Source organism: Acidipropionibacterium virtanenii, assembly GCF_003325455.1.
Lineage (GTDB): Bacteria > Actinomycetota > Actinomycetes > Propionibacteriales > Propionibacteriaceae > Acidipropionibacterium > Acidipropionibacterium virtanenii.
Genome location: NZ_CP025198.1, coordinates 340,907 through 571,592, shown reverse-complemented (window position 1 = coordinate 571,592; position 230,686 = coordinate 340,907). Strand labels below are relative to the sequence as shown.

The 230,686-nt window shown below is 67.9% G+C and carries 188 protein-coding genes, 4 tRNA genes, 3 pseudogenes and 2 CRISPR repeat arrays (2 of these 197 cut by a window edge); of the genes and pseudogenes, 96 read left to right on the top strand and 99 right to left on the bottom strand.

The window, feature by feature from the left end; translation table 11 throughout:
- From istA to JS278_RS02465, 10 genes are all read left to right on the top strand, one after another.
- Nucleotides 1-99 carry the 3' end of an IS21 family transposase gene (gene istA / locus JS278_RS02510; RefSeq protein ID WP_114043819.1) on the top strand. The gene continues 1,458 nt to the left of window position 1, outside the view, so only the last 99 of its 1,557 coding nucleotides appear in the window; its start codon lies beyond the left edge, outside the window; the stop codon is at nucleotides 97-99.
- Complete coding sequence (locus JS278_RS02505; RefSeq protein WP_114043818.1) at nucleotides 96-863, top strand: ATP-binding protein; 768 nt, start codon at nucleotides 96-98, stop codon at nucleotides 861-863. Before istA ends, JS278_RS02505 begins: the two co-directional genes overlap by 4 nt.
- Before the next feature lie 122 nt (nucleotides 864-985).
- A CRISPR array of direct repeats spans nucleotides 986-2,249; the repeat unit is 36 nt; unit sequence GTCGCTCCCCTTTGCCGGGGAGCCCTTCGTTGAGGC.
- A 704-nt stretch (nucleotides 2,250-2,953) separates the two neighbouring features.
- Complete coding sequence (locus tag JS278_RS02500; RefSeq protein ID WP_181833808.1) at nucleotides 2,954-3,907, top strand: carbohydrate kinase family protein; 954 nt, start codon at nucleotides 2,954-2,956, stop codon at nucleotides 3,905-3,907.
- Between the two features lie 25 nt (nucleotides 3,908-3,932).
- Nucleotides 3,933-4,814 (top strand): aldolase, encoded by an 882-nt coding sequence (locus tag JS278_RS02495; RefSeq protein WP_114043816.1) that lies wholly within the window; start codon nucleotides 3,933-3,935, stop codon nucleotides 4,812-4,814.
- 47 nt (nucleotides 4,815-4,861) lie between these two features.
- Nucleotides 4,862-6,109, top strand: a complete 1,248-nt coding sequence (locus JS278_RS02490; protein ID WP_114043815.1) for an AGE family epimerase/isomerase — start codon at nucleotides 4,862-4,864, stop codon at nucleotides 6,107-6,109.
- A 98-nt stretch (nucleotides 6,110-6,207) separates the two neighbouring features.
- A complete protein-coding gene (locus tag JS278_RS02485; protein WP_114043814.1) occupies nucleotides 6,208-7,704 on the top strand; it encodes a glycoside-pentoside-hexuronide (GPH):cation symporter in 1,497 nt (498 codons plus the stop codon).
- A complete protein-coding gene (locus tag JS278_RS02480; RefSeq protein ID WP_181833807.1) occupies nucleotides 7,697-9,955 on the top strand; it encodes a glycoside hydrolase family 31 protein in 2,259 nt (752 codons plus the stop codon). The genes JS278_RS02485 and JS278_RS02480 overlap by 8 nt, the downstream gene beginning before the upstream one ends.
- A gap of 9 nt (nucleotides 9,956-9,964) precedes the next feature.
- Entirely contained in the window at nucleotides 9,965-10,693 is a 729-nt protein-coding gene (locus JS278_RS02475) for a sulfite exporter TauE/SafE family protein (protein ID WP_114043812.1), read from the top strand.
- Between the two features lie 33 nt (nucleotides 10,694-10,726).
- Nucleotides 10,727-11,611: an NAD(P)-dependent oxidoreductase gene (locus JS278_RS02470; protein WP_114043811.1), complete on the top strand. Its 885-nt coding sequence runs from the start codon at nucleotides 10,727-10,729 to the stop codon at nucleotides 11,609-11,611.
- A gap of 93 nt (nucleotides 11,612-11,704) precedes the next feature.
- Nucleotides 11,705-12,532, top strand: coding sequence for a DeoR/GlpR family DNA-binding transcription regulator (locus JS278_RS02465; RefSeq protein WP_114043810.1), 828 nt, complete (start codon nucleotides 11,705-11,707; stop codon nucleotides 12,530-12,532).
- A gap of 211 nt (nucleotides 12,533-12,743) precedes the next feature.
- Here the strand turns inward: JS278_RS02465 and JS278_RS02460 are convergent, their stop codons facing one another.
- The 14 genes from JS278_RS02460 to JS278_RS02390 form a co-directional block, all read right to left on the bottom strand.
- Complete coding sequence (locus JS278_RS02460) at nucleotides 12,744-14,156, bottom strand: MFS transporter (RefSeq protein WP_181833806.1); 1,413 nt, start codon at nucleotides 14,154-14,156, stop codon at nucleotides 12,744-12,746.
- 290 nt (nucleotides 14,157-14,446) lie between these two features.
- A complete protein-coding gene (locus JS278_RS02455) occupies nucleotides 14,447-16,798 on the bottom strand; it encodes an FAD-dependent oxidoreductase (protein WP_114043808.1) in 2,352 nt (783 codons plus the stop codon).
- Nucleotides 16,799-17,008: 210 nt separating this feature from the next.
- Nucleotides 17,009-18,034, bottom strand: a complete 1,026-nt coding sequence (locus JS278_RS02450) for a LacI family DNA-binding transcriptional regulator (protein WP_114043807.1) — start codon at nucleotides 18,032-18,034, stop codon at nucleotides 17,009-17,011.
- 480 nt (nucleotides 18,035-18,514) lie between these two features.
- Entirely contained in the window at nucleotides 18,515-19,561 is a 1,047-nt protein-coding gene (locus tag JS278_RS02440) for a zinc-binding dehydrogenase (protein WP_114043806.1), read from the bottom strand.
- Nucleotides 19,558-20,370, bottom strand: a complete 813-nt coding sequence (locus JS278_RS02435) for a class I fructose-bisphosphate aldolase (protein WP_114043805.1) — start codon at nucleotides 20,368-20,370, stop codon at nucleotides 19,558-19,560. The genes JS278_RS02440 and JS278_RS02435 overlap by 4 nt, the downstream gene beginning before the upstream one ends.
- Before the next feature lie 2 nt (nucleotides 20,371-20,372).
- Nucleotides 20,373-21,212 (bottom strand): aldo/keto reductase, encoded by an 840-nt coding sequence (locus JS278_RS02430; RefSeq protein ID WP_114043804.1) that lies wholly within the window; start codon nucleotides 21,210-21,212, stop codon nucleotides 20,373-20,375.
- Entirely contained in the window at nucleotides 21,209-21,865 is a 657-nt protein-coding gene (locus JS278_RS02425) for a class II aldolase/adducin family protein (RefSeq protein ID WP_114043803.1), read from the bottom strand. The genes JS278_RS02430 and JS278_RS02425 overlap by 4 nt, the downstream gene beginning before the upstream one ends.
- A gap of 64 nt (nucleotides 21,866-21,929) precedes the next feature.
- Nucleotides 21,930-22,967 carry a 2-hydroxyacid dehydrogenase gene (locus JS278_RS02420; RefSeq protein WP_114043802.1) on the bottom strand — a complete coding sequence of 346 codons (1,038 nt, stop codon included), beginning with the start codon at nucleotides 22,965-22,967 and terminating at the stop codon, nucleotides 21,930-21,932.
- A 14-nt stretch (nucleotides 22,968-22,981) separates the two neighbouring features.
- Nucleotides 22,982-24,508, bottom strand: coding sequence for an FGGY-family carbohydrate kinase (locus tag JS278_RS02415; protein WP_114043801.1), 1,527 nt, complete (start codon nucleotides 24,506-24,508; stop codon nucleotides 22,982-22,984).
- A gap of 34 nt (nucleotides 24,509-24,542) precedes the next feature.
- Nucleotides 24,543-26,021: an FGGY-family carbohydrate kinase gene (locus tag JS278_RS02410; protein ID WP_114043800.1), complete on the bottom strand. Its 1,479-nt coding sequence runs from the start codon at nucleotides 26,019-26,021 to the stop codon at nucleotides 24,543-24,545.
- Between the two features lie 73 nt (nucleotides 26,022-26,094).
- Nucleotides 26,095-27,030 (bottom strand): sugar-binding transcriptional regulator, encoded by a 936-nt coding sequence (locus tag JS278_RS02405; RefSeq protein ID WP_114043799.1) that lies wholly within the window; start codon nucleotides 27,028-27,030, stop codon nucleotides 26,095-26,097.
- Nucleotides 27,031-27,634: 604 nt separating this feature from the next.
- Nucleotides 27,635-31,159: direct repeats of the CRISPR family, unit length 36 nt; unit sequence GTCGCTCCCCTTTACCGGGGAGCCCTTCGTTGAGGC.
- Nucleotides 31,160-31,619: 460 nt separating this feature from the next.
- Nucleotides 31,620-32,918: a M20/M25/M40 family metallo-hydrolase gene (locus JS278_RS02400; RefSeq protein ID WP_114043798.1), complete on the bottom strand. Its 1,299-nt coding sequence runs from the start codon at nucleotides 32,916-32,918 to the stop codon at nucleotides 31,620-31,622.
- A gap of 37 nt (nucleotides 32,919-32,955) precedes the next feature.
- The gene (locus JS278_RS02395) at nucleotides 32,956-34,329 is read right to left on the bottom strand and encodes a cytosine permease (protein WP_114043797.1); all 1,374 of its coding nucleotides are present in this window, start codon (nucleotides 34,327-34,329) and stop codon (nucleotides 32,956-32,958) included.
- A gap of 2 nt (nucleotides 34,330-34,331) precedes the next feature.
- Complete coding sequence (locus JS278_RS02390; protein ID WP_114043796.1) at nucleotides 34,332-35,291, bottom strand: DUF1177 domain-containing protein; 960 nt, start codon at nucleotides 35,289-35,291, stop codon at nucleotides 34,332-34,334.
- Between the two features lie 153 nt (nucleotides 35,292-35,444).
- Between JS278_RS02390 and JS278_RS02385 the strand changes: the two genes are divergently transcribed.
- A complete protein-coding gene (locus JS278_RS02385; protein WP_114046069.1) occupies nucleotides 35,445-36,266 on the top strand; it encodes an IclR family transcriptional regulator in 822 nt (273 codons plus the stop codon).
- Nucleotides 36,267-36,493: 227 nt separating this feature from the next.
- Complete coding sequence (gene pepE, locus JS278_RS02380; RefSeq protein ID WP_114043795.1) at nucleotides 36,494-37,195, top strand: dipeptidase PepE; 702 nt, start codon at nucleotides 36,494-36,496, stop codon at nucleotides 37,193-37,195.
- Between the two features lie 191 nt (nucleotides 37,196-37,386).
- Here pepE and JS278_RS02375 read toward each other — a convergent pair whose 3' ends face one another.
- Nucleotides 37,387-37,671, bottom strand: coding sequence for an AroM family protein (locus tag JS278_RS02375; protein WP_114043794.1), 285 nt, complete (start codon nucleotides 37,669-37,671; stop codon nucleotides 37,387-37,389).
- A 187-nt stretch (nucleotides 37,672-37,858) separates the two neighbouring features.
- Here JS278_RS02375 and JS278_RS02370 point away from each other — a divergent pair, with 187 nt between their 5' ends.
- The 5 genes from JS278_RS02370 (at nucleotide 37,859) to JS278_RS02350 (ending at nucleotide 42,852) form a co-directional block, all read left to right on the top strand.
- Nucleotides 37,859-38,188: an SDR family oxidoreductase gene (locus JS278_RS02370; protein WP_114043793.1), complete on the top strand. Its 330-nt coding sequence runs from the start codon at nucleotides 37,859-37,861 to the stop codon at nucleotides 38,186-38,188.
- A 431-nt stretch (nucleotides 38,189-38,619) separates the two neighbouring features.
- Nucleotides 38,620-39,747, top strand: coding sequence for a Gfo/Idh/MocA family protein (locus JS278_RS02365; RefSeq protein WP_114043792.1), 1,128 nt, complete (start codon nucleotides 38,620-38,622; stop codon nucleotides 39,745-39,747).
- Between the two features lie 64 nt (nucleotides 39,748-39,811).
- Nucleotides 39,812-41,056 (top strand): ABC transporter substrate-binding protein, encoded by a 1,245-nt coding sequence (locus tag JS278_RS02360; RefSeq protein WP_114043791.1) that lies wholly within the window; start codon nucleotides 39,812-39,814, stop codon nucleotides 41,054-41,056.
- 21 nt (nucleotides 41,057-41,077) lie between these two features.
- A complete protein-coding gene (locus JS278_RS02355; RefSeq protein ID WP_114043790.1) occupies nucleotides 41,078-41,965 on the top strand; it encodes a carbohydrate ABC transporter permease in 888 nt (295 codons plus the stop codon).
- A gap of 65 nt (nucleotides 41,966-42,030) precedes the next feature.
- Nucleotides 42,031-42,852, top strand: coding sequence for a carbohydrate ABC transporter permease (locus JS278_RS02350; RefSeq protein ID WP_181833805.1), 822 nt, complete (start codon nucleotides 42,031-42,033; stop codon nucleotides 42,850-42,852).
- A 23-nt stretch (nucleotides 42,853-42,875) separates the two neighbouring features.
- On the opposite strand, the gene JS278_RS02345 is transcribed toward JS278_RS02350, so the two are convergent.
- Complete coding sequence (locus JS278_RS02345) at nucleotides 42,876-43,880, bottom strand: LacI family DNA-binding transcriptional regulator (RefSeq protein WP_114043788.1); 1,005 nt, start codon at nucleotides 43,878-43,880, stop codon at nucleotides 42,876-42,878.
- A gap of 221 nt (nucleotides 43,881-44,101) precedes the next feature.
- Here JS278_RS02345 and JS278_RS02340 point away from each other — a divergent pair, with 221 nt between their 5' ends.
- The 4 genes and pseudogenes from JS278_RS02340 (at nucleotide 44,102) to JS278_RS16305 (ending at nucleotide 45,088) form a co-directional block, all read left to right on the top strand.
- Complete coding sequence (locus JS278_RS02340) at nucleotides 44,102-44,341, top strand: type II toxin-antitoxin system PemK/MazF family toxin (RefSeq protein WP_220150055.1); 240 nt, start codon at nucleotides 44,102-44,104, stop codon at nucleotides 44,339-44,341.
- Nucleotides 44,342-44,515: 174 nt separating this feature from the next.
- Nucleotides 44,516-44,707: a hypothetical protein gene (locus tag JS278_RS15955; RefSeq protein WP_181833804.1), complete on the top strand. Its 192-nt coding sequence runs from the start codon at nucleotides 44,516-44,518 to the stop codon at nucleotides 44,705-44,707.
- A gap of 42 nt (nucleotides 44,708-44,749) precedes the next feature.
- Nucleotides 44,750-44,884: pseudogene (locus JS278_RS16650) on the top strand (hypothetical protein); the annotation flags it as partial.
- A gap of 3 nt (nucleotides 44,885-44,887) precedes the next feature.
- Complete coding sequence (locus tag JS278_RS16305; protein ID WP_245935173.1) at nucleotides 44,888-45,088, top strand: hypothetical protein; 201 nt, start codon at nucleotides 44,888-44,890, stop codon at nucleotides 45,086-45,088.
- Between the two features lie 82 nt (nucleotides 45,089-45,170).
- On the opposite strand, the gene JS278_RS02330 is transcribed toward JS278_RS16305, so the two are convergent.
- A complete protein-coding gene (locus JS278_RS02330; protein WP_114043787.1) occupies nucleotides 45,171-45,434 on the bottom strand; it encodes a ribbon-helix-helix domain-containing protein in 264 nt (87 codons plus the stop codon).
- 517 nt (nucleotides 45,435-45,951) lie between these two features.
- On the opposite strand from JS278_RS02330, the gene JS278_RS02320 reads away from it, so the two are divergent.
- The 6 genes from JS278_RS02320 (at nucleotide 45,952) to JS278_RS02295 (ending at nucleotide 50,656) form a co-directional block, all read left to right on the top strand.
- Nucleotides 45,952-46,707: a GntR family transcriptional regulator gene (locus JS278_RS02320; RefSeq protein WP_181833803.1), complete on the top strand. Its 756-nt coding sequence runs from the start codon at nucleotides 45,952-45,954 to the stop codon at nucleotides 46,705-46,707.
- Nucleotides 46,708-46,905: 198 nt separating this feature from the next.
- Nucleotides 46,906-47,730 carry a PTS mannose/fructose/sorbose/N-acetylgalactosamine transporter subunit IIC gene (locus JS278_RS02315; RefSeq protein WP_114043784.1) on the top strand — a complete coding sequence of 275 codons (825 nt, stop codon included), beginning with the start codon at nucleotides 46,906-46,908 and terminating at the stop codon, nucleotides 47,728-47,730.
- Between the two features lie 3 nt (nucleotides 47,731-47,733).
- The gene (locus tag JS278_RS02310) at nucleotides 47,734-48,597 is read left to right on the top strand and encodes a PTS system mannose/fructose/sorbose family transporter subunit IID (protein ID WP_114043783.1); all 864 of its coding nucleotides are present in this window, start codon (nucleotides 47,734-47,736) and stop codon (nucleotides 48,595-48,597) included.
- Nucleotides 48,598-48,610: 13 nt separating this feature from the next.
- Nucleotides 48,611-49,111 carry a PTS sugar transporter subunit IIB gene (locus JS278_RS02305; protein WP_114043782.1) on the top strand — a complete coding sequence of 167 codons (501 nt, stop codon included), beginning with the start codon at nucleotides 48,611-48,613 and terminating at the stop codon, nucleotides 49,109-49,111.
- 1 nt (nucleotide 49,112) lies between these two features.
- Entirely contained in the window at nucleotides 49,113-50,216 is a 1,104-nt protein-coding gene (locus JS278_RS02300) for an SIS domain-containing protein (protein ID WP_114043781.1), read from the top strand.
- 5 nt (nucleotides 50,217-50,221) lie between these two features.
- A complete protein-coding gene (locus JS278_RS02295) occupies nucleotides 50,222-50,656 on the top strand; it encodes a PTS sugar transporter subunit IIA (RefSeq protein WP_114043780.1) in 435 nt (144 codons plus the stop codon).
- Nucleotides 50,657-50,858: 202 nt separating this feature from the next.
- On the opposite strand, the gene JS278_RS02285 is transcribed toward JS278_RS02295, so the two are convergent.
- Nucleotides 50,859-51,230 carry a hypothetical protein gene (locus tag JS278_RS02285; protein WP_114043778.1) on the bottom strand — a complete coding sequence of 124 codons (372 nt, stop codon included), beginning with the start codon at nucleotides 51,228-51,230 and terminating at the stop codon, nucleotides 50,859-50,861.
- A 367-nt stretch (nucleotides 51,231-51,597) separates the two neighbouring features.
- Here JS278_RS02285 and JS278_RS02280 point away from each other — a divergent pair, with 367 nt between their 5' ends.
- Nucleotides 51,598-52,014 carry a hypothetical protein gene (locus JS278_RS02280; RefSeq protein ID WP_114043777.1) on the top strand — a complete coding sequence of 139 codons (417 nt, stop codon included), beginning with the start codon at nucleotides 51,598-51,600 and terminating at the stop codon, nucleotides 52,012-52,014.
- Nucleotides 52,015-52,051: 37 nt separating this feature from the next.
- On the opposite strand, the gene JS278_RS02275 is transcribed toward JS278_RS02280, so the two are convergent.
- The 7 genes from JS278_RS02275 to JS278_RS02245 all read right to left on the bottom strand — a co-directional run bounded on the left by JS278_RS02275 (nucleotide 52,052) and on the right by JS278_RS02245 (nucleotide 57,984).
- Nucleotides 52,052-52,912, bottom strand: coding sequence for an acyl-CoA thioesterase (locus JS278_RS02275; protein ID WP_114043776.1), 861 nt, complete (start codon nucleotides 52,910-52,912; stop codon nucleotides 52,052-52,054).
- 84 nt (nucleotides 52,913-52,996) lie between these two features.
- Nucleotides 52,997-54,007 (bottom strand): Gfo/Idh/MocA family protein, encoded by a 1,011-nt coding sequence (locus tag JS278_RS02270; RefSeq protein WP_114043775.1) that lies wholly within the window; start codon nucleotides 54,005-54,007, stop codon nucleotides 52,997-52,999.
- Nucleotides 54,004-55,083, bottom strand: coding sequence for a Gfo/Idh/MocA family protein (locus JS278_RS02265; protein ID WP_114043774.1), 1,080 nt, complete (start codon nucleotides 55,081-55,083; stop codon nucleotides 54,004-54,006). Before JS278_RS02265 ends, JS278_RS02270 begins: the two co-directional genes overlap by 4 nt.
- A 243-nt stretch (nucleotides 55,084-55,326) precedes the next feature.
- Complete coding sequence (locus JS278_RS02260; protein ID WP_114043773.1) at nucleotides 55,327-55,743, bottom strand: tautomerase family protein; 417 nt, start codon at nucleotides 55,741-55,743, stop codon at nucleotides 55,327-55,329.
- Nucleotides 55,744-55,844: 101 nt separating this feature from the next.
- Nucleotides 55,845-57,227: a PTS ascorbate transporter subunit IIC gene (locus JS278_RS02255; protein ID WP_114043772.1), complete on the bottom strand. Its 1,383-nt coding sequence runs from the start codon at nucleotides 57,225-57,227 to the stop codon at nucleotides 55,845-55,847.
- A 5-nt stretch (nucleotides 57,228-57,232) separates the two neighbouring features.
- Entirely contained in the window at nucleotides 57,233-57,529 is a 297-nt protein-coding gene (locus JS278_RS02250; RefSeq protein ID WP_114043771.1) for a PTS sugar transporter subunit IIB, read from the bottom strand.
- A gap of 5 nt (nucleotides 57,530-57,534) precedes the next feature.
- A complete protein-coding gene (locus tag JS278_RS02245; RefSeq protein WP_114043770.1) occupies nucleotides 57,535-57,984 on the bottom strand; it encodes a PTS sugar transporter subunit IIA in 450 nt (149 codons plus the stop codon).
- A 171-nt stretch (nucleotides 57,985-58,155) separates the two neighbouring features.
- Here JS278_RS02245 and JS278_RS02240 point away from each other — a divergent pair, with 171 nt between their 5' ends.
- Entirely contained in the window at nucleotides 58,156-58,881 is a 726-nt protein-coding gene (locus JS278_RS02240) for a GntR family transcriptional regulator (RefSeq protein ID WP_114043769.1), read from the top strand.
- Between the two features lie 66 nt (nucleotides 58,882-58,947).
- On the opposite strand, the gene JS278_RS02235 is transcribed toward JS278_RS02240, so the two are convergent.
- Nucleotides 58,948-59,682, bottom strand: a complete 735-nt coding sequence (locus tag JS278_RS02235) for a hypothetical protein (RefSeq protein WP_147243129.1) — start codon at nucleotides 59,680-59,682, stop codon at nucleotides 58,948-58,950.
- Nucleotides 59,683-59,715: 33 nt separating this feature from the next.
- The gene (locus JS278_RS02230; protein ID WP_147243128.1) at nucleotides 59,716-61,365 is read right to left on the bottom strand and encodes a M15 family metallopeptidase; all 1,650 of its coding nucleotides are present in this window, start codon (nucleotides 61,363-61,365) and stop codon (nucleotides 59,716-59,718) included.
- A 730-nt stretch (nucleotides 61,366-62,095) separates the two neighbouring features.
- On the opposite strand from JS278_RS02230, the pseudogene JS278_RS16640 reads away from it, so the two are divergent.
- Nucleotides 62,096-62,365 (top strand): annotated as a pseudogene (locus JS278_RS16640) (septal ring lytic transglycosylase RlpA family protein); the annotation flags it as partial.
- A 93-nt stretch (nucleotides 62,366-62,458) separates the two neighbouring features.
- Here the strand turns inward: JS278_RS16640 and JS278_RS16300 are convergent.
- Nucleotides 62,459-63,745 (bottom strand): hypothetical protein, encoded by a 1,287-nt coding sequence (locus JS278_RS16300; protein WP_245935172.1) that lies wholly within the window; start codon nucleotides 63,743-63,745, stop codon nucleotides 62,459-62,461.
- 349 nt (nucleotides 63,746-64,094) lie between these two features.
- On the opposite strand from JS278_RS16300, the gene JS278_RS02210 reads away from it, so the two are divergent.
- Together JS278_RS02210 and JS278_RS02205 are read left to right on the top strand one after the other, a co-directional pair.
- The gene (locus JS278_RS02210; RefSeq protein WP_181833802.1) at nucleotides 64,095-64,904 is read left to right on the top strand and encodes an AzlC family ABC transporter permease; all 810 of its coding nucleotides are present in this window, start codon (nucleotides 64,095-64,097) and stop codon (nucleotides 64,902-64,904) included.
- The gene (locus JS278_RS02205) at nucleotides 64,901-65,206 is read left to right on the top strand and encodes an AzlD domain-containing protein (RefSeq protein ID WP_220150021.1); all 306 of its coding nucleotides are present in this window, start codon (nucleotides 64,901-64,903) and stop codon (nucleotides 65,204-65,206) included. The genes JS278_RS02210 and JS278_RS02205 overlap by 4 nt, the downstream gene beginning before the upstream one ends.
- 73 nt (nucleotides 65,207-65,279) lie before the next feature.
- Here the strand turns inward: JS278_RS02205 and JS278_RS02200 are convergent, their stop codons facing one another.
- Entirely contained in the window at nucleotides 65,280-66,455 is a 1,176-nt protein-coding gene (locus JS278_RS02200) for a MalY/PatB family protein (RefSeq protein ID WP_114043763.1), read from the bottom strand.
- A 133-nt stretch (nucleotides 66,456-66,588) separates the two neighbouring features.
- Between JS278_RS02200 and JS278_RS02195 the strand changes: the two genes are divergently transcribed.
- The 3 genes from JS278_RS02195 to JS278_RS02185 all read left to right on the top strand — a co-directional run bounded on the left by JS278_RS02195 (nucleotide 66,589) and on the right by JS278_RS02185 (nucleotide 68,729).
- Nucleotides 66,589-67,695 carry a hypothetical protein gene (locus tag JS278_RS02195; protein WP_147243127.1) on the top strand — a complete coding sequence of 369 codons (1,107 nt, stop codon included), beginning with the start codon at nucleotides 66,589-66,591 and terminating at the stop codon, nucleotides 67,693-67,695.
- 176 nt (nucleotides 67,696-67,871) lie between these two features.
- The gene (locus JS278_RS02190; RefSeq protein WP_114043761.1) at nucleotides 67,872-68,165 is read left to right on the top strand and encodes a type II toxin-antitoxin system VapB family antitoxin; all 294 of its coding nucleotides are present in this window, start codon (nucleotides 67,872-67,874) and stop codon (nucleotides 68,163-68,165) included.
- Between the two features lie 12 nt (nucleotides 68,166-68,177).
- A complete protein-coding gene (locus JS278_RS02185; protein ID WP_114043760.1) occupies nucleotides 68,178-68,729 on the top strand; it encodes a LytR C-terminal domain-containing protein in 552 nt (183 codons plus the stop codon).
- Between the two features lie 67 nt (nucleotides 68,730-68,796).
- Here JS278_RS02185 and JS278_RS02180 read toward each other — a convergent pair whose 3' ends face one another.
- Nucleotides 68,797-70,305: a potassium/proton antiporter gene (locus JS278_RS02180; protein ID WP_114043759.1), complete on the bottom strand. Its 1,509-nt coding sequence runs from the start codon at nucleotides 70,303-70,305 to the stop codon at nucleotides 68,797-68,799.
- A gap of 213 nt (nucleotides 70,306-70,518) precedes the next feature.
- Between JS278_RS02180 and JS278_RS16735 the strand changes: the two are divergent.
- The 7 genes and pseudogenes from JS278_RS16735 to JS278_RS02145 all read left to right on the top strand — a co-directional run.
- Nucleotides 70,519-71,241 (top strand): annotated as a pseudogene (locus JS278_RS16735) (ABC transporter ATP-binding protein); the annotation flags it as partial.
- Nucleotides 71,242-71,627: 386 nt separating this feature from the next.
- Nucleotides 71,628-72,269: an ABC transporter permease gene (locus tag JS278_RS02170; protein WP_114043757.1), complete on the top strand. Its 642-nt coding sequence runs from the start codon at nucleotides 71,628-71,630 to the stop codon at nucleotides 72,267-72,269.
- Nucleotides 72,245-72,955, top strand: a complete 711-nt coding sequence (locus tag JS278_RS02165; protein WP_245935171.1) for an ABC transporter permease — start codon at nucleotides 72,245-72,247, stop codon at nucleotides 72,953-72,955. The genes JS278_RS02170 and JS278_RS02165 overlap by 25 nt, the downstream gene beginning before the upstream one ends.
- Nucleotides 72,956-73,067: 112 nt before the next feature.
- Nucleotides 73,068-73,997, top strand: a complete 930-nt coding sequence (locus tag JS278_RS02160) for an ABC transporter substrate-binding protein (RefSeq protein ID WP_114043755.1) — start codon at nucleotides 73,068-73,070, stop codon at nucleotides 73,995-73,997.
- Nucleotides 73,998-74,145: 148 nt separating this feature from the next.
- Nucleotides 74,146-74,547, top strand: coding sequence for a serine hydrolase domain-containing protein (locus JS278_RS02155; protein ID WP_114043754.1), 402 nt, complete (start codon nucleotides 74,146-74,148; stop codon nucleotides 74,545-74,547).
- Nucleotides 74,531-74,806: a hypothetical protein gene (locus JS278_RS02150; protein WP_114043753.1), complete on the top strand. Its 276-nt coding sequence runs from the start codon at nucleotides 74,531-74,533 to the stop codon at nucleotides 74,804-74,806. Before JS278_RS02155 ends, JS278_RS02150 begins: the two co-directional genes overlap by 17 nt.
- Before the next feature lie 278 nt (nucleotides 74,807-75,084).
- Nucleotides 75,085-76,077 (top strand): HNH endonuclease, encoded by a 993-nt coding sequence (locus JS278_RS02145; RefSeq protein WP_220150020.1) that lies wholly within the window; start codon nucleotides 75,085-75,087, stop codon nucleotides 76,075-76,077.
- Between the two features lie 146 nt (nucleotides 76,078-76,223).
- Here JS278_RS02145 and JS278_RS02140 read toward each other — a convergent pair whose 3' ends face one another.
- The 5 genes from JS278_RS02140 to JS278_RS02120 all read right to left on the bottom strand — a co-directional run bounded on the left by JS278_RS02140 (nucleotide 76,224) and on the right by JS278_RS02120 (nucleotide 80,022).
- A complete protein-coding gene (locus tag JS278_RS02140) occupies nucleotides 76,224-76,709 on the bottom strand; it encodes a hypothetical protein (RefSeq protein WP_147243126.1) in 486 nt (161 codons plus the stop codon).
- A gap of 191 nt (nucleotides 76,710-76,900) precedes the next feature.
- Nucleotides 76,901-76,988, bottom strand: a tRNA-Ser gene (locus tag JS278_RS02135).
- Nucleotides 76,989-77,114: 126 nt separating this feature from the next.
- Nucleotides 77,115-78,539 (bottom strand): lipopolysaccharide biosynthesis protein, encoded by a 1,425-nt coding sequence (locus tag JS278_RS02130; RefSeq protein WP_425451458.1) that lies wholly within the window; start codon nucleotides 78,537-78,539, stop codon nucleotides 77,115-77,117.
- A 170-nt stretch (nucleotides 78,540-78,709) separates the two neighbouring features.
- Nucleotides 78,710-79,153, bottom strand: a complete 444-nt coding sequence (gene tadA, locus JS278_RS02125; protein ID WP_114046064.1) for a tRNA adenosine(34) deaminase TadA — start codon at nucleotides 79,151-79,153, stop codon at nucleotides 78,710-78,712.
- A gap of 89 nt (nucleotides 79,154-79,242) precedes the next feature.
- Nucleotides 79,243-80,022: a tRNA adenosine deaminase-associated protein gene (locus tag JS278_RS02120; RefSeq protein ID WP_114043751.1), complete on the bottom strand. Its 780-nt coding sequence runs from the start codon at nucleotides 80,020-80,022 to the stop codon at nucleotides 79,243-79,245.
- A gap of 220 nt (nucleotides 80,023-80,242) precedes the next feature.
- Between JS278_RS02120 and upp the strand changes: the two genes are divergently transcribed.
- Nucleotides 80,243-80,869: a uracil phosphoribosyltransferase gene (gene upp / locus JS278_RS02115; protein ID WP_114046063.1), complete on the top strand. Its 627-nt coding sequence runs from the start codon at nucleotides 80,243-80,245 to the stop codon at nucleotides 80,867-80,869.
- Complete coding sequence (locus JS278_RS02110) at nucleotides 80,866-81,720, top strand: HTD2 family dehydratase (protein ID WP_114043750.1); 855 nt, start codon at nucleotides 80,866-80,868, stop codon at nucleotides 81,718-81,720. The genes upp and JS278_RS02110 overlap by 4 nt, the downstream gene beginning before the upstream one ends.
- 48 nt (nucleotides 81,721-81,768) lie before the next feature.
- On the opposite strand, the gene JS278_RS02105 is transcribed toward JS278_RS02110, so the two are convergent.
- A complete protein-coding gene (locus JS278_RS02105; protein WP_114043749.1) occupies nucleotides 81,769-82,290 on the bottom strand; it encodes a YbaK/EbsC family protein in 522 nt (173 codons plus the stop codon).
- 240 nt (nucleotides 82,291-82,530) lie between these two features.
- Here JS278_RS02105 and JS278_RS02100 point away from each other — a divergent pair, with 240 nt between their 5' ends.
- A complete protein-coding gene (locus tag JS278_RS02100; protein ID WP_114043748.1) occupies nucleotides 82,531-84,426 on the top strand; it encodes an alpha-amylase family glycosyl hydrolase in 1,896 nt (631 codons plus the stop codon).
- A 63-nt stretch (nucleotides 84,427-84,489) separates the two neighbouring features.
- Here JS278_RS02100 and JS278_RS02095 read toward each other — a convergent pair whose 3' ends face one another.
- Nucleotides 84,490-85,500: an NADP-dependent oxidoreductase gene (locus tag JS278_RS02095; RefSeq protein ID WP_114043747.1), complete on the bottom strand. Its 1,011-nt coding sequence runs from the start codon at nucleotides 85,498-85,500 to the stop codon at nucleotides 84,490-84,492.
- Nucleotides 85,501-85,601: 101 nt separating this feature from the next.
- On the opposite strand from JS278_RS02095, the gene JS278_RS02090 reads away from it, so the two are divergent.
- Nucleotides 85,602-87,692, top strand: a complete 2,091-nt coding sequence (locus tag JS278_RS02090; RefSeq protein ID WP_114043746.1) for a prolyl oligopeptidase family serine peptidase — start codon at nucleotides 85,602-85,604, stop codon at nucleotides 87,690-87,692.
- Here the strand turns inward: JS278_RS02090 and JS278_RS02085 are convergent.
- The gene (locus JS278_RS02085; RefSeq protein WP_114043745.1) at nucleotides 87,652-88,389 is read right to left on the bottom strand and encodes a glycerophosphodiester phosphodiesterase family protein; all 738 of its coding nucleotides are present in this window, start codon (nucleotides 88,387-88,389) and stop codon (nucleotides 87,652-87,654) included. The two genes, JS278_RS02090 and JS278_RS02085, sit on opposite strands and share 41 nt — an antisense overlap.
- Before the next feature lie 78 nt (nucleotides 88,390-88,467).
- Entirely contained in the window at nucleotides 88,468-89,343 is an 876-nt protein-coding gene (locus JS278_RS02080) for a hypothetical protein (protein ID WP_114043744.1), read from the bottom strand.
- Nucleotides 89,344-89,441: 98 nt separating this feature from the next.
- Between JS278_RS02080 and JS278_RS02075 the strand changes: the two genes are divergently transcribed.
- The gene (locus JS278_RS02075) at nucleotides 89,442-90,137 is read left to right on the top strand and encodes an alpha/beta fold hydrolase (protein ID WP_114043743.1); all 696 of its coding nucleotides are present in this window, start codon (nucleotides 89,442-89,444) and stop codon (nucleotides 90,135-90,137) included.
- A 78-nt stretch (nucleotides 90,138-90,215) separates the two neighbouring features.
- Here the strand turns inward: JS278_RS02075 and JS278_RS02070 are convergent.
- Nucleotides 90,216-90,288 (bottom strand) — tRNA-Arg (locus JS278_RS02070).
- A 256-nt stretch (nucleotides 90,289-90,544) separates the two neighbouring features.
- Nucleotides 90,545-90,638: transfer RNA gene (locus JS278_RS02065), tRNA-Ser, on the bottom strand.
- Between the two features lie 1,420 nt (nucleotides 90,639-92,058).
- Here JS278_RS02065 and JS278_RS02060 point away from each other — a divergent pair.
- Nucleotides 92,059-93,399, top strand: a complete 1,341-nt coding sequence (locus JS278_RS02060) for an LCP family protein (RefSeq protein ID WP_425451486.1) — start codon at nucleotides 92,059-92,061, stop codon at nucleotides 93,397-93,399.
- A 44-nt stretch (nucleotides 93,400-93,443) separates the two neighbouring features.
- On the opposite strand, the gene JS278_RS02055 is transcribed toward JS278_RS02060, so the two are convergent.
- Nucleotides 93,444-94,481, bottom strand: coding sequence for a LacI family DNA-binding transcriptional regulator (locus JS278_RS02055; RefSeq protein WP_114043742.1), 1,038 nt, complete (start codon nucleotides 94,479-94,481; stop codon nucleotides 93,444-93,446).
- Nucleotides 94,478-95,758 carry a galactokinase gene (gene galK / locus JS278_RS02050; protein WP_245935257.1) on the bottom strand — a complete coding sequence of 427 codons (1,281 nt, stop codon included), beginning with the start codon at nucleotides 95,756-95,758 and terminating at the stop codon, nucleotides 94,478-94,480. Before galK ends, JS278_RS02055 begins: the two co-directional genes overlap by 4 nt.
- Before the next feature lie 279 nt (nucleotides 95,759-96,037).
- Between galK and JS278_RS02045 the strand changes: the two genes are divergently transcribed.
- Together JS278_RS02045 and JS278_RS02040 are read left to right on the top strand one after the other, a co-directional pair.
- Nucleotides 96,038-97,744, top strand: coding sequence for a sodium:solute symporter family protein (locus JS278_RS02045; RefSeq protein ID WP_114046060.1), 1,707 nt, complete (start codon nucleotides 96,038-96,040; stop codon nucleotides 97,742-97,744).
- Between the two features lie 16 nt (nucleotides 97,745-97,760).
- The gene (locus JS278_RS02040) at nucleotides 97,761-98,021 is read left to right on the top strand and encodes a hypothetical protein (protein ID WP_114043741.1); all 261 of its coding nucleotides are present in this window, start codon (nucleotides 97,761-97,763) and stop codon (nucleotides 98,019-98,021) included.
- A 110-nt stretch (nucleotides 98,022-98,131) separates the two neighbouring features.
- Here JS278_RS02040 and JS278_RS02035 read toward each other — a convergent pair whose 3' ends face one another.
- Entirely contained in the window at nucleotides 98,132-98,638 is a 507-nt protein-coding gene (locus tag JS278_RS02035) for a hypothetical protein (RefSeq protein ID WP_114046059.1), read from the bottom strand.
- Between the two features lie 96 nt (nucleotides 98,639-98,734).
- Nucleotides 98,735-98,817: transfer RNA gene (locus JS278_RS02030), tRNA-Ser, on the bottom strand.
- A 134-nt stretch (nucleotides 98,818-98,951) separates the two neighbouring features.
- On the opposite strand from JS278_RS02030, the gene JS278_RS02025 reads away from it, so the two are divergent.
- The 3 genes from JS278_RS02025 (at nucleotide 98,952) to JS278_RS02015 (ending at nucleotide 103,068) form a co-directional block, all read left to right on the top strand.
- Entirely contained in the window at nucleotides 98,952-99,953 is a 1,002-nt protein-coding gene (locus JS278_RS02025) for an NAD(P)H-quinone oxidoreductase (protein WP_114043740.1), read from the top strand.
- Between the two features lie 158 nt (nucleotides 99,954-100,111).
- Entirely contained in the window at nucleotides 100,112-101,539 is a 1,428-nt protein-coding gene (argG, locus tag JS278_RS02020; RefSeq protein WP_181833866.1) for an argininosuccinate synthase, read from the top strand.
- Nucleotides 101,540-101,820: 281 nt separating this feature from the next.
- A complete protein-coding gene (locus tag JS278_RS02015) occupies nucleotides 101,821-103,068 on the top strand; it encodes an MFS transporter (RefSeq protein ID WP_114043738.1) in 1,248 nt (415 codons plus the stop codon).
- Between the two features lie 70 nt (nucleotides 103,069-103,138).
- Here JS278_RS02015 and JS278_RS02010 read toward each other — a convergent pair whose 3' ends face one another.
- Nucleotides 103,139-105,022 carry a cation:proton antiporter gene (locus JS278_RS02010; protein WP_114046058.1) on the bottom strand — a complete coding sequence of 628 codons (1,884 nt, stop codon included), beginning with the start codon at nucleotides 105,020-105,022 and terminating at the stop codon, nucleotides 103,139-103,141.
- 328 nt (nucleotides 105,023-105,350) lie between these two features.
- Here JS278_RS02010 and JS278_RS02005 point away from each other — a divergent pair, with 328 nt between their 5' ends.
- The 7 genes from JS278_RS02005 (at nucleotide 105,351) to JS278_RS01975 (ending at nucleotide 113,383) form a co-directional block, all read left to right on the top strand.
- Entirely contained in the window at nucleotides 105,351-105,923 is a 573-nt protein-coding gene (locus JS278_RS02005) for a sigma factor-like helix-turn-helix DNA-binding protein (RefSeq protein ID WP_114043737.1), read from the top strand.
- 195 nt (nucleotides 105,924-106,118) lie between these two features.
- The gene (locus JS278_RS02000) at nucleotides 106,119-106,886 is read left to right on the top strand and encodes an HAD family hydrolase (protein ID WP_181833865.1); all 768 of its coding nucleotides are present in this window, start codon (nucleotides 106,119-106,121) and stop codon (nucleotides 106,884-106,886) included.
- A 74-nt stretch (nucleotides 106,887-106,960) separates the two neighbouring features.
- On the top strand, nucleotides 106,961-107,989 hold the full coding sequence (locus tag JS278_RS01995; RefSeq protein ID WP_114043736.1) for a LacI family DNA-binding transcriptional regulator: 1,029 nt from the start codon (nucleotides 106,961-106,963) through the stop codon (nucleotides 107,987-107,989).
- Nucleotides 107,990-108,159: 170 nt separating this feature from the next.
- Nucleotides 108,160-109,476 (top strand): ABC transporter substrate-binding protein, encoded by a 1,317-nt coding sequence (locus JS278_RS01990; protein WP_114043735.1) that lies wholly within the window; start codon nucleotides 108,160-108,162, stop codon nucleotides 109,474-109,476.
- A gap of 69 nt (nucleotides 109,477-109,545) precedes the next feature.
- Entirely contained in the window at nucleotides 109,546-110,559 is a 1,014-nt protein-coding gene (locus JS278_RS01985) for a carbohydrate ABC transporter permease (protein ID WP_114043734.1), read from the top strand.
- On the top strand, nucleotides 110,552-111,391 hold the full coding sequence (locus JS278_RS01980; RefSeq protein ID WP_114043733.1) for a carbohydrate ABC transporter permease: 840 nt from the start codon (nucleotides 110,552-110,554) through the stop codon (nucleotides 111,389-111,391). Before JS278_RS01985 ends, JS278_RS01980 begins: the two co-directional genes overlap by 8 nt.
- Nucleotides 111,392-111,454: 63 nt before the next feature.
- A complete protein-coding gene (locus tag JS278_RS01975) occupies nucleotides 111,455-113,383 on the top strand; it encodes a glycoside hydrolase 5 family protein (RefSeq protein ID WP_114043732.1) in 1,929 nt (642 codons plus the stop codon).
- 36 nt (nucleotides 113,384-113,419) lie between these two features.
- Here the strand turns inward: JS278_RS01975 and JS278_RS01970 are convergent, their stop codons facing one another.
- The 3 genes from JS278_RS01970 to pheA all read right to left on the bottom strand — a co-directional run bounded on the left by JS278_RS01970 (nucleotide 113,420) and on the right by pheA (nucleotide 117,107).
- Entirely contained in the window at nucleotides 113,420-114,778 is a 1,359-nt protein-coding gene (locus tag JS278_RS01970) for a DUF4921 family protein (protein WP_220150019.1), read from the bottom strand.
- A 2-nt stretch (nucleotides 114,779-114,780) separates the two neighbouring features.
- Entirely contained in the window at nucleotides 114,781-116,046 is a 1,266-nt protein-coding gene (gene serS / locus JS278_RS01965; RefSeq protein WP_114043731.1) for a serine--tRNA ligase, read from the bottom strand.
- A gap of 104 nt (nucleotides 116,047-116,150) precedes the next feature.
- Nucleotides 116,151-117,107, bottom strand: coding sequence for a prephenate dehydratase (gene pheA, locus JS278_RS01960; protein ID WP_114043730.1), 957 nt, complete (start codon nucleotides 117,105-117,107; stop codon nucleotides 116,151-116,153).
- A 273-nt stretch (nucleotides 117,108-117,380) separates the two neighbouring features.
- Here pheA and JS278_RS01955 point away from each other — a divergent pair, with 273 nt between their 5' ends.
- Nucleotides 117,381-117,692 carry a hypothetical protein gene (locus tag JS278_RS01955; RefSeq protein WP_114043729.1) on the top strand — a complete coding sequence of 104 codons (312 nt, stop codon included), beginning with the start codon at nucleotides 117,381-117,383 and terminating at the stop codon, nucleotides 117,690-117,692.
- A gap of 192 nt (nucleotides 117,693-117,884) precedes the next feature.
- Here JS278_RS01955 and aat read toward each other — a convergent pair whose 3' ends face one another.
- A complete protein-coding gene (gene aat, locus JS278_RS01950) occupies nucleotides 117,885-118,697 on the bottom strand; it encodes a leucyl/phenylalanyl-tRNA--protein transferase (RefSeq protein WP_114043728.1) in 813 nt (270 codons plus the stop codon).
- A 225-nt stretch (nucleotides 118,698-118,922) separates the two neighbouring features.
- Here aat and JS278_RS01945 point away from each other — a divergent pair, with 225 nt between their 5' ends.
- The 3 genes from JS278_RS01945 (at nucleotide 118,923) to JS278_RS01935 (ending at nucleotide 122,174) form a co-directional block, all read left to right on the top strand.
- On the top strand, nucleotides 118,923-119,600 hold the full coding sequence (locus JS278_RS01945; protein ID WP_114043727.1) for an EcsC family protein: 678 nt from the start codon (nucleotides 118,923-118,925) through the stop codon (nucleotides 119,598-119,600).
- A gap of 89 nt (nucleotides 119,601-119,689) precedes the next feature.
- Complete coding sequence (gene alr / locus JS278_RS01940) at nucleotides 119,690-120,919, top strand: alanine racemase (protein WP_114043726.1); 1,230 nt, start codon at nucleotides 119,690-119,692, stop codon at nucleotides 120,917-120,919.
- 70 nt (nucleotides 120,920-120,989) lie between these two features.
- Entirely contained in the window at nucleotides 120,990-122,174 is a 1,185-nt protein-coding gene (locus tag JS278_RS01935; RefSeq protein ID WP_181833801.1) for a DUF4282 domain-containing protein, read from the top strand.
- A gap of 282 nt (nucleotides 122,175-122,456) precedes the next feature.
- Here the strand turns inward: JS278_RS01935 and JS278_RS01930 are convergent, their stop codons facing one another.
- The 3 genes from JS278_RS01930 to JS278_RS01920 all read right to left on the bottom strand — a co-directional run bounded on the left by JS278_RS01930 (nucleotide 122,457) and on the right by JS278_RS01920 (nucleotide 126,158).
- Nucleotides 122,457-123,875, bottom strand: coding sequence for a dihydrolipoamide acetyltransferase family protein (locus JS278_RS01930; RefSeq protein WP_114046055.1), 1,419 nt, complete (start codon nucleotides 123,873-123,875; stop codon nucleotides 122,457-122,459).
- Nucleotides 123,876-123,957: 82 nt separating this feature from the next.
- The gene (locus JS278_RS01925; RefSeq protein ID WP_245935169.1) at nucleotides 123,958-125,076 is read right to left on the bottom strand and encodes an alpha-ketoacid dehydrogenase subunit beta; all 1,119 of its coding nucleotides are present in this window, start codon (nucleotides 125,074-125,076) and stop codon (nucleotides 123,958-123,960) included.
- Nucleotides 125,076-126,158 (bottom strand): thiamine pyrophosphate-dependent enzyme, encoded by a 1,083-nt coding sequence (locus JS278_RS01920; protein WP_114046054.1) that lies wholly within the window; start codon nucleotides 126,156-126,158, stop codon nucleotides 125,076-125,078. The genes JS278_RS01925 and JS278_RS01920 overlap by 1 nt, the downstream gene beginning before the upstream one ends.
- 296 nt (nucleotides 126,159-126,454) lie before the next feature.
- Between JS278_RS01920 and JS278_RS01915 the strand changes: the two genes are divergently transcribed.
- Together JS278_RS01915 and JS278_RS01910 are read left to right on the top strand one after the other, a co-directional pair.
- A complete protein-coding gene (locus tag JS278_RS01915) occupies nucleotides 126,455-128,176 on the top strand; it encodes an FAD-dependent oxidoreductase (protein WP_181833800.1) in 1,722 nt (573 codons plus the stop codon).
- 35 nt (nucleotides 128,177-128,211) lie between these two features.
- A complete protein-coding gene (locus tag JS278_RS01910) occupies nucleotides 128,212-129,450 on the top strand; it encodes a TIGR04053 family radical SAM/SPASM domain-containing protein (RefSeq protein ID WP_114043723.1) in 1,239 nt (412 codons plus the stop codon).
- A 162-nt stretch (nucleotides 129,451-129,612) separates the two neighbouring features.
- Here JS278_RS01910 and JS278_RS01905 read toward each other — a convergent pair whose 3' ends face one another.
- The gene (locus tag JS278_RS01905) at nucleotides 129,613-130,767 is read right to left on the bottom strand and encodes an ATP-binding protein (protein ID WP_114043722.1); all 1,155 of its coding nucleotides are present in this window, start codon (nucleotides 130,765-130,767) and stop codon (nucleotides 129,613-129,615) included.
- A gap of 125 nt (nucleotides 130,768-130,892) precedes the next feature.
- Here JS278_RS01905 and JS278_RS01900 point away from each other — a divergent pair, with 125 nt between their 5' ends.
- The 3 genes from JS278_RS01900 to JS278_RS01890 all read left to right on the top strand — a co-directional run bounded on the left by JS278_RS01900 (nucleotide 130,893) and on the right by JS278_RS01890 (nucleotide 137,941).
- Nucleotides 130,893-134,006, top strand: coding sequence for an alpha-mannosidase (locus JS278_RS01900; RefSeq protein WP_114043721.1), 3,114 nt, complete (start codon nucleotides 130,893-130,895; stop codon nucleotides 134,004-134,006).
- A gap of 12 nt (nucleotides 134,007-134,018) precedes the next feature.
- Nucleotides 134,019-135,200: a glycoside hydrolase 5 family protein gene (locus tag JS278_RS01895; RefSeq protein ID WP_114043720.1), complete on the top strand. Its 1,182-nt coding sequence runs from the start codon at nucleotides 134,019-134,021 to the stop codon at nucleotides 135,198-135,200.
- Nucleotides 135,201-135,397: 197 nt separating this feature from the next.
- On the top strand, nucleotides 135,398-137,941 hold the full coding sequence (locus JS278_RS01890; protein WP_245935167.1) for a glycoside hydrolase family 65 protein: 2,544 nt from the start codon (nucleotides 135,398-135,400) through the stop codon (nucleotides 137,939-137,941).
- A gap of 101 nt (nucleotides 137,942-138,042) precedes the next feature.
- On the opposite strand, the gene JS278_RS16830 is transcribed toward JS278_RS01890, so the two are convergent.
- Both JS278_RS16830 and JS278_RS01880 read right to left on the bottom strand, forming a co-directional pair.
- Nucleotides 138,043-139,518, bottom strand: a complete 1,476-nt coding sequence (locus JS278_RS16830) for a glutamate-cysteine ligase family protein (RefSeq protein ID WP_114043718.1) — start codon at nucleotides 139,516-139,518, stop codon at nucleotides 138,043-138,045.
- A gap of 108 nt (nucleotides 139,519-139,626) precedes the next feature.
- Nucleotides 139,627-140,262, bottom strand: a complete 636-nt coding sequence (locus tag JS278_RS01880; RefSeq protein WP_114043717.1) for a hypothetical protein — start codon at nucleotides 140,260-140,262, stop codon at nucleotides 139,627-139,629.
- A 161-nt stretch (nucleotides 140,263-140,423) separates the two neighbouring features.
- Between JS278_RS01880 and JS278_RS01875 the strand changes: the two genes are divergently transcribed.
- The 4 genes from JS278_RS01875 to JS278_RS01855 all read left to right on the top strand — a co-directional run bounded on the left by JS278_RS01875 (nucleotide 140,424) and on the right by JS278_RS01855 (nucleotide 144,433).
- Nucleotides 140,424-142,583 (top strand): copper-transporting P-type ATPase, encoded by a 2,160-nt coding sequence (locus JS278_RS01875; protein WP_114043716.1) that lies wholly within the window; start codon nucleotides 140,424-140,426, stop codon nucleotides 142,581-142,583.
- Nucleotides 142,584-142,775: 192 nt separating this feature from the next.
- The gene (locus JS278_RS01870; protein WP_114043715.1) at nucleotides 142,776-143,111 is read left to right on the top strand and encodes a helix-turn-helix domain-containing protein; all 336 of its coding nucleotides are present in this window, start codon (nucleotides 142,776-142,778) and stop codon (nucleotides 143,109-143,111) included.
- A gap of 155 nt (nucleotides 143,112-143,266) precedes the next feature.
- Nucleotides 143,267-143,863 carry an ImmA/IrrE family metallo-endopeptidase gene (locus tag JS278_RS01860; protein WP_114043713.1) on the top strand — a complete coding sequence of 199 codons (597 nt, stop codon included), beginning with the start codon at nucleotides 143,267-143,269 and terminating at the stop codon, nucleotides 143,861-143,863.
- A gap of 33 nt (nucleotides 143,864-143,896) precedes the next feature.
- Nucleotides 143,897-144,433, top strand: a complete 537-nt coding sequence (locus JS278_RS01855; RefSeq protein WP_147243125.1) for a hypothetical protein — start codon at nucleotides 143,897-143,899, stop codon at nucleotides 144,431-144,433.
- 29 nt (nucleotides 144,434-144,462) lie between these two features.
- Here JS278_RS01855 and JS278_RS01850 read toward each other — a convergent pair whose 3' ends face one another.
- From JS278_RS01850 to JS278_RS01835, 4 genes are all read right to left on the bottom strand, one after another.
- Nucleotides 144,463-145,095: a dihydrofolate reductase family protein gene (locus JS278_RS01850; protein WP_114043711.1), complete on the bottom strand. Its 633-nt coding sequence runs from the start codon at nucleotides 145,093-145,095 to the stop codon at nucleotides 144,463-144,465.
- Nucleotides 145,095-145,601, bottom strand: coding sequence for an SRPBCC family protein (locus tag JS278_RS01845; RefSeq protein ID WP_220150018.1), 507 nt, complete (start codon nucleotides 145,599-145,601; stop codon nucleotides 145,095-145,097). Before JS278_RS01845 ends, JS278_RS01850 begins: the two co-directional genes overlap by 1 nt.
- Nucleotides 145,601-145,945 carry an ArsR/SmtB family transcription factor gene (locus JS278_RS01840; RefSeq protein ID WP_114046051.1) on the bottom strand — a complete coding sequence of 115 codons (345 nt, stop codon included), beginning with the start codon at nucleotides 145,943-145,945 and terminating at the stop codon, nucleotides 145,601-145,603. Before JS278_RS01840 ends, JS278_RS01845 begins: the two co-directional genes overlap by 1 nt.
- A 155-nt stretch (nucleotides 145,946-146,100) precedes the next feature.
- The gene (locus tag JS278_RS01835; protein ID WP_114043710.1) at nucleotides 146,101-146,829 is read right to left on the bottom strand and encodes a VIT1/CCC1 transporter family protein; all 729 of its coding nucleotides are present in this window, start codon (nucleotides 146,827-146,829) and stop codon (nucleotides 146,101-146,103) included.
- 209 nt (nucleotides 146,830-147,038) lie between these two features.
- On the opposite strand from JS278_RS01835, the gene JS278_RS01830 reads away from it, so the two are divergent.
- Both JS278_RS01830 and JS278_RS01825 read left to right on the top strand, forming a co-directional pair.
- Nucleotides 147,039-148,637: a glycoside hydrolase family 32 protein gene (locus tag JS278_RS01830; protein WP_114043709.1), complete on the top strand. Its 1,599-nt coding sequence runs from the start codon at nucleotides 147,039-147,041 to the stop codon at nucleotides 148,635-148,637.
- 56 nt (nucleotides 148,638-148,693) lie between these two features.
- Nucleotides 148,694-148,861, top strand: a complete 168-nt coding sequence (locus JS278_RS01825; protein WP_245935166.1) for a DUF1697 domain-containing protein — start codon at nucleotides 148,694-148,696, stop codon at nucleotides 148,859-148,861.
- 113 nt (nucleotides 148,862-148,974) lie between these two features.
- On the opposite strand, the gene ald is transcribed toward JS278_RS01825, so the two are convergent.
- Complete coding sequence (gene ald, locus JS278_RS01820; protein WP_114043708.1) at nucleotides 148,975-150,105, bottom strand: alanine dehydrogenase; 1,131 nt, start codon at nucleotides 150,103-150,105, stop codon at nucleotides 148,975-148,977.
- Nucleotides 150,106-150,525: 420 nt separating this feature from the next.
- Here ald and JS278_RS01815 point away from each other — a divergent pair, with 420 nt between their 5' ends.
- A complete protein-coding gene (locus tag JS278_RS01815) occupies nucleotides 150,526-152,091 on the top strand; it encodes an amino acid permease (RefSeq protein ID WP_114043707.1) in 1,566 nt (521 codons plus the stop codon).
- Nucleotides 152,092-152,184: 93 nt separating this feature from the next.
- On the opposite strand, the gene JS278_RS01810 is transcribed toward JS278_RS01815, so the two are convergent.
- From JS278_RS01810 to JS278_RS01785, 6 genes are all read right to left on the bottom strand, one after another.
- Nucleotides 152,185-153,033: an SDR family NAD(P)-dependent oxidoreductase gene (locus JS278_RS01810; RefSeq protein WP_220150017.1), complete on the bottom strand. Its 849-nt coding sequence runs from the start codon at nucleotides 153,031-153,033 to the stop codon at nucleotides 152,185-152,187.
- A 49-nt stretch (nucleotides 153,034-153,082) separates the two neighbouring features.
- Nucleotides 153,083-154,534 (bottom strand): APC family permease, encoded by a 1,452-nt coding sequence (locus JS278_RS01805; RefSeq protein ID WP_114043705.1) that lies wholly within the window; start codon nucleotides 154,532-154,534, stop codon nucleotides 153,083-153,085.
- A 432-nt stretch (nucleotides 154,535-154,966) separates the two neighbouring features.
- Nucleotides 154,967-155,878: a carbohydrate ABC transporter permease gene (locus tag JS278_RS01800; RefSeq protein WP_114043704.1), complete on the bottom strand. Its 912-nt coding sequence runs from the start codon at nucleotides 155,876-155,878 to the stop codon at nucleotides 154,967-154,969.
- Entirely contained in the window at nucleotides 155,875-156,927 is a 1,053-nt protein-coding gene (locus JS278_RS01795; protein ID WP_114043703.1) for a carbohydrate ABC transporter permease, read from the bottom strand. Before JS278_RS01795 ends, JS278_RS01800 begins: the two co-directional genes overlap by 4 nt.
- The gene (locus tag JS278_RS01790; RefSeq protein ID WP_114043702.1) at nucleotides 156,924-158,231 is read right to left on the bottom strand and encodes an ABC transporter substrate-binding protein; all 1,308 of its coding nucleotides are present in this window, start codon (nucleotides 158,229-158,231) and stop codon (nucleotides 156,924-156,926) included. Before JS278_RS01790 ends, JS278_RS01795 begins: the two co-directional genes overlap by 4 nt.
- 41 nt (nucleotides 158,232-158,272) lie before the next feature.
- Nucleotides 158,273-159,583 (bottom strand): ABC transporter substrate-binding protein, encoded by a 1,311-nt coding sequence (locus JS278_RS01785; RefSeq protein ID WP_114043701.1) that lies wholly within the window; start codon nucleotides 159,581-159,583, stop codon nucleotides 158,273-158,275.
- Between the two features lie 363 nt (nucleotides 159,584-159,946).
- Here JS278_RS01785 and JS278_RS01780 point away from each other — a divergent pair, with 363 nt between their 5' ends.
- Both JS278_RS01780 and JS278_RS01775 read left to right on the top strand, forming a co-directional pair.
- Nucleotides 159,947-163,639, top strand: a complete 3,693-nt coding sequence (locus JS278_RS01780; protein WP_114043700.1) for a carbohydrate-binding protein — start codon at nucleotides 159,947-159,949, stop codon at nucleotides 163,637-163,639.
- Between the two features lie 94 nt (nucleotides 163,640-163,733).
- A complete protein-coding gene (locus tag JS278_RS01775) occupies nucleotides 163,734-164,813 on the top strand; it encodes a LacI family DNA-binding transcriptional regulator (RefSeq protein WP_181833799.1) in 1,080 nt (359 codons plus the stop codon).
- A 143-nt stretch (nucleotides 164,814-164,956) separates the two neighbouring features.
- Here the strand turns inward: JS278_RS01775 and JS278_RS01770 are convergent, their stop codons facing one another.
- From JS278_RS01770 to JS278_RS01730, 9 genes are all read right to left on the bottom strand, one after another.
- The gene (locus tag JS278_RS01770; protein ID WP_114043698.1) at nucleotides 164,957-166,747 is read right to left on the bottom strand and encodes an alpha-glucosidase; all 1,791 of its coding nucleotides are present in this window, start codon (nucleotides 166,745-166,747) and stop codon (nucleotides 164,957-164,959) included.
- Nucleotides 166,748-166,924: 177 nt separating this feature from the next.
- A complete protein-coding gene (locus tag JS278_RS01765) occupies nucleotides 166,925-173,683 on the bottom strand; it encodes a DUF4011 domain-containing protein (RefSeq protein WP_147243124.1) in 6,759 nt (2,252 codons plus the stop codon).
- An 88-nt stretch (nucleotides 173,684-173,771) separates the two neighbouring features.
- Entirely contained in the window at nucleotides 173,772-174,041 is a 270-nt protein-coding gene (locus JS278_RS01760) for a MarR family winged helix-turn-helix transcriptional regulator (RefSeq protein WP_114043696.1), read from the bottom strand.
- 80 nt (nucleotides 174,042-174,121) lie between these two features.
- The gene (locus JS278_RS01755) at nucleotides 174,122-174,616 is read right to left on the bottom strand and encodes a DUF4143 domain-containing protein (protein ID WP_181833798.1); all 495 of its coding nucleotides are present in this window, start codon (nucleotides 174,614-174,616) and stop codon (nucleotides 174,122-174,124) included.
- Nucleotides 174,617-175,051: 435 nt separating this feature from the next.
- Complete coding sequence (locus JS278_RS01750) at nucleotides 175,052-175,357, bottom strand: putative quinol monooxygenase (RefSeq protein WP_245935165.1); 306 nt, start codon at nucleotides 175,355-175,357, stop codon at nucleotides 175,052-175,054.
- A 9-nt stretch (nucleotides 175,358-175,366) separates the two neighbouring features.
- A complete protein-coding gene (locus JS278_RS01745) occupies nucleotides 175,367-176,761 on the bottom strand; it encodes a glycoside hydrolase family protein (protein ID WP_114043693.1) in 1,395 nt (464 codons plus the stop codon).
- A 56-nt stretch (nucleotides 176,762-176,817) separates the two neighbouring features.
- Nucleotides 176,818-177,636, bottom strand: a complete 819-nt coding sequence (locus JS278_RS01740; RefSeq protein WP_114043692.1) for a carbohydrate ABC transporter permease — start codon at nucleotides 177,634-177,636, stop codon at nucleotides 176,818-176,820.
- A gap of 7 nt (nucleotides 177,637-177,643) precedes the next feature.
- Nucleotides 177,644-178,564: a carbohydrate ABC transporter permease gene (locus JS278_RS01735; RefSeq protein ID WP_114043691.1), complete on the bottom strand. Its 921-nt coding sequence runs from the start codon at nucleotides 178,562-178,564 to the stop codon at nucleotides 177,644-177,646.
- A complete protein-coding gene (locus tag JS278_RS01730) occupies nucleotides 178,561-179,829 on the bottom strand; it encodes an ABC transporter substrate-binding protein (protein ID WP_181833797.1) in 1,269 nt (422 codons plus the stop codon). The genes JS278_RS01735 and JS278_RS01730 overlap by 4 nt, the downstream gene beginning before the upstream one ends.
- A 164-nt stretch (nucleotides 179,830-179,993) precedes the next feature.
- Between JS278_RS01730 and JS278_RS01725 the strand changes: the two genes are divergently transcribed.
- The gene (locus tag JS278_RS01725) at nucleotides 179,994-180,980 is read left to right on the top strand and encodes a LacI family DNA-binding transcriptional regulator (RefSeq protein ID WP_114043690.1); all 987 of its coding nucleotides are present in this window, start codon (nucleotides 179,994-179,996) and stop codon (nucleotides 180,978-180,980) included.
- Nucleotides 180,981-181,090: 110 nt separating this feature from the next.
- Here the strand turns inward: JS278_RS01725 and JS278_RS01720 are convergent, their stop codons facing one another.
- The 6 genes from JS278_RS01720 to JS278_RS01695 form a co-directional block, all read right to left on the bottom strand.
- Complete coding sequence (locus JS278_RS01720; protein WP_114043689.1) at nucleotides 181,091-182,188, bottom strand: glycoside hydrolase family 172 protein; 1,098 nt, start codon at nucleotides 182,186-182,188, stop codon at nucleotides 181,091-181,093.
- A 37-nt stretch (nucleotides 182,189-182,225) separates the two neighbouring features.
- A complete protein-coding gene (locus tag JS278_RS01715; protein ID WP_114043688.1) occupies nucleotides 182,226-183,125 on the bottom strand; it encodes a carbohydrate ABC transporter permease in 900 nt (299 codons plus the stop codon).
- Nucleotides 183,125-184,084 carry a carbohydrate ABC transporter permease gene (locus JS278_RS01710; RefSeq protein ID WP_220150016.1) on the bottom strand — a complete coding sequence of 320 codons (960 nt, stop codon included), beginning with the start codon at nucleotides 184,082-184,084 and terminating at the stop codon, nucleotides 183,125-183,127. The genes JS278_RS01715 and JS278_RS01710 overlap by 1 nt, the downstream gene beginning before the upstream one ends.
- The gene (locus JS278_RS01705; RefSeq protein WP_220150015.1) at nucleotides 184,081-185,373 is read right to left on the bottom strand and encodes an ABC transporter substrate-binding protein; all 1,293 of its coding nucleotides are present in this window, start codon (nucleotides 185,371-185,373) and stop codon (nucleotides 184,081-184,083) included. The genes JS278_RS01710 and JS278_RS01705 overlap by 4 nt, the downstream gene beginning before the upstream one ends.
- Before the next feature lie 121 nt (nucleotides 185,374-185,494).
- Nucleotides 185,495-186,541 carry a LacI family DNA-binding transcriptional regulator gene (locus tag JS278_RS01700; protein WP_114043686.1) on the bottom strand — a complete coding sequence of 349 codons (1,047 nt, stop codon included), beginning with the start codon at nucleotides 186,539-186,541 and terminating at the stop codon, nucleotides 185,495-185,497.
- Nucleotides 186,542-186,623: 82 nt separating this feature from the next.
- On the bottom strand, nucleotides 186,624-187,088 hold the full coding sequence (locus JS278_RS01695; RefSeq protein ID WP_245935255.1) for an AAA family ATPase: 465 nt from the start codon (nucleotides 187,086-187,088) through the stop codon (nucleotides 186,624-186,626).
- Nucleotides 187,089-187,264: 176 nt separating this feature from the next.
- On the opposite strand from JS278_RS01695, the gene JS278_RS01690 reads away from it, so the two are divergent.
- Complete coding sequence (locus tag JS278_RS01690; protein ID WP_181833795.1) at nucleotides 187,265-188,170, top strand: carbohydrate deacetylase; 906 nt, start codon at nucleotides 187,265-187,267, stop codon at nucleotides 188,168-188,170.
- Between the two features lie 7 nt (nucleotides 188,171-188,177).
- Here JS278_RS01690 and JS278_RS01685 read toward each other — a convergent pair whose 3' ends face one another.
- Both JS278_RS01685 and JS278_RS01680 read right to left on the bottom strand, forming a co-directional pair.
- Nucleotides 188,178-189,884, bottom strand: coding sequence for a GH25 family lysozyme (locus JS278_RS01685; RefSeq protein ID WP_147243123.1), 1,707 nt, complete (start codon nucleotides 189,882-189,884; stop codon nucleotides 188,178-188,180).
- A 239-nt stretch (nucleotides 189,885-190,123) separates the two neighbouring features.
- Nucleotides 190,124-192,577 (bottom strand): glycoside hydrolase family 31 protein, encoded by a 2,454-nt coding sequence (locus JS278_RS01680; protein ID WP_114046048.1) that lies wholly within the window; start codon nucleotides 192,575-192,577, stop codon nucleotides 190,124-190,126.
- Between the two features lie 161 nt (nucleotides 192,578-192,738).
- Here JS278_RS01680 and JS278_RS01675 point away from each other — a divergent pair, with 161 nt between their 5' ends.
- On the top strand, nucleotides 192,739-195,000 hold the full coding sequence (locus tag JS278_RS01675) for a beta-glucosidase (RefSeq protein WP_114043682.1): 2,262 nt from the start codon (nucleotides 192,739-192,741) through the stop codon (nucleotides 194,998-195,000).
- Between the two features lie 43 nt (nucleotides 195,001-195,043).
- On the opposite strand, the gene JS278_RS01670 is transcribed toward JS278_RS01675, so the two are convergent.
- The 8 genes from JS278_RS01670 to JS278_RS01640 all read right to left on the bottom strand — a co-directional run bounded on the left by JS278_RS01670 (nucleotide 195,044) and on the right by JS278_RS01640 (nucleotide 203,206).
- On the bottom strand, nucleotides 195,044-196,327 hold the full coding sequence (locus tag JS278_RS01670; protein WP_114043681.1) for an alkaline phosphatase family protein: 1,284 nt from the start codon (nucleotides 196,325-196,327) through the stop codon (nucleotides 195,044-195,046).
- A 16-nt stretch (nucleotides 196,328-196,343) separates the two neighbouring features.
- The gene (locus JS278_RS01665; protein ID WP_114043680.1) at nucleotides 196,344-197,735 is read right to left on the bottom strand and encodes an ABC transporter substrate-binding protein; all 1,392 of its coding nucleotides are present in this window, start codon (nucleotides 197,733-197,735) and stop codon (nucleotides 196,344-196,346) included.
- Between the two features lie 65 nt (nucleotides 197,736-197,800).
- On the bottom strand, nucleotides 197,801-198,679 hold the full coding sequence (locus tag JS278_RS01660; RefSeq protein WP_114043679.1) for a carbohydrate ABC transporter permease: 879 nt from the start codon (nucleotides 198,677-198,679) through the stop codon (nucleotides 197,801-197,803).
- Nucleotides 198,679-199,626: a carbohydrate ABC transporter permease gene (locus JS278_RS01655; RefSeq protein ID WP_114043678.1), complete on the bottom strand. Its 948-nt coding sequence runs from the start codon at nucleotides 199,624-199,626 to the stop codon at nucleotides 198,679-198,681. Before JS278_RS01655 ends, JS278_RS01660 begins: the two co-directional genes overlap by 1 nt.
- Nucleotides 199,623-199,745: a hypothetical protein gene (locus JS278_RS16550; protein WP_281269211.1), complete on the bottom strand. Its 123-nt coding sequence runs from the start codon at nucleotides 199,743-199,745 to the stop codon at nucleotides 199,623-199,625. The genes JS278_RS01655 and JS278_RS16550 overlap by 4 nt, the downstream gene beginning before the upstream one ends.
- Nucleotides 199,742-200,458, bottom strand: a complete 717-nt coding sequence (locus JS278_RS01650; protein ID WP_114043677.1) for an MgtC/SapB family protein — start codon at nucleotides 200,456-200,458, stop codon at nucleotides 199,742-199,744. The genes JS278_RS16550 and JS278_RS01650 overlap by 4 nt, the downstream gene beginning before the upstream one ends.
- A 12-nt stretch (nucleotides 200,459-200,470) precedes the next feature.
- Entirely contained in the window at nucleotides 200,471-201,871 is a 1,401-nt protein-coding gene (gene tnpC / locus JS278_RS01645) for an IS66 family transposase (protein WP_114043676.1), read from the bottom strand.
- A gap of 387 nt (nucleotides 201,872-202,258) precedes the next feature.
- On the bottom strand, nucleotides 202,259-203,206 hold the full coding sequence (locus JS278_RS01640; RefSeq protein WP_147243122.1) for a hypothetical protein: 948 nt from the start codon (nucleotides 203,204-203,206) through the stop codon (nucleotides 202,259-202,261).
- Nucleotides 203,207-203,417: 211 nt separating this feature from the next.
- Here JS278_RS01640 and JS278_RS01635 point away from each other — a divergent pair, with 211 nt between their 5' ends.
- A complete protein-coding gene (locus JS278_RS01635; protein WP_114043674.1) occupies nucleotides 203,418-203,753 on the top strand; it encodes a DivIVA domain-containing protein in 336 nt (111 codons plus the stop codon).
- Nucleotides 203,754-203,800: 47 nt separating this feature from the next.
- Here the strand turns inward: JS278_RS01635 and JS278_RS01630 are convergent, their stop codons facing one another.
- Both JS278_RS01630 and JS278_RS01625 read right to left on the bottom strand, forming a co-directional pair.
- Nucleotides 203,801-205,315, bottom strand: a complete 1,515-nt coding sequence (locus JS278_RS01630) for a carboxylesterase/lipase family protein (protein WP_220150014.1) — start codon at nucleotides 205,313-205,315, stop codon at nucleotides 203,801-203,803.
- 87 nt (nucleotides 205,316-205,402) lie between these two features.
- Nucleotides 205,403-206,638, bottom strand: coding sequence for an ROK family transcriptional regulator (locus tag JS278_RS01625; protein WP_114046047.1), 1,236 nt, complete (start codon nucleotides 206,636-206,638; stop codon nucleotides 205,403-205,405).
- A 163-nt stretch (nucleotides 206,639-206,801) separates the two neighbouring features.
- Between JS278_RS01625 and JS278_RS01620 the strand changes: the two genes are divergently transcribed.
- From JS278_RS01620 to JS278_RS01600, 5 genes are all read left to right on the top strand, one after another.
- Nucleotides 206,802-208,097 carry an ABC transporter substrate-binding protein gene (locus JS278_RS01620; protein WP_114043672.1) on the top strand — a complete coding sequence of 432 codons (1,296 nt, stop codon included), beginning with the start codon at nucleotides 206,802-206,804 and terminating at the stop codon, nucleotides 208,095-208,097.
- Between the two features lie 24 nt (nucleotides 208,098-208,121).
- Complete coding sequence (locus tag JS278_RS01615) at nucleotides 208,122-209,036, top strand: carbohydrate ABC transporter permease (RefSeq protein ID WP_114043671.1); 915 nt, start codon at nucleotides 208,122-208,124, stop codon at nucleotides 209,034-209,036.
- Nucleotides 209,036-209,917 carry a carbohydrate ABC transporter permease gene (locus JS278_RS01610; protein WP_114043670.1) on the top strand — a complete coding sequence of 294 codons (882 nt, stop codon included), beginning with the start codon at nucleotides 209,036-209,038 and terminating at the stop codon, nucleotides 209,915-209,917. The genes JS278_RS01615 and JS278_RS01610 overlap by 1 nt, the downstream gene beginning before the upstream one ends.
- Nucleotides 209,918-210,144: 227 nt before the next feature.
- Nucleotides 210,145-211,857: a glycoside hydrolase family 13 protein gene (locus JS278_RS01605; RefSeq protein WP_114043669.1), complete on the top strand. Its 1,713-nt coding sequence runs from the start codon at nucleotides 210,145-210,147 to the stop codon at nucleotides 211,855-211,857.
- Between the two features lie 332 nt (nucleotides 211,858-212,189).
- On the top strand, nucleotides 212,190-214,442 hold the full coding sequence (locus tag JS278_RS01600) for a bifunctional metallophosphatase/5'-nucleotidase (RefSeq protein ID WP_114043668.1): 2,253 nt from the start codon (nucleotides 212,190-212,192) through the stop codon (nucleotides 214,440-214,442).
- 31 nt (nucleotides 214,443-214,473) lie between these two features.
- On the opposite strand, the gene JS278_RS01595 is transcribed toward JS278_RS01600, so the two are convergent.
- From JS278_RS01595 to JS278_RS01585, 3 genes are read right to left on the bottom strand one after another with little or no spacing between them, the layout of a single operon-like run.
- The gene (locus JS278_RS01595; RefSeq protein WP_114043667.1) at nucleotides 214,474-215,550 is read right to left on the bottom strand and encodes a D-2-hydroxyacid dehydrogenase; all 1,077 of its coding nucleotides are present in this window, start codon (nucleotides 215,548-215,550) and stop codon (nucleotides 214,474-214,476) included.
- A gap of 41 nt (nucleotides 215,551-215,591) precedes the next feature.
- Complete coding sequence (locus JS278_RS01590; RefSeq protein ID WP_114043666.1) at nucleotides 215,592-217,469, bottom strand: ABC transporter ATP-binding protein; 1,878 nt, start codon at nucleotides 217,467-217,469, stop codon at nucleotides 215,592-215,594.
- Nucleotides 217,462-219,387, bottom strand: coding sequence for an ABC transporter ATP-binding protein (locus JS278_RS01585; protein WP_114043665.1), 1,926 nt, complete (start codon nucleotides 219,385-219,387; stop codon nucleotides 217,462-217,464). The genes JS278_RS01590 and JS278_RS01585 overlap by 8 nt, the downstream gene beginning before the upstream one ends.
- 337 nt (nucleotides 219,388-219,724) lie before the next feature.
- On the opposite strand from JS278_RS01585, the gene JS278_RS01580 reads away from it, so the two are divergent.
- From JS278_RS01580 to JS278_RS01560, 5 genes are all read left to right on the top strand, one after another.
- On the top strand, nucleotides 219,725-220,195 hold the full coding sequence (locus tag JS278_RS01580; RefSeq protein WP_114043664.1) for a low molecular weight protein-tyrosine-phosphatase: 471 nt from the start codon (nucleotides 219,725-219,727) through the stop codon (nucleotides 220,193-220,195).
- A 73-nt stretch (nucleotides 220,196-220,268) separates the two neighbouring features.
- On the top strand, nucleotides 220,269-221,309 hold the full coding sequence (locus JS278_RS01575; RefSeq protein WP_114043663.1) for a type 1 glutamine amidotransferase family protein: 1,041 nt from the start codon (nucleotides 220,269-220,271) through the stop codon (nucleotides 221,307-221,309).
- A gap of 30 nt (nucleotides 221,310-221,339) precedes the next feature.
- Nucleotides 221,340-222,038 (top strand): response regulator transcription factor, encoded by a 699-nt coding sequence (locus JS278_RS01570; RefSeq protein ID WP_114043662.1) that lies wholly within the window; start codon nucleotides 221,340-221,342, stop codon nucleotides 222,036-222,038.
- A 50-nt stretch (nucleotides 222,039-222,088) separates the two neighbouring features.
- Nucleotides 222,089-223,474, top strand: a complete 1,386-nt coding sequence (locus tag JS278_RS01565) for a sensor histidine kinase (protein ID WP_114046046.1) — start codon at nucleotides 222,089-222,091, stop codon at nucleotides 223,472-223,474.
- A 92-nt stretch (nucleotides 223,475-223,566) separates the two neighbouring features.
- A complete protein-coding gene (locus JS278_RS01560; RefSeq protein ID WP_245935253.1) occupies nucleotides 223,567-225,042 on the top strand; it encodes a YibE/F family protein in 1,476 nt (491 codons plus the stop codon).
- 301 nt (nucleotides 225,043-225,343) lie between these two features.
- Here JS278_RS01560 and idi read toward each other — a convergent pair whose 3' ends face one another.
- A complete protein-coding gene (gene idi / locus JS278_RS01555) occupies nucleotides 225,344-225,964 on the bottom strand; it encodes an isopentenyl-diphosphate Delta-isomerase (protein WP_114046045.1) in 621 nt (206 codons plus the stop codon).
- A gap of 228 nt (nucleotides 225,965-226,192) precedes the next feature.
- Between idi and JS278_RS01550 the strand changes: the two genes are divergently transcribed.
- The 3 genes from JS278_RS01550 to JS278_RS01540 all read left to right on the top strand — a co-directional run bounded on the left by JS278_RS01550 (nucleotide 226,193) and on the right by JS278_RS01540 (nucleotide 228,908).
- Nucleotides 226,193-227,398, top strand: a complete 1,206-nt coding sequence (locus JS278_RS01550) for a MarP family serine protease (protein WP_114043660.1) — start codon at nucleotides 226,193-226,195, stop codon at nucleotides 227,396-227,398.
- Between the two features lie 355 nt (nucleotides 227,399-227,753).
- Nucleotides 227,754-228,578 carry a cation diffusion facilitator family transporter gene (locus tag JS278_RS01545; protein WP_342767035.1) on the top strand — a complete coding sequence of 275 codons (825 nt, stop codon included), beginning with the start codon at nucleotides 227,754-227,756 and terminating at the stop codon, nucleotides 228,576-228,578.
- Nucleotides 228,579-228,635: 57 nt separating this feature from the next.
- Entirely contained in the window at nucleotides 228,636-228,908 is a 273-nt protein-coding gene (locus tag JS278_RS01540) for a YciI family protein (protein WP_114043658.1), read from the top strand.
- A 236-nt stretch (nucleotides 228,909-229,144) separates the two neighbouring features.
- On the opposite strand, the gene JS278_RS01535 is transcribed toward JS278_RS01540, so the two are convergent.
- Nucleotides 229,145-229,528 (bottom strand): thiol-disulfide oxidoreductase DCC family protein, encoded by a 384-nt coding sequence (locus JS278_RS01535; RefSeq protein ID WP_114043657.1) that lies wholly within the window; start codon nucleotides 229,526-229,528, stop codon nucleotides 229,145-229,147.
- 137 nt (nucleotides 229,529-229,665) lie between these two features.
- On the opposite strand from JS278_RS01535, the gene JS278_RS01530 reads away from it, so the two are divergent.
- Nucleotides 229,666-230,686, top strand: partial view of an NADH:flavin oxidoreductase/NADH oxidase gene (locus JS278_RS01530; protein ID WP_114046044.1) — the 5' portion only. The gene runs 80 nt beyond the window's last position; only the first 1,021 of its 1,101 coding nucleotides appear in the window; the start codon lies at nucleotides 229,666-229,668; its stop codon lies off the right edge, out of view.

Sequence of the window (230,686 nt, the reverse complement as noted above, 5' to 3'; positions counted from 1 at the left end):
GGTCGCGATCGGGCCGGCGACCGGAGCGTCGCGAGTGCCGAGGACCCGGGAACCGGGTTCGTGCGGGGCGCCTCCTACTACGGGGGAGACCAGCTGTGAGCATCATCGATATCGAGACCACCCGCAAGCTCCGCGAGATGGGCGCCGGCGATCTGCTCAGTGCCCTGGAGGCCCAGGACGATGTGCTGGCCGGTGGTCTGGCGTTCGGCGAGCGGATCCGCCTGATCGTCGATGACGCCTACATCGCGTTCACCGACACCAAGGTCACCGGGCTGATCCGGCGGGCCGGGCTGCGTTACCCGAATGCCGACCTGAGGTCGGTGGACCTGGTCGACCAGCGGGGCCTGGATCGGTCGGTCCTGGCCGAGCTGGCCACCTGCGGGTTCGTGGCCGCTCACCGCAATGTGGTGTTGCAGGGTTTCACGGGATCGGGGAAGTCCTATCTGGCCTCGGCGATCGCCAAGGCCGCGTGTGCTCATCGGTACCGGGCTCATGTGATTCGGATGCCGGACCTGGCCGAGGCGTGGAGAGTGGCCGGGGACCGCCCCGGGGGCACATCGAAGTTCATCAAGAAGTATGCGGCGTTCACCGTGCTGGTCCTTGATGAGTGGCTCCTGGACCCACCTGATGAGCCGATGCGGGCGATGCTGCTGGAGTTGATGAAGCACCGTCACGATACGGGGTCGACGATCTTCGCGACCCAATACGCGAAGAAGGACTGGCATGCCCGGTTGGGTGGCGGGGTTCATGCTGACGCGATCCTGGACCGCATCGTACATACCGCTGTATGGATCAACACCGGCCAGGTCAACATGAGGGAGAAGGCGGCCCAAGACGGTCACGCCAGTCAGGGCATGGGCTGACCTACCCGCATGGGGGTCGGAGCGGGTGGTCCCGATGCATGCCAGCCCCGGCCCCCACACGCACCAGGACTGGTTCCCAAAGGCACGAACCACCGGCCTTCAAGTACGCGAATATTCACCTAGTCGCTCCCCTTTGCCGGGGAGCCCTTCGTTGAGGCACCGCCCGCCTGCGACAACCACCACCAGCCCGGCTGGTCGCTCCCCTTTGCCGGGGAGCCCTTCGTTGAGGCCAGACCGATGTGGCGCGCATGGAGCAGGAGATCGCCGGTCGCTCCCCTTTGCCGGGGAGCCCTTCGTTGAGGCGGGGAGGCGCTGCGGGCTCGGATCATCGATGCGATCCGTCGCTCCCCTTTGCCGGGGAGCCCTTCGTTGAGGCCCGCGGCGCACCAACCGCAAGGTCGCAGTCGACAAGTCGCTCCCCTTTGCCGGGGAGCCCTTCGTTGAGGCAACCACTTATCAAGAACCACCTTTGTTAGCTCACACGTCGCTCCCCTTTGCCGGGGAGCCCTTCGTTGAGGCTGCATCATTCCTTGCTTGAACTGGGCAAGAGGATTGTCGCTCCCCTTTGCCGGGGAGCCCTTCGTTGAGGCTTGGAGTTCGGGACGCGGCGGATGGCGCAGCGGGCCTTCATGTCGCTCCCCTTTGCCGGGGAGCCCTTCGTTGAGGCTAGGTGATATCGCCTGGGATTAGCACCAGCCATCGCGTCGCTCCCCTTTGCCGGGGAGCCCTTCGTTGAGGCGTGAGGAGGGTGCGGGAGGGGATTGCAGCACCGACCAGTCGCTCCCCTTTGCCGGGGAGCCCTTCGTTGAGGCGCGTCGGGCGGCCAGATCGGCGGTGTGCAGCGTCTCGGTCGCTCCCCTTTGCCGGGGAGCCCTTCGTTGAGGCGCGGTCAGCGACCACGAGGACGCCCTGGGCTACACGTCGCTCCCCTTTGCCGGGGAGCCCTTCGTTGAGGCGCCGACCCCATGCCGCAGTCCCGCACGGAACTGATGTCGCTCCCCTTTGCCGGGGAGCCCTTCGTTGAGGCCACCGCGCCGACCAGATGCTGCCCCACCCCGACCCCGCGTCGCTCCCCTTTGCCGGGGAGCCCTTCGTTGAGGCATTTACCGGTCGGTTCAGCAGGACGGTCGCACGGAGTCGCTCCCCTTTACCGGGGAGCCCTTCGTTAAGGCTCGGGCTTGAGGTCGCCCAGCACCATGGGAATCACGTCGTTCCTCTTCATTGAGGAGCCCTTCGTTGAGGCTGAAGTCCCTCGAGCGTTTTGACGCCAGGTGCCAGGTTGCTCCCCTTTACCGGGGAGCCCTTCGTTGAGGCGGCACCGACACCGAGGACTGGGCTGCGCGGCAGTTCGTCGCTCCTCTTCTTCGAGGAGCCCTTCGTTGAGGCAGGCAGGCCGTTGCCGCAGTGAGAACTTGTTTGGCAGTCGCTCCCCTCATTGGGGAGCCCTGGTTCAGGCGTCGGTTCCGAGCAGTGCGCCGCCCCGAACCAGCTGTGTCGCTCCCCTTACCGGAGAGCCCTTCATTGACGATCCACCTGCAGCACGTCTGCTCGGCTCAGCTGTAGCCAGTCGAACCTGCCAGCGTGTTCTCCTGTCTTGCTCCTACCGGCGCCGACCCAGATACGTGGCCGCCGACACAGTCGGCGATCGCGTCGACATGCGCACCGCCACCGCGCGTGCGTGCCGCTCGCGACGCCACCCATGGAGCATCAGCAGGGGAGTCAGCTCTTCAGTCATACCGGCCGATCCGCAGCAGCCGGGTACCCGCTGGCCTTTCATCATCGATCGCTCACATTCCCTCGATCATCGCACGGCACACGCAGAAGGTTACTCGTGGCGCACCGAGGCTGGTGCCTGAACAGTCGGGCCAGGCCAACTGCCCCACCACGCCATCGCCACGACAGCCCTTCAGAGGCGCTGTACCAGCTGGATGCGCACACCGCCAGCCTCAGCGGGATGGGGACCCAGATGTTCGATTTCAAACAGTTTGAGATCGTCTCTGTTCACCTCCAAACATCTTCTGTTAGTGTTCCGAACAACAGATCTCGGGGTCGAGAGGGCTGCGCACCAGCCTCAGGAGGAGCGAAGAGTCGTGTCCAACAACGTTGTCGTGACATGTGTCGGTGTCATCACTCTTGATGTCATCGCCATGGTGAGGGCTTTCCCTCAGCAAGAGGGCCGCATGGAGGCCGAGGACGTCATCGTCACCGGCGGGGGCCCGGCCTCGAATGCGGCGGTGGCCCTCGCCAGGCAGGGTGTGTCCACCGCCGTCGTCGGCCGCGTCGGCCACGACGAGGCCGGAGACCAGGCGCTCACCCTTCTGGACCATGCCGGCGTCGACACGACCGGCGTGGTCGTCGATGAATCCGTGAAGACCCAGACGTCATGCATCATCGTCGATCAATCCGCCAGCACCCGATCGATCGTCACAACCCGTTCGAACCCGCTCAACTCCCTGACGCCTCTCGCCCAGGAGCGCATCACGGCCTCCGAATGGGTCCACGTCGACCACATGGGATACCGAGCAGTCACCGACCTGATCAAGCACCGGGTCAGCGGGCACCGCCCACTGATCTCCATCGACTCCGGCAACGCGCCCATCGAAGGATTCGACCCCGCCGACGTCGATCTCTACGTCCCCACCGCCAAGACTCTTCTTGAATGGTCCGGAATCAACGATCTGGACACCGCCGCTCGGAGGGCCCTAGCTCGTGGCGCTCATGCTGTCGTCGCCACCGACGGGGCGAACGGCTGCTCTGCCTGGTGGGACGGCGAAGGAGCCGGATTCGCCGGCTCAGGCACCGATCAGCCCGGTTCGGCCAGCGCTCCAGCATTCGCCCAGCCCTCCGATATCGTCTCGACACTCGGTGCCGGCGACGTCTTCCACGGGGGTCTCCTCTCGGCTCTCGTCCACGGCGTGAGCTGGGCCGATGCGCTGGTGCAGGCGAATATCACCGCCGGACTCTCCTGCCATGGTCGCGATGGGCGTGAGGCCGTGCCCGTCTGGCCCCAGGTCGAAGCACAGGCCGCTGCAATTCTTCATTGATTGAATCGACACGAAGGACTCACACATGTCATCAACCCTTCCCCTCGCCCCCATCAGCCGCGAGTCAGGCGGACTGGCGATGCTGGCGGTCGACCAACGCGAGGCGCTGCGCAACATGCTCGTCACGGCCCGCGGCCGATCCATCTCCGACGCTGACATGACTGACTTCAAGGTCGCCGCAGCTCGTGAACTGAGCCCTTACGCATCCGCCGTCCTCGTCGATCACCAGTTCGCCCTCGACGCCGTCGTCGCAGCCGAAGCGATCGCCTCTAGCTGTGCGCTCATCGCCTCCGCCGACGAGTTCCACCCGGGCAACGGCATCCCGGTCGACCGCGTCACCATCGACACCGAGTCCACCCCCCGACATGCCGTCGAGCTCGGAGCGAAGGCCATGAAACTGCTGGTGCTCTGGCGATCCGACGAGGATCCCCAGACGCGCAGGTCTCTCGTGGACGAGTTCGTCACCCGTTGCCACTCGCAGAATCTCATCGCCATCATCGAGCCCGTGGTCCGCACCCCGCGGACGCATGCCGAGTTCGACAAGGAGACCGCGATTCTGCGCGCCGCCGACGAACTCGGCGATCTGGGTGCCGACCTGTACAAGGCCGAGATGCCACGTGGAGGACGAGGCACCGACGAGGAGTTGTACGCCGCCTGCCGCGAACTCGACTCCAGAATCCCGACCCCGTGGGTCATCCTCTCCTCCGGAGTCGACGCCGACCTGTTCCCCAACTCGGTCCGCCAGGCCGTCAGGGCCGGCGCACAGGGATTCCTGGCCGGCCGCGCGGTGTGGTCCTGCACCCTGCCACTCACCAATTACAACTTCACCTCCGCACTGCGGGATCTAGCAGCCGCGCGACTGTCCCGTCTGGCCCAGATCGTCGACGAGACACTTGCCTCCCGCTGAGACACATCCATTCATTCCCCCACAACGACGTGAACAGGAGACCATCAATGACCAACTGGATCGGAATGCCCGCCCACAACCGCTGGATGGAGAACGAGCTCGACCGCATCCTGGAATTCGGGCGTGGCGCCAAAGTACCCAATGGGTTCGGCTGGCTGTCGAACACTGGCGGTATCCGCGAGGAGCAGGGCACCCAGCTGTGGATCACCGCGCGCATGGTGCATACCTACTCCATCGCTTCGCTGATGGGCCGCCCGGGCGCACGCACCATGGCGGCGCACGGGGTGAAGGCACTCACCGAGGGCCCGCTACGAGACCGTGAGCACGGCGGCTGGTACGCGGTCGTCGCGAATGAGGGCGACGAGGTGACCGACCGGAAGAAGGAGGCCTACGCCCACGCCTTCGCCGCCCTCGGAGCGGCCTCCGCCGTCGCGGCGGGAGTCCCCGGCTCCGAGGAGCTGCTCACCCTCGCCGTCGACTGCATCAACCAACACTTCTGGTCCGACGAGGAGCAGATGGTCGTCGACAACTGGGACGAGACCTTCGCCCACTGCGATGAATACCGCGGCGGGAATGCGAACATGCACTCGGTGGAGGCGTTCCTCGTCCTCCACGACGTCACAGGGGACGATATCTGGCTGGACCGCGCGCTGCGCATCGCATCCGTCCTCATCCATGACGTCGCGCGCAACAACGCTTACCGGGTCAACGAGCACTTCGATGACCAGTGGAACGTGCTGCGCGACTACAACAAGGAGGCGCCGGGCGACCGGTTCCGAGCCTTCGGAGGAACCCCGGGTCACTGGGTCGAGTGGGGACGTCTCCTGGTCCAGATGCGCGCCACACTTGCTGCCGAGGGCAAAAAGGTCCCGGAGTGGATGCTTCCAGATGCTGAAGCGCTGTTCCACCAAGGCGTCGCCGACGCGTGGGCGACCGACGGCGCCCCGGGTTTCGTCTACACAGTCGACTGGGAGGGCGAGCCCGTCATCCGCTCGCGTGTGAGGTGGGTGATTGTCGAGGCGATCGGATCGGCGTACGCCCTCCACAGCGCCACCGGGAAGAGCGAGTACGCCGACTACTACCAGGAGTTCTGGGACTACTGCCGCGACTACCTGCTGGATTACGAGACCGGCTCATGGTGGCAGGAACTCGATGAGACCAATACACCCACCACGAAAGTGTGGAACGGCAAGCAGGACATCTATCATCTCCTCCACTGCCTCATCGTGCCCCGTCTCCCCCTGACGCCGGGAATGGCTCCAGCCCTCGCACGGGGCCTTCTCGACAGGAACTGACACACCACCAACCCATTCATCTATTTCCACAGCGTCGTCGCGCTCAATGCGACGGCGCTGGGAAGACCTGCACCTTTTCACGAAGAAGTGGATCCAAAATGCCTGTGAAGCCCCCGGCGAAACACTCCGTCGCACAACCATCAAACAGCCAACGGAACCGGCTCTCCTGGCGTGAACGCCTCGGCTACGGCACCGGCGATGTCGGCTACAACTTCCTGTTCGACATGGGCCAGCTGTACCTGCTGAAGTTCATGACCGACGGCCTCGGCCTCAACCCGGCGGTCGGCGGCACAGTCTTTCTGGTCGCCAAGATCTGGGACGGATTCGCCGACATGGCTGTCGGAACCTGGATCGACAACAAGAGGAAGCCGGGCCGGTTCGGCCGATACAAGAGCTTCATCCTGTACTCGGTCATCCCCTTGGCCCTGCTCCTCATCGCCAACTTCACAGTGCCGGAGATGTCGCTGAGCGGAAAGACCATCTGGGCCTACGCCGCCTACATCATCTTCGGCACCGTCTACTCCATCGGCAATGTGTCCTACGGATCGATGATCCCCACCATGACCCGGGACCCGCAGGAGCGTGCGGTGCTCTCCTCGATCCGCCAGGGCGGATCCAACCTCGGCCTGCTCATCGCGACCGTCGCCTTCATGCCGATCGTTCACCTCTTCACCAACCAGCGGCACGGCTACACCGTCGCGGTCACCTGCTTCGCGATCGCCGGTATCGCGCTTATCTGCTTCATGTGCTCCAGTGTCAAGGAGCGCTTCACCCACGAGGCCACGAATGCCGCGGCACCCAGCGAGAGCAAGGTGCCGCTGCGCACCCAGTTCAAGCTGCTGCTCCACAACCGGCCGCTGATCGGCATCGCCTTCGCGAACCTGTTCTCTTTCTCCGCGTTCAACGTGAAGCTGGCCGTCCAGGTGTACTTCACGCAGTACATCCTTCACGACGACTGGGCATTGTCCTACCTGGGCCTGTTCTCCATCGGCTGCGTCTTCCCCGCCGTCGCCATCGCACCATGGCTCAGCAAGAAGATCGGCAAGCGCAACACCTACATCCTCGGTTGCGCCATCTGGTTCGTGGCCGACACGATCGCCTTCTTCGCGGTCCACAGCACGCTGTCGCTGGTCATCTTCTCCTGCTTCGCATACTTCGGCTCCGGTCTCCCGACCTCGCTGAACTGGGGCATGGTCTCTGACTGCGTCGAGTACGGCGAGTACAAGTCCGAGGTTCGCAATGAAGCGCTCACGTACTCTTCATTCACCTGGTTCCGCAAGATCTCCCAGGCTGCCGCCGGATTCATTCCCGGCGCCGTTCTTGCCACCGTAGGTTACGTGGCCAATGCCGAGAACCAGTCCTCTGGCACGATCTTCGGCATCCGGGCGCTCATGTTCGTCTATCCGCTGGTCATGTGCGTTCTCACTATCATCATGATGAAGTTCGTGTACAACCTCAGTGACGACAAGGTGCGTCATCTCATCGACGAGCTGGATGCGCGTCAGGTCTCGAAACTGGCGTCGTCCGGCCCCACCACCCCGACGGCATCACCGTCCGACAACGAGTTCCCCTCTTCCGGAGCCTCCAATGACTGATGACTACATGCTCAAGTACGTCTCTGACGTTCACACCGGCAGCAATGAACTGACCTTCGATGTGGCTGCCCTCAGAACCACGAGACTGCCCCATACACCGGGATGGCTCACCGGGGAATCGCCGGAAGACCAAGGTATTGAAACGGGGATGCCGAATCTTCCCCAGGACCTCCAGCTACCGCCTGTCGAGCAGATCGGTTTCAAAGCCCGCGTCAGGGCGCTGGGGCCTGCCACGCTGAGGATCCAACTGGCACCCGCCGACCACCAGATGTGGCGCGAGCCCGACTGCTGGCCCGGCATCATGACGGCCTCCACCAATGGAGATCCGACCTGTACCGTAACCAGCACGGACGATGTCATCCGGGTCGAACTGCCCGAAGCGGAGCTGAGGATCGGAACCCGCCCCCTCACCCTCTCGCTGTACCGCGAAGGCAGGCTGCTGATGCGTACCGGACAGCGGTTGCGCCAGGTCGCGGGTTTCCCCATGGCTCCCCCAGCGCTGTCATGCGACGAGAGCATCTCCCTCAACCTGGAGATGGACACCACCGAGCAGATCTACGGATTCGGCGAGCAGTTCTCCCCACTGCGCAAGAACGGTCAGCGGCTCGTACTGGAGGTCAACGACGCGCTCGGAACTGGCACCGGGCGCACCTACAAGCCGGCCCCGGTGTGGCACTCAACCAACGGCTACTCCGCGTTCATCAACACCGGCGCGAATGTGACGGCCGATATCGGCCATGAGCGCCCCAGCGTGCTCGGGCTGACCCTTGACGACTCGGGCCTCGACCTCATCATGTTCGCCGCGCCCACCCCGGAGGCGCGTCTCGGCGACTACACCGCGCTGACGGGCACGGCGAAGCGTCCTCCCCTGTGGGCATTCGGCTACTGGATGGGACGCTGCCGCTACCACTCGAGCACTGAGATGCTGGAGGTCGGGAAGCGCATGCGTGAGGAATCGATCCCCGCCGACGTCCTTCACCTGGATCCCGACTGGCTCATCGTCGATCGGCTTCAGACCGACTACATCTGGAACGAGGAGCGTTTCGGGAACCGTAAGAAGTTCATTGATGACCTGGCCGAACTGGGCCTGCGCCTTTCGATGTGGGAGGTCCCGTACCTCGATCCGGCATCTCCCCTGTTCGAGGAGGCCGAGTCTGGCGGGCATCTTCTGCGCAATCCCGATGGCAGGCTGGCCCACATCGAGGGCACGCCCACTCCCGACGGGCGGTTCCGGGCCTTGTTCGACCTCAGCCGCCCCGAGACCCGCGCATGGATCCTGGACAAGCAGCGTCCGTTCTTCGACGACGGCCTGGCCGTCATCAAGACTGACTTCGGTGAAGGCTGCCCTCCGGGCGCGGTCTCGGCCGACGGAACACCCGGCAACTACATCCATAACCTGTACACGTTGAAGTACAACGGTGCGATCTACGACATGATCGGAGACCTCACCGGGCGTACGCCGTTCGTCTGGGCGCGCAGTGGCTGGGCGGGCTCCCAGCGCTACCCCGGGCAGTGGGGAGGCGATGCGGAGTCCACCGTGGTGGGCATGCAGGCGACGTTGCGTGGCGGCCTGTCCTACGCGTCGTGCGTACCGAGTTTCTGGAGCCACGACATTGGTGGGTTCTACGGTCCTGAACTGACCCCGGGCCTCTACATACGTTGGACTCAGTTCGGCGCCTTCTCCCCGCTGATGCGGGCCCATGGCCTTCGTCCCAGGGAACCCTGGGAGTTCGGCGAGCAGGCACTTGAGGTCTGTCGCGACTGGATCCGGCTGCGCTACAGCCTGCTGCCATACCTGTGGCAGGTCGGTCGTGAGGTGGAGACGAAGGGTCTGCCGTTCATCCGGCCGCTGTGCCTGGAGTACCCCGACGATCGGGTCGCCATCGACATCGACGACGAGTACCTGTTCGGCCACGACCTCCTGGTGGCACCGGTCATGGACGACGGCACCGATCCGGTGACGCGCAGCATCTACCTGCCCGAGGGGACCTGGTACGACTTCTTCACCGACGAGCGGTTCGAGGGCCCCGGCTTCATCGAGCGCAAGGTGTCGATCGAGCAGTTGCCGGTGCTCGTCAGGGACGGTGCCGTGATACCGCGCGTCGACGTGGACGGGTCCGTCCGTTCGACCGACGATCTGCTCGACCGTCCTTGGACCGTTCACGTCTGGGACAACGGCGAGACGGACCTCTCGGGACTCGAAGGGTTCGACGGGACGCCTGAGATCGCACAGGTCATCAAGCATGGGTAATCTCGGCCAATGAGCGTGACGGCGACATGGATCCTCACCGGGGCGGTTCTGTTTATCGCCTCGATGGTCCAGAGGGTCACAGGAATGGGGCTGGCCCTGCTGGCCTCCCCATTCCTGGTCCTCATTCTCGGATCCACCACGGGGATCCAGACCTGCCAGTTCGTCGGCCTGGGCGTATGTCTGGCGAGTGCCGTCGCCCTTCGCAGAGACATCAACCTGCGCAGAACCGGACTGCTGCTCGTCGCCTCGGCCATAGGCCTGTTACCCGGAGTCTGGATATCTCGAACGTTGTCGTCGGCGTGGCTGTCCATCGTGATCGGATCAGTCACGATCTGCGCTCTGGCGAGCATCCAGTTCCTGCGACGATCGAGCGTCTTCGAGGGCCGGAAAGGGGTCGCTCTGGCAGGCGGCCTCTCAGGGTTCATGAATGTCACGGCCGGTGTCGGCGGGCCACCGCTGGTGGTGTACGCCAACTCGACGGGCTGGCGATACACGGAATACGTCGCAACCGTTCAACTGTTCTTCACCGGACTGAACGTCATGTCCCTCGCGGGGCGGGGACTACCGCAAGTACCCGGATCCGCGTGGGCGGTCATCATCGCGACCGCGGCCGGCGGAACGTTGTTGGGCAATTTTGCGGGCCCCAGAATCAACGACAATCTGGCCAGGCGTCTTGTCCTAGCCATCGCACTCGTAGGCTCTCTGGCCACTGTCATCCGTGGCATCACCAGCCTCTGACACCAACACACACCTACTGAAATGGAGAAACGCATGATCCGTAGAATCACTGTCATCGGCGCTGGACGGATGGGTGGCGGTATCGCGAAGAACCTTGCTCGCGACGACGCATTCGACGTCACCGTCTCCGACTTCAGCCGCCAGGCCGTCCAGGCGTGCGTCGACGCCGGTGCCGCCGACGGGGGTAGCGCCACTGCCGCCGTCGCCGACGCGGACCTCGTCATCACCAGCCTGCCGATGCCCGAGACCGTCACCGCCGTCTACCGGGACGCGATCGGCTCCTCACCCGCCGACACCCTCTGGATGGACGTGTCCACCATCGACCCGGCGACGGCGTCAGCATTGGAGAGGACTGTCGAGAGCAGCGGCCGGCGCTTCGTCGCCTGCCCCCTGGGCAAGGGGCCGGCCCAGGCGGAGGCCGGTACCCTCCCGCTGTTCGTCGGAGGCAAGGAAGAGCTGCTCGAGCCGCTCGAACCCGTCTTCGCGTGCATCGGCGAAGGCGTGCATTACATGGGATCGGTCGAGGCGTCGACCTCGTTCAAGATCGTGTCGAACATGATCGGCATGACGAATCTCGCCGTGATGTCGGAAGGGTATGCGCTGTGCAAGGAATGCGGCGTGACCGACGAGGCATTCGTCGATGCCCTGCGTAATACAGGGGCATGGTCGGCCCAGGCCGACCTGCGGCTCCCGTGGATCATGAACGGGGACTTCGGGAATCGCTTCGGTGTGGACCTCGCGCTGAAGGATGTCCGGCTCGCCGTCGACATCGCCGCACGCCGCGGAATCCCCGCTCCTGTCGGTGCATCCGGTCTGTCGCAGCTGGTCGCGGCGCATGCACTCGGTTTCGGGAGCGAGGACGCCGATGCCGTGTTCAAGGTCGTCGTTCCGGGATCGAGGACACAGGACGGCGAGTAGGCACGCATACCATCCCGCGACACCACCAGCCATTGCCCGACCTGGCCGGTGGGCGTCGTGGGATATGGTCCCATCCATGGAAGAGGTCAGGCGATGACGGAACCGTCCAGAGAGACGACGCGCACCCCCAGCAAACGCCAGGCCGCGATCCTCCGGCGTCTGAGCAAGCTCGGTTTCGCCAGCACGACCAGCCTCGCCAACCACTTCCAGGTCTCGGAGATGTCGATCCGTCGTGACGCAGCGGCGATCGAGAAACTCGGGCTGGCGCGACGGGTCCACGGTGGTCTCGTGTCCTTGAGAGCGGTGACGGACGGCAGCAGGGATTTCTTCGGACGCAATATCGTGAACTCGATGGAGAAGGAGGTCATCGCGCGCGCCGCGGCGCAGGCGGTCGGTGATCAGGACGTCATCGTGATCGATGCCGGCACCACCGCCTACCAATTCGCCCGCGCACTGCCGGAGACCTTTCGCGGCACAGTGATCTCCCACTCTCTGCCGGTATTCAATCTGATGCTCAACCGGTCGAATGTCACCACGATCAGTCTCGGTGGAGAACTGTATCGACGGAGTCAGGCATTCATCGGATCCTCTGCGCTCACGGCCGCACGGGAGCTGAAGGCCGGGACGTTCTTCATGGGCGCTGCCGCCCTCGACGCACGCGGAATCTATGCATCGCTGGATATCGAGAAAGAGATCAAGCGGGCCCTGATCGGTATCTGCCAGAACATCGTGCTGCTGGCCGACAGCACGAAATTCAATGCCAACGCACCCGTCGCGCTGGTCCCGTGGGACGATCGATTCACCGTCCTGACCGACCGTCTTCCCAGCACCGAGCTGCTGGCCGAGTTCGCGGACCGGGGGGTCCGCGTCGACGAGGCGGATTCGCTGCCAGCACGTGAGGGCGTGGGGATGATCAGCTGACCTGGCCGTCTCGTCACCCCCCGAGAGCTGGAGCCCCTCGTTGAGATCTCCATGCCCAACCTCAATTCCGTTGAGTGATCACCCCAAGGGCACGCGCATCCATGCGACGGTGTCCACGTACGAGCGGGGCCAGTTTCGGAGTGACCCCTGGTACGCAACGACTCGGTTCCGTCATCCGACGGAACCGAGTCGTTACTTTTCTACTTCAAGATCACCCTGCTTCCGGTGTCACCAAATTATGCTGTCGATCAGCCTTCTTTCCCCAGTGCACCGTCAGAAGGGCGATGATCGCGACCGTTGGGCAGATTGCGATCAGGAGCATCGTGGACTTGATACCGATCGCGGCCAGGACGACCGGGAAGAAGAACAGGCCGAGCGCCGAGCCGATACGGCCCATGGTCTCGGACCAGCCGGTTCCGACTCCACGGATCTCGGTCGGGTACGCGACAGCCGCCAAGGTCTTCGACAGCGGCCCTGGCCCGAACGAGGTACCAGCCAGGAGGAACACAACCAGGAACACGGGAAGCAAGGACGGGTCCTGCCCTCCACCGACACCGACGAGGCCGATCCACACCAGACAGACCAGGACGAGCCCATATCCCACGAGCCCGAGGCGGCGAAGGCCGAGTCGGGAGGTGAGCCTGACCCCCAGCAGGCCCGCAATCATGCCGAGCCCCTGAGCGCAGATCGTGGCGGTGATCGTGGAGACCATGTCCTTGCCGAAGACCATCGCTGCAATGACCGGGATGTAGAACCCGACGCCGTAGTACTGCAGCTGCTGCGCGAACGCGCAGATGGAGACCAGCAAGGTCTTGGGTCGCTGCTGACCTCGGAAGAGGTCCTTGACCCCGTACTTGGATTTCTCTTCGTCGACCAGGGCGTCATCGCTGTCATCGGGCTCGACCACCACGTCGAGGTCATAGGTGCTCCCCAGCACCCTGGCCGCCTGCTCCAGACTCTGGTGCTTGGCCGACCACTGCGGGGACTCCTCGGAATACTTCAGCCGCAGGACCAACGCGACGATGGCGATCACCGCACCGAAACCGACCGTGAAGCGCCAGATGTGCGACGTGACGGCATTCAGCGCGAATGGAAGAGCGATGCTTACACCCAGGATGTTGGAGAACGAGGACACCGGCTGCCAGAAATTGATGAACTTGGCGTTCGTCTCTTTGGTCAGCAGCTCCGCCATGAATGAGAAGGCGACTGGCATATCCAGTCCAACGGCGACCCCCAGGAGCACCCTGAAGAACAGGGCCATCCAGAAGTTCATCGACAAGCAGACGCCGATCGGTGCGATGGTCAGCAGCACGGCGCAGATGATGAACAGCTTGTACCGACCCGTACGGTCGGAGATGATTCCACCCGCCAACGCGCTCACCAACGCTCCCAGCGCGGTGGACGCGGTGATGAAGCCGACCTCGGTCGGGGTCAGGTGGAGGTCATTCGTCATCGACGTGACGCCGATGCTCAGGCTTCCGAGATCGTAGGCGTCAGCGAAGACAGAGGTCATCGCGATCGCGAACAGGATCCCCACACGCGGTGTATTACGAGGATTCTCTTCCAGATACTTGAGGATGCCACGACGACTGTGAACAACAACGGTTTCTCGTTCGGATGACATGTCCGGTCTTACCGTAGTATTTGTCATTTTATGCCACTCTTCCTTAAGGGCACCAATATTACTGGTGGACCAACGCTGGTCCGTTTCACACAGCAAGCGTATTGAATTGTCGTATATCGAATAGTTCGACGCCTAGAATACGGCGACATTCCTTATCGTCGAAACTTTATCCAAGAATGGCCTGAGATGGCCCCTCGCGGTCCGGGTCCGGATGGTCAACCGGACCCGGACCGAGGAGTCAGAATCTCAACGGGAAATCGTCCGGATCCGATCCGAACACCGGATTGCACTCATACGGCCACTTCATGGCCGGCGTATGCGGGCCTGGTGCAGACCGGGTCCTCATAGGCGCGGATCTCGTAGACACCGGCAGAAGGATCCCCATTGGTTGCCAGGCAGACGAGCCGCAACTGGTCCGTGGTCACAGCAGTCTCCAGCGTATGCACCACGCGGGTGGAGGTGTTGCCCTGAACCCTCACCACCGTGCGCCACCCATCCGCTCCCGCGACCTGGATCTCGTAGTCGCGCAGTGTCTGCGGATCCCGGAAGAAGGGCGGGTATGCGTGGTATTCGCGAAGCAGGTGACCGGGGAAGGTCACCTGGATCTGACGGATCGTCTTCTGCGAGCCCCAGGCGAGCTGCAGCCATGCCGGCAACGGGTAGGCAGGATCAGAACGCCACTCGTTGGTGGAGCGGTGCGGACGCGCCTCGCCGGAAATGACCTGCTGCGGCTCGTACCCCCGCTGGGCGGGGTTGACACGGAAGGACAGCGTCTGACCGGATCCGAAGCGGCGATAGTGACCGGGGCGGTCCTCATACGTGGCGATCTGGCCCGGCAGAACCGCTGGAGATATGTGCCACTCCACGTCCGGAGACGCTTCAAGATCGATTCGGACGTAGCTGACCTCCTCGCCACTGGACGGCAGCGCGACATCCCAGTCCACCCAGGTGGGACCACCGACAGGCACCGTCAGCTCAGTGGAGGCCAGCGGCTCGCCGACATTGGACCGGTAGTCCCAGATGTCAGTGGCCGGATACAGGCAGGCCCTGACCGTCGTCGGGGAATCGCCGTGGTTCGAGAGGGCCAGACCAATCGTGTCGAGAGATTGACCGGCACCACGGATGATCCACTGCGCGGTCCGTCTCTCAAGGCGTCCGGTCGCGGGGAAGAGCGGGTAGTCCTTCCAGTAGTCGACTCCCCCGAGGTGGCTCAGGGAGGACGGCCCGACGCCTGTGACCAGAGCTGAGGAGCTGGCCGTGACCGTGGCAGTCCTGGCCAGATCCAACGGATCTCTATTGGCCACATGCACCAGGAAGGCACCGTCGCGCAGCAGCGTCTGCTGGATCTCGGCGACGTTGGCCATAGCGGCATCACCGACGTTCTCAGCTCCGTGGTTGAGTCCGGCGGCGACGCCGACCGCCTGCCCCATCGAGGCGCAGGTGCCGATGACGCGGGTCGCCGAGAGCGCAGCATGGGTCGCGGACATGTCGCGGCCGGCGAAGAACAGATTGCTGAGTGCCTGAGAGGTCAACGATGACAGCGGGATGGAGAACGGTCCGACGTACTTGCTCCCCATCGATGCCGCGTGCGGATCCCCCCACTGGTTCGCCGTAGTGGGTTCGGCGACCTCCTTGAGAAGACCACCGATCGTGTGCAGGTCCATGTACCAGCCGCCGAAGGCGACCTCGTCCCCGAAGGCCGGGTTCTCCACCAGATCCTGTTCTCTGAGGATGTGCCTGCCCTCGAGCCGCCTGGACTCCCGCTTACCAGGGATCTGCCCCACCCAGTCCAAGGCCAGCGTCGCGGCTCGGGGAGACCAGTACGGATCACGGTTCTTGAGGTAGTCCCAGATACCCAGCACATGGCGCGTCAGTTCGTGGCGCAGCGTCTCATTGTCATAGAGGGTATCCCACGGGGAACCGAGCTCAATCCACCAGTACCCGCATTCAAGGTGCGGGACCTTGCGCCCTCCATCGGCGAAGAATCTCTGATCGTCATAACGGACGGCCCAGTCCGGCGCGTGGAACTCGGTGAGAGCGCCCGTGTCAACGGTCTTGAAGCACAGAGTCGAACCCATGGTGTCTGGTGTCGCCTCACGCGGCGCGTAGGTCTCACCGAACTCGCTGCCGGCCTCCATGCCCTGGCGGCCCGGATTTCCGGCCAGCTCACCGAGCGTCCCGTCTCCGGTGCAGTCGATGAACGCATCGGCTGAAATGTCGCGGATGAGCTCCGCTCCCCAGGTGCGCGCCTGAATCCTGGTGATACGGCCATCCTCGACCGTGGCGCTCTCAACGCCGGTGTTCAGCTCCAATGTGAGATTCTCGGTCCGCACGACCATGTCGTAGAGAACCATGTCCCACACCGAGTTCGTCCAGCCGTCCTCCCAGATCTTCGCGTGATTGACGACCCTGTCCTGAATCAGCGCCTCGGCGATCACGCCGGTCTCTCGTGCGTAACCGTGGAAGGCTGCCGCGCCATGGGGAGTCACCCGGACCTCCGAGGAGGAGTTACCTCCGAGGACGGGACGGTCCTGAATCAACACCGTCTTGGCTCCGTGCCGAGCCGAGGCGACTGCCGCAGAGACTCCGGCCATCCCCCCGCCCGCAACGACAACGTCATAGCGCTCAGTAACTGTGCGCATCGATCCTCTCCTCTTTCGTACCGGTACCACGACGTCCCTGGCTGACGGAGAACCTCCACAAGACTCTCTTGCACCGACGCCACCACATCGTGGCTTCAGCCCACCTGAGGTGGACCGGTCCATCTTTGTGGACCGGTCCACAACATACGCTCGCCTAAATGTGAGGTCAATACCCTTCGATCAAGTGCTCTGACGAATCGTTCCCGCAAGTCACGGCCGTGAGCGCCCTGCGGAGGACCGCACCACAAGCCGGGGCCTGATCCGGATCTGTCGGGCGGCGTCGTCTCCCGGTCGGGCCGCCAGGAGCGCCGATGCCGCGGCGGCACCGATCTTCTGATTGTCCGGATCGACGGTCGTCAGTTGGATCAGGCCGTAACCCGCGAGTGGGGCGTTGCCGTAACCAACCACCGCGACATCCACTCCAGCTTCGCGTACAGCGGCGAGAGCACCGGCCGCAGCCGGGTCGCCGGCAGTCGTGATCGCAGTGGGAGGACTGGCGGACGCGAGGAACTCTCGCGTCGAGCGGTATCCGGCGTGCTCCTCGAAATCTCCCCATTCGACATGCGTGTGAGCCCCCAGCCCATGTCTGGCCATAGCTTTCTCGTAGGCGGCAGCTCGCGCCACACCCACCCGGCCGATTCCAGCAATATGTGCGATATCGCGATGCCCCAGCCCGACCAGGTGTGTGATGACGTCATCCATTCCGGCCACGTCATCGGTGAACACCTCGGCCGCGACGGGCAGATCCACCTCTCTGGATCCGGCGACGACAGTGGGCACCTGAGCAGCCAGCGGTCCCAGAGAGCGCATATCGCGCACCGCGCCCACGATCAGGAGGCTGGATGGCCGCAAGTCATGGATGAACGCGACCTGGGCCTCTTCCAAAGTGCGATCGGCGCCCGGCTGGCTCAGGCTGGCCGTCGACAGCAATACTTCATGGCCCGATTCCCTGAGCTGCCGGTAGGCGCCAACGACAATCGGAGCCAGGGCCGCGGAGTACAGATCTGACATCACAATGCCGATGAACCCTCCGTCGGAGCTGTTCAGCGCGCGCGCCGACCAACTGGGCCGGAACCCGAGGTGTTCCGCAGTGCTCATGATGCGATGGAAACTCTCTGCACCCACTCGGCCAGGATCCACGAACGCGCGTGACACGAGGGATTTCGAGACGCCGGCCGCTGCCGCCACATCCCGGATTGTCGGCCTCTTTTGATGGCCCGGTTCGACGCTCGACATGGCGTCAGAATATCCACAGGAAGCGACTCCCCCCGATAACCGCGGGCGAGCCCCCAGCGTGATGCCGTTCCTCGCAGGGCCCTCATGGGTTACGGTCAGATTCAGATGAGGAACACTCCTCGATGCTCTTCTCCAGCGTCCCGAAGACCCCCGAATCAGGCTCGATCAGCTCGTAGTGGCCCACATCGGCGCCATGCTGCGCCAACGACGCCAAGTGTCCCCGGTCATACCGCGGACGCCAGAACCCGCCATGGATCAGCACCATCCTGGAGGACTACCGCACCCCGATAGCGGGCCGCGGCACGCAGTACGGGGCCCTCGCCGCCGAGCGGTACCTCCGCGAGGGCCGCACCGAAAGCCCGGTCGAGCCCATCGACCAGACCATCGCCCTCATGGAGACCCTCGACGAGATCCGCCGGCAGATCGGCGTCCACTACCCAGGGGTCGACGACACGGAGTGAGCCCTCAATGGCCACGCCCTCAGTCCGGCACCACAGCCACCTTGATCCCCGCTCCTGATGCCGAGTACTCGATGGCCTCCTTCACGTCGGCCAGCGCGAAGGTGTTGGTCACCAGCGATTTCACATCCACCGCACCCGAGGCGATGAGGTCCAGCGCCTGCTGATGCTGCTGGCGTGCGGCATTGGAGGCCCCGTACACCTCGATCTCCCCGTAGTGGATGAGGTTCGGATCGATTGACGCCGCCCCGGCCTCCCCCTTCGGGAATCCGGCGAAGGCACTCACCCGGCCCCTCTTGCGCACCGAGCGCAGGGCGTCATTGACCAGTGCCGGACGCCCCACGCACACCACGGCGATGTCGGCTCCCAGGCCGCCGGTGACCTCACGGCAGTACTCGGCGATGTCAGTCCGGCTCGGGTCGACGACGTCGGTGGCGCCGAGCTGCCGGGCCACCTCCATCCTGGAGGCCGAGACGTCGGAGACGATGATCCGTGACGCCCCGGCGAGCCGGTTGATCTGGGTGTGAAGCAGCCCGATGGGCCCGGCCCCCATGATGAGCACGGTAGTGCCGATCCCGGGTCGGTAGTTCCGCGCCCCGTTGAGGACGCAGCCCAGCGGCTCGGCCAGGGCGACCTCCGCGGCGCTCAGCGCGGGATCGGCGACGAAGGCCGACCCGCGTCGCACCGCCAGCTCCGGCACCAGGACGTAATCGGCCAGGCCGCCGTTGAGGCGGTAGCCGAAGATCCGCGGTTCCAGGCACAGCTGCTCCAGGTGGGCGACGCAGTACGGGCACACCCCGCAGGAGACGGCCGGGTCCAGGCCGACCAGGTCCCCCTCCGAGAATCCGGTCACCTCGGAACCGACCTCCACGACATGGCCGGAGATCTCATGGCCGAGGACCACGCCGACGTCGATCCCCGCGGACTTCTCCCCACGCAGGATGCGGACGTCGGTGCCGCACACCGTGTTCGCCCCAGTCCGCAGCAGGATGTCGCCGGGGCCCGGACGGGGGTCCGGGATCTCCCGGAGCTCCAACTCGCCCGGGCCGAGGAAGACTGCGCCTCTCATGATTCGATCCTTTCCGAAGGCGCCCCGGAGTGCGTGATCCGGGCGAACGTGGCCAGCCGGGAGTCGATGTCGTCGGCCTGCCACACATTGCGTCCGAAGATGAGTCCCCGGGCTCCCGAGCCGATGGCCTCTCCCGCGGCCCGGGCCACGGCGTCGTCATCTCCCTTCGCGCCGCCCAGGGTGAGCACGGGGATATCGCCCACACAGGCGATGATCTTCTCCTCGGCGCGCCGGTCCCCGACGTATTCGGTCTTGACGGCGTCAGCGCCGAGCTCGGCGGCGGTGCGGCACACCTGGGCCAGCAGCGCCGGATCCTTCTGGTTCTCGTTGCGCAGCCCCCACAGGGTGCATTCGACGATCACCGGGAGCCCGGCCCGGTGGGCCCCTTCGAGATAGCCGGCCAGCGCCTCCACATTGTCGTAGTACATGCCCTCAGCCCGAGGACGTCCGATGAGGAAGGTGCACACCGCTCCGGCTCCCAGCGCCAAGGCCTCGGACGGGGTGGCGACGACACGATGGGTCTCGCCCTGCTCCTGTTTCATGGCGGCGTCCAGTGGCGTCCAGTCGGCGCGCAGCACCGGAACGGGGGCACCTCGGCGGGCGAAGATGTGCCCGGCCTGGGCGAGCATTCCCTTGTTGAGCAGGATTCCGTCGGGATTCCCGGCGGCGATGCGCTCCAGCAGCCTCACCGGATTCCCCAGGGCGGGGTCCAGTGGAAGCGACATTCCGTGGTCGAAGGCCACGATGAACGATCTGTTGGACGTCCGGTCGAACAGTCGTCCCAGTCGTATGGACACTCCGTCGGTCATGGTCAGTACTCCTCGTCGATCAGTGGGTTCTTCCCGCACCGGAATTGCGGCACGGCGTCGATCCGGGCGATCTCCTCGTCACTCAGTGTCATGCCGACGGCGGCCAGATTGGCCCGCCATCGGTCCGGGTGGGAGGACTTCGCCACGCAACTCACCCGGCGCCCGGCCATCCAGGCCAGGCACACCGATGCCGGGGTGGTGCGGTGATCCTCGGCGACCTGGCGCAGGACCGGATCCTCCAGAAGCGCCCGGCCCGCGTCCAACTGTCCCCGGCCCAGCGGCCCCCATCCCTGGGGGATGACGCCGCGCTCCCGGCATCCCTCCACCAGTTCGGCCTGCGGCCAGCCCGGATGCATCTCGAACTGGTTGATGACCGGATATTCGCCGACGGCGTCGGCCAGCCTGTCGAGATGAGCAAGTGGGAAGTTCGAGACGCCGAGCGCCTTTACGAGCCCCTGCCTGCGCAGATCGATCATCTCCCGATAGGACTCGATGTACTTGTCGAGCCGCGGAACCGGCCAGTGGATGAGGTAGAGGTCGATCCGGTCCAGGCCGAGGTTGCGCAGGCTGGCGTGGAAGGCCCGGGTGGTCTGTAGGGCTCCCTGGTCCCCGGCCCTCAGCTTGGTGACGACGGTGATCTCCTCGCGGGGCACCCCGGACTCCCGGACGCCCCGCCCGACCCCGTACTCATTGTGGTAGCGCATGGCGGTGTCGACCATCCGGTAGCCGTCGCGCAGCGCTCCGGCCACGCAGCGGGCCGCGGCGTCGTCGTCGAGTTGCCAGGTGCCGAAGGAGATCCTCGGCACCCGGAAGGGTTCCCTGTCGGTGTCTGCCGGGGTCATGACTTGTCGGTGTTCAGCGCTGCCGGGGTGTAGCCGGAGATCCCGATCCCGGCGTCGGCCATCTGCTCGGCCGACAGGGTCTTGACCGGCCGGCCGGTCGACATGGCGCGCAGCTGCACCTCGCAGATGTACTCGAGGTAGGGCAGCAGATCCAGCGCCTTGGCGAGGGTCGGGCCGGTGGTGATCGCCCCATGGTTGCTCATCAGCGCCCCCTTCCGGCCGGCCAGTGCCTCGGTGACGTTGCGGGCCAGGTCGTCGGTGCCGAACTCGGCGTAGGGGGCCACCCGGATCGGGCCGCCGAACATCGCCGAGTAGTAGTGCGAGCAGGGCACCTCGTCGCAGACCAGGCCCATCGCGGTGGACGCCGGGGCGTGGTTATGGGTGATCCCACCAGCGTCGGTGGCCTGGTAGACGCTGAGGTGGAGCGGCAGCTCCGAGGAGGGCTTGAGGCGCGCCTCGACCGGGGTGCCGTCGAGCCGGTGGACGCAGACATCGGCGGCGGTGAGCTCCTCATAGGGCACCGCCGAGGGTGAGATGACGACCAGGTCGTCGACCCGGATCGAGACATTTCCGGCGGTCCCGACGACCAGCCCCTTGTTCTGCATGACATGGCATGCGTCGACGACGCTCTGCCTCTCGGCTTCCAGCATCATGATGCAACTCCTTCGAAGGTGTGGTGGGCCTGCTCCGATCTGCCATGACCGGGGCGGGCGGGGTTCAGCTGTCGAGCACCTCGGGATTGGCCAGGTGGACGGGTCGCTCGCCCCGGGCGAAGGCGGCGATGTCGGCGGCCCCGATCGAGGCGGCGAGTTCGGCGGCCTGTTTCGAGGCGCCGCCGATGTGGGGGGTCAGGACGAGCCTGGGCGCGGTAAGCAACCGGGACCCCTCCGGCAGCGGCTCGCTGGGCAGGCAGTCGAAGGCCGCGCCGTAGAGATGGCCCGACTCCAGCGCGTCGCAGGCGGCCTCGTAGTCCAGCAGGGAGCCGCGCGCGCAGTTCACCAGGACCGAGCCCTCCGGCATCGCCGCGATCTGGGGGGCCGCGATCATGTGGTGGTTCTCGGCGGTGACCCGGGCGTGGATCGTGACGATCCGGGATGCGACCAGCAGCTCCTCCATAGTGTCGACCAGCTCCATCCCCGGCCCCAGCCGCGACGGGTCGGCCCACGGGTCAAAGACGTGCACGCGGGCACCCATGGCCGCCATGATCGCCGCCACCCGCGATCCGACCGCCCCCAACCCGATGACGCCGACGTCGTTGCCGCGGATCTCCATGGCGACCCGGTCGTAGCGGTAGGCGTCGCCCTCCCAGGCCCCCGAGCGCATCAGCTCGTCGTGGGCAGGGATCTGCCGGACGGCGGCCATGATCATGGCCACAGTGTGCTCGGCGGTCGAGGTGGCGTTGCGCCCCGGGGCGAAGGTCACTGCGACGCCGTGGCGGGTCGCGGCCTCCAGGTTGACGTTGACCGGGCCACCCCGGCAGATCGTCACCTGCCGCAGGTGGGGACAGGCGTCCAGCACCCGCTCGGTCACCGGGAAGGCGTGGCTGAAGCACACCTGCTTGCCCTCCAGCGCCGCGATGAGCGCGTCGACGTCGCCGGCAGCCTCGTGGACCTCCTCGATGTCGGCCATCGGCGTGATCGGCCAGTCGGAGGAGATCGCCGAGATTCTGGCGTCGGGGAGCTCGGCGAGCAGGGCGCGTTCCAGCACCCTGGTGGTCTCGAAATGGTCGGTGGCCAGCAGCACGTCGAGTGCCATGTCCTGTTCTCCTGTCATGAGTCGTTCTCCCCGACCTGCTCGCGCAGCCCGCGCATCACCGGCCAGGCCGGCCGAATGGCCTCGCGGACGTGCAGGTAGACCGCCTTGGTGGCGCGGTAGACCAGGCCGCGGTCGGCGTCGGGCTCGAACCTCTCCACCGGGCAGGCCAGCGCCCGGGAGGCCTCCTCCAGGTCGGCGCACCGGCCGGCCGAGACCAGCGCCAGCACTGCGGCCCCGCGCGCCCCGGCCTCCGGGGCGTCCTGGCGCACCACCGTCTGGCCGGTGACGTCGGCGAGGATCTCGCAGACCAGGTCGGAGCGGAACCCGCCCCCGGAGACCACCAGGTTGCCTGTCATGTCGAGGGTCCGCACGCAGTCGGCCAGTGAGAAGGCCACCCCCTCGTAGACGCTGCGCAGCACGTCGTCGGGGGTCGTGGTGAGCGACATTCCCATCCAGGAGGCGCTGGCGGCGGTGTCGATGAAGGGCGCCCGCTCGCCGCCGGGGGAGGCGTAGGGCAGGTAGACGACGCCGTTGGCGCCGGGCCGCGAGGCCCTGGCCCGGCGCTCGATCTCGGCCCAGGACACTCCGGACAGGCCGAGGGTGTCGCGGATCCAGTCGAGGTTGGGGGTCCCGGTCATCGGCGCCATGAACTCCAGCACCTGACGCCCGCGCCCGGTGGCCAGCACCATCGAGTTCTGGGAGCGGCGGCGGTCCACCGAGGGCAGCAGGGTGCCGACGAAGCCGGTGGTGCCCAGGATGAGCCAGCCCTGCCCGTCGTCGACGGTCCCCAGACCCATACCAGTGACGGCGACGTCGATCATGCCCATGCCCACCGGGGTGCCGGCGGGAAGCCCCACCCGTGCGGCGGCCTGAGCGCTCAGCACCCCGCCGGGAGCGTCGGCGGCCCGCACCTCCGGCAGCAGGTCGACGAGCTCGCGCTGGCCCAGCTGCTCGGCCAGGTCGGTGGAGAAGCCCGAGACGTCGCGAACGTCCAGGTAGGAGCGGGACGCCTCGGTGTAGTCGGTGAGCCGCTCTCCGGTGAGCTTGAACCGGATCCAGTCCTTGCAGTTGAACTGGGTGGTGGCGCGCGCGGCCCGTTCGGGATCGTCCTCCAGCAGCTCCTCCATGAGCACCGGGAAGAGGCCGCCGAAGACGGTGGTGCCGGTGACCCCCAGCACCTTCGCGGCTCGTCCGTCGCGCATCCACTGGTTGACCCGCCGCCCGGCCCGGCCGTCCAGCCACGTGGCGGCGGGGCGAACGGGCTCCCCGGCGTCATCGATCAGCCATGCGCCGTCCCCCTGGCCGGTCAGTCCGACGGACACCACGACGTCGTCGGGCTCCAGGACGGCGGCGACGGCGCGGATGCAATCGGCCACCGCCTCCCAGATGAGGTTCATGTCCTGCTCGGCCTCGCCGTGGCGGCCGTACTGGACGGGGACGGACTCGTGGTGGCTGGTGATGATCTCGCCGTCGAGGTCGAAGGCCACGGCCTTGACGGCGGTCGTTCCTCCGTCGACACCGAGGACTACTTCTCTGCTCATATCTGCTCCTTCGCAGGTGGTTGGTGATGCCGGCTCAGACCTGCAGGTTGGCCAGGGCGTGCATGTAGTTGGCGGTGGCCGAGTACAGGCCCCGGTAGATCAGGAAGCACTCGTCGTAGAGTTCCTGGTTGCCCGGGTTCGGGGCGACCTCCCGGTCGATCTCGTTCCACCGGGTGGCGGTGTCGGCATGATCGGTGGCCATGGCAGCGAGCAGCGCGTCGCCGTAGGCCGCGCCGATCGTCACCTTCGGGATCTGCTGGGTGATGCCGATGATGTCGCTCATGATCTGGGGCCACAGTCCGCCAGTGGTGCCCCCGCCAACCGCGACGTATGTGCGGGCGTCGCAGCCGGCGTCGCGCATCGTCTCGAGCAGGTGCCGGGAGCCGTAGCCGGTGGCCTCCAGGGCCGATCTGTAGATCTCGGCGCGGCCGTGGGTCAGCGTCAGGCCGCACAGCAGGCCGCGGGCGTCCGGATCGGCGATGGGCGAGCGCTCCCCGGAGAAGTAGGGCAGGCAGATCAGACCGTTGGATCCGGGGAGGGCGTTGGCGGCCTCCTCGGTGAGTTCGGCGTAGCCGCCGCCGGTGAGGTCGCCCACCCACGTGGTGAGTGAACCGGTGGTGGACATCCCTCCCGACAGGTTCGTCGTGCCCTCCAGAAGTCCCGAGCACGACCACAGGTCGGGGCCGATCATGGCGCGGTCGGAGATATTGACCGCCACCATCGTCGAGCCGTACATGAGCATGCACTGCCCGGGCTCGGAGACCCCGACCGACAGGGCCTCGACGAAGGCGTCGACCGAGCCCACCGCGACCGGGGTGCCCTCGGGCAGCCCGGTGAGGGTGGCGGCGTCGGCGGTGAGGTGCCCCGCCACCTCGTTGGACCATTTCAGTTCGGGCATCTGGAGGCCGGGGGCGATCTGTTCCAGCCAGCCCGGCACCCAGTCGTGCGTGAACGGGGAGTACAGCGGGTCGCACATCGAGGCGGCCAGGTGGTCTAACACATAGGCGCCGGTGAGGTGGTAGACGCAGTAGGTGTGCGCCATGAAGTACATCTTCGTGCGTGCCCAGATGTCCGGCTCGTTGCGACGCAGCCACAGCACCTTGGGACCGGTGGACTGGGAGGTGAGGTTGTTACCGCAGGTCTGCAGGATGGAGTCGCGGCCCAGCCGGTCGGAGAGGTCCAGGATCTCGCGCGCCGAGCGGGTGTCGACGCCGTAGAGGATCGCCGGGCGCAGCGGGCGGCCGTGCTCGTCGGTGGGCAGGAGGACCGGCCCGATGCCGGAGATGGTGAGACCGGCCAGCGGGTGCCCATCGAGCCGGCCGGCGAACTCCTGGCAGATGCTGATGACGTCGGCCCACCAGATGTCGTCGGCGTCGTGCTCGGCATATCCGGGCTTCGGGAAGGAGGTGTCGTGCATCCGTCGCGTCTCCGCGACGACGGTGCCCCGGGTGTCGGCGAGGATTCCCTTGGTGGAGCCGGTGCCGATGTCGATTCCGATGACGTAGTCGTTCATGTCACGTCCTTGTGAGATGTGGGATTCGGGGAGGGTGGGATTCGGAGAGGGGTGCGGGGTCGGGGGTCGCAGGTCAGTCGAGCAGTGTCCGGGCGGTCCGGACGTCGGTGACCAGGCCGTTGAGGATTCCCCCTTTCAGTGCGGCTCGCAAGGGGTTGAGCTTGCGGGGGCCGTAGGCGATGCCGATGCGTCGTGGGATGGTGACGAGTTCGTTGAGGTCGATGCCGATCACCCGGGCGTCGACGTCGGAGGGGATCGCCCTGCCGGCGGCGTCGAAGTAGCGGGCGCAGACGTCTCCGACCGCGCCCTTGGCTAGGAGATCGGTGACGTCGTCGTCGGATATGAGGGAGGAGAGCAGGCTGTGCGGGCTTCCCGGTGCCCCGCCGACGCCGACAATCAGGGTGTCGGAACCACGGGTGATGTCCAGGGCCGCGGTGACGGAAGGGTCGGAGAGGAAGGCCCGGGCCGAGGCCGGGCTCCCGGCCAGCATCGGGGCGGGGTAGGAGCGTGATGTGCCACCGGCGTTGTGGGCCAGGACGGTGGCGAGCTCGTGGGGGGACATCCCGTCGCAGCTGCGTCCCCAGCTGCCTCCCAGCGGGATCACCGCCGGATGACGGTCGGCGGCCAGGGCCGGCATCTGCCGGGCGGCGGAGACCACCCCCCTCGACAGGCCCACGACGACGGTCGACGCCGTGGTGAGCAACTCGACCAGGGCCTGCCCGCCGGTGCGGGCGACAGCCGTTCCCGTCTTGGTTTCGGAGACCGAGGACGCCGACAGCCAACAGCGAGTGAGCCCGAAGCGCTCGGCGAGACGGCGCTCCTCGGCGATGAAGGGACGTTCCTCCCCGGTGGTGATGGTGATGGACACGACGCCGGTGCGGCGAGCCTCGGCGAGCATGCGGTTCACCTTGACGCGCTGGATGCCGAGCAGACCCGCGATCTCGCTCTGGGTGAGCTCGTCCTCGTAGTAGAGCCTGGCCACCTGGCCCAGCTGGAAGCTGGAAGTCATCGTCACCGCCTCATCACCGCTCCATCGCGCCGAACCGTTGGGTGCTGCGTCTGGGGACGATGCTAACCAGACGAACACAGAAGTACAAGTGTGTGTACATATGTACCTGTTGTCCGATCGAGGTCGCCCGGCGTACGCGAGGTAACCCTGCCAGCTGGCATCATCGCGACACCCGCGAGGTCAAGACCGGACCCAGTGAGGGGAAGCGCCACTGCGACGGCCCACGGCGCAAAGCGTGTAGGAAACCGGAAATGACACCCCTGCTTCCTACACGATCACGGCTGTCACAGCCAGGCTGGAGGCCGAGCCCCGGGTCCCGACCCAGATCAGCAGGTCTGAAGAAGACGGCTGACAACCGGGGTGTCACGTGGCTGGGTCACTCCCGCTACATCGTCGGAGACGGGTCGATGATCATCTGACCCCCCCGCGAGAGGTCCCCCGCTCCGCGGATTCCCGGTAACCACTCGCGCCTTCATCCGGCCTTGTCAGTGGATGGATGCCGGGAGTTCAGAAGCCACCGGGGTGCGCGGGCGGTGCAGCGCTACGATGGACTCTCGCGGAGGGGTGCTGGACTGCTTGTCAGGACCCGCTCCGCGAGACCGCTGTCGCTCCCCTTTACCGGGGAGCCCTTCGTTGAGGCGAAGACCGCTCAGGCGGACTTCCGTCTGAAGGCTGAGTCGCTCCCCTTTACCGGGGAGCCCTTCGTTGAGGCCGGCAGATCGAGGGCAACACCTCCAGCTCGTCCAGGTCGCTCCCCTTTACCGGGGAGCCCTTCGTTGAGGCGAGTCCGGGCTGGACCATCTGGTCGGCCGCGCCATCACGTCGCTCCCCTTTACCGGGGAGCCCTTCGTTGAGGCCCGGCCGGCGTCATCACCCCGAAGGCTGCCGCGAAGTCGCTCCCCTTTACCGGGGAGCCCTTCGTTGAGGCTGTTCCAGCAGACGAGCAGGTCCCCAACGGCTCGGGGGTCGCTCCCCTTTACCGGGGAGCCCTTCGTTGAGGCTGCCCCACTGACAAGAGCGGGAATCCGACTGGGCAGGTCGCTCCCCTTTACCGGGGAGCCCTTCGTTGAGGCTTCGTGTCCGATGATTACGAAATGGTGATCGATAGTCGCTCCCCTTTACCGGGGAGCCCTTCGTTGAGGCAAGTTCGCCTATCTCTGGTTTGCGAATCCGTTCCCGTCGCTCCCCTTTACCGGGGAGCCCTTCGTTGAGGCTGCGCCTTCCTCGCCTCCGAATTCGCGGCACGGCAGTGTCGCTCCCCTTTACCGGGGAGCCCTTCGTTGAGGCGGCGATACACCGGAAGAGCGGGTCGAGTGGCTGATGCGGGTCGCTCCCCTTTACCGGGGAGCCCTTCGTTGAGGCAAGCTCGGCCGGATTGTCGGCCGTGTCGCATTCGCTGTGTCGCTCCCCTTTACCGGGGAGCCCTTCGTTGAGGCGGCGATACACCGGAAGAGCGGGTCGAGTGGCTGATGCGGGTCGCTCCCCTTTACCGGGGAGCCCTTCGTTGAGGCAGGTTGAACACGGCCGGCTGATTGCCGCCGAGCATGTTGTCGCTCCCCTTTACCGGGGAGCCCTTCGTTGAGGCTCCGGGCTTCCGGCACGGCGGGTACACCGGCGATGGCGTCGCTCCCCTTTACCGGGGAGCCCTTCGTTGAGGCCCTGAAGGCATGGCATCCACTCCGAGAGGCACGACGGTCGCTCCCCTTTACCGGGGAGCCCTTCGTTGAGGCGGCGACGTCGAGGAGGCCGAGGGGATCGCACCGATGGCACGTCGCTCCCCTTTACCGGGGAGCCCTTCGTTGAGGCAGAGCCACCGAAAACCTTCACTTCGCATCGGGACGGTCGCTCCCCTTTACCGGGGAGCCCTTCGTTGAGGCCCGGACAAAGAATTTTCCACGTCTTCCAGGTGGAAGTCGCTCCCCTTTACCGGGGAGCCCTTCGTTGAGGCATTTAAGGGCCTTGGCCTTACCGGCGGAGGGATTCTCAAGTCGCTCCCCTTTACCGGGGAGCCCTTCGTTGAGGCTGATGGCACGCGACACCCGATGCCACGGCGACGATGATATCGCTCCCCTTTACCGGGGAGCCCTTCGTTGAGGCGTGCTGCGACTGTGGGACATCGTGACCGGCGCCACCGTCGCTCCCCTTTACCGGGGAGCCCTTCGTTGAGGCAAGAATCAATCGTGGCACGGCGTGGACCCGTGGATGTGTCGCTCCCCTTTACCGGGGAGCCCTTCGTTGAGGCTTGACGGCGGCTCCCCGGAAGTAGGGCATGTCCTCGAGTCGCTCCCCTTTACCGGGGAGCCCTTCGTTGAGGCCGCTCCCCCGGGCCGATGTTCCTGATGCTGATCAGGCGTCGCTCCCCTTTACCGGGGAGCCCTTCGTTGAGGCTTGCCAGCCTTGGCCGTGGTGGCTGTGGTACCGAGTCGCTCCCCTTTACCGGGGAGCCCTTCGTTGAGGCATGCCGACCACCAAGGACGGCCGACCGACCGGCCAAGTCGCTCCCCTTTACCGGGGAGCCCTTCGTTGAGGCCCGTTGAACATGGATTCGGTGTCCGCCTGCAACTGGGTCGCTCCCCTTTACCGGGGAGCCCTTCGTTGAGGCGTCTTGGCCATCCTCGACGAGGCATGCGGTATCCCGAGTCGCTCCCCTTTACCGGGGAGCCCTTCGTTGAGGCAGCAGGAGCTCGTTGTACACCTCCCCGGAGTCGAGTCGCTCCCCTTTACCGGGGAGCCCTTCGTTGAGGCAGGCGAGATGGTCGGGGATACTGTCGTGGGGCACCGGCGGTCGCTCCCCTTTACCGGGGAGCCCTTCGTTGAGGCTTCGTGTCCGTGTTGTCGTCATTGGCCCAGACGCGAGTCGCTCCCCTTTACCGGGGAGCCCTTCGTTGAGGCCAGCGACTGCATCGCCCGGAACGCCCACGTGTTCGAGTCGCTCCCCTTTACCGGGGAGCCCTTCGTTGAGGCGACGGCACCGACGGCTGCTGTGATTGTGGCTGGCCGTGTCGCTCCCCTTTACCGGGGAGCCCTTCGTTGAGGCCTTATGGGAGTCTGACATGTCCATGAATTACGGCTAAGGTCGCTCCCCTTTACCGGGGAGCCCTTCGTTGAGGCGAGGCTGTCATTCCCCCGGGTTCGCCGCCGCACCGGCCAGTCGCTCCCCTTTACCGGGGAGCCCTTCGTTGAGGCTTCGTCGATCGCTTCCTGTCGGGCACCATCGAGTCCGTCGCTCCCCTTTACCGGGGAGCCCTTCGTTGAGGCAGGACAGCACTCATCGGTGCATCCCTCCGAAGTAGTTGTCGCTCCCCTTTACCGGGGAGCCCTTCGTTGAGGCACCTATTCCTCCGGGGAGAATGCCGACGCGCCGAGGTCGCTCCCCTTTACCGGGGAGCCCTTCGTTGAGGCTCGAACGCTCCGCCGCCGGCCAGAACCGGGTTCCCGGTCGCTCCCCTTTACCGGGGAGCCCTTCGTTGAGGCACCCTGGGGCCCCCGGATGGAATCAATGGTGCCGTGCGTCGCTCCCCTTTACCGGGGAGCCCTTCGTTGAGGCTTCAACAAGAATCTTACATCTCACAGGCCCGCGCAGGAGGTCGCTCCCCTTTACCGGGGAGCCCTTCGTTGAGGCTGCTTGCCATACTCGTGCACAAACTCCAGAATATCGGGTCGCTCCCCTTTACCGGGGAGCCCTTCGTTGAGGCGGCCCCGGTTTCATGGAGGCTGTGCGCACCGGACGTCGCTCCCCTTTACCGGGGAGCCCTTCGTTGAGGCTGCGACACCGGCGGCTCGGCCGGTCACGTGGCCCTGTGTCGCTCCCCTTTGCCGGGGAGCCTTTCGTTGAGGCCCGTTCGCCAGCTCGGCCTTCATGTCCGCCTATGCAGTCGCTCCCCTTTGCCGGGGAGCCCTTCGTTGAGGCGTGCCGATGGCGGTGACCTCCGTGCCCACCGCCAGGTCGTCGCTCCCCCTTTACCGGGGAGCCCTTCGTTGAGGCCAGGGCCACACCATCGTCCGCGATGCCAACGGCGTCTTCGCTCCTCTTCATTGAGGAGCCCTTCGTTGAGGCCGGTGCCACTGCTCGATGGAGTGCTCCGCCATCTCGGTCGCTCCTCTTCATTGAGGAGCCCTTCGCTGAAGCTCTTGCCGAGTATCGTCTGTTGGTGACGTCGCTCCTCTCTATTGGGGGACCTTCATTGAGGCAGCTGACTGTTCATCGCGGACAGGGCCGTCACGATGTCTCGTTCCTCTCCGTTGAGGAACCCTTCGTCAAGGTCGCAAGGGCGGCGTGAAAATTGAAGCCACCAACTCCTGCTCTCGACGCCGTTCACGGATTCGTCATTCAACCTGACGTTGGTGTTCGGCGCCCCGTTCCTGGCCGTGGTGAGCCTCTGGTACTGGTTCCGGGTGCGTCCGCGCAAGCGGGCCGAGGAGGACACGGAGGACGAGGCCACCCCCGCCCCCTGATTGAGCACCGTCATATCGAGAAGCGTCCGCGCCGAGAGTTCCTGAGGCCGGCCCCCAGATGGGGCCGGCCTCAGGCCTGTCCTGGCTGACGCCTCGGCTACCGGGATGTCGAGCGCATATGCATCAGGCCCGCCTCAGCAGGTCTCCACGAGTCTGCCGATCACTCTGGATCCGAAGGTGAGGCCGTCCAGAGGCACCCGCTCGTTGGCGGCGTGGAACAGATGCGTGTAGTTGATGTCATTGGGCATCTTCAGCGCCTTGAATCCGTAGCCGTGGATTCCCAGCTCGGAGAAGGCCTTGGCGTCAGTGCCTCCGGCGTTGCAGTAGGGCGCGGTCGTCCCGTTCGGGTCCTCGGCGGTGATCGCGGCGACCATGGCATCGACGAGGGTGCCCTCGTACGGCGTCTCCATTCCGGTGTCCTCGTGGATGAACTCGCGGGTGACGCCCTCGGGCAGCAACGCGTCGATCTCGGCGAGGAGCGCGTCCTCCTGACCGGGCAGGAACCGGCCGTCGATGCTGGCCTCCGCCGTCCCGGGGATCACATTGGTCTGGTACCCGGCCACCAGCACCGTCGGGTTGGCGGAGTTGTGCGAGATGACGTCGAGCAGCTCGTGGCCGTCCACGCCGAGGCGGTCGATCGAGCCCTCAATGTCATCGTCGTCGAACTGCTGGCCCATCAGCTCGGCGTAGGTGTGCGCCAGGGTATGCACGGCGTCGATGAGGTGCGCGGGGAACTTGTGCTCCCCGATCGCCGCAACAGCCTGTGCCAGCCTCGTCACGGCGTTCTCGTCGTTCGGCGAGGAGCCGTGACCGGCCCGCCCGGTCGCCTTCAACCGCAACCACGCCTGACCGCGCTGGGCGGTCTCGATGGGGTACAGATTGCGGGTGTCGTCGATCGGGAAGGAGAACCCGCCGCCCTCGCCGATCGCCTCGGTGACTCCGTCGAACAGGTCCGGCCGGTTGTCGACCAGCCAGTGGCTGCCGAATGCGCCGCCGGCCTCCTCGTCGGCCAGGAAGGCGAACACCAGATCGCGCGGCGGCACGAATCCGCTGCGGGCGATCTCACGGGCCACCGACAGGTAGACCGCGGCGGTGTCCTTCATGTCGATTGCGCCGCGCCCCCACAGGAAGCCGTCGTGGATCTCACCGGCGAAGGGCGGATGCTCCCATTCGGCCGGGTCGGCCGGCACGACGTCGGTGTGGGCGTGCAGCATGAGCGCGCCACGACTGGCGTCCGATCCCTTGATCCGGGTGAAGACGGAGGCGCGCCCCGGCGCGGACTCGATCCGCTCGGTCTCCAGCCCGACCTCACGTAGCTTGCCTGCCACCCAGGTGGCGGCCTCGGCCTCGTCCGAGGTGGGGTTCGAGGAATCGATCCTGATGAGTTCCTGACAGAGGTCGACGACCTCGTTCTCAGCATTCCTGATATTCATGTTCGTCCTTTGATCTGTTCTTCGTGACGACGGCGTCCTACTCGGAGACGACGGTGCTCCCCGGCCGTGCGGCCTCCGGCGTCGCCGGCTCGGCGTCATCGATCTCGGCACCCGTCCTCTGGTCCATCCGGACCCATCCGGTGGGACGCACCAGGCCCACCGACCCGAGGATGCAGTAGAGGATCAGCGCGGTGCCCAGCGAGTTCAGCGTCGGGATGCCCCAGGGCACGAAGTAGCCGACGCAGAAGGCCACCGCCCACACCGCCAGCGAGGCAGGCACCCAGGTCGCGACGCGGTTCGGCATGACCTCGGCCTCACGGGTCTCATCGAGCGGGGCGCGCAGTCGCCGCATGAACCAGTACTCGGCGACGATGATGCCGCCGACCGGGGGGATGGCCACGCCGAGGACCGACAGGAAGTCCTTGAAGTGGTCGAGAAAACCGAGCGCCGACAGGATGGTACCGGCCACGCCGACGATGATGGTGACCAGGCCGCGCTGCACCTTCTTGTTGAAGACGTTCTGGATGAAGTTCACGATGCCCAGGGACGACGAGTACAGATTCCAGTCATTGACTTTCGCGGTGGCCAGGATGACGATGATCAGCCCGATGAACCCGGAGGATCCGAGCACGATGCTGGAGACATCGGCGCTTCCGGCCATGTGTCCCAGCAGCACGCCGGTCATCCCGACGATGTACTCCGAGAGAATCATCGAGCAGGAGGACTGGATGATGACGTGCCACGGCTTCTTGTTGAACCGGGTCATATCGGGGCTGGTGATGGCCCCGGTCATGTAGCCGCCGGCAATGATGGTCGCGGCCGCGGAAATGGTGATCGGCTCCCCGGCCACCGGACTGGTGAGCAGCTCGTGCATGGAGTGCTTGGACAGGGCCTGCCAGACGGAGAACCCGACCAGGCCGAAGAACAGCGGCACGGAGATCTTGGCCAACACCATCATGAATCGGAACCCGTACATCACCAGCAGGGTGATGGCCGCACCGGCGATCAGGCACCAGACCCATGCCGGTCCACCGGCCATCTCATGAAGAGAGTTGCCGAAAATGCCGTTCTGGACGCCGAACCAGCCGACCAGGCTCACGGCGATGACCAGGGAGACCAGGGCCGAGCCGTTGCGTCCGAAGCCCGCGAACCGGGTGAGCAGGGTCATGTTCATGCCCTCGCGCTGCCCGGCGGCGCCAATCGCGAAGATGACGACCTCCAGCACCACCGCGCCGAGAGTGAACGACAGGAAGGCGCCCTTGAGGGACATTCCCAGGCCGAGGGTGGCACCGAGCACGAACTGCGAGATCGAGCCGGACTGCGCCAGCCACTGGAGCAGCATCGACCAGAATCCGAATCGTCCCGAACGGGGGACTCTGGTGGTCGAGTTGTCATCCCTTCCGACTGCCATGATCAGTTCTCCTGTCCGAGGGTCTGGAAGCGGTCCATCGGACCGTAGAGGTGCTGGAGCCGGGCGAACTCGGCGTCGTCGCTGAAGGTCGTCCGCCCGGCGCCGAAGTCCTTGGCGACCTCGACGGCGAACCGGGCGGCCAGCGCGATGTCGGTCTCGTGACTGGCGCCGGTGGCGCATCCCGGGACGGCGGTGACGGTGGTGATCGCCAGACCCACGACGGGAGCCGGGGTGGCGGTGGCGGGCTGCAGTATCGAGTTCACGTGGAAGACGCCGTTACCGTAGGGCGTGATGTCCTGGAGGGTGATGGGGAAGGTGACAGCCGGTTCCCCGGAGACGATCTCCATCGTCCGCACCAGGGAGTCGCTGACCTTGAGGATGTAGCCCTGCCGGACGGTCGGCGACAGGGCGACGCCGCGATGGTTGATGAGCGCGTTGCCCTTGGTGGTGTCGATCGACAGCACGGCGTCCATCTCCGAATCCACCTCATTGGCGTTCATCGTGGCGATATCGACCGGAGAGTCCATGAACGACACGGGGTCGTGCGGGAGGGTCGGGGCGTCCGGGCAGACGTGGGTGGCGATCATGACGTCACCGTCGAGCCGGTCACCGCGGGCGTACATCGTCAGCAGCTTGGATGCCACAGACAGGGCGGCCGCGGCACCGTCGCCGTCCGACGTCATGCCGACCAGTTCGGGGCGCGCCCCGATTCCGCCGAGCCTTCCGACGACGCCAAGAGTCGGCGCCGTGCCGCCGGCCAGTTTGCCGGAAGTGCCCGGGACGAGGACGCGCACGAAATCCGTGTGCCCATGATCCCCCTGAACAGTCTGGACGCCGATCCGGGGAGCCGGGTCGCTGAGCTCGGCCGTGGCGACCACCGAGCGCAACAGGGAGGCGACGGACTCGCCACTGGCCGAGGGGTCGTCGAGGATGTCGATGATGTCGAGAACATTTCTGAGCATGTGGCCTCCACAGATGGCTGCGACTGGATGTCGGAGGGATGCTCGCCGGCCCGGTGCATCATGGACCGGAGTCGGTCGGGTCCGCCATCAGAGTCACTGGTAGATTTCGGCGGAGCAAAGGAGTTCTCAATAACGGAACGGGGATCTCGGATGATGAGACCGGGTTCAGAGTCCTCCGAAGCGGGGCCCGAGCCGCCACGCGCGTCGCCGCCCAGTGCCCTGCAGACCGCCGACCGCGCCCTGCAGATCCTCCTGATGTTCGACGACGCGCATCCGGAATGGGGAGTCACGGGGATCGCCCGGGAGTTCGGCATCACCAAGTCGATGGCCCACCGGTTGCTCGCCACCCTCACCGGCCGCGGGTTCCTGATGTCGGATCCGGACACCCGCCGGTACCGTCTCGGCCCTTCCACGCTGACCATGGGGCGGATGTGGGAACGCTGCGGGTCGATCCAGATGCTCGTCAATCCAATACTGCGCGAACTCAGCTCGCGCACCGGAACCTCCACGGTTCTCGCGCTGCCCGACCACTTCCACATGAGAACCGTGGCCGCCGTCGACGGCAGCTCCGGCCCGCTGCGCATGCAGCCGCTGATCGGCGAGCTCTACCCGGCGCACGCCGGCGCGACGTCGAAGGCCTACTACGCCTACCTGCCGGTCTCGCAGCGACGTCAACTGTTCATGGGCCAACCGGTCGCCAGATACACCGACCGGACGGTGACCGACCCCCTGGTCCTCGAGAACGAGTTCCTCGCCATCCGGGAGCGCGGATACGCGTTGACGACCGGCGAGTACGACGCCCATGTCGTGTGCATCGCTGTGATGGTAGCCGCCCAGGGCCGTCCCTACGGCAGCCTTTCGGCCGCCGGGCCGGTCGAGACGTTCACCGATCCGGAGCGCTTCGTCCCTGCGCTCCATCGGGCCGCGGCCAGTATCGAGGCCAGACTGTCACGCCGGACTCGCGCGAATCGTTGAATGCCCGTGCGTCCGGATCGGTCGAGAGCGGTCGACAGCAGTCGACACTGTGATGCTGTGGGGCGAGTTCAACCCACAACGTCACAGCGTCAGGGGGTACCGGGCGATCGAGCCGCCAAGGATGGTGGCGGCGCTGGGCTGTCCTCCTACGATGTGGATGAGTTCCAGGAGTTGGTCTCGCACGACGGCCGGATGACCGTGCTGCGGACCGACGGCGAGGAGAAGTGATGCGAGCGTTTCTGCTGTCCAATTCCACCTGTTCGGGGAATACCTACCTCAATCACGCCAAAGATGATCTGGCGCGGTTCCTCGACGGCATCGACGAGCTGTTCTTCGTGCCCTTCGCGCTTGCCGACGTCGACGGCTACACCGCTGTGGCGGCCAGGTTCTTCGCCGGAATCGGGATCTCCGTGACCGGCGCGCACCGGGTGAGCACCGGGTTGCTGTCCCAGGCTCCGGCGATCTTCACCGGCGGTGGAAACACCTTCCGTCTGGTGAAGGCGCTGCACGAGACCGGGAGGATGGAGGCGATCCAGCAGGCGGTGGCCGACGGGGCGTCGTATCTGGGTGCGAGTGCCGGCACGAATATCGCCGCTCCTACCCTGTCGACGACCAATGACATGCCGATAGTCGAACCTCCGAGTTTCTCGACACTTGGCCTCGTCCCGTTCCAGATCAATCCGCACTACCTGGATCCCGTTCCCGGCGACACCCACATGGGCGAGACCCGTGAGGAGCGGATCGTGCAGTACCTGGAGGAGAACGAGACTCCCGTACTGGGCCTGCGCGAGGGCACCTGGTTGCGTTGCGAGGACGGCCGCTACTTCCTGGAGGGGATGGAACGAGGAGCGAGGCTGTTCCGCCGCGGAGCTGAACCGGCCGAGTTCTCCGCCCCCGCCGAGCTCACCTCGGTGCTGACCAGAGGCTGAGTTCTCCCGGCCTGATCGACAGTTTTCACCTCTCTAGGACGCCCTGGACCCGGCACGGACCACGGACTCCCGAGGTGGTGTAGGAAGTTGGTGGGTAGACGCACCAATTTCCTACACGGTCCGGGCGCCCTCGGTTCTGAGGGTGCTGGCCGCGGCAGTGAACATTTCGGCCCCGTCGCGGTAGGGGTCGGCTACCGCCGTGACGATCGTTCCGGTGGCGGCGAACTTGCTGCGGGAGTCAGCCTGCTGCGCGTCCAGGGGGCAGCAGGACCCCGATCGATCAAGGAGCCGTCACGCAGCCTGGAGGTCAGCACCTCGTCGCCGGGGATCGGTGTGAGTCTGCTGAGCTCGTCCGCGGTGAGGTCGTCGAGGGCCCCGGCCTCGCGGACATCGGCGCCGGGCCACTGATCCACCATCTCGGGAACCATGTCCACCCGCGGGGACTGACCGATCGTGACAACTCCCAGAACGCTCATGGGCCCATGATGCCCCGGTCAGTCTGTGCCATGCTCTCCGGTAGCGGAGCGAGACAGAACACTCAGGGACAAGAGGAGTACCCGTGTCGAAACTCGTCGTCGTCGCAGGGGCGACCGGCTACGCCGGCCGTGGGACGTCGACTACCTGGCGAATCTTCACCTCCTGCAGGACGCCGAGCGAGCCCGGGTGGCATCCTTCCTCTACATCGGTGTGATGCACGCCGAGACCGGGCACTCGCTGATTCTGCGCTCCAAGGCGGCGTTCACGCAGGCACTCGTCAGGTCGCCCCTCATCCATCAGGTCGTCAATCCGTCGGGCTACTTCTCAGACGTCTCCGAGTTCCTCGCGATGGCGCGCCACGGCGTCATCGTCCTGCCGCCCGCCCGCAGCATCCGGGTCGCGCCGATCCACGGCGCCGATCTGGCACGTTTCGCGATCAACAAGCTCGACGGCCCGTCAGGGGCCTGGGACGTGGGCGGGCCGAGATCCTCGCAGAGTTCTTCGCCGAGGGGCTGACCCACGACGCGACCGGCCAACGCTACGGCGAGCATCACCTGGCCGACTTCTTCGCCGAGATCGTCGCGGGAGGGCGGTGACAGCCCACCTCCCTTCACTCGGTCGTGGAGCTCGAACTCGAGGATCAGCCGGCGTTTGGCACTGCTGGACCCATTCCCGGCCACCGGCCCGGGACGGGTGGGTCGGCCATCAGGGGGACGAGCCACATTCCGGACCTGGAGACAGGCATGCCCAGGATCGATCGACGCATCCCCCGCGACTCATCCAGGCTCGCATTTTCCCGAAACAGTTTCTGATTTTATGAAACGTTTTCATAGGGCATAACGATACATTTTTCCTTGTCAAAAGCGTTGACTTGCCGCTGCGGAGGCGGCTAACGTTCACCCTGTTGTTTCACCGAAGAAATCGTTTCCCGATGGAGGGCATCCCTGATGACGAGCCACGACACGCAGATCACGGTCGCGCTGGTGGGTCTGCAGTTCGGTCTGGAGTTCGCGCCGATCTACCAGAACCATCCCGGCGTCAAGGAGCTGGTGCTCTGCGACCCGGACAAGGAGCGCACCGATCTGGTCGCCGACAGATTCGGCATCGATCGCGTCATGTACTCCTTGGAGGACGTCCTTGCGGCCGACGACATCGACGCGGTCCATCTGGTGACCCCCGTGACGATGCACGCCGAGCAGTCCATCGCCGTCCTGGAGGCGGGCAAGCACTGCGCCTGCACCATCCCGGCGGCGCTTCGCGAGGAGGACCTGCGCAGGATCGTCGAGCTGGAGCGGAGCAGCGCGCTGACCTACATGATGATGGAGACCTCCGTGTACACGCGCGAGTTCCTCTACGTCAGAGACCTCATGGACCAGGGACGCTTCGGCAAGCTGGCCTTCGCCCGGGGCGCGCACCTCCAGGACATGGAGGGATGGCCCGGCTACTGGCAGGGCTTCCCTCCGCTGCAGCACATCACCCACGCCCTGTCCCCCGTTCTGGCGCTCACCGGCGGCCGCTGCACCAAGGTCCACTGCTTCGGTTCCGGAACACTGCCCGCCGACAAGGAGAAGGTGTACAACAACCCCTACCCCGCCGAGACCGCGATCTTCACCCTCGACCGCGACGACCTGGCCGTCGAGGTCACCCGCAACATGTTCGAGATGGCCCGCCCCTACGTCGAGGCGTTCTCCATCTACGGCGACAAGATGGGCTTCGAATGGCCCCAGCTCGAGGGGGAACAGCCCCTCCTGTTCGAGATGGCCGAGCCTGACGGCGGACGCGGACGCCCGATCTCCGCGACCCGGATCGACGCGCCCGACCGGACCGACCTGCTTCCCGAGGAGATCCGCCCGTTCACCCAGAAGTTCGTCGACGAGGGCCACCTTTCGTTCATCCAGGGCGGCGGCCATGGCGGCTCCCATCCCCACCTCGTCCACGAGTTCGTGACGGCGGTCCGTGAAAGCCGCCGCTCCAGCGTCGACGCCAGGATGGCGGCGAACTGGACGATGGCCGGCCTGGCGGCCCACGAGTCGGCCATGCGCGACGGCGCCGAGGTGATCATTCCCGAATTCTGACCATTCCCCCCGGGTGCCGGGAGGCCAGCATTCCCGGCACCCGATCACGACAGGAGGTCGCGCGATGGCGCACGATCACATACCCAACCGCACACGACTCACCAGGCGCACATTCCTCGCCGCAGGGCTGACGGCCACCCTGGCCGCATGCACCACCGGCAATGAGAGCGCCAGCAACCCGAAGGTCCTGGATTTCTGGGACTACCAGCAGCAGCCCGAGAAGAACTACCTCAAGCGACTGAGCGACTTCACCGCGAAGACCGGCGTGAAGATCAACCGTCGCGTCATCAAGTACGAGGACTACCTGGCGAAGATCCTCCAGGCCGCCGCCGCCCGCCAACTCCCCGACGTCATCATGATCGACAACCCCTGGAACTCGTCGCTGGCCGAGCAGGGGGTCCTCGAGGACCTCACCTCCCGGGTCAAGGCCTGGGGGCAGTGGGACAACTTCTACCCCGGCCCGGCCGCCTCGGCGACATGGAAGGGAAAGATCTACGGCGTCCCCAACGAGAGCAACGCGCTGACCCTCTACTACGACAAGACCCTGTTCGATCAGAAGCACATTCCCGCACCCACCACCTGGGACGAGTTGAGCAGAATCGGGAAGGCGCTGACGGAGGGGAAGCGCTACGGGGTCTCGGCACCCATGACCCGCAGCGAGAACTCCGTCTTCCTCTACGAGGCCTGGCTGTGGCAGGCCGGAGCCGACCTGGGCTCGCTGCGCTCCCCCGCAGCTCTGCGGGCGACCGACCACCTCAAGAGCCTCGTCTCCTCCAAGACACTTTCGACGGAGTCGCTCAGCTGGGATCTGCGGGGCTCGGTGACCGAGCTCGTCAACGGACGCTCCGCGATGGCCTTCGGCGGCACATGGGACTGCGACTGGGTCTTCGACAACATGGGGAACGGACGCCGGGCCGCGGTGACGACGCTGCCCAAGGGCCCGAAGTCCGCCGCGTCGAACCTCGGCGGGGAGAGCTGGACCATCGCATCGACGTCGACCAAGAAGGACACCGCCTGGCAGCTGCTCGAGTTCGCCCTCGACAAGGATCGTCAGATGCCCTACCTGGTGGAGTCCGGCCAGCTTCCGTCCCGTAAGGATCTCGCCTCCCGCAGCGCATTCCTCAAGGACCCCTACCCCACCCTGCTGAAACAGCTCAACGTCGCCGAGGCTCGCGTCTACGGCCCCGACTATCCGCGCATGAGCGACGCCCTCATCAACCTCTTCCAGTCCGTCGTCAGTGGCCAGAGCACTCCTGCGGACGCCTTGGACAAGGCCGCCAAAGCCATCGAACCGCTGCTGGCCGCCTAGCCACCCGACCTGGAGATTCCCATGAGAACCACCTCTTCATGGCGCCGAGGCACAGCCGTCTTCGCTGTCCCGGGCGCACTGTTCCTGATCGTCTTCGCCGTCTATCCATTGATCCTCACCGTGATCAACAGCTTCCGCAGGGTGACCGTTCCGGGGCTGATCAGCGGTCACATGTCGTTCATCGGATTCCAGAACTACAGGAAGATCGTCGCCGACCCGCAGTTCTGGTCCTCGGCCTGGCGCACGCTCCTCTTCACAGTCGTGTGCGTCGCCTTCCAGTTCACGCTCGGCCTGCTCGCCGCGGTGCTCCTCAACCGGCCGTTCCGGGGCAGAGGGGTGCTCCGGGGCCTCCTGATGGTGCCGTGGGTGCTGCCGATCGTCGTCATCGGCAGCACCTTCAAGTGGATGTTCCAGAGCGGCAACGGCCTGGTCAACACGGTGCTGGGATACTTCGGCATCCACGGCCCCGGATGGCTGGAACAGCCCGGTCTGGCATTCGTCACCATCATCGTCGCCAACATCTGGTTCGGGTTCCCCTTCGCCATGCAGAACCTGTCCGCGGCGCTCCAGACCGTTCCCGTCCAGGTGCTCGAGGCCGCATCGGTCGACGGCGCGTCCGCGGTCAAGCGGTTCTTCCAGATCGTCATGCCGATCATCTCCGGACCGATCGCGATCCTGCTGACGGTCCAGATCATCTACACCTTCAACGTGTTCGAACTCATCCTGGTGATGACCGGAGGAGGACCGGCCGGAAGCACCGCGGTGGTCACCTACTACACGTATCAGCTGGGCTTCGAGTACTTCGATCTCGGCCCGGCCAGTGCCGCCACGATCCTGATTCTCATCGCGCTGGGCGCGTTCTCCGCACTGTACGTGTGGCTCACCTCCCGAGGGGAGAAGGCAGCATGACATCCATCTCGATGACGCCCACCAATACTCGAGCGAACGGGGGCCGCCCGCGGAACCACTCCGCCGTGAGCAACCGGACCCGGTGGTGGTGGATCGCGGGGACCTACACCCTCGCCGGTGTACTGGTCATCCCGATCTACTGGCTCCTGGTCACTTCCATCCGCCAGCCGGCGGAGCTCCAGGCCGCCAGCACCCTGTGGCCCAGGCATCCGTTCCTCGGCGGATGGTCCGACGTCCTGACCGACGCCTCGTTCGGCAGGAACCTGCTCAACAGCCTCCTCTACGGTGTCGGCGGCGTCGTCCTCGGGCTGCTGTTCGGCGCGGGGATCGCCTACGCCATCGCCCGCTCACGTGCCCGCTGGGCGCGGATCACCGTGTTCGCGATGCTGATCCTCCAGACCTTCCCCAGCGTGATGCTGGCCCTGCCGCTGTTCATCCTGTTCTCCAAGATGGGCCTCATCAACAACCCGTTCGCGGTCATCATCGCCATCGGCACGAAGACGATCCCCTTCATGGCGCTGATGATGCGGCCCTACTTCGCCGACCTTCCGAAAGCTGTCGAGGAGGCGGCAGAGATCGACGGTTGCACGAAGCTCGGCGTGCTGAGGCGGGTGGTGCTGCCACTGACGGTGCCCGGCATGGTCACGGTCTCGGCGTTCAACTTCGTCACCGGATGGGGAGATCTGCTGTTCTCCTACACCCTGCTGATGGACGAGAAGCTCCAACCGGTGAGCGTCGGCCTCTACAAGTTCATGGGGCAGTACGGCGTCGACTGGAACCAGCTGATGGCCGCCTCGGTCATTGCCGCCATCCCCACGATCGTCGTCTTCTTCACCTCCCAGAGGTTCCTCGTCTCCGGGACGGTCTCCGGATCCACGAACGAGTGACCGCCTGGGGTGCCCGCGATCCCTCAGATCGAGGAGTCCCTGATGACGATGTCGCAGGGGACCCTCTCGATCCCCGGGGTCACGGGCACCCCGGCGATGAGCTGGGTGAGACGGGTGGCGGCGACCTCTCCGACCCGGTCCAGATTGGTGCTGACGCTCGTCAAGGCGGGCTGGGTCGCCAGAGTCATCACGTCCCAGTCGTCGAATCCCACGATTGAGACCTCGGCGGGAACCGCAACGCCGTGGTGCTGGAACTCCTCGCTGACCCCGCGGGCGATCTGGTCGCTGGCGCAGAAGACGCCGTCGATGTCGGCGTCCCTCCGCAGCAGCGCGCGGGCGGCCTGACGCCCGGCATTCTCCGACCACTCCACGAACAGGGGCGCGGTGACGAGCTCCAGGCCGACAGCGCTCAACGCGTCGACGAGACCGTCTCCGCGCAGATGGGAGGCGTCATAGGACTGGGGCCCGCCGACGTAGGCGATGCGACGACGCCCCACCTCCAGCAGATGCTCGCCCGCCAGGCGTCCCCCCTGCCTGTCATCGGGGACGACCGAGACGTCGTCGTCCTCCTCCGACGGCGAGAAGGCGTACACGGCCGGCACGTTCATCATGCCTGTCAGTGACTTGCGGGGATCGCTGCGGTGCGAGGTGATGATGAAGCCGTCCACGCGTCGCGCCAGCATCCGCTGCACCCAGTGGAGCTCGCGGACCGGGTCGTCGTGGGCGTCGCAGAACAGGATCGCCATCCGCCCCGTCGCCAGCGACCGCTCCGCCCCGAGGATCACCGGAACCGTGAACCTCCCCGTGGCATCCGAGGTGATGAGGCCGACCGAGTAGGTGCGGCCGGACTTCAGGGAACTGGCCGCCATGCTCGGCTGGTACTGAAGGCTCTCGGCGGCGGCGAGCACCTTGTCCCGGGTTTCCTGGCGCACATGCGGGGCACCGGACAGCGCCTTGGACGCGGTGCCGATCGCGACTCCGGCCTGGCGTGCCACATCGGCCAACGTCGCCCGCTTCGCAACCGCCATGTCACCGTCCTCGCCTCGGCCGCCCAGCATAGTGGAGCAGTGCTGCGGTCGGGATTGGTCGTCTATCTGCGTCAGGCGCGACGATGAGGGGAGGGCGCGCGTGACTGGCTCGATGCTGACGCCGGGTGACGTCGTAGACCTCGACCTCGGAGCACCCGCGGGCGCAGAGGCGGGTCCGCGCAGGCCCGCGCAGGCCCGCCGTAGTCGTCACCGCCGAACGCATCCTCTGCGGCGGCCCGAACGTCGTCCAAGTGGTTCCCCTCACGCGCACCATCCGCGACAGCGGTTCCGAGATCGTCGTCGAGCCCGATGCGCACAATGGCCTCACTGCTGCCTCGGCCGCACAGTGCCAGCACATCCGATCCGTCGCCACCGGCCGGGTGAGCGCCAGAATCGGCAACGTGGGCCCGGTCGCGCTGCAACAGATCAGGAGCATCCTCGCCATCATCATTGATGCCTGAGACCGCGCTGCACACCATTGGGGGCGGAGGACGAGACCCGCGCAGTGGTGGGACTGCCCGTCCTGCGGAACCTTCGGGCTGGTGCAGTGCGGGCCCCTTGGGGACGCTCTGCAATTGTGGCGAACCCTGATCCGCGCCGATGGCCTGTGATCGGGCGCTTCCGCTCACGTGCCGATGGCCACAATTGCGGAGCAGTCCCAACAGCTGGCCGCCGAACGCGGCTGCGACCCCTACGACATCCTCAACGAGGAGGCCGCCGAGATACCGATCGGCTCCGACGGGCTGGTCCTGCTGGATCACTTCCAGGGCAACCGGACTCCGTACTCGGATTCCCGCTCCCGCGGCGTGTCCTGGGCCTGTCGCTGACCCACACCGAGGGGCACATGTTCCGGGCGATTCTCGAAGGGGATCTGCTGCGCAACGAGGCCCACGACGTCCAGGATCGTCACCACCTCTGACGACATCGCCTCTAACACCCCCGACAGGGCCGACTACCGGCGCGGCATCGCCGGCGACATCCGCGTGGTCAAGGTGGCGGGTGCCGCCGTGACCTCCGGCATGAGCCTGGACGCCGCCGAGATCGCCCAGGACCTCATCAAGGCTGTCCTGGAGGAGGAGCCCGAGCGTCTGTGGACCGCCCCGGCCGATACCCCCGGCTACAAGGTGGGATCAGTGACGCTGGCCGAGGGCCGTCGCGTCGTCGTTCGCGGCGCTCATGGCCGCTTCGGCCACCACGCTGAAGAATAGGAGGCGAGTCGGGCTCGTTGACTTCGCAGTCGGCAACACGGTCGGCTCCATCAGCACGGCCTGTGACCGAGAGCTCGATCCCTCACAGTGCGTCGATGAGGTCCCGCATGAGTTGCGACGGTGTGATGTGACGGGCCTCGGCAATCTCGTCCAGTTTCGCCCGGCGTGCGGCGTCGAGCCGCAACGTGAATGGGCGGGCCCGTCGGCCGACGCTGATCGGGCGTCCGGGCGCTGAGGGGCCGAGATGCGGGCCGGAGTACGGCTGATCAGACTCGGCCTGTTCAGCCCAGCGCTCGATGTCGTCATCAGTGAAGACCGTTCCGTTGATGTCGGTGTACTGGTTCATGTTGCTACCTCCCGAGCCCAATCTCCTTGAGAACCTTGGTTGTGGCGGGCATCGCATGGAACACCAGCCATCCGTCGGGTTCGTTCTCGACAGCGATGTATTCCAAGAGCCGCCCGTTCGCGTCTGTTCCCACGCCGACCCATTGCACGGGCCTCGTGTCGCGTGCCCGCGATCGCAGGGTGCTCTCGAATGCCTCGATCACGTCTGCGACAGTCACGTCGGGATGTCGGCACGGTATCCGTGGATGAACCTGAACCCGCATCGACCAGTCCCCATTCCGTTTCGTACGACACCCAGTGTAGTACGATACCCGAGTCTCGTCAGGGTTGCCGAGGCCGGGCGTCGTATACGAGGCCCGCACGGCAGAGAAGGCGCTCCGGGCGAACTTTCTCCGACGAACCTATTGACTCCGCCCACTCCACCCATCTAGCCTTGAACCTGTCAGACAGCCAGACAGTCAGACAGCTGAGCAACCAGGTTCTCAGATATGCTTCCCCAGATCGAGGAGGTGCACCCCATGGCAGGTATGCGCGTGGCTCTCGACCGCCGCTCGGTGGCGATTCAGGTCCGCGATGACCTGCGGGAGAAGATGAGAAGCGGGGAGTTCGCGGCCGGTGCGAAGCTCCCCTCGGAGCCGGCCAGCGCCAGGATCTACGGCGTTTCGCGTGCCACCGTCCGGGAGGCATATCGCCTCCTGGAGCAGGAACGGCTCGTGGAGGTCCGTCCGGGTTCCGGGCGCTACGTTCTCCCCGGAGCGACGCTCGTGGTCCAGGGCTCCATCAACCTCGTGGAGTCGACGACGAAGATCCTCACCGACCTGGGCTACGACCTGAAGGTCCGCCTGATCGGGACCACCGAGCGCCAGGCGACCGACGCGGAGAGATCCGTATTCGATCTGGCTGACGACACCCGCATCCTCGACGTCGAAAGGGCCTACACCAGCAACGGAGAACTCCTCACCCACGCGATCAATTCCATCGATCCGAGCCGCACGCCCCTACCCATCGAGGAGATGGACCTCACCTCCTCCCTGGCGGACGCGTATGCCGCGGTCGGCCGGCGTATCGACGCAGGTTTCAGCGACATCGCGGCGGCCACCGTCCCGCCCCGCCTGGCAGAGATGTTTCACGTACCGACCACTGCGGCCTGGCTCCGCTTCGACGGCCCCCTGTTCGACCAGCACGGCCAGCCACTGTGGTGGTCCCGTGAACTGTGGCGCGGCGACGTCCGCACCCTGCGGGTGGTCAACCGGCGCAGCAACGAATTCATCTGATCCGACCGGACACCACATCCCCGATGAATCCTGGGCACTGACGCTCAGTTTTCCCACCTGCTTCTGAACGCTCAGAGGCATATCTGAACCCACCCTGTGATTCGGGACAACCTCCCGAGACACTACCCCCATGCCTTTTTCAGCGACAATCCTGACAGTTTCAGCCATCTTGCCAAAATCAGAAAGGAGGGGAGCCCCATGACCCTCATTCAAGCAATCCTCATCGGCTTCGTCGCGGTATTGACGAGGCTCGACGGGAACTGGCTCGGCGAGATAAAACTCCGCGAGCCGATCATCACGGGCTTCCTCGTCGGTCTCATCCTGGGCGACGTCACCCAGGGCCTGGTGATCGGCGCCGCCCTGCAGCTCATGTGGATGGGCATCACCGGCGTCGGAGCCGCCCCCAAGATCGATATCGGCATCGGCGGCACGGTCGGCGCCGCCGCCGCTCTCACCACCGGCGGGAACGCAGCCGCGGCCGTCCTGCTGGCCGTCCCGGTCGCCGTCCTCATGCAGCTGGTCGAAACGCTACTCATGACCATCTACTCCACCTTCATGGAATGGGCCGAACGGCGCATCGACGAGGGAGACATCGGGGCCGTCACCAGAATCCACTATCTGTGCGGTCTCATCACCACCCTGGTCTTCTGGATCCCGGTCACCATCGGCATGTACTTCGGCACCGGCGGCATCAAGGCCCTGGTCGACGCCATGCCCGGCTGGGTCCAGAGCGGTCTGGACGGCGTCGCCGCCCTCCTCCCGGCCCTCGGATTCGCGATGCTGCTCGACGTCATCATGACGACCCAGCTGATCCCCTTCCTCATCCTCGGCTTCGTTCCCGCCGCCTTCGTCGGCCACGACCTCACGATGATCGGTATCGCCGCGATCGCCATCGCCATCGCCCTGGTGGTCTTCAACCTCTACAAGGACCTGGAGCAGCGTCGGGCGCAGTCCCTCCCACCCGCGGCCCTCGCGACCGAGGCGGCCGGTACCGCCGACCCCGACAACGAATGGGAGGACTGACCCATGACCACCACCGACGTCTCCCCGGCCACCCCGGCGCCCGGCACCCCCGAGGCGAGGGAACTGCCGAAGAAGGAGTTCCGCTCCATCTTCTGGCGCAGCTTCTCCCTCCTCGGCTCCTTCAACTTCCAGCGAATGGAGGGCCTGGCCTTCCTGTACGCGGTGCTGCCCTCCCTCAAGCGCATCTACAAGGGCGACGAGCCCGGTCTGAGGACCGCCGCCAAGCGGCAGATGGAGACCTTCAACATGACGGTGGCCCCCTCGCCACTGGTCATGGGCGCGGCCGTCGCCATGGAGGAGAAGGCCAAGGCCGACCCGAATTTCGACCAGACCTCCATCAGCGCCGTGAAAGTCGCCCTGATGGGCCCGCTGTCAGGTATCGGGGACACCTTCTTCTGGGGCATCTTCCGCATCCTGGCGATCTCCCTGTCCCTCGGTTTCGCCGAGCAGGGCAGTTGGCTCGCTCCGATCGTCCTGCTCGTGGTGTTCAACGTGCCCAACTTCCTCACCCGCTGGTACACGCTGAAACTCGGCTACCGGCAGGGTCAGGAGATCATGGTGTCCATGGGCGAACCGCGCACCATGCAGCTGTTCACCTACTGCGCCGGAATCGTGGGCGCGATGGCCATGGGATCGATGACCGCGTTCTGGGTCACCATCAAATCGCCGCTGAAGTTCACGATCTCCAAGAACCCGATCATCATTCAGGACTACCTGGATCAGATCTTCCCGAAGCTCCTTCCGATCGGATTCACCCTCCTCATCTTCTGGATGCTCCGCAAGCACATGAATGTGCTCGCGATCATCGGGATCATCATCGGGGTCGGATTCGTCCTCGGCGCCTTCAAGATCATCGCCGGAGCCTGAGAGGAGCCCGAAAATGGCCATTGTTGAGATCCGAATAGACGACCGGCTGGTACACGGCCAGGTCTCCACCCTCTGGGTACCGCACTTCCACGTTCAGCGTCTACTCATCGTGGATGACGCCGTGGCCGTCGACGAGAACCGCAAGGCGATCCTCAGGTTCGCCTGCCCGCCCCAGTGCAAGCTCTCGATCTTCGACGCCGCGAAGGCGGCGGAGAAGCTCGGGCGCCGCATCGACGAGGGCATCAACGTGATGATCGTCGTCGCCTCCCCGATCCCTCTGCTGCGCATGGCCGAGCTCGGCTATCCGATACCAGCGGTCACCGCGGGGAACATGTCACGACGACCCGGCACCGAACAGCTGGCGGGTCTGGTCTACGCCAGCCCCGAGGAGACCGCCGCCTTCGCCGCCCTGCTGGAGAAGGGCACCCGCATCGGCTACCAGCCGATGCCCACCTCGCGCCGCGAGGACCTCTCGCCGGCGATCAATCAGCTTCACCGCAATCAAGGAGAATGAGATGGCTTTCAACCCGAACACGACGCAGACGGTCCTCGAGAACATCCACATCCAGCCGGAGATCCTGGCTGACGCCTTCACCTCCCGCGGCGAGATCATCGACCCGTTCGTGGCCGCATTCACCGCCGCCCCGGTGTCCCGGGTGGTCTTCATCGGATCGGGCACCTCCTACAACGTGTCCAATCTGGCGCTGTCCCTGTTCAACCGGATCGTCAAGGTCGACGCCACCGCCCCCTACCCCACAGAGTTCGCGAATTACGGAGTCGGCCTGAATCCGGCCGAAGCCGACCCCTCATCGGTGCTGTGCGTGGCGATCAGCCAGTCGGGCACCTCGATCTCCACCTGCGACGCGCTGGCCGTCGCCAGGCAGAAGGGCTTCCGGACGCTGGTGCTCACCTGCGATCCCGACTCCAGGGCGGCCTCCCTGGCCGATACCGTCGTACCCCTGCTCGCCGGCGACGAGCAGACCGGACCGGAGACCCGCGGCTACACGGCCTCGGTGCTGTCGGTCTACCTGTGGGCCCACGCCACCGCAGCGGCCACCGGTGCACTGACTCCGGCCGAGGCCGACGCCGCCATCGCCGAGGCGGGCGACATCGTCGACCGCTTCCAGGAGGTCATCGAGGAGTCGGAGGCCTGGTACGACCGCAACCGGCCGGGACTGCTGCATGCCGGCCGGATCAACATCCTCGGGCTGGGCATCGACTACGGCACGATGCTGGAGGGCACTCTCAAGGTGGCCGAGATGCTGCGGGTGCCGGTGATCGGCAACCTCGTCGAGGAGCACATGCACGGACCCACCTATGCGCTGCGCCCGGACCACGGCAATCTCATCGTGGGATCCGACGAGGCCGAGTTCGACCGGATCATCACGATCCGCAACGCCCTGCGGGAACACGCCCCGGCCACCCACGTCATCACCTGCCACGACTTCGAGGGGGCAGACGAGCGCGACATCGTCTTCTCGGTGAAGGCCGGGCCATTCCTGGCACCGCTGCTGTACACGGTGCCGTTCCAGTTCCTGGCGGCCAAGGGCGGCAAGGACGTCCATATCAACACCAACCACAATCCGGTGCCGATCCACTTCGGGCACCTCGAGGGGTGAATGCCATGCCGGGCATCATCGTCACCGGCCACGGGCACTTCGCCACGGGGATCGTCAGTGCCCTGGAGCTGATCCTCGGGCCCCAGGACGGCCTTGTCGCAGTCGACTTCCCCGAGGGGGACACGGCCACCCAGATCACCGAGAACCTCACCAGTGCGGTGGACTCCTTCGGGGGCGGTGCCGTCGTCGTATTCAGCGATCTGCGTGGCGGGCAGCCCTTCAACGTGGCCTCCGCGCTGTGCACCGACCATCCGAATCTGCGCGTGGCCTTCGGCACCAACCTGCCGCTGCTCATCGAGGCGGTGACCCGGTTCGGCGGCAACGCGATCCATGTTCCAGACGAGACCCTCCTGGAGGAGGTGATCCGGGCCGGGGCGGAAAGCGTGGGGAAGTTCACCGTCGGCACCGGCGCCTCGTCAGCCCAGGACGACTGGGACTGATCAGTCTCCGAGCAGGTTGATCTCCGAGCAGGACCAGCACCGGCCCGAGATGACTCGCAGAACACTGTGACGCTGTGGGGTGAGTTCACCCGACAGCGTCACAGTGTTCAGGGTCGAACGACCGGCCCGAGATGACCCGAGCTCGGCCTCGGTGCTGACGCCGGCGTCATGACAGGACCGTGACACCCAGGCGGTCACGGCCTCACCGGATGATCTCGTCCTCGCAGAGCCCCTGGAAATCGTGCCACACCGATCTGGCGCCGAGCGCCGGCCCGCATTCGCGCCCGAGCCGCATCGCCAACGTCCCCAGGCACTGGGTCCTGGCCAGTTCAGGCGCCCTCATGATCATGGCGCAGACGCTCACGACCCGCTGGACCGGCGGTCGCCCCAGCACGGCCTCCATGGACCTGCGCCGCCCTTCACCGGCTCTGGACGCGCGGAAGCCGAACAGGCCCGTGGCGAGGAGTTCGGCGGCGAGATGCTTCTGGTCGACGGCGTCGACGACCACTGCGGACATCACGAGGAAGCGCCCGCGTTCGATGGACTGTTCGATGAATGCGATCCGGATCGTCACGACCGCTCCTTCGCGTCGAAGAGGTAAGGAGCACAGTACTGGTCGGCACTGACGCTCTGGTCCGCGCCGTCGGGTAGGCCGGTCAGGAGGGGTGACGCGCGAGGAGCGTCCCTCGGGCAGGTGTGGTGCGGGCCGTTCGGCAGCGCTCTGCAGTTGCGGTGGAGCCGGGCCCCGCTTATTTCCCCTTGACCACGGATTGCGGCTCTTCGACGCAGACCACAATTGCAGAGTCTTGCCAACAGCTCTGGACCATGATCATCTAAGGCCTCCCGGCCGGCGCCAGCACCCTCCACGGCGCCGGGCGGAGATGCGAGTTTCTGTCGGGGCCCCCTTGTAGCGTGACGGAATCAGATCAGGGAGGTCGCTGATGCAATATCTCATGCTCGTCTACCTGCTCAGGATTCTGGAGGGCATTGCCCGATTCGTGTGGCGAATCCTGCGACAGATCGCCTACTGCGTAGGGCTCTTGACGTCCTACCCTCGTGGCGCCCTCGTGCTGCTCGCGAGTGTTCTCGTCCGCCTCGCAGGGTTCGCCGGGATCGTCCTGGCCGTAACGATGATCATCACCGCCCCGACGGGCACCGCGACCACTGTCTCGATGTTCATCCACACCTCGCGAGGTCACCAATGCATTGGCATTGTCGTCACAACGCTCGCTCTCCTACTTGCATCGCCCTGGCTGGCAGGAAAAGCGGATGACATCATTGATGAAGCAGCCTACCGACGACACCTTCGAATGCGGGAACACGTCAACGCAGAGACGGGGCTTCCCACCAACAGGTGACGGAATCCTCGACCCCGCCCGGAAATAGGCCCCTGCGTCACTCCTGCGGATCCACCAGCCTCACCAGACCCTCCTGGGAGCAGGAGGCCACCAGCTTGCCGCCCTGCATCAGCCGGCCCATCGAGAATCCCAGGGCGTCGGAGGCGTTCGGGGAGACCTGGTCGTAGAGCAGCCATTCATCGGCCCGGGCCGGACGGTGGAACCACATCCCGTGATCCACCGACGCCGCCTGAAGCGCCTTGCCCGACCGCAGTTCCTTGGTGTGGGGCAGGGTCGACGCCGCCAGCAGGCTGATGTCCGACAGGTAGGCCAGGATCGCCTGGTGCACCACCGGATCGGCTGGCAGCGTTCCGATCGTGCGCACCCACAGCCGCATGTGGGTCGCATGGTTGTGCTCTTGGCCGCCCACCGGTTCGATGACGTAGCGGACGTCCAGCGCCTCGGTCTGCCAGATCGCCAGCGCGGCGTCCCCGGCCACCTGCTTGAGCACCTCGGCCAGCGGCGGGCAGGATTCCGGATGCGGCAGGTCGTGCGGCGTCGGGTCGCAGTGATCCAGCCCATCCTCGAAGCTCTTGTAGGACTGGTTGGCGGTGAAGATCACCTCGCCGTGCTGGCGGGCCTTGACCAGCCGGGTGCTGAAGGTGCGCCCGTCCCGGGTGGGTTCGACGTCGTAGATGATCGGGGTCTCGTTGCTGCCCGGCCTCAGGAAGGAGGCGTGCAGTGAGTGGATGCGCCGCCCCTCCCCGACCGTGCGGGCGCCGGCCACCAGGGACTGCGCCAGCACCTGACCGCCGAAGGTCCGCTGCCATGTCGTCTTCGGTTGGGCGCCCCGGAAGAGGTTGTCGTCGAGGCCCTCCAGGTCGAGCAGGCCGAGAAGTTCACGCGTCGAAACAGGCACGCCCCCAGCATGTCATCACCGGGGACGGCGCACCCGTCATCGGGGAAGACGCCGCGGGCCCGGCCTTCCCTTCCCAACGGCGGCTCAAGGGGACAGGAGATTCCCCACGTCCACTGCCTGTCCGGTCCGCGCCGACTCCTGGGCCGCCAGTACGACCGACAGCGTCCGCAGACCGGTCTCCACGTCGGGCTTCGGCTGGACTCCGGTGCGTACCGCCTCCAGGAAACAGCCGAGCATGGCGGCGTCGAGGTCTGCACCGTAGCGGGCCTCCACGGCCATGCCGTCGGAGCTCACACCGCGGGCCGCCGATCCGAAGACGTCGACGTCGACCGTTCCGGCGGTGCCCAGCACCGACATGCGCAACCCGCCCCAGGCGGGCGCCTTCTGCGGGACGCTCCAGGAGGAGTCCAGCGCCGCGATCATCCCGTCGTCGTACTCGATGAGGGTCAGGGCCGTGGACTCGACGGGCCGGTCGGGGTACAGCGTCCGATTGGAGGTCGCGGTGACCCGTCGGGGCGTCGCGCCCGTCAGCGCGTCGATGAGGTCGGCGAGGTGGACGATGTGGTCGACGAGCGCCCCGCCCCCGGCCAGCTGCGGATCGGTGAACCAGGCCCGCTCGGTGGGCAGCATGCCGTTGTTGGCGCCGCGGATCGCGACGATCTCCCCGAGCGCTCCGGCCCGGTGCTGGGCCTGCAGCCTCGCGAAGGCCGAGGAGAACCGGACCGGATGGGCGAGCATGCAGATGACGCCGGCCCGGGCCACGACGTCGCGGATCGCCAGGCCGTCCTCCCAGCTGGTGGCCAGGGGCTTCTCGCACAGGATGTGCGCCCCTGCGGCGGCGGCCCGCTCGACGTCGGCGCGGTGCCGGGCGTTCTCGCTGGTGATGATGACGGCGTCGGGCCCCCAGGTGAACAGGTCGTCGTAGTCGTCGAGGTAGTAGACGCCGGCCTCGGCGGCCAGCATGGCCCCTCTCACCTCATCGTCTGAATGCTCCCCCGGATCGGCGGCGACCACCTCCGCACCCGGGATCCCGGCCAGCAGGCGGGCGTACCCGGCGGCGTGGACGTGGGCGAATGACATGATCCCGATCTTCATCTCAACCCGTCCTTCTTCTCCGCGGCCAGATTCCCGTTCGGCTCCTCTGCCAGCCGCCCGCCGAGCTCCACCGGCTGCCCGGTGGCGATGGACTCCAGTGCCGCCTCGGCGATCCGCACGGCCTCCACCCCGTCCGCGGCGCTGACCCTGGGCTGCGGGCCGCCCTCGATCGCCGAGACGTAGTCGCACAGCTCCAGGGCGTACGGGTCCTCGGCCGGATCGACGGCCGGCAGGAACCCGTCGGCGCGCTGCTGCGCACCGGGCGCCGGATCGGCACTGTTGAGGTGAGCAGAGTACCGCTTCTCCGCGCGGGAGGAGTGCGCCAGCGTGCCCCCGGTGCCGGCGACGGAGTATTCCGTGGTGAACTCCAGGTGCGGCGGGCCCCACACGCCTGAACACTGTGTGACAGCTCCGCCGACGTGGGTGAGGATCACGTGCGCCGCCTCGACCGGGTTTCCGTCCGAAACCGTCCGGGTGCTCATCGCCGAGACTCGGGCGATCGGCCCGGCGATCCATCGGGCCTGATCCAGGTCGTGGATCATCTGGTCCATCACTATGCCGCCGGAGGCCTCGACGTCGGCGAACCACGGCGTCGTGGGGAAGGCGCCCGAGCGCACGAACCGCAGCACGGCCAGATCGCCCAGGCGTCCGGCGTCCACGGCATCCTTGAGCGCCGCGTACTCGGGGAAGTAGCGCACGACGTGCGCCGGATACAGATGCAGTCCCTTGTCAGCGGCCAGATCGACGAGGGCCTGGGCATCGGCGGAGGTGCGCGTCATCGGTTTCTCGCAGATGACGTCGCGCCCGGCCTCCAGAGCCGCACGGACGATCTCGAAGTGGGTCGGCGTCGGGGTCGCCACGTCGACGATGTCGCACCGGGAGAGCAGCTCGTCGAGGGAACTCGCGAGCGTCACCGGAACCGGGCCCTCCGAGAACTCCCGGGCCAGCATTTCGGCCCCGTCCTGGCTGAAATCGCAGATCTCGCCGGCAAGGCCGAGCAGCCCGGGCATGTGCGCGCGACTGATTCCGCCGGCCCCGACCAGCCCGATCACCGGACGTCCGTCACTGTTGACCATGCCTCATCCTCGCAGACCCGGGCTCCGCCATCAGACGAGTCCTGCCACAGGGCCGCCGACGACTGGAATACGCGGTCGGCGGCAATCCTGTGACAGAACTCAGTGCGCGAAACCCGGCCTGCGATCAGGCAAGAAGTGACTTCGAAATAACTCAGAGTTCGGGGCCACGACCTGCACACAGGTCGCGGCCCCGATGTCATGCTGCACTCCTGATGAAGCAGGATCACGCTCAGCCCACCAGTATCAGCCCTTCTCCCCCGCCTTCGGCACGGCGAGCTCGCCGTCGACGTACTGGGAGCGCCCGAAACCGAAGCTCCAGTCGTGGTGGGTGTTCTCGAAGTAGCCGATGAAGACGTCCTCGGGGGCGACGTCGGCCTCGCCGAGGTTCTCGGAGATCTTGGAGAACAGTGCCTCCTTCTCCTGATCGGCGCGACCCTCCTGGGTGAAGATCTGGACGAGGACGACCTCGGCGTCGCGCTCGAATCCGAGCCCGGCGTCCTGAGCGATGATGTCGCCGATCTCATGCTGGGTGATGATCTGGAACCGGTCGCGCGGCGGGATGTGGTAGGTGTCGACGAGCGCGGCGTGGATGCCGTCGGCGATGGCGCGCAGCGATGTCTTGGCGCGGCCCTTGTTCAGATCGATCCGGACGAGTGGCATGGTGTCCCTTCAGCTGAGCCCGAGCGTGGTCGTCGGCGCGGTTGCCCGCACCGACGATCATTTGTCTTTACATTTAACTGTAGATCAGCTATTTGTCAGGATCAAATAGGATCAGCGGCCTCCCTCCTGCCCGCTCTGCGTTTGAGCACGAAGGACGAGGCGTAGAGCACCACCAGAGCCGCAAGGATCCCGACGATGATCGCGATCTGGCCGCCTCCCTTGTCGAGGTAGCCCAGGAAGAGACCGGCCACGCCGAAGTCGGCGTCGGAGAAGGTGGAGTTCGAGAAGCCCACGTCGCCGAGCACCGGCAGCAGGAGCAGCGGCAGGAAGGTGATCGCCAGGCCGTTGACGAATGCGCCCAGCACCGCGCCGCGGCGTCCGCCGGCGCCGTTGCCGATGACGCCGGAGGCGCCTCCGGTCATGAAGTGGGCGATGACGCCGGGCACCACGATCGTCGTGCCCGCCACAGCCATGACGACCAGGCCGACGATGCCGCCGACGAAGCTCGACAGGAAGCCGATCAGCACGGCATTGGGGGCGAAGGTGAAGGTGATGGGCACGTCGAGGGCGGGTTTGGAGTTCTTCACCAGGCGCTCGCTGATGCCCTTGAAGGCGGGCACGATCTCGCCCAGCACCACTCGCACACCGGCGAGGATCACGAAGACGCCGGCGGAGAACGTGGCCCCCTGGAGCAGGGAGAAGACGATGTAGTTCGTCCCGTCGCTGAGCTTGGACTCGATGAAGGTCGGTCCGGCGAACAGCGCCACGACGAGGTAGATGAGCCCCATCGACAGCGCGGTGATGACGGTGGTGTCGCGCAGGAACCCCAGCCCCGACGGGAACTTCATGTCCTCGGTGGACTTCGAGGGGTGGGACCTGCTCTGGGTGAGCTTCGCGACAAGACCGCTCAGCGCGATTCCGGCGCCGCCGGTGTGGCCGAGCGCGACGTCGTCAGTCCCGGTGACCTTCTTCATGAAGGGCTGGACGATGGCCGGGGAGACAGTGACGATCATGCCCTGGGCGATCGAGCCCCACAGCACGGCACCCCAGGTCGGGAAGCCGGCGACCTTGAAGATCACCGCGATCATCGCCGCCATGTAGAAGGCCACATGGCCCGACAGGTAGATGTACTTGAAGTGCGAGGTCATCGACAGCAGGACGTTGACGACCATGCCGAAGAAGAAGATCAGCGCGGCGACCGAGCCGTACTCCACCAGCACCTTGCCGACGATGGCCTCGTTGTTCGGGACGACGCCCTGGACGTCGAAGGCCTGCTGGAACATCGCCCCGAAGGGATCCAACGACCCGCTGACCACACCGGCCCCGGCGGCCAGGACCAGGAATCCGACCAGGGTGCGAATGGTCCCCTTCATGACGTCGGTGCCCTTCTTGCGCTGGGCCACCAGGCCGATCAGCGCGATGAGGGCGACAATGACCGCGGGCTGCCGGAAGATGTCCAGCAGCACCTTGAGGAATCCGTTCATGATGATCAGCCCTCGTTGGGCACCGCGACCCCGTGACGCTTCAGCGCCTCGGCGGCCTTCTGGCGGATCTCGTCGAGATCGATGAGGCTGTTGAGGGAGACGACGTCGCCCAGCCCTTCGGCGGCCTCGGCGATGTCACGGCCGACGAAGATGACGTCCGCCGAGCCGGGCGAGACCGAGCCGAGATCGGCGTGGTCGACCTCGACCCCCTCGGCTCCCAGTTGCTCGATCGCCTTCTTGATGTTGAGTTCGGTCATGAAGCTGGATCCGAGCCCGGAGCTGCACACGGCGAGTATCTTCATGTCTGTCATTCCTTTGCTGCAAGTGCGGACAGCACGTCCGCGGGGGTTGCGGCGTCCAGGAGTTCCTGGCGCCGGGTGGGGTCGGTGAGGATTGCGGCCAGATCCTGCATCAGATCCAGGTGGCTGTCGGCATCCTGCGCCGCGAGCGCGATGAACACGGCGATCGGATGGTCCGGGTCGCCCGCCAGGAGCACGGGACTGCCCAGGCGGATCACCGCCAGACCCGTCTCGATGACACCGTTCTCGGGCCGGGAATGTGCCAGTGCGATGCCGAATCCGAGATCGATGTACGTGCCTCCCTGGGCCTCGATCGAATGCTCCATGGCGTCGACGTACTCCGCGGTGGCGTTGCCGTGCTGGACGAGAACGCCACCGACCAGGGCGACGGCCTCGCGCCAGTCCGACACACGGTCCCTGGTCAGAACACGATCTGCAGTCAAGTAGGAGGTCAGCACATTCGCACCTTTGCTTTCCACTGTCACCCGAGGGTCTGGACCTCGGCGTCATCACGTCGTTATGATGAATGTGAGCATAACGTCATGATGAGTCGAGGCGCAAGGGTCGGGCCGCGATTCGCTCAGGCAGCCATGACGTCATAATGAGTCCACAGGTACGAGGAGGTTGCGGTGGCCCGAGACACGGTGAAGTACGTCGCGGTCCGCGACCACCTGCGAGACCGGATCTCGGGGATGGGGGCGGGCGAGCAGATCCCCGCCGAGCCGCAGCTGTGCTCGGAGTACGGGGTCAGCCGCATCACGGTGCGCCGCGCTGTGGACGACCTCATCCGCGCCGGTGTGCTGGTGAGAGAGCAGGGCCGCGGCACGTTCGTCACCGAGCCCGACTACACCGAGGAGATTCGTGAGACCTTCGCCGGCAGCGTCATGGGCTTCTACCGACAGCAGGCGACTCTGGGCCGTGAGGTCACCACGAAGGTGCTGAGGAATCACGTCACCCGCAATCCGGAGGCCGCGGAGGCCCTCGCCCTCAACCCGGCCGACGAGGTCATCGAGATCGAACGGCTGCGCTACATCGGCGGCACCCTCCACCAGCACGTCATGACCTATCTGCGGGCCTCGACGTATCCGGCGGTGCTCGCCCACGATTTCTCGCACGGATCCCTCTTCGAGTTCCTCGAGAAGGAGTACGGGGTTCACCTGGCCCGCAATGATCTGCTGGTCAGGCTCGACTACGCGAACGCTCACCTGGCACACGCGCTCAGAGTCCAGGAGGGGGATGCTGTGCTGGCCATCGATTCCACCGTCTTCGATGCGCGCGACTCGCCCGTGGCCTTCGGCGTGGCCACCCACACCCCCGCCTACTCCCAGATGGCCTTCAGCATGAGGAATTCCTGAGGCGGATCTCCCGAAGTGCTCAGCCCTGCGCAGTCGTCCTGGTGTCTGCGTTCGAGGCTCAGTGGGTCACCGGGCCGAGCGCACATCCCCCAGGAGCTGTGTCGGGTCCTGATCCGCCGATTGCACCGAGCCCATCGTGGCCCGTGACCCCTTGACGAACCCGGCCTCGGTCCACACCGATCCGGCGCTCTCGCGCCTGTCGGTGACCGTGGTCGCGGTGATCACCGGCTCGGCACCCACCCGGGGGCACGCTCGAACCAGCGTTGTGAAGGCGCTGAACCATGCCTTGGCGTCGGTCTCGCTGTTGAAGTCCAGGACGATGAGCGATCCGGGCTTCCCCTTGTACGAGTAGGTGGCGGCGATGCCATGGGTGGCCCGGGGCACCTTGACCTCAGCGGAGGAGCAGGCAGGCAACGCCTCGGTTGCGGCGTAGGCCGGGTCCAGGGCGCGCACCGGCGTGCCGTTGGGCACGAACCCGCCATGCTCCTCGTCGTCGGGGGTCGCCACCGCGGGAGTGAAAGAGCCCAGCGACGACGGCACGTTCTTCCCCGACAGGTCACCGGCCGTGGAGGCGGCGGCCGAGGGGGCCGGCGCGGTTCCCGTGGCCGTGGGCACCGACGTGCTCGATCCACCGGAGGCAGAAGCCCCCGAGACGGCCGACGATCCGGTTGCACGGGGCCCGGACGCCGGGGATCCCGAGCAGCCGGCCAGCAGGAGCAGAGCCATCGCGGCCCCGATCACTCCCGCCACGCCGCGCGTCTCCGGGGCCGTGCGAGGACGCGCCGGAAGCGATCGGTTCACGTCAGTGCGCCTGGACATTCCGTCCTCCCGATCTCAGTTCCACTGGAAATGCTGATAGTCGGGATTGGACCAGCGAGCCCCCCAGAAGGCCCCGCGGCTGGTGAGGGCCTTCGTCATGACATCGGAGCCGGTGAGGACCCCCTTGCCCGCATAGGCCGAGCGATGGGTGCGCCAGTAGGCGGCACCGTTCGATCCGTTGTCGACCGGCCACCATTTACCGTTGGAATCCTGGTAGGGGTTCTCGAAGTCGTTAATGTCGATGGCGGTGCCGTAGGAATGCGGACTGGTGGAGTACGGGCTTCCCGTGACCTTCCGGCAGTTGAAGGCGCTGGTGTTCCCGTAGGCCAGCATCGTCGGGTCATCTCCCTTGAAATGATCGGGGTTGTACATCATCTTGATCGGCCAGGCAGCCTGGGCGGCCGCCGTGAAGGACTGCTGCACCCGGGTCGTCGTCACCCCAGACCGGGTGATGATCACCCCTCGCTGAACCTTCCCGTTGTAGCCGTAGAAGTTCATCTCGGTGGTGGTCAAGGCCGAGGGGGCGACCGGGCATCCCGACCGGTACGTGTACCGGGTCTCCGACGCCGTCGTCGTGTGGGAGGTCATCCGCGTGTTGACGATGATCTTGATACCACCGGCGTACTTGATGTTGCCGTTGTAGAAGTTCTGCTGATACCCGCCGGACACGGCCCTCATGGGGGCCAGCGGATATTTCAGGTCCGACTTCGACATACCGCGCCGAATGTATTCGGCGCCGACAGCCCCGGTCTCAGGGATCACCTGGCCGTTGACGTAGGTCAGGACGGAGTTCCTGTTGGCGAACCGCTGGTCGTAGACCCCGCCGTTCTTGATCTGATTGCTACGGGGAGCCCCGTAGGAGCTCAGTTCGGCGCCGGCGGCCGACCAGGTGCTGTAGATGCGGCCCACGACCGCGTAGGTTCCGGCCGAGTCCCAGGTCACCGCGCCCTTCTCGAACCGGCTGATCCGCTTGACCCCGCCGCCTCGCCCGTTCGCCTCGTCGGAGATCGGCAGCCCCATCACCGGGACGGCCCCGGCCCCCACGAAGGTGCGGTAGATGGATCCGCCGATCATGTAGGTGGCGTCGCGTCCGGGATTGCGGATGATCCGCCCCTTCTGGAAGGTGACGTCATCGCCGCCGTCAGCGATCGGGAAGCCGAGCCAGGTGAACCTGACAGCGTCGGTCTGGGCGCTCCACTTGGCCTCGACGGCACCGGTCAGCGCGTGCGCCCCGGCTCCGCCGATGTAGGTGATGACGCCGTGCTCGAACCGTTGCCAGTACCCGCCACCGGCGCGCTGCATCGCCCCGGTCGGCTCGCCGACGGTGCCTTTGACGCTCTGCCACTTGACGCCGATCGCACCGGTGACCGGGTAGGCGGCCTGTGCCGCGACCTTCGGCGTCACCGAGGCGGAGCTCGGAGTCGTGGATCCCGACGGCGCACCCGAGACGGTCGGGGACCCCGACGTCGTCGCGGTGGATGCGCTCGCCGTCGGGGGGACCGACGGGCTCGGCGCCCCTGAGCCCGGTACACCGGGGCTCGAGGCGGAGCCCGAGGGAGACGCGCCGCCCGGAGCCGGTGCGGAACCCCCTGCCCAGGCCGGAGTCGCGGACCCGATGAGCGCCACGACGGAGAGGACGGCGAGGAGTCGAGGGGTGATGCGCATGGCTGCTCCAGACGATGGCCCGAGTGGTATTCGCAGGCTAGCAATGTGCTCACTGTGAAGATCCCCGAGGACAGGAATTGTCGTGGCTTTTCTCACTTCCTCGCCGCGCCCGACCGCGGGCCGCCTCGCCGGGGGACACCCGACCGATGTCCAGATACTGAGAGTTTCTTCTACTGCACTCACCGGCCGGAGATCCGCAACCTTGTGGCTTGGATCTTTGCGCCCCGGGCCGACTGCACCTTGAGGATTTCTCAGGTTTTCTTTACAGTCATGTCCGGAGGGTCACCCAACGGCCCACCAACAGAAGGAGACCCGGATGACCATCACCCGAACTCACGAGGCACACAAGACTCTGCGCAGAGCCGCGGTCCTGGCGACCACCACCGGCCTCGTTCTCGCCGGAACGGCCATCGGGCAGGCCCATGCCGCCCCCCGGCAGGCACCGAGCCGAGCCGTCCCGGCAGCCGGATCAGTGGTCTACAAGAAGTGGGCCTGGGCGACCGCCAACGTCAACGTCCGCACCTGGGCCACCACGAGCAGCAAGCCCATCGTGGTCCTGGGCAAGGGTCGGGCCCTCGGCGTCATCACCACCAACACCTCCAAGGGGTGGGTGAAGGTGAACTACAAGGGCCGGGCGGGCTACATCCAGACCCGCTACGTCAAGATCGCCTCGACCGGAGTGAACCCCCTCAAGACCGCCGCGAAGCCCGCGGCCTCCAAGACCGCCACCTGCAAGGCCTCCTACTACGGCGAGGGCAGCCGGACCGCCAATGGCGAGCGGTTCAACCCCTCGGCCATGACCGCGGCCCACAAGACCTACAAGTTCGGCACCAAGCTCAAGGTGACCAACCGGGCCAACGGCAGGTCCGTCGTGGTCCGGATCAATGACCGCGGTCCCTACGTGAGCGGACGCTGCCTCGATCTCTCCACCGGCGCATTCAAGAAGATCGCCAGCACCAGCGCCGGGGTCGCCACGGTGAACTACCAGGTGGTCCGCTGAATCATCAGTACCCGATCAGACCGGTCTGATCGGGTCGAGTGATGGCACGGTAGGCACCCGCAACGCGGCGGGTCGCCCACCGTCGCGCCCGGATCAGGCCTCCGGTCTATGCGACTCTTCTTCGGGATCGGGGCCCTCCCCGACAACGACGTCGTCGGAGGCGACGTCGGCTCCCTCCTCGCTGCCGAACCACCAGCTGGCGGGATCGTGAAGATCCTTGTCCGTAGCGGAATCCGGGGCCTCGACGGCCTCCAGCTCATGGACTCCCCCATCGGCATCCACCCAGCAGACCACGTCGCGTCGCACCGGGATCTGGACCGTCACCATCTCGGTCACGACGTACTTGCGCAGCGTCGCCCCGGCGGGAAGCCCTGGGAGCGTCGACACCGGGCCTGCCACGGCCCCATCCGCGTCCTGAACCTGCTCGCCGTGCTGCGCCCCATCCTCCCCGGGATCCTCCTCGGCGAACTCAGAGGCCTCGTCCGCAGCGTCCTCGCCGGCCGCTTCGGCCTCGATCTCATTCTCGCGGGCGGCCTCAGGGGACTCTCCGTCGGCGCGATCGGTGGCCAGTGCCGCCTCGTCGACGCCGGTGGCGGCCTCCAGGCCCGGATCGGTATCCGCGTCGAGCTCGGCGTCGGGATCCCCGGTCGCGACGGCATCATCGCTCCGGTCGGTCGCCGCGGCCGCTCCTTCCGCCGCGCCGGCCGTCACCAGGCCGGCAGCAGTCGCGACTCCTGGGAAGCTTCCGCCGGCGATGACGGCGCTCTCCTCGGCCGCGGTCTCATCCGAGGAGACCTCGTCCGGTTCGGGGACGGCGGGATCCTGCTGCTCGTCGATCTCGGCGACCGACCTGAAATCAGTCGCCGGGTCCTCGGCCTCCTCGGTCGGCTCGAACTGGGGCTCGTCCTCGCTCTGGACGGTTGCCGCGGTGGCATCGTCAGGCACCACCTCATGGTCGAAGTCGCCCTGGTCGACCTGATCGACGTCCTGATCCACCGAGGTGTCGGCCACGTCGTCGCCCCAGTCATCGGCAGGCCGGGACTCCACCTCGCTCGACCGGCGCGGGGCGCGGATGCCGTAGTAGCGGTAGACCTCCGCCTCCCGCTCCGGGGAGAGATCCTCACCGCCACGGGCGGAGGGGGCGGCCTCGACGACGTCCTTGCTGAAGGGCACCTCGATCCGGCCCCCGTCGTAGTCCGCGCCGCTGACCGGCAGGAAGCTCTCGGTGCCCGCATCCTTGACTGTCACGAAAGTCGGGGCGCCGGTGACATCATCGGCGAAGATCTGCTCGACGTTACCGATCGCCTCATCTCCCGGGCCGACCACCTCGGCGTCGAACAGCTGCTGGATGCTCTGGGGATCCATGGCGCTGATGTCCATTCGAGCTTCCTCTCGTCAGGGGTCGGAGCGCCGGCCGCTGGCCGCACTCCGCACCGTACGTGTCAATACCGTTGCACGTTCACCGGGCCTGAGTCGAGCGACCGCGCCGCCCCTCCCGGGCTTGTCCGGTCACGCCATCGTAGTCAGCGGGCCGTACCCGCAACACCCACCCGGAACCTGTCGTGGCAACCGTCCAGGACACCGCGACAGGGCGTCCAGCACCCGGACCCCGGCCGCGACCGGCCGTTCAGGTGGCACTGTGGGCAGGTTCCAGAATCAGTCCCGAACCGTCCCGGCTCGGGCCCATGCGGGCCGCGCAGGCCCGCGAACGCGCAGGAGGTCGCCAACAGTGTCCGAAGCCACGCCCGGGACCGTTCGGGGGTGGAGCGACGACCTCCGCTGGGCGCTCCACGCCTCCGGGCCGGTGGCGATGGGATATGTGCCTCTCGGGATGGCTCTGGGGGCGCTCGTGGTGAACCTGGGACTGCACTGGTGGCTGGCCCCGGTGATGGCGACCGTGGTCTATGCGGGATCGATGGAGTTCCTGCTGGCGGGCCTCCTCGTCTCGGCTCCGGGTCTGGCGTCAGTGGCGCTGGCCACTCTGGCGGTGAACTTCCGGCACATCTTCTACCCGCTGGCCTATCCCACCCGGCTGCTGCGCCGCCCGTGGCAGAAGGTGCTCGGCGCCTGGCAGCTCACCGACGAGATGTATGCGCTGCTGGCCGGCGGAATGACGCCGCAGAGTTCCCGCCAGGTGCTGACGCTGTCGAGCGTCACCCAGTTCTGGTGGGTGTCGGGAACCGTGCTGGGCACCGCGATCGGCAGCCTCGTGCCGGCCGCGTTCAAAGGGCTGGACTTCGCGATGACGGGCCTGTTCATCGCTCTTGCGCTCAACTTCTTCCTGTCCTCCCGGACCTGGCGGGTGGCGGGCTACGCAGCGGTCGGGATCGGCGCGTCGCTGCTGCTGCCCGGCCCGTTCCTGGCGTGGTCGCTGTCGGTCTTCACGCTGTGCTGCCTGGCCGAGGTGCGGGTGGCGGACCGCCGGGGGCGCGGCGCAGGAGGCCGGACTGCAGCTGATCAGGGCACCGGTAGCGGGGGCGCCGGGCCCTCCGGGAGCGCCACGGCGGGCCAGGACACGACCGGGGAGGAGCCGAGGTGAACACCTTCCTGATGATCCTGGTGGCGGCGGCCATCACCTTCGGGCTGCGATTCGTGCCGATGCTGGGGATCGACCGGATGAAGGGCCACGAGTCGGTGGAGCGGCTCTCGGCGCTGATGCCCGGCGGGATCATGATCATCCTGGTGGCCTACACGCTGGTGGATCCGAACCGCGAGGGTCCGCTGTGGACCTGGCTGGTCGCCATCGCCGTCACGGTGGCCGTCCACCTGTGGCGCCGCAGCCCACTGATCACCATGCTCACCGGCATCGGCGCCTACGCCCTGCTGGCCGCCCTGGCCTGAGGGCTGGCCTACTGCAAAGATCTGCTGTGAAAGCGGTTTTGCAGTACCCATGTCCCCAGTCGTCAGACCTGTCTCATCGCTTGTTGATCGCGTCCGCCATCCGTCCGACGGCCTCCACCAGCAGATACCGCGGGGTGGCCAGGTTGATCCGGGCGTGCCCCTCCCCGCCGGGCCCGAAGGTCGGTCCGTCGTTCAGGCGGATGCGGGCGTTCCTCAGCAGCCAGGTGCCTGCATTGGCGGGCAGGCCGCAGTCGCGGAAGTCGATCCAGCCGAGGTAGGTGGCCTCGGGCACCGTGAAATGGGCCCGGGGCAGTTCGCGCGCGAGTTCGTCGTGCAGCCACACGGCATTGGCGTGGATGTACTCGTTGGCCTCGTCGAGCCAGGGCTGGCCCGATGTGAAGGCCGCTAGGTTCGCGGCCATGCCGACCGTGCTGGCCCCCTCGGTCTCGAGCTCGTGGACCTCCTTCTTCCACAACCTCTGGTTCTCGTCGGTGAAGAGGGTGCCCACGGCCGTCAGAAGGCCTGCCAGGTTCCACGACTTGGATGCCGACATGAGGTTGATCGAGTGGGCTGCAGCGGCATCAGACACCGAGGCGTAGGGCACGGTGCGTCCCTGGGCGGGGCCTCCGGCAGGGACCAGCGGCCCGTGGATCTCGTCGGCCACCACGAAGGCGCCGTACTCCTCGGCGACCTCCGCCAGGCCGCGCAGCTCGGTCTCGTTGAAGACCCGGCCGAGCGGGTTGTACGGATTGCACAGGATGATCGACCGGGCGCCCTGCGCGAAGGCCTTCCCGATCCCGTCAAGATCCAGGGTGGACCGCCCGTCGGCCCCGGTGACCATGGGGACGGCAACGATCCTGCGGCCGACCAGCCCTGGCACGTCCCAGAACGGCATGTACGCCGGAGTGGGCAGCACCACCGGCGATCCCGCCGGTGAGAAGGTGCGCAGCGCCAGCCGCACCCCGGTCAGCACGTCGGGGAGGATGGTGACCTTCGAGGGGTCGACGTCCAGCCCTTGATGATTCTTCGCCCACTCCGCCCAGGCCTCCTTGAGGCCGTTGTCGCGGGGGTATCCGTAGGCCTGCTTGGTGACGATGTCCTGGATCGCGGCCTGCACCGGAGGTGCCACGGGGAAGTCCATCTCGGCCACCCACAGCGGGATGACTCCGTCGGCCACGTCGTGCCACCGGGCGGTGCCACGCGCCTTGAGCCATTCGGTGGTGGGCGAGTCGAAGTCGAACTGGGTCATCGTCTTCCTTCCTGATGGGGCGGACACCCCTGGGAACCGGCTGCACGGACAGGGCCCAACGCTACGCCGGGCGCCCCGCCTGCCCCGACCCGTTTCAGCCTTGTCCTGTGCGGCCACCGCGTAGCGTGGCGCCATGAACACCGTGGACCTCCTGATCGGCCCGCGCGGGCGCCGACTGTGCCTGGAATGGGTCAGGCGCCTGTCCGCCGAGCAGGCTCGGGGCCACGACGCGCTCGGTGAGGCGCTCGTGATCACGGGCAACGCGATGGACCCCCAGGGCACCTCCTGGATCTTCGCCGTCAAGGAATCCGCCGATGACCCGGAACCCGAGCTGCCCTCGCCCAGCTCTGCCGGGGAGATCGCGGACCTGATCTCCGGCATCCGGCTGCGATCTCCGACCGAGCGTGAGATTCTCCAGCTCCTGTCCGGAACGACGGGCTCGGCCGTGTACTGGCAGCCGCTGTGGGGAGAAGACAGGCTCGCGGCCGCCGATCCGATCCGTCGGGCGCTGGAACCGGCCGCGAAGGCCATCGCCGGTAGCCCGGCCGCCGCATGGTGGGACTGCCCGAACGATCGTGTCACGCAGTGGACAACGGCCGAGATCCTGCCGGACGAACCCCTCCCCGCCCTGGGCACCGACAACTCCGGTGCGCTCCTGTCGGCCGGTCGGCAGGAGTCCATCGAGGAGGAGCAGCGGTTCCGCACCGAGTACGACGGCGAGGACGTCAGCGGCGTGTGGACGTCCACCCCTGCCTACCGGCTGACCAGCTCGACCCGATACCTGCCCGACGCCGGACCGGCCGGAATGTGGTTCAAGGAGGATGCCTTCGGCGCCGACCGGACCCTCACGGCGCCTTTGCTCGCCCCGACCGGCCCCCGCGTCCTGGAGATCGACGGCCCCGACGACTGGGCCGGTCTGTGCGCCGCATTCCCCCTCGACGTCACCGCCTCCCGCCGGTATGTGTGGGGCGAGGCCACGGGGCGCACCGGGGGCTGGCTGATGCCGGACTGGGTGGCGGTCGCCGACTCGGGCATCGACGCCGTCCACCTCACCGTGGCCGGCTACCTCACCACCGCCGGCCGGGCACTGCCGGTGACCGCCACGCACTCGACCGTTCTGGCGGGCTGGGACCCCGACGCCACCTTCTGGCTGGTCGACGTCGCCGCCGGCGATCCTGTCGTCTGGGAGATGGATCGGGAGTCGGAGGATCTGACCTACCACCGGGTCACGATGGAGTGATCGCTCCCGACACGCCGTCCCGGTGCTCGCCGGAGACGAGACACGGCGTGTTGGGAGATGACGCCGCGGCCGTCCGCGGGGGTGCGGATGGGGCCCGGCGTCTCCCGCGGACACGATCCCGACGTGCCGGGACGCCGGGTTCTTGGCGCGCACGGGTGAACCGGTAGGATCAGCACGTGATCTTCAAACGCGTCGGCGACTCGCGCCCGTACCCCGACCACGGGTACGTGCAGAAGCAGTGGTCCGGGATCCCGCCAGTGCAGGTGAGGCTCGATCAGCTCGTCACCACCAAGAGCACCCTCGATCTCGGAAACCTCCTCGAGGATGACTCCACCTTCTACGGGGATCTCTTCGCCCATGTCGTGGCCTGGCGCGGCGAGCTCTATCTGGAGGACGGCCTGCACCGCGCCCTGCGCGCGGCTCTGCAGCAGCGCCAGACCGTCCACGCCAGGGTCCTAGAGCTCCACTGATCCAGGAACACCATGACCCAGAGCGCCCGCCACTACCTGAAACTCGTCGCGACACCCATCACGATGATCCTCCTTCTGGCGATCATCGTGATGGGCTTCTGGTACGGGTGGAAATCGCTCACCGCGCCCTTCGGCCCCAAGGCCGTCCCGTGCGTCAACACCGACGTCGGCAAGGCCCTCACCTCGAAATCCGTCCAGCTCGATGTGGTCAACGGCGGCCACACCCGGGGTCTGGCGGGCGATGTCGCCAAGGCGCTCACGGGCAAGGGATTCACGGTGACCGATACCGGCAACACCGATGAGCGGGTCAAGCAGACGGTGATCGTCGGCGTCGCCAAGGACTCTCCCGAGGTGAAGCTGGTGGCGGCCTTCTTCCCCAGGTCGACGGTGCGCGCGGACGCCACCAGGGTGGACCACTCCGTCACCGTCATGGTCGGGGAGAACTACCGCGGGTTCAACACCAAGGCCCCCACCTCGCTGGCGGTCAGCGGCCCGGTCTGCCTGCCCTCCCCCTCGCCGACGCCGACCCCCTCGGGCAGCGGCTCGGCCACTCCCGCCTCCTGATCCGCTCCGGCCAGGGCCCGATCCTCGGCCGCGGGCCGGACCCACGACACCGGCCGGCTCACGGCCGTCATTCCTCGGTGGTCACCCTCAGCCCGTTCCAGCGGGCCAGACGGCCCGCCCTCCCGATCTCGGTGAGCCTCTCCTCCACCTGATGGCGCTCGACCTCAGGGGTCACCAGCAGCAGCTCGTCCCCGCGCACCAGCGACGTCGAGGCGTGCGGCACGAAGGACTCGTCGGAACGGATGATGAGCGAGATGAAAGCGTTGCGGGGCAGTCGGAGCTCGCGCACCGTCACTCCGACGAGGTGGGAATCGGCCGGCACGTGGACCTGCAGCAGCACCGCGTCGATCTCGTCGAGGGGGGCCACCTCGATATCGACGTCGGCGGCGGAGTCCGGATCGACGAGGCCCAGCAGCCGCCCGGCCGCCGACAGCGTCGGCCCCTGGATGCAGGTGAACACGACCACGAAGACCAGGACGATGTCGAAGAGCTTGCCGGCCTCCGGGATCCTGGCGGCCAGCGGGATGGTGGCCAGAATGATCGGCACCGCCCCGCGCAGCCCCGCCCAGGAGACGAAGGCCTGGTGGCGCCACGGCAGCCTGAACCAGGTGGCGCACACGGCCACCGACAGCGGCCGGGCGACGAAGGTCAGGAAGAGCCCCGCCAGAACCCCTTCGAGGACCTCTGTCCAGGTGAGGCGCTCCAGATCGGCCAGCAGGCCGAGCATCACGAACAGGCCGATCTGGGCCATCCACCCGACACCCTCGGCGAAGGATCTGGTGGCGTTGCGGTACGGCAGCCGACCGTTGCCGATCACCACCGATGCGACGTAGACCGAGGCGAATCCTGAGACGCCGGCCCACACCCCGATACCGTAGGCCAGGACTGCCCAGGACAGCGCCGCCAGCGCGTAGAGGCCCGACGAGGGCAGGGAGACGCGACGGGTGATCCGCACCGCCGCCCATCCCATCGCCACGCCCAGGACGATGCCGCCGGCCAGTTCGATGACGATGCTTCCGACCAGGCCGGGGATGCCGCCGTGGGGCTGATGGCCTGCCGCCAGGCCGGTCATGGCGATCACGACGAGCACCGTGGGGGCGTCGTTGAGGCCGGACTCGGCCTCCAGGATCGAGCGCAGCCGTGTGGGGATGGAGACCCCCCGCAGTACCGAGAAGACCGCTGCGGAATCCGTCGGCGCGGTGACGGCGCCCAGCAGCACCGCCACCGTCCAGGGCAACTGGAGTACGAAGTGGCCGAAGACCGCCATCAGGGCGATCGAGGCGCCGATGCCTACCGTGGCGAGGAGGCCCGCCACACTCAGGGCCGGCTTGATGGACGACCACTTCGTCGACAGTCCGCCCTCGGCCAGGATGAGGACAAGGGCCGCGAAACCCAGCCCGTGGGCCATTCCGGCGTCAGAGAACTGGATGCCGAAACCCACCGGTCCCAGCACCATGCCGACCAGGAGGAAGAGCAGCAGGGCCGGAAGGCCCAGCCTCGACGAGACCCGTGCGGCGAAGACGGCCAGGAGCGCGACGGCGGCCCCGACCAGCAGGTCAAGGTCGAAGAGGGGCACGGACCCATTCTGCCAAAGTCCCCTAACAGGTGGTTCAGAGGCCGGTACGCGGACGCGGACCCGAACCGCAGCGCGAGGCCCGCGACGCTGACTCGATCCACGGAGGTGCCGCCGCTACGAAGGTTGCAAGGGGGTCGCCCCCCTTCCTGGGTGAGCCGTGCAAGAGTGTGGACTGGTGGCGTACCCCGATGCCGCTCCCGCAGGAGGTTGCCGATGATCCGTTTCACCGAGGTGGTGAAGGTCTATGCCGACGGCACCCGTGCGGTCGACGGCCTCTCCCTGGACGCCCCGACCGGCCGGATCACCGTGCTGGTGGGGCCCTCCGGCTGCGGGAAGACGACGTCATTGAGGATGATCAACCGGATGATCGAACCGAGCTCGGGATCGATCGCCATCGACGGGACGGACGTCTCCGCCCTGAACCCCGATGAGTTGCGGCGCGGGATCGGCTACGTCATCCAGAGCGGCGGGCTGTTCCCCCACCGCACCGTCGTCGACAACATCGCCACCGTCCCGCGGCTCCTGGGGAGCAGCCGGCGTCAGGCCCGCGCGGACGCCATGGAGCTGCTGGAACGGATGGGCCTGGACGCCGGTCTGGCAGGGCGCTACCCCGCCCAGTTGTCGGGCGGCCAGCAGCAGCGCGTCGGGGTGGCGCGGGCTCTGGCGGCCGATCCGCCGGTGATGCTGATGGACGAGCCCTTCAGCGCCGTCGACCCGCAGGTCCGCGCGCAGCTGCAGAACGAGTTCCTGCGGCTGCAGGCCGAGCTGGGCAAGACCATCGTCCTGGTCACCCACGACATCGACGAGGCGATCCGGCTGGGAGACGAGGTCGCGGTGCTGCGACCCGGTGGCACTCTGGCCCAGCTCGACACCCCCGACCATCTGCTGGCCGATCCGGCCGACGACTTCGTGGCCGACTTCCTGGGGCGCGATCGCGGATACCAGCGGCTCGGATTCGCCCCCGCCCCCGAGCTCCCGCTGGCCCACGAGCCGACCGTCGTCCTCGGCGCCGGGGCCGAGGAGGCACAGCGGGTCGCGGCCGACCAGGATCAGTCCTGGCTGCTGGTCGTCGACGAGCAGGGGGCGCCGCTGGGCTGGATCCGCCCGGAATCCCTCCACGGCCGGGTGGAGCGCACAGACCTGCACCGGGGCGGCACCGTGGCGCGCGCGGACGGGTCCCTGCGGGCCGCTCTGGACGCCGCCCTGTCCTCGCCTGCCCGGCGCGGGGTCCTCGTCGACGAGGACGGCGCACTGCTCGGCACGGTCCTCGCCAGGGATGTGCTTGCCGCGATCGATCCCGAGCAGGGCGGGGGACCGGCCTCATGAGCTGGTTCCTGTCCCACACCGACCAGATCTGGGGCCTGCTCGGCCACCACGCCGGGCTGGCCGCGCTCCCCCTGCTCATCGGCGTCGTGGCGGCCCTGCCGCTCGGATGGCTGGCACGGCGTCATCGCGCCCTCTACACCCCCATGGTCGCCGGGGCCGGACTGCTGTTCACCATCCCCAGCCTCGCCCTGTTCATCCTGATGCCGCTGATCCTGGGCACCGGGATCCTCGACCCCGCCAATGTCGTGGTGGCACTGAGCCTCTACACGCTGGCGCTCATGGTGCGCACCGTCGCCGACGCGCTGGGGTCGGTGCCTCCCGGCGTCAGCAGCGCCGCGCTGGCGATGGGCATCGGTCCGCTGCGGCGCTTCCTCACCGTCGAACTGCCACTGGCCACCCCCGCCATCGCGGCCGGGATGCGGGTGGCCGCGGTGAGCAATGTGTCGATCGTCTCAGTGGCGGCGCTCATCGGCGTACCTCAGCTCGGATCCCTGTTCACCGATGGGTTCAACCGCAGCTTCGTCACAGAGATCGCCGTCGGGCTGGTCGCCTGCATCGCCCTCGCCCTGGCCTTCGATGCCGTCATCGTGGCGGCGACGCGGCTGGCGACGCCGTGGACACACCGGAGGACGTCATGAACCTGCTGTGGGAATGGCTCGCCGATCCGGTCAACTGGGCCGGACCCGACGGCGTCTGGGCGCGGGTCGCGGAGCACCTGGTCTACTCGGGGATCGCCCTGCTCATCGCGGCTGCGATCGGCGTCCCGCTGGGCCTGTGGATCGGCCACACCGGCCGGGGCCGCGTGGTGACCGTCAATCTGGTCAACGGGATGCGGGCCGTGCCCACCCTGGGCCTGCTCTTCGCCGCCGTCCTGGTGATCGGTCCCCGTCTGCACGGCGACTCCGCGTTCCAGGTGCCGGCTGTCCTGGTGCTGGTCATCCTGGCCGCCCCGCCGATCCTGGCCGGCACCTATTCGGGGATCGACGCCGTGCCGGCCGACGCACGGGACGCCGCCCGCGGCATGGGGATGACCCCCGGCCAGGTGCTGGCCCGAGTGGAGGTGCCCTGCGCCCTTCCCCTGATCTTCAGCGGCGTGCGCTCTGCCGCCCTTCAGGTGATCGCCACCGCCATACTGGCCGCCTACGTCGGGCTGGGCGGGCTGGGATACTTCCTCCAGCTCGGACTGGGCTCTCGCGACTACGGGATGATGGCCGGTGGCGCGGTACTGGTGGCCCTGCTCGCGCTGGCTGTCGATCTGCTGCTGGCATGGGCTCAACGCCTGACCCTGTCCCCCGGCCTGAGAACTCACGACCAGGCCGGGTGAGAGATCACGGTCGTCGGGATGAGGATCGGCCCCGGGACCGTTACCGCTGAGGGAGCGTCTCCGATGAGGCACCGATACCGACGAGCAACACCCGACCCGGGAGGTCGATCACATGTCAACCCGCACATCTCGAAGAATCCTGGCCGCAGCACTGGCACTCATCAGTACCGTGGCGATCGCCGGCTGCGGATCCTCGTCGGATCCCCTCGCAGGGGACTCGGCCTCGAGCTCTGCCGCTGCGGACAGCATCGTCGTCGGCTCGGCGAACTTCCCCGAGAATGAGCTGCTCGCCGACATCTATGCCGGGGCGCTCACCCACCAGGGCATGAAGGCGTCCACGAAGCTCGACATCGCCTCCCGGGAGACCTATATTCCGGCGCTGAAGAAGGGCGAGATCAATCTCATCCCCGAGTACACCGGCAACCTGGCACGGTACTTCGACAAGTCGGCGTCCATCAGTGACCCGAAGACCGCCGAGGCGTCACTCAGGAAGGCCCTGCCCACAGGTCTGACAGCGCTCGCCCCTGCCCCGGCGCAGAACAAGGACTCGATGGTCGTCACCAGAGCGACCGCGCAGCAGAAGAAGCTGAAGTCCATCTCCGACCTGTCGTCGAGCGCCTCCGGCATGGTGCTGGGGGCTCCGCCCGAGTTCAAGACCCGGGTGGACGGCGTCACGGGTCTCAAGCGGGAGTACGGCCTCACCTTCAAGCAGTTCAAGCCCCTCGATGAGGCCGGGCCCCTCACCGTTCAGGCGCTCAAGAACGGCCAGGTGCAGGTGGCCAATCTGTTCTCCACCGACCCGAATATCGCGGCGAACGATTTCGTCGTCCTCAATGACCCCAAGAATCTCTTCGGTGCCCAGAACATCGTCCCGGTGATGACGGCCTCGAAGGCCTCGCCGAAGGCCACGAAGGCCCTCGACGCCGTCTCGGCGAAGCTCACCACCCCAGTCGTGCAGAAGCTGGTGGAGAAGGTGGTGATCGACAAGCAGGATGCCTCGACGGTCGCCCAGGACTGGCTGAAGGCCAACGGGCTGGGCTGAGGCAGCCCGGTGGTCGGCCGGGAGCCTGCTCCCGCGCCGCCGTTTCCGCCATATGTCGCGATACAAACAATTGCGTAACCACCCCGGCGGGCCATCGCAGGCCGCCGTGGCGGGGTGATCGATCAGTGCGCCCACCTGAGCCGCCGCGGTGTACGACCGCTCAGGAGTGATCGCCTTCGCCTCGGCCGCCTCCGGTGACTTCGACGCCCCGTCGACCGACGTCGTCACCGTCAAGATGCTGCTGAGCAACTGCTCGGGGCTGCCGGAGGACAACGGCTGGTCGGATCACAATCTCGACCTTCCCCGCGCCGAGTTCATCACCCTGCTGCGCAAGGGGTTCCAGTTCACCGAACCTCCCGGGCAGACCTACCAGTACTCGAATGTGGCCTTCACGGTGGCCTCGATGATCCTGGAGATCGTCTCCGGGGAGCGCTACGAGACCTTCCTGAATCGCGAGATCCTCGAGCCGCTGGGGCTGGACTCCACCCGCTACACGGATTCACACGCCGATCCCGTCGATCGGGGGAAGGTGGGTGTCGCCGCGCGATGACGCCTCGGGCTACGGGCTGGGGCTGTTCATCGAGCACGATTCGCGATTCGGGCCGATCGCCCAGCATTCGGGCGGGCTTCCCGGCTTCTCGGCGAATATGCGCTGGCATCTGGACTCGGGGCTCGGAGTGGTGGCCTACGCCACCTCGGAGGGCCGGCCGATCGCCTCGCACGCCGCCGATCTGCTGGACGCCGAGCTCCAAGGGGTGCCGCCGGGCCGCGACCTGGTAGTGCGGCATCACCTGCCCGTGCTGCCCTGAGGCACTGGCCTGAGGCACTGGCCTGAGGCACCGGGGGCGCCCGCCCGTTCGGGAAGGAGCGAGCGCTCGCGCGAGCGTGGAGAGGTTGTCCCTTCCGTTGGAAAGACTGTCAGTGGCCACTGTCACCATCTGAACGTGACACCCTTCAGGTCCGTCAGCGCGCCAACGGCAGCGTCTGCCGCAGCGCGAACCGATGGTCCTGATTCCGAGGTGCCTCGTCGAGCGGACCACCACGCCGAACACGACAGTGGTCCCCTCCTGTCTGAAAGGTGACACTCGTGCAGTTCGTCCTCGGTCTCCTCGCCATAGCGGTGATGCTGTGGCTCGCGGTGACCTTCTGGTACATCGCCGTCGCAATCCTGGCGATCTGGATCACGGTCAGGGTGGTGCGCCACGTCCGGATGAAGCGGTACTTCGCCGGTGAGGTGTTCCAGACCCACCTCAAGGAGCTGTCCTCGGTCGTCACCGAGCACAACGAGATCGCCGCCTATGCTGCTGAGATCCGCGCCGGCGGACAGTTCGGGCTGGGCACTTCCGGGACGGGGTCCCAGTCGGATCTGGCCATATTCGAGAACACCAGCCGACACGGGTACCGCAGGGATCGCAATGTCGCCCATTACCAGGCCGTCAACGTCCACAACTGCTCCCTCCAGGTGGTCCGCAATGCATCCGCCGACCCGCTGAAATACCTCATCAAGTACTTCAGGGTCGAGGCGACCGATGAGGGGCTCACGCAGGTGGAGAAGCTGGGCGAGACCATGTCACGGCTCGGGAATGCCGTCGACAACCTCAAGACGAGGGAGGCCGACATCACCGGGGAGTTCAATCCGCCGAAGTTCATCCTCAAGCACTACTCGAAGCAGTTCACCGAGCGGGTCGGCGTCCAGCTGTCGCCGATCACAGTGCCGCACCCCGAATACGTCTTCGAGTACGTCAGCGCCGGCGGCAACAGTTCACAGCGGACCACTGTGAAGCTCGACACCCGGACGATCGACCGTCTCATCGAGGAGTTGTCGGGGCGGATCCGCCGTCGTCGGAGCGCCGCCGGGCAGCGCGCCCTCATGACCGCCCGGTTCCGCGAGGAGATCAAGAGGCGTGACGCCTACACCTGTCAGTACTGCGCGGTCTCACTCGACGACGAGCCGCACCTGCTGCTGGAGGTGGACCACATCGTGCCGGTGTCCAGGGGAGGTATGTCCACCGAGGAGAACCTGCAGACGCTGTGCTGGCGCTGCAACCGCACGAAGTCGAACAAGATGGTCGGGGCCTGAGGGCCCGGTGCCGTGCATCGGCCGCCGGCGGGACCGTCAGCGGCCGGTGCTGCCCTGGTGAATGGTGGCGGGTTGTCAGATCCGTCGCCCGGTGGGCTCGCCGGACCGGACCGCGACTGATCGGCTCACACCATGTGGTTATCGGCTCACACCACGTCATTCCGGTCGTAGTCATCGGCGGCGAGTCGACGCATCTGGTACCGCTCGTCCCACCGCAGATAGCCGAACCCCACCACCGCCACCACGAGGCCGGTCCCGATGGCGTACCAGGGCTGCCAGTCGGCGTCCGGCCGGACAATGACCAGGCCGAACACCACTGCCCACATCGGTATGAAGCGCAGGAACCCGCTGCCGATCGATCTCTGATCCAGAACACGCCCATGGCGGCCCCCGAGGTGCCTGCTCGCCACGCCCATCATGACGCAGCCCACCGCCACGACGACCAGCCCGGCGAGGCGAAGACCCGGCTGGTCGGACGTGGCGATCCCGACCCCGGCCCCGATGATCAGGGTGAAGAGCCCGTCGACCCAGACCGGGCGGCTCGCCGGCTCAGCTGTCTCCCGAGGCAGCTGCCCGGTCCGATTGAGAGTGGTCCGGGCCTCGTCCGGGCCCGGTCGCTGAGAATCAGGCATCCGTGTCTCCGGGAGCTCGCCGGCATGTCCGAACCGTCGCATCGTCGCCATGGAGACCCCCATCTGCGCGCCGGGTACGTGCCGGATCCACACCGATCCGGTTCGTGAACACCCTAGTGGAGCGTGGCGCCAGAACGTGCGAAATCCCCGCTGACTGGGGCTGTTATGCCTGGTCAACGGGGATTTCAGAGTGGCGGTGACGGAGGGATTTGAACCCTCGGTAGCTCTCGCTACACCCGCTTTCGAGGCGGGCACTTTCGGCCGCTCAGACACGTCACCGCTACATAAGGTACCGAACCGGGCGGTTCGCGGCAAAATCCATCCCCCCGGGGCCCGCGCCGCAGACCCGACCTCGCGTAGAGCCACCGCCCTGGGGGTGCAGGGGTCGGCCTCCGCCCCGACAACTCAGTCCTCGTCCTCCTTGGCCACGATCCCAGCCTCCTCGGCGGCGATGAGGTCCGCACTCTTGTCCCGGTACTTGTTGTCGAAACGCTTGGCGGTGATGAGGGCCAGGATGATGTAGATCGCCAGCAGCAGCGCCATCACCAGCGACATCCCGTAGATCGTCGCCTCGATCGACGCGTTGACCAGACTCAGGTAGCCCAGCGGGACGACGGCGTAGACGATCGCGAAGGCCAGCGCGATGCCGTTGTTGCGGGTGACGATGAACATGTTCGAGACAGGCGAGGTGATGAAGTTCACGAACAGCCACGGCACCAGGGCCACCGCGATCGGCGCCGACTGCGCGAACTTGTCGCCCAGCAGCACCGGCAGCACCGGTGGGATGAGGAAGTACAGCAGGGCGAAGGGCACGATGCCGATCAGGAAGGATCGGATCACCGACTGCTTGACGGCCTTGAACATGTGGCCGGCGTCGGTCACCGAGAGCTTCTGGAAGAACACCTGGGACAGGGCCTGGTTGATGACGGTCGACGGGATCTGCATGAGCACCCAGGCGATGTTGAACTTGCCGTAGGTCGCCGGGCTGAACTTGAACAGGATCATCATGTTGACGCCCTGCTGGCGGACGGCGTCGACGATCGCGTTGGGGGCGGTGAGCAGCGGCAGCTTGCGGTACTTGCGCATGAGGAGCCGGAACGGTATCCGGTTCTCCTCCATGCTGCGGATGTCGGGACCGAGCCGGGTGCGGAAGTTGTTGAGGGCGGCCACCTCGCCCAGGAAGGTCGCGATCAGCTGGCCCAGCGCCCCGAAGCCCACCAGGCAGGAGGCGATCCGTCCGGCCACGGTGACGGACTGGTTCCACACCGCATTGGTGCCGATGACGCCGAACTGCTTGCGCCGGTTGGCCCAGTAGTTGACGACGTAGACCTCGCCGTAGGTGAAGATGATCGGGCCGACACCGAGCATCCACCATCGGGCCTCGGGATGGTCCAGCGCATTCGCCAGCACCCCGCCCAGCGGGATCATCACGAGCATCGACAGGATCGAGATGACGGCGTTGATCATGGTGGCCATCCGGAAGATCCGCTTGGCCTCGCCGTCCTCGCGGGGCAGCACGATCGCCATGTCGTAGCGCAGGGCGGCCACCGGGATGATGAACTGAGCGGCCGACATGACCGCGCCGTAGAGGCCCCATTCGGTGGGATCGATGTGGTGGGTCACATAGAGCGTGCCCAGCGCGGCGACCAGCTGCGCCAAGCCGGTGCCCGACATCACCTTCATGACGGAGGTGAGGAACTCATGCCGCGCCAGGAAGGAATGCAGCCTCGGGAACCGGGGCGGCTTTCCAGATGCCGGGCCCGGATCTGCCTGGGTCGACGCCTTCGATTCGGGCACCGACGACTCCTCGGCGTCAGTCACTTCTGACACAGACCCTCCTGACAGGACCGTTCACCGGTCTGGGACAACGCATCGAAGGCCTCGCGACGCCGTGAGCCGGGCTCATCGCCGTCTCCCTCCCCGCTGTGGCCACCGCCCCACGGTATAGGACGCCCCTGGCGAACCGGTACAGGGATCCACGACCAGGAGATGTTCCGGGGTCACCGTCTCGCGGCGAAGAAATCCGTGAGCTGGGCCGATGCCTCCTGCGCCATCACGCCGGAATGCACCTCGACGCGATGGTTGAGCCGCGGGTCGCGCACGACGTCCCACAGCGAGGCCACCGCCCCGGCCTTCGGATCGAAGGCGCCGAAGACCAGCCGGCCGATCCGCGACGCGACGATCGCCCCGGCGCACATGGTGCAGGGCTCCAGAGTGACGACCAGGGTGCAGCCCTCCAGCCGCCATCCGTCGGATTCACCCTGCAGCGCCGCGGCCGCCCGCCGGATCGCCAGAACCTCGGCGTGAGCGGTCGGATCCCCGGTCCGCTCGCGCTCGTTGGCCGCCTCCGCCAGCACCGAACCGTCCGGGGCCAGGAGCACTGCGCCGACAGGCACGTCGCCTCGCGCGGCCGTCTCGTCGCCCAGCTCAAGAGCTCGGGACATGGCGACGAGCCAGGCCGACATGGGTCCGCCCGCACGCACCGTGCCGCTCCGCTCGTCGCGCTCGGCCATGCCGACGGCAGTTCCGGCGATCAGCGGATGGACGCCGAGGAAGCCCGGTCGAACTGGGGCCCGAAGTTGATCCTGCGGGCGATCCGCCCGAGCACCTCGTCGGAGTCCTCGTCCAGATCGGCGAAGGCCTCCATGTCGAACTCGCTGATACCGGCGTCCGAGAGCAGGTCGAAATCGCCGATCGCCTCGGAATCGTCATCGGCATCGGGGATGTCCTCGCCGAGGTAGTCGGCGACGTCGCGAGCGACCGGCCAGTCGTTGCCCTGGACGGCGTCGGACAGGAAGACCTGCACATTGCGTCCGCGCACCCGCACGATGACGTAGAACTGGTGGTCGATCGAGATCATGCCCACCGCACCGGCGTCACCGGGGATCCGGCGCAGCTGAGTGATGAACTCGTCCAGATCATTGGCCAGCCCGCTGTCCAGCGGTACGGCGATCCGTTCCCCGTCGTCGTGGTACAGGGCCACGACAAGGTCTATCTCGTCGCTTCCGGCGTCCTCGAGATCGTCGAGATCGTCGTCGTCCTCCTCATCGTCATCATCCTCGTCGTCGTCATCGTCGTCGTCATCGTCGTCGGAGTCCTCACCGTCGTCGTAGTCGGTGTCGTCGTCGAGATCCTCGTAGTCCGTGTCGGCATCGAGCTGCTCGGTGTCGTCGAGGTCATCAGTGTCGTCGAGAGCCTCAGTATCGCCATCGACCCGCTCGGCGTCGTCGTTCCCGCGATCCTCACCGAACCGATCCACATCATCGTCATTGAACGGGCACACAACGACCTCCTCGAGCCGGACGATTCCCATCGTGTCAGAGAACCTATCGGGATCACAGTCCCGGGGAGTCGAATTCTCGGGAAACACACCTGTGAGGGGCCGTTCCGGGGCCCCGAAGACTTCCGGGGCAGCGAGACGCGACCGGCCGGCGGCACTGCCATGTCACGCTGCGCGACGATCATCGACCGGCACCCGGATCGCGCACGGGGCAGGAGGATGTGGGATCGTTGGGGGCGTGGAACTGCACGTCATGGATCACCCGCTCGTTTCCCACAAGCTCACCCTGCTGCGCTCGACGGCCACCCCGAGCCCGGAGTTCCGGCGCCTGGCCGACGAACTCGTCACCCTGCTGGCTTACGAAGCCACCCGTGACGTGCGCGTCGAGCCGACGACTGTCCAGACCCCGATCTCCGAGGCCCCCGGCGTCACGCTGTCGCGGCCCAAGCCGATGGTGGTGCCGATCCTGCGCGCCGGTCTCGGCATGCTCGAGGGCATGCTGCGGCTGATGCCCAGCGCCGAGGTCGGTTTCGTCGGCATGGCCCGCGACGAGCAGACCCTCCAGCCGATGACCTACGCGGAGCGGCTGCCCCACGACCTCACCGGACGCCAGTGCTACGTGCTCGATCCGATGCTGGCCACCGGCGGTTCGCTGGGCGGGGCCGTCGAATTCCTGGTCCGCCGCGGCGCGGACCACATCACGTGCCTGTGCCTGCTGGCCGCCCCCGAGGGGGTCGAGAAGTTCCGCAAGCTGGTCGCCGATCTCGGCGTGCCCTGCCACCTGGTGGTCGCAGCCATCGACGATCATCTCGACGAGCACGGCTACATCGTCCCCGGTCTGGGAGACGCGGGCGACCGCCTCTACGGCCTGGCGGAGTGAGCCGACGCTCGGCAGCCCTTCGCACCGAGGATCTGGAGCCACTGGCGACCTTCCTCGGCGGTGATCCCCCGGCCGCCGGAGTCACCCGGCCGGTCGGCGTCCCGAACAGCACCTCCGGCAGCACCGTCCCGCCCTGCTGGCAGTGGTGCCTCCTCCTCGATCCCGTCGACCCCGCCCGGCTCGATGACGACGGCTGTCCGGTCGGCGGCCCGATCACCCCGAATCCCGGCATGACAAGGATGTTCGCCGGTGGCCGGGTGGTCACGAAAGCCCCGCTGGAACTCGACGTCCCGACGACGCGCACCACCCGGACGTCCAGCACCGCCGACAAGCAGGGCCGGCGTGGGCCGTTGCGCTTCGTGACCCTGGAGTCGGTGTGGACCCAGCGCGGCGAGACCCGGCTGATCGACGAGCAGGACTACGTCTTCACCCGGAACGCGCCGTCGTCGGAGGGCGGTGCCGATCGGCATCCGGGCGCCTCCCACGTCGCCCTCAGGGAGTCTCAGGGGCCGGCCCGCGATCCGCTGGCGCCGGGACAGATCCGCGTCACGGAACCGATGCTGGTCGCCTTCTCGGGATTGACCGCGAATCCCTACCGGATCCACTGGGACAAGGCCTTCTGCGCCCGCGCCGGTCACGACGGACTGGTGATCCACGGTCCCCTCCAGGCCCTGTGGCTGGCCGGAGAGTTCGCCCGCCGGGGTCGCAGCTTCACGGGCCGTACCTTCTCCTACCGGTTCACCGCCACGGCCACGGCACCGGGAGTGATGACCCTCGGCGAGGGCGACGACGGCGCTCTGGCGGTCCGACGACCCGACGGGATCGTCACAGCCACCGCCACGCTGGACTAGCCGCGACGCCCGAACGGCCATCGGGGCGGCGTCGACGGATGCCGCGAATCAGGCGGCGAGCCCCTCGACCACCTCGACGTTCGGCAGGGCCAGCAGGGACCTTCCAGGAAGGATGAGTTTCGCCGAGCGGGTCCCCGCGCCGATGCACACCTCGTCGGCCGCGACGACCGCCGGGTCGATCCAGATCGGCCACTCCCGGGGCAACCCGATCGGGGTGATCGCCCCGTACTCCATGCCTGACTCGCTGGTGGCCTCGTCCATCGGAGCGAAGGAGGCCTTGCGGACGTCGAGGCGCTTGCGGACCAGCTTGTTGACGTCGACCCGGGTGGTGGCCAGCGCCAGGCAGGCGACGGTCCGGCTGATCTCGCCGCGGCGGCCTCGCACGATGACGCAGTTGCCGCAGGTGGACTCGGGTTCGCCGAACTCGCGGCACAAGGACTCGGTGTCCGACAGGGCCGGGTCGATCCGGAACACCTCGGCGTCGGGAAGCAGCGAGATGAGTTCACGGACCGGCTCGCCCAGAAGTTCGGGATGGTCCGCCGCGGGCAGATGGGGCGCAGAGTCGAACATGCGGCGAGCCTAGCCGCGAATCCCGGGATTCAGGACCGGTGCCCACCGGCAGGCGCGCCACGATCCCGGCCGCCGGTCCTCATCGTCGCGGACCGGGGCGCCGCGGAGTTCCGTGGCGGAATGTCGCCCCGCTCCCTCCGGGATCGCTACGATCGCTGGCAGATCCCATCAGAGCAGCCGACACGGGCACCGGGCGGCGAGAACCGTCGAGACGTCCCGTCGGCCCGGACAGGAGCACCGATGACCAGCGACGCCAGCCCGCAGGAGAACCAGCCCGAGGTGAACCCGATGGATCCCACCTCCCGCGCCAAGGGGATGGGGGCCATCCTCATCGGCGACGGGGTCGCCTTCCGGGTCTGGGCGCCCCATGCAGAGGCCGTCGACGTCACCGGGGACTTCGACGACTGGAACGCCCTGCCCAGCGGCGAGCCCCAGGACGCGAAGACCGACGCACCGGAGCCCCCGACCGCCGAGCACACCCTGGCCGCCGAGGGCGACGGATTCTGGTACGGCGAGGTCGCCGGGGCCCATACCGGCCAGCAGTACCGCTTCGTCATCCGCGCCGCCGACGGCCGCCTCATCAGCCGTATCGATCCCTACGCCCGCCAGGTCACCAACTCCACCGGTAACGGCGTCATCACCGACCCGTCCGCCTTCGACTGGCAGGGGGAGTCATTCACCCCGCCGACCCTCAACGAGCTGGTCATCTACGAGATGCATGTCGGCACCTTCTTCGACGCCGATCCCTCCGACGGGCGCCCCGCCACCCTCGACGCCATCGAGGACAAGATGAGCCACCTCCTCCACCTGGGCGTCAACGCCGTCGAGCTGATGCCCCTGGCCGAGTTCGCCGGCGACTACTCCTGGGGCTACAACCCGGCGAACATCTTCGCGGTGGAGAGCGCCTACGGCGGCCCCGAGAAGCTGCGCGAGTTCGTGCGGATCGCCCACGCCCACGGCATCGCCGTGATCATCGACGTGGTCTACAACCACTTCGGCCCCTCCGACCTGGACCTGTGGCAGTTCGACGGCTGGAGCGAGAACGACAAGGGCGGCATCTACTTCTACAACGACTGGCGATCGGCCACCCCGTGGGGCGACACCCGCCCCGACTACGGCCGCGGCCAGGTGCGCCAGTTCATCCACGACAACGCGATGATGTGGCTGGGCGAGTTCCACGCCGACGGGCTGCGCTATGACATGACCCCGTACATGCGCAGCGTCGACGCCGGGGAGACGAACATCCCCGATGGCTGGTCGCTGCAGCGCTGGATCAATACCGACATCCGCGCCAGATACCCCGAGCGGTTCACCATCGCCGAGGACCTCCACGGCTACGGCGCCGTGGTCTCGACCGCAGAGGACGGCGCGGCCTTCCACGCCCAGTGGGACAACCACTTCGTCCACCCGGTCCGTGCCGCGGTGATCGCCTCCGATGACGCCTCCCGGGACATGGGCCAGGTGCGCGACGCCGTCGAGTTCAGCTACGGCGACGCCTTCTCCCGGGTGATCTACACCGAGTCCCATGACGAGGTGGCCAACGGGTCGGCGCGGGTGCCCGAGGAGATCGACGCCGAGGATCCGGACGGCTACTTCGCCCAGAAGCGCTCCACCCTGGGAGCGGCCCTGGTGTTCACCGCTCCGGGCGTCCCGATGATCTTCCAGGGCCAGGAGTTCCTCACCGACGGCTGGTTCCGCGACACCGTGCCGCTGGACTGGCACCTGGACCGCGAGTTCCACGGGATCGTGCGGCTCTACTCCGACCTCATCGGCCTGCGTCGCAACACCGACGGCACCACCAAAGGCCTCACCGGGCAGTACGCGCAGACCCTGCACCTCCACGACGACAACAACGTCTACGCCTTCCACCGCTGGTCGGCGGGCGGGCCGGGGGACGACGTCGTGGTGGCCGCCAATTTCAACAACTCCCTGTACGGCGAGTACACGATCCCGATGCCGGCCGCCGGGAGCTGGACGACGCGGGTCAACACCGATGCGAAGGCCTACTCGGACCTGTTCACCGGGGCGGTGGTGCCGGCCCACGTGGAGGCCGTGGCCGAGCCCCTCGACGGGTTCGGGGCACAGGCCACCCTGGTACTGCCGCCCTACGCCGCGATCATCCTGTCGCGGGACTGATCCCCCCGAACGAGTTCTGCCGGATCTCGGCCGCGGCGTGGACAATCCGTGCCGTGGCCGTTCTCAGATCTTCACCAGGGCTTTGCCGATGTTCCCGCCGCCCATCATGTCGAGAAAACCCTCCACGGCGCGATCCAGGCCGTCGACGACTGTCTCGTCGTACACCAGCCGGCCCGCGGTGAACCATTCGCGGGCCTTCTGCTGGAACTCGGGGAACCGATCCTGGTAGAAGCCCACGGTGAACCCCTTGAGCGTCAGGCCCTTGGTGGTGAGCATGTGGAGATTGTCGGGGCCCGGCGCCGGATGCTCGGCGTTGTATCCGGAGATGGATCCGCACAGCGCGGCCCGGCCGTCGCGGTTCATGACGTCGATGGCCGCCTCCAGGTGGTCGCCTCCCACGTTGTCGTAGTAGACGTCGACGCCCTCGGGGATGACGGCGGGAAGTTGTTCACGGACCGGGGCGTCCTTGTAGTTGAAGGCGGCGTCGAGGCCGTACCGGCCGGTCAGCAGCTCGACCTTGCGCGCCGATCCGGCCGAGCCCACCACCTTGCTCGCGCCCAGCAGGCGGGCGAACTGTCCGGCGGCGCTGCCCACCGCACCGGCGGCTCCGGAGACCAGAACCGTGTCGCCGGGGCGAAGTCCGGCCACCGCGGTCAGCCCCACATAGGCGGTGCGCCCCGTCATCCCGAGGAGCCCCAGGTACAGCGATTCGGGAGCCCCGGGGACCTCCTGCACCGGGCTGAAAGACTCGGCCGGTCCCTGGGCGAGGTCGCGCCAACCCAGCGCGTGGACGACGAGATCCCCCTCTCCGAACTGGTCCGAGGTCGAGGCGACGACACGGCCCACCGCGCCACCGGTCATCGTCTCTCCCAGAGCGAAGGGCGGGGTGTAGGACTCGACGTCGTTCATCCGCCCGCGCATGTAGGGGTCCACCGAGATGAAATCGTTGCGCACCCGGACCTGCCCCGGCGCCAGGGCCGGGAGATCGACCGTCACCGTGCGGAAATCCTGTGGAACCGGCCATCCCGCGGGACGGGAGACGAGCTGGATCTGAGTGCTGGTTGCCTGAGTCATCGTTCCTCCTCTGATCGTGCGTCCGACGGTAACGCGACCTGCCGCCCCGACCATCCTCCTGAGGACGGCTCGAGGCGGAGGCGAACCACTAGGGTCGGGCCATGAGGCCCGAACAGATCGCCCTGATGTCCACCGTCTCGACGCCGTCGGTGCATCCCTCCGGACGATGGGCGGTGGTCTCGGCGACCCACCCCAGCCTGGAGGTCGATGACCGGATCGGCCAGCTGTGGCGGGTGCCGCTGGACTCATCATCGGACTGCGGGCGGGACGCCGTCGGGCCGTCGCGGATCACCCGCGGGTTCTGCGACACCGCACCCCGGGTCTCCCCCGACGGCCGTCTCATCGCCTTCCTGAGGCGGTTGCCCGGTCACCGCACCCAGCTCGCCCTGGTCGAGGCCGAGGGCGGGGAGCCGTGGATCATCACCTCCTTCAAGCAGGGGGTGCACGAGTTCTCCTGGTCGCCCGACTCCACGCGGATCGTGCTCACCGCCCGGGTCCCCGACCCGGGCCGCTACGGCACCATGAACGGCGTCGATGCCGATCATGAGGACCCGCGCCACCTGACCGGCCTCACCCTGCGTCACAACGGCCTGGTGCCCGGCTGGTACACCGACCGTCCTCTGCAGGTGTTCCTGCTGGAGGTCCCCGATCCGGACGCCGAGCCCGCGGTGCGCGCGGTCGGTCGGGCGGCAGAGCCAATGCCCGAGGGGCAGGAGGACGGGTGCCGGCCCGGCACGGCCGTGGTGCGCGCGCTCACCGAGGACCATGCCGACTGGTCCTGCCCGGTGTTCGCGAACGGCTCCTCGGTGCTGGCCTGCCGGCAGACGGGCGTGGGGGTGGGCCTCGGCTCCCCCGACCTGCTGAGCGATCTCGTGCGGATCGACGTCGAGTCCGGCGAGCTGCACAGCCTGCCACGGCGTCCGGGGGAGGTGAGGTCCTTCGAGGGCGTCGCCATCTCCGAAGGGCGAGTGTTCGTGATGTCGGTCGAGCGGGATCCCGACGGCACCTCGGTGGCCGTCAATCCCCGCGTCGCCGTCCTCGACGGCCCCGCGCCGGAGGGCTCCGAGATCCCGTCGGCGCGGGAGCTCACCGACGCCGGCACCAGCCTGGCCACCGCCATGAGCCCGGCTCCGGGAGGCGTCCTGATCGCAGACGATTTCCACGGCCGGGGACGCCTGCATCTGGTCGGCGCATCCCCCGACCGCGACGTCGTCCTGCTGGACGATGACGCCGTGGTGACCGGCGCGGCCGCGGTCCCCGGATCCGAGGACGTCGTGGTCGCCCTGGCCACCTCCGACTCCCCCGGCGAGGTGGCGATCGTCTCGGGGGGCCGGGCGAGAATACTCACTGACTTCGCCGCGGATCTGCGCCGGGCGACCGGCGTCGTCGCCCCCGAGGAGCTCACCGTCGACACCGCGAGCGGGCCGGTCCACGGATGGGTGCTCACTCCGCCCGGTCCGGGCCCCCACCCGGTGATCCTCATGATCCACGGCGGCCCGCACTCCCAGTACACGAGCAGCTTCTTCGACGAGTTCCAGGTGCTGACCGGAGCCGGCTATGCCGTCGTGGCCTGCAATCCCCGCGGCTCGTCGGGCTACGGGCAGGATCATGCACGCGCCCTCGTCGGACGCTTCGGCCAGGTGGACGCCGACGACGTGATGGCCTTCCTGGACGGCGCGCTGGCCTCGCGCCGGGACCTGGACGCCGACCGCCTCGGCATCATGGGCGGGTCCTACGGCGGATACCTCACCGCATGGATCATCGGTCACGACTGGCGGTGGGGCGAGCACCGCTGGCGTGGGGCGATCGTGGAGCGCGGCTACCTCGACCCGCCGTCATTCGTCGGGGCCTCCGACATCGGCTGGTACTACCCGCAGAAGTACAACGGGGGCTCCCGCGCAGAGCAGGAGGCGCAGTCGGCGATGCGGTGCGCCGAACAGGTGACGACCCCCACCCTGGTGATCCACTCCGAACAGGATCTGCGCACCCCCTTCTCACAGGGGCTCGAGTACCACGCCCGGCTCCAGATGGCCGGGGTCCAGACCGAGCTGCTGGTCTTTCCCGGGGAGAACCATGAGCTGACGCGCTCAGGGACCCCCTGGCACCGGCGTCGACGCTTCGAGGCGATCCTCGCGTTCTGGGAGAGGAGGCTCAGGCCAGGGCCGCTCGGGCACCCTGCGGATCGTTCGTGATGACGGCATCGACGCCGAGCTGGGCGGCCTCGCGGATCTGGTCGGGCTCGTCGAGGGTCCAGGCCCGCACGCTCAGGCCGGCGGCGTGGAATGTCGGGACGTCGTCGCGTCCGCGCAGCAGCAGCCCGGAGGGGTGTACGGCCTGGACGCCGATGCGGGTGGCGTAGTCCCAGGGATCGGCCAGATCGTTGGAGTAGAGCACGCCGCGGCGGATGCCCGGCGCGATCTGCGACAGGTGCACCAGGCTGCGGTGGTTGAAGCTGCTCAGCACCACCCGGTCGGCCATCTGGTGGGAATGCACGGCGTCGACCACGCTCTCCTCGAGCTGGTCATAACGGATGACGCCGTTCTTCAGTTCGATGTTCAGGCTCAGGTCGGTGGGTGCCAGCAGCGCCAGGACGTCGTCCAGCAACGGGATGCGGGCGGGCTCCTGATCGGGCAAGTTCGCCGCGAAGTTGAGCCGCATCAGCTCCTCGAAGGTGTGCTCGACGACCAGGCCGTGGCCGTCGCTGACCCGGTCGACGGTCTCGTCGTGACACACGACGATTCTCCGGTCACGGGTCAGCTGGACGTCGAGTTCAATGCCGTCGGCGCCCACCTCGATCGCGGCGGCGAAGGCGGCCATGGTGTTCTCGGGGAGGTCTTTGTCGGCTCCACTGTTCTTGTTGGCACCACGGTGGGCGAAGATCGCTGGCATGGCCCCAGCGTATTCCCGCGACGCCGCCCGCCCGGCCGATGGCTGCCCGCCCCGCGGCGAGCGACCCCACACTCCGACCTACTGGTCGCGCACCCGGGCCCACCGCCGGGCCAGATCCTGCCCGTACTCCTCGTACTGTTTCCTGTAGAACGCCGACTGCTCGGCCGTGATCGGGTCGGCGGCCCAGATCCGCTGATAGAGAGCCCACCGCCGGGGCGGGATGCCGGGAAGCTGCTCGGGGCCGGTGGGACGGTCGAAGACCCCTGCCAGGCCGTCGCCGGGGATCTGGCGGTACCGGTCGGCGGCCTGCCCGGTGAGGGTCTGGGGTGGCAGAGCGGTGGCTGCGAGCTGTTCGGCGCCGGGGATCCCCTGGGCCGCCATGAGCCGCCGGAGATCAGCGATGAAGTACCGCGGGTGACAGTTGAGGTCGAAGACCACCAGATGGTTGCTGAACCCTGGGCCGATGGGCTCCGGTGCGATGGCCAGGGTCCTGGTGTCGACGGTGCGCGAGGACCGGAGGACGAAGGTGACGCCGTACCGCGACACCTGGTTGATCCCCGCCTCGAGGCGCCAGCCGTCGGCGTTGTCGCGCTCGGCCATGATCGCCCGGATGTTGGTCCAGGTCGCCACCAGCGGCGGGTACAGCTGATGGTAGGGCGCGATGTCCGGGGATCCCATGGCGCTGTGGATGGAGATCCCGTGCTCGTGGAGCACGATGCGGTTGCGCAGCATCGTGAACCAGTGCAGCGGCAGCGTGATGAGGTACAGCCACAACCCCAGGAGGATCCGCGTCCAGGAGCCTCCGGGGGAGGCGGCCCAGATCACCAGGCCGATGATGAGCGGTGCGCCCTCCATCGCCAGGACCACCGGCCATCCCCCGGTCCGCCGGTAGGTCCGGACAGGGGCACCGAGGACCTGCGGATGAGCCTGTCCCAATTTCTTCGCCGACGCCATGATTGTGAAACCTTTCACCTCGGTCGTCAGGTTATCGGCCGCGGGTCCGGGCGCCGGAACAGCACCGGGCTGGCACCGCCGGCGACTACGGTTCGCGGATGCAGGTCATTCTCGTTCCGGGGCTGTGGCTCGACGCGTCGTCGTGGCAGGCCGTCATCCCCGCCCTCGAGGCCGCGGGCCACACGGCCCGCCCGCTCACGATGCCCGGCACCGGGCAGCCGGCAGCACGCTCCGGCGCGATCCACATCCAGGACTGGGTGGACGCCGTGGTCGCCGAGATCGACGCCGCCGCCCTCCATGGCCCGGTGGTGCTGGTGGGCCATTCCGGGGGCGGGAATGTGGTGTGGGCCGCAGCCGACGCCAGACCGGGCGCCGTCGCCCGGGTCGTCTTCGTCGACACGGTTCCGCCGGCCCCGGGAGACTCGATCAGCGAGTTCGAGGCCGTCGACGGCGTCATCCCCTTCCCCGGCTGGGACTTCTTCGGCGAGGACGCGGCAGATCTCGACACCGACGTCCGCTCCCGGACCGAGGCGACGACCGGGTCGATACCGGTCCATGTGCCCACCGATCCGATCTCCCACAGCACGGGACGGCGTCGCGAGATACCGGTCACTCTTCTCATGGGGCGGCTGGACGCCGACGGGCTGCGGGCCGAACTCGCCTCCTGGCCGGGCACCGCCGCCGAGTTCGACGCGATCGCCGACGTCGAGGTGGTGACGCTGGGAACGGGCCACTGGCCGCAGTTCTCGAGCCCGGGTGTCCTCGCACCGGCCCTGGTGCAGGCCGTCCACTGAGACCCTTTGAGAGGCCGGCATGAGATCCCCGGACGTGAAGAACCGGCGGCCGCTTCCGCGACCACCGGTCCTGTCCTGCGCACCCGGAGGGATTCGAACCCCCAACCTTCTGATCCGTAGTCAGATGCTCTATCCGTTGAGCCACGGGTGCTTGCGCCTCGCGCAGTCGCAGACTTTACCGCCTGCGACCCCGGACACCAAATCGGCGATGATCGGTCCCGGAGAGCCCGGATACCAGGCACATCGCGACGGTCATCGCCCTGGTTCGCCGACGCACCCGCCCCGGCCTCCGGTCGGGCACGCACCTCTGGCGCATGCCCGACACGCGGGGAGGGCATGCGCATGCGCACCGTCCAGGGAAGGACCACCGGATGTGAAGAAGCCCCCTCGGTGTCGAGGGGGCGACATGGCGGAGGTGGCGGGATTTGAACCCGCGATGGGGTTGAAGCCCCAAACCCGCTTAGCAGGCGGGCGCCATAGACCTGACTAGGCGACACCTCCAAGTACGCCGAGCCAGCATATCGGCAACCCCGCCGGACCACCAATCGGCAACGGCACCCGCATCCGACCACGGACCCACCGGGGCTCCTTCGTGGTCGACCCGGGATGCGTGGTTACCATGGATCAGGATTTTCATGAGATTCTCAGGATCGACCTACCTGAGAGCGGGACGACGCCACAGACACATTCTTCATACGGGCACAGTCACCGAACCGAGAGGACGAGCATGGCCGACAACCACTCCGGTGGCGACACCGGTCGTCCTCGTCACGCTCAACCGTGGTGGATGGATGAGCCCGACTCGATGGAGGACACCCACTCCTTCCGCCGAGACGAGCTGCACGGAGACCCCACGGAGCTGCAACGGGCTCGTCACGCCGCTCCGCGCCGTGGGCTCTCGGATTCCGCGATCCACGCCTCCGAGGAGGCCGAGCGGACCCGTCCGCCGGCGGAGCCCGGCCCCGGACCGGCTCCGGACCACCCTGAAGCCGACGCCGACCCGCCGACGCCCACAAGCTCCGGCAGGCACTTCTCCGGACTGTTCTCCACGCCACGGCCCACCGACTCCGGAACCCGTGACCAGCTGTCCAGCTCGGCCAGCGATGCCGCCCGGATCCGCCGCGCCGCCTCGCAGGACTTCGAGGACCGCTCCGCATCGACCGCCAACCCATCCGGGACCAGACGCAGTGCCGACAGCCCGGACGACGCCTACTCCATCTATCGGCGCCCGGCCCCGGCGAGCCACTCGGTCTCCCGCACGCAGGCGGGGCGCCACAGCGCGGACACCCCCGACCGCGTCACTGACAGCCCCGGGTCCAGCTCCCGCTCCGCGGCATCCGGGAAGGCCCCTGAGGCCGACGGCCGGAGGAGCTCGCGCCGCCGACGCCCCGGAACCGCAGCTGCCGCCTCGGTGGCGGGAACCACGGCAGCCGCCTCCATCGCTGGATCAGAAGCAGGCGCCACCGCAACCGGATCAAAGGCGGCCGCCTCCACGGCTCGGGCGAGAACCGCATCCGCGGCGACACCGGTCGACGGCTCCGCAGCCGAGTCCACCGGGACCGTGATGCGCGGCGCCGCTGCGGGCGGCGGGTCCAGGCGCTCCGGTCGGGAGAAGGCACGTCACTCCGAGCGGTCCAACGCCTTCCACGAGGGGCGCTACGCTGCACTGGACGCCGATACCGAACAGGGTGCCGAGGAGCAGAAACTGAGATCCGAACCCGGCCGCCCCCGCAGGGGTGCCTTCCGCAGGGCTTCGATGTGGACGGTGCTGGCGGCCATCATCCCGGGGCTCGGGCTCATGCACAGCCGCGTCCATCGACACCGTCGCCTCGGTCTGATCCTGGTCGGTCTGGTCCTGGTGGCCGTCACCGCCTTCACCATCGAGGCCGTCACCAGTCCCGCGACCATCGCCTCCATCGCGGTGCGGCCCCGCCTCCTCAGACTCATCTCCTGGACGATGCCGGTCGGCGCCGCCATTCTGGTCGGCCTTCTGGTCTTCACTCATATCGATATCCGACCGAGGAGAATCACCAGGGCCCAGCGTTGGATCAGCAGTCTGCTGGTCGGAACCCTCTCATTGCTCATCGCAGCTCCCCTGACCGTCGGCGCCCGATATGCCAATGATGAGGCGGCAGCTCTGAGCAGTATCTTCAAGGACCGCAGATCGGGAACCCGGCCGAGTATCGACACCAACAGGAGCGTCGAGGAGATCTGGCGGGACAAGCCGCGGGTCAACGTCCTGCTGGTCGGGGGCGATGACTCCGGCTCGCGCAATTACCGCAAACAGGGCGAGATGAACACCGACACCATGATGGTGGCCTCCATCAACACCCAGACCGGTGACACCTCGATCATCCAGATCCCCCGCAACACGGCGAACATCCCGTTCCCCAAGAAGTCCAAACTCCATCAGATCTATCCCGACGGATTCAGCAACGGCCACGGCGACGACTCGAACTTCTTCGCCAACGCCCTGTGGACGACGGTGGAGAACGAGCACAAGGACGCCATGGGCGCCACCGACTACCCAGGCGCGGATGCCTTGAAACTGGGCGTCGGAGAGGCTCTCGGACTCGAGATCGATTACTTCATGATGCTCGACATCGACGGTCTCCAGAAGTTCATCGAGGCCATCGGCGGGGTCACTGTCAACGTCAACGAACGGCTCCCTATCGCCGGGAACACCGAAGGGAAGGCACCTACCGGGTACATCGAGGTCGGCGCCAACCAGCACCTCAGCGGGTACAACGCCATGTGGTACGCGCGAAGCCGTTCGGAATCCACCGACTACGACCGGATGGGACGGCAGTCCTGCCTCATCAAGGCGGTCCTGGACCAGGTGAGCCCGCAGATAGTCCTCACCAAGTTCGAGGCCATCGCCTCCGCATCGGGAGAGATGGTGGTGTCGGACATTCCCGAAGGGATGCTCCCGGCTTTCGTCGCACTGGCCCTGAAGATCCGCAATGGTAATATCAATCGCCTGCTGTTCACCCAGGGCCGCAACGGCTTCGAACCCTATGATCCCGATTACGGACTCATCCGGAAACAGGTGAAGGAGACGATCGCCAGCTCGGGCAACAAGGCGAACAAGAACAAACCCGTCACCTCGGCGTCTCCCAAGGCGACGGCGAAGAAGACTGCGACCGCCGCCCCGACGACCTCAGCCCCGACTCCTTCCGCCTCGGCGTCGGCCAGCTCGTCGGCGGTCAGCCAGTCCGTCACCGATGTCTGCGCCTACCACCCCGTCACTCAACAGCGCTGAGCCCCGGGGAGGTTCCCGCCCCGGGGCCCGGTCGATCGGGTGGGTCAGTGTCCGGGGGCAGCGGTGCTCTCCCGCACCACGAGCGGGCTGGAGACCAGCACATGGGCGGCCGGGCGCGGCTCGTCACGGTGCTCCATGAGTTCCGCGAGTTCGGCGATGAGGTGGCGCCCGATTCCTTCGAAGTCCTGCCTGACGGTGGTGAGCCTGGGCCACAGCAGTTCGGCCGCGACGTCGTCGAATCCCACCACCGAGACGTCCTGGGGAACCCTCAGGCCGCGCTCATGGAGGGCCCGCATGAAGCCGGCGGCCATCTCGTCGTTGGCCGCCAGCACCGCCGTGGTGCCGGGGTCGGAGAGCAGGGCCTCGGCGGCCCGGTAGCCCGACGCCGGCGTCCAGTCGCCCGCCGCCGGCGCGGGCACCGGGCAGCCGTGAGCCGTCAGCACGTCCCGCCAGGCCTGGCACCGGTCCTGGGCCTGCAGAGAGATCTCGGGGCCGCTGATCAGGTGTACGGTGCGGTGCCCCAGCTCCAGAAGATGTTCGACAGCCGCCCGGATCCCCTCGGCCTGAGCACATCCGACGGTGGAGAAGGGCCCTTGGCGGCTCGACGCCATCACCACCGGAGCGGCCGACTCGGCCAGCTCCTGAGGCCGCTCCAGCTCGATCCCCTGGACCACGAAGCCGTCGACCAGGGGGGCGGTGCGCTCGAGAAGGTCCCGGTAGTGGGCCTCCATCTCCTCCTCCCTGAAGCGAGGACCTCCCGGGCCGATCTGAGCCAGCACGACGTCGAGCCCGCGCTCGGCGGCGGCCGCGGCGACGGCCTGGGCGGTGCGGGCCTCGCCGGTACGCAGGAAGTCGGTGAAGACCAGTCCGATGCAGCCGTGCCGCCCGTACCGCAGGGCCCGGGCGGCGCCGTTGGGAACGTATGCCAGCTCCTCCATCGCCCGACGCACCCGGTTGCGGGTGGCCGGGCGCACATTCGTGGCCCCGGTGGCCACCCGCGAGACGGTCTGCGGGGAGACCCCGGCCAGTCTGGCGACGTCGGTCTGGGAGGCGCCCCGAGAGGCGATCCCACCTCGGTTCATGAGATCCGGCCGCCGGGCGCAGAAGGGGTGACGACGTACAACCGGGGGGTCTTGAAACGGGCCTCCCGGTAGGCGGTCACCACAGCATCGGCCACCGCCTGCCGGTCGCCGGCGCGTACCAGGGCGATGGCGCATCCGCCGAAACCGCCCCCGGTCATCCGGGCGCCGATGGCGCCGGCCCCGCGGGCGGCGTCCACCGCCACGTCCAGTTCGGGACAGGAGACCTCGTAGTCGTCGCGCAGCGAGTCGTGGGAGGCGTTCATGAGGGGGCCGACCTCGGTGAGCCGGCCGGCGTCGACCAGCGCGACGAAGTCCTGGACCCGGTGGATCTCGGTGACGACGTGGCGCACCCGGCGTACCGACTCGTCGTCGCCCAGACGCGCCAGAGCGGCGTCGAGATCAGTGATCTCGCGCAGGGTGCCGATCCCGAGCGTCCTCGCGGCGGCCTCGCAGGTCGCCCGGCGCTGTCCGTAGCCGCCGGTGGCGTGGCTGTGCTTGGCGCGGGTGTCGATCACCAGCAGCTCGAGGCCCTCGGCGGCCAGGTCGAAGGGCACCTGGCGCGTCGAGCCGTCCTGACAGTCCAGCAGCAGGGCCTGCCCCTGCGCGGTGCGCAGCGAGGCGGCCTGGTCCAGGCCTCCGGTGGGCGCCCCGACCAGATCGTTCTCGGTGCGCACGGCCAGATCGACCAGCGTCGCCCGGCCCTCGTCGGAATCCGCGAGCCCGAGGCCGTTGACATCATCGAGGGCCAGCCCGACGGCGCACTCGACGGCGGCCGAAGAGGACAGTCCGGCGGCGGTGGGCACGCAGCTGACCAGGGCGGCGTCGAATCCGGAGACCTCGAGCCCGGCACCGGCCAGCGCCCAGGCGATGCCGGCGGTGTATCCGACCCAGCCCCTCACCCCGCCGGGTCGCACCTGGGAGAGATCTCCGTCCCAGCGCAGGTCCTCGCCGTCGAAGGAGGAGACCAGCCTGACCGCGGCGTCATCGCGACGACGCAGCGCCACATAGGTGCGATGCGGCAGTGCGATCGGCAGGCACAGGCCGCCGTTGTAGTCGGTGTGCTCGCCGATGATGTTGACCCGGCCCGGTGAGGCCCACACTCCGTCGGGGGTCTGGCTGAAAGTGCGTTCGAACAGTGCGGTGGCGCTCTCTGCGCCTTCCTGAGCGCTCCACGCGGGAACGATCCGCCGGCTGTCCTGCTGTGTGTCCACAATGACTCCGATCCTGCATCCGGGGCCGGCGCCGGCCCCGTTGATGGGTGAGGTGACGAACATCACACGGCCGATTCCGGGCCGCACCATGACGCGGTGAGACCGCCCTCGGCCGTCGAGCATGGATGTTTACGCCACCATGATTATGGCACGGCATCTTGACACGCGCCGAATCTTGTCCAACCATAGAACATCGTTGTCCCCAGACGCTCCTGCAGGCCTGGATCCGCAAGAGGGGTGATGACGCAAACATCAGGATGGCGGCGCGTGGGGAACGGTCCCCACGACGACCGATGACCGGTCGGGTCAACCGGCGACGTCACCCGGGAAGGACATACAAGCATGGTGGCACTGCAGACACTGATCCACGCCAGTCCGATCGACTACGCGATCCTGATCGTCTACTTCGCATTCGTCCTGGGAATCGGGTACATGGCCCGTCACCAGATCTCCGACTCCCTCGACTTCTTCCTGTCGGGACGCCGGCTCCCCGCCTGGGTGACCGGCCTGGCCTTCGTGTCGGCCAACCTCGGCGCCGTCGAGATCATGGGCATGTCGGCCAACGGCGCCCAGCTGGGCCTGCCCACCCTGCACTACTTCTGGGTCGGCGCGGTTCCCGCGATGCTCTTCCTGGGCGTCGTGATGATGCCCTTCTACTACGGCTCCGGGGTGCGCTCGGTGCCCGAGTTCATGCTGAAGCGCTTCGGGCCCGCCGCCCACCTGGTCAACTCGCTCTCCTTCGCACTGGCCCAGCTGCTGATCGCCGGCGTCAACCTCTACCTGCTCGGCAGCATCGTCCACGCCCTGCTCGGCTGGCCGCTGTGGGTGGCCCTGATCGTCGCCGCCATCATCGTGCTGGCCTACATCACCTTCGGCGGTCTGTCGGCGGCGATCTACAACGAGGTCCTCCAGTTCTTCGTCATCATCGCCGGCCTGCTCCCGATGGTGCTCATCGGCCTGCACCGCGTCGGCGGCTGGGGCGGCCTCAAGGCGAAGATCACCGAGGCGGCCGCGGCCCACCCCGGCAAGATCGTCCCCGCCTCCCAGCAGCTCGACTCCTGGCCCGGCCAGGCCCTGTCGGGCTTCGACAACCCTGTCCTCTCGGTGATCGGCATCGTCTTCGGCCTCGGCTTCGTCCTCGGCTTCGGATACTGGACGACGAACTTCGTCGAGGTCCAGCGCGCAATGGCCTCGAAGTCCCTCTCGGACGCCCGCCGCACCCCGATCATCGGCACCTTCCCCAAAATGCTGGTGCCCTTCGTCACCGTGCTCCCCGGCGTCCTCGCCGCGGTGCTCGTGCCTGAGATCGCGGCCACCAAGGCCGGACAGACCGTCTCCGGTGGGGCGTCGGGCACCGTCACCTACAACGACTCGGTGCTCTACCTCATCCAGGACCTGCTGCCCAACGGCCTCATCGGCCTGGCCATCACCGGCCTGCTGGCCGCCTTCATGGCCGGCATGGCGGCCAATATCTCGGCCTTCAACACCGTCTTCAGCGTCGACATCTGGCAGCACTACGTCAAGAAGGACAAGCCCGACGAGTACTACGTCAAGGTCGGGCGCATCGCGACCGTCGCGGCGTCGATCATCGCCATCGGGACCGCCGCCATCGCCTCGAACTACTCGAACATCATGGACTACCTTCAGACCCTGTTCGGGTTCTTCAACGCGCCGCTCTTCGCGACCTTCATCCTCGGCATGTTCTGGAAGCGCTCCACCCCGGCGGCCGGCTGGTCCGGCCTGGCGTCGGGCACCCTGGCGGCTGTGGCCGTCTGGCTTCCCAGCGCGCTGGGTGTCTACTCGCTGAGCGGCCAGGGGATCTCCTTCGTGGCCGCCGCCGCCGGATTCGTGGTCGATATCGTGGTCAGCGTGGTGGTCTCGCTGTTCACCAGGCCGAAGCCGGCCGAGCAGCTGGTGGGTCTGGTCTACTCCGAGACGCCCAAGGAGTCCTTGCAGGACCCTGAGGAGAAGAACCAGCCCTGGTACAAGCGGACCGTGCCGCTGGCCGGGGTCGCCCTGGTCCTGGTCATCATTCTGAACGTCCTCTTCTGACCGCGAGGTGTACAACATGTCGGACAACACTAAGAACAAGCGTCGGCAGACTGCCGGATTCGGCGACATCCGCGTCATCATCGGCAGTCTGATGGGGATCTACGGAGTCATCCTCACCATCATGGGAATCGCGATGACCGAGGCCAAGGCCAACCTCTGGGCCGGTGTCGGACTACTGGTGGTGTGTGCCCTGCTTCTGCTGTGGAACACGTTCAGCCCCACATACGTCGACGAGAGCGGATCCGACGCCGGTGGATCCACCGGCGACCGGAGCTGACCCGGATCGAGGCCCCCGGCCTGTCGCGGTCCTGGCATCCCGTGCCGGGGCCGCGACGTCATCCCGGCGGAACCGGGGCGGTCGGGCAGGCCGCGATGACCGGCCTCCGGCTACTCGGCTTCCTGCGAGTAGCCGCGGTCGGCGTCCAGATGCCTGGCGACGTCGGCGGCCAACTCGTCCATCTCGGCCGGATCCCCGACGCCGGGACGCACGATATGAGTGCGCCCCACCTGACCGTGGTAGAGGGTCAGCCGCGACCGGGACTCGGTGAGCGCGGCCCGGGTGACCTTCTCCCAGGTGCCCGAACGATCCTGCCCCGCTCCATGGATGCGGTAGCCCTTGGCGTCGAGATCCACGTAGAGCCGCATCCGCAGCATCGACCAGGTCGCAGTGAGGGCCAGCGCGATCCCGAGAGCCAGGATCACCGCGAAGAGCGCGATCCAGGCGTTCGCCCAACCCTGGGACGAGGCGACCACGATGAGCACGGCCCCGGCCAGCGACAGCAGCCCCGAGATCACATAGCCCCGGAAGGGGGGCCTGGGACTCAGCACATGCCGCGTGGTGCCCTCGGGCAGCTCAGCCGCGGACTCCTCAGCGACCTCCACCGAGTCTGGCATGCCGACCTCCCTGATCAACGCAGGCCCTCATGACCCGCATCCAGGGAACCACGCAGTTCTCCGGCACGACGCGGTTCCCTGGCACGACGGTCCCCGCGGCGAGAGTGGGATTCGAACCCACGGAGGTTTCCCTCGGCCGCTTTCAAGGCGGCTGCACTCGTCCACTATGCGATCTCGCCATCCCGGCTCGCCGGGCACGCCTCATCCTAACCATCCCGCCGGAATTCCGCGCACCGGCCGTTCGGCGCGTCCCTGCGCCGATCCCGGCCCCGGGTTGACCCGGTCGACGGGTGGTCATGGCAGGCTGGACCCCATGCATGCGATCACCGTCCTTCCCACGGACGCCACAGACGCGAAGGGACGCCATCGTCCCGGCCCGGAGAACATGGAGTGGTCCCTGGTGGAGACACCGGACCCTGGACGCGGCGAGGTGCTCGTCAAGGTGCTGGCCGCGGGGGTCAACCGGGGAGACCTGCTCCAGCGCCAGGGCCTCTACCCCCCGCCGCCCGGGATCACCGGGGTGATGGGGCTGGAGATCACCGGCACCGTGGCGGACACGGGCCCCGGCGTCACCGGCTGGCAGGAGGGCGACCGGGTGGTCGGCCTGCTGGCGGGCGGAGGCTACGCCGAATACGCCGTCGTCCCGGCCGGGCAGCTTCTCCACATGCCCGAGGGAGTCGATCCCGTCGTCGCCTCCACCCTGATAGAGGTGGCCGCCACGGTCGTCTCCAACATGGATCATGTCGGCCTGGAGCCCGAGGAGACCCTGCTGGTGCACGGCGGGGCCGGTGGCATCGGCCAGTTCGCGATCCAGTACGCCAAGGCGCTGGGGTGCCGGGTGATCACCACCTGCGGTACCGACGAGAAGCGCCAGTTCTGCACCGAACTGGGGGCCGATGTCGCCCTGGACTACCACGGCGACTGGGTGAACGGGGTCAAGGGCGCCACGGACGGCTGGGGTGCCGACGTCATCCTCGACGTGATGGGGGCCAAGTACCTCGGCCTCAACGTCGACGCGCTGGCCGCCGACGGACGCCTCGTCATCATCGGGATGCAGGGCGGCGCCAAGGGCGAACTCAACATCGGCAAGCTGCTCAACAAGCGCGGCACCGTCACCGCCACCAGTCTGCGCGGGCGCCCGGTGGAGCAGAAGTCGGAGATCTGCCACCGGGTGGAGGAGGTCGTCTGGCCGATGTACGCCGACGGGCGCATCAACCCGGCTCCGGTCGAGGTCTTCCCCATCTCGGAGGCCGGCGCGGCGCACTCCCGGCTCGACTCCGGAGAGGTGCTGGGGAAGATCGCGCTGACGATCTAGTCACGCGCGCATTCTGCTAGCTGGAGCCGCCGAAGCGACAGGAAAGTTTCGGATCGGGGCCTCCAGCTAGCAGATCGCGCCACCCGGGGCCCGTCAGTCCTTCGTTGATCCACCTCGGACGCATATTAATTTGATCCACTGAATATCTATGCTCTAGACTGTTCGTCGTGTCCAAGGTCATCACGCATCTTCCCGTCGGCGAACGTATCGGCATCGCATTCTCCGGAGGTCTCGACACCTCCGTGGCGGTCGCCTGGATGCGATCCAAGGGGTCGGTCCCCTGCACCTACACCGCCGACATCGGTCAGTACGACGAGCCCGACATCGCCTCGGTGCCCGGGCGCGCCCACGCCTACGGCGCCGAGATCTCCCGGCTGGTGGACTGCAGGGCCTCACTGGTCGACGAGGGACTGTCGGCCATCGCCTGCGGAGCCTTCAACGTGCGCTCGGCCGGGCGCCCCTACTTCAACACCACCCCCATCGGCCGCGCCGTGACCGGCACCCTGCTGGTGCGCGCGATGGCCGACGACGATGTCTCCATCTGGGGCGACGGCTCCACTTACAAGGGCAACGACATCGAGCGGTTCTACCGCTACGGCCTGCTGGCCAACCCCCAGCTGCGGATCTACAAGCCCTGGCTCGACGAGGACTTCGTCTCCGAGCTCGGCGGCCGCGACGAGATGAGCGCCTGGCTCACCGCCCACAACCTGCCCTACCGCGACTCCAAGGAGAAGGCCTACTCCACCGACGCCAACGTCTGGGGCGCCACCCACGAGGCCAAGACCCTGGAGAGCCTCAACGTCTCGATGGAGAGCGTCGAACCCATCATGGGCGTCAAGTTCTGGGATCCCGATGTGGCGATCGAGACCGAGGAGGTCTCCGTCAGTTTCGAGCAGGGCATTCCGGTGGCCATCAACGGCAAGGAGTACGACGACAAGGTCGCTCTGGTGCTCGAGGCCAATGCCATCGGCGGACGTCACGGCCTGGGCATGAGCGACCAGATCGAGAACCGCATCATCGAGGCCAAGTCCCGCGGCATCTACGAGGCCCCCGGCATGGCGCTGCTGTACATCGCCTACGAGCGGTTGATCAATGCGGTTCACAACGAGGACACCATCGCGACCTACCACAATGAGGGACGCCGTCTCGGCCGGCTGCTCTACGAGGGCCGCTGGCTCGACCCGCAGTCCCTGATGATCCGCGAGTCCCTCCAGCACTGGGTGGCCTCGGCGATCACCGGCACCGTCGTCCTCAAACTGCGCCGCGGCTGGGACTACTCGATCATGGACACCACCGGACCGAACTTCTCCTACCACGCTGAGAAGCTGTCCATGGAGCGCGTCGAGGGGGCGGCCTTCGGGCCCGTCGACCGGATCGGCCAGCTCACCATGCGCAATCTGGACATCGCCGACACCCGCGAGAAGCTGGAGCAGTACTCCAGCCAGGGCCAGCTCTCCAACCACGACGACCTGGTCGGCAAGCTCGCCGTCGGCGGCGCCAAGGCGATATCCGCCAACCACGACGGTGACGAGGACCAGGCCCAGAAGGCCCTGGACCGCGCCGCCATGGAGTTCGGGGTCGACTGAGCCGTACCTCCAGGGACGCCCCCCTGCGCCGGTCCTCAGGTCCGACTCCCCGCAGCGGATCCGCTCCACGGCCCCATCCCCACCCATGTTCCCGCTATGCGCCTCGAACACCGGCGTTGGCCCTCCTGCTAGAGGGCCAACGCGGAGTTCGAGGCGCATAGTAAACGCACAGGGTTTCAGGGGGCGACGCCCGCGCCCCCTGCCGCAGGACCGCTCCACCGGTGGGGACGCGGGTCGGCTCCACGGGTAGAGCAGGCCGGCTCCACGGGTAGAGTGGGCCGGTGCGCAGCTACGGGGAACTTCTGAGGATCAAGGAGATCTGGACCACTCTCGTGCTGGCGATGCTGACCCGCATCCCGCTGTTCAGCCTGGGCACCGTCCTCACTCTCCACGTCGTCACCTCGCTGGGGATGAACTACTCCTCGGCAGGCCTGGTGACCACTGTCTTCACCATCGCAGGCATGATCTCCTCCCCGTGGCGCGGTTCCATGGTCGACCGCAGAGGGCTGCGCCGCACCATGATCCCCTCTCTGCTCATCGTCACGCCCATATGGCTGGCCGCCCCGTGGATCGGATACCTGCCGCTGCTGGCCCTGGTGGCGATCGCCGGACTGTGGAACTACCCCGTCTTCACCGTTCCCCGCCAGGTCCTCATCGCCCGCGCCCCACTCGACCACCGCCGTGCGGCCCTCAGCCTGGACTCGGTCTCGGTGGAGATCTGCTACATGATCGGCCCGACGGTCGCCATCATCGCCGCCACCGTGTGGGGCACCCGACCCACCATCATGGCCTGTGCCCTGATCGCCGTCATCGGCGCGGCGGGGCTCACGATCCTCAACCCGCCCACGGCCTCCGAGACCGGTGTCTCCCCCGCCGACACCGAGGCCCCACCCCGGATGGAGGCCTCCGCTCACCCCGCCCTGGCCTCCCGAGGCGTCCGCGAGGTGCTCAATATGCTGCGACTGCCGCGCTGGCTGACCCTCCACACCTCGGCGATCCTCATTGCGGTGGTGGCCACGGGCTTCGCCCTGGGCGGGATGGAGCTCACCGCAGTGGGCCAGCTGCGCGCCATGGGAGAGCCCCAGGCGATCGGCTGGGTGCTGGCCGCCTCCGGGCTGGGCTCGGCGGTCGGCGGCATCGTCTACGGGATGCTCCCCCGCGGCGCCTCCACCCCGACCCTCCTCCTGGGCCTGGGAATCACCACCGCGATGGCCGCGCTGGCGTCCAACCCGTGGCAGGCGGCCGGGCTGCTGTGCATCGCAGGGATCTTCTGCGCCCCCACCCTCACATCGTCGGTCGACTCCCTGTCGGCGGCCGTCCCCGCCAACTCCCGCGGAGCCGTGATCGGATGGCAGGGCTCCTGCATGAACGCCGGCACCGCCATGGCCGCCCCGATGGTCGGCGCCGCGATGGATGCCAGCGGATGGCGCAGCGGATATCTGCTGGCCGGCCTCCTCGGAGTCATCGTCGCCATCGCAGTGCTCGGCGCGATGCGCCTCCACCAGGTGCGCCTGGCACGGGCGCACTGATCCCGGACCGCCCCCTGCCCGGATCTCCTCGCCCCGGAACCCCTCGGGCCACTCGCCCGACGGACCCGCGTCAGTGACGTGACGACGGTGTCTGCGCCCGATCGCCGAGGTAGACGACGACCTCACCGGCCTTGGGAGCCGTCATGGACGGCGTGGCCACCACGGTGGAGGACCCCCGCACGACGAACATCGCCACCGCATCGGGGAATGATCGGCGGAACTGCTGCCAGTTCATCTGATCGGTGATCCGCACCCGGCCCACCCTCGCCCCGGCACGCCACCGCCGGTCCAGCTCCGAGTGCTCCAGCGGCGGGTCAAAAGCGGTCAGCGCCTTGAGGGCAGGCACGGTGCCGGTGGTGGCATCGCCGTCCTCCCCCTCGTCGGAGCGCCTCAGGCCGAAGACATTCGCCCTCCCCAGAGCGCGGCGGTAATGCACCGACCCGATGGAGTTGACGTTGTCATCGGGGGTCACCGCGACCATCGACGCGATTCCGGACAGGTCCATCTCGTCGACCGCGTACTCCGAGAGGAAGTCCGCCGCCTCGCAGCGCAGGCCGGCCGCCCGAACGGCGTCCAGGTCGTAGCCGCGCCTGGTGACGAACATCGTCGCGACCCCCAGATCCCGCAGTGCCACGGCGGCGTCGATGGCCCACGCCGGAGATCCGGCGAACATCACCCCGCGGGGGCTCGCCGAGGCCAGCCCGAGGCGCTCGGCCAGTCTCCCGATCCCCAACCCGTAGATCGCCACGGTGCACACGATCACCAGGAACACCAGCGGCACCATCCGGTCGACCTGACCCGACATCCCCGCCAGCCGGTCCGCGAAGGCCGACAGCGCCCGGCCGCGCTGCGGGTCGCGCGCCATCGCCGAGGCCGCCTGGCTGCGGACGTTCTGCGCCGCCTCGCTGAACTGCAGCGCGAAGACCGAGGTGATCGATGCCGCGACGATCCCGCGCGGCGCCATGAAGGACATCAGGAACCGCTCCTGGCGCGATGTCTCGGTACCCGCCAGGCCCAGCTGCACCGACACCGGCCGGACGATCAGCACCAGTATGGCCACGAAGGCCAGACCGATCGGGGCGACGTCGGCGATCTCGGTCGGAGTCACCCTCCCGGCGAGCATCACGAACAGGGCGCCGACCAGCAGCACCTGGAGGTTCTCCTTGAACTCCAGCACCCGGTCCAGTTCGACGCCCGGCCGGTTCGTGACCAGGACGCCCAGAGCGGTGACGGCCAGCAGCCCGGACTCCTCGAGGATGAGGTTCGATCCGACGACGGTGGCCAGGGCCACACCCACGAAGACGACGCCCTGCAGGAAGTCCGGGATGAGGTGGCGGCGCAGCATCGTCGTCAGCCCCAGCCCGACCGGGACCGCCACGAGCAGCGCGACCAGCACCGTGAGCCCGAGTCTGCCGAGCTCATGCCACAGCGACGCCCCCTCGATGCTCGTGACCCCCTGGTAGACCAGCAGGGCCAGGATGGCGCCCAGCGGGTCGACGATGATCCCCTCCCAGCGCAGCAGCCCGCTCACCCGCCGGGTCGGGCGCAGCTGCCTGAGGATCGGGTTGATGACCGTGGGGCCGGTCACCACGAGGATCGCCCCCAGCAGCAGGGCGACCCGCAGGTCGAATCCCAGCAGTCGGGCCGTCACGGCGACGAGCAGCCAGGATGCGGCCACGGTGACGGTGCACAACCGCAGGATCGGCCGGCCCAGATCCCGCACCGGACGCAGCTTGAGCGAGAGGGCGCCCTCGAAGAGGATGATCGCCACGCACAGGTTGACACCGGCGAAGAGCAGATCGCGCCCGAAGACCTCGTCCGGGCTGACCGCCCGACCCAGGGCGAAGCCGACGACGAGCAGGAAGAGCAGGGAGGGAAGCCTGAGTCGCCACCCCAGCCACTGGGCGGCCACGGACAGGCCGACAACCAGGGCAACATAGATCGCAGGATTCATCGGCACCAGCCTATCCGCCCCGACCGGTTCGACCCCCAGTCGAATATCCTGTATCACGAGATCTTTCCCGATGCGAATTTCGAGGGACAGGAATTCAGCCTCCCGGCCGTGTGAGTACCAGTACTCACGCTCTCGCCGGTTGATACTCAGGGAAGTCGGGTAGTCGGCCCTACGATCCGCCTCACAGCTCAGCTCCAGTGCATGGCAGGCTGAATCTCAGAATGTGATGGAACCTACAGACGAGCTGCTACGTCCCATTTCCATGTGCCTCCTCCTCGAGGCGAGAGCGGAGGCACGGGAAATGCCAGGAACAAGGAAAGGACCTCACGTGACCAGCACATCGGATAGCGGTGTTCCCGCGTGCGCAGTCCTCACGCATGTCTTTCAGCACCCCTTCTTGGAGGAGGACTCCACCCCGTCGACCGCGGAGCAACGCCGCCTCCGCACAGCGCTCACCGCCCGAGCCACCGAGGCCTGCATGGCCTGCCCCTACTTCGAGGACTGCCTCGATCTTGCAGTCACCAAGCACGACGTATCCGGATTCGTGGCTGCGACCACCTCGCGGCAACGCGCCCAGATGCGCAACATGCTCCGCGTCGAGGTGACCGCGGACGACATGGACGCCCTGATCGGCGTCATCGCCTCGGGGCGCCAGATCGCCACCCGCGACGTCGTCGCACTGCGACGGGCCCACCCCGACGAGTCCCTGGACTTCATCGCCCAGCGGCTCGGGTGCTCCCTCTCGACGGTGAAGAGGCATCTGCGCAGGGCCCGAGCAGCGGCCGCCTCGGAGACTGAGACCCCCCGTCGCCGCACCCCGGAGGAACCCGATCGAGGCCGCCTCATCACGGCCTTCGAATCGGTGACCGGGATGCGGCGCAGGGCCGAGGCCGCAGCCTGAGCACCCGGCCACCCACCAGCACCATCGGTCCGCATGACTCGCCCCGGCCGTAGTACGGCCGGGGCGAGTCATGTCCGTGATGGAGATGTGAAGGAGAATTGCGCCATGCGAAGAGCACGACTGCCATGGATGAAACGTGACACCCTCCGTTCCCTGGCCACTGGCAGGCTGGGAGACGTGAGTTTCACCCCGCGCCTGGTCGCACTGGATATCGACGGCACCCTCGTCGACCTCGAGGGCAGAATGCCCGACAGCGTCGAGGCCGCCGTCGCGAAAGTGCGCGAATCCGGCATTCCGATCGTGCTCGCCACCGGACGCGGGCTGTTCGGCACCGCCCCGATCCACGAGGCGCTCCAGCTCCCGGCCGGGGAGATGGTCGTCTCGAACGGTGCGGTGACGGTCCGCACCCCTCCTCTCGAGATCATCGACGAGGTGACCTTCGACCCCGCCCCGGTGATCCGGCGGGTGCTGGAGGCCCGCCCCTCGGCACTGGTCGCGGTGGAGGAGGTCGGAGTCGGCTACCGACTCAACAGCTACTTCCCCGACGGCGAACTCCAGGGAGACATGGTCATCGAGTCGGTCGACGAGCTGTCCTCCCGGCCGGCGGCGCGCGTCATCATCCGCGATCCCGATGCGCCGCCCTCCGAGTTCGTCGAACTGGCCAGGCACCTCGGCCTGCACGGCGTCAGCTATTTCATCGGATGGTCGGCCTGGATGGACATCACCCCGCGCGGGGTGACGAAGGCCTCGGCACTCGCCAAGCTGTGCCGGGCCCACGGCATCGACCGCGCCGACGTCCTGGCGATGGGCGACGGCCACAATGACGTCGAGATGCTCGCCTGGGCGGGCCGCGGGGTCGCGATGGGCGACGCCCCCGAGGCCGTTCAGTCGGTGGCCGACGCCGTGACGGGCACCTTCGCCGAGGGAGGAACGGCCGCCGAGCTCAACCGCTGGTTCGGCTGAGGACTCATTCCGCCGCCTGCAAGAATGCTCGCACCGGCCGACCACGGGGCCCGGGGATTGGAGCGGTTCGACCCATGCCTCATGTCACGATCGCCGACATCGCCGGTCGGCTCGGAATCTCCACGGCCGCGGTGTCCTATGCGCTGAACGGCCGCCCCGGGGTCTCCGCCACCACCAGACAACGGGTCCTCGACCTCGTCGAGGAGCTCGACTGGACGCCCGACTCCACCGCCAGATCGCTGCGCAGCCGCCGCTCCATGGCGGTCGGCATGGCCCTGTCGCGCGACGCGGAGGAGATCGCCAACGAGCCCTTCTACTCCTACGTCCAGGCCGGCATCGAACAGGCTCTGGCCGCACGCGGCTACAGCCTCATGATCAGCAGGCCGGGACGGCGTCAGGCGGCCGAGCTCGACGTCTACCGGTCATGGGCGCGGCAGCGCCGGGTCGACGGCGTCATCCTGTTCGACCTGCTGGCCGACGATCCCCGGACCGGGCTCCTCGAGGAGGTCGGGCTGCCCTTCGTCGAGGTGACCAGCGAGGCCGCGGTGGACGGCGCCCCGCGGGTGCTGATCGACGACGCCGCGGACGCCGGGACCCTCGTCTCACACCTGGCCGATCAGGGGTACCGGAGCATCATCCACCTGTCCGGGCCCGGACAACTGACCCACGAGAGGCTGCGCGCACGGGCTGTTGCGGCGGTCGCCTCGGCCGGTGGCCTGGAGGTGGTCAGCAGCGCATGCCGCTACACCATGGAGGACGGCGCCCGGGGATTCCTGGAGGCCGTCGGACGGGTGCCCCGCCAGCCGGTGGGCGTGGTGGGATCCAGTGACCTGCTGGCCCTGGGAGCGCTGCGCGGGGCCGGCCTCCTGGGCCTGCCCGTCCCGGACAGGATCGGCGTGGTGAGCTGGGACGAGTCGCTGCCCTGCCGCATCTCCAACCCACCGCTCACCAGCCTCGAGCGCAGGCCCATCACCATGGGCCGGCTCGCCGCGGATCTCCTGCTGGATCGCCTCGACGGTCGGGCACGCAGCCTGGTGAGGCTTCCGGCCTCGGGGCTCACGGTCCGAGCCAGCTCGAACCGGATGGCGCGCGAGATCTCCTGACCACCGACCCTTGACACCACCCGGTCAAGACGTCAACATGGGGCCACCAGCGGATTCGCAGAGTTGCGGGCTCCCTGGCATCCCACCGATCCGGACGACGTCGACGTCGTTCTCAGAGATGGGTTCTTAATCGATTCAGTAATTGACGGACTCACAACGGAGGAGTTCCCATGGCAACAACTCGGCGCCAGTTCCTGGCCCTCGGCTCCATGGCGGCGGTGGCGCTGGCGTCCACTGCGTGCGGGAGCAAGAGCTCCAACGGCGGATCCGGCACGGACGACAAGAGCACGACCCTCACCTACTGGGCGTCGAATCAGGGCACCAGCCTCGCCAACGACAAGGAGGTGCTGGCCCCCGTCCTGGCCGCCTTCACCAAGAAGACCGGCATCAAGGTCTCCCTAGAGGTGATCGGCTGGAACGATCTCCAGACCCGGATCCAGACGGCGATCACCTCCGGCCAGGGACCCGACGTCCTGAACATCGGCAATACCTGGGGGGTGTCCCTCCAGGCCACCGGCGGGCTGATGGAGTTCGGCGACGCGGAGATGAAGGCGATCGGCGGGTCCGACCGTTTCGTCAAGGCCGCTCTGCAGACCGGTGGCGCCGCCGGGACCAGGCCGACGTCGATCCCCCTGTACGGCCTGGCCTACGGGCTCTACTACAACAAGGCGATGTTCAAGGCCGCCGGGGTCAACCCACCGACCACCTGGGAGGAGATGGTCGCCGCCGGCAAGAAGCTCACCGATCCCTCCAAGAACGTCTACGGCATGAGTCTGGCCGCGGCCTCGTACACCGAGAACGCCCACTTCGCGTTCATCGACGCCGCGCAGAACGGAGCGGCGCTGTTCGACTCCTCGGGGAAACCGACCTTCACCTCCTCGGGAGTCGTCGACGGGGTGCTGCGATACATCGATCTCATGCAGACCGACAAGATCGTCAACACCTCCGACTCGCAGTACGACAACGGCACCCTGTCGGTGACGGCCTTCGCGAAGAAGAAGGCCGCGATGATCATCAACCAGAACAACGCGGACGCCACGATCATCGCTGCGGGGATGAAGGCAGGCGATTTCGGCGTGGTTCCCTTCCCGGCCCCCAAGGATGCCAAGAAGGACGTCGCCAGCCACATCGCAGGCATCAACATCGCGGTCATGAAGAGCACGAGGCACAAGGACCAGGCACTCAAATTCGTCAACTACATGACGAGCGAGTCCGTGCAGGAGACCCTCGGCAAGCCCTACTCGGCCCTGCCGGTGCTCAAGGACGGCAAGGCGACCTTCACCACGGACGCCGACGAGCTCAAGGTCTTCACCGACGTCTACAACACGAAGTCCGAGCCCCTTCCCCTGGTGCCCAACGAGGATCAGTTCGAGTCGAGCGTCGGCAAGGCGATGAACAACCTCTTCGCCAAGGCGGCGACCGGTAAGACGGTCGGCAGCGCGGACGTCCGGGCCGTTCTCAAGACCGCCCAGGACTCGATCCGCTAGGCCGGTTCCGACCGCCGCACGGCTCACCCGCGCGGCGGCCGGCTCCCACTCCCCAACAGGTTGGATCTCATGGCGATCACGACAACACCGGCATCGGCCGGGAAACCACCGCGCGGCCACCGTCGCCCAGCACGGCACAGGACTGGACAGGGCAGGACTGGACAGGGCAGAACGGCACGGCGAGCGTACTGGTGGTTCCCCTACCTCATCGTCGCCCCCGCGGTGATCCTCGAGATCGCCATCCATATCATCCCGATGCTCACCGGGGTGTGGATGAGCTTCGTCAAGCTCACGAAATTCTTCATCCGCAACTGGGCGGAGGCCCCGTGGATCGGGTTGGGCAACTACCAGTACGCGATCGACATCAACACCGCGGTCGGCGCCTCGCTGGTGCACTCCTTCCTCATCACCTGCGCCTACACCGTCATCGTGGTCGGGGCCTCGTGGATCCTGGGGATGGCCGCCGCCGTCGCGCTCCAGAAGGCATTCCGGGGCAGGGCCGTCTGGCGCACCATCTTCCTCATCCCCTACGCGCTGCCCATGTACGCCGGGATCATCACCTGGAACTTCATGTTCCAGCGGGACACCGGGATGTTCAACCATCTGTTGGTCGATCAGCTCCATCTCATGACGTCGAGGCCCTTCCTGCTCATCGGGGGCAACGCCTTCGGATCCCTCGTCGTCGTGTCCATCTGGCGGATGTGGCCCTTCGCCTTCCTCATGATCATGGCCGGACTCCAGTCCATCCCGACCGACATCTACGAGGCCTCGGCCATCGACGGGGCGAGTCCCTGGCGCCAGTGGCGGACGATCACCGTTCCGATGCTGGGCTCTGTGAACAAGGTGCTGATCCTGGTGATGTTCCTCTGGGTCTTCAACGATTTCAACACCCCGTACGTACTCTTCGGGAACGGCCAGCCTCCCTCCGGGGATCTCATCTCCTTCCACATCTACAACGCGTCGTTCCTGTCATGGGATTTCGGCACCGGGGCGGCCATGAGCGTCATGCTGCTGATATTCCTCCTCATCATCTCCCTGATCTATCTGTACTTCATCAACCGATCGGGGGACGACGATGCGTGACACGCGTGGCGAGAAGATCTTCCGCTGGGTGACGATCGTCATCCTGACCGTCTTCATCCTCCTCCCCCTCTACGTCATGGCGACCTCGGCCATCAAGCCTCTCGGTGACGTCCAGGGCGACTTCGCATGGTGGCCGAGCCATGTCACCTTCTCGGCGTTCCGCTCGATGTGGCGGACCATCCCGCTGGCCGACTACTTCGTCAACAGCCTCATCGTGTGCTCGATCGCCACCCTGTGCAGTGTCATCATCGCCATCTTCGCCTCATTCGCGATATCCAGGTGGCGATTCAAGGGCCGCAGTATTTTCAGCACGACCGTGCTGTCCACCCAGATGTTCCCCGGAGTTCTCTTCCTGCTTCCGCTGTACATCATCTTCGTCAATATCGACACCTCGACCGGGATCACGCTCATCGGGACGAAGCTCGGTCTCATCATCACCTATCTCACCTTCTCCCTACCATTCTCGATCTGGATGCTCGCCGGATATCTCGACGGCATTCCGCGGGAACTCGACGAGGCCTCCATGGTGGACGGCTGCACTCCATGGGGAGCCCTGTGGCGGGTCGTGCTGCCGGCAGCGAGGCCCGGCGTCGTCGCGGTGGCGATCTACTCCTTCATGACGGCCTGGGGAGAGGTGCTCTTCGCATCGGTGATGACCACCGACGCCAACCGCACGCTGGCGGTGGGGCTGCGCCTCTACTCCACCCAGACCAACGTCTACTGGAACGAGATCATGGCGGCCTCCCTGGTCGTGAGCGTCCCGGTGGTCCTGGCATTCCTGGTGCTTCAGCGCAGCTTCGTCGCCGGCCTGACGGCCGGGGCCGTCAAGTAGATCCGACGGCGCCCGTCCGCCGCAGATGAACCCGTCAACGCAGTCATGAGAGAAGGACTTCCGATGCGACGTCACGACCACCGCCTGCCCGATGTCTGGCTCGGGACCAATTTCTGGTCCCGGACCGGCGGGCCACTGATGTGGCGGAACTACTCCCCGGCCGTCGTGCGCCAGGAGTTGCGCGTCCTGCACGACCACGGCCTGACGATGACCAGGTCGTTCTTCTACTGGCCGGACTTCCAGCCCGGACCGGAACGACTCGACGAGGAGAAGATCTCGCACTTCGCGGACTTCCTCGAGGCCCACGCCGAACTCGGCATGTCGACCGTGCCGACCTTCATCGTCGGCCACATGTCGGGGGAGAACTGGGATCCCGAGTGGCGGGCGGACCGGCCGATCTACTCCGACGTCTGGATGGTCTCCCAGCAGGCCTGGTACGTCGAGCACCTCACCCGTCGTTTCGCCGACCATCCGGCGATCGCCGGGTGGCTCATCTCCAACGAGATCCCGATCTACGGCGGCGAGGCCCCCGAGCCCGTCGTCACAGCCTGGGCCAGGCTCATGGTGCAGGCCGTCCGCGCCGGCGGCGGGCATCAGCCGGTCTCGATCGGCGACGGAGCCTGGGGGCTGGAGGTCAGCGGCCACGACTCCGGGTTCTCGGTGCGCCGGCTGGCCGAGCTCACCGACTTCGTCGGGCCGCACGTCTACGCCATGGAGACCGACCTCATCCGCTCCCACCTCAAGGCCGCCTTCATCTGCGAGCTGGCCGCCGTCGGGCAGCGCCCCGTGGTGCTGGAGGAGTTCGGGCTGTCGACCGACTTCGCCTCGGGGGCGAAGGCCGAGCGGTTCTACCGGCAGTTCCTGTTCACCACGCTGACCGCCGGCGCCACCGGGTGGATCGCATGGAACAACACCGACTACGACGACCTCGCCGCCCAGCGCCCCTACAGCCATCACCCCTTCGAGATGCACTTCGGCATCACCGACTCCCAGGGGCGGCCCAAGCCGCCGCTCAAGGCGCTCGGCGAGTTCTCCCGGGTGCTGGGGACGATGGACCTTCCCCGTTGCCGGCGCGCCGACGTCGACGCCGCGATCGTCGTTCCGTCATACCTGTCGGCGGGCTACCCGTTCCACGACGAGACTCAGCGCAGGCTCGCGGCCGCCCACGGCGAGCAGGCCTACATCGCCGCCAAGGAGGCCGGCCTGCCGGTCGGCGTCGTCCGCGAGGAGGAGGACGGCGGCCTGCCGGAGGGGTACCGGCTGTACCTGCTGCCCTCGGTCAAGGAGCTCGCCGCGCCCAGCTGGCTCCAGCTGGCCGATCTGGCCCGGGGCGGGGCCACCGTCTACGTCTCCTACTGCGCCGGGGAGTCCCCCGGCCAGCGCGGGCCGTGGTGGACCTCCCCCGACGAGCTGTTCGGGGTGCGCAACGATCTGGCCTACGGCCTCAACGATCCGGTCGACGACGTCATCACCATCCGGTTCACGGCTGACCTCGGCGACATCCGCGCCGGCCAGACGCTGGAGTTCACGGCGGCCGGCAACGAGAACTCCCGAGCCTACCTTCCGGTCGAGGTGACCGACGGGAGGGTGGTGGCGGTCGACCGGAACGGCCGCCCGATGATCGTCGTCAAGGATCACGGCTCCGGGCGGGCAGTGCTCTCGACCATCCCCGTCGAGCACTTCGCGGCACGACGCCGCGGCGCCAACCCCGAGGACACCTGGCGGCTCTACCAGGCGCTGGCGAGCCTGGCCCGGATCCCGAGACCGCTGGGCGTCGAGGATCCCCTGGTGCTGGTCGACAGCCTGGAGCGCGAGGACGGCGTCGTCTTCCACATCCTGGTGAGCGAGCATCCCGACCAGACCCGGGTCCGGGTCTCCGGCGGGGCGGCTCTCACCGATCCGGACGGGACGCCGGTCGGCGAGACAGTGCTTCTGGAGCCCTACGGCGTCGCGGTACTCCTCAGCGGGGGCGGCCCGGAGGCCGCGCGATGAGCGGCCATGACTTCGGCGAGCCCTTCACCTTCGGCGTCACCCCACGCTCTGCAGGATTCCTCGGGGCAGATCGCACTCGGCGCCGATCCTCATCTCGGCGATCCGTCCGGCCCGTCTGGCCGACACCAGCCTGGGCAGCAGGCGGGCGGTCAGGGAGGCCGGGGAGATGGTGTTGACGTAGACCTTCGTGCTGCCCTCGAAACCGGCGAGGGTTGAGACCCGCAGCTTGAGGATGATCCGCCAGGGCATCGGCGTCCCGACGCCGACCGGCCGGTGGTGCCACTCCTCATTGGAGGGGACGTCGGTGCCCACCGCCACATGCATGGCATGCAGCAGGTCGGAGACGGCGTCGACCTTCCCGGCATCCATCCGCCACGGCTGGTCGCAGGAGTCGGTGGACCACACCTCCACCGACGGGTAGCGGTGACCGAAGCCGACGAAGGCCACCGCGTCGTCGTTGGCCGCCAGGATGTGGTTGTGACCGATGGCGAAGTCGGGGCCCCAGCGGTTGAACATGGCCGGGTCCCCGGTGGCCCGGCTGAGCACCTCGTCGTTGCTGTGGCCGATGTCGTCGATGGCCACCAGCTGCTTGTGGAGGTGGTCGAAGGAGGCGCCGGCGGGTTTCAGCCAGTTCTGGAATGCCGCGACGTAGCGCGCCTCAGGGTTGGAGGCGTAGAGGTTGCCCATCGTGGCCACCGTGGCCGCGATGAAGGCGCGGTGCTCCAGGACGCTGAGGGTGCCCGAGCCGGCCAGTCCGGCGGTGGTGGTGGCGTCGTCGGCGTAGTGGCGGCGTGCCAGGACGACGTCGTGCCCACCGGCGAAGAAGGGTGCGGACTCGCCGCGCAGGTCCGCCGCGCTGAGCCGCGTGGCCTGGAGGTCCAAACCCTGGGCGGCGAACTTGGAGTCCAGGATGCGGTGGACGTGAGCCAGGCCGGCGGGATCGGAGAGGTAGTCCTCCTGCCAGTGGCGGGCGTCTGCGGGCAGTTCGAGGCCGTGGTTGGCGTGCCAGTACTCCCAGGAGAGGATCTCGAAGAGGTTCGGGATCCTGCGGAACTCGGCGGTGGTGGCGGACAGGTCGCCGGCGGGGACGTGGCGAAGCACCCGGTACCCGCGCATGATCTCGGTGGAGTCGTCGGCGCTCGACGCTCCGGTCGACAGGGTGGGGATGAGGCGGGACTTCTCCGGCGGGGTCTCCAGCACCCGGTTCTGGCAGAAGGCGCAGGCGGCGACGCGATCGGCGTCGGTGATGGGACGCGGGTCGGTGATCGGGCGGCTGAGCGGACGGGATCCCCTCCCGGGAACGGTCCACACCTGAACGCCGGTGAACGGGTTCACCTGCTTGATGGTGCCGTCCGCCAGCTCCCTGTAGTAGCTGTGCTCGTCATTCGCCGTCACGATCAGCCCAGCTTCTCCTTGCCGCCCAGGAAGGGGCGCAGGGCGGCCGGGACGTTGACCGTCCCGTCGGCGTTCTGGTGGTTCTCCAGGAGCATGATGATGATCCGGGTCATCGCGCACAGGGTGCCGTTGAGGGTCGCCAGGGGTTCGACGCCGTCGGGCCCGCGGTGCCGGATGGACAGCCGACGGGCCTGGAAGGTGGTGCAGTTGGAGGTCGAGGTGATCTCCCGGTACCGATTCTGGGTGGGCAGCCAGGCGTAGCAGTCGTACTTGCGGGCGGCCGACAGGCCCAGGTCCCCCGACGCCACGTCGAGCACCTGGTAGGGGATCTCCAGGGCCTCGATGAACTCCCGTTCGAAGCCGAGCAGCCTGGCGTGCCAGTCCTCGGCCTCCTCGGGCAGGCAGTAGACGAACATCTCGACCTTGTCGAACCAGTGCACCCGGAAGATGCCGCGGGTGTCCTTGCCGTAGGAGCCGGCCTCGCGGCGGAAGCACGGGGAGAAGGCCACATAGCATTTCGGAAGCTCGGCGTCGTCGAGGATCTCATCGGAGTGGAAGGCGGCCAGGGCCACCTCGGAGGTGCCGACCAGGTACTGGTCGTCCTTGGGCAGGTAGTAGACGTCGTCGGCGGCCTGGCCCAGGAACCCGGTGCCCTCCATGGCCGAGGGCTTGACCAGGGCCGGGGGGATCATCGGGGTGAATCCCCATCCGGCGGCCTTGGTCATGGCCAGGTTGAGCAGGGCGATCTCCAGCTGGGCGCCCACCCCGGTGAGCACGTAGAACCGCGATCCGGAGATCTTGGTGCCCCGCTCCATGTCGATGGCGCCCAGCCCCTCGCCGATCTCCAGGTGGTCCTTCGGTGTGAAGCCCTCGGCGGCGAAGTCGCGCGGCGTACCGACGGTCTCCAGCACCACGCCCTCGTCCTCGCCTCCGGCGGGCACGCCGTCGATGACGATGTTGCCCAGGGTCTTGTCGAGTTCGAGGAAACGCTGCTCGGCGGCCTCGGCCTGCTTCTTGAGACCGGCCACCTGCCCGGCGATCTGCCTGGTGCGGGCCAGCAGCTCGGTCTTCTGGCCACCGGAGGCCCTCGCGATCTGCTTGCCCAGGCTCTTCTGCTCGGCGCGCAGGGACTCGTGCGCGGAGATGGCGTGACGACGGGACTCGCCGGCAGCGACCAGCTCGTCGACGACCGAGGGGTCCTCACCGCGGGCGATCTGGGAGCGGCGGACGCGGTCGGGATCTGTGCGCAGGAGCTTGGGATCGATCATGGCCCCGATCCTACCGAGGCGGCCGTTCCGGGGCGCGGACCATCCCCGGCCGTGGAGCGTCCGCTCACTCCCGGGATGTGAGGGATCGTCCCCCTGTTGGCAGTTCAGTCCCCGGCTCTGGTCTGCTGCTCGACGCTGCGTCCGGTCACCTCGGCGAACCAGGTCTCGGCCTCCCGGTAGGCGCGGTCGGTGGATCCAGCTGGGGCAGGGGGCTGCGCCGGGGCCGGTGTGCCGTCGACGACGGCGTGCGGGTAGGAGCCGAGGAAGGTCACCTCGGAGCACACCCGGTGGAGCCCCTTGAGGGCCGCGGCCATCCGCTCGTCGTCGATATGACCCACGGCGTCGATGGAGAAGCAGTAGCTGCCGAGCTGGTCCTTGGTGGGACGCGACTCGATGCGCGACAGGTTGATCCCGCGGAAGGCGAACTGCTGGAGGATGTCGAGCAGGGCGCCGGGATGGTCCTCGTGCATGAACGCGACCACGGTGGTGCGGTCGTCGCCGGTGCGCGCGGCCACCGGTCCACGGCGTCCCACCAGCACGAAACGGGTCACCGCGTTGGCGTTGTCGGCGATGCGCTCGGCGGCCGGGACGAGGTTGTACATCTCTGCGGCCACCGGCGCGCAGACCGCGGCGTCGTAGCGGGAGAAGGGGTCGGAGACCTCCTTGGCGGCGCCCGCGGTGGAGCCGCCCTCGGTGATGTCGGTGCCCTTGGGCAGGTGGGCGTCCAGCCAGCCCCGGCACTGGGCGGCGGCATGCGGGTGGGTGAGGACACTGGTGACCTCGGCCAGGGTGATCCCGGGGCGGACGTAGAGGCCGAACTGGACGGGGATGACGACCTCTCGGAGGATCTGGAGACCGCCCACCGAGGCCAGGGTGTCCAGGGTGGCGCTGACGCCGCCCTCCACAGAGTTCTCGATCGGCACCAGAGACGCCTCGACCTCGCCCGCCGAGGCCGCGGAGATCGCCGAGACGACGCTGGAGAAGGGCCGGGAGTCCCCGGTTCCGAGGGTCCGCAGCGCCTGATGGGTGAAGGTCCCGGCGGGACCGAAGTATCCGAGCACCGACTCAGCCTATCCGCGTCCGCGGCGCGCCGTGCCGGCCTGCGGGATCGATGCCGCCGACGCGTCTGGTGTTCCGTACTCAATACCATGTGTACATCATCTACATCACCTACCCGGTGACCCCGGCTGTCAATAGGGTCGGCTCAACAGGGTCGGGCTCACAAGCAGCCACGATCCAGGCCCCGTGGCCGTCGCAGCACAGCACAGCAGCACCGCAGCGATTCCAGGGGCACCGCAGCGACACCCGGGGGACCGGGGGGGGAGGTTCACGCGATGACCGGTCTCATCGAGGACCGATGCCTGCCGATGTTCGGCGCGGCCTCACGAATAGACGACACCGACACTCGCATCAGTCATCTCCAGCTCGACCTGGGTACCCGGATGGCCGAGCTGCGCGGGGAGCTCCCGGAGTCGCTCGACGGCCACTTCTGCCGGGCGTATCTGCACTTCGATCACGAACTCGAGTCGGTGCGCTGCGGTCTGGAGGAGGTCCATGACATGCTGGTCCGCGATGCCCGGCAGTGCCTGGCGTCACTCTCAGAGGCCGTGGCCGACCGACCGGCCACTGTGAAGCTGCGCGGCTGATGTCTCTGGATCAGGGGGCGGCGCGTCGAGCCATCGACCACCTCATCGAGGTGCGCGACGATCTTCTCGCCGAACTCGACGATTTGGAGCAGGATCTGGCCGGACGCACCGACGGATGGAATCGCGATGCCAGGGTGCGCTACCAGCAGGCGCGGGCGGGGTGGGCAAGGTCCTGCCTGGAGCTGACGAGGATCATCGAGAATCTTGAGCGGGATCTGCCCGGTGCGGACCGGCCGGAACCGGTCTGCGCCGATCATCCCACTCAGAAAGGGGACGCCGGTCGAACTCCTCCAGCAGCCGCCTGCCCGACCACGGTGTGTTCGGGGCCGGGGTCCAGTCCGGCCCGGGTGCTGCGAGGATCTCGTCAAGGCTGTCGAGATAACTCTGGCGAGACGTCTCCCGCGCCCCCAGGGATTCCAGATGCGGGGTGAGCCACTGGACGTCGAGGAGCCTCGGCGCGGTGGCCGCGAGCTCGCAGGCGAGCCTGAGCAGGGCCACCTTGGAGGCGTCGCGACCGTGCTCGGGATCGTGGAACATCGACTCGCCCGAGAACAGGCCGCCCACACTGACCCCGTACAGGCCGCCGACCAGCCGCCCGTCGTCATCCCAGGTCTCCACGGAATGGGCCCAGCCGCTGCCGTGCAGAAAGCTGTAGGCGTCGCATATCCGAGAGTCGATCCATCCCAGTGGCCGCGCCGGGTCGGCGCAGCGGCGCACCACGTCCTCGAAGCCGGTGTCGACGGTGGTGTGGTAGTGCCGGGCTGATTTCCGCAGGCTCCGGGCCACCCGGATCCCCTCCAGCGGCAGGTTCGCCCGGAGCCTCGGGGACCACCATCCCATGCCGGCGCGCAACGGCTCGGGCGCCTCGTCACCGTCGATCGGCATCGGGAAGACGCCTTCGTGCAGGGCCGTCAGCACCAGGTGGGGGCCGAAAGCCTCCGAGACCGCCACCAGGTCCTGATCGGGCCACTGGTCGGGGTCGCCGAAAAGCTCTGGGGTGGTCACCGGGACAGTCTGTCACCTCCACGGGGTATGAGTTCCGCCAGCGGACCGCCGAGGGCTGCGCTATCCGATCCGCGGACTTCACATGGCATAACTCATCGCCGCCACGCCATGGCCGACGACCCGGAGAGCGCCCTGAGGCGACGGCCGGGGTGTGGGGATGTTGCCGCTGCCTTCTAACCTTGGGAGGTGTCCTGGCCGACCGCGCCCGGACGGGAGGGGCATCGGATGGGAATCGGTAGCGATATCGGGAAGGCCCTCATGACTCAAGCGCCCAACCTCGCCCCCGGGGCCGCGGTCTCGCTGCTGCGGTCGATCCTGGGATTCGCGATCGACGGAGCCCCGAACCTGCCGGGGGCCCGCAAGGCCGCGGCGAAGACGCTGCGACGCAAGGGAGACGTCGAGAACTCGGTGAAGTACCTCGTCAATGAGCACATCGCGATGGCCGGCGCGCAGGGATTCGCCTCGAACCTGGGCGGCCTGATCACCATGGCGATCTCCATCCCCGCCAACATCTCGGGGGTCGCGATCGTCCAGACCAGGATGGTGGCCTCCATCGCCCATCTGCGCGGATACGACCTGGACGACCCGCGGGTGCGCGCCGCGGTGATGACATGCCTGCTCGGCGAGTCGGAGGTTCAGGGCCTCATCGAGAAGAAGGACCTGCCCAGCTCCCCGATGGGTATCGCGACGGCCCCGATGAACGATCCCGATCTGGAACGCACCGTGGCGCTGCGGCTGCTCAACGTCCTCATCGGACAGTCCGCCGGAAAGCAGCTGCCGCTGCTCATCGGCAAGAAGATCCCCGTACTGGGCGGCGGCATCGGCGCCACCACGGACAGCTTCACGACCTGGAACGTCTCCAAGTACGCCAGAGCCCAGTTCCCGACCCGCCGGCCCCGCTGACCCTCACCCGGCGGTCCTGACGCCGCGCGACCCGCCCTCGCACAAGCCGGCGCAGCACAAGGGGCACAGGCCGGTGGCAGGATGCTGCCATGCCGCACGTCTCCCGATCTTTTCCCCCTCCCCTCCCCTCCTCTCCCCGATGCCCCTCCCCCACCCGGCTGACCGTCGACCTGGCGGCCATCGTCTCCAACCTGCGCGAGGCCCGCAGACACGCCGGATCCCGCGACCTCCTGTTCGCGGTCAAGGCCGACGCCTACGGGCACGGGGCCGTCGAGGTGGCCCAGGAGGTGGAGCGGACCGGGGCGGCCGACTGGCTCGCGGTGGCGACGGTCGCCGAGGCCCAGGAACTGGTGGAGGCCGGCGTCGGCCTGCCGATCCTCAAGCTGTCTCCCGCCTCGCCCGAGGATCTGGGCGTCGCGGTGACCACCGGGATCCGATTGACGGTGCTGGACGCCCCGACGGTGGCCGAGGCGGATGCCGCGGCGGGCCGGGCCGGCGTCGTCACCAAGGTTCATGTCGGCGTGGACACCGGGATGGGCCGCATCGGGCTCGGTCCTGAGCGGTTCGACGAGGTGGTCCGGGCCGTCGACGAGGCGGATCATCTGGAGCTGGAGGGCGTGTTCACCCACCTGCCGATCAGCGACGTCGCCGACGGGGACGACTTCACCGTCGCCCAGATCGCACGGTTCCTGGACGCCGTGGCCCGCACTGAGGCGCGGCGGGGGCGGATCCGGCAGGTGCATATGGCCAACTCGGGAGCGATCCTGGGCCATGATCTGGGACGGACGACGATGGTGCGGGCCGGGATCGTCGGGTACGGCTACGATCCCGATCCGGCGCGCTCGACGGGCCCGGCCCCCCGCGCGCATCTGCGCCCCGCACTGCGGTGGGCGAGCAGGATCGGCTTCGTCAAGACCGTCGAGAAGGGCACCACCATCGGTTACGGACGCACCTGGGCGGCGCCTCGGCGCACCACCATCGTGACCGTGCCGGTGGGTTACGCCGACGGTTATCCCCGGCTGCTGTCCAACCGCGGCCGGGTACTGATCGGCGGCGTCGCGCATCCGGTGGTCGGGCGGGTGTGCATGGATCAGATCATGGTGGACGTGGGCGCGGACGCCGACGTGAAGGTCGGCGACGAGGTGGTGCTGCTCGGTCGGCAGGGCGACGTCGAGATCACCGCCGACGAGCTCGCCGAGCTCACCGGCACGATCAGTTACGAGATCACCTGCGGCATCTCCAAGCGCGTGGACCGTTCCTGGACGGGCGGAGGATCGGCGCCGGAGGGCGGGCGATCCGGGGACGATCAGAGACGCTGAGGGCGAGAACTCTGCGGCCCGCCCGTCGATCTACGTGCTCACTGGTCCAAGGACCGGCAGAATGGCGGGCATGACGGACGACCAGTGGAAGAACAACCCGTGGGACGAGAAGCGCGACCGCGAGACATCGAACGGAGAGCAGGACGAGTCGCTGGACAGCACGACCATCCGCCCGAGGGCTGATGCCGCACCGGACGCTGCAGGCCCGGCGGACCAGGCGGGCGGGCAGCAGGAGGGACAGAGCACGGACGCCCCGTCAGGGTCGAGCGCGTCGCCCTGGGGCGACGCGTTCCCCGGTCAGGATCAGGGGAGGCAGGATCAGGGGGGCCAGGATCAAGGGGGGCAGCCTCTGAGGGGCCAGGGCCAGCCGACCGACTCGGATCCGTGGAACCAGGCCGCCCCCGGCGCAGGGGAGCCAGGCTGGCCGAGTTGGCAGGGCGCCGGCTCCACTGCCGCCGCGAACCAGGGGCAGGATCAGTGGCAGCAGCCCGCCCAGCCGCAGGACCCGTCCCAGTCCCAGGGATCGGCCCAGTCTCAGGGATCCGCGCAGCCCGCCCAGTCCTGGCAGGGCTGGGGGTCGCCGGAGGGATCGGCCTCCTCGACCCCCTCGTCAGTGCCGTGGCAGACGGAGGAGACCCGGCCCCTTCAGGATCCCTACTCCGGAGTGAACCCCCAGCCGCCCCAGCCCGGGGCCCAGTGGGGTTCGGGCGATCCGTACGCGCAGGCATCGGCGAATCAGCCCGTGACCGGCCAGCCCGGTGGGAATCCGGCGGCGAACCAGTTCGGGCAGGCCTCGCAGTCGTCGCCGTACGGGCAGCCGAGCGCGAGCCAGCCGGCGCAGCCCCAACCGATGGGCGGCGGGTACGGTCAGCCCCCGGCCAACCAGTACGGGCAGCCGGCGCCGGGCGGTTATGGCGCACCGAACGGCGGCTTCCAGCCCCAGCCGACCGTGCCGAAGGAGCCGAACTTCTTCTCGAACCTGTTCGACATGACCTTCACCAGGTTCGTGAGCCCGACGATCATCAAGGTGGTCTACATCATCCTGATCGCCCTGGTGGCGGTGTACTGGCTCGGTGCGGTGATCGGCGGCTTCGTCGCCTCCCCGGTGCTGGGCATCGTCGCTCTGGTGATCGGCTGGATCCCGGCCCTGTTCCTCATCGCGGTGTCGCGGATGCAGTTCGAGTACATCGTGGCGCTGATCCGCACCAGCGAGTACACCCGTGACATCAAGGATCACCTCGTCACGAAAGACTGAGGCCCACGGGAACCCGGTCGGACATTCCCGGGCCGGGAGCATCCGACCGGGTTCGTGAAGCAACGTTGCATTATCTGTGGATTCGCTTTGCGTCTCTAACTCTGCGTTGGCCCTCTAGCTAGAGGGCCAACGCAGGACCACGGGGCGCATAGCCAGCGGACAGGGAAATGGGAAGCATCGGGTGTCGGACACAGACCCCACCCGCAACGCGAGGCCAGCGACACAGACCCACATTCTGCGCAAGGCCCCGCCAGGGGGTTGCAAGGGGGTCGTCCACCTGCCTCAATAAAGCAGCGCCGTGTCGGGCTCCGAGAGGATCTCGGCGACGTCGTGAAGGAAGATCGAGCCCTGCTCCCCGTCGACCAGGCGGTGGTCGAAGCCGAGGCTCATCGTGGTGACCCACCGGGGCACGATCGTCTCCTCGGCGCCCTCCCCGATCACCCAGGGACGCCGGGCGATGGTGCCGAGCACCAGCAGGGCGGACTCGGTGCGGTTGACGACGGGAGTGCCGGCGTCGAGCCCGAAGACCCCGACGTTGGAGATGGAGAAGGTGCCGCCGGAGTAGTCGGCGGGGGTGAGCCGGTCCTCCTTGGCGATCGCGATGATGCGGGTGAGCTCCTGGGCGATCTCATGGAGGTTCATGTCCTGGGCGCCGCGCAGCACCGGCACCATGAGGCCGCGAGGAGTGGCCGCCGCGATGCCGAGGTTGATGTCGCGGTTATAGACGATCTCACCGCTCTCGTCATCCCATCGGGCGTTGATGACCGGGGTGCGGGTCATCGCCAGGCAGGCGGCGCGGCACCACAGGGTCAGCGCGGAGACGCGCAGGCCCCTGAACTTGCGGTCCTTGCGCAGCTTGTCGACCAGCTCCATGCTGCGGGTCACGTCGCAGGTGATGAAGCTGGTGACCAGGGCCTTGGTGTCGATCGATTCCTTCATGGCCTGTGCGGTGACCTTGCGGACGCCCTGGATCCGGACCCTGCGCTCGGCGCCGGCCGGGTCGGTGGGATCCCCGTCCAGCAGCTTGCGCGACGCCGGGGAGATGGACCGCCAGGCCTGGGGGACGTCCTGCCCCACCGGGGCCGCAGGGGCGCTGGGGGCGGGGGTGGTGTCCCGGCCGCCGGCTGCCTGCTTGACGTCGGTGCGGGTGACCACTCCGCCGGGGCCGGTCCCGCTGACGGCGGCGAGGTCGATTCCCAGGTCCTTGGCGAGGCGCCGGGCCGGCGGCTTGGCCAGCACGTGCTCGGGGCCCTCGGTGACGTCGGCGCGAGGAGGTTCGGCGCGATGGGGTTCCGCCGCGGGGGCGGGGCTCTCCACCGCAGCGTCCTCCCCCTCACCAGCCTCAGCAGTACCGGCCGCAGTGTTGGTCTCAGCAGTGTCGGTCTGCGCGGAGACGTCCGCACCGCGGCGGCGACGACGTCGTCCCCCCTTCTCGGCCGCAATGTGGCCGACCAGCAGCTCGGGCTCGGGCTCCTCATCGCCGCCCTCGTCGATGGCCACAAGCGGCCCGCCGACCTGGACCGTGTCGCCCTCGGCGGCGCGGATCTTGGACACCGTGCCGGCGAAGGGACTCGGCAGCTCGACGATGGACTTGGCGGTCTCCACCTCGCACAGCACGTCGTTGACCTCGACGGTGTCGCCCTCGGCCACCCGCCAGGAGACCACCTCGGCCTCGGTGAGCCCTTCGCCCGGATCGGGCATGCGGTAATACTTCACGTCTGCTCCTCGCAGTTGTTCAGGTGTGCCGGGTCACCAGGCGCGCTGGATCGCCGAAGGCACTGGATCACATGGCCAGCGAACGGTCCACGGCGTCGAGGATCCGGTCGGCGTCGGGGATGTGGTTCTTCTCGGCCCGGCTGGGCGGGTAGGGGGTGTCCCATCCGGCAACCCGCAGCACCGGGGCCTCCATCACGTAGTAGAGACTCTCGCCGAGGCGGGCGGCGATCTCGGCGCCGAGCGCTCCCGACTTCGGCGCCTCATGGACGACGACGGCGCGGGTGGTCTTGCGCACCGAGGCCTCGATGGTCTCCATGTCGAGCGGTGACAGGGAGCGCAGGTCGATGACCTCCAGGGAGATCCCCTCCTCGGCGGCCGCATCGGCGGCGTCGACGCAGGTCTGGATCATCGGCCCCCAGCCGAGCACGGTGACGTCGGTGCCCGGACGCACGACCCGGGCCTGGTGCAGGCCGAGCTCGGCGACCGGGGAGACCGGCCCGCGGCTGTAGTAGCGCCGCTTGGGCTCGAAGAGGATCACCGGGTCGGGCGAGGCGATCGCCTGGCGGACCATCCAGTAGGCGTCGTCGGGGCTGGCGCAGGCGACGACCTTCAGGCCGGGGACACCGGTGTAGAAGGCCTCGGGCGACTCGGAGTGGTGCTCGGGGGATCCGACGCCGCCGCCGAACGGGATGCGGATGGTCACCGGCAGCGACCAGGCGCCGCAGACACGGGCGCGGTAGCGGGCGAGCTGGGAGACGATCTGATCGAAGGCGGGGGCGTGGAAGCCGTCGAACTGGATCTCGACGCAGGGGTGGTAGCCGCGCATCGCCAACCCGATCGCGGTGCCGACGATGCCCGACTCGGCGAGCGGGGTGTCGACGACGCGGGCCGGCCCGAACTCGGGCTTGAGGCCGTCGGTGATCCGGAAGACACCGCCGAGGGTGCCGACGTCCTCGCCCATGACGAGGGCCTTGGGGTCGCTGGCCAGGGCGTCGTGGAGCCCGGCGTTCAGCCCCTTGGCGATGGTGAGGATTCCGGTGGGCGGCAGCACGGGGGTCCGGGCGGACTCCCGGACGTCGTCCGCGGCGGCCTCGCCGTTGCGACGGGCGCTCTGCTGAACCCCTGTGCCGCGCTGCGTCCCTGTGCTGTGCTGAGTTCCTGCGCCGTGCTGGATCTGCGTGGTCATCAGTTGGCCTCCTCGGGGTCCAGGGCCAGCCATTCGGCCAGCTCCTGCTGCTCCCGCCTGATGTCGGGAGTGGGGTCGACGTAGACGCGTCCCAGTTCTTCGACGAGATCGGGTTCGGGGATGTCATCGATGGCAGCGCGCACCGAGGCGCCGAACTCGTCGGCGCGACCGTCGAGGCCGGCCAGCCAGTCGTCGTCGATGAGGTCTTCGGCGAGCAGGTGGGCCCGCAGCCGGGAGATCGGGTCGAGGGCGGCCCAGGCCTGCTCCTCGTCCTTGGTGCGGTACCGGGTGGGGTCGTCGGTGGTCGTGTGGGCGCCCATCCGGTAGGTCCAGGCCTCCACGAACGTGGGCCCCTCGCCGTTGCGGGCACGGCGCATGGCGTCGCGCAGCACCGCGGCGACGGCGATGGCGTCATTCCCGTCGACCTGGACGGCGCGCAGGCCGAAGCCGGCGGCCCGGCGGAACAGGGAGGTGCGCGCCGAGACGGTGGTGCGTTCGGATATCGCGTACTGGTTGTTGATGCAGCAGAAGACGATCGGTGCGCCGGTGGCGGCGGCGAAGACGTAGGACTCGCTGACGTCGCCCTCGCTCATGGAGCCGTCGCCGTGGAAGAGCAGGACCGCGGCGTCGGCGTCGGGGTCGTCGTGGCCGGTCATGCCGTCGCGCTGGATGCCCATCGCGTAGCCGACGCCGTGCAGGGCGCTGGATCCGATCATCACCGGGTAGGCGCTGCAGTGCGTGGCCACGGTGTCCCAGGGACAGATCGCCGAGCCTCGCCAGGTGGCGAGGATGTCGGCGACGGAGACTCCCTTCCAGTGGGTGAGGCCCTGCTCGCGGTATGTGGGGAAGACCTGGTCGTTGGGGCCGATGGCCAGCATCGCCCCGGCCTGGGTGGCCTCCTGGCCGATGAGCGGGGGCCACAGCCCGAGCTCCCCGTGGCGCTGCAGGTTGGTGCCCTCGACGTCCAGACGCCGGGCCATCACCATGCGCTCCAGGGCCTGGCGGAGCTGGTCGGGGCTCAGATCGATCGGATAGTCCGGACTGTCTTCCCTGACTCCCTCCGGCGAGAGAAGCTGAACCATCGATGGATCGGGCTGGTCCACCGGATGGGGGGTCGAGAGGGTCTCCGCTCCGGCCATGTGGGCACCTCCAAGGAGACGACATATGCGTGCAGTGAACCATTCTGCGGGACCGAGGACGGCTCCACAACCGAAACCTACGGTTCGGTAAGTTCCCTACAACCATAAACCTACGGTTCGGTAGGAATCTCACCACGGGGACGGCGGATCGCCCGTGACGCAGGGTTTCACCGGCGTTTTCCGTGGATATGCGAGCCCCGCCTGTACGGCAGCAAGGACGGTTACGTAGCCTGTCCCCCGTGCCCGACAAGTCCGTGATCGTCATCGGAGGAGGGGTGTGCGGGCTCGTCGCCGCCCACACGCTCGCGTGCGCCGGTACCCGCGTGACGCTCGTCGAGGCGTCCGACCGGGTCGGCGGCCAGGTGCGCTCCGCAGCGCTGAGCGATGCCCCGGCGACTTCCGGCAATGCGACCGGATCCGCCGAAGGCGAACAGACCGCCGGCGAGGCCGCGGTTCCTGAGCCCGACGTCATCGAACTGGGCACCGGGCGACGTCTCCCCGTCGAACCGACGGACCCTCGATCGGCCGGCCTCCGGCCCCCCGTCGTCGAACTCGGCGCCGAGGCGGTCCCGCTGCGCGCCCCCGGCGTCACCGCCCTCATCGAGGAACTCGGGCTGGCCCGCTCCATGACCCACCCGCGGTCGGGACGGTCCCTGCTGTCGAGCCGTCGCGGCGCGGTGCCGATGCCCGACGGCGTGACGCCGACCGGCCCCACCCGGCTGCTGCCCACGGTCCGCTCCCAGATCCTCTCCCCCCGCGGGCTGCTCCGCGCCGCCGCAGAGCCGCTGACCGGTCGCCGACACGTCGCCGGGGACATCAGCGTCGGGGAGTTCATCGAGTCCAGATTCGGCCCGCAGGTGGCCCGGGCCGTCGTCGATCCCCTGCTCGGAGCGATCCACGCCGCCGACATCCACCGATTCAGCCTGGCCGCCGCGGCTCCGGCGCTGGTCGAGAGCGCGGCCGAGGGGAACTCCCTCCTGCTCGACACCCTGGCACGCCAGGCCCGCCGCACAGCCGGCCGGGTCCGGGGCATGCCGGTCCGCGGCTACCGCCGCATGTCGCAGATCATGGGCCTGATGGAGGACGACCCCGAGCGGCCCGCGTCCTTGCCACCCCTGGCCTCCTGGCCCGGGGGGACCGAGACCCTGCCGAACCGTCTGGCGGCCTCGGTCCGCACCCATGGAAGAGTGCTGCTGGGCACCCGTGCCACGAGCCTCGCGCCACCCACCGTCGATCACGAGACCGGGACGACGACGTGGCGGGTCGGCATCGAGGGCGACGGGGCCGACCGGGACGGGCTCGACGGCGATGCGGCCCGGGAACTGAGCGCCGACGCCGTCATCCTGGCCACCGGATCGGCCGCCTCGGCAGCACTGCTGGCCGACGTCAGCCCCGAGGCGACCGCGATCCTGTCCGAGCTGCGTGCGGTGAGCGTCGCCACCGTCATCCTGGACCTGCCCGCCACCGGCTCCCCGGTCGACCACCCGATCGCCCGGGCGGCCAGCTGGTTCGTCGGCTCGGCCTGGTCACCGCTCATCCGGCAGGTGACGAACCTGTCCCTCAAGTGGCCGCGGACGCTCGGGCAGGAGCGGCTCGTGCTGCGGGTCGGTGCGGGCCGCGACGGCGGCAGGCCGGTGGACGGCATGGACGACGACGAACTGGTGAGCGCCGTCGTCGACGAGCTGGGCCGGCTGGGCCTGCCAGTGGCGCAGATGAACCCGCGGACTCTGGTCGGCCGCTTCCCGCACGCCATGCCACAACCCGCCCCAGGGCACAGGGACCGCATGGAATACCTTGCCGCAGCCGTGTCCGAAGTGCCCGGACTGGCTCTTGGGGGATGCGCGAGCGACGGGGCAGGGGTAGGGACCGCCATTGTCGCCGGGCGCCGTCTGGCCCGTCAGATCAGTGCTTTCCTGAGTCGCGACACGCGCGACCGGGACGAACGAGGAGGAATCCTGTGACCACCGCAACACATCCCGGAGCCGGGCGTCTTGGTATGGGGCATCCCGGCCATCCGGGACATCCGGGAGATCATCCCGGCGGTCATCCGCTGGTCCGTGAGATCAAGCACGACCTGTCCCAGAAACCCTTCATCGTCATCTGGGAGGTCACCCGTGCCTGCGCTCTGGTGTGCAAGCACTGCCGCGCCGACGCCCAGCACCACGCCGCCCCCGGCCAGCTCACCACCGCCCAGGGCAAGGACCTGATGGATCAGTTGGCGAGCTACGAGAAGCCCTACCCGATGCTGGTGCTCTCGGGCGGCGACTGCTTCGAGCGGGAGGATCTGCCCGAGCTGGTGGCCTACGGGGTGAGCAAGGGGCTGCACGTCTCGGTGTCTCCGTCGGTGACCCCGCTGTTCACCTACGACCGCATCAAGGCCCTGCAGGACGCCGGGATGTCGATGATGTCGATGTCCCTGGACGGCGGGACGGCCGCCAGCCACGACGCCTTCCGCGGCATCCCGGGCACCTTCGAGCGGACCGTCGAGGCCTGCCGGATGCTCACCGAGATGGGGATCCGGTTCCAGCTCAACACGGTGTTCACAAGCTCGAACATCCATGACGCCCCGCAGATGATGAAGAACGCCATCGATCTGGGCGCATTCATGTTCTACACATTCATGCTGGTGCCGACCGGCCGCGGCGCCCATCTGGACATGCTCTCGCCCTATGAGCGCGAGGATGTCCTGTACTGGCTGCACGACAACTCCACCCGGGTGGCGATCAAGACCACCGAGGCGCCGCAGTACCGCCGGATCGCCTTCCAGCGCCAGGCCGTCGAGCGCGGCGAGGCCCAGCCCCGTCGGCACGGGGACCTGTACCGGTGGCTGACCGATGAGACCACCAAGCTGCTGGGCGCCGATATCGAGGCGCCCCGCACGCCGCGCACTCCGCTGGCGATCAATGACGGATCGGGATTCGTCTTCGTCGACCATGTCGGCGACGTCTACCCCTCGGGCTTCCTCCCGATCCACTGCGGATCGATCAAGGAGAAGCCGTTCGCCGAGATCTACCGGGACTCTCCCGAGATGAAGGCGCTGCGCAACCCCAAGGGATTCCACGGGAAGTGCGGGGTCTGCGAGTTCAACCACTTCTGCGGCGGATCGAGGGCCACGGCCTACGCGATGACCGGGGACTTCCTGGCCTCCGACCCGACCTGTGCCCACGTCCCCGCGGGCTATGACGGCCCGCTGCCCGACGGCGTGGTGCGCGAGGGGGCCGAGCTGTTCGCCTGAGGTCCTCTCCCTGAAGACGGCCACCACACGGCCGCGTGAATATTCCCATGCGGCGGCCGTCCCGTGTCCGGGTTCAGGACGATCCCACCGCCGATGGCGATGAGTTCTGCCACAACGGCCGAGGAGTGGATAGTGCGGCCGGCGCCGCTGTGGCGGCAGAGCTCAGCGGCCAATCGTCGTCGCGTGCAGCAGATCACTCAGCGGGACAACCTCCAGCCTGTCGGCGAGGCGATAGCGCGTGGATCCGGGGTAGACGACGGCGGCCCGATCCAGTTTCAGCTGGGGATCATCGAGCGCCGCCCGCACCGATGGCGTGATGCGCGGCGCGTCGGCGCGTTTGATCTCGAACCCGATGCGCCGCCCCGAGGGCTCCTCGAGAACTAGGTCGAGCTCGGCCCCGTTGCTCGTCCGCCAGAAGTAGTGCCGCGCGTCGGGGCTTCTCCGTAAAATCTCGTCGATGACGTAGGACTCCCATGACGCACCGATCCCGAAGTGCTTCATGAGCGCTTCGCGGGTGGACACGCCCCAGAGCGCGTGAAGCAGCCCCGTGTCCCGGTAGAACACCTTGGGACGACGGACGAGCCGCTTACCTTCGTTCGCATGCCAGGGCTGAAGCTGTCTGACAAGCATCGCATCGGTCAGACCATCGAGATATCGCCGCACCGTGCTCTCACCGATCTTGAGAGCCCGGGCCACCGTGGCGGCATTCCACAGATTCGCCTGGTGGTGAGCGACGAGCATCAGGAACCGCTCGACCGTCGCTGCCGGCAACGAGAGCCCGAACTCACGCAGATCCCGGGTCGCCAGCGTTCGTATGTAGGACCGGAGCCACCGTGTCGCATCAGCATCACTGTCCGCCAGTACCGCCCGCGGATACCCGCCGCGAAGCCACACCCGATCGATGCCGTCATCAAGGTCCGCGGCTCCGAGGCCCTGCAGCTCGAGAACCTCAACTCTTCCCGCCAGCGACTCGCTCGACTGGCGCAGGGCCTCGGGCGAGGCGCTACCCAGCACGAGGAAGGTCGCAGGCCGGCCCTCCCTATCGGCCAGGACGCGGAGCACCGGGAAAAGATCCGGATGCCGCTGGACCTCATCGATGACGACGACCCCCCGCAACGACGCGAGTGCGAGCATGGGCTCGGACAGCCGGGCGAGATCAACCGGGTCCTCCAGATCGAAGTAGTTCTCACCACCCCTTGGGACGACCGTCCGTGCGAGCGTCGTCTTGCCCACTTGCCGCGCTCCGACGATGAGCACCACCGGGCTTCGTCTCAGCGCCTCGTGGAGCCCGGCCTCAGCCTGAGCCCGAAAGATCATACCGCAACAATACCATGTAATTCCACCGCTAACTGAGGGAATTACATGGTTTATCGCCTGTGCCTGACCGATCCTGGGCCGGTGCCGGAACTCATCACGCGGAGCCAGCGTGACAGGCTGATTCCATGCATGACAGCGCAGTCGTTCTCGACGCCCGGGTGCGACGCCATCTGGCCGAGAAGATCCGTCCCGCCGAGACCTCCGTCGTGTCCGCGGTGGAGGTGGCGGCGGCACCGGTGACCGACGCCGCGGACAGCCCGGACCCGTCGGCCAGGCCCGGCGTCATCGGCCAGGGAGAGCCTGTCCCACCGGTCGAAGGGCTGTCGCTCAACTACGAACCGATCGAGATCGGCGCGCCGTGGGGTCCTCCTTGGGGGACGACCTGGCTGCGGTTGCGGGGGACGGTGCCGCCAGAGGTACGGGACGAACACCTGGAGCTGATTCTCGATCTGGGCGGCGAGTACGACTCCCCAGGATTCCAGTGCGAGGGTCTGGTGTTCCGCTCCGACGGGTCGGTCATCAAGGGCCTCAACCCTCGCAACACCTGGATCCCCGTCGAGCCCGACGCCGAGGGCCGCATCGAGGTGTACGTGGAGGCGGCGTCCAACCCCGTTCTGCTGGGCTCCCCGCCCTTCCAGCCCACCGACGACGGCGACAAGCTCACCGCCTCCCATTTCCCTTACTACCGGCTGCGCCGGGCCGACCTGGTGCTCGTCCACGACGAGGTGCGCGAGCTGACCGCCGACGTCTCCACCCTGTTCGGGCTGGCCCGCGAACTGTCCGACGACTCGGAGCGGGCCTGGGAGATCCGCCGCGCACTGGACCGGGCCATGGATCGCCTGGACCTGTGGGATGTGCCGGGCACCGCTGCCGCCGCTCGAGCCCGGCTGACCCCGGTGCTGGCCCGCCCGGCCACGGCATCCGCGCAGGTCATGGGCGCCGTCGGCCACGCCCACATCGACTCCGCATGGCTGTGGCCACTGCGCGAGACCCGCCGCAAGGTGGCCCGCACCGTCGCCAACCAGCTCAACCTCATCGGCCGCCACCCCGAGCACATCTTCGCCTTTCCCGCCGCCCAGCACTGGGCCTGGCTGCAGGCCGACCATCCCGATCTCTTCGCACGGCTTCTGGACGCCGTGAGGACAGGAAACGTCGTCCCGGTCGGGGGCATGTGGGTGGAGTCGGACGCCAATCTGCCCGGCGGCGAGGCGATGTGCCGCCAGCTGCTGTACGGGCAGCGGTGGTTCATCGAGAACACCGGCCGACAATGCGAGGAAGTGTGGCTGCCGGACTCCTTCGGCTATTCCGGGGCGCTGCCCCAGCTGGCGAGACTCGCCGGAGCTCGCTGGTTCCTCACCCAGAAGATCTCCTGGAACCAGGTGGACCGCTTCCCCCACCACTCCTTCGTGTGGGAGGGCATCGACGGCACCCGGATCTTCACCCACTTCCCGCCCGCCGACACCTACGGCTCCGACCTTTCGGCCCACGACCTGGAGCACGCCCGCTCCAACTTCGCCGACAAGGGCCGGTCGAACACCTCGCTGCTGCTCTTCGGCTACGGCGACGGGGGCGGCGGGCCCACCCGCGAGATGCTCGCCCAGGCCGCCCGGACCACCGATCTCGACGGGTCCCCGAAGGTGCAGATCGAGACGCCTCAGGCCTTCTTCGCCCGGGCCGAGGCCGAGCACGAGGACCCGTCGGTGTGGGCCGGGGAGCTGTATCTGGAGCTGCACAGGGGCACCTTCACCAATCAGGCCCGGGTCAAGGCCGCCAACCGCCGCAATGAGCACCTGCTGCGCCAGGCCGAGCTGTGGTGCGCCACCGCCGCGGTGCGCGGGCTGATGGACTATCCCGGCGAGCGGCTGGCCGAGATCTGGCGCGAGGTCTGCCTCTACCAGTTCCACGACATCCTGCCGGGCACCGCGATCGCCTGGGTGTACCGGGAGGTCATCGCCGCCCACGCCGCGATCAGCGGAGAACTCGACTCGCTTGTCGACGGCGCGCAGAGCCTGCTCGCCGGATCCGGTTCACGGGCCGAGGACGAGGGAGTCTCCGAGGTGGTCTTCGACGCCTCCCCGGTGGCCAGGGCCGATACGGCGACGACGCCGATGGGCGCGGCCGTCCTGGCGCCCACCCGCGACGAGGTGACACTGATGGACGGTCCAGAGGGCGGGTTCGTCGTCGGCAACGGGCTCATCCGGCTCGCCGTCGACTCACAGGGCCGGGTGCTGAGCCTTGTCGATCACGCATCCGGACGTGACGTCGTGCCTCCCGGTGCCCTCGGCAACACCCTCGAGCTGCATCCCGATCTCCCCAACCAGTGGGACGGCTGGGACATCGACATCTTCGCCCTCGACACGACGGTTCGAGGGGACCTCGGGCCCGCCGGCGCGACGCGACGCGATGACGGCTCGGTGCAGATCAGCGCCGTCACGCAGTTCGAGCACTCCGCGGCAACCCTCGCCCTCACCGTGCGCCCCGGCGACCCGCGCCTGGGCTGCCGCATCCACGTCGACTGGCATGAGCGCGACGCCCTGCTGAAACTGTCCTGGCCTGTCGACGTCCACACCGATCACGCCAGCTATGAGATCGAGATGGGCCACATCTCCCGACCCACTCACACCAACACCTCCTGGGACGCCTACCGGTTCGAGGTGCACGCCCACCGGTGGGTCCACGTCGGCGAGCCCGGCTTCGGGGTGGCGATCGCGAACGCCCAGACCTACGGCTGGTCGGTCGACCGCCACGAACGGCCCGGCGGCGGAACCTTCTCCACGGTCCGGGCCTCCCTGCTCAAGGGCGCCCGGTACCCCGATCCACGAGCCGACGACGGGGAGCACGACTTCGCCTTCACCATCCGTCCCGGCGCCGGGATCCGGGAAGCGGTGGCCGACGGGTATGCGGCCAACCTGCCGGCCCGGATCGTTCCAGGCTGCCCGGTCGAACCACTCATCCGGGTCGCAGGCGATGTCGCCGTGGAGGCCGTGAAACTGGCCGAGGACGGTTCCGGGGACGTGGTGGTCCGCATCTACGAACCCTTCGGCACGCGGGCCTCGGCCACGCTCAGCCCGTCCTTCGAGGCCGCCGACGCCGTGGAGACCGACCTCCTGGAGGAGCCTCTGGCGGGCAACCCGGACGCCCGGGTGAGGCCCACCGCCGTCACGCGGCCCCTGGACGACGGCAGGGTGGAAATCGCGCTGCGACCCTTCCAGGTCGCCACGATCCGCTTCAGGAGGTGACAGGCTGAACCCATGAGAGTCGGCGTCAACTACACACCGAGCCAGGGCTGGTTCCACTCCTGGCTGGATCTGGACCCGGACGCGATCCGCCGGGACCTCGAGAACATCGCGGACCTCGGCCTGGATCACGTCAGGATCTTCCCGCTGTGGCCGCTCCTCCAGCCCAACCGCACCCTCATCCGGCCCCGCGGGCTCGAGGATGTGGCGACCGTCTGCCGGATCGCCGGCGAGTTCGACCTCGAGGCCAGCGTCGACGCCATCAACGGCCACCTGTCGAGCTTCGACTTCCTGCCCTCCTGGGTGGTCACCTGGCACCGGGCCAATCTGTTCACCGATCCCAGTGTCGTCGAGGGCGAGGCGGCCCTGGTGACCGCCCTGGCAGACCGGCTGCGAGAGGAGCCGAACGTCAAAGGGATCACGTTGGGCAATGAGCTTCCGCAGTTCGCCGCCTCGACTCCCGGCCACTCCCATCCGTCGGCCAGCCCGTGCACGCCCGCCGGGGCCGACGCGTGGTTCGACGCCGTGATGGGGGCCCTGGCGGACGCCTGGCCCGAGGGCCGACGCTTCTTCGGCTTCGACGACGACCTGTGGTTCGCAGACCAGCACCCCTTCACGCCGAACCACGCGGTGACCCGGGGAGACGCCACCACCGTCCACTCCTGGGTGTTCGGGCAGGTGGGGCCTCGTTTCGGGGCCCGGCACCCGGCCCTGGCGCTCTTTCCCCGCTATCTGCTCGAGCTCGCCCGGGCCTGGAGCACCGATCCCGCGAGGCCTCTGTGGCTGCAGGAGATCGGCGCTCCGCGCAGCTGCGTCCCCGACGAGGACGCAGCCGGATTCGTGGCCGGCACGATGGATGCGATCCGTGACACCCCGGGTCTGGAGGCCGTCACCTGGTGGTGCTCTCACGACGTCTCCCCCGACCTGGCAGACTTCCCGTCCCTGGAGTACAGCCTCGGTCTGTTCACCAACGACGGCGTCGCGAAACCGGAGGCCCTCCAGCTGGCCGAGTCGATCCCCGACCTCCGGGGCCAGGCACCGGCCCCCACCATCCTGGCGTCCGAGGCCCTGGAGTTCTCCGCGGACCGTTCCACCGGAGCCGGACGATCGGTGTGCTCCCCGCACGGGGATCTCTTCACCACCTGGGTCGATGAGGCTCTGGCCACCGGGCGTCCCCCGGACCTGCGGCTCGTCTGACCTCCCGTCCGGCACTTCCACGTCGCGCCAGAGTGTGAACGCAGCGCCTGAAATACCTGGCGCGCCGTGCAGACTCTGGCGCTTCGCCGGAACTCAGGGCGCCGTGATGACCGCGGCGTCGGTCCGGGAAGGGAGCAGGATAAGGGAGCAGGATGGGGACAGGGCGCCGAGGCCCGACGGCGCCGGAAGGAGGAGTCGTGACCACCAGCGAATCCAGCACCGCCGGGTCCAACGATGACCCGCTGGACCGGCTGCGCTACCCCATCGATCCCTGGGCGCTGCGCGAGACACTCCTGCCTGAGGAGAACGCCCGCAGCGCGGAGACCCTCTTCGCGGTCGGCAACGGATATCTCGGCATCCGCGGCACGTCGATCGAGGGATATGACGCCGCCACCGCGGGAACCTACGTCAACGGCTTCCACGAGACCTACCCGATTCACCATGCCGAGGAGGCCTACGGCTTCGCCCGGGTGGGCCAGGAGATGATCGCGGTCCCCGACGCCACCGTCATGCGGCTCTATGCCGGGGATGAACCGCTCCACCTCCCGGTGGCCGATCTTGAGCAGTACGAGCGGCGGCTGGATCTGCGCACCGGAGTCCTCACCAGGACCATCGTGTGGCGGGCCCCCTCGAAGGTGCGGGTGCGCGTGAGCTCTCGTCGGATGGTGAGCTTCACCCGGCCCCACCTGGCCGTGATGGAGATCGAGATCACCCCCTTGGACGGCGAGCTGGACCTCACCGTCGTCTCCACCCTGGTGAACCGCCTCGACGCGCAGACGGCGCTGGCCGAGGGGGCGATGGAGGGCGGCCAGGCACTGGACACGCCACTGCAGGCCGAGCTGGAGTCTCACATCCCGGATCCACGGAAGAGTTCGAAACTGGGATCCCACGTCCTGGAGTCCACCCATGTCGGCACCGAGGGCTCCTGCACCTCGCTGGGCTATCGGGTTGCGGCCTCGGGAATGACGCTGGCAGTCGGCGTCGACCACGACGTCAGCTCCGACGACGAGGTCCGCCAGTATCAGGACGTCTCCCCCGACGTCTCCTCCCGGGAGTTCCGCACCCGCGCGAGGGCGGGCTCGACGCTGCGGATCGTCAAGTACGCCGCTTACCACACGTCGCGGTCCTCGCCCTCCAGCGAGCTGGCCCAGCGCTGCCGGCGCACCATCGGCGACGCGCGGGCGGCCGGCCTCGACACGCTGCTGGCCGAGCAACGCGCCTGGTGCGACGGCTTCTGGGCGCGCAGCGACGTCGAGGTGGCGGGCCGGCCCGAACTGCAGCAGGCGATCCGGTTCAACCTCTTCCACGTCGCCCAGGCCACGATGTGCGGCGGTGGGCACGGCATCCCGGCCAAGGGCCTGACCGGCAACGGGTACTCGGGGCACTACTTCTGGGACGGGGAGGTCTACGTCCTGCCCTTCCTCTCCTACACCACCCCCGAGGTGTCCCGCTCGGCGCTGCGCTTCCGATGCACCATGCTGCCGGCGGCTCGCCGCCGGGCCCATGAGATCAATATGACCGGGGCGCTCTTCCCCTGGCGCACCATCAATGGCCATGAGGCCTCGGGGAATTACGCTCAAGGCACGGCTCAGTATCACATCGACGCCGATATCTCCTACGCATTGATGCTGTACGTCCGCACCACCGGTGACCATGATTTCCTCACCCGCGGCGCCATCGACATCCTGGTGGAGACCGCGCGGATGTGGGCCGATCTGGGCTTCTTCCGCTCCGACGGGCAGGAGGCCTTCCACATCCACGGGGTGACGGGGCCCGACGAGTACACCACCGTCGTCGACGACAACCTGTACACCAACATCATGGCCCGCGGGAACCTCCGTGACGCCGTGGCAGCGGTGCGCTCCCTCCAGGCGCAGGCACCCGAGCGGTACGCCCGGATGGTCGATCGGGTCGGCCTGGACCCCTCGGAGGTGGACCTCTGGGAACGGGCCGCCGAGGCGATGGCGATCCCCTACGACGAGAAGCTGCAGGTACACCCCCAGGACGACCGGTTCCTCACCAAGGAGGTGTGGGATCTTCCCCACACACCGCCCTCGGATTTCCCTCTGCTGCTGCATTATCATCCGCTGATGATCTATCGATTCCAGGTGATCAAACAGACCGACGTCGTCCTGGCGGAACTCCTGCACTCCAGCGAGTTCGCCGCCGACGAGAAGGCCCGCGACTTCCACTACTACGAGCCGCTGACCACAGGGGACTCGAGCCTGTCGGCGGTGGCCGAGGCGATCATGGCGGCCGAGGTGGGTCATCCCCGGGACGCCGTGCGGCACTTCCAGGACCTGCTCTTCGTCGATCTGGCCGACACCCACCACAACACCGACGACGGCATCCACATCGCCTCGGCCGGAGGGGTGTGGAGTGCGCTGATCTACGGGTTCGGCGGGCTGCGCGACGATCCGGGCGGCGGGCGCGTCCGCCTCGATCCACGGCTTCCCTCCGACTGGGAGGGACTCACCTTCCGCATCACCGTGCGTGGCACCCGGGTCCGGGTGGAACTGGCCGGCGGGCGGATCACACTGAGCGTCGAGGAGGGCCCGGGGACACGGCTGGTGGTCTGCGGCAGCGGCTACGACGTCTCCCCCGGAGCGCCGGTCACGATCCGGGCGACGCCGCACGAGGACCTGGGCCCGATGCCCACCCTCGACGACATCGTCGGGCAGGAACGCGCCGACGGCACGATCATCACACCGCGGCTCCCCAGCCATTCGGCGCACCACTAGTCAACAGGTGCGTAGTCAACAGGTGCGGCGGTGACCGGCGTGGAAACTGCCCCACGACCGGAGGAGGGAAACCGTCCAACGGGTCGAGCGGCGTCAACCCCTCAGATCTGCCAGGTGTGCACCGGTTTCCCGGTCACCTGGTTCTGGCGGTAACGCCGGGTCATCTCGGCCAGCGCCTCCTCGCGCCCCATCCACACGCTCTCCAGCTCCTCGACCATCCGGCGCTGCCAGGCGGCCCCGTTGTGCCCGGTGCGCGCCCGGGCCTCGATCACCGACAGGTACCGGTCGATGAGATCCTCGTCGACTCCCTGGATCACCAGGCCCTCCCGCGCCAGCGGGATGAGCACCTCCCCGACCAGCTCGGTCACCGGGACGGCGCCCAGACCCGGCCACACCACGTCGGCGTTGAGCCCCTCCTTGGCACAGGCCTGGAAGTTGGCACGGGCGTCGGCGAAGGGCATCCGCGACCACAGCGGCCGCGGGTCGTGGACAAGCCGGCCGACCAGGCCGTAGAAGAAGGCGGCGTCCGAGATCTGATCGATGACCGTCGGTGCGGTGGGCAGCAGACGGTTCTCGATCCGCAGGTTCGGACGGCCTCCCGAGCCCGGGTCGTAGACCGGCCGGTTCCAGCGCCAGATGGTGCCGTTGTGGAGCACCAGCTCATGCAGCTTCGGCGCGGCACCCTCAGTGAGCAGAGCCTGCCCGGCGGCCTGCCGGGATTCGGGGAGGATCGCCGGGAAGTACCGGACGTTCTCCTCCCACAGATCGAAGACGGTGTTGATCCACCGCTCCCCGAACCACACCCTCGGTCGGACCTTCTGGTTGGCGAACTCGGGCGGCCGGGTGTCGGTGGCCTGGGTGAAGACCGGGATCCGGTTCTCCATCCAGCCGGCACTTCCCAGGAAGAACGGAGAGTTGGCCGCCACCGCGATCTGAGGTCCGGCGATCGCCTGGGCCGCGTTCCAGGCGACGGCGAACTGGGAGGGCGACACCTGAAGGTGGAGCTGGGCGGAGGTGCAGGCCGATTCTGGGGCGATGGAGCCGATGGTGAGATCGATCTCGTCGTCCCCCTGGATGTGGATGTGGATGTCCTCACCGCGAGCCTCGAGGATCGCGTTGTTCAGGGCCTTGTAGCGGTTCTCCGGGTTGCGCCAGCCCTCGGAGCGCAGGTCGGCCTCGGTGAGAGTGGGCAGCATCCCCACCGGCACGAGTTCGATACCGACCTTCTCGACGGCCAGGCGGGCGTCGCGCAGACGTTGGCGCGCGGCGTCCTCCAGATCCCCCAGCCCGTGGCCGGCGACCGGGACCGCGGGCAGGTTCAGCTCGATGTTGTGAGCTCCGATCTCGGTCTGGAACTCATCGTTGCCGATGGCCCCGAGCGCGTCGAGGGCGCGGCGCACCGGGTGACCGTCGGCGTCGGTGAGGTTGATCTCCATCTCGATGCCGATCGTCGCGTCGTCCGAGAAATCCGCGCGAGGAAGGTAACGGGCGAAGGTCTCCAGATTCTCGTGCAGTTTGAGCCGGTACCGCGTCCGTTCGGAGCGGGTGTATGTGGTGGAGCTCGTGTCTCGTCCCATTGCACCACAGTGACACGGCAGGAGGCCCCGAGCCAGACTCCTGAGCGGATTGTCCGAGCCGTGGTCGTGGAGTCCGGCGTCTCTGACGCCCCGGAGCCCGCGCGCCGGTCACCGGGCGGTGCCCCCGGTGTTCGGGTACTCGAACCGGTACACCGCGTCATTCTCGGAGATGTCGGTGAGTCGGCCACGGGCGTCGCGAAGCCACCAGGTGCCCGAACCGTCCTGGAAGGTGAGTTCGACGTACGGCCGGGCGTCCATGTGATTGAGCGCCTCCTGTTTGAGCCGCCAGTCCTGCCAGGCCTGCACCGCGCGCCAGTTGAACTCGACGAGGACGAGCGGCCCGTCGGTGGGCGGGAGCAGGAACTCCCAGTCCGCATAGAGCGGCCGCTTCGGGGGGTTGACGCCGTCGGGCACCTCCCCCTCGCGGGGCCGGCGGCCGAGGATGAATCCGAGGCGGACGGCGTAGACGGGGGCGTTGGAGAGGTTCTGGAGCTTCACGACCAGCCGGACCCGGTTCGGATCGGAACCGGTCGGGCCGGAACCGTGCGAGCCCGGGCGGAGGTGCTCGGCCCAGGCGTTGATCTGCTCTGCCTGGGCACGACGCCGGTCCTCGTGACGCTCGGCGTCGCCGGCCTGCTCGATGCCCAGCGCCTTGTAGGCGTAGAAGCCGGCGAAGACCGCGGCCACCGTCGCTGCGACCGTGGCGACCGCCGAGATCCAATCGGCCAATGATCCCGGATCCATGCCCGTCAATCTATCCACCGGCAGGTCTCGGCCCCGGGCCCGACGACGGGACGGTGGGTCAGGGTGATCCGGGCGTCACGGTGATCCGGGCCCTGTACAGCGTGACGCGCCCTTTCCTATACCCCTATGGGGTATTAGAGTGAGGAGTCGAGGAGTGAACGATGAATCCGAACAGAGACAACGTCACCACCGAGTCGACCGTCTACACCTGCCCCATGCATCCGGAGATCCGGCAGGACCATCCGGGAAGCTGCCCCAAGTGCGGCATGGCGCTGGAACCCGTGCGCGCCACCGAGGATGCCGGCCCGAACCCCGAGCTGGCCGATATGAGGCGCCGGTTCTGGGTCTCGTCGGCGTTCGCGCTGCCGGTGCTCATCCTGTCGATGATCTTCCCGATGGTTCCCGGCCTGCGCGACCTCATCCCGGTCGTCGTCTCCCAGGTGATCCAGTTCGTGCTCGCCAGCGTTGTCGTACTGTGGGCCGCGAAACCGTTCTTCCAGCGGGGCTGGGCCTCGCTGCGGAACCGCTCGCTCAACATGTTCACACTCATCGCGATGGGCGTGGGAGCGGCCTATCTGTACAGCCTCGTCGCGCTCGTCGCGCCCGGGGTGTTCCCCGAGTCCATGCGGACCGACGGGCGGGTCGAGGTCTACTTCGAGGCGGCGTCGGTGATCGTCGCCCTCGTCGCACTGGGCCAGGTGCTCGAGCTGCGCGCCCGCGACCGCACCTCCGGGGCCATCCGCGCCCTGATGGATCTTGCGCCCGCGACCGCGCTGCGCATCGACGCGGACGGCCACGACAAGGAGATTCCTCTCGACCAGGTGGAGGTCTCAGACCTGCTGCGGGTGCGCCCAGGAGACAAGGTGCCGGTCGACGGCACCGTGACCGACGGGTCGAGCTCGGTCGACGAGTCGATGGTCACCGGGGAGTCCCTGCCGGTGGCCAAGCAGGTCGGGGACGATGTGGTCGGCGGCACCGTCAACGGATCCGGATCGGTCGTGGTGCGCGCCGAGAAGCTCGGCGCCGATTCCGTGCTGGCCCGCATCGTCGACATGGTCGCCGGCGCACAGCGTTCGCGTGCGCCCATCCAGTCACTGGTCGACCGGGTCTCGGCGGTCTTCGTGCCCGCGGTGATCGGAGTAGCCGTCGCCGCCTTCATCATCTGGCTACTGGTGGGGCCCGAGCCCCGCCTGGCCCATGCGCTGGTCGTGGCGGTATCCGTGCTCATCGTCGCCTGCCCCTGCGCGCTGGGGCTGGCCACCCCGATGTCGGTCATGGTGGGTGTCGGGCGGGGCGCCCGGGAGGGCGTCCTCATCCGCGACGCCGAGGCCCTGGAGACGATGGAGAAGGTCGACACCGTGGTCGTCGACAAGACCGGGACCCTCACCGAGGGGCGTCCGGCCGTCACCACTGTCATCACTGCCGGCGGTCTGAGCGAGGACGACGCCCTGCGCTACGCCGCCGCCGTGGAGCGCTCCTCGGAGCACCCCCTCGCGGCCGCCGTGGTGTCCGCCGCACAGGATTCCGAACTGGCGATCCCGGCCGCCTCCGGATTCTCCTCGGAGGCCGGCGGGGGTGTGAGCGCCACCGTCGAGGGACGCCAGGTCCGGGTCGGCAGCGCCGACTACGTGGTGGCGAGTCAGGACGACGGAGCCTCCCGGGACGGTGGGGGCATCCGGGAGCGCGTGGAGGCGCTGCGGGCCAAGGGCGCGACCGTCGTCCTCCTGTCGCTGGACGATTCCCTGGTGGCGGCCCTGGCGATCTCCGATCCGGTCAAGGAGACCAGCGCCCGGGCGGTGGCCGAACTGCGCGGGCAGGGGCTGCACGTCGTGATGCTCACCGGTGACAACCGGACCACGGCTCAGGCGGTCGCCGATCAGTTGGGGATCGATGAGGTGCATGCCGAGGTGCGTCCCGAGGACAAGCACGAGGCGGTGACCCGATTGATGGACCAGGGACGCCGCGTCGCGATGGCCGGCGACGGCGTCAACGACGCTCCCGCGCTGGCCGCGGCGACCGTCGGGCTGGCGATGGGAACCGGTACCGACGTCGCCATGCAGAGCGCCGGAATCACGCTGCCCTCCGGGGATCTCAACGGCATCGTCCGGGCACGCGCGCTGTCGCGCGCCACCATGCGAAATATCCATCAGAACCTGGTCTTCGCCTTCATCTACAACGCGATCGGGATTCCGATCGCCGCCGGAGTGCTGTACCCGGTCTTGGGGATGCTGCTCTCGCCGATGCTGGCCGCCCTGGCGATGGCCCTGTCGAGCGTCAGCGTCATCTCCAACGCGTCCCGGCTGCGCCTGATGCGGTTCTGACTGAGTATCGGATCGGGTAGCCGAGCGGTGCCCCGGCATTCCAGCACGACCCCCGGCGTCTGGGACAGAATCGCAACAGAACCGAGCGGGTCTCGCTGGATCGCACGGAGGCTGTGCGGCAGCGAACACCCTGCGAGCTTCACGGCGGGGCCAGACTTTCGATTTTGGAAACATCCGCGTAGCCTTGTGGCCATGGAAGCAATCGGCGAGCGTGTCCGTCAGCGCATCAGGCACACGCGGATGACCCAGGCCGAGGTGGCCAGGCAGTCGGAGCTGTCCGAATCGCAGCTGTCGAAGTCATTGGCCGGCAGTCGTCAGTTCTCGGCGCCTGAACTCGTACGGATCGCGCATGCTCTGGGCGTCTCCCTCCACTGGCTGGCGACCGGAGAGCCCGATCCGATGGAGATCCGGATCGCCGCCCGGCATGACTTCGATGGCTTCAGCCGCAGTTACACGGCCCGCAATTCCGAGGGCGATCAACAGACCCTGCAAGACATCGCGCTGCTCTATCGTCAGGCCTACCGGTGACACCCCGTCATGACATCAAGGGCCTCAGCGCTTCGGATGTTCGCCTCCTTCTGGACAGGTCGTGCGGTGACCTTCCGGACGACCTGGCCGAGCAGGTACCGCAGCACCTCCAGGTCGACGTCATCACCGTCGATCTCGCCGGCGAGGGATACCTCATGACGATCGGGCAGCACGCAGTCGTCGTCTCCGCCAGAACCGAGAGCTGGTTCCGCCAGAACTTCACGATCGCTCACGAACTCGGACATGTCGCGCAGGACAGTCTGTGCACTGGCCACACCAATGCGAGCAACGGCGACGAGGCTGGAGCAAATCGTTTTGCTGCAGACCTTCTGATGCCCGAGGACGAGATCCGCTCTATTGACTGGTCGGCCATCACCCTCTCCGTCCTCGCCAAGCAGATCTGGGAGTGGGGCGTCTCAACCGAGGCATTGGCCACTCGGCTCCGGTCCTTGGGCATCTCAGCTCGAGCGGAGGTTACCGAAGCGCTGAGCCAATCCACCCGCGGGCTGCTCCGACGGCACATGGAGATGCCGCCCGGGCCGGACTTCATCACGATCAGGAGCATGAGAGCCACACAGCGGCAGTTCCCTGCTGAACTCGTCTCCAGGCTCGAGACCGCTGTCGAGTCAGGACTCGCGCCACTCGAGTCACTGGCTTTTGCACAAGGGATCGACGTCGAGAAGCTTGAGACGCAGGGGCCGATCACAGAGGACCCCGATGAGGATCTGAGTCTCCTCGAGGGGCTCGATTAACTCATGCCGGGCCTCTTTTTCCCCGATAACACGGTGCTGGTGAACTTCACCTATATCCATCGTCATGACCTCCTTGAATGGTTCCTCAAGGGCCGGGGAACGTGGACCATCGCCATCGCCCGAGAGTGTGCAAAGAGCTCGCGAGAGCCAGACCTGCAGGACATGGCAAGGTGGAATGGCCTGCTGCCCTCTCCCCTGACCCCGACGGCCTCCGAGATCGTCGATGCCAGAACCATTGCGGAGCAGATGAGGAAACCGGGTGAGACAGATCCAGCGAAGAACATGGGCGAGGCGGAGACCATAGCCGTCATCACCCGGCGCGAACTTGAAGCGGTGTTCTTGACGGATGATCACGGCGCAGCGCGGCGCGCCAGCGTTGAGCCTCTGATCCATGTCGCAAGTACCACCAAGGTCCTCGCCCTCGCCGAAGTGGTCGGCCACATCACGCATCTCGAAGCTCGGCAGTGCCTCGCAACGTTGCAGGACCTGGGACGAGTTCTGGGGAACCCGCCGTCTATCAGGGGATATGACGACCACGTGGCCAAGCTCAAGCAGCGAAGGCAAAGGTAGCCCCTCACCCGGGCATCGTGGATCAGGGTTCAGGCTTGCACGCTCCGATCCCGGACGGCGTATGTCAGATGGGTCGCCAACGGTGACGAGGACTCCGAGCCGATCTGTTCCAGGGCGACGCGGGCCGCGTCCACGCCCTCGAACAGGCGTACCCCTTTGCCGAACAGCACCGGCGCGAGAGCGATCGTGAACTCGTCGATCAGGCCCGCGTCAAGGCACTGGACGATCATCTCACCCCCGCCGGAGACCCGGACGTCCTTGTCGCCGGCAGCCTCGCGTGCCTGCTCGATCGCCGCCTCGACGCCCTCGTTGACGAAGTGGAAGGTCGTGCCGCCCAGGCGTTCCCACGGTGCGCGCCTCTCGTGCGTGACGATGAAGACCGGAGCGTGGAAGGGCGGCTCCTCGCGCCACGACTGCTCACCGGCGTCGAACATCCGCTTTCCCATCACGTTCGCTCCGGTGCGCTCGAATGTCGCCCGGACGAGATCGTCGTCGCGGCCCTGCTCACCACCGCCCAGGTTGAGGCTCTCTCGGAAGTACTGCAACCGGAAAGCCCACGCCTGCAGCTCCATCCATTGCTTGCCCATCAACTCCTCGGGCGACTCGGGGGCGATGAAACCGTCCAGCGACATCGAGACGCTGAAGAAGATCTTGCCGGCCATCAGTCCTCAGCTCCGTTCTGGAGGATGTTGGTGACATACGCGGCAAGGTTGGCGAGCGTCTGGCTGCCCCCCTCGATCGCACCGTGCTTCTCGATCGCCTCATCGCGCAGTTGTCTGGTCGGGAAGACCGTGAGCATCTCGATCGTGGTCGCGTCTCCGTCGGCTGTGAAGGTGAGCACCGACTCGAACGCATTCTGATCGTCGTGGTGCTCCCCGTGGAGCATCGCGATCCGCTCCGGCACGGTGATCTCGGTCCAGGTGATCCACTCCGGGTAATCGGTGCCGTCGGGGCCGTGCATCGTGAAGTCCCAGACTCCACCGACGCGGAACTCGAAGGCTCGTGTTGTGGTGGTGAATCCCTCGGGTCCCCACCACTGCGAGAGGTGACGCACTGCGGTGAATGCTTCGAACACCAGCTCTCGTGGTGCGTGGATGCTCCGGGACACCATGATCTGGCGATCGGACGCCGCAGACCGCCCCCGCGTATCTCGTGTGGCATCGCTCATCAGCGTTCCCTTCCATGTTCCTGTTTCAAGCCCTGCACGTACTCGTCCAGCCGATCGAAGCTCTCGTTCCAGAACTGTTCGAACCCGCCCGTCCATTCGTGGACCGGCCGCAGGCCTCGAGCATCGAGGCGGTAGAGACGGCGTTTGCCCTGGCGACGGTCCTGCACCAGCCCGACCTCCCGGAGCACTTTGAGGTGCTTCGATGTGCCCGGCTGCGGCAGGCCCAGATCATGGGAGAGATCGGTCACCCCGCGCTCACCGGCACGCAGCAGCATGAGGATCTCCCTGCGCTGCGGCTCGGCGATCGCGTTGAAGACGTCCGACGTCGTTGCTGCTCGTGCCATGAGAGCGATCATATATCCATATGGGAATACGTCAAGGATTCGCCCGCTCAAGATCAGGGGGACGCTGCCCAGAAGACGCAGAACCGGTCGACGGAGGAGCTGCGCCATCCGGCATCAGCGCGGCCTGCCGGCGGCGCCCCGAGGGCACGGCATCGTCACGCCACAGCCGTCCCGAAGGCCAGACCGATGAGGTAGGTCGCCACCATGGTCGCGGACCCCATCACCACGTTGCGGATCACCGCACGTCCCCGGGCCGCACCACCGAGAGTGGCGCTGATCCATCCGGTGAGGAAGAGGCCGAGGACGACGGCCGCGGCGGCGATCCACACCCGGTGGACCCCGACGGGCAGCAGGATCATCACCAGGGGGATGAGCGCCCCGAGTGTGAAGGAGACGAAGGAGGAGCCGGCCGCGGCCCACGGGTTGGTGTAGTTGTCCGGGTCGATGCCCAGCTCGATCTCCGCGTGGGCGGCCAGGGCGTCCTTGGCCATCAGCTCGTCGGCAACCTGGTGGGAGAGGTGATCGGAGAGGCCGCGCTGCCGGTAGAGGTCGGCGAGCTCCTCCCGCTCCTGCTCGGGCATCGTCTCCAGTTCCCACTTCTCCTGGGCGATGAGCGCCTTCTCGGTGTCGCGCTGGGTGCTCACCGAGACATACTCCCCACCGGCCATGGAGAAGGCACCGGCGACCAGGGCTGCGATGCCGGCCGTGGCGATCGCAGTGACGTTGTGCGGGGTGGCACCGGCGACACCGATCACCACGCCGGCCGTCGACACGATGCCGTCATTGGCTCCCAGCACTCCGGCGCGCAGCCAGTTCAACTTCTGGCCGGTGTTCCTGGAGTGCGGTTCCCCCTTGTGGGGTTGAGGCTCCGCGTTCACGTCCATGGCTCCGATCGTGGCAGTCCCTCCCAGAATCCACCAGGAAGGTGAGGCTGGGCGAAGCGTGGCCCTGATCGATCTCGCCATCGCCCTGACCGATATTGAGTCCCTTCGGCCGAATCATAGAATTGAGCGGTTGTGACTTCTGGGCCCGGCACCCCCGCCCCGGGCCGGAGATCGCATCCCGGATCACACTCACCACAGGAATCACAGGCATGATGCGCACCCACCACCGTCCCGTTCCGAGCAGCCTCGACGGCGCCGTCGTCGAGTCCGCGGCTCACGAACCGGGCACCGATTCCCGGGCATCGCATCGTGTCGGCGACCACCGGCCGCTCTACCACTTCTGGCGCGACGGCGAGCGGATCCAGGCCCCCAACGCCCTGGTCCGCATCGGCGATAAGTACCACCTGTTCCCCCAGTTCGACGGCTTCTGGGGGCACTCGGTGAGCACCGACCTGATGCGCTGGAGCGATCTGGCCGGGAGCCCGCAGCAGCGTCTGGCGGCGGGCCCCGGATCGGTCGTCCTCGACCGCTACGACCGCTCGGGGCTGTTCGGAGGACGCCGGGGCCTGGTCGCCCTGTTCACCGATCCCGGTGCCGCCGGCATCCGTCTGGCCCACAGCACCGACCATGGAGCAAGCTGGCAGGTCCACGACGGGGCCGTGCTCGATCCCCCGGAGTGTCACGGACGGTTCGCAGGGCGGTTCACCGATCCCCGGGTGGTCCGCGACCTCAACCATCACCAGTGGGTGATGGTCGTCGCCCGCGGCGATCTGCTGAGGTTCTACCGGTCTGACGACCTGCTCCACTGGAGCCCTTCGGCCGATCACGATCGCAACCGGTTCGGCGCCGGGCCCTGGCATGAGGGCGGTGACCTGCGTCATCCCGATTTCTTCCCGATGCGGGTCCAGGCCACCAACACCACCAGGTGGGTGCTGTGGTGGAGCAGCGCCTCGGCCCCCGCCACCAACGGATCGGCCTGGCGCTACGTGATCGGCGACTGGGACGGCTCGGTCTTCACCCCGATGACCGGCCCGTCCCCCGTGCTGCGCGCCGATGCCGGCCGCGATCTCTGCGCCGCAACCACCTGCGACGACGCCCCTGAGGGACGCCGCGTGATGATCGCCAGGATGACGAACCAGGATTACGCCGGCCAGACCCCGACCGGTACCTGGTCCGGGCCGCTGAGCACGCCCCGCGAGATCGGCCTGGTGAACACGCGGGACGGGCTGCGACTCACCCAGCGTCCCGCGGCCGAGGTGGCCGGGCTGCACACCAGCGCCACCGCCGTCCAGGACAAGCCGGTCGGCTGCGAGTTCAACCCGATCGGCGGCCTCGGCAGCCGTGCCGTCGACATCGAGGCCGAGCTGGAGACCTCCTCCTTCGACGGGGCCCACACGGTGACTCTTCAGGTCTGCTGCGGAGGGGACCGTCACACCGACATCGTCTGGCGCCCCGCCGAGCGCACCCTGACCGTCGACCGGTCCGAGAGCGGCGCCACCGAGTTCAGCGAGTCCTTCGCCACCCCCTGCCAGACCCGAGACGTCCCGGCCGAGTCAGTGGTGCGCGCGGACTCGGCGTCGGTGGCGGTGCGGTGGCCCGAATCGACCCTCGGCGGGGTGCGCCGGGCCTGGCTGAGGGTGCTCATCGACTCCTGCTCGCTGGAGGTGTTCAGCGCGGACGGCCTCACCGCCGTCACGACCGCGATCTTCCCCGGGACCGGGGCGACCGGGCTGCGACTGTCGGCTGAGGGCGGCGCCGCTCGGCTCATCCGCGTACGGGCGAACACCATGGAGCGGGCCGCGCAGTAGTGAGTCTCCCGGCCCGTTTGCGAGGAGTGAACGTCGGTGGGCACGGCCGCCTGCCGATGGCTGAGCTGCGGGCCCTGCTGGAGAGGCTCGGACACCAGGACGTGGCGACCTACCTGCAGAGCGGGCAGGCGATCTTCACCACCGAGGAGGATGACGAGGACGCACTCGCCGGGCGGATCCGGGCCTCAGCCCACCGGACGACGCGAACCTCCTGGCGGGCATAGCGCATGGCGGATCTCCCGGCAGTGGGGGTGTTTCGGCCCATCCGGGCCGGAATGCCCCATCTGTCGGGAGATCCGTCTGGTACGACCGCGTCGAGAACCCGGGCCCGGAGACCTCAGGCCGCCAGGGTGTAGCTCAGCAGCTCGTTGATGTCGGCGTGCGGAATGTCCAGCGCGTCGCCGACCGGCATCGAGTACAGCTTCCCGTCATGGGTGGTGAGCCCGCGGGCGAGATCGCGACGCTGGTTGACGGCACCCTGCCAGCCCTTGTCGGCCAGCAGCGTTGCGTAGCGCATCGTCGCGTTGGTCAGCGCCAGGGTGGAGGTGTGAGGCACCGCACCGGGCATGTTGGCCACGCAGTAGAAGATCGAGTCGTGCACTTTGAAGGTGGGGTCGGCATGCGTGGTCGGATGAGAGTCCTCGAAGCAGCCGCCCTGGTCTATGGCCACATCCACGAGCACTGAGCCGGGACGCATCTTGGCCACCATCTCATTGGTCACCAGATGGGGCGTACGGGCTCCCGGCACCAGCACCGAGCCGATCACCAGATCGGACTCCATGCAGGCCTGCTCGACGGCCAGCCCGGTGGAGAACTCGGTGTGGATGGCTCCCTGAGTGACCTCCTCGATGTAACGCATCCGCTCCTCGTTGACGTCGTAGAGGCGCACCCGAGCGCCCATGCCAAGGGCGACCCTGGCAGCGCAGAACCCGACCACACCGCCACCGAGGACGATGACCTCGCCCTTGTGGACGCCGGAGCCGCCGCCGAGCAGGGTGCCGTTGCCGCCGTTGGGCTGCATGAGGCAGTTGGCGCCGACCTGGGTGGCCAGCCGACCGGCGATCTCCGACATCGGGGACAGCAGCGGCAGCTGGTGGGTGTCGGACTCGACGGTCTCGTAGGCGATGGACGTGACCTTGCGGTCCAGCAGTTCCTTGGTAAGAGGCTCGTCAGCGGCCAGGTGAAGGTAGGTGAAGAGGGTCTGGCCCTCGTGCATCCTGCCGTACTCCTCGGAGATGGGCTCCTTGACCTTCAGAATCATCTCGGCGTCGTCCCACACCTTGTCGACGTCGTCGACCATGGTGGCGCCGGCATTGACGTACTCGGCATCGCTGATGGCCGATCCGACGCCCGCTCCGCTCTGGACGGCCACCTCGTGCCCGTGCTCGACCAGCGCGTGGACGCCGGCGGGGGTGATGGCCACCCGGAACTCGTTGTTCTTGATCTCTGTCGGGATTCCGATGTGCATCTGCTCTTCTCCTTTGAATGAGCGATTCAGTTTTTCCATCGGTCGCCGGCCGGGCCGACGATTGAGCACCGCGCTACGTTGCACACCACTCACAGACCACAATAGACCCACGCTTCCGACAACGCCAATCGGGGCCCGGTCATGAGCTTGACCGTCACTTCCTCGCCTGTCACCGCTTCGTCGGTCACCGTTTGGCCTGTCCCGCCTCTCCCCTCACCGGATCGGGATAAGGGAAGCCTTATCTGTCCAGGAAAACCGGACAGAACGGTCCGGATAGAGGCCTCTGGACAGATCGCCTAACAGACGTATAGTGGAGAACACGACTCGCGCCCACCACGTGATCACCGTCGATCACAGCGAAGAGGGGGCCGAGCCCGGGTGAGTAGTCTGCTTACACAAATAGGCGTGGAGGCAATACGCATGTACATCAGCAACGATGACCGAATCTCGTCCGCCCGAAGTTCGGCCTCACCGGGTGACGCCGACCTGAAAGACGAGACTCCGTCCACGAAGCCCGAGCAGATCACCCCGCACGAGGACGAGCAACAGCTCGAACGCGGACTGCACAACCGTCACCTGCAGTTGATCGCCATCGGCGGGGCCATCGGAACAGGACTGTTCCTGGGTTCCGGACGGACGATCCATCTCGCCGGGCCGTCCATCCTGCTGGTCTACCTCGTGATCGGCTTCTTCCTGTTCTTCGTGATGCGAGCCATGGGAGAGCTGCTGCTGTCCAACCTGGCATACAAGTCCTTCGCGGACTTCACCACGGACCTCGTCGGCAAACCGGCCGGCTTCTACATCGGCTGGACCTACTGGATGTGCTGGGTGGTCATCGGGATCGCCGACACCACAGCCATCTGCGGCTATCTGTCCCTGTGGTTCCCCACTTTGCCGAAGTGGATTCCGGCACTGTGCGTCGTGCTCCTGCTCACCGGCCTCAACATGGTCGCGGTGAGAATCTTCGGGGAACTCGAGTTCTGGTTCGCGATGATCAAGATCGTCACGATCATCGCGCTCATCCTGATCGGCGGCTATCTGGCTCTGACGGCCTTCCAGCCGCCGGTCTCCGGCGCACCGGCCGCATCCTTCACTCACCTGTGGGATCGCGGCGGCTTCTTCCCGACCGGCTTCATGGGCTTCCTCGCCGGGTTCCAGATCGCCATCTTCTCCTTCCAGGGGATCGAGATGGCCGGCACCGCTGCCGCCGAGACGAAGGACCCGGAGCACAACCTTCCCAAGGCCATCAATTCCATCCCGGCCCGCGTCCTGATCTTCTATATCCTCGCCCTGGGCGTCATCATGTCCGTGCAGCCATGGGATCTCATCGATCCCGACCAGAGCCCCTTCGTCGAGATGTTCGGGTTCATCGGAATTCTCATCGCCTTCCACGTCATCAACTTCGTGGTGCTCACCTCAGCAGCATCATCGGCGAACTCGGGGGTGTTTTCCACCTCGCGCATCATGTACGGCATGGCTCGCGAGAAGAATGCGCCGTCGCGTTTTGCCGGATTGTCCGGCCGCCATGTTCCCAGGAATGCTCTTGTACTGACGGCTCTGTGTATTTCTCCGGCTATCGTTCTCGTGATGCTCTCAGATTCCGTGATGGATGCGTTCAGCATGGTTGCCGGAGTGTCATCGGTCCTCTACATCTCGGTCTGGGGACTCATCATGGTGGCGTATCTGCGGTACCTCAAGAAGTTCCCGGAGAGGCATGACGAGTCCATCTTCCCGATGCCGTTCGGGAGGGCGATGTCGTGGGCGACCCTCGTCTTCTTCGTCGCTGTTCTGGTGGCCCTGTCGCTGTCCGAGGACACCCGGATCGCGCTGTTCGCGGCGCCCGTGTGGATCCTCTTCATGATCGTCGTGTACCGGGCGCTGCGGGGCACCCGGGCCACGGCCGAGGCGATCGACTTCGACGCCGAGCGCATCAGGGCTCGGGAGGTCCTGGAGCGCGAGCGGGCCGCCGAGGAGTCCGAGGGCTGACCGTCCCCTCATCCTGTCCCGACCCTCCGGCCCGACGCCTCGCCTCCGTCGAATGCAGGAAACGGTCCCTGCATTCGCCGCACGCCGGGCGGATCAGTTCATCGTCATGCCGCCGGTGACATTGATCCCCTGGCCGGTCATGTAGGAGGCCAGGTCGGAGGCCAGGAAGAGGCAGACCCCGGCGACGTCGGCGGGCTGACCGGTGCGCCCCAGCGGCACCTGGGAGTTGTCCTCGGCCTCGACGTCAGCGGCGCTCATGCCGCGCAGCTCGCCGCCCTCCACGCGCTCGCGCCACTTCATCGCGGTCTCGATGATGCCCGGGCACACCGCATTGACGGTGATCCCGTAGGGCGCCTCCTCGATGGCCAAGGTCTTGGTGAGGCCGAGCACGGCGTGCTTGGAGGCGACATAGGCGCCCATCCCGCGGTAGCCGTTCTTGCCGGCCTGGCTGGCGACCAGGATGATCCTCCCGGGCCTTCCGGCGGCCTCCAGACGCCGGGCGACCGCCCGGGCGGTCAGGAAGGACCCGCGCGCGTTGAGCCCCAGGTTGAACTCCCACTGGTCCGCCGTGGTGTCGACCACCCGCGCCATCGTGGAGGAACCCGCGCAGTTCACCAGCACCCCGATGGTGCCCAGCCCCGGATCGGCCGCCACGGCGTCGGCCAGGGCCTCCACCCCGGCCTCGTCGGTGACGTCCAGGTGGGCCCGCCAGAACTCCTCGCCGTCGTGGCGAGCAGGCCCCTCGTCGCTGAAGGACAGGTCGGCGGCCACCACCTTCGCCCCGACCGCGGCGAAGGAGTCGCGCACCGCGGCCCCGATCCCCTGGGCCCCGCCGGTCACCAGCACCACCTCTGCCTCCAGCCGTGCGAAGGGGTTGACGCCGGGGGCCGGGACGGGTCCGGACGCGGCGGGCGTGTCGATGGTGGGTCGGATGTCGGTCAACGGAGTCTCCTTGTCGGGTGGAGGTGCGGGAACGTCGCGGGTCAGACGATCAGACCGGGTCGAGGTCTCCGGCCGGGCCGTCCGAGACACTGGCTGGCACGGCGTCCTTCCCGCCGCCGGCGTCTCCCCCGCCGTGCTTCTTGGCCTTGTCATAGGCGAAGTAGACGATGAAGGAGACCACCGGGATGAGGGCGCCGACGATCGCGGTGAAGGGGTCGGTGACGAAGGTGTTGACCATCAGGGCCACATAGATCGCCACATTGACGAAGACGATCGCCGGGTACCCCCACGCCTTGAAGGGACGCTCCAAGGTGGGGTACTTCCTGCGGCTGACGATCACCGAGACGATGGTCAGGGTGTTGTAGATCATCGTGGTGAACACGGTCATCGAGGTGAGCTGTTCCAGATTGCCCATCGTGATGAGGATCATCACGACGATGCACTGGGCGATCATCGCGGTGGTCGGCACACCCGTGCGCGGGCTCACCCGGGTGAAGATCTTGAAGAAGTGGCCCTCCTCGGCCATCGCGTAGTAGTTGCGCGGGAAGGCGAGGATCTCGGCGTTGAGGCAGGAGAAGATCGCCACCACCATGCACACCAGCACCAGGACGCCGCCGGCCGCGCCGAAGAGCACCTTGGCGGTCTGCATCCCCAGGTAAAGATCCCCCGAGGCCACCGCCGACGAGATGGTGCCGGCCGGCAGCACCCGGAAGATCGCGAAGTTGAACAGCAGATACAGGGCCGTGCAGATGGCCGCCGAGATCATCATCGCCTTCGGCAGATCCTTGCGAGGATTCTTCATCTCCCCGGCGACGGTGCCCAGGTTCTCCCAGCCCTCGTAGGCCCAGAACACCGAGACGGTGCCGAAGCCGATCATCGACAGGATCGCTACCGGGGAGGCCGGGAGCCCGTCCACCACCGGGGCCAGGTTCATGTGAGGCGTCTGGTGACCCAGGAACAGGCCGGCCACGATGATGAGCACCAGCGGGATGAGCTTGGCGATCATCGTGATGTTCCCGACCATCGCACCGACCTTGACGCCCATCATGTTGTAGGCGGTCAGGGCGATGATGAGGGCGTAGGCGATGAGTTTGACCTGCCCGTCGGACAGGTTCAGCACCGATTTCACGGCCATCGGCAGGGCCTGGCACAGCGCCGCGATGGACGCCGTCATCCCCGCCATGAGCATGGTGAAGCCGAAGGAGAACCCCACTGACGGGTGGTAGGCCTTGCGCAGGTAGACCACCTCGCCGCCGGTCTCGGGGTACTGCGCCCCCAGCTCGGCGAAGCACAGCGATCCCAGCAGCGCCAGCAGGCCCCCGATGAACCAGCAGATCAGTGCCAGTCCGTAGCTCATGTGGGTGCGTTCCAGCACGAAGGAGCCGGAGTAGAAGATGCCCGAGCCGATGATCATGCCGCAGATCAGGCTGATCCCGCTGAACAGGCCGATGGCCTTCTTGAAGCCGGCTCCCCCACCGGTGCCCTTCTCGACCTGCGTCATGGACGTCCCCGTTCCTCGCCGGGCGGGGTCAGGTCCGTCGGACCGGGCTCCGCAAGAGTGATGGGAGCCTACCCAGGATCGATGACAGCGACGAGGATGTGTTCGTTCTCCGGGATGCCGTCCTAAATACTGAAACCGCATCAGTGGTGACGTCACAGCCCCCGGTCCGGGCCGACCCCGGATCAGACAAGGGCGACGATACGGCCACCTTCCCGGCAGGCCGCGAACATCGCTGCGGAGCTGCGGGCCACCAGCACCCCGCCCCGCCATGCCACGAACAGCCCGGTGGAGGTGGCCGCCCCGGCCGAAGCTCCCGTCGAGGTTCATCAGCTACGGCTCGGTCGACCGGATTTCCCGCTCAGCGAGGGTTCTCGGCCCGATCGGGCCGAGAACCCTCGCTGAATGGAAAATCCGGGAGACAGTTCCCCGGGACTACTTGAGAGATCCGGCGGCCAGCCCGCCGACGATCCGGCGCTGGAAGATGAGCACCACGATCAGCAGCGGCACCGTCACGATGACGCCGGCCGCCATGATCGTCCCGTAGGGAGTGTCATAGCCGGAGACGCCGGTGAATTTCGAGATGGCCACGTTCGCGGTCATGTGCGTGTCGTCGTTGACCATCGTCAGGGCGATGAGGAACTCGTTCCACGCCGCGATGAAGGTGATGATCGCAGTGGTGAAGACACCCGGAGCGGCCAGCGGAAGGATCACCTTGCGGAACGCCTGACTGCGGGTGGCCCCGTCCACCATCGCCGACTCCTCCAGCTCATGGGGAAGCTGGCGGAAATAGGCGTTCAACGTCCACACCGCCAACGGCAGCGCGAAGCTGATCGACGGCAGAATCATCGCCTGATAGCTGTTGATCCAGTTCACCGGGAAGAACGCGTACCCGCCAGTGAACAGTCTCAGCAGCGGAACGATGAGCGTCACCACCGGGAACATCGAGGTGGAGATGATGAGGAACAGCACAAACGATTTCCCGCGGAACTTCAACCGAGCCATCGCATAAGCGGCCACAGTGCCGATGACCAGCACCAGGACCGTGGTGATCCCCGCGACGATCAGCGAATTGACCAGCGACCTCCCGAAATGGTTCTGCCCCGAGAACACCGCCTTGAAGTTGTCGAAACTGACGGGGCTCGGGATGAAATTCGTACTCAGCCCCATCGACGGCAGCCTCAGCGCCGAGACGATCATCCAGTAGAAGGGGGCCAGGCAGTAGACGATGATCAGCAGGACGCCGACGATCGTCAACACCCTGGTCACCTGCTCGGTGGGCTTGAGGCGACGATGGCGGAGCTGCTCGATCTCCTCCGCGCTGACCGTGGACTCAACCGTGCTCATGCCACACCTCCTGCACGCCGAGGCGCCGCCTCAGCAGACGCTGCCGAACCGGCCGCACTGATGACCGCCGGGCCGCTCGAGGACGCCGAACCCGCCTCGCCACCGCCGCCGCGCTTCTTCTTCCTCTTCTTGTCGGGATTCTGGTCGCCCATGATGTCGGCCCCCAGCACCTTCACGAAGACGAAGACGGCCAGGCAGATGTAGGCGAACAGGTACAGCGAGTACGCCGCCGCCTCCCCGTACCGCGACTGACCGGCCTCGTACCAGGACAGCATCGACAACGTCTTACCCGAATCAAGCATCCCCAGCAGACCGTAGGGCAGGTCGAACATCCTCATGGCGTCCAGGGTGCGGAACAGCACCGCCACCACGAGCACCGGCCGCACCAGCGGCAGGGTGATCCGCCAGAACGTCTTCCACGGACTGGCGCCGTCGACCTTCGCGGCCTCGTAGACCTGGGTGTCGATGGTCTGCAGCCCGGCCAGGGTGAGCAGACCGATATAGGGAGCGGTCTTCCAGATGTCGGCGATCAGAATCGCCACCTTGGCCTGCCAGCCCTCAGTGGTCCACAGCACCTGATGCCCGATCAGCCTGTTGAAGATGCCGTCGGCGTTGAAGATCAACTTCCACATCAGCGCCGAGACAATGGTCGGGATGGCCCAGGGCACCAGGATTCCGGCCCGCACCCAACCCAGCCCGCGCATCCCGCGCACCATGATGAGCGCCATGATGACGCCCAGCACGGTCTCGACGAGGACGCCGACCACGGTCAGCAGGGTGGTGTTACCGAAAGCGTTCCAGAACTGCTGCGAGGCGTCCGGGTTGGAGAACACCGCCGAGTAGTTCTCCAGTCCGACGAAGGTGTCGCCCTTCTCCACCAGCCCCGTCTCCGGATTGATCCCCGAACCGGTCTTGAAGAAGGACTGCCACAACGACAGCACCAGCGGGAATCCGACCACCAGGGCCAGCACGATGAACGTCGGCAGCAGGAGCAGATACGCGAATCGCTCCTCCTTGCGGGACTCGGCCGAGATCTTCTGCCGACTCATTTCGACAGCGCCTCCAGCTTCGTCTGCAGGGACTTCAGGGTCGCCCCGGCATCACCCTTCCCACCCAGGGCGGGGTAGACGGCGTTCTGGATCGCCAGTGTGACATCGCCGTAGTTGTGCACCTTGGGGCGGGTGGTGCCGCTCTCCAGAGTCTTCTTGAGCGTCGGCGTGTATGGCATCGCCTTGATGAGTTCGGCGTCGTCGTAGAGGGAGGCGAGCGCCGGAGCGCGGGACCCCGAGATCGCCCAGGCCTTCTGCACCGGCTCGGTGGCCATGTACTGGGCGAAGGCCAGGGCCGAGCCCTTGTTCTTGGCGAAGGAGGAGATCCCCAGGTTGTAGCCGCCGAGCACGGTGGTACCGGTGCCCGAGCCGATACCCGGCATGGGAGCGACGCCGAACTTGCCGGCCACCTTCGACGACCCGTCGCTCTGGGAGAACTTCGCCCACACATAGGGCCAGTTCGTGAGGAAGAGCAGCTTGCCGTCCTGGAAGGCCTGGCGCGACTCCTCCTCCTTGTAGGTCAGCGCCTGCTTGCCGATGTAGCCCTTGGCGAAGCCGTCGATCATCGCCTGGAGGCCGGCCTTGGCCCCGTCGCTGGTCGCGGTGGGCTTGCCCTCCTCGTTGAAGAGGGTGCCCCCCGCCGAGGCGACCGCGGCCGCGAAGTTGACCGTCAGGCCCTCGTACTTGGCGAACTGGCCGGCGTAGGCCGTCATCCCCTTGGCCGCGGCGGTGCCCTTCACCTTGTCCCAGGCCGCCCACATCTCGGCCCAGGTCTTCGGGACGCCGACGCCGGCGGCGTCCAGGATGTCCTTGCGGTAGAAGAGCATCTGTCCGTTGGTGACGAAGGGGATGCCGTAGACCTTCTTGAAGTAGGTCGCGCTGTCGACGCTGGACTTGAGGTACATCGCCGTGTCCGTGTTCTCGGGCAGCGGCAGTATCCACTGCTGGGCGGCGAACTCGGCGGTCCAGATCGGATCGACGGCGACGACGGTGTAGGCGTCCGACTTCACCTGGAAGTTGCGGATCATGGACGCCCGCTGATCGTCGGCGCTCTCCGACAGCTCGGTCAGCGTCGCCTTCTCCTTCGGGTGGGACTTGTTCCAGCCGTCGATGAGGGTCTGGAGTTTTCCCGTGGTGTCCTTGCCCATCGCGAAGGTGACGGGCCCTTTCTCGGTGAAATCGCCGGCGGATGAGGCCGATGAACCGGTGGAGCCGGAACCGGACTCGGAACCGCATGCGCCCAACAGCGCGGCAGCACTGAGGCCTCCCACCGCTGAGATGAATCCACGTCGAGATACTTTCATGGCGTGCTCTCCTTCGAACGCGTCGGCCTGGCGACCAGATATTACTTGGCCAGGGCCTCGAGTTTGGTCTGCAGCGACTTCAGGGTGTCGTCGACGCCGGTGCCACCGCTCAGAGCGGGGTAGACGGCGTTCTGGATCGCCAGCGTCACGTCGCCGTAGTTGTGCACCTTCGGCCGGGTGCCGGCATTGTCGAGGGCCTTCTTGAGGGTCTCGGTGTACGGGTAGGCCTTGATGACCTCGGCATCGGAGTACAGCGAGGTGGCCACCGGCGCCTGGCTGCTGGCCAGCGTCCAGGCCTTCTGCACGTCCTCGGTGGCCATGTACTTGGCGAAGGCCAGGGCCGAGGCCTTGTTCTTGGCGAAGGAGGAGACGCCGAGGTTCCATCCGCCGAGCACCGTGGTGCCGGTGCCCGACCCGATGCCGGGGACCGGGGCGACGTCGAACTTGCCGGCCACCTTCGAGGAGCCGTCGGTGGCGGCGGCCTTGGCGTAGACGTAGGGCCAGTTGACCAGGAACATGACCTTGCCGTCCTGGAAGGCCTGGCGGGACTCCTCCTCCTTGTAGGTGAGGTTCGGCTTGCCGATGTAGCCCTTGGTGAAGCCGTCGACCAGGGCCTGGAGGCCGGCCTTGGCCCCGTCACTGGTCGCGGTGGGCTTGCCCTCCTCGTTGAAGAGAGTGCCCCCGGCCGAGAGCACGGCCTGAGTGAAGTTCACCGTGAGGCCCTCGTACTTGGACAGCTGACCGGCGTAGGCCGTCATCCCCTTGGCCGCGGCGGTGCCCTTCACCTTGTCCCAGGCCGCCCACATCTCGGCCCAGGTCTTCGGGACGCCGACCCCGGCGGCCTTCAGAAGGTCCTTGCGGTAGTAGAGGAGCTCGCCGTTGGTGTTGAAGGGGATGCCGTAGAGCTTCTTGAAGTAGGTCGCGCTGTCGACGCTGGACTTGAGCAGCTTGGAGGTGTCGGTGCCGGAGGGCAGCGCCTGGACCCACTGCTGGGAGGCGAACTCGGAGACCCAGATCGGATCCATCGCGACCACCGAGTAGGCGTCCGACTTCACCTGGAAGTTCTGGATCATCGCGGCGCGCTGGTCATCGGAACTCTCCGAGAGTTCCTTGAGGGTCGCCTTCTCACTCGGATGGGCCTTGTTCCAACCGTCCAGGATCTCCTGGAGTTTGCCGGTGGTGTCCTTCCCGATCGCGAATGTGATGGGGCCCTTTCCGGTGAAGCTGCCGCTCGCACCACCGCCGGCCGATGACGAGGACGAGCCGGATGAATCAGATCCGCAGGCGCTCAGCAATGCTGCGGTGCCGAGGCCGCCTAGCCCGGCAAGAAATCCACGACGTGAAACTGACATGACGCATTCTCCCTCGAATGGAACTGGGCACTCAGTGAGTCGATGCCACACTCGACGCCGGGTCGGCACCGCCCCGTGGACGACATGCTAGCAGTTCCGAACCTCTTGCTTGTACCGGTACAAGCCGGTAACTTGTGTCGCACATTCGTGGAGCACCACCACATCCGCACCGAGGCGGGACACAGATGTCGACGGCGACTCGGGGATGTCCCCCCGGCTGAGGACACGCCCCCATGGCTCGACACGTTCGAGGGGAGAAGCGAGGGGTTGCCGAGAGCCAGTGCCTGCCCGATCTGTTCGGGGAGGCAGGAGCGAAGCGACACGGAGGGGTTGCCTCCATCTGACATCACAGAGAGGACACCGATGAGATCTCAACGATCGGCGCGAACGCGCCGCCTGCTCTCGACCGCCACAGCCGTGGCGATGGTGGGCACGGCACTGGCGGCCGCGCCTGCGGCCTCGGCCGCCCCCACCACGCAGTCCAGCACGCCGGTGGTCGGCGCGGAGACCCTGGCCCCGGGGGCCGGCGCCGCGGGACCGATGGATCTGACCGGGGAGGGCGGCATCGACTGGCTGCATCCCACCGGTTCGGGCGTCGAGCAGAAGAAGACCGACGACCACGCACTCGGACTGAAGGCCCTCGACGCCTCGCTCAGGGTAGCCACACTGACCGACTCCCCGGTGCGGATGTCCTGGAGCGACGGCACGAGCACATCCTCGAAGACCGGCGCCACCGACGGCGCCGTCTACAACAACCAGAGTCTGCCGGCCGGCGACGTCTCCTCCCAGAAGGTCGGCTACACCCTCACCGTGGCCCCCGCGCAGCAGACGCGACGGCTGACGGTGGTGACGGGCGGCTGGCAGGCCGACTCGACGTTCACCGTGGCGAGTACGGCATCCTCCGATCCCATCTACACCAAGAAGCTCTCCACCCAGGGCAGCGCCCTGGTGAAGCGGTACACGGTGACCATCGCCGCCGGTCAGGGCGCCACCATCACCTCGAAGCTGACCAGGACGTACAACCAGGCCGGCAACGTCTCACTGATGGCCGCCACCCTGGCCGACGACGTCGTCTCCCCCGCCGTGGCGTTCGCGCAGACCCCCTCGACGATGAACCTCACCAAGGAGGGCACCGTCGACTGGCTGCACCTGAGCGGGGCGACAGTCAATCGCTCGGCCGACGGCGACGGCTCGCTGCAGTTCTCCAAGCGCGACGCCGACGGCACGATCAACAAGCAGTCCGACAATCCGGTGACCTGGTCGTGGTCGAACGGGACGCCTACCACTTCCCAGTCCGGCACCCAGGCGGGCGCCTACTTCAAGACCCGCGACTCCGACGTCACCAAGCCCTGGGGCTGGAACCTGTCGGTCGCGGCGTCCAAGGCCCGCACCCTGCAGTTCGTGGCAGGCGTCTACCAGTCCTCGGCGACAGTGTCCGTCGATCTGGGCGAAGGCCCGGCCGCGGCGACCACCCTGTCGACGACGTCGGGATCAGTGACGAAGCTGTACACGGTGCACATCCCCGCCGGTTCGGCGGCCACCGTCTCGGCCCAACTGAACAGGACCAGCGGCAACGTCACCCTGGCGGGCGCCGCGCTGTCGAACACCGACGGGTCCGCCGATCTGACCCGGCTCATCGCCCAGGTCGGCGATTCCGACGTCGAGGGCACCGACGACTTCACCGGCACCCAGCTGGACACCGAGCTGGCCGCCGCCAAGGCCGCCCAGAACGGTTCGGCCGAGGCCGTCGCGACGGCCTGGACGCGCCTCTCGGCGGCCTTCGTCGCCGCGCAGAACGGAGCCGGGGACGCCCAGTACACCTTCAACAGCAATGCCGGGCTCACCAGCTCCTTCGGCTGGGAGGGCGACAAGAACGCCCCCATCGCCTTCATCGACGGCTCCTACCGGCTGCGCGACCAGAGCAACACGATGATCACCTTCGGGGTGCCGGATATTCCCGGCAAGATCAAGTGGTACAACGCCGAGGGCTACCTGCCCTCCTTCATCTCCGAGTACTCCAAGAACGGCCTGGACATCACCGTCCAGAGCTTCTCCGACGAGGCCACCGTCGACGGGAACCGGTTCGAGATCGCCTACTCGCGGATGACCGTGCGCAACGGCAACTCCACAGCCGTCGCGCTGCCGAAGGTCTCCAGGAAGCTGATCGGGCTCACCGCGTCGATCACGCAGACCACCGTCGCACCAGGCGCCACCGTCACCCGCGACTACGCGGTGGGGGCCGACCGCTTCGGCGGCTCCTACGCCTGGCCCTCCGACGAGAAGATCGCCGCCCTGGGCTCCTTCGACACCCACTACCGGCACATGCGCAGCTACTGGAACAAGCGGGTGTCCGGGATCGCGCAGATCACCGCCCTGCCCGACAAGCGGCTCATCGACGCCTACAAGGCCGGATACATCTACACCCTTATCATCCGCGATGATGTCGACGGCCAGAAGCAGCTGCACGTCGGCGAGAACGGGTACGACAGGATGTACGACCACGACACGATCGGGATCGTCTCGACCCTGCTCACCATGGGCGATTTCACCTACGCCAAGGACTACCTGGCCACCCTGCCGGCCCAGTTGCAGTACCAGGACGCGAAGTGGAAGTACTCCGCCCCCTTCGCTATCTACCTGCAGCGCACCGGCGACGCGACCTTCGTGAAGCAGCACTTCGACACCATCAAGGAGAACACCCGCACCATCGCCGCCGACCGCGAGGACGGCGGCGCCGGCGTCATGAAGATCACCAACGCCATCGACTCGAACGGCCACTGGACGGTCGACAACTGGTCGGCGCTGTACGGCCTGTCGACATATCGGTACGTCGCCACGACGCTGGGCCAGACTGCCGAGGCGGACTGGGCGAAGGCCGAGTACGACTCCCTGCTCAAGGCCGTCACCGCGAAGATCACCGCGACCCAGACAGCCAAGAACCTCACCTACATCCCGATGGCCGTCGACCAGGCCAATGAGGAGGGCCCTCGCAAGGATCCCCGCGACGCCAACTGGGCGTCGATGTTCCTGTTCGGCGGGTGGGGCTGGGGCTCCTATCTGTACGGCATGCCGCAGGCCAGCAGCATGCTCACCCAGATCGACCAGACCTACGCCTACGGGATCGAGCGCCGCAAGGACGTCTCCGACTCCCCGTACAACTTCGGCGGCTACCCGCACGGCTACTACTCCAGCGCCTACAACGCCGGATACGGGTCGGCGGCGCTGCGCGGGGAGAAATACCGCGACATCGGCATCAAGGCCTACCAGTTCATGATCGACCACTCCCAGTCGGGCCCCTTCGGCTGGTGGGAGGGCGTGAACTATCCCAGTGACACCTCCCCGTGGAATATCAGTCACGCCTCCGGGGGCGGCGGCTCGAACCAGCACATGTGGGGTCAGGCGATGGGCTCCAATGTGCTGTGGGATGCGCTGATCTCGTTGAAGTCCGACGGCTCGGTGATCCTGGGGCGCGGCGTCCCCTCCGAATGGGTGGCCGCCGGTAAGAAGGTGGCGGTGTCGAATTTCCCGGTCAGCAATGGCGGGCGCATCGGCTACTCGATGACGACGTCGGGGAAGACGGTGACGGTGAGGCTCACCGGAGACCGGGCCAAGGTCTCGGCGACCAGCATCGAGCTGGCCGCGGCGCGCGGCAACATCTCCAAGGTGCGACTGCTGGGGGCCGGGTCGGCGCTGGCCGGCATCGACCAGGCCGGCGGCCGGGTCCGGGTGCCCAAGGGCACCACGGAGGTGCGGATCACCCTCGGCAGGCCCGCGGCGTGGTCCGCCCGTGCGACCTACGACGTCGGCGATGTCGTGGCCTTCGACGGCTCGACCTGGCAGGCCGGCTGGTGGACCCGCGGTCAGAAGCCCGGCTCGCCCACCGGGGCGTGGCAGGAGATGAAGGCCGACTCCGACGGTGTGGCCGCATGGACGGCGTCGAGGGTCTTCACCGCAGGAGAGGTGGCGACCTACCGGGGCGTCACCTACCGGGCGAAGTGGTGGACCCGCAACCAGGTTCCCGGAGTGTCCTCGGGGCCCTGGGAGGTGATGAAGTAGCGCAGGTGGGGCCGGCCCGGCCGGCCCCACGACCGACATGATGAAGCAGGAACCCGGAGGGCCGGCCCGGCCGGCCCCCCGCCTTGGAGGAATGATGACGTCCCGGCGGTCCCAGTCACGACCCCAGTCGCGGGTCACGATGGCCGACGTCGCGCGCGCCGCGGGCGTGTCCACGATGACCGTCTCTCACGCGTACAACCACCCCGACCGGCTGGCGGCCTCGACACTGGAGAAGGTGCGGGTGGCGGCGAGTGAACTCAGGTACTACGGGCCGAATCCCTCGGCCCGGTCGCTGAGCCGCGGCCACACCGACAGCATCGCCGTGGTGGTCGGCGAGGGCCTGCTGTACGCCTTCGACGACCCGCAGTCCGGCCAGTTCCTGGCCGGGGTCGCCTCGGTGTGCGTGGAGCGGCGCCAGAGCCTCAGCCTGCTGCCGGTCGCGGGGGACGTCAGCGACGCCGCCCGGATCAGGGAGTCACCGGCCGACGGCTTCATCCTGTGGACCGGCGTCAACGACGGGCCGCTGCTGGACGCCATCCTGGCGACCGATCGTCCGGTCGCCATCCAGGGGGCGAGGCCCGCCTCCGCCGGCTTCCACGAGGGGGTGCACACGGTGACCATCGATGACCGGTCGGCGGCCAGGGCGGTCGCACGGCACGTCTTCTCCGGGGCGGCTCGTCCGGCGGTGCTGAGCTTCGCCCTGGCGTCCCACCAGCGGCCGACGGTGATCGTCGGGCCGGGCCTCGAGTCGATCAGGTTCCCCGGGGCGCACCAGAGGCTGCTCGGGTTCAGGGCGGCCTGCGAGGAACTGGGGCTGGACTGGGCCCGGGTCCCGGTGGCCGTGGTGAGCACCAATGATCGCCGGAATGCTCGGGGGGTGGTCTCGACCCTGCTGCCCAGGCATCGTCCCGACGCCGTGGTGGCGATGAGCGATCAGCTGGCGCTGGCGGTCCTGGACGTGGCCGGGGAGGACGGGCTGAAGGTGCCACGCGAACTGACGGTCAGCGGATGGGACGACTCCTCGCAGGCGCGGAGCGCGGGTCTGACCAGCGTCCACCAGAACCTGCGGGAACAGGGCATCCAGTGCGCCGAACTCGTGCTGGGGATCCGGGATCGTGCGGCCGAGTCGCCGTGGTCGCTGGCATTGCGGGGGTCGACGCGACGGGTGGAGTGACCCACCTCGCCTCTCCCTGCCCTTTTCCCTGGCCCGACCCTCTCCTGAATCGACGCAGCGCCGGAGTTTGAACGCAGCGCCAGGTATTCCTGGCGTTGCGTTCAAACTCCGGCGCTGCGTGGTCAACCGCCCGGCTGGCCGGGTCAGGACAGGATCCAGCGGACCTCCCAGGGACCCAGCGGGTCGGTGGCGGCGGAGCCGCTGACATTGCTCAGCACCACCCGGCCGTCGGGGATCGGTTCGGAGCTCTCGGACAGGTCCAGGGGCTCCGAGGACATATTCGCCGCCGCATCCAGGATGACGCCGTCGTGCCGACGGCGCACCCGCCACAGGCAGGGATGATCGGCGTCCAGCAGTTCGATGGTGCCCTCGATGAGCACCGGCAGCTCGTGGCGCAGCCGGCACAGCGTCGTATGGAACTCGAAGACGCTGCCCGGCCTTCCGACCTGATCGGCGGCGTTGATCTCGACGTGATTGGGGTTGACCGCCAGCCACGGATGCCCCGTGGTGAAACCGGCATTGTCGCCGGCGGTCCACTGCACCGGGGTGCGGGCGTTGTCGCGGCTGATGTAGCGGACCCCGGCCATCACCTCGGCCGGATCGCGGCCGTCCAGCTCGACGGCCTGGCGCCAGTAGCCCAGGGTCTCGACGTCCTCGTACTGGTCGATCCGCTCGAAGTGGGCGTCGGTCATGCCCAGCTCGTCGCCCTGGTAGATGAACGGCGTGCCGGGATGGGCGTGCAGCATGGCGGCCCAGGCGGTCGAGGAGCGCTCCCGGTAGGACTCGTCTCCCCAGCGCGAGACGTAGCGCGGCTGGTCGTGGTTGCCCAGGTACAGGGAGTTCCAGCCCGTCTCACACAGCCCGGACCAGCGGGCCAGGTTGCGCTTCATCTCCGGCAGCCGCAGCGGGGCGGGGCGGTACTTGTCGCCGTCGGGTCCGTTGTCGAGCCAGACGTGCTCGAACTGGAAGACCATGTCGAGCTCGTGGCGGTCGCGGCCACTGACGTCGGCGGCCTCGTCCAGGGTGACCCCGGGCATCTCGCCGACAGTCATGAGCACTTTGTCTCCGGCCCCCAGCACCTCCCGGTTCATCTCGGCCAGGAACTCGTGGAGGCGCGGCCCCACCGAGCAGGCGATCATCCCGGAGCCGGTGTCGTCGGGGCCCCAGGCGGGCTTGGAGATGAGGTTGATGACGTCCATCCGGAAGCCGTCGACGCCCCGATCGAGCCACCAGTTCATCATCGTGTACACGGCCGCCCGGACCTTCGGGTTCTCCCAGTTGAGGTCGGGCTGGCCGGGGGCGAAGAGGTGCAGATAGTACTGGCCCGAGGCCTCGTCCCAGGCCCAGACGGGCCCGGAGAAGGCCGACACCCAGCGGTTCGGCTCGTCGCCGCGCCACTGGCCGGGGCCGGCGTCGCGGGCGGTGGCATCGGGGCGGGGGTCTCGCCAGATGTACCAGTCGCGGTGCTCCGCGTCGGGGCCGGTGAGGGCGTCGCGGAACCAGGCGTGCTGGTCGGAGGTGTGGTTGACCACCAGGTCCATCACCAGGCGGAGGCCGCGGGCGTGCATCTCGGCGATGAGCCGGTCCATGGCGGCCAGGTCGCCGAAGATCGGGTCGACGTCCTGGTAGTCGGAGATGTCGTAGCCGTTGTCGGCCATCGGGGAGCGATAGGCCGGGGAGAGCCAGACGGCGTCGACGCCGAGGGCCACCAGGTGATCGAGGTGGTCGATGATGCCCTGCAGATCGCCCACCCCGTCGCCGTTGGAGTCGGCGAAGGAGCGCGGATAGATCTGGTAGACCACCGCGGAGCGCCACCATTCTGTTCCGGCGCGATATGTTCCGGCATGATGGGTGGCTTCGGCGCCCTGGGGGACGCCGGCGCCCGGGTCGCCTGCACCGGAGGAGGGCGGATCGGAGTGGATCAGGGTGGTCATCGGTGCATCTTCCTTCCAGCGGCGCGTCCGCCGGAGACGGCCGCGGTGTCGTTGACGGTGAATCCTTCGAGGTCGCCGGCGATCACGGTGGGCTCCCATTCACCGGCCGGGTTCTGAGCATATGTGCCCTGCCGGGCCCGCACGACCAGTAGGTGGCCGACAGGCCCGAGCCCGATCTCAGATGTTCCCGGGGAGCGGCGGGGCGCTGCCCAGGCCCTGTTCGATGACGTCGCGGATCGACCGGGTGAGGCGGTGCGGGTTCTCGCCGAGTTCGGCGAAGACGGCCCTGACAAGGCCGTCGCGTGAGGCCCCTGGCCCGATGCGACTGCTCACGTCGGCCACAAGATTCGCCCACTCGACGGGGTGGATCTCCTCCATCCCGATCCCGTGATCGAGCTGATGACGTCGATGCGAGCTCATCGACTCCGGGCTCACACCCTTCGGCCACACGAAGCCGTGGGAGTCGGTGATGACGTCCGCCCCGCGCAGCAGCGAGGCGATCTGCTCCTGGCGCGACGCCTGCATCCGGGTCAGGCCGAAGGCCCGCGCCACCAGGTAGTGGAATCGTCGCTCCTGAATCGGGAACTCGGCCATGCAGATCTCGTGGGCCGCCCGGTGGACCTGCTCCCGGGCGTCGGTGCGAAGGTTCGCCTCGTCGAGGAGATCGCGCTCCCCGAACCGGTGCTCGGGCCATGCCATGAACTCGGTGACGCTCGTCAGACGCTCGGAGATCTGCGCATCCGCGGCGATCTGCTGATCCGCAGCCGTGTCCGCACCGTCGGTCCGCCGCCCTGCGGCGGCGCGCGCCACAGCCCGGGTGCCGAGATCACCGATGGCGGTGTCCCCCGGTCCGGGCGCCGCATCGGTTCCGGTCTGCAGTCCGGCACCGTCGGCGGCCTCAGCATCCGGATGCCCGCCTTCCGCATCCTCGGCGATCGGCAGAGTCGGGGCGTCAATCACCTTGTCAGACTCATGATCATCGTCGGGAGGGCTCTCCAGCAGAGCTGTGTCGTCCGGCCGGGCGATGTCCTCGGTCCCAACCGGCCGCGCCGCCTGCTCCCCCTGTACCGCCTGCTCCCTCTGCACCGAGGCGACCAGCCGGACGATCACGGAGTCGCGGTCGTTGAGCCACTCGGGCAGCCACACCCGCTCCACATCGGGCCAGCCCATCATGCCGGCCAGCACCGTCGTGGGCAGCACGTCCCGGTCGTACACCGTCTCGCGCCGGTTCCACGACGGGCCGTCCAGCAGCACCGCCACCAGCGGCATCTCGGGTTCGGCGGGATCCGACAGCACCAGATCGATCCGGAAATCGGACATGCCCGCATCGGTGCGCACCGACAGCCCCGCGGCCCGCAACGCGGCGGCGATGTCATCGGTGTGGCGGTCGGAGCCCCGGGCCGGGCCGGCGTCGGCGATGATCTCCGGTCCGGTGGCGGCCACCCGGAGATAGTCCTTGAGGTGGTGCAGCCCGACCGAGCGACTCCGGTCGGCATGCAGCTGGTCGATCTGGAAGCTGCAGAACATCACCACCTGACGCCGCGCCCGGGTGATCGCCACATTGAGCCGCCGCTCCCCTCCGGGGCGGTTGAGCGGCCCGAAGTTCAGCGGCACGTTGCCGTTCTCGTCGGCGGAGAACGCCACCGAGAAGAGGATGACGTCGCGCTCATCTCCCTGGACGTTCTCCAGGTTCTTGATGAAGACGCCGTCGGGGGAATCCAGGCAGGCCGTGATCCGGGGATCGTCCAGATCCCGCAGCCGGGTCTCGATGAGGTCGCGCTGCTGGGCGTTGAAGGTCACCACGCCGATCGACGGCGACAGGTCCGGGGAGGCCTCGAAGCGGCGGCGGATGTCGGCGACGACGGCGTCGGCCTCCAGTGGATTGGTGCGCAGCAGCCCCTTGGGCCGCCCCCGCTGCGAGGAGTGGATGAACTGGCCGTCGACCACCGGGTGCATGAGGATCCCGTATCCGTCCGGCCCGTCGTCGCGGCCGTCGGGCAGCGGGCTGGGGAAGGAGGACAGTTTGCCCTCGTAGTAGTGCTGGTTCGAGAAGGCGATGAGCGACTCCACCCGGCTGCGATAGTGCCACGACAGCCAGTGACGGGGCACCTGGGCGGCCACGCACTCGCCGAGGATCGACTCCTCGTCGGCCAGCTCCTCGTCGGCGAACTCGTCGTCGCGCACCAGCTGGGCGAAGGAGGTCGGCGGCATCTGGTGGGAGTCGCCGCACACGACGACGGCCCTGCCCCGGCCCATCGCGCCCACCGCCGATGCGACGGTGATCTGGGAGGCCTCGTCGAAGACCACCAGGTCGAAATCGGACCGGTCGGCCGGGATGAAGCGGGCCACCGAGTCGGGGGATACCAGCACGCAGGGCGTGATGTGGCTGATGAGATCGCCGTACTCGGAGAACAGCGAGCGGATCGTGCGGCCCCGGCCGCGCCTGCGGTTGATCTCGCTGCGCAGCGTCGCCAGCCGGGCGGTCTCCCCGTCCAGGGCGGGGCGGTGGTTGCCCAGGGTCTGTGCGATGAGGAGTTCGGGCAGCACCCGGCGGATGCTCTCGGTGGACCTGAGATAGCCGTCGATGGTGTCGGTCTGCTCGGCCGGGCTGAATCTGCCGAAGGAGGCCCGACGCTCCCCCTCCGACAGGGTCGCGGCCGCCAGCCCGCGCTCGAAGGCGTCGCCGACGTCGGCGGGCGCGACGTCGTGAGAGAGCATCTGGCCGACGGCCTGGTCCAGGCCGTTGCCGCGGAACGCCGCCAGCCGCGCGTTGATCTCGTTGCGAGTGGTCAGCTCCTTGAGGCGGAACTCCCGGCTGCCGGCCACCGGGGCGGCGTCCAGCACCTCATCGGCGGCGATCGTGCCCCCGGATACCTCGGCGAGGGTGCGCGCCGCCGCCTGGCAGCGTCGGATGCGGGAGGCGGCGGTCCGCCGGTCCGCGGCGTCCAGCAGAGTGCCGGCGGCCTCCTGGAAGGGGGTCGGACGCGATCCTGGCCTGGCCGGCAGGGAGGCCACCTCACGGTGCCACCCGATCGCCGAGCGCGCGGCCTCGCGCGAGGCCGCGTCCAGCGGGCTCCACCGCCCGGCCCAGCGCGCCGTCATCGCCGGAACCGTCTCGGCTGCCAGCTCGGCGAGCCGTCCCACCCGGTGCCGCAGGGAGATGAGCTCGTCGGCCATCGCCAGCAGCAGCTGCGGATCGTCGGTCATCGGACGGCCGGTGGCGTAGGGCGCCAGCGGCGCCAGCGCCCTCTCGCACTTGCGGGCCTTGCCGAACATGGCGCTCTTGGCGTCGACCAGGTCGGCGCGCACCTGGTCCAGCGGGCCGGAGAGCACGTCGGGACGGTAGAAGGCCAGCGCATTGGGCCGCACCCTGTCGAACTCGGCCAGGCCGGCGTCCAGCATCGCGGCACCGCGCTGCCACTGCGGGGTGCCCAGTTCCGCAACCGTCTCCCGGGTGAGCGTCGGCTCGTCGAGCGCCTCGCACAGCAGCCTGATCTGGTCCGGAGATCCGGTCCTGGCGGCGGCCGCATCGGGGCCGGCATCGGCGAAGGCCGCGCGCAGCTCGTCGACGGCGTCCAGCAGGGCCGGCAGCCGAGCAGGATCGACGGCGTCACGAAGATAGAGCATCTGGCCGATCGCGCCCGGATCCTGGTTCCACAGGGCGCTGCGCAGCCCCGGCAGGCTGTCGCGCAACCGCGAGACCTCTCCGACCGCCAGCGTCGACAGCCGTTCGGGCTCCAGACGCAGTGTCGGCCCGTCGCCCTGGGCGAGCAGGCTGGTGCGCGCGCTGAAGTACGAGAGCCCCCCGGCGACCGGATCGTGCAGCCCGTGCTGGTACTGCCTCAGACGCCCGCCGGCCGAGCGCAGCCTGGTCCGTTCGGCGCGGATCCCCTCGGCATCAGGCTCGACCGACAGGTCCAGGGCGCGGCGCAGCTTGGTGCGCACAGCCTCGGGACGCTGGTCGCGATCGTGCAGGTTGAGCACCAGGTCGCCGACGCCGACGCCCGCCAGGCGTCGGGTGACGACCTCCAGGGCCGCCTGCTTCTCGGCGACGAAGAGCACCCGGCGTCCGTCGGCGATGGCGCGCACGATGAGGTTGGTGATGGTCTGCGACTTGCCCGTTCCCGGCGGGCCCTCCACCACCATGGTGTGGCCGGCCAGTGCCTCGGAGACCACCGCGGCCTGGGAGGCGTCGGCGGGGATCGGCAGCCGGGAGACCAGCTCGTCGAGATCCGAGTCCGCCTCGCCGGCGTTCGGATCGACGAAGGGGTCCTTCGGGGTCTCGATGAGATGACGCACCAAGGGGTTGCGGGCGATCTGCTCCCAGGACTCCTCGAGGTCCTTCCACAGCCGGAACCCGCCGAACTTGAACAGCCCCAGGTGGACCGTCGGCTCCACGTGGAAGCCGAGTCCGTTGTCGATGAGGGCCTGCCGGACGGCGTCCAGGCTCTTGTCGATGTCGAGCCCCGCGGCGTCCTCCTCGGGGTCGGCCAGGCCGGGGATCTGCAGCCCGAGATCGACCGCCAGGCGCTCCAGCAGGGAGAAGTTCGGGGTGGAGGAGCCTGCCCGGTCCAGGGTGATCGAGTACAGGCTCTTGCGCGACTTTCGGTGCAACTCCACCGGTATCAGGATCAGCGGGGAACGCAGATCGCGCTCCCCCGACCGCCACACCAGGGACCCGACCGCCAGGAAGAGGTTGTTGGCGCCGGTCTCCTCGATCAGGGTCCGGGTGTCGGCGGCGATCTTCTGCAGGGCGGAGTCATAGGCCTCGACCGGCAGGTCGGTGGTGACGCCCTGCCGCTCCAGCAGCTGAGCGGCCAGGAAGGTCTCGTCGTCGACGGAGGTCTGGGCGTCCCTGGGGTTCAGGTACAGCTGGGTACCGCCGCTGACCAGATCCTCGAAGGTGCCGGTGAGACTGCTCGGCACGGCCAGCCCGACGATGCTGTGACGTCGGATCGCCGAATCGGGGCAGTTGATGAGCCGGTTCCGCAGGCTCAGATCGAGCAGCTGCCGTTTCCACTTCTCCACCTGCGCCGGCCCCTTGGGGCGACGCGGGGCTCGGGTGAGAGGAGGGGCCGGATCGGGGGTGATGATCGGGCGCTCCGCCGGCTGGTAGGAGACCTCGACGGCCTGCCCGGACTCGTCGTGGCCGCGCACCGGCAGGGCCGCGACGCCGCGCTCCCGGGCCTCGTGCACGGAGACGGCGAAGAGCACCGCCGAACCGTCGGGGAGCATGGCCTGCCGGGCGGCGTGGTGCAGGGTTGCCGGGCTGACGGCGTCGGCATTGGTGAGGGCGGTGGTCTCCACCAGGCCGATGTCACCGCGATCGATGTGATTGATCAGGGACGGGCCGGACGCCGCGATCGGCTCGGGGCCGTGGTCCTCGGTCTTCCAGTAGCCGAGGAAGGCATGGCCGTCCAGCAGCAGGAGGAGCGGCTGGAGGTCGACGAACTCCAGGGCACTGGCCATCAGGATCGTGGTGTCCAGACAGGTGGCCAGCCGCCCCTCCAGGACTTCCTCGGCGGTGCGGATCCGCTGGCCCTCGTCCGACCAGTTGGTCGGCGGGGCCGAATAGGCGACGTCCTTCTCGACGATCGCCTCGCACAGCGCCGCGATGGTGGCGTCGACCCGCTCGGCACTCTCCTGGTAGCCGTTGAGGGCGGCGCTGCCGGTCACCGTGCGCAGGTGGTCGGCGGCCCGTCGCCACAGCTCGGGGAGTTCGGTCTGCTGGGGCTGGACAAAGGTGGCCAGGGTACGCGCCGCATTGCCCACCGAATCCCGCAGCCGCCACTGGCGGGCCGCCAGCACGACCGGGCCGTCCACCGTCACCTCGCGCTCCCGGTCCTGCGACTCCACCCGGATGCGCACCGTGGTGAGAGCCTGGGATGTCATCTGCAGCAGCTCGGTGCGGTCGAGCCTGATGGTGCTGGAGCGCTCGATCGGATCGGTGAGCAGATCGACCCCGAAATGCCAGGGCTCGGTGATCGCGGTGCCCTCGTTCTCCATCACCACGGTGATCCGCAGCCCGGCCAGCCGGTGACCCTGGGCGCCGTCGACGGGAGGGACGACCCGGTGCATGGTCTCGGCGGGGGTCTGATCCTCCTCGGCGCCAACCCTCCAACGCGAGGGGTCGGCCTCGCCATCGCCGGTCGGGGCATCGGACGCGTGCATGACGTCCTGAGGGAGCGAGAGGGCCACGGAGATAGGAGTGGCCAGTCCCGCGACCGCCTGAGCATAGGAGACCACCGGCGCGAAGGTGACGTCCAGGCGCACCGCGTCGAGGGGGTTGCGGTCCTGCTCCGGTTCATCGGAGGCGCCCAGAGCGCTGAACTCATCCGAAGCGCGCAGAGCCCGACGGGGAGCGCGGAAGGCGGTGTCCTCCTGAGGATCGGGGGCCTCGTCATCCGTGGCCGGCGAATCGCCGCCGTGGGCCTCCTGATCCTCGACGGGAGCGGATGCGGGCTCGGGCGAGGAGGTCGGGGCGGTCCAGGATGAGCCGGCAACGGCATCGTAGAAGGAGGTCACCTCGGCGACTCCGGCGTCGGCCCCGATCTCCTTGAGCACCTCGCGCACCGAGCCGAGCGCGGCCAGCGTCTGATACCGATCCAGTTCGGCACCATGGGCGACGGCGTTGCGCGCCTGACGCACCTCGTGGAGGCGGCTGCGGAAGGCCGGTTCGGTGCGCAGGATCGGCGTGCGGCCGGGGCCCAGCGCCGTCAGCGCCCAGATCTGCATGGACAGGTCCGACAACTCCTCGGCCGCACCGCCGGACCGTCCGTCGCGGGAGGGCAGGCTCCAGTTCGGCCCGTAGCTCTCGGCCAACCGCCTCCTGACGTAGGGCTCCAGATGAGCCGGCAGGGTCTCGAACAGAGCACGACGAAGGTAGTCGCTGCGGTGGAACTCCATGCCGGCGCCTTTCCTGAACAGGTTGATCACAGACTAATGGTGCGCACCGACATGAATCGCGTCAGGGATGCCCAACCCCCTGCCCGCGACCCCCGGAGATCGGGGAAGAGGCTGAGTCTCAGTCCTGCACAGACGGCGGGATTCGGGGGCCGCCGAGACCCACCTCGCGATCAGCGGGCGCCCCGGCCGTGGCCACACCTGTCGCCAGTGCGACAAGCGCCGGGAGGGCCTGTGCCAACCGGAGCTGCTCCTCGTCGTCCAGCCCGCCGACCCCTGCGCGATAGATCTCCAGCCACGACCGGTCGATCCGTTCCCGCTCCGCGGCGGCCCGCTCGCCGGGTTCCAGACGGACCACCCTGCGGTCACGGTCATCCGGCTTCTTGGTCACCAGTCCAGCCCGGGACAGCCGGGATGGGGCCGATCGTCGCCAGAGATCCCGTCCGGCCTCAGCTGTCCTCAAGGACGCGTTCAGACCCAGAGGCGTTCGACTGGAAGGACGTGGATACGGTCCTCGACCGGATATCCCCGACTGCCAAGATGAAATGCGATGCCCGAGATGAAGGCGTCACCGAGCCGTGCATGGAGCTTTCGCAACCCGGACAGTTGCCGCGAATCGATGTGATCACCGGCTTTGATCGCGAAGGCGAGTACGGCGCCATCCTGGCGCTCAAGCACGAGATCGACCTCGTCGCCATCGCGCGTGCGCCAATGGCCCGCGGTGACGACGTCATTCATCCAGCTTGTCTGGCGAATGATCTCCTGGACGACGAAGGACTCGACGAGGTGTCCGAACTCGGTCAGCGACGACGGGTCGCCCCGCTCGAGCTTCGTCCTGCTGAGCCGGAGCAGGTGCGCCCCGATGCCGGAGTCCACGACATGGATTTTCGGAGCCTCCACGCTCCGGGACGACACCGTCGTTCCCCAAGTCGGCAGGAGGCTGAGCAGGAACAGCGATTCGAGCAACTGCAGGTACGACGTGACGGTGCCTCAGGAGATCTCCAGCGGTTCGCCGACCTTCGAGATATTGAGGAGCCCACCCGTCTGGCCAACCGCCCTGGTCAACAGCCTCGGGAGAACCGCAGCCCGATTCTCTTCACCATGCCGCCAGACCAGCCTCCATCGACAATTAGCCGATCCTTCAGCTGCCAACTAGCCGCGCTACTTTCTGACAACCTGCCGAACGATCAACCAGCGATCTGCCGCGGCGGCCTGGCGCCTGCGGCCCGGGCAGACGGTACAGATGTCGCGGTCGTGGGGTTGTGGTGACCGGGACGAGACGAGATTCCCGCTCAACGAGGGTCCCCGTCCTGGATGGGACGCCGGGAACCCCCGTTGAGCGGGAAAACCGCCAGTTGATGAACCGGATCTGTCAGCCCGACGACTCCTCCGGGACCGCTCTCACTCCACCGGGGTGAGGAGGGTCAGCACCGAGGCCGGCTCCCTGATGAGTGGACCCAGAGCCTCATTGAAGGGCCCGCCGTAGGGCGCGGCCAGATGAGTCTGGAAGGCCTCCTCATCGGCGTAGGCCTCGAAGACGAAGAACCGGTCCGGATCATCCTCGCGCCTGTTCGGGGCGAAGATGACGTTGCCCGGCTCGGCCCTCACGCTCCTCCCGTACTCCGCGAGCCGCTCGGCGATCTCTTCGGCACATCCTGGTTTCGCGGTGAACTCCGCATGCAGTGTTCTCATGGTCCCTGTTCTCATGGCCTCTCCTCACTCCTTCGTGAACCCGGTGACCAGCTGCGCCGTCCCGATGGTCGCCGACCCGTCGGTCACCGAGAGCCCCAGCCCGGTCCCGGGCTTGTCGTACATCCTCACATCCAGCGCCACCCCGTCGACGTAGAGGGTGGCGATGGTGTCGTCGACGACGATCTCGATGTCGCATCCCTGGCCCGGTTCCAGGACGAACGGCCGTTCCAGCCCGCGGTTGTCGAACCGGTACCAGGGCCAGTTCGGCACCCGGTCGAAGTCGATCCGCCGCTCCCCCTGGCGCAGTGTGAAGGCGTAGGCGTCTCCCACCTCGTCGCCGAACAGGCGGATGGAGACCGCCCGGGCGTCGACGTCGTCCAGGTGCAGTCTGACGATGAACGGCTCGTCGCCCGGCAGCTCGCCGAGGTCCACGACCTGCTGTCCGTCGGGAGACGAGACCGTCACCGCCCGACCGAGAAGGTCTTCCGAGGCCGGGAACGCGGCCTCGACGGTCCCGGGAGCCTTGACCCCCAGAGAGCCGTCGGCGCGCTGGTACACCTCGTGGACCACCAGGGTGCCGCCCCACTGCCAGGCGCCGAGGTCGTCGTCACCCTCCTTGGTGGCCACCCAGCCGAACAGGTAGCGGTGCTCGCCGTCCGAGGCGGACCGGGCCGCGTAGTAGGCCCGCCCGTCGAAGGCGTCGTCGACCGGGGCGCTCCACGGCCCCTCCAGCGACCGCGACATCCGATAGACGGTCTTGGAGCGGTCGCTGTACTCGGTGGTGAGCAGGTACCACCACTCGCCGATCCGGAACAGGTCGGGCATCTCGTGCATGGTGAACAGGCCCGGGGCCCAGAAGTCGCCCTGGAACTGCCAGTGCTCCAGATCGGGGGAGGTGAACCAGACGGTGCGCCCGGTGACCGCCAGCTTCGGGGAGTCGGTCCGGGCGCCCAGGATCATCACCCAGCGGTCGTTCTCCTCGTCGCGCAGCACGAAGGGGTCGCGCCAGTCGGTAGGGTCGTAGCCGGGTTCGGGCGGGAACATCTGCCCGGGAAGCTTCGTCCAGTGCGTCAGGTCGTCGCTGACGGCGTGCGCCAGCACCTGGGAGGCCCTGCCCTGGGCCGGATAGTCGCGGTTGTAGGCGGTGAACAGGGCGTGATACTTCCCATAGGCCTCGAACGCCGAACCGGCGAAGATGAACTGGTCCTGGGCGTCGTCGTCCCCCTTCTCCAGGGCCTCGCCGAGATCCTCGAAGTCGACGAAGTCGGTGGTGCGCGCCAGCGCCCAGCCGAAGGGCTCGCCGAAGGGTTCGGGCCTTCGGGTGTCGCGCTGATGGAACAGCTGGAAGGCGCCGTCGGCGTAGAGCGGCATGCAGTCGCCGAACCACGTTCCGGGATGCTGGTAGTAGAGCTTGTGCACGGAATATGTCCTTTCGGTTGCCAGGTCGATCTCAGGGTGGAGGTCGCCGGGGAATTTCAGATATTCGTCTTGAGGCCGGACACGAAGGCCCGCTGGAACACCAGGAAGACGATGACGGCCGGCAGCGAGACCAGCAGAGCCCCGGCCAGGACCACCGGCGGGCCGACGGTGCCGTAGTTGCTCTGCAGGCCGGCCAGCGCCGCCATCACGGGCCGCACGTTCTCATTGAACGACAGCGTGATGCCGAACAACAGTTCGTTCCACACCCAGACGAACTGGAAGACGAAGGCCGCCAGCAGCGCCGACCGCGACAGCGGCAGGTAGAAGCGGGCGAAGACCGTCCACCAGGAGGCGCCGTCCATCTGCGCCGCCTCGGAGATCTCGTGGGGCATCCCCACCATGTGATTGCGGATGATGAAGAAGGAGAAGGGCACGCAGGTGGCGGTGTAGACGAGGTAGAGGCCGAGCCGAGAGTCGTACAGCCCGGTGCCGGCGTAAGCGCTGAACAGGGGCCGCAGGAAGGCCTGCATCGGGAACAGCGAGCCGGAGTAGATGAGCCAGAAGATGAGGGTCTTGCCGCGCCCGGGCAGCGCCGTGGCGGCGTAGCCGGCCAGCGCCGCGGCCAGCACGGCCAGGGCGCCGCAGACCACGGCGTAGACGAAGCTGTTGAGCATGGCCGGCCCGAGGTTGGCGACCTCCCAGGCGGACTGCCAGTTGGACAGCAGCCCGAACCTGGTGGGCCACCACACGGCATGGCCGGTGTACTCGGCGTTCGGGGTGAAGGCGTTGACGATCAGCAGCCAGGTCGGCACGAACCAGACGACGGCCAGCACGACGACGAGGGCGCCGCGAAGGATGCGCATTCCACGATTCATGGTGTACTCACTGCTCCTTGAGCTGGCGCTGCAGGTAGCCGACGGAGACCGCGACCACGAGGATGGAAAGGATGACGGTGATCGCGGCGCCGGTGCCGGGACGCTGCAGGACGAAGCTCTGCCAGTACATCGACAGCGCCAGGGTCTCGGTGGACCGCCCTGGGCCGCCCTGGGTGAGCACCCAGATGAAGTCGAAGGATTTCAGCCCGTTGGCCAGGCTGATGCCCAGCACGATGGCGGTGGTGTTGCGCAGCTGCGGGAAGATGATGAGGAAGAACCGCTTGACGCCGGCGACGCCGTCCAGGGCGGCCGCCTCGATGGTCTCCTGCGGTATCCCCTGGAGGCCCACCAGGTACAGGATGACCGCCACCCCGGAGGCCTGCCAGGAGTTGGCCAGCACCATGACGATGGTGTTGAGCGGCCAGCTGAGCAGCCAGGCGTGGGTCAGGCCGCCCAGCCCGACGTTGATGAGCAGGTCGTTGATCGCACCGTTCTCCTGGAGCATGAAGTTCCAGACGACGGCGACCGCCGTGCCGGACAGCGCATAGGGCAGCACGATGAGCAGCCGGGGCCACTTGCCCCAGGAGACGCTCTCGGTGAGCGAGGCGATCGCCAGCCCGAGGCCGCCGGGGATGATGACGGTGCCGATCAGCCAGATGACCGTGTTGATCATCGACTTGATGATGGCGGGGTCGGTGAGCACCTGCCCGTAACCGGCCAGTCCGGAGAAGGTCGGGGCGACGAACTCGTCGCCGAAGAAGCTTCGCCACAGCGTGTAGGCGGCCGGGGCCAGCGCCCACAGCCCGACCAGCACCACGGCGGGGATGAGGTAGGCCCAGCGGAAGGCCCGGGTGGGGCGGTCGGGCCGCACCTGCTGGCCCGTCGGACCGGTCTTCGCCGACACGGCGGGGATCTGAGACGTGGTCATGACGTCACCTTCTGCCAGTACTTCCACTCGGTGTCGGCGCGCTCCTGAAGGCTCTCCAGGACGCCGACCGGATCGTCCGGGTTGGCCATGAACCCGCCGAGATCCTGCAGGTTGCCGTCCACCAGGGCGGGCGGGCTCGCCTCGTAGTAGCGGTTGAGGATCTTGATGTCGTTGTCGGTGACCTGCTTCTGGATCCGCTGGGACTGCGGGTTGACCCAGGGCACCTTCGGATTGGCGGTGCTGCCGTTGAGGAAGGACGCCCACTGCTTCTGGACGTCGGGGGCCATCCATGAGTTCGCCACCTTGAGCGTCTCCTCGAGGTGCGGGGCCCGCCTGGGCACCAGCAGCCCGGCCGTCTCGGCGATGGTGGCCTTCGGCGCCGACCCGTCGACCGGCGGCAGGATGAAGCAGTCGAAGCCGTCCTTGCCGAGGCTGGTGGCCTCCAGGGCCTGGGAGCCCCAGGCGGCGGCGTTGACGTACATGCCGATCTGCTCCTTGGCCACCATGGCCGGGAAGTCGTTGTCGGCGACGTCGGGGCTGGTGAACCAGCCCTTCCGGATCATCTCCTGCCAGATCTCCATCATCTGGCGTCCCGGCGCGTCGAGGAAGGACGCCTTGCCGTGACAGACCTTGTCGAACCAGTCGGCGTCCACCGCCACGGCCAGCGGGCTCATCCAGTAGGCGACCGGGAAGGAGTTCACCTGGGTGGCGCCGATCGGGGTGATGCCGGCCTTCTTGAGGGCCTCGCAGGCGGCGATGAACTCCTTCCAGGTGGTGGGGCGGGTCAGGCCCAGCCGCTTGAAGACCTTGACCGAGTAGAAGAGGACGTAGAAGCCCTGCACCAGGGGGATACCGTAGCTGTGCCCGTGGTAGTCGAACATCGCCTTGGTGTCGGCGCTCGCCCAGCCGTTGGCCATGATGGTGTCCCAGACGTCGTCCAGTTCGCGCAGGTTCCCGGTGCGGGCCAGATCCTGCATCCGGAAGCCGGAGCCCCACTTGTGGATGTCGGGAGGGTTCCGGGTCTGGAGCTGGGACTGGATCACCTGCTGGTAGGAGGAGGTGCCGGGCACCGACTGGGGGCCCAGCGTCGCGCCGGCGCGACGCTTGAGGGCCGCGTCGGTCCGCTCGAAGCCCGGGCTCCAGGTCGGCACGTCATTGAAGAACGCCACTGTGCCCGGGGGCGTCTTGGAACCTTGGGCGCATCCGCCGAGCAGCAGGCCGAGCCCTGCCGCTCCGGCGCCCGCCAGGAATCTCCGACGATTCATCGTCATCCTTTCGCCACATCTTTGAGGTTTGTCCAACGTAGGACAACCATGCGACCGGCGTCACCGGGCCGGGAGCCGCCGAGAACCGTCTGCTAGCGTCAACGTGCGGGGCAGACCGCCCGGACGCTGGATGACATCGATGTCTGTTTCAGAGAGGACGGATCATGAGGAAGGATCACGCGACGATCCACGACGTCGCCCGTCACGCTGAGGTGTCGGTGAAGACCGTCTCCCGGGTGCTCAATCACGAGCGCGGCGTCAGCGACGCCATGAAAGCCCGCGTGCAGGCGTCCATGAAGGCCCTCGACTACCGCCCCAACGCGGCGGCGCGGGTGCTGCGGCGCAAACTCACCCGTTCCATCGGGTTCGTCTGCGAGGACATCTCCGAGCCTGTCCAGGCCCGCCTGGCCAGGGCGATCGAGAGCGTCGCCAGCCGGCACCGGTGCACCCTCACAGTGTCGCTGACCCACCACGATCCGGGCCGCGAGCAGGCCGTGCTCGAGTCGTTGATGGCCCGCCAGATCGACGGGATCCTGCTGTGGCCCACCGGCACGGCGAGCCGGTATCTCCAGCGCCTGGTCGCCACCGTGCCGATCGTCTGCGTCGACCGCCCGATCCCAGGCGTGGAGACCGACGTCGTGCTGTGCGACAACATCCGGGGAGCGGCCGAGGCCACCGGACTGCTGGTCGGGCGCGGTCATCGCCGGATCGCCTTCGTCGGCGATCCGCCCGAGCTGTTCACCCAGACCGAGCGGCTGAAGGGGTATCAGCGGGCGCTCGCCGAAGCCGGCCTGCCAGAGGATCCCCGCCTGGAGTTCTGCCGGGAGATCGAGACGGATCACAGCCCGTTGCGCCAGCAGCTGCGTTACTGGAAGGCCTCGCCCGAGCCGCCCACGGCGCTGTTCGCGGCCAGTTCCATCGCCTCCACCGCCCTGGCCCGGCTCCTGGACCGTGACGACCCCGTCGACATGGTGGGGTTCGACTCCTTCCCCCTCGACGACGTCATCCGCGGCGGGGTGACCGTCATCGATCAGGACGTCGACGCGATGGGGCGCGCCGCGGCCGAGACGCTGTTCCGCAGGATCGACGGCGAGAACGTCGGACTGACCCGGATTCGGATCGCGCCGAGGGTGGTGGAGCGGGGTCGCTGAGGTCCGGCTCCGGTCGGGAGACGGATTTCCCGCTCAACGGGGGTTTGCCGTCCCGATCGGGACGAAACCCCTCGTTGAGCGGGATTTCCGGCCCGGGGCCGGTCGCCGGATCAGCGCGGAACCCTCTCGGCCACAGACGGGAGCGCCGGGAAGGCGACATGCGGCTCGGTCTGATACCAGTAGGCCACCGAGAACACGTCATCGCAGCGCTCGTAGAGGCCGTGGGCCCACATGCCCAGCTGCTGCACCGTCACCCTGATCCCCTCCTCGAAGAAGATCGGGTCCGGGATGTGCCAGCGGTACATGGCGTGCATGGGCGCCACCGCCGTGGTGAACTCCGAGGCCCCGGTGGTGTCGGTGCGGCAGTACAGCGGATACCCGCAGTAGGGGGCGCTGAAGGTCAGCGCTCTCGGCTCTGGGTCGGACCGCAGCGCGTCCTGGAAGGCCCAGGACCCGCCGGCGTAGTCCTCCAGCCCGGTGCTGCACAGGCTCGGCAGCGCGTCGTCGCCGTCGATGAAGAACTTCACCTCCCCCTCGCCCCACCAGTACCGCGACAGCGCGGCCACCCCGATGTAGGTGCCCAGATAGCGCCCGGCCCCGCGCACCCGATCGAGGATGACGTGATCCTCCCCCAGGGCCGTCGTCGCATTGGAACGACGCCACTGCGCGTGGAGGTACGGCGCCCCGTCGGGCACCGCATCCCCGGTGGTGTAGTCGATCTGGTAGAACAGCGCGTCGACCGGCCCGGGATGCTGGCTGGTCACCTCGATGCGGGCCCGCTCGCGGAAAGGCATCGGGATGTAGCAGTTCATCCCGCCGGTGGAGACCACCGCGATGGGCTCGGAGGCCACCGGCACCCGCTGGGCGAACCCGTTGCAGAAGAAATCGCCCAGCGGGCACTCGACAGAGGGGCTCTCCTCGCCGTCCCAGTAGATCCGCAGCACCAGATCGCGCAGCACGAAGGGCCCTGCCGCGGTGCGGTCGGGCACCGTCATCCAGATGTGCCGGATCACGCCGGGGCCTTCCACGTCGGCCAGGACGGCCGTCTCGCCGGCTCCGAGAATCCGCGCCGGGGCACCCTTGCGGCCGGGGCCGAGGTGCGACGACGCCGAGGCCGCCGCCCCCGGCGCGCCGGTCGGGTTCTCCTCATTGATGGCATGGGATCTGACGCCCGGCGCCGCGCGCAGCTGCGATAGGTCCAGGTTCATGAACTCTCCATTTCTCACACGTCTCGATTGACCGTTCTCACTTGACCGCGCCGAGGGTGACGCCCTTGGTCAGGGTCCTCTGGAAGATGAGGAAGAAGACCAGCGTGGGCAGCAGGGACAGCAGGGAGCCGGCGTTCATCGCGGTCACATTGACGGCATTCTGCCCCTGCAACGTCGCGATGGCGATCGGGACGGTCTGGGAGTCCTGACCCGACAGCAGCACCAGCGGGATGTAGAACTCGTTCCAGGTCCAGATGAAGAAGAACACCATGAGCACCGACATGGTGCCCCGCACCAGCGGGAAGATCACCGACCACAGCGTCCTCCAGCGTCCCGCCCCGTCCAGCGCCGCCGCCTCCAGCAGAGACATCGGCAGGGTCGACATCACCGAGCTCAACAGGTACGTGCCGTAGGCGGCCTGCAGGATCGTGAACACGATGATCACCGACCACACCGTGTTGATGGTGTGGGTGGCCTGGGCGCCGTAGAACAGCGGGTAGATGAGCGCCTCCTGGGGCACCATCGTCGCCAGCAGCAGGATGGTGAGCATGGCGGTGCCGCCCTTGATCCGCCCGATGCCGATGGCGTAGGCGCTCATCAGGGACAGCACGACGCCGAAGGCGGCCACCAGCGCCGAGATGACGATCGAGTTCAGCAGCGCCCTCGGGTAGTTGACAACCTCCATGTAGGCCTTGAAGCCCTCGAGGCTGAACCCCTCGGGCCAGGACAGCGGGCCGTTGGCGGAGTAGTCGGCGTTGCTCTTGAAGGCGTCCATCACCAGCAGCAGGATCGGCGCCACGATGATGAGGCCGAGGATCCCCAGCACCACCAGCACCACCCAGCGCATCACCCCCTTGGGATGACGCTTGAGATCGATCTCGTCGATCGGGATCGGGGACGTGGGTACCGCATTGCGCGACACGGTCTGTGCGCTCATCATGCCTCCTCGGTGAGGTTGCGGCGCTGGAACCACAGCATGGCCCATGCGATGACGATGATCAGGACGGACATCACGGTCGAGATGGTCGATCCGTACCCGACCTTGGAGAGTTCGAAGAAGTTCCGGTAGGCGTAGAAGGAGGGGACGACGGTGGACCCCTCGGGCCCGCCCATGGTGAGGATGAGCACCGGGGCGAAGACCTTCAGCGCGGAGATGGTGGCGGTCAGCACCACCACGAAGATCTCCGGGCGGATCTGGGGGATCGTGATGGAGAAGAATCGCCTCCACCAGCCGGCGCCGTCGAGGGCCGCCGCCTCATAGAGAGCGGGATCGACCCGTTCCAGGGCGGACATGAAGATCACCACCGGATATCCCAGCTGCAGCCACATCACCATCAGCACGACCGCGTAGATGGCGATATTCGGATTGCCCAGCCAGTCGGGAAGACTGGATATTCCGAATCCTTCCAGGACGCTGTTGAGGACGCCGTTCTGGGTGGCCAGCACCCAGCTCCAGATGATGCCGGCCACGGCGATCGGCACGATCTGGGGAAGGTACAGCAGGGCTCGCAGCACCGATGCGACGGTGTCGTTGAACTGCTTGCTGATGTAGTCGAAGAGGGAGGATGCCAGGATCAGGCCGAGGATCGTCGGGATGATGACGATGCCGACGATCATGAAGAGGCTGTTGACGAACCCCGACCAGAACTGCTCGTCGACCATCAGGTTCTTGTAGTTGTCCAGGCCCGAGAACCGCATCGGGGCGAGCCCGCCCTTCCAGTGGAAGAAGCTCAGGTAGACGTTGTAGCCGAAGGGCACCAGCACCACGATGAGGGTGCCCACCAGCATGGGAGCCAGGTACAGCCAGTAGCTGACCGCCCTGGAGCCCTTGGCCTTGATCGCCTCGGCGGGTGGATTGTCCGGTGCTATCGCCGGGCCTTCAATGACTGTACTCATGGGACCAGCGCCTCCTTGCGACCGGTGTCGTAAAACTTCTGGAGCTTGTCGCGGAACTCCTTCGAGCCTTCGGATCTGCTGGACATCTTCTGCATGTGCGTGGCGAGGAAGTCCAGGAACCCGATGACGGGGTAGTCCGGGTAGAAGCTCAGCGAGTCGTCGTCGATCGTCTCGTAGAAGCGCGCCGTGTAGGCCTTGGTGACCGGATCGGTGATGGTGTCCAGGTCCGCGGCGACGGGCAGACCTCCGAGCTGGCCGATCCTGTTCTGCACCTGCTTGCTCAGCGTGATGTCGATGAACTCGTATGCCAGTTCCTTGTGTCTGGATTTGGCCGGAACCCCCCACAGGTGGCCCGAGGAGCCCATCGTCATCTTCGCGCCGGGGAGGGTGAAGAATCCCCACTTGAACTTGGCCTCGTTCTGCATGCGGACGAACTGGCCGTTGTTCCACATGTACATGCCGGCCTTGCCGGACAGGAAGGTGACGGCGGCCTGTTCGAAGTTCAGCCCGCCGAGGCCCTTGCCCAGATATCCCTGATCGATCCACTGCTGGAACTGGTCGGTGCCGGTGCTCCACGGGCTCTGGCTGAAATTGACCGGGTGCTGGAGGAAGGTGAAGTCATTGACCTGCCTGCGATCCGCGTAGGCCGAGACCAGCGAGTACCACAGCCACAGCTGGTTCCAGCCGTTGTTGGTCGACGCGGAGGAGGAGACCGGCGTGATACCCGCGGCCTTGAGCTTCTTCATGGCCTCGACAAACTCGTCCATGGTCTTGGGCTCCGCGGTGATTCCCGCCTTGGCGAAGAGCTCCTTGTTGTAGTACATCGTGACGTACTCGCCGATATTGGGGATGCCGTACCAGTCCCCCGAGCCCGCATTTCCCAGCGAGTTGTACAGCGCCAGGGACTGCATGGCGCCGGTGACCTTCTTGTCCCAGCCGTACTTCTTGACCTGCCCGGTGAGTTTGGCCAGCAGCCCCTGGGCGGCCAGCTGACCGCCGTCGGCGTTGCCCTTGTTGAACTCCATGACGTCGGGGACGTCATTGCCGGCCAGCATCAGCTTGGCGTTCTTGCGCACGGCGTCGAAACTGGTCGTCTGCATCCGGACGGTGAGATCGGGATGCTTCTTCCTGAAGATGTCGACAGCCAGCTTCCAGCCCTGACCCTGCGCCTGGGTGGGATCCTCGTACTGGAGGATGTTGAAGGTGTTGTCGTCTTCGGATCCGGAGCTGCAGCCCGACAGCGCGGTGCCGCCGACGGCCATCGCGGCGATGGCCGCAGCTCCTCTCATGAACTGTCTTCTGGTCTTCTGCATGAAGACATGCCTTTCTACTCATCATGGACATCTGCGTCGTCATGGTGCGGATGCCGGCGCCCGGGGTACGGACGGGGCATGGCCGGGAGCCGCTGCGTCAGCCGGCTCCGGGCGGTGCGATCGAGCCGCGCTCGACCAGCGGGCAGGGGACCCGGTATCCCCTGAAGGCCGGTCTGGCTTCGGGCTCGTCGGCCGCGAGACGGTCGAGAATCCGCTCGGCGGCCCATTCCCCCATCACACGATGGGGAAGCTTGATGGTGGTGAGGCCCGGACTGAGGGCCTCGGCGATGAATCGCTGGTCGTCAAAACCGAGGACGGACAGGTCCTGCGGGATCCGCAGGCCGAGCTCGGCGGCCACCTGGAAGAAGCCGAAGGCGATCTGGTCGGAGAAGCAGAAGACCGCTGTGGGGCGGTCCGGGCGCGCCAGGATCCGTCTCGCCACGGCGACACCGGCCGCGGTGCCGGGATCGGCCGCGGGAACGATGAGCCCGGGGTCCACGGCCGTCCCCGACTCCTCGAGGGCCGCCTCGTAGCCTCGCCGGCGCAGCCGGGTGGCGATCGGGTAGGAGGAGCCCGGGACGGTGACGAAGGCGATGCGACGGTGACCCGCACTCAGCAGCCGCATGGTGCCCTGGTAGGAGCCCTTCTCCTCATCGGGGACCACCCACTCCAGGGTCGGCGCGGAGGGGTCGGCGGGGCGACCGTCCAGCAGGGCGACCGGCATGTCGTCGGGTACCGGCGGCACCTCGACCTCCTGGTGGAAGTCGGAGGCCAGGATCAGCCCGTCGATGTCGCGCTGGAGCAGGGCCCTGGTGGCCGGCACCTGGGCGTCGGCGTCGCCGGCGGTGTCGATGAGCATGACGAGATAGCCGCGCCGGTGGGCGGCGTGCTGGGCGCCGGCGATCATCTGGCCGGCGAAGGCGACGGTGGCGACCTGGTCGGCGACCAGGCCGATGGTGTGGGTCTGGCGGGTGCGCAGGGAGCGTGCGAGCTGATTGGGCCGGTAGCCGAGTTCGTCGGCGATGCGGCGGATCTCCTCGGCCAGCTCGGGATTGATGCGGCCCTTCGCCCTCCCGGACAGCACGAGGGAGACCGAGGAGATGGACACGCCGGCCCGGTCGGCCACGTCCTTCATCTTGATCATCGGTGCCCCCTCGCAGTTCCAACCGGTCAACGATGACCGGCTGGGAGTGAAGCTAAGGACGTCAAACGTTTGACGCAAGGGGTCAGGGCAGATTCCCGACGGTTCCAGGGATCGGCTCCCAGACCTTTGGGCGGGCCCTGCCGCCGGAGATGAACTGAGCGTGCCAACCGGTGATGATCTCCTCCGGGACTCTGCGCTCGCGAGCCCGGTTGCGCTCCAGGCAGGTCTCCAGCGGCACTCCGGTGAGATCCTCCACCCGCCACTGCGCCCCGGACCCCTCGGCCAGTCCCAGCCACTCGCGGACCCGGCGGTGGGGCAGGTTCGTGTCGTCGACGATGACCGTGTGGCCTTGCGCCAGCAGCCGGACGACGGCGTCGGCCTCCAGCTCGGTGATCTCCTCCTCCATGATCCCGTCGACGGGGAACTCCGTGGCGTGCAGCATCATCCGGTAGTGGTCGCGGGAGACGACGGCAGTGCCGTGCGGATCGGCGGCCACCCGGGCCGCCGCCCAGGTGGACTTCCCGGAGCCGGGCAGGCCTCTCATCACGATGAGCAAGGGCTCTCCTTCCCTCCCGGCCATTCTGCCCGCCAGCCCGGGGCGTGGCACTCGACTCGCGTCGACATATCACTCGCTGGAGGGCCGGAATCGACCTTCCACCCCCCGAAATGGGCTGTCTGGCGAGTGATATGTCACGCTTGGCCGGGTCACGCACGATAGAGGGCGTGGAACGCAGGAAGCTGGATGGGCGGCGGCTGGTGATCACCGCCGACGACTTTGGCTACGATCCCGCCAGCAGTGCCCTGATCCTGAGCCTCATCCGAGGGGGCTTCGTCACCTCGACCAGCGTCCTGGCGGTCTCCGAGGAACTGCACCCGCGGCACCTGGCACGGCTTCAGAGCCTCGCCGATGACGGGCTCTGCTCCATCGGCCTGCACTTCGCGACCACCTCCGACGGGAACCGCAGCGGCTGGCGCCCACTGTCGCCCCAAGGCCAGATCCTCGCCGGGCCCGACGGACGCCTGCTGACCAGTGGCACCGCCGCCGAGCGGCGCGCCTGCTCCCGGATCATCGGCGCAGAACTGGAGGCGCAGCACTCCCGGCTCCTCGAGCACGGTCTGCGCCCCACCCGGCTCGACTCCCATTCGGGCACCCTCTACGGCCTGCGCGTCGGCTCGCCCCCGAACAGCCCGGAGCACGAACCTCGCAAGCCGCTGCGGGAGGGGATCCGATTCGCCGCGGTCCACAATCTGGCGCTGAGGCTGCCGCGATCGGTGCGCCTGATCGTCGGGCCGGTCATCCCCCCGCTGATCTCCCGGCCGCACGTCGTGGCGGTGGAGGCGGCGGATCGCCGGAAGGTACGACTCCCCCAGGAGATGGCCACCAACCCCTTCCCCTACCCGCTCATCCCGGGATACCGGTCCCTGCTGGCCTACTACCTTCGTCTGCTGCCGAGGCTTCCCGTCGGTACCACGGAGATCTTCCTGCACCCCGGATCGGACTCCCCGGCGTCGCGCCACCGCTTCGGCGGCTCATGGATCAAGCGGATCTGGGAGGCCCGGATGCTCCGAGACCCGGTCTGGCGCGCGGCCCTCAAGTCCCAGGGGATCGAGCTGGTCACCTCCTGGTGAGACAACGTCACCGGGTCGAGGTGCGCTGGGCGGTGACTCTCCCGCCGGCATAGGTCAGCGTGTAGCCGTGGTAGAAGTTCTGCTTCATCGCGCTCCCGGAGCGGTAGATGTCGGTGGTCGGGCCGCCGTAGACGCCGGCCTCCGATCCGCTGCGGGTCCACACCGGGTAGATCGCCCCCCTCACCACGTGGATCCCACTGCCCCAGGTGATGGCCCCGGACTCGAACCAGTTCATCTTCTTGACGCCGCCTCCGCGCCCGGCCACCATGTCGGACTTCGGCAGCCCCATGGCCGTCGATCCACCGATCTTCCGGTAGGCCTGCCAGATACCGCCCTCCACGATGTAGGCGTGCGACCGCCCCGCATTCCAGACGATCTCGCCCCGCCCGAAGAGCACGTCAGCATTGCCGTCGCTGCTGGCATAGCCCAGGCGGGTGAACGCCGCGGAGACTCCCAGCGACTTCCATCTCGAGTAGACCGAGCCGTGGAGTTCATGGGCCCCGGTCGCCCCGGAGTAGGTGATGGCCCCGTTGGCGAAGAGCTGGTAGTAGCCGTCTCCCCGGTTGACCATGGCCCCGACCGGGTTGCCCAGCACGCTCTTCGCGGTGGCGTACTTGCATCCGATCGCCCCGGAGACCCGGTAGCCGTTGACGGTGGTCGTGCACTGCTGCGGGGGCGTCGTGGCCGCACTCCTCGCGAAGGCCGTCAGCGCGGCGCTGGTGCCGTTGAAGAAGTTCTGGTCGTAGGGGGTCTCGGCGTACTGCCAGACGGTGTGCTTCGTCCATCCCGCAGGCAGCGTGCCGACGGCACTGGCGTACCGGGCGGTCCACAGCGGCTGGACGGAGCTGACGGACGTCGCGGTGCCCACGCACTGGTCCCACCAGCTCGCAGACGTGTAGACGATCGGATAGCGGCCCCACCGGTTGAGGTAGTAACTGCTGAAATCCTTGACCCAGGCCGCCATCTGAGACTTGCTCAGCCCGTAGCAGACCCCGCCGGAATACGGGTTGTACTCCATGTCGAGGGCGCCGGGAAGAGTCCTGCCATCGGCGGACCAGCCGCCTCCGTTGTCGGAGAAGTACTTCGCCTGGGCCGAACCGCTGGATTTGTTCGGCAGCGCGAAATGATAGGCACCGCGGATGAATCCCTGATTCGCCGACCCCTTGTACTGGGCGGAGAAGTAGGGATTGGAGTAGCTGCTGCTCTCGGTCGCCTTCACCCAGACGAATCGTTTTCCGGCGCTCCACCGGCTCGCCCAGTTCACCGTTCCGTCGTGGCTGCTGACGTCCAGACCCGGCACCGATGCCGTCACCGCCAGGGCGCGGGGCTGCACCCCCTGGGAGGAGGCGCCTTCGTACCTGCGGATCTGGGACCCCATCGCATGGTCCTCGGGGTCCCCGGGTGTGCTGGACGCCGTCGCGGACGATGCGGTGCCGGACTGCCCTGTGCTGGACTGCCCTGTGCCGGACGGCTCTGCCGTGGAAGAGAAGCCCGACGAGGAGTCCGCGGAGGCCTCGTCCGGCGCACGCCGGGAGTCTCCGGAGCCCGACGATGTGGACGGTTGTGAGCTTGAGGGTTCACCGGTTCCCGGGCTCGTTCCCCCCTCGGCACCGCCGCCGGCCGCGGCGGTTCCCGCTCCCGGTGACGCATCCTCGGCCGGTACCGCCAGCGCCGCCGAGGGCGCGCCGGCCACCAGTATCGCGGTGGCAGTCACACCGATCAGAATCCTCACGATTCCCGATCGTCCCGAAGCCATGTCAACCCCCTGAGATCTCCGATTCCCAGATATTCAAACAAGGGGGCCTCGGATCCCGGAAGTCCGCTCGCATCGCTACTTCAGGGTGCATTCCTGTCCACATTTCGTGCGCCCTCCCACCGTGATCCACCGGCGGATCACTCACGTGAGGCGCGCGAGGAACCGGTCTGCGGGACCGTCCGGAGCGCCAGGTCGCGTCAGTCCTCCGGGGTCATCAGCTCGATCAGAGCCTCGATGAGCTCAGCAGTGGGGTGGTCGTAGTCGTGCACCTGCGCCCCGTGCCCCGTCGGGTACCTGCCCTGGGCGATCACGGAGGCCAGGGCCGACGAGCCGCGCTCCTCCACCAGCCCGAAGATCCGGTCCTTGAGCCCGAATCCGATCCGGGCTCCGTGCAGCAGCTCCTCCACCTCCTCCAGCAGCTCGGGCTGTCCGGTGGTGGTCAGCAGTCCGGAACGGATGACGAGAGTGTCGCCGTCGGCGCGCACCCTCAGCTTCAGCCGTCCGCGCTCGCTGCGCACCTCCAGCAGCTCGCCGCCCTCGACCTGGAGATCGGAGCCGGCGTCCGAAGCGCCCAGATCCAGCCCGAGCAGGGTGAATCGCCACTCCTGGCGTCGCGCCGCCATCCCCTCGGGGGCCTCGATCCGCAGCTCACCGGCCACGGCGTCCAGTTCGAAGCGGGTCCGCACCCAGGCGCCGTCGGTGCGCTCCTCGTCGAGGTCGAAGCTGCCCGACGCCCCCGCGGCCACCTGGACGTCGAGGGCGGGGAAGAGATTGCGCACGTCCAGGGACTCGCCCTCGGCCACCAGCGGCAGGAAGCCGCCGGCCCGCAGCAGCACCGGGATCGAGGAGATGCCGCGGTACATCCGATGCGCCCGGCCTCCCTGGTAGGAATGCCCGGTGACGACGTCGGTCCAGCGGCCCTCGGGGAGCAGGACGTCGGCCCGGGCCCGGCGCACCACCGGATCGGCGGGCCGGATGATCGGCGCCACCAGCAGCTGGGAGCCGAAGAGGTACTCGTCGAGGTAGCGGTAGGAGTCGAAGCTGTGGGTCTGGAAGTAGACCGGCTCGACGATCGAGCGGCCGTCCCGGTGGGCGCGCAGGTTCATCGAGTTGAGGTAGGGCAGCATCCGGTGGCGCAGCCGCAGGTGCTCGACGACGGCCGAGCGTCCGGGCTCGGCGACCTTCCAGGGCTCCTTGCCGGAGAACCGGGAGTTGCTGGAGTGCAGTCTCATGATCGGGGAGAAGACGCCGAACTCCACCCAGCGGGTGGCCAGCTCGTCATCCTTGAACCCGTCCATGTGGCCGCCGATGTCGTGACTCCACCAGCCGTAGCCGATGTTGGCCCCTGCTGCGGTCATCCGCGGCTGGAAGGCCAGGGACTCCCAGGTGATGATGGCGTCCCCGGAGAACCCGACCGGGTAGCGGTGGGAGCCGGGCCCGGCGTAGCGGGAGAAGGTGAGACCGCGGTCGGAGTGGGCCGCTGAATCGGTGAAGTGCTCGTGGTTGAGCACCCACAGCGGGTCCATGCCGTTGAGTTTCGAGTACGGCCCCGACTGCCAGTCGATCCACCAGAAGTCGGTGCCCTGCTCCTCCAGGCCGCGGTGCAGCACATTGAAGTAGGCGTCCATGAACCGCCGGTCGGTGACGTCGAAGTCGATGGGTTCGCCGTCGGGCTCACGCCCCAGGGCCCGGCACATCGGCTCGTAGGTCTCCTCGAAGGCGCGGATCCCGTCGGCAGGGTGGACGTTGAGGGTCACCTTGAGCCCGCGTCGGTGCAGCTCGGCCTGGAATGCCGCCGGATCGTCGAAGAGCTCCCGGTTCCAGGTGTATCCGGTCCATCCCGATCCGTACTGCGGGTCGATGTCGACCAGGTGCCAGTCCATGTCGACAACGGCGACCGACAGCGGCACCTTCTCGGCGTCGAAGCGGTCCATCAGGCCCAGGTACTCGGTGTCGGAGTAGCGGTGATAGCGCGACCACCAGTTGCCCAGCGCGTACCGCGGCAGCAGCGGCTGGGGGCCGGAGATGGCGAAGAAGTCCCCGACGGCGTCGACGTGGTCGTGGCCGGCTGCGAAGACGTAGAGATCCAGATAGCCGGGGTCGGCGTCGCGGGGGGCAAGATGCCCGGCGTCGTCGAAGACCATCGAGCGCGAGTCGTCGATGACGGCGTAGCCGAGTTCGGAGTTGACGCCGGGTTCCAGGGGAATGACGCCGTCGGCCACGTCGAGGGTGCGCGCCGCCCCGCCCAGGTTTCCGTCCAGGGCGCGCGCCGGGCCGCCCTCGTAGCGCACCTGGCGGTCGGAGGGCAGGGACAGGTCCTGCCGGTAGCGCCACACCGAGTGATAGTTGGAGATGCCGCCGCGCACCGCGACTGACAGCCCGTTGGTGGTGAACGGGCCCCGGTCGTAGTCGAGGACGTAGTGGTTGGTGACGAGCCGGATTCCGGTGTCGGTGGCCTCGACACGGACGTCGGGAACGGGCAGGTCGCGATGGATCGCGAAGGTGGTGGGGCGGTCCTCGAAACGTCCCGACGGCGACCATTCGAGCCTCACCACCCGCTCGGTGAGCGGACTGACGCGGTAGTGCTCGCCCTGGAGGAGGGAGCTCGGGTCGTGGGGGACGCTGCGGTGGGAGGCGTCGGTGTGCCTCATGAGGATCACTCCTGTGAGATCGCTGATGGCCACGGTCGAGGGGCCGTGCCGGCGGCGGCCGTCCTCCCTCGCCGACCCGTTCCGGCCTGACTTCGGGCGCCACCGTCGGCGTAATGTCTCAGCACATCTTAGCGGTACAACTTCCCGTCGGAAGGACAGCAATGAGCACCACCGAGAACCGCCCTCCCTACCTCGACCCCGCGCTGCCGCTCGACCGGCGCGTCGCCGACCTCATGTCGCGGATGACGCCGGCCGAGAAGGTGGGCCAGATGACCCAGTTGCCGGTCTACTCCGATCCCGACCCGATCCTCGACGCCGTTCCGGTGGGCTCGATCCTGCACACCGACCACCAGCTCATCGACCACTGCATCACCCGCGCCCTGGGCACCCGGCTGGGAATCCCGCTGCTGGTGGCCGACGACTGCATCCACGGCCACTCCTTCTGGCACGGGGCCACGATCTTCCCCACCCAGCTGGCCCAGGCCTGCACCTGGAACCCGGCGCTGGTGGGCGACGCCGCCCGGGCCACCGCCCGCGAGGTCGCCGCCACCGGCATCGCCTGGACCTTCTCCCCCGTGCTGTGCATCGCCCGCGACACCCGCTGGGGCCGGGTCGACGAGACCTTCGGCGAGGACCCCTGGCTCATCGGGGAACTCGGCTCGGCGATGACCGCCGGCTACCAGGGGGGCCACCTGGACGATCCCGACACGGTGATGGCCACCGCCAAGCACTTCCTGGCCTACTCCCAGACCCAGGGCGGGCGCGACGCCTCCGAGGCCGACGTCTCCATGCGCGGCATCCGCTCCTGGTTCGCCCCGCCCTTCGAGCGGGCCGCCCGCGACGGCGTCGCGACCTTCATGATGGGATACCAGGCCATCGACGGCGTGCCCATCACCATCAACGAGCCGCTGATCCGCGGTCTGCTCAAGGACGAGTGGGGATTCGACGGGCTGCTGGTGACCGACTGGGACAACGTCGGGCGAATGGTCTGGGAGCAGAAGATCTTCGGCGACCACGCCCAGGCCTCCGCCGCCGCGATCAACGCCGGAATCGACATCGCGATGTCCACCAGGCAGTTCTTCCAAGGTGCCCTCGACGCCCTGGACGCCGGGCTGGTGACCATGGCCCCCATCGACGAGGCGGTCCGCCGGATCCTGTCGCTGAAATTCCGGATGGGCCTGTTCGAGAACCCGCGGCGCCCCGACGAGGACCGCCAGCACGCCGTCATCGCCTGCCCCGCCCATCAGGAGCTCAATCTGGACGCCGCCCGGCAGTCCCTGGTGCTGCTGGCCAATGACGGCGTCCTGCCCCTCGGCGATGGACCGGCCGAGCCGCGACGGATCGCGGTGGTGGGGCCGAACTGCGACGACCCGGACGCCCAGATCGGCGACTGGGCCCGCGCCTCGGGCCAGGGCATGAAGTTCCTCGGTCATCCCGGAGACGTCACCACCGTGGCCGGCGGGCTGGCCGGTCTGCTGCCCGAGGGCTGGCAGCTGACCACCGAGCCCGGATGCGCCATCACCGCCACCGCCCCCGACCCGGCCGGGGCCCACTTCCCCGACGGGCAGCCCCGGCCAGCCATCACCGTGCCGGCGCCGGCCGATCCGGACGCCCTCGATCGGGCAGTGAAGGCCGCGACCGATGCCGACGTGGCGGTCGTCGTGGTCGGCGACAACGTCCGGCTCACCGGGGAGGGGCGCTCCACCGCCACGCTGGAGCTCATCGGGCCCCAGAAGGAACTGCTGGAGCGGGTGATCGCGACCAGCACCCCTACGGTGGTGGTCGTCGTCTCCTCCAAGCCGCTGGTGCTGCCAGGCTGCGTGGATGACGCCGCCGCCCTGATCCAGGCCTTCAACCCGGGGCTTCGCGGCGGCCGGGCGATCGCCGAGCTGCTGCTGGGGCTCATCGAGCCCGTGGGCCGGCTGCCGATCTCGATGCCGTGCCACGCCGGGCAGCTGCCGGTGCACTACAACATGGTGCGCGGCACCCACGGAAACCGGTACGCGGATCTGCCCTTCGAACCGTTCCGCACCTTCGGGGAAGGCCTGGCCTATACGTCTTTCCACTACCAGGACGCCGCCCTGGAGGCCGACCAGATCACGGCGAGCGGCGTCGTGGCCGCGACGGTGAGCGTCGTCAACGACGGCGACCGGGACCTGACCGAGACGGTGCAGGCCTACGTCCGTCACCCCGTCACTCCGGTGACCTGGGCGGACAAGGAGCTCAAGGGATTCACCCGGGTGCACGTGCCGGCGCACTCGTCGGCGACCGCGCGGGTCGAGGTGCCCGTCGCCGAGTGCTCGATCGTCGACGCCGCGGGCCGCCGCGTCGTGCCCACCGGTCCCTGCAAACTGCTGGTGGGCCATTCCTCGAAGGACGCCGACCTGGTCGCGCTGCCTTTCACCATCACCGACCGGTCCTGAGAACCGTCCCCCGCCCCTGACGTCCGGCCCCCGTCCAGCCGGCCTACGCCAGCAGTTCCTCCATCGCCTGTCCCCACGAGTCCGGCAGCGCCACCCCCAGGGCACGGGCCAGGGTGGGGGCCTCGTCGATCATCCGGTGCCGGCCGGCGTCGGCGCCGGGGGTGAAGGCCGGCCCGGTGGCGAAGAAGACCGGCTGCCCACCGGCACCGGGATGATGGCCGTGATTGCCCAGGTTCCCACCGAAATCGGGATCTCCCCGGCGCACCACGGCCCGGCGGTCCAGAGCCCCGCCCACGATGACTCCCGGGTCGGACTCGATGACGTACTCGAAGGGCCCGTCCAGACCGAAGGCGTCGCGGGCCTCGCGGGCCGTCCAGACCTTGCGGATCCTATACTGCGGGTCGGCGAGGATCTCGTCGAACAGATCTTCCAGCACCCGGCGCCGCACCGCGGAGATCTCCGGGGAGACGAAGAGCTGGCCCGACAGCCCGGAGCTGTGGACGTAGGCGTCCCAGCTCCTCAGATGCCCCTCCCCATCGGACTCCAGCAGCCCACGCTGTGCCAGCAGGGTGTTGAGATTCGTGTGCTGGACGACGTCGAGCTGGCCGTGGTCGGAGACGATGACGATATTGGTCCGCTCCGGCTCCCCCGTCTCGTCGAGTGCGGCCAGGATCGTCGCCAGTCTGCCGTCGACGACGCGCAGCGCCTTCTCGACGTGCGGCCCTCGGGGCCCGTCCTTGTGCCGGGCGGCGTCGAGCTCGACCAGGTGGAGGAACATCACGTCGGGCCGATCCTCACGCAGCACGTCGGCGGCCACCGCGGCGGCGAAGGCCCCGTGGTTGCGCTTGGGCCTGTGAACGATGAGGTCGCGGTGCCGCTCGAAGAGTTCGTACCCCCGGGCCGAGCACGCCGCCCGCATCGTCTCCTCGACGCCGCCGGTGCGGTCCTCATTGCCGATCTCGGGGACGACGACGTCGAAGGGCGCCCCGGCGGTGACCGGCCACTGGACCGTGGCGACCTTCATGCCGGCGTCGACGGCGCGATCCAGCAGGGTGGGCACCTGGATCAACCGGTACCACCAGAACCAGTCGGGATGGTCGACGCCGGGCTGCATCTGGACGTTGTTGAAGATGCCGCTGGCCGCCGGCGGACAGCCGGTGATCTGGGCGGTGTGGTTGGGGTAGGTCAACGTCGGGAAGACCGCCTGGATCTGCGCCCGGGCGGGATCGGCCAGGATCCTCCCGAAGGACGGGAGGGTCCGGGCACGGGCCTCGTCGACGTCTTCCATCGCGTCTACGGAGATGACCAGGAGCCGTGGGGAGTTCATGTGCGGATGCCTCGAATCAGTTGCCCTTGGCCATCACCTTGGAGATGGTGTCCTTGTACTTGGTCATCTTCTCGTCGAGCTGCTTCTGCAGGTCGGAGACGACGGTCCTGGGATCCTTGCCGTCGCCGTAGACCAGGCCCATCGCCCGGTTGATGTCGTCGACCGGGGAGTCGAACCAGGTGATGGTGTCGGACTGGCGGGAGTTCTTGACCTGGTCCAGAGCCACCTTGTAGTTCGGGATCTTCTTGTAGTTGGCGATCACCGAGGGCAGCTCGGCGGCCTTCAGCACGATGGGCAGGTAGCCGGTGCCCAGATGCCACTCGGCGCAGTTCTCCGGCTCGGCCATGAACTTCAGCACCTTCGCGGCGGCGTCCTGACGGTCTTTCGACTCGGCCTTGACGACGGCCAGGCCGGACCCGCCGATCGGCACCTTGGGGCCGGCGGAGTCGTTGCCCAGCATGAAGTGGGAGCCCACCTCGAACTTCGAGTCGTGAAGAATCTGGGCCAGCGTCGCGGTGGAGGCGTGGGTGGCCGCCGAGATGCCGGTGGTGAAATCGGTCACCGGGGACTTGGCGACGTAGCCGTAGTTCTGCTTGTGAATGAAGTTGTTCTTCCAGGTCAGCCACTTCAGCATCGGGCCCTGGTCAATGAGCACCTTGGTGCCCTCGGAGAAGCGTCCGCCCCAGGCCCAGATGTGCGCCTGGCCGTACCACTCGTCGTCATTCTTGAAGGGGAAGATCTTCAGGGACTTGCCGGCCGACTTCAGCTTGGCCAGATCGGGCGCCATCTTGGCGTACTCCGGCCAGGTGTCGGGGCCCGCCTCGGGAAGGCCGGCCTCCTTGAAGCGGGTCTTGTTGTAGTAGAACAGCGGCGTCGAGCGGGCGAAGGGCACCTGGTAGGTCTTGCCCTGGGCCTGACCCTCGGGGACGAACTGCTGCATGTAGACCTTGGTGTTCCAGTCATCGTCGAAGTAGTCGTCGAGCGGGGCCAGGGCGCCGGCCTGCCAGTACTGGATCCAGCGGTGCTCGGGGAAGCAGACGATGTCGGGCACCTGCCTGGCCTGCAGGGCTGCGGTGAACTTCTGGGCCAGGTCGGCGTAGGCGCCGACCGACTCGGCGCCGGCGTAGATGTCCTTCTGGGAGTCGTTGAACTTCTTGAGCAGCTTGGTGAGCACCTGGAAGTTGATGCCGGTGAAGGGCGCCCAGAAGATGACGTTGGTGCGGCCCTTGTAGGCCTCCGGCACCTTCACCGAGGTCTGCTTGAAGCCCTTACGGACCCCTCCGGCCGCCTTGTCGGAGCTGGAATCGCCGCCGACGCCGACGCAGCCGGCCAGCCCGAGGGCGGCACCGGCGCCCATCAGGCCGAGTACCGACCTGCGGCTCGTGGTGGTCTGCAGGATGTTGAACATGGGGTCCTCCTTGAGGGATTGTTCACGACGTTGACGGATAGGGGATGGGGTATCGGGGGCGGGCGTCAGCCCTTGACCGCGCCCGCGGCCAGGCCGCCGACGATCTTCTTCTGGGCGATGAAGAACAGGATCAGCATCGGGGCGGCGGCCATCACGGAGCCCGCCATCACGGCGCCCCAGTTGGTGCCGCCCTCGTCGTTCTGCAGGAATTTCAGCCCGATGGGCAGAGTCCGCATGTCGGCGGTACTGGTGACGATCAGGGGCCAGACGTAGGAATTCCACTTGCCCATGAAGGTGATGAGGGCGGCGGTGATCACCATCGGCTGGCAGATCGGCATGACGACCCGCGCCATCCGGGTGAGGTGTCCCGCACCGTCCATCCGGGCCGACTCGATGAGCTCGTTGGGCACCGTCCTCATCTCCTGGTAGAGCAGGAACATGATGAAGGAGGAGGCCAGCTGCGGCAGGATGATGCCGGAGTAGGTGTTGAGCAGGTCCATCTGGGAGATGGTGATGTAGTTCACCAGCAGGGTGACGTGACCGGGCAGCATCATCGAGCCAAGCACCAGCATGAACATGAAGCCCTTCAGCGGGGCCTTGATGAAGGCGAAGGCGTAGGCGCACATCACCGCGAAGATCAGCTCGACGACGGTGCCGACCACGCTGGTCACCACGGAGTTCCAGAAGAACTTGAGGAAGGGTGCGGCGCGCATCGCCTCGGTGAAGTTCGACATCGTCGGGTGGACGGTGAACCACTTGATGGGCCAGGTGTAGACGTCGGCCTGGGGTTTGAAGGCCGACAGGAACATCCAGTAGATCGGCACCAGGAAGATGATGAGGGTGATGAGCAGCAGGATGTACATGATCACCCGGCCGGGCGTCATCTTCTGGCGGACCCTGCGGGGCCTGGTGCGGCCAGGAGCCGCGACGTCGGCGCGAGACATCACGCCTCCTTCCTGTTGCTGAGCTTCACCTGGAAGGCCGTCGCGATCATGAGGAGCACGAACAGCACCATCGACTGGGCGGCCGAGGAGCCGATGTCGAACTCCTGGAAGGCCTTTTTGTAGACCGACCAGGTCAACGTCGATGAGGAGTAGCCCGGACCGCCGCTGGTGAGCGTCGCGATGATGTCGAAGGCCTGGGTGCTGGCGATGACGCTGGTGATGAGCATGAAGTAGTTCACCGGCCTCAGCAGCGGGAAGGTCATGTGACGGAACTTCTGCCAGCCGTGGGCGCCGTCGACGTCGGCGGCCTCCATCACGTCATGGGGCAGATCGAGGATCGCCGCGTAGTAGATGATCGTGACGAAACCGACCCGCTGCCAGGAGTAGGCGATGATGATCGCCCACAGGGACCATTTCGAGGTGGCCGTCCACTGCGGGGAGGAGGCGCCGAACCACTCGAAGACCAGTCGGCTGATGCCGTACTGCGGGTCGAACATGAACAGGAAGAGGATGCCGACGACGGCGCCCGCGACCATGTGCGGGGCGAAGGTCATCGTCCGCACCACCGCGGAGAAGCGCAGCCTCTTGGCCAGCAGCAGGCCGATCCCCAGGCCTGCGACCAGGGTGCCCACGACCGTGAACAGTGTGAAGACCAGGGTGTTCCACAGCACGGTGTAGAACTCGCTGGACGAGAACAGCTCCTGCCACTTCTTCAGGCCCACGAAGGTGGCCGTCGGCTGGACGAAGTCCCATTCGGTGAAGCTGAGAACGAGGTTGTAGAGGGTCGGCCAGTACGCGAAGACGACGATCAGGGCGATATTCGGGAAGATCAGGGCCGCGAAGAGCGCGACCTCCCTGCCCTCGTACCGCTTGTGCCTGCGTGGTGTCTGGCCGACTGCCTCGACGGCGGCGGCGACTCTGGCCTCCGCCTTGGATGCAGCGCTCACGAGCGCCCCTCCTTCTTGGTCCGGTTGTTGATTCGCGTCGCGGGCAGTGCGGCTGCGAGGTCGTAGATCGAACCGGACCGGTCGGTGGTCCGGTCGGTCGGCACGTCGTGGCTGTTCACTCCATGTCTCCTTCGGGGACGATCTCGACCGACAGCACGCCGTCGATCCCGGTGAGTTCGGACAGCAGATCGTGAGTGTCCCGGGGGCCCTCGAGCTCGAGGATGAGGCGGGCCTTGTCGGAGCCGGGGCGCGAGCGCGGCATGGCCCGCTCGACGGCCCAGCCGGCCTTGGTGATCGAGGAGAGCAGGGTTCTCAGCAGCCCCTGGCCGTCGCAGTAGGTGACGTCGAGGTGGGTGAGAGTGCGACTCCTGGAGGGCAGCACCGTCTCGAGGGCGTTGAATCCGAAGGTGATGATGAAGTGCATCACGGTGACCACCGCGGCCAGCAGCCACAGACCCGCGCCGCAGGCCATGCCGATCGCCGAGGACTCCCACACCGAGGCGGCCGTGGTGAGGCCGCGGACCCGGCTGTGCTGGGTCATGATGAGGCCGGCACCGAGGAAGCCGACACCGGAGACCACCTGGGCGGCGACCCGCGAAGGATCGAGCCGGATATCGTCGCCCATCCAGGGCAGCAGGTCGAAGAAACCGTACTTGCCGACCTGGAGGAACAGTGCCGAGGCGACCCCGACGATGCTCTGCGTCCGCAGGCCGGCGCCCTTGCCGCGCAGATTCCGTTCCAGGCCGACGAGGGAGGTGAGGAGGAGTGCCAGGGCGAGTTCACCCACCTGGACCCAACCCTGGCCGAAACCGACCTGCGCCTGAAGAAGCAATGGCGTAACTGTTCAGGTGGTGGTGGGTAGCCAGGCCTGGCCGTTGAACAGGTCGACCAGCACGGTGTAGGTGTTGCGGGCGTGCTTGGCCGTGGTGGCCAGGTAGGAGCGCAGCCGGACGAAGCCTTCGGCGCCGTCCAGGGTGCGGTGGGTGCCTGAGACCTTCTGGTGGATCTTGACCATGCGGATCTCGCGTTCGGCCGCATTGTTGTCCGGCGGCAGACCCGGGGTCGTGGCGAAGCGCAGGTAGTCGTCGATCCGGGACCCGATACGCCGGGCCAGCGCCCGATGTTTCGCCCCGACCTTGCCGGGGGCCGTCGTCTCGGCGCCCCGCAGTGCCGCATCGGTGACCAGGCGCCGCTGGCGGGCCAGGAACCCGGGGTCGGCGTGACCGGCGGCCGCGCCGGGGTCGCGGATCAGGCCGAGAAGGACCTCGAGGATCTGGCGGGCCCAGCAGAAGACGCCGGGCGGATCATGGGCGTCGTGGTAGTCGGCCACCGCGACCAGTTCCCGGATCAGGTGGGCGCAGCACAACTGATGATCGAGACCGTCGTAGGTGTCGTAGGGGGCCCACGCGTCATGAACCAGCACCCCCGAGTAGCCGGGCAGGACCCCGGCGGCATCCATCCCGGCCCGGCCGCGTTTCGGATGCACGCTGATATGGGAGAACTGGCCGGTGGAGGCCGAGTGGACCCAATGGAGCCGCCCGGCGACCCGCAGCCCGGTCTCATCGGCATGAACCACCGGGGCCGCGGCGATCCGACCCGCCACCTGGTCGATGAAGGCGTCCAGCCCGTGGCCGCCGGCCGCCTCGACGGCGGCGGCCACCGCACCCGTCGAGACGGGCACCCCCAGCAGGTCGGCCATCGTCGAGGCCACCCGGCCGACCGGCACGTACTGGCCGGCGGCCAGGTAGACCATCGCCGCACGAGCACGGGGCCCGTAGGACACGGGCGCGGCCACACCGGCCGGCCCTGCCCCGGCAGTCCGGGCCCCACAGGCGCACCGGCGGGTGACGATCCGATGCTCGGTCACCTGAGCGCGGACCTGGGGCAGGTCGACCACCTGCCGGGCCGTCACCGCCGTATCGGCCGAGGCGTCCAACGCCCCGCCGCAGGCCGGGCACCACTGCGGTGCATGCACCACCACATGGTCCGGGTCCCCCACCTGGCGCAGGGTCGCCCCCGGATGACCGGGCTGGCCGCCCGGCCTCCGACCCGACGGGCGCCGCAACGATCTCGGGGCGGGCTTGGCCAACCCGTCAGACGAGGGTGGCTTCGAGGAGTTGCGCGACGAGGAGCCCAGTTGACGCTCCAACTCGGCGATCCGGGCCTTCAACTCCGCGATCTGGGCCGCCTGAGCGGCCACCAGCCCGACCAACTCGTCATAGGTAGGTTTACGCGACCGCGGCATGCCCCGAATCCTCCACCCCCAGCCCCCACACCAGCCCCACGACACGCCGCACACCCCGCCAGAACACCGTCAGACCCCCGAACCCACCACCTGAACAGCTACGCAATGGCGTCGTGGGCAATTCTGGACCTCCTCCTTCACCAAGGATCGTCAACGCGGCACTGCTCGGCAATTTCTCTGATCGGCACGGCACTGATGTTAGGGCCGCTTTTCAACAGACTTCGGCCCTGAAGGTGAACACCTGATGAAATGAGCGGCGATCCGACTCGAGTCGCAGCACTGAGTCGCAGCCGGATTACCGCTGCATCGGTACGCTACGCGTGTAGAAACGCGGGTGTCAAGGCCCTCCGGCGTCCCCCTGCCACCCGTTGCCGAACCGTGACCATCTCATCGGCGTCCCCCCACCACGGCCGCCCGGGACCGGTGCCACAGGTGGGTGGTGACACAGGTGGCGGCACCGCCGGAGGACCCCTGGCCGTAGACCGCCGAGCCGGACTCGAAGAGGACGTAGAGATCCGTGGACGCCGACCCTGCCGACCGAGGAGCCCAGGTGATGCCCTCGGCCATGTTCGGCAGGCCGGCGGAGCGCTCGGCGCCGGTGCGCCGGTCCACCGTCGTGAGGTAGCTCATCCGGGTCCGCCCGTAGGACCGGGAGAAGACGAATGACCGGTCGGTCACCGCCACCCCCTGCACCAGGGTCGGCGTGGAGTAACTCCTCCGGGCGGTCATCACGGGGGCGCCGGTGCGCCCGACGGCGTAGCTGTACATCGTGTCGTTCTCGAAGTCGCCGACGTAGAGGCGACCGCCCTGGAAGGTGGCGTAGGAGGCGGCTGCCAGGACGTAGCTGGGCGAGTCCGGCAGAGTACCGCCGTCGCGGGTGCGCGCCACGTCCCGCAGGTCGATGCCGGTGACCCGGGGGCCGTGCTCGGTGCTGGCGACGTAGAGCCGCCCCCGTCCCACCGCCAGTCCCCCGGCGTGCCCGCCGCGATCGACGTCGGCGGTGTTGAGGCGGACGGTCTTGATGACGTCTCCGCGCAGGGTGGTGACCACCACCATCGACTGCTGCTTGTCGGCCGATGCGACGCCGGGGGTGCCGTCGTAGTAGGAGGTGAGGATCCAGCGCCGGGCCGGGTCGTAGGTCAGCCCCTGGGGCACCCAGTTCGTACCCGTCTGCGCGACGGCGTGCGGGACGCGCCGCCAGCCACGGTAGAAATCGGTGAAGGTGGAGCAGTCGCTCACCTTCGGGAAGGTCGCGGTGGCCGCCCGGGCCGGAACCGCCGGCATAGCGGTCACCGCGGCCGCTGCGGCGAGTACCGCGAGGACACGTTTCGTCATGGATCTCAACCGCTTCATCGCGGTCCTCCCTTTGATCGGTTCAGGACAGTTCCAGATCAGCTCCGAATCAGCACTGAATCAGCTCCGACAAAATACCCCTGATACGGTATGCGCACCGCTGGAGGCTGTCAACGATATTCCGCAGGGGTACGGCCGGGCGCCGCGGAGAATTCAGCGATCTATGTTGTGAACCCGGTGGTTAACTACCCATATGACCTCAGACCTTCCCATCACCCCGGCCGAGATCCAGTCGGTCCGGTTCAGCGCCGGGCACCGCGGCGATTACCGGACCGGGGACGTCGACGCCTTTCTCGACGCGCTGATCGCCGAGGTCCGTTCGGACCGCCCGATCGACCAGATGCTCTCCGACGCCCGGTTCCGGATGGCCACCAAACGCGATCAGGCCTACCCGGCCCGCGAGGTCGACGACTTCATCACAGGTCTGCGGGGACGGCCGGTGCAGGCCACCGACGACTCCTCGATCTTCGACGCCGCCCCTTACACCCCGCCCCACCACAGCATCTGGTCCCGGCTCACCGGGCGCTGAATCCGGGACCGGGGTCCGCGCGCCGGGGACCGCGGTCCCAGATCACCTCAGTCGGACTCGTCCAGCCCGGCCACCAGGGGCATCGCCCCGTCGTAGTAGCCCTCGTGGTCCTCGACGATCTCGTTGGCGCCGAAGACCCGGGTCTCCCTGGCCTCCTCGCTCCAGCGCGGCCATGCCGGATCCTCGCCGCGGATGAAGGAGACCGCCGCCCCGTGCATGGCGTCCGCGAGCTCCTGGCGGGGCCGCTGACCGGCGAGGGCGGTGACCGCCGGGTCGTCGAGGCAGTCGAACCAGAAGGGCACGTCGAGGCAGTGGTGGGCCCAGCCGTTGCGCGGGGAGCGCCAGCCGAACCCGTAGACCCAGGTGCCGGCCCCCTCGGAGGCGATCCTGGCGTCGGCGACCGCCGGCACCACCCGCCGGAAGACGGCGTCGGTGACGAATTTGGCCAGCAGGATCGAGCCGCCCTCGGGCACCAGCCTGCGATTGGCCCTCAGGTATCCCTGCCGGGCGGCGGAGTCCTTGACGACCGCGCGCATGAGCCACGACACCGGGAGCCTGTTCGTCCACTCCGGCAGCCTGTCGGCCAGCGTCCCGACCTCGTCGCGAGCCGCCCCGATGAGCAGCGGCTTGGTGGCGCCGACGCCGTCGCGCAACGCGGCCAGAGCGCCGCGCTCGACCACCTCGCCGTCGACGACGGGACCCCAGATCCGCCCGGCGAGGGCCCCGCGCAGCACCTTCAGGCCCTTGGCCCCGCGCTCGATCGCGTCCTGGGCGGCCAGCAGCCGGTCGGGTCCCAGCCCGCGCAGCCCCTCGACGGTGGGCGCCACGCCACCCTCCTCGGCGACTCTGCGGGTCCGCTCGCGCGCGACGTCCAGGGAGATGTCCACCAGCGTCGGTGAGATCGCGATCGCCCGGGCGAACAGCGACTGGGCCTCGGGCATCGACAGCAGGCCGAGCACCCCGGTGGCCCCGGCCGACTGGCCGGCGATCGTCACCCGGCGCGGATCCCCGCCGAAGGCCGCGATGTTGCGCCTCACCCACTGCAGCGCCGCGAGCTGGTCGAGCACCCCCAGGTTCGAGACCTGCGGCCCCGGACCGGCCTCGGAGCCGACCGCCCCGAACCCCTCGCAGCCCAGCCGGTAGGAGACCGAGACCGTGACCACGCCGTCACGGTTGAAGGCCCTGCCGTCGTACCAGGGGCTGCTGGGAGATCCGGAGACGAAGCCGCCGCCGTGGATCCACACCAGTACGGGAGCACTGCCGGCGACATCGGGGGTGAAGACGTTGACGTTGAGGGTCTGGTCGCCGGGCACGGCGGGCTCGGGAATGCGAGTGCCGTCGACGCGGCGTCGCAGCGGGGTGGCGCCGGGGTGAAGGGCGTCGCGCACCTGGGTCCAGGCCTCGGCGGGCTGGGGGGCGGCGAAACTCAGCTCCCCGACCGGTGCGGCGGCGAAGGGCACGCCCAGGAAGGCGATCGATCGCGCGCCGCTCTCCTGGGACCGGACCCGCCCTCGCACCGGACCCGACTCTGTCGTCGCCACCAGATCGTCATCCCGGCTCATCTGCACTCCTGTTCGTCGCACGCCCATCCTCTCAGGGGAGGCACCCCGCTGTCCTGCCCTGTCCGGCGCAGGAGCCGCGCGCGGCTCTCATGACAGGTACTGCAGCGGATCCTCCCGCAGCAGTGCAAGAGCGTGTTCCACGGCTCCGTGGACGACCCCGTGAACACCCAATCTACCGGCGACCAGACAGGGCAGCGGCGGATAGAACTCGGTCTCCAGAATCCGACGCGCCCGCACCAGGACGGCGTCGATGAGATCGGCGGGGGCTCCCGCCAGGATCACCGTGTCGACGTCCAGGAGGCTGGCCAGGGCGAGTGCGATGCGCGCGATCCGCCAGGAGATCCGATCGACGATGCGGGAGGCCGCCGCGTCCCCCGCCGACACCGCGGCCGCGACGTCGGCGACGGTGACGGTGACGGCGGCGTGGCCATCGCGGCTGTCGAGGCTGTCAGGAACGCCGGTACCGGGCGGGCGACGCAGCGAGGTCTCGAGAGCCGGATCCTCCAGTACCTCGCGCGCCCAGGAGCGTGCCAGGGCCGCGATGCCGCTGGTGCCCTCCGGATCGTCGAAGAAGGCGTCCAGCAGCCGCATCTCGCCGGCCCCGCCCCGCGCCCCGCGCAGCAGTCGCCCGTCGACGATCAGCCCCGAGCCGAAGCGTTCACCGGTGAGCAGGGTGGCGGAATTGCCCGACCCGCGGGCCGCGCCATCAGATCCGTCGCCCGCCCGGCCCGACTCGGCCAGGGCCGCAAGATTGGCGTCATTCTCGATCACCACCCGCCCCGGGAGCCCGGCGGCGAAGCCGGCGTTCATGAGTGGCCAGAATCCGTGCTGTCCCTCGGGGGACCGGCCTTCGGCGTCCACCGGGGCGGGGATGCCCACCACCGTGAGCAGCAGATCCTCCTGGCGGCAACCGGCCTCGGCCATGCTGGTCTCCAGGAACTCGCGCGCCACCCGCACCCGGCCCTCGCGGCCCAGCGCCCAGGAGTCCACCTCCTCGCGTCCGCCGGCCACCTGCTCGCCGTGCAGATCGGCGACCCGGACCGAGAAGTGATGCTCCCCCGCGTCGATCCCCGCGACCCGCAGGCGCCCGGCGATGCGGTACCGGTGGGCGGGACGCCCCGGCCCGATCCTGGTGGTGGCGCCGCACTCCTCGAGCCAGCCGGCCTCGACCATCTCGGTGCAGAGGCCGAGCACCGTCGCCCGGGTGAGGGAGGTGGCCTCCATGGCCCGGGCCGCGGTGAACTCTCCGGCCCCCAGGGCATAGCCCAGGACGACGCCGAAATTGATTCGCCGCAGCAGCCGGGGGGAGCGAGCCGAGTCCATGACCACCCCCAGACAGTAGCCCACGCGAGCGGCACCGGCGCCGGCTCGGGCGGGTCGGATCAAGCCCCTTGACGGAGGCGATCCGATGTCACATAATTTTGATACACCATAAATCTATGGCGTGGATAAAGTGCGCAGATGCACCTGCACCAAGGAGACGCCGATGTCATCCCTTGTGTCACCCGTCGGAGAACACCGCTTCCGGCGGCCCCTCATCAGAACCCTCGTCAGTCTGCTCGCCGCAGTCATGACCGGCCTCACCGTGGCCGGCTGCTCAGCCGGCGGACAGACCAAGATCGTCTTCGCCTTCAACAAGCGCGAGGCGATCCCCTTCATGACCCAGGTCGTCAAGGAGTACAACGCCTCGCAGAACAAGGTCCGGGTCGTGATGGACACCTCCGGTATCGGGACCACGGCTGCGGGATTCGTCCGCGGCAACCCGCCGGACTTCCTCCTGGCGAACTTCAACAACCAGGCCGCCCGCTACGTCACGCACTGCTCGGTGATCGACGTGTCGGGCACCCCGGCCGCCAGGCGGATCCGCACCGACGTCAAGTCCCTGGTGAACTCGGTGGGCGTGTGCCCGGGCCGCACCAGCGCCGTCCCCTACTCGATCATGGCCGCCGGAGTGCTCTACAACAAGGACATCTTCGCCAAGTACAACCTCAAGGTGCCCACCACCTGGAACGAACTCATCGCGGTCTCGAAGACCCTCAAGGCGGCCGGGGTGACCCCCTTCTACGGCACCCTGTTCGACTCCTGGACCGTCTCCCAGGGCTGGTTCGACTACTCGGCCGGCGGCTCGGTGAACCTCAAGTCCTTCTTCGCCACCATGGCCGAGGAGGGCAAGGACGTCGGGCCCGATTCCGCGGTCTCCTTCCAGAAGGACTTCCTGCCCGCCATGGAGAAGATGATGGTGCTGGCCAAGCAGTACACCAACTCCGACGCCGCGTCGAAGATCTACGGCGACGGCAACACCGCAATGGCCAACGGCAAGGCGGCCATGTACCTCCAGGGCCCGTGGGCCTTCAGCGAGATCTCCAAGACGAACGCGAAGGCGCCGCTGGGCACCTTCCCACTGCCCATGAGCAACAACGCCTCCGATCTCAAGGTGGCGGTCAACGTCGACCTCGCGGCCATGATCCCCGAGCAGTCGAAGCACCAGGGGGAGGCCAAGGAGTTCATGAACTTCCTCTTCCAGAAGAAGAGGATCGACGCCTACAACGCCTCCCAGCTCGGCTACGGGCCGACCACCGATGCCGCCCGGGTCACCGACTCCCGGATCGCCGGGCTGCGCTCCTACTACGAGGGCGGCCACTTCTACGCCGGGCCGTCATACGTCATCCCCCAGGCCATCCCGATCACCAACCTGTCGCAGAGCATCGTCCTGGGTGCTGATCCCAAGGGCGTGCTGGCCACCATCGATGCGGACTGGGCGCGGTTCGCCCGCCGCCAGTAGGCGCGGAGCGCAAGGAGTTATCCCATGGCTACCACCTCACTTCCCGCGTCCGCGAAGATCGACCACGCGACGCTGCACCACACCCGCCGAAAGGTGGAACCGGTCTTCTGGTGGATGACCATCCCCACCCTCATCGTGTTCACCCTAGCGATCCCGATGCCGGCCGTGGTCGGCATCTTCTACAGCTTCACCAACTTCATCGGCGTCGGCGACTGGCGGTTCATCGGCCTGTCCAACTACATCGCGATGTTCACCGATCCGCAGATCCGCTCGAGCTATCTGTTCACCGTCGGCTTCTCCCTGGTGACCGTCGTCCTGGTGAACGTCGTCTCCTTCATGCTGGCGATCGGCCTGATCTCCAGGATCCGCGCCAAGGTGGTCCTCCGGACGATCTTCGTCATCCCGATGGTCATCTCCGGCATCGTCATCGCCTACGTCTTCCAGTTCCTCTTCTCCAACTCGCTGCCGACCATCGGCAACGCCCTGGGGATCGGATGGCTCAAGGAGAGCCTCATCACCAATCCGAGCCTGGCCTGGCTGGCCGTCGTCTTCGTCACGGCGTGGCAGTCGGTACCCGGCACCCTGCTGATCTACATCGCCGGACTGATGGCGGTTCCTGCCGACGTCTACGAGGCCGCCGACATCGACGGAGCGACGAAGTTCCAGCAGACGATCAGGATCACCCTCCCGCTCGTCTTCAGCTACGTGGTGATCAACACGATCCTCGGCTTCAAGGGCTACCTCAATGCCTACGACATCATCGTCGGTCTGACGAACGGCGGCCCGGGCACCTCGACGATGTCGGTCGCCATGAACATCGTCGGCGGCCTCACCAACGGCGACTACGCCTACCAGATGGCCAACGCGACGGTCTTCTTCATCTTCACCCTCATCGTCTCGCTGCTCCAGCTCTCCCTCATGCGTGGAAGGAACAACTGATGACCGCGCTACCCATGGCCCCGGCACCGGCGGAGAAACCCCAGAAGGTCAGGATGCGCGCCGAGCGGGTCAACTGGCCGGGCACCATCATCCTGGCCATCTGCTCGTTGACGGTGCTCGTCCCCCTCTACGTGACCATCTCGATGGCCTTCAAGACGACCCACCAGGCCGTCGACGGCAAGGCCTTCAGTCTGCCGCACCCGTTCAGCGTCGAGGGCTTCACGCAGGCCTGGACGATGACCAGCACCGCGGTCGGCGCGGGGGTCTCGGCCGTCATCACGGCGGGCGTCGTGGCGGCGACGATCTTCCTCGCCGCATTCGCCTCCTATGCGATGGTGCGCAACTGGGAGCGCAGGTTCTTCCGCTACTCCTTCTTCTACGTGCTGGCCGCCATGTTCATCCCCTTCCCGGTGGTGGCCCTGCCGCAGATCAAGCTCACCGGCCTGGTGCACCTGGACAATCCCGTGGGGGTGATCGTGCTGGCGACGATGTTCCAGCTGGCCTTCAGCGTCCTGCTGTTCACCACCTTCCTGCGCTCGATCCCCTATGAGCTGGAGGAGAGCGCGCAGATCGACGGGGCGACCACCTGGCAGACCTTCCGGCAACTGATCTTCCCGCTGCTGGCGCCGATGAGCGCGACAGTGGGGATCTTCGCCTTCCTCTACGCCTGGAACGACTTCATGATGCCCTCGCTCATCATCTCCGACGCCACCATGCAGTCCCTGCCGGTGCGCCAGAACATCTTCCAGACCCAGTTCTCGAACAACTACAACGTGTCTTTCGCGTCCTACCTGATGGCGATGGCCCCGGCGATCATCGTCTACATCTTCACCCAGCGATGGGTGATGTCGGGCGTGACCCAGGGCGCGGTCAAGGGCTGATCGGCGCACACGAGCTCGCCGATCACTCGCTGGAGCGCCGTTCTCCGGACGTTTCTGTCGGAATCGGGCCTCCAGCTAGTGATCGGCGCGCCGCGCCGGACTCGATGCCCCGAAGCAGCTGTGGCCCGGGTCGCGTTCCCCGGGATTGATTTATACACTGAATATATGTTTCGCCGGATGCCTCGCCGTAGCGCCTCCCGGCCCTCTCGCTCGCTGAAAGGCCTCCCGTGACCCTCACGCAGACCGCACCCTCGCCGTTCCGCATCCCCGCCGACGCACCGGACTGGTGGCGCCAGGCGGTGGTCTACCAGATCTACCCCCGCTCCTTCGCCGACTCGAACGGCGACGGGATCGGGGATCTGGTCGGCATCATCTCCCACGTCGGCTACCTCGCCGCCCTCGGCGTCGACGCCGTGTGGCTGTCCCCGTTCTACCCCTCGGCCCTGGCCGACGGGGGCTACGACGTCGACGACTACCGCGATGTCGACCCACGGATCGGCACCCTGGACCAGTTCGACGAACTGGTCGCCGCTCTTCACGGCGCCGGCATCCGGCTCATCGTCGACATCGTCCCCAACCACTCCTCCGACCGGCACCGCTGGTTCCAGGAGGCCCTGAACTCCCCCAGAGGGTCGGCGGCCCGTGACCGCTACATCTTCCGCGACGGTCTGGGAGAGAACGGCGAGCTGCCCCCCGCCGACTGGACGGCCTCCTTCGGCGGCCCCGCCTGGACCCGGGTCCCCGACGGCCAGTGGTACCTCCACAGCTTCGCTGTCGAGCAGCCCGACTGGAACTGGCACAATCCCGACGTCCACCAGGAGTTCATCGACACCCTGCGCTTCTGGGCCGATCGAGGCGTCGACGGGTTCCGGGTCGACGTCGCCAACGCTCTGGCCAAGGACCTGCCCGACCCCCTGCCCACCGCGGCCGAACTGGCCGCGATGCCGATGGACGGCACTCACCCGACCATCGACCGCGACGACGTCCAGGACATCTACGCCGAATGGCGTCGGGTCTTCAACGAGTACGACCCGCCCCGCACCGCCATCGCCGAGGCCTGGGTCGACGATCCCGCCCGCCGGGCCCGCTACGCCCGCCCCGAATCCTTGGGGCAGGCCTTCAACTTCGACCTTCTGCAGGCCGACTTCGACGCCGCCCAGTTCCGGCGCATCGTCACCGCCAACCTCGACCAGGCGGCGCTGTCCGGGTCGTCGTCGACCTGGGTGCTGTCCAACCACGACGTCACCCGGCACGCCACCCGCTACGGGCTGGCGCCGCTCGCCGGATCGTCGGCCAAGCAGGGCATCGAGTGGATGAAGGCCGGGGCGCCGGCCGACCGGATCGATCCCGCCCTCGGCCTGCGCCGGGCCCGGGCCGCCACCCTCTTCGAGCTGGCCCTGCCCGGATCGGCCTACCTGTACCAGGGCGAGGAGCTCGGTCTGGCCGAGGTGACTGAGATCCCCGACGACCGGCGTCAGGACCCCACCTTCTTCAACAGCGCCCCCGACCACGACACCTATGAGGGCGTCGGGCGGGACGGCTGCCGGGTGCCGCTGCCCTGGACGACGTCGGGGCCCTCCTTCGGCTTCGGTCCCGACGATGCGAGCGCCGGGGCGCACCTGCCCCAGCCGGCCTGGTTCGGGGACTTCTCGGTGGCCGCCGAGGAGGACGACCCCGACTCCACGCTGGGCCTTTACCGCCGGGCCCTGGCCCTGCGCACCGAGCTTGAGGGAGCCGAGACCCTGGAATGGGACGACACGCTCTCAGTCGGAGGCGTGCTGGCCTTCCGGCGCCCGGGAGGGTGGATGTGCCTCACCAATTTCGGTGAGGATCCGGTAGCCCTGCCCGAGGGCCGGGTCCTGACCGCCAGCACCCCGCTGCTCCACGAGGAGGGCCGGGTCCTGGTGCCGGGCGCCACGACCGTGTGGCTGCAGCGCTGAGGATCGGGCACCGAGACGGGCATGAAATCACATCTCAGCAAGCCGTAGCTTCCCCCTCAGCGCTCCGATGTGTACAATGTCCGTCCTTGCCAGGGTTTGATTGCGGGACACGGCCGTCGAATCTGAGAACTGGTTAAAACTCACACCGATTCTGACAGAACCCTTCCTCTGGACCGTTCAAGTGGCGGACACTTGCTCCCGGTACCTCTCCATGAGGCACACCCGGTCACCTCAGCCAAGGGAACGTGATGAGTCAGAGTCCGAGCAGTCCCGGTCACGACGCCGATCCACGGTGTCGTCGATCCCGGCTCCCGGGCACGGCCGTCCGGAGGGTGCGCACCGCACTGATCGCGGTGTGCACCGCCGCGCTGCTCGCCGCCACGGCCGGCACCGCCCAGGCCGCTCCGTCGCCGTCCGACCCCTCCTCGACGACCTCCATCTGCACACCCGACCGGACGCTGTCGATGTTCAGCTTCAACGGCTTCCAGGGCCACATCGGCAACGCTGCAGCGCTGTTCACCCCGGTGGTCCGGGAACGGACCAGTGTCGGGGACAGCAACGTCCTGCTGCTCAGCGCGGGCGACAATGTGGGCGGGTCGCCCTTCGAGTCCGCGACCCAGGAGGATCTTCCGGCCCTCGACATCCTCAAGGTCGCAGGGGTGGACGCCTCGGCGGTGGGGAATCATGACCTCGACCGGGGTTTCTCCGATCTGCGCGATCGCATCGTTCCCCATATCGACGGGGACTTCCCCTATCTCGGCGCCAATGTGAGGAAGACGAGCACCGGCACCATCGCGTCGCCGCTGTCGGCCTCGACCATCATCAATCGCGGTGGGCTGAAGATCGGTGTGGTCGGGGCGATCACGAAGAATCTGTCCTCCCTCGTGGCATCCGCCGGTATCAGCGGCCTGGAGATATCGGATCCCGTGGCGGCCGTGAATGCCGAAGCGGCCATGCTCAAGAAGAACGGCGCCGACATCGTCGTGGCCGCCTATCACGAGGCCGCCGGCGGTGATACGGCCTCCCCGAGCCCGCAGAGCACGGACTTCTCGCCGATCGTCGAGAAGACCAGCCGCGACGTCGATGTCGTCTTCACCGGGCACACCGGCCGCCAGTACTCGTGGCGCACCCGGACCGGCGCGCCCCTCATGCAGGCCGAGTCCGCCGGCGCCGGCCTGGCGAAGGTGCGGATCGGGTACGACTCCGCCAGGCGGAAAGTCTGTTCGACCAGCGACTCGTTGGTTCCGGCGGCCTCCCGGGTCCAGTCCTCGAACCCCACGATCTCGGCCATCCAGCGGCTGGCCGATGACGCCGCCCGTCAGGCCGACGCTCTGGGACAGCGGAGAATCAGCACGACGTCGTCCCCCGTCACCACTGCGGCCGATTCGACGGACACCTCCTACGGAAACGAGGTGCGCAACCGGGAGTCGACGCTGTCGAACATGGTGGCGCAGATGTACAAAGACACCCTCGGAAGAAATGATCCCAACTTCATCGGGCTGCAGAATCCTGGAGGCACCAGGGCCTCACTGCTGAATCGACAGGTGACATACAAAGAGGCCGCGCAGGTCCTGCCCTTCGCGAACACGCTGGCCACCAAGAAGGTCACCGGGGACCAGTTCCGACGAATGCTCGAGCAGCAGTGGCGGACCGATTCCGGTGGAGGCACGCCGTCCCGGGCCTACCTGCAGCTGGGGATGTCGAGCAATGTCACCTACACCTATGACGAATCCAGGACCCTGGGCAGGCGGATCACCTCGATCTGGTTGAACGGACGACCGGTCGATCCGAAAGGCACCTACACCATCGGGTCCGGAACATTCCTCATCGACGGGGGCGACGATTTCACCGAGCTGGCGAAGGGGGCCAGACCGGTCGACACCGGAAAGGTGGATCTGGAGTCCTGGGTGAGCTGGATCCGGACGAGGGGAACCCTGGAACCCTCATTCGCCAAGCAGGCGGTGCCGGTCACCTCCTCGGTGGCCGGCGACGGCCGATCGGCTACCTTCACGCTCGGAATGCCGAGGACCGGCGGCGCCGCCCCCGACACGGTGGATCTGACCAGCCGGGAAGCCGTCAGGAACCGCAGCGTCACGGCCTACCTCGTGCAGAACGGCCGCAAGGTCAAGGTGGCGAGCGCACCGGTCACCGGGGGCACATCCACCGTGACCTTCGCAGTACCCGCCGAGCACGGCCTGACCAGTGGTGACGCCGTCGTCCGCTTCGAGTTCCCGGGCTCGGGCACAGTGGTCCGCTCACAGATCCGGATCACCGTACCGACGGATCCCGTACCGGCAGCCCCCGTGCCGCCCAGCACGACGCCGAGCCCGGCACCCACCGGCACGCAGACCAGCCCGGCACCGACCAGCACGCAGACCAGCCCGGCACCGCCGGACGCGGCGACCGACCCGGTGCCGGCGAACGCGACGACGAGCCCGGCACCGACCAGTGCAGCTACCGACCCGGCGTCGCCGGATGAGTCGGGTGATGTGACGAGCCCCGAGCCGAAACCCGGGGAGCCGACCGGTCCCGTCCCGGTCGCCGGCGTCCCCCAGGATTCCGGGACGCCCGCAACGGCGGCCTGAACGTCGTCACGCCGCCGTACCGGAGACCCGCTCAGTAGAACTCGACGGTGTTGACGACGTGGGTCATCGGCTCGCCGTTGAGCAGCCGGGTGGCGTTGGCGGCGAAGTGCTCGGCGATCCGTCGGTCCTCACGGGCATCGAGGGTGGCGGTGTGAGGACTGATGAGGACGTTGTCCAGGCCCCACAGGGGGGAGCCGACCGGTAGCGGCTCGACCGTGGACACGTCGAGGGCGGCGTAGGACAGCGCCCCCGAGCGGAGCCCGTCGATGAGGGCGTCCTCGTCGACGGTGGACCCCCGTCCCACGTTGATCACCATGGCTTTGGGCCGCAGCCTCCCGATGACATCGGCGGAGACGAGCTTCTCGGTGGCCGCGGTGGCGGGCAGCGCCACCACGATGATGTCGGCGCGACGGGCCGCCTCCGGCAGGTCGTCGACAGGGTAGACGTCCTCGACCCAGGGCACCGTCCGCACCGTCCGGTTGCAGCCGATGACGCGCGCCCCCATGGCGCTGAACCGGGCGGCGCAGGCTCGGCCGATCTCCCCCAGGCCCAGCACGAGCACGGTGGCGTCGTAGAGCTGGCGCATCGGCCAGCGCTCCGGCCAGGTGCGCGAGGCCTTGTCGGCGGCCAGCCGGGGAAGGTCCTTCAGCCCTGCCAGAGCACCGAAGACCGCGAACTCGGCGAGGTTGTCGGCATGCACGCCCGCCGAGGTGGTGAACACGACCCGTTGCAGGTCCTCGGCGGACAGGTGAGCCTCGGCGACGGCGGCTCCCGCTCCGGCGGCCATTCCCTGCACCCATTTCAGGCCGGGGTTGGCCTGCACGGCCGCCCTGAGGGAGGCCGGATCGCCGTCGGGGAATCCGTAGAGGACGTCGGCGGCGGCGAGGAGGCGGTCGAACTCGTTCTGCTGGGCGTCGGTCCGACGCCAGCCGGGATCTCCCGAGTGGTCGGCGGGCCAGCGCATCGGCGGCAGCAGGTCGGGACGGTACTCGACGGACAGGCGAGGCTCGATGCGGCGCATCAGTGCGCACAGGTCCTCGTCGTCGGGCAGCGGCGTGGCGATCGCCACCGACAGAGTGCCGCCCCTCGCGGGGTTGACAGGGGTCATGGGCCGAGCCTACGACCGCATCCTCATCGCCGGAAGGGTCTTCACAGCAGCGACTCCTCCCAGGCCTTGTGGAGATCGGCGTAGCGGCCTCCGCGGCGTCTCAGCTCCTCGGGGGCGCCGTCCTCCAGGATCCTCCCCTCCCCCAGCACCAGCACCCGGTCGGCATTCTCCACGGTGGAGAGCCGGTGGGCGATGATCACGGCGGTCCGGTCGGCGAGAATGGTGCGCAGCGCGCGCTGCACGAGCCGCTCCGACGGGATGTCCAGCGACGAGGTCGCCTCGTCGAGGATGAGGACGGCCGGGTCGGCGAGGAAGGCCCTGGCGAAGGCCACCAGCTGACGCTGCCCGGCCGACAGGCGTCCTCCCCGCTGAGAGACGTCGGTCTGGTAGCCCTCCGGCATCGCGGTGATGAACTCGTGGGCGCCCACCGTGCGGGCCGCCTCCTCGATCTCCTGCCGGCCGGCCCCGGGGCGGCCGAAGGCGATGTTGTCGGCGATCGTGCCGTTGAAGATGAAATTCTCCTGGGTCACCATCACCACCGCCTGGCGCAGGTCCTCGTCGCCGATGCGGTCCAGCCCGATCCCGTCGAGGGTCACCTGGCCCGCGGTGGGGTCGTAGAACCGGGCGATGAGTTTGGCGATCGTGGTCTTTCCGGCGCCCGTGGTGCCGACCAGGGCGAGGTTCTGGCCGGCCGGGATGTGCAGGTCGAGATCGGGCAGCACCGGCCGGCCCGGGGCGTACTCGAAGGTGACGCCATCCAGATCGATCCTGCCCTCGGCGTGCTCGATCCGGACCGGGTCCTCGGGTTCGGGCACTCCGGGCTTCTCATCGAGCACCCCGGACAGCTTCTCCAGGGCGGCCGAGGCGGACTGGAAGGTGTTGTAGAACTCGCCGATGTCGGTGAGGGGCTCGAAGAACTGCCGCAGGTACAGCAGGAATGCGGTGAGCACCCCGACCGTTGACCAGCCCTTGATGACGAACCATCCTCCGATCAGCAGCATCAGGGCGATCGTGACGTTGCCGATCAGCCGGATGCCCGGCATGAAGATCGCGAAGATCCGGAACGAGCGCACGTTGATCGCCCGGTAGCGGTCGGACAGTTCGGTGAAGATCTCCTGATTGCGCGGCTCCCGCCGGTAGGCCTGGACGGCCCTGATGCCCGCCATCGTCTCGGTGAAGTGCATGATCACCGCGGCCGAGGCGTTGCGCACCTCGCGGAAGGTGCGGCTGGACTCGTGGGAGAACCACGTGATGAGCGCCGACACGAAGATCAGGGAGGCCAGGCAGATCAGTCCGAGCCGCCAGTCCATCACCAGCAGCATGACGCCGGTGCCGACCAGCGTGAGGACCGCCGACACCAGACCGTCGAATCCCTGCTCCATGAGCTCGGAGATGGCGTCGGTGTCGTTGGTCATCCGGGAGATCACGCGCCCGGAGGTGTAGCGGTCGTGGAAGGCGACGTCGAGCCTCTGGAAGTGCACGAACACACGCCGGCGCAGCTCGAGCAGCACGTTCTGGCCGATCCGTCCCGAGAGCCTCAGGAAGAGGACACGTGTGATCACCTGGGTGACCAGGGCCGCCAGCATGGCCACGACGATCTCGGCGAGGACGCGGCCAGAGCCGGTGTCCAGCAGGGACCGGATGCCCAGGTCGATGCCGCGCCTCACCAGCCATGGCGGCAGCAGCCGGGTGATGTTCTCGACCACGACGACCGCCACCAGCACCCACAGCAGCCTGCGGTAGGGACGCAGCAGGTCCCACAGCAGGGCCCGGCTTCGGGCTTTCAGGAAGCTCGACGCCTGGGCGGAGACCTCAGCGGCCTCCTCGTTGGCGACGCCGCGCCAGTCGGTGTCGGTTTCGGCGCTGCCGCGCCAGTCGGTGTCGGTTTCGGCGCTGCCGCGCCGGTCGGTGTCAGCCACGGTCCAGCACCTCCTCGTCATCCTCGGATCCTCTTGCGTCCCCGTTCGGCGTGATGCCGGTCTCGGCGTCGTAGTCGGCGCTCAGCAGCTCCCGGTACTCGGGGACGGTGGCTAGCAGCTCGGCGTGGGTGCCCACATGGGACACGCGGCCCTCCGACAGCATCGCCACCTTGTCGGCCAGCAGCACGGTGGAGGCCCGGTGGGCCACCACGATCCCGGTGACCCCGACCAGGACGCGCTTGAGGGCCGCCTCGACGAGCGCCTCGGTCTCCATGTCCAGCGCCGAGAGGGTGTCATCGAGGACCAGGATGCGCGGCTTGACGAGCACCGCCCGGGCCAGCGCCAGACGTTGACGCTGGCCTCCGGACAGGCTCATCCCCTGCTCCCCGATCCGGGTGTCCAGACCCCAGGGCAGGTCGTGCACGAATCCGGCCTGGGCGACGTCGAGGGCCTGCACGATCTCTGCTTCGGTGGCGTCGGAGCGCCCGAGGGTGAGGTTCTCGCGCACGCTCATCGAGAACAGCGTGGCGTCCTCGAAGGCGGTCGCCACGATCGAGCGCAGCTCGGCGACCCGCAGATCCCGGATGTCGACGCCGTCGATGCGGATCGCGCCGCCGGTCACGTCGGCCAGTCGCGGCACCAGGGCGGTGAGGGTGGTCTTGCCCGAGCCGGTCCCGCCGACCAGGGCTATCGTCTGCCCCGGTTCGATCTCCAGGTTCAGGTGCTCCAGGACGTCGGCGTCGCCGTCGGGAAATCGGAAGGAGACGTCGGAGAAGGTGAGCCGGCCCTCCGGATGCTCGAGCGCCAGGGAGCCGTCGCGGATGGTCTCGGTGGCGTCGAAGATCTCGCTGATCCGGTCGGCGGCGGTCATCGAGTCCTGGGTCATCGACAGCAGGAATCCCAGCGAGGCGATCGGCCACACGATGCTCAGCATCAGCGTGATGAAGGCGACCAGGGTGCCCAGCGAGATGCGCTGGTGGCCGACTGCCAGGGCCCCGAACCCGAGCACCACCACCAGGGTGAGGCTGGGGATGGCCTCCAGCACCGTCCAGAACCAGGAGGTGAGGCGCACTCTCGCCATGCTGGTGCGCCACAGGTCGGTGGCCCTGCCGTCGAATCCCTCGAAGATGTGCTCGCGGCGACCGAAGGCCTTGATCACCCGCAGCCCGCCGACCGACTCCTCCACGGCCGAGGCGACGTCGCCGGTCTGATCCTGGATGGTGCGCGAGAGCCTGGTGTACTGGCGCTCGTTGACCAGGCAGAGCCACACGATGGGGACCGCCGAGACCACGACCACCAGCCCCAGCGGCCAGTACATGCGCAGGAGCAGGGCGGTGGTGATGACGATCTGCAGCAGGTTCATGATCATGAACAGCAGCCCGAAGCCGAGGAACCGCCGCACCGTCGACAGGTCGTTCATGATGCGGCTGAGCAGCTGGCCCGACTCCCACTGCGTGTGGAATCCCAGCGGCAGCCGCTGCAGCTTGGCGTAGAGGTCGAGCCGGATTCCGGTCTCGGTGCCCAGGGTGCCGCGGGCCACCACCCAGCGCCGCCAGAACATGAAGACCGCCTCGACGATGCCGATCGCGATGGCGGCGGCGCCGAGCGTGTAGAGGCCGCGGTGCTGGGAGTCGCGGATCGGGCCGTCGACGACCCGCTGGGTGACCAGCGGTGTGACGATCCCGGCCACGGTGGAGGCGACAGCGAAGACCACCATGAGCACGAACCGGGTGGCGTAGGGCCTCAGGTAGGGCAGGAAGCGCAGAAGATTGCCGAACCTTCTGGCGGTGCGCCTGGGGGCCAGCGCCGGCGCCCGGTCCAGGGCGTCGCCGTAGAGGGTCGCCACCTCGGTGCTGATGCGACCCGATCCGGGCGCACCGGCGGAGATCGTCGGGGTGGCGCGGGTGTCCGAGGACATAGAGGTGCTCCTGAGCGGATCGGTTCGGATCGGTCTGCGGGTGCCGGGCGCGGCTCTGGACGGTGATCCGCGCGTGGCCGCAGGTCAGGAGTGTTGAAGCATGGAACCGAGACTATGCCCCTTCGCTGCGATTCACCAGATGGGCCCCTGCCCGCGGTGGGCGAACGGCCGATCTCCCGACAGTTCGGGGTTTCCGTCCCGATCAGACCGGAAAAGGGTCACTGTCGGGAGATCGGCCACCTCATCCGGGTCCGGATCCAGCACTGCCGCGGCCCTCGGACCGACCCGATGCCGACCCGATAGCGTGGTGCCACCGCGCACCGACCAGGAGACCCTCATGAGCCACACACCGTCCGTCGTCTTCGTCTGCTGGGGCAATATCTGCCGCTCCCCGATGGCCGAGCGGGTGGCGAGGAAGTGGCTGGACGACGCCGGGGTGCCGGCGCGGGTGACCAGCGCGGGGGTGAGCGACGAGGAGGGGCCCGCCCCCATGGACCGTCGCGCCAAGGCGGTGCTGGAGCGGGCAGGCTACGACGCGTCGGGCCACACCGCCCACCAGATCGACGCCGAGGAGATCGCGGACGCGGATCTGGTGATCGCCGCCGAGCCGATGCACGTCCAGGCCATGCGCCGGCTCTCCCCGGTGGCCGACAACCTGCGTCTCATCAGCGATTTCGATCCTTCGAAGAGACCGGGCACGCCGCTGCCGGATCCCTGGTACGGCCCCGACTCCCAGTTCGTCGCGACGCTGAGGGCCATCGAGGCGGCGATGCCCGGGATCGTGGACGCCGTGCGGAAGCTGACCTGACGCCCCGACACCGGGTCGACGCCCCACTCAGCACGGCCCCACCCCGCCCCCGCTGAATAGATAGTCTGTGCCCATGAGTTTTTTCCTGGTCGGCGGAGGAGTCGATGACGGCCTGGGCGAGGTCTACGACGAGTTCATCGCCGAGGCCAGGAGCCACACCGGTCATCAGGGTGGCGGGGATGCCGCTCCCGGCAGGGTCGCCGTCGTGGTGGCGGGCCCGGTGGAGATCTCCGGGGATCATGCTGCGGCGCTGTCGGCGATCGTCACCTCGCGATGGCCCGAGGCCGACGTGCTGCCGATCCACCTGACCGGCCCGGGAACCTCCCCGGTCCCGTCGACCGGGACCTCGGCGGTCGACGCGACCGACGCGGACTCCGCCGCATGGAGCACGGACGCCGGTCCTTCCTGGGATGAGAATCCCGACTTCGCCCTGCCCGACGATCTGGACACCCTCGACGGCATCATCGTGGGCGGCGGCCGGGTGGCCGGCTACATCGCGGGCCTCGGACCGGCCGCAGGACTCCTCTCCCGGCTGGTGCGCGGCGGAGCCCCCTGGCTCGGCTTCTCGGCCGGGGCCATGATCACCGCCGTCGCCGCGGTGGAGGGGGGCTGGCGCCTGGACGGCCGTCAGATCGCCCCGCGGGACGCGGCTGAGGGTTGCGAGGAGCTGAACGTCGTCGAGGGCCTGGGCCTGGTGAGCATCACCAGTTACGCGCACAACGACACCCTGAGCGCCGACGGCCTCCTCATCTCGGCCCTCGACGCCGGTCTGCTGCGTTCGGCCGTGGCGATCGACGAGGGCGCCTGCCTGAAGGTTCAGCAGGGATCCGGGCGGGCCGCGGTGATGGGTGGCGGCCTGGTCCGCTGGTTCACCAAGGATCCCGCCGGCGTCGTCGTGCGCGGCGAGCGCGGCGCCCACCGGTCGAGCACCCCGGCCGCCGCACCGCCCCGATTCGCCGGTCTGGCCCAGGTCGCCGCCGCGACCCGCGCCGCCCACAAGAAGGAGGAGCCGGCGAAGCGTGCCGTGAAGACCCGGAAAAAGGCCCGGACCGGCACAGCTCAGTCCTCCGAAGGCGGTTCGGCGCCCACCGACCCGGCGCAGTCCGAGTCGTGAGCGGTCAGTGAGAGGTGGCAGGCTGTACCCATGCACATCCTTGTGGTGGACGACGACCGGGCCGTGCGCGAGTCACTCGCGCGCTCGCTGCACTACAGCGGCTATGAGGTCGACACCGCCGAGGATGGCGTGGAGGCCCTCGCCAAGCTGAGTTCCATGCGTCCCGACGCCGTCATCATGGACGTCATGATGCCCCGGCTCGACGGCCTGGAGGCCACCCGGATGCTGCGCGTCAACGGCAACGACGTCCCGATCCTCGTGCTCACCGCCCGCGACGCCGTCGGCGACCGGGTCGACGGGCTGGACGCCGGGGCCGACGACTACATGGTCAAGCCCTTCGCACTCGACGAGCTGCTGGCCCGGCTCCGGGCGCTGACCCGGCGCTCCCGCGCCGAGTCCGAGCCGGAGTCCCTGGAGGACGCCGAGGTGCTCACCTTCTCCGACCTCACCCTCGACCCCCAGACCCGCGAGGTCAGCCGGGGGGCGCGCCGGATCAGCCTGACCCGCACCGAGTTCGCCCTGCTCCAGGTCTTCCTGCAGAACCCGCGCAAGGTGCTGGAACGGTCCTGGCTGCTGCACGAGGTGTGGGGATTCGACTTCCCCACCACCGCGAACTCGCTGGAGGTCTACATCGGCTACCTGCGCCGCAAGACCGAGAATGACGGCGAGCCCCGGCTCATTCACACGGTGCGCGGCGTCGGCTACGTGTTACGGGAAGCGACTTCGTGATCAGACGCTGGTGGCGGCGGATCCTCGACTGGCAGCCGAGGATCCCCCGGATCACGATGGGCCGACGGGTCACCCTGTTGGTGGCCGCCAGCGTTTTCGTGGCCGTTCTGGGCTCCAGCATGGCGGGGTATTTCATGACGAGGCTGTCCCTCTACTCCCAGCTGGACCGCCAGCTCATCACCCTCGGCAGCTACCTGTCCGGGCCCATCACCGAAAGCCCGGAAGGGTTCGCCTCCCTGGAGGCCAGCGGGCTGGAGGCCGCCGACGTCGGCGTCGCGCTGGTGCCGGCCGACGGCAGTCGGACCCAGATGGTGGAGGGGGCCTCGAGCACCTTTCCGACCGGCCCCGAGGAACTGGCGGTCGCCCGCATCGGGATGGGTACGACGGCCCGGACCGTCACCGACTCCCAGGGCGTGCCCACCCGGATCGTCTCGGTGCCGATCTCGATCAGCAACACCCGCTACGCCCTGGTGCTCGGCAGATCGATGAAGGCCACCGAGGCCACCCTGAGCTCCCTGTGGCTGGTGCTGGCGGTGGTCGGCCTTGTCGGCGTGGGGCTCAGCGCGGTCACCGGCTATCTGGCCGCCCGCTCCACCACACGGCCGATCACCGACCTCTCCAGGGCGGTGCACCGGGTGACCCGCACCGACAAGCTCGATCCGATCCCGGTGCGCTCGGCCGACGAGCTGGGACAGCTGGCGACCTCCTTCAACACGATGCTCTCGTCGCTGTCCTCGTCGCGGGAGCGTCAGCGCCGGCTCATCGCCGACGCCTCCCACGAACTGCGCACCCCCCTGACCTCGATGCGCACCAATGTCGAGCTGCTGCTGGCCGATCAGAAGACGGGGATGCTGCCGGAGACGGCCCGCGGGGAGATCCTCACCGATATCGCCGCGCAGCTGGGCGAGTTCTCCAGCCTCATCGGCGACCTGGTGCAGCTCTCCCGCGACGACGCCCCGCCGCGCAGCCCCGAGCCCCTCGATCTGGCCGACGTCGTCGAGAAGGCCGTGGAGCGGGCCCGGCGGCGCGGTCCGAGCCTCCAGTTCGACGTCACCCTGGCGTCCCATCCGATGATGGGCGAGCCGGCCACTCTGGAGCGGGCGGTCACCAATCTGCTGGACAACGCCGTGAAGTTCTCCCCCGACGGCGGAACGGTCACCGTGATGATGGAGGGCGATACCGTCACCGTCAGTGACCAGGGCCCCGGCATCGCCGAGGAGGATCTGCCGCACATCTTCGAGCGCTTCTACCGCTCGGACCGGTCCCGCAACACCCCGGGTACCGGCCTGGGGCTGTCCATCGTGGCCCACATCGTCACCTCCCACGGTGGCTGGGTGAAGGCCTCGCGGGCTCCTGGCGGCGGCGCCCAGTTCACGATGAGTCTGCCGATGACGGTTCCGGCCGAGGACGACGAGGCCGAGCAGCCGGTCGGGTAGACCCGTCGCCGCGGGCGCACGGATCGTGTCCCGATTCGTCTCGGCGCAGGTGCGCCGCTCTTGGCCGACCGTGAGAGGCTCGCCACGTGGAGATGCACGCCCATGCTCATTCATCTGGCCCCAGCACCCCTGAACAGGCCGATCGGGAACGCGCGGCCCTGGGACGGCTGCTGATCCTGCTGGCCCCGCTCTTCCTGGCAACCGTCGTCGGGCTGATCGCGATGTGGCCGCACGACGTCTCGCATCACATCCAGAACGACTCATCGGCCTGGAACGCCCCCGGGGTGAGCATCATCGACGGCACCGTCACCGGCGTCTCCCACGGGTCCTGCGACGGCCAGCCCGGTTCGACCGGCAGCGGTGGCTCCGAGGAGTGCGCCGTGGCGAGGGTGCGCATCGACGAGGGGCCCGACGCCGGGACCTCGACGAGCGTGCAGCTCACCGCGGCAGTGACCTCCTCCGGGGTGAGGACCGGCCAGGTGATCCGGATGTACCGGACGCCGGGCGGAGCCAGGGCCGCCTACCAGTTCTACGACTTCGAACGCACCGTGCCGCTGGTGGCCGTCGCGGTGGCCTTCGCGGCAGTCGTCATCGCGGTGGCCCGTCGCCGGGGACTGGCGGCCATCGTGAGTCTCGTCATCGCCTTCGTCATCATCGGCCGGTTCATGCTTCCGGCACTGATCAGCGGCTCCTCCCCCACCTGGGTCGGGCTGGTCGCCTGCTCGGCGATCATGTTCATCGTCATCTACGTCACCCACGGCTTCTCGACCCGGACGACGACGGCCCTGCTGGGCACCCTGTTCGGTCTGCTCCTGACGACGGGGCTCGGCGTCATGACGGCGCGGTGGGCCCATCTGACGGGGATCACCGGCGAGGACGATTTCGTCCTCACGGCCTCGGCCCCGGACCTCACCCTCACCTCGGTGATCATCTGCGGGATCATCGTCGCAGGCCTGGGCGTCCTCAACGACGTCACCGTCACCCAGGCGTCTGCGGTGTGGGAACTGGCCGATTCGGCCCGCAGCCGCCGCGACCTGTACCGGCGGGCGATGCGGATCGGGCGCGATCACATCGCCTCCAGTGTCTACACGATCGCCTTCGCGACGGCCGGGGCGGCGCTGTCGACCCTCCTGCTGCTGTCGATCTACCAGATGCCGGTGGGCGACATGCTGCGCAGTGAGACCTTCGCCGAGGAGATCGTGAGGACGCTCGTGGGGTCCATAGGGTTGGTGCTGGCGGTGCCGCTCACCACGATCATCGGGGCCGTGCTGGCGTGGTCGACGCTGCACGGGCCGGAATCCGGGTCCGGGGAGGCGGCCCCGGAACCGTCGGGTGCCTCAAGTCACCGGCAAGGCGCCGTCCTGGGATTCATCCCGGGACGCCGCGGCAGCGCCGGGCCGCGGCGCGGGCTCGTCGACGAGACCGCCCCGATGGAGCCGGGAGGCCGGGTACCTTCCACCGGACGCCAGGAGAGCGTTCTCGCAGCGGGAGAGGATGTCGCGAAGGACGATGACCGGAGTACTCCACCGGGACCTGTGGATGACTCCCTCTTCCGGCGACCCGAATGAGAGTTGCGCCACAGTCCCAGCTCCCGGCCAGACGCCGGGGATCGTCCGGGCCTGTTCCTCCGCGTTGGGCATTCAGGCTTGTCAGAGACAGATTCCAGGAGTTGTCCACCGTGAGGCGCGGGTTGTCCACTGGTATGGGCGTTCTCCACACGGCCCAGAGGGGTTATCCACACATACCCTGTGGATAACCCCTCTGGCTGGGGAAAACACAATTGTGTCGTTTCCACTGTGCTGTCAGAGGACGACCCCTCCTCGCTCGCGCAGGCGCTCGCTCCTCCCCGGGCGGCACCGCGGTCGTCAGTCAGAACTGACGGAGATCCTCGCCCAGGGCACGCACCTGGGCGACCGTCCACGGCGCGAGCAGCGGAGACATCGTCTGCACCGTGCGGTAGAGATCCTTCCACCCCACCCAGGCGATCTCCTCGACCTCATCCGGGTCCGGGTACAACTCGACGATTTCCTCGGGATCATCCAGGACGGTCACATAGACCGGGCACAACTCGTTCTCCACGATCCCCGAGGAGTCCGTCGCCCGATAGGAGAATCCCGGCATCACGCAGCTGATCGCCTCCGCATTGAGGTCGAGTCCCAGCTCCTCGCGCACCCGGCGGACGATGGCGTCCTCCATCCGCTCCCCGGGACGCGGGTGCCCGCAACATGAATTCGTCCACACCCCTGGCCAGGCCACTTTCGTCAATGCCCGGCGGGCGATGAGGGCCCGGCCCCCGACGTCCAGGATGTGACAGGCGAACGCCAGATGCCGCGGCGTCGACCGGGTGTGGATGATCCCTCTCGCAGCGGTGCCGATCCGCTTGCCGCTCTCGTCGATCAGCACCACCAGATCATCAGGATCGAGAGGGACCCGACCCTCCAGGGAATCGTCGGAAGCTCGCCCGGCGCCGGGCTCACTCGGGATGGTCATGACCGCCAAGGTACCGCACCGGACCACCCCGCCGTCGGCTCCCCGGGATCTGAACGGGGAACGCGGGACCTCCCGGGGCACTCCTGCCCGGGCAGGCGCAGCATCAGGTGACGGCGCGCCCGCCAGGCCTTCACAGCCCCGTCATAGAACAGCGTGTCAGGCTGGGTGGTGCCGTCGCGCCCTCGGACAGCCAGCGCACCGCATCAGCCCACCAGGAGGGGGACGACCATGACCGGTTCCGTGATTCTCGACGTCGTGCTCGTCCTGCTGCTCATCGGACAGGCCCGGCGCGGCTGGCGACGGGGCGCCGTGGTCGGCGTCCTCAGCCTGGCCGGGCTCATCCTCGGAGCATGGTTCGGCCTGTGGCTGGCCGGCAGCGTCGGCGACTGGATGTCCAACGGCACCGACCTCAGCGCGCTGTGGACAGGCATCGCCCGGATCGCCCTGTTCATCATCACCGCGGAGGCCGGGGAGTCCATCCTGTCGGGAATCGGGATGAGGCTGCGCGGGGCCAACCGCATCCCCACCCTGCGGACCGCCGACTCCCTCATCGGGTCGGTCGTGTCGGTGGTCGTGGCCGCCCTCGTCCTCACCGTCGCCGCCGGTGCGGTCCGGCCCCTCCTGCCGAGCGCCTGGTCCCAGACCGTCGCAGGGTCCAAGGTGCTGGCCACCGTCGACCGGGCGGTCCCCGATCCTGTCAACCGTGCCGCCAACCGGCTCGCCGGGGCACTCGCCGACGGCTTTCCCCGCGTCTTCTCCGGACTCGACGTCGAGCCCGATCTGCCGGCCCGCAGCCCCGACCAGTCCGTCACACAGACCGCCGCCGTCCAGCAGGCCGGAGCCGGCATCGTCAAGGTGCGCTCCACCGCCACCCAGTGCTCGCGCGCATCCGAGGGCACCGGCTGGGTGAGCGCCACCAACCGCGTCGTCACCAACGCCCACGTCGTCGCCGGAGCCAGCAACGTCTCGGTGGAGACGCAATCCGGGAGGACCGTCCGAGCCATCGTCGTCTCCTACGATCCCGATCTCGACCTCGCCGTTCTGCGCGTGCCCGATCTGGGCCTCACACCGCTGCAGATGGTGGCGTCCGCCTCAGCAGGTGACCAGACCATCGTCGCCGGATACCCCCTGGACGGCCCCTACACGCTGCGCGCCGCGACCGTGCGCGGCACCATCGAGGCCCGCGGGGAGAACATCTACGCCACCCGGACCGTGGTGCGCGAGGTGATGGCGGTGCGCGGAACCGTCCAGCCGGGCAACTCCGGCGGACCGCTGCTCACCACCGACGGCAAGGTCGCCGGCACCGTCTTCGCGCGGTCGACCAGCGCCTCCGACACCGGATACGTCCTCACCAACAGCGCGACCAGGGCCATGATCGCCGCCGGCTCCTCCGACACCACGGCGGCCTCCACCCAGGTGTGCACGACTGATTGATCAAGAGAGGGGGCGACCCCTCTCCGCCCGCCAGGGCTCGCTGACTCCCTGAACAGTTCAGGTCCGTGACCTGGGTCGCCCTGTAACGGTGGCTGGGACGTCAGCGGAATCGGCATCGCCGGCCATCCGCAGCGGGTCAGCTCTGTGACCGAGCTCTCAGCGGCTCCTGTGTGGTCGGCACCGCTCCCCTCGGAACCGATTCGATACTGATTCTCGGAGCCCTTCCCGACTCGTCCGAGGCCGCCGATCCACCTACGCTCGACGCATGGGACACAGTGAGCATCATCATCACGGACCGTCCGCCCAGGCCGACCGTAGGTACCTGTGGGGTGCTCTCGTCCTGCTGCTCGCGTTCATGGCCGGTGAGGTCGTCGCCGCCCTCGTCTCCGGATCGCTGGCCCTGCTCTCGGACGCCGGACACATGCTCACCGACGCCGGCGCGCTCGCCGGTGCGCTGTGGGCCATGAACCTGGCCGTCAGGCCCGCCCGTGGCGCGATGACCTATGGCTGGAAGAGGGCGGAGATCCTCGCCGCCCTGGCCAACGGCGTCACCCTCCTGGTCGTCGCCGTCGTCGTGGCGACAGAAGCCGTCAGACGACTCGTGAACCCGCCCGAGGTGACCGGCGTCACCGTGCTCGTCGTCGCCGTCATCGGCATCGTCGTCAACATCGCCGCGACCTGGCTCATCGCCCGCGCCGACCGCACCAGCCTCAACATCCGCGGCGCCTACCAGCACGTGCTCACCGACCTCTTCGGATTCATCGGTACAGCCGTCGCCGGCGTGATCATCCTGGCCACCGGCTGGACCCGCGCCGATCCGATCGCCTCCCTGGTCGTCGTGGCGCTCATGCTGCGCGCCGGCTGGGGACTCACCCGCGATTCGGGACGGGTGCTGCTGGAAGCCGCCCCTGAGGAACTCGACCTCGACGCCGTGCGCACCCATATCCTCGGCGTCGAGCACGTCACGGCGGTCCACGACCTCCATGCCTGGACCGTCACCTCGAACCTGCCGGCCGTCTCGGCGCATCTGGTCATCGAGGACAGCTGTTTCGCCGACGGGCACGCCCACCGCATCCTCGACGAGGTGCAGGAATGCCTTCAGACCCACTTCTCAGTAGGCCACACAACCTTCCAGGTGGAGCCCTCACGCCACGAGGCCACCGAGCACGACTGCTTCTGAACACCACGGATGGCTGCGCGGCTACTCAGATTCGATGAGTGGCCCTACCATTCGTTCATGGCTACTTTCATCGTCGAAACCCATTACGTTCCCGAGCTCCAGGACAGGCGCCTGGCGGCCCGCCCCCGTCATCTCCAGAACCTGGATGTGATGCGCGAACGTCACCAGCTCGTCAACGCCGGCCCACTCGCCGACGGCTCGGGCGCCGTCCTCATCTACTCTGTCGGCAGCCGCGCCGAGCTCGACCGGCTTCTGGCGGCCGACCCCTATCCCACCGACGCGGTCCAGGTCTCCTCGATCCGTGAGTGGAAGCACAACTACGAGTTCTGAGTTATCCAAGCGGATGACCGCCCCCCACGCTCGTCAGGGCTGACTGCCCCCACGCCGGGCGCTGACCTCAGTCGTCGGCCGGATCCGCGTCGACAGCCACCCACTGCGGCCCGGGTCCGGGATCGCGCTCCCGGGTTTCCCGCTCAACAGGGGTTTTCGGCTCCGCCGAGACGAAAAGGCCCGTTGAGCGGGAGATTCGTCAGCCGAGGACGCCGCAGGAGCGGACTCGAATCCCCTCACACCCGGCAGGCACCCGATCCGCCGGGGAATCGATGGCGATTCCGGGCGACCCAGGCGTACACCCTCGCAGCGAGCGGCCTCACCGGGGAGGACGCGATGACCTGCCCTGCCCACCGCCACGGCGGCGGGCAGGAGGCCAGAGCCCCGCCGATCGCCTCGGCCCCCCACACCACAGAGCCGTCACCGCGCACCAGCGGAATCTCCCTGCGAGCCCGATCGGCATCCACCCCCAGGGCCCCGGCGTCCGCGGCGCTCAACGGCCTCACGACCACCCGGGCATGACGCCGCGACAGCCAGCTCGCACACGCCGTGCAGAAGGCGCAGTCGGAATCGAAGAGCAGCAGCCCCCTGGCAGGCACGACGGTGATCAACGGTCCCATGAGTCCTCCCGATCAGGCGACGGTCATGCCACCATCCTGCATCGCCGCCGCCGCAGTCACGAACGGCAGCGCCAGACCCACTCCGCGGCCCGGCCCCGGTGTCCGACTCCTTGAGTCCGGGTGGTGGGATGGGATACATGACGCGTCCCGCACTTTTCGAACCGATCGCCCTTCGCGGCCTCACCCTCCCCAACCGGGCCTGGGTGCCGCCGATGTGCCAGTACTCCGTCGACGCCCAGGACGGCGTTCCGGTGCAGTGGCAGCTGATCCATCTGGGATCGCTGGCCATCGGCGGGTTCGGACTCATCGTGGCGGAGGCCACGGCCGTCAACCCCGAGGGACGCATCAGCCCCTTCGACACCGGCCTGTGGAACGGAAAGCAGGTCGACGCCTGGCGCACCATCACCGACGCCGTCCACGCCCTGGGCGGGAAGATCGCCGTGCAGCTCGGCCATGCCGGACGCAAGGCCAGCACCAACCGCTGGTGGCCCGGCCACGCCACCCGCGTCATCCCGGAGTCCGAGGGCGGCTGGCAGGCCGTCGGCCCCACCACCGAGCCCGGTGACGGCAAGGAGTTCGCCGGCGAGACGGTCCACGCCCTCACCGATGCCGAGATCCACGGCGTCATCGACGATTTCGCCGCCGCCGCGTCCCGGGCCGTCGACGCCGGATTCGACGCCGTGGAGATCCACTCCGCCCACGGCTACCTGCTGCATCAGTTCTACTCGCCGATCTCCAACACCCGCACCGACGGCTGGGGCGGCAGCTTCGACAACCGGCTGAGGCTCCCGGTGGAGGTGGCGACGGCCGTGCGGGGAGCGATCCCCGACGGGATGCCGCTGATGGCCCGGCTCTCGGTGACCGACTGGCGCGACGACGGCTGGCAGGTGGACGACTCCATCGCACTCACCAGGCGCTTCAAGGACGTCGGGGTCGACCTGCTCGACGCCTCCTCGGGCGGCAACTCCAGCGCGCGCATTCCGATCGGCCCCGGCTACCAGGCCGAGCTCGCCGCCCGGGTGCGCGAGGGGGCCGACATCCCGGTCTCCACGGTCGGGATGATCTGGGAGCCCGCACTGGCCGAGAGGCTCGTCTCCGAGCACCAGACCGACGCCGTCATGATCGGCCGGGGCGCCCTGCGTGACACCAACTGGCCGC

Bases quoted from the DNA above. Each gene is read 5' to 3' on its own strand.
- JS278_RS02200 (WP_114043763.1), bottom strand. From the start codon at position 66,455: ATGACCCAGTTCGACTTCGACTCGCCCACCACCGAATGGCTCAAGGCG.
- JS278_RS02320 (WP_181833803.1), top strand. From the start codon at position 45,952: ATGGCAGGTATGCGCGTGGCTCTCGACCGCCGCTCGGTGGCGATTCAG.
- JS278_RS01665 (WP_114043680.1), bottom strand. From the start codon at position 197,735: ATGTTCAACATCCTGCAGACCACCACGAGCCGCAGGTCGGTACTCGGC.
- ald (WP_114043708.1), bottom strand. From the start codon at position 150,105: ATGCACATCGGAATCCCGACAGAGATCAAGAACAACGAGTTCCGGGTG.
- JS278_RS16300 (WP_245935172.1), bottom strand. From the start codon at position 63,745: ATGGACATCAGCGCCATGGATCCCCAGAGCATCCAGCAGCTGTTCGAC.
- JS278_RS15955 (WP_181833804.1), top strand. From the start codon at position 44,516: ATGGCCACAATTGCGGAGCAGTCCCAACAGCTGGCCGCCGAACGCGGC.
- JS278_RS02455 (WP_114043808.1), bottom strand. From the start codon at position 16,798: ATGCGCACAGTTACTGAGCGCTATGACGTTGTCGTTGCGGGCGGGGGG.
- JS278_RS02420 (WP_114043802.1), bottom strand. From the start codon at position 22,967: ATGGCACTCGACGTGCTGCTGGCCACCGACCATTTCGAGACCACCAGG.
- JS278_RS01620 (WP_114043672.1), top strand. From the start codon at position 206,802: ATGTCATCCCTTGTGTCACCCGTCGGAGAACACCGCTTCCGGCGGCCC.
- JS278_RS02410 (WP_114043800.1), bottom strand. From the start codon at position 26,021: ATGAACGACTACGTCATCGGAATCGACATCGGCACCGGCTCCACCAAG.
- JS278_RS01830 (WP_114043709.1), top strand. From the start codon at position 147,039: ATGATGCGCACCCACCACCGTCCCGTTCCGAGCAGCCTCGACGGCGCC.
- JS278_RS01560 (WP_245935253.1), top strand. From the start codon at position 223,567: ATGCACGCCCATGCTCATTCATCTGGCCCCAGCACCCCTGAACAGGCC.
- JS278_RS02105 (WP_114043749.1), bottom strand. From the start codon at position 82,290: ATGTTCGACTCTGCGCCCCATCTGCCCGCGGCGGACCATCCCGAACTT.
- JS278_RS01660 (WP_114043679.1), bottom strand. From the start codon at position 198,679: ATGTCTCGCGCCGACGTCGCGGCTCCTGGCCGCACCAGGCCCCGCAGG.
- JS278_RS01875 (WP_114043716.1), top strand. From the start codon at position 140,424: ATGAATCCGAACAGAGACAACGTCACCACCGAGTCGACCGTCTACACC.
- upp (WP_114046063.1), top strand. From the start codon at position 80,243: ATGGATCACCCGCTCGTTTCCCACAAGCTCACCCTGCTGCGCTCGACG.
- JS278_RS02035 (WP_114046059.1), bottom strand. From the start codon at position 98,638: ATGCCAGACTCGGTGGAGGTCGCTGAGGAGTCCGCGGCTGAGCTGCCC.
- JS278_RS02300 (WP_114043781.1), top strand. From the start codon at position 49,113: ATGGCTTTCAACCCGAACACGACGCAGACGGTCCTCGAGAACATCCAC.
- JS278_RS02345 (WP_114043788.1), bottom strand. From the start codon at position 43,880: ATGGCGGTTGCGAAGCGGGCGACGTTGGCCGATGTGGCACGCCAGGCC.
- JS278_RS02390 (WP_114043796.1), bottom strand. From the start codon at position 35,291: ATGCTCAGAAATGTTCTCGACATCATCGACATCCTCGACGACCCCTCG.
- JS278_RS01705 (WP_220150015.1), bottom strand. From the start codon at position 185,373: ATGAGAGGAGCTGCGGCCATCGCCGCGATGGCCGTCGGCGGCACCGCG.
- JS278_RS01910 (WP_114043723.1), top strand. From the start codon at position 128,212: ATGGGGCATCCCGGCCATCCGGGACATCCGGGAGATCATCCCGGCGGT.
- JS278_RS16830 (WP_114043718.1), bottom strand. From the start codon at position 139,518: ATGGGACGAGACACGAGCTCCACCACATACACCCGCTCCGAACGGACG.
- JS278_RS02295 (WP_114043780.1), top strand. From the start codon at position 50,222: ATGCCGGGCATCATCGTCACCGGCCACGGGCACTTCGCCACGGGGATC.
- JS278_RS01850 (WP_114043711.1), bottom strand. From the start codon at position 145,095: ATGGCCGGCAAGATCTTCTTCAGCGTCTCGATGTCGCTGGACGGTTTC.
- JS278_RS02450 (WP_114043807.1), bottom strand. From the start codon at position 18,034: ATGTCGAGCGTCGAACCGGGCCATCAAAAGAGGCCGACAATCCGGGAT.
- JS278_RS01535 (WP_114043657.1), bottom strand. From the start codon at position 229,528: ATGGGACCGTTGATCACCGTCGTGCCTGCCAGGGGGCTGCTGCTCTTC.
- JS278_RS02460 (WP_181833806.1), bottom strand. From the start codon at position 14,156: ATGTCATCCGAACGAGAAACCGTTGTTGTTCACAGTCGTCGTGGCATC.
- JS278_RS01905 (WP_114043722.1), bottom strand. From the start codon at position 130,767: ATGATCTTTCGGGCTCAGGCTGAGGCCGGGCTCCACGAGGCGCTGAGA.
- JS278_RS02140 (WP_147243126.1), bottom strand. From the start codon at position 76,709: ATGCCTGATTCTCAGCGACCGGGCCCGGACGAGGCCCGGACCACTCTC.
- JS278_RS02280 (WP_114043777.1), top strand. From the start codon at position 51,598: ATGCAATATCTCATGCTCGTCTACCTGCTCAGGATTCTGGAGGGCATT.
- JS278_RS01895 (WP_114043720.1), top strand. From the start codon at position 134,019: ATGAGAGTCGGCGTCAACTACACACCGAGCCAGGGCTGGTTCCACTCC.
- JS278_RS02095 (WP_114043747.1), bottom strand. From the start codon at position 85,500: ATGACTCAGGCAACCAGCACTCAGATCCAGCTCGTCTCCCGTCCCGCG.
- JS278_RS01825 (WP_245935166.1), top strand. From the start codon at position 148,694: ATGGCTGAGCTGCGGGCCCTGCTGGAGAGGCTCGGACACCAGGACGTG.
- JS278_RS02250 (WP_114043771.1), bottom strand. From the start codon at position 57,529: ATGAAGATACTCGCCGTGTGCAGCTCCGGGCTCGGATCCAGCTTCATG.
- tadA (WP_114046064.1), bottom strand. From the start codon at position 79,153: ATGTCCCGAGCTCTTGAGCTGGGCGACGAGACGGCCGCGCGAGGCGAC.
- JS278_RS02080 (WP_114043744.1), bottom strand. From the start codon at position 89,343: ATGGCGTCGGCGAAGAAATTGGGACAGGCTCATCCGCAGGTCCTCGGT.
- JS278_RS02400 (WP_114043798.1), bottom strand. From the start codon at position 32,918: ATGAATATCAGGAATGCTGAGAACGAGGTCGTCGACCTCTGTCAGGAA.
- JS278_RS02260 (WP_114043773.1), bottom strand. From the start codon at position 55,743: ATGCCACTCGTCCGGATCGATCTGAACAAGGGCCGCGCCAAGACATCG.
- JS278_RS02025 (WP_114043740.1), top strand. From the start codon at position 98,952: ATGCATGCGATCACCGTCCTTCCCACGGACGCCACAGACGCGAAGGGA.
- JS278_RS02100 (WP_114043748.1), top strand. From the start codon at position 82,531: ATGACCAGCGACGCCAGCCCGCAGGAGAACCAGCCCGAGGTGAACCCG.
- JS278_RS02465 (WP_114043810.1), top strand. From the start codon at position 11,705: ATGACGGAACCGTCCAGAGAGACGACGCGCACCCCCAGCAAACGCCAG.
- JS278_RS01835 (WP_114043710.1), bottom strand. From the start codon at position 146,829: ATGGACGTGAACGCGGAGCCTCAACCCCACAAGGGGGAACCGCACTCC.
- JS278_RS02170 (WP_114043757.1), top strand. From the start codon at position 71,628: ATGAGCTGGTTCCTGTCCCACACCGACCAGATCTGGGGCCTGCTCGGC.
- JS278_RS01610 (WP_114043670.1), top strand. From the start codon at position 209,036: ATGACCGCGCTACCCATGGCCCCGGCACCGGCGGAGAAACCCCAGAAG.
- JS278_RS02405 (WP_114043799.1), bottom strand. From the start codon at position 27,030: ATGACTTCCAGCTTCCAGCTGGGCCAGGTGGCCAGGCTCTACTACGAG.
- JS278_RS01585 (WP_114043665.1), bottom strand. From the start codon at position 219,387: ATGTCCTCGGACACCCGCGCCACCCCGACGATCTCCGCCGGTGCGCCC.
- JS278_RS01780 (WP_114043700.1), top strand. From the start codon at position 159,947: ATGAGATCTCAACGATCGGCGCGAACGCGCCGCCTGCTCTCGACCGCC.
- JS278_RS01945 (WP_114043727.1), top strand. From the start codon at position 118,923: ATGGGAATCGGTAGCGATATCGGGAAGGCCCTCATGACTCAAGCGCCC.
- JS278_RS01700 (WP_114043686.1), bottom strand. From the start codon at position 186,541: ATGATCAAGATGAAGGACGTGGCCGACCGGGCCGGCGTGTCCATCTCC.
- JS278_RS01550 (WP_114043660.1), top strand. From the start codon at position 226,193: ATGACCGGTTCCGTGATTCTCGACGTCGTGCTCGTCCTGCTGCTCATC.
- JS278_RS01545 (WP_342767035.1), top strand. From the start codon at position 227,754: ATGGCCGGTGAGGTCGTCGCCGCCCTCGTCTCCGGATCGCTGGCCCTG.
- JS278_RS01955 (WP_114043729.1), top strand. From the start codon at position 117,381: ATGACCGGTCTCATCGAGGACCGATGCCTGCCGATGTTCGGCGCGGCC.
- JS278_RS02435 (WP_114043805.1), bottom strand. From the start codon at position 20,370: ATGACCGACGGAGTGTCCATACGACTGGGACGACTGTTCGACCGGACG.
- JS278_RS02440 (WP_114043806.1), bottom strand. From the start codon at position 19,561: ATGAGAGGCGCAGTCTTCCTCGGCCCGGGCGAGTTGGAGCTCCGGGAG.
- JS278_RS01630 (WP_220150014.1), bottom strand. From the start codon at position 205,315: ATGAGCCGGGATGACGATCTGGTGGCGACGACAGAGTCGGGTCCGGTG.
- JS278_RS01785 (WP_114043701.1), bottom strand. From the start codon at position 159,583: ATGTCAGTTTCACGTCGTGGATTTCTTGCCGGGCTAGGCGGCCTCGGC.
- JS278_RS01670 (WP_114043681.1), bottom strand. From the start codon at position 196,327: ATGAACTCCCCACGGCTCCTGGTCATCTCCGTAGACGCGATGGAAGAC.
- JS278_RS01860 (WP_114043713.1), top strand. From the start codon at position 143,267: ATGACGATCGGGCAGCACGCAGTCGTCGTCTCCGCCAGAACCGAGAGC.
- JS278_RS02195 (WP_147243127.1), top strand. From the start codon at position 66,589: ATGAACACCGTGGACCTCCTGATCGGCCCGCGCGGGCGCCGACTGTGC.
- alr (WP_114043726.1), top strand. From the start codon at position 119,690: ATGCCGCACGTCTCCCGATCTTTTCCCCCTCCCCTCCCCTCCTCTCCC.
- JS278_RS02360 (WP_114043791.1), top strand. From the start codon at position 39,812: ATGGCGCACGATCACATACCCAACCGCACACGACTCACCAGGCGCACA.
- JS278_RS01770 (WP_114043698.1), bottom strand. From the start codon at position 166,747: ATGACCACCCTGATCCACTCCGATCCGCCCTCCTCCGGTGCAGGCGAC.
- JS278_RS01975 (WP_114043732.1), top strand. From the start codon at position 111,455: ATGCGACGTCACGACCACCGCCTGCCCGATGTCTGGCTCGGGACCAAT.
- JS278_RS02010 (WP_114046058.1), bottom strand. From the start codon at position 105,022: ATGAATCCTGCGATCTATGTTGCCCTGGTTGTCGGCCTGTCCGTGGCC.
- idi (WP_114046045.1), bottom strand. From the start codon at position 225,964: ATGACCATCCCGAGTGAGCCCGGCGCCGGGCGAGCTTCCGACGATTCC.
- JS278_RS01920 (WP_114046054.1), bottom strand. From the start codon at position 126,158: ATGGTTCAGCTTCTCTCGCCGGAGGGAGTCAGGGAAGACAGTCCGGAC.
- JS278_RS02385 (WP_114046069.1), top strand. From the start codon at position 35,445: ATGAGACCGGGTTCAGAGTCCTCCGAAGCGGGGCCCGAGCCGCCACGC.
- JS278_RS02310 (WP_114043783.1), top strand. From the start codon at position 47,734: ATGACCACCACCGACGTCTCCCCGGCCACCCCGGCGCCCGGCACCCCC.
- JS278_RS01750 (WP_245935165.1), bottom strand. From the start codon at position 175,357: ATGAGAACAGGGACCATGAGAACACTGCATGCGGAGTTCACCGCGAAA.
- JS278_RS02265 (WP_114043774.1), bottom strand. From the start codon at position 55,083: ATGGTCAACAGTGACGGACGTCCGGTGATCGGGCTGGTCGGGGCCGGC.
- JS278_RS01795 (WP_114043703.1), bottom strand. From the start codon at position 156,927: ATGAGTCGGCAGAAGATCTCGGCCGAGTCCCGCAAGGAGGAGCGATTC.
- JS278_RS01775 (WP_181833799.1), top strand. From the start codon at position 163,734: ATGACGTCCCGGCGGTCCCAGTCACGACCCCAGTCGCGGGTCACGATG.
- JS278_RS01575 (WP_114043663.1), top strand. From the start codon at position 220,269: ATGAGTTTTTTCCTGGTCGGCGGAGGAGTCGATGACGGCCTGGGCGAG.
- pepE (WP_114043795.1), top strand. From the start codon at position 36,494: ATGCGAGCGTTTCTGCTGTCCAATTCCACCTGTTCGGGGAATACCTAC.
- JS278_RS02120 (WP_114043751.1), bottom strand. From the start codon at position 80,022: ATGGGAATCGTCCGGCTCGAGGAGGTCGTTGTGTGCCCGTTCAATGAC.
- JS278_RS01675 (WP_114043682.1), top strand. From the start codon at position 192,739: ATGAGCACCACCGAGAACCGCCCTCCCTACCTCGACCCCGCGCTGCCG.
- JS278_RS02085 (WP_114043745.1), bottom strand. From the start codon at position 88,389: ATGCCAGCGATCTTCGCCCACCGTGGTGCCAACAAGAACAGTGGAGCC.
- JS278_RS01800 (WP_114043704.1), bottom strand. From the start codon at position 155,878: ATGAGCACGGTTGAGTCCACGGTCAGCGCGGAGGAGATCGAGCAGCTC.
- JS278_RS02490 (WP_114043815.1), top strand. From the start codon at position 4,862: ATGACCAACTGGATCGGAATGCCCGCCCACAACCGCTGGATGGAGAAC.
- JS278_RS01995 (WP_114043736.1), top strand. From the start codon at position 106,961: ATGCCTCATGTCACGATCGCCGACATCGCCGGTCGGCTCGGAATCTCC.
- JS278_RS01715 (WP_114043688.1), bottom strand. From the start codon at position 183,125: ATGAGCGCACAGACCGTGTCGCGCAATGCGGTACCCACGTCCCCGATC.
- JS278_RS01615 (WP_114043671.1), top strand. From the start codon at position 208,122: ATGGCTACCACCTCACTTCCCGCGTCCGCGAAGATCGACCACGCGACG.
- JS278_RS02355 (WP_114043790.1), top strand. From the start codon at position 41,078: ATGAGAACCACCTCTTCATGGCGCCGAGGCACAGCCGTCTTCGCTGTC.
- JS278_RS01990 (WP_114043735.1), top strand. From the start codon at position 108,160: ATGGCAACAACTCGGCGCCAGTTCCTGGCCCTCGGCTCCATGGCGGCG.
- JS278_RS02185 (WP_114043760.1), top strand. From the start codon at position 68,178: ATGACCCAGAGCGCCCGCCACTACCTGAAACTCGTCGCGACACCCATC.
- JS278_RS01725 (WP_114043690.1), top strand. From the start codon at position 179,994: ATGAGGAAGGATCACGCGACGATCCACGACGTCGCCCGTCACGCTGAG.
- JS278_RS01680 (WP_114046048.1), bottom strand. From the start codon at position 192,577: ATGAGGCACACCGACGCCTCCCACCGCAGCGTCCCCCACGACCCGAGC.
- JS278_RS01790 (WP_114043702.1), bottom strand. From the start codon at position 158,231: ATGAAAGTATCTCGACGTGGATTCATCTCAGCGGTGGGAGGCCTCAGT.
- JS278_RS02365 (WP_114043792.1), top strand. From the start codon at position 38,620: ATGACGAGCCACGACACGCAGATCACGGTCGCGCTGGTGGGTCTGCAG.
- JS278_RS01595 (WP_114043667.1), bottom strand. From the start codon at position 215,550: ATGACCCCTGTCAACCCCGCGAGGGGCGGCACTCTGTCGGTGGCGATC.
- JS278_RS02055 (WP_114043742.1), bottom strand. From the start codon at position 94,481: ATGAACCGAGGTGGGATCGCCTCTCGGGGCGCCTCCCAGACCGACGTC.
- JS278_RS02075 (WP_114043743.1), top strand. From the start codon at position 89,442: ATGCAGGTCATTCTCGTTCCGGGGCTGTGGCTCGACGCGTCGTCGTGG.
- JS278_RS01710 (WP_220150016.1), bottom strand. From the start codon at position 184,084: ATGAGTACAGTCATTGAAGGCCCGGCGATAGCACCGGACAATCCACCC.
- JS278_RS02430 (WP_114043804.1), bottom strand. From the start codon at position 21,212: ATGACCCCGGCAGACACCGACAGGGAACCCTTCCGGGTGCCGAGGATC.
- JS278_RS02255 (WP_114043772.1), bottom strand. From the start codon at position 57,227: ATGAACGGATTCCTCAAGGTGCTGCTGGACATCTTCCGGCAGCCCGCG.
- JS278_RS01625 (WP_114046047.1), bottom strand. From the start codon at position 206,638: ATGGACTCGGCTCGCTCCCCCCGGCTGCTGCGGCGAATCAATTTCGGC.
- JS278_RS01980 (WP_114043733.1), top strand. From the start codon at position 110,552: ATGCGTGACACGCGTGGCGAGAAGATCTTCCGCTGGGTGACGATCGTC.
- JS278_RS02480 (WP_181833807.1), top strand. From the start codon at position 7,697: ATGACTGATGACTACATGCTCAAGTACGTCTCTGACGTTCACACCGGC.
- JS278_RS01815 (WP_114043707.1), top strand. From the start codon at position 150,526: ATGTACATCAGCAACGATGACCGAATCTCGTCCGCCCGAAGTTCGGCC.
- JS278_RS01730 (WP_181833797.1), bottom strand. From the start codon at position 179,829: ATGAATCGTCGGAGATTCCTGGCGGGCGCCGGAGCGGCAGGGCTCGGC.
- JS278_RS02305 (WP_114043782.1), top strand. From the start codon at position 48,611: ATGGCCATTGTTGAGATCCGAATAGACGACCGGCTGGTACACGGCCAG.
- JS278_RS01840 (WP_114046051.1), bottom strand. From the start codon at position 145,945: ATGGCACGAGCAGCAACGACGTCGGACGTCTTCAACGCGATCGCCGAG.
- JS278_RS02470 (WP_114043811.1), top strand. From the start codon at position 10,727: ATGATCCGTAGAATCACTGTCATCGGCGCTGGACGGATGGGTGGCGGT.
- JS278_RS01930 (WP_114046055.1), bottom strand. From the start codon at position 123,875: ATGCCCGATCCGGGCGAAGGGCTCACCGAGGCCGAGGTGGTCTCCTGG.
- JS278_RS01720 (WP_114043689.1), bottom strand. From the start codon at position 182,188: ATGAACCTGGACCTATCGCAGCTGCGCGCGGCGCCGGGCGTCAGATCC.
- JS278_RS01570 (WP_114043662.1), top strand. From the start codon at position 221,340: ATGCACATCCTTGTGGTGGACGACGACCGGGCCGTGCGCGAGTCACTC.
- JS278_RS02230 (WP_147243128.1), bottom strand. From the start codon at position 61,365: ATGCGCATCACCCCTCGACTCCTCGCCGTCCTCTCCGTCGTGGCGCTC.
- JS278_RS01805 (WP_114043705.1), bottom strand. From the start codon at position 154,534: ATGACGCAGGTCGAGAAGGGCACCGGTGGGGGAGCCGGCTTCAAGAAG.
- JS278_RS02375 (WP_114043794.1), bottom strand. From the start codon at position 37,671: ATGAGCGTTCTGGGAGTTGTCACGATCGGTCAGTCCCCGCGGGTGGAC.
- JS278_RS01900 (WP_114043721.1), top strand. From the start codon at position 130,893: ATGCATGACAGCGCAGTCGTTCTCGACGCCCGGGTGCGACGCCATCTG.
- JS278_RS02160 (WP_114043755.1), top strand. From the start codon at position 73,068: ATGTCAACCCGCACATCTCGAAGAATCCTGGCCGCAGCACTGGCACTC.
- JS278_RS01540 (WP_114043658.1), top strand. From the start codon at position 228,636: ATGGCTACTTTCATCGTCGAAACCCATTACGTTCCCGAGCTCCAGGAC.
- JS278_RS01635 (WP_114043674.1), top strand. From the start codon at position 203,418: ATGACCTCAGACCTTCCCATCACCCCGGCCGAGATCCAGTCGGTCCGG.
- JS278_RS01925 (WP_245935169.1), bottom strand. From the start codon at position 125,076: ATGACCACGCAGATCCAGCACGGCGCAGGAACTCAGCACAGCACAGGG.
- JS278_RS01880 (WP_114043717.1), bottom strand. From the start codon at position 140,262: ATGGATCCGGGATCATTGGCCGATTGGATCTCGGCGGTCGCCACGGTC.
- tnpC (WP_114043676.1), bottom strand. From the start codon at position 201,871: ATGCCGCGGTCGCGTAAACCTACCTATGACGAGTTGGTCGGGCTGGTG.
- serS (WP_114043731.1), bottom strand. From the start codon at position 116,046: ATGATCGATCCCAAGCTCCTGCGCACAGATCCCGACCGCGTCCGCCGC.
- JS278_RS02315 (WP_114043784.1), top strand. From the start codon at position 46,906: ATGACCCTCATTCAAGCAATCCTCATCGGCTTCGTCGCGGTATTGACG.
- JS278_RS01735 (WP_114043691.1), bottom strand. From the start codon at position 178,564: ATGACCACGTCTCAGATCCCCGCCGTGTCGGCGAAGACCGGTCCGACG.
- JS278_RS01985 (WP_114043734.1), top strand. From the start codon at position 109,546: ATGGCGATCACGACAACACCGGCATCGGCCGGGAAACCACCGCGCGGC.
- JS278_RS01640 (WP_147243122.1), bottom strand. From the start codon at position 203,206: ATGACGAAACGTGTCCTCGCGGTACTCGCCGCAGCGGCCGCGGTGACC.
- JS278_RS02270 (WP_114043775.1), bottom strand. From the start codon at position 54,007: ATGAAGATCGGGATCATGTCATTCGCCCACGTCCACGCCGCCGGGTAC.
- JS278_RS02395 (WP_114043797.1), bottom strand. From the start codon at position 34,329: ATGGCAGTCGGAAGGGATGACAACTCGACCACCAGAGTCCCCCGTTCG.
- JS278_RS01740 (WP_114043692.1), bottom strand. From the start codon at position 177,636: ATGAATCGTGGAATGCGCATCCTTCGCGGCGCCCTCGTCGTCGTGCTG.
- JS278_RS02090 (WP_114043746.1), top strand. From the start codon at position 85,602: ATGAGGCCCGAACAGATCGCCCTGATGTCCACCGTCTCGACGCCGTCG.
- JS278_RS02495 (WP_114043816.1), top strand. From the start codon at position 3,933: ATGTCATCAACCCTTCCCCTCGCCCCCATCAGCCGCGAGTCAGGCGGA.
- JS278_RS02475 (WP_114043812.1), top strand. From the start codon at position 9,965: ATGAGCGTGACGGCGACATGGATCCTCACCGGGGCGGTTCTGTTTATC.
- JS278_RS01935 (WP_181833801.1), top strand. From the start codon at position 120,990: ATGACGGACGACCAGTGGAAGAACAACCCGTGGGACGAGAAGCGCGAC.
- JS278_RS02485 (WP_114043814.1), top strand. From the start codon at position 6,208: ATGCCTGTGAAGCCCCCGGCGAAACACTCCGTCGCACAACCATCAAAC.
- JS278_RS02425 (WP_114043803.1), bottom strand. From the start codon at position 21,865: ATGATGCTGGAAGCCGAGAGGCAGAGCGTCGTCGACGCATGCCATGTC.
- JS278_RS02330 (WP_114043787.1), bottom strand. From the start codon at position 45,434: ATGAACCAGTACACCGACATCAACGGAACGGTCTTCACTGATGACGAC.
- JS278_RS02040 (WP_114043741.1), top strand. From the start codon at position 97,761: ATGTCGGACAACACTAAGAACAAGCGTCGGCAGACTGCCGGATTCGGC.
- JS278_RS01580 (WP_114043664.1), top strand. From the start codon at position 219,725: ATGAGCCACACACCGTCCGTCGTCTTCGTCTGCTGGGGCAATATCTGC.
- JS278_RS01870 (WP_114043715.1), top strand. From the start codon at position 142,776: ATGGAAGCAATCGGCGAGCGTGTCCGTCAGCGCATCAGGCACACGCGG.
- JS278_RS02415 (WP_114043801.1), bottom strand. From the start codon at position 24,508: ATGAGCAGAGAAGTAGTCCTCGGTGTCGACGGAGGAACGACCGCCGTC.
- JS278_RS01845 (WP_220150018.1), bottom strand. From the start codon at position 145,601: ATGAGCGATGCCACACGAGATACGCGGGGGCGGTCTGCGGCGTCCGAT.